The sequence below is a fragment of the Pandoraea sp. genome (genome assembly GCF_004297875.1).
Taxonomy (GTDB): domain Bacteria; phylum Pseudomonadota; class Gammaproteobacteria; order Burkholderiales; family Burkholderiaceae; genus Pandoraea.
Genome location: NZ_SCSK01000006.1, coordinates 1 through 227,165, shown reverse-complemented (window position 1 = coordinate 227,165; position 227,165 = coordinate 1). Strand labels below are relative to the sequence as shown.

Genomic DNA, 227,165 nt, shown 5'->3' with positions numbered 1-227,165 from the left:
CGGGTCGTTGCGATCGGCCGAGTCGCCGCTGTCCTTGCTGCCGCTCTTGATCAGGTCTTCTCGCTTGACGCCAAGCCACATGGCCATGGCAGCGGCGACGAACACCGACGAGTAGATCCCGAAGCAGATCCCCACAGTCAGCGCCAGCGAGAAGTAGTGCAGCGTCGGCCCGCCGAAGAAGAACATCGATAACACCATCATTTGCGTGCTGCCGTGCGTGATGATGGTGCGCGACATCGTGCTGGTGATCGCATGGTCGATGACGTGCGGCACCTCGGTCTTGCGCATCTTGCGGAAATTTTCCCGAATCCGATCGAAGATAACCACCGATTCATTGACCGAGTAACCAAGCACCGCCAGCACGGCCGCCAGTACCGAGAGCGAGAACTCCCATTGGAAGAACGCGAAAAAGCCCAGAATGATCACCACATCGTGCAGGTTCGCGATGATCCCGGCGACCGCAAATTTCCATTCGAAGCGAAACGACAGGTAAATGACGATGCCGATCACGACAAACAATAATGCCAACAAGCCGTTGATCGCCAGTTCCTTGCCGACCTGCGGGCCAACGAATTCAACGCGCTGCAGCTTGGCCGTGGCGTCTTGTGCCGACAGCGCCTGGAACACTGCCTGACTTTGTGCGGAGCTGGTCTCGGTCTTGCCGTTCACGGCCTTCTCGAGCGGCAGGCGGATCATCACGTCACTGGAGGTGCCGAAACTCTGCACCTGGGCATCGCCGTAACCCAGTTTGCCGACAGTACTGCGGATCTGATCGAGATTGGCGGCGTGATCGTAATTGACCTCCATCACCGTGCCGCCCGTGAATTCGATCGACAGGTGCAAGCCTCGGTGAATCAAAAAGAACACCGCGGCGACGAACGTGATGGCCGAAATGATGTTGAAAATCAGGGCGTGCCGCATGAACGGCACGTCTTTTTTGATACGGAAAAATTCCATGACGTATTCCTCTTGCGCTGGGCGATCGCGTTATTGTTTGGGCGACTCGGCGGTGCCGGCGCCGTCCGGCCGCCACACCTGACCGATCGCCAGCGACTTGAGCTTGCGGCGACCGCCGTACCAAAGGTTGGCCAGGCCACGCGCAAAAAAGACCGCGGAGAACATCGACGTCAGAATCCCGATGCAGTGCACGATGGCAAACGCGCGTACCGGACCAGAGCCGAAGGCCAGCAAGGCCAGACCAGCGATCAACGTGGTCGCATTGGAGTCGAGAATGGTCGCCCAGGCGTGTTCGAAGCCGGCGGAGATGGCCTTTTGCGGCCCGGCTCCGCCGCGCAGCTCCTCTCGTATGCGCTCGTTGATCAGCACGTTGGCATCGATGGCCATGCCCAGCGTAAACGCGATTGCGGCGATCCCAGGCAGCGTCAGCGTGGCCTGCAGCATCGACAGCACGGCAATCAGCAGGAGCAGATTGACCAGCAGCGCGAGCACCGAGAACATGCCGAACAGCATGTAGTAGAGCACCATGAAGACGGCGATGGCTGCCAGCCCGTACGTCACGGAATGGATCCCTTTCTTGATATTGTCGGCGCCCAGGCTCGGGCCGATCGTGCGTTCCTCGACGATATTCATCGGCGCCGCAAGCGAGCCGGCGCGCAGCAGCAGCGCGAGGTCGTTGGCCGCCTGGGGCGAACCCATGCCGGTGATCTGGAAGTTCTGGCCGAGTTCGCTGCGAATCGTGGCCACGGTCAGGACTTCGCCTTTGCCGTTTTCGAACAGCACAATACCCATTGGCTTGCCGATGTTGTCGCGCGAGACGTCTCGCAACACCCGCCCGCCTGCGGAGTCAAGCTTGATGCTGACCGACGGCTGCTGCTGCTCATCGAAGCCGGCCGACGCGCTGGTGATGCGGTCGCCACTGAAAATGACCTGGCGTTTTAGGAAAACCGGGGCGCCATTGCCATGCAGGAAAAGTTGATCGCCAGGCGGCACAGGCGTGTCGGCGGTCGGATAGCGCGGCGCGTCGGGATCGGCCAGGCGCGCTTCGAGTGTCGCGGTGCGGCCAATGATTTCCTTGGCCTTGGCGGTGTCCTGTACGCCCGGCAATTGCACGACGATGCGATCGGCGCCTTCCTGCTGGATGATTGGCTCGGCGACCCCGAGCTCGTTGACCCGGTTGTGCAGGGTCAGGATGTTCTGCTTGATGGCCGCTTCCTGCACGGCGCGGCGCGAGGTGTCGCTGAACGCGCCGATCACGTTGTACTTGCCGGCGCTGGCCGGCTGAACGGTATATTGCAGATCGGGCAGATGGTCGGCCAGCACGTCACGCGCCTTGTTCGCAGCATTCTCGGAGTCGAGCTGCACCTGGAGCGTGCCGTCGGGCGTGCGGCTCACGCCGTCATTACGGATGTCCTTGTCGCGCAACAGCGTTCGCGCGTCGCCGGCGATGGCCTCGAGCTTCTTGCTGATGGCCCCGGCCATATCGACTTGCAACAGAAAGTGGACACCGCCGCGCAAATCCAGGCCGAGATACATCGGCAGCGCATGCAGCGCGCTCATCCAATGCGGCGAGGCCGATACGAGGTTGAGGGCGACCACATACGTCGGATCGCTGGCGTCCGGGTTGAGCGTCTGTGCCAGCAGATCCTTGGCGCGCAATTGCGTGTCGGTATCGTGGAAGCTGATGCGTACGGTCGGATTCAGGTTGCTGTTGTCGAATTCGGCCCCGTCGAACGCAATGTGATTGCTCGTCAGAATACCCTCGGCCCTTTCGAGCAGCGCGGGATCGGCCTTGACCGTGGCCTTGACGCTGAGGATCTGGACGGCCGGCACGTCACCGAACAGATTGGGCGCAGCGTACAACAGGCCGATGGCCAGGGCCGCCAGGATGACGATGTATTTCCAGAGAGGGTAGCGATTCATGATCGGCAGCGGAGCAGGTGCGTCGAAGGAGCCGGAAACGGGTCCGCCGTCGCGGCGGACACCTGGCGATACGCGGAGCGGGTCAGAGCGACTTCAGCGTGCCCTTGGGCAGCAGCGTCGTGACGGCGCTCTTTTGCACGCTGATTTCTATGCCTTCGGCAATTTCGACGCTGATGAAATTATCGGCAACTTTGGTGATTTTCCCGGCCAGGCCGCCGGAGGTGACGATTTCGTCGCCCTTGGTCAATTCGGCAAGCATGTTGCGGTGCTCTTTTTGGCGCTTCATTTGCGGCCGAATCATAATGAAGTACAGCACCACGAACATCAATACCAGCGGCAGGAAGCTCATCAGGCTGCTGGTCGGGCTGCCAGCGGTAGTCTGGGCAAAAGCGTTGGAAATCAGCACGTTCGGTTCTCCAAAATGGTGTGGTCGGAAGTCGATGGCCAGGCAGAGTTTGACTTATTCCAGAATGTCGGGCAAACGGAATGCCACGCCCCCATAATCAGAATATTCCCATCACAGCATAGGACGTTGCGATGGTGCTCTGGCCTCTCAGCGGGCATTAGGTTCCTCCCGCTTTTCAAGTAGCCGAACATTCTACCATCGCTGGCGCACCAATCGACGATCCGTCAATCGACGCCTTGCGCGCGCTCGTGATGGAATTGTCGGACGAAGTTGTCGAACTGCCGGGTTTCGATGGCCGTGCGCATGTCTCGCATGAGTTGCAGATAATAATGCAGGTTGTGAATGGTGTTGAGCCGGGCGCCGAGAATCTCCCCGGCACGCTGCAAATGATGGAGATAGGCGCGCGAGAAGTTGCGACAGGTGTAGCACGCGCAACTCGCATCGAGCGGGCGAGTATCGCTCTTGTGCGCGGCATTGCGAATTTTCAGGTCGCCCAAGCGCGTGAACAGCCAGCCATTGCGGGCGTTGCGCGTGGGCATCACGCAATCGAACATGTCCACGCCGGCGGCCACCCCTGCCACCAGGTCTTCGGGCGTGCCGACTCCCATCAGGTAGTGCGGTTTGTTGGCGGGCAGGCGCGGCGCGACGTGAGCCAGCACGCGCATCATGTCCTCCTTGGGTTCGCCCACCGACAGGCCACCGATCGCGTAACCGTGGAAGTCGAGCTCGGTCAGCCCGGCTAGCGATTCGTCACGCAAATGCTCGTACATGCCGCCCTGCACAATGCCGAACAGCGCATTGGGATTGGCCAGTCTGTCGAATTCGTCGCGCGAGCGGCGCGCCCAGCGCAGCGACATGCGCATCGAGGCGCCGGCCTCGGCCTCGGTCGCCGGGCGCCCGTCGATCTCGTACGGCGTGCATTCGTCGAACTGCATCGCGATGTCCGAATTCAGGACATGCTGAATCTGCATCGAGATTTCGGGTGACAGAAACAGCCGGTCGCCATTGATCGGCGAAGCGAATTTCACACCCTCTTCGCTGATTTTGCGCAGCTCTCCCAGGCTGAAAACCTGGAAGCCCCCGGAGTCGGTCAGAATCGGCTTGTCCCAGCCCATGAAGCGATGCAGGCCGCCGTGCGCGCCGATCGTATCCAGGCCGGGGCGCAGCCACAGGTGAAACGTGTTGCCCAGGATGATTTGCGCGCCGTTCTCGTCGAGTTCGAGCGGCGACATCGCCTTGACGGAGCCATAGGTGCCCACCGGCATGAAAATCGGCGTCTCGATCACGCCGTGGTTCAGGGTCAGGCGGCCGCGACGGGCTTGGCCGTCGGTACAGAGAAGTTCGAAGTTGAGCATGAAAGCGTCGAGCGACTGCCGCGCCCGGTTGAGCGCGGCCAGGGGGTTATTGTAGCGAGTCTGCAGCAGCGCTTTGCTGGCGGGTCAGCAGCATGGCATCGCCATAACTGAAGAAGCGGTAACGCTGCTCGATCGCATGGCGATAGGCGGCCCGGATCGTCTCGATGCCGGAGAAGGCCGAGACCAGCATCAACAGCGTCGATTTGGGCAAATGGAAGTTGGTGATGAGCCGATCGACCACCTGGAACCGATAACCGGGAGTGATGAAAATGTCGGTCTCGGCGCTACCCGGCTGCAGGGTGCCCGGCGGCTGTCCTGCGGCCAGCGCGGCTTGCGCGGCCGATTCGAGCGCGCGCATCGAGGTGGTGCCCACCGCGATCACCCGCCCGCCGGCCGCGCGCGTGGCAGCCACCGCGTCCAGCAGTTCCTGAGTCAGGCGATACCACTCGGTGTGCATGCGGTGCTCGGCGATGTTTTCCACCCGCACTGGCTGAAAAGTGCCGGCTCCGACATGCAGCGTGAGCGTGGCCCGTCGGATGCCGCGCTGATCGAGCTGGTCGAGCAGCGCATCGTCGAAATGCAAAGCGGCAGTCGGCGCGGCCACCGCTCCCGGGTGACGGGCAAATACGGTTTGATAGCGCGTTTCGTCATAATCGGTCGCGTCGTGCGTGATGTATGGCGGCAAGGGCAGCCGTCCATGCGCCTCGATCAGGGTGTAGCAATCCTGCGGAAAATGCAGCGTGAAGAACGGCTCGACACGCTCTCCGACGGTGACGTCGAACGCATCGGCCAGGCGCAAGGTCGAACCGGCGCCTGGACTCTTGCTGGCCCGGATCTGCGCCAGCGCGGTGCGCTCGTCGAGCACGCGCTCGATCAGCACCTCAACCTTGCCGCCGCTGGCTTTTTGCCCGAAGAAGCGGGCTTTCAATACCTTGGTATCGTTGAAAACCAGCAAGTCGCCGGGCATCAGGCATTCCGGCAAAGCCGAGAAATTTCTGTCATGCAACACGGGTGCGGGCGTATCGCTGCAGGCGTCGACCTCCAGCAGGCGACTGGCGCTGCGCTGGGGCAAGGCACTTTGGGCGATCAACTCGCCGGGCAAGTCGAAATCGAAATCGGAAAGGGTATACATCCTGCGTTTACAATGAGGAGCAGCCGCTATTTTACTTGTGTTGACCCAATCGATGACCGAGCGCCGTTCGAAAGCGAAAGACCAGGCCACGCCCGACCGGGATCCGGCGCCAGCAGAACAGGCCGATAGTCAGCGGCTCAGTCCGGCGCCGGCGGCACGCGCCAAGCCGCGCCCGGCGGACAAACTGGCCAAGCTTGGGCTGGCGCGCGACATCGATCTCATCCTGCATCTGCCGATGCGTTACGAGGACGAGACGACGCTCACGCCAATCGACAATCTCCTGCCGGGGCAGAACGCCCAGGTGGAGGGCGTGGTAGTCGCCAGCGAGGTCACCTTTCGGCCGCGCCGCCAATGGGTCGTGCGCGTGCAGCAAGGCGAAGAAGAGCTGACGCTGAGATTCTTGAATTTCTACGGCAGTCAGCAGAAACAACTCGCGCCTGGCGTGCGGGTAAGGGTGCGCGGCGACGTGCGCGGCGGCTTCTTTGGCCTGGAAATGGTTCATCCTGCTTACCGGGTGGTGGACGAAGGAGCGCCGCTGCCGCAATCGCTCACGCCGGTCTACCCGAGCACGGCCGGCGTCAGTCAAGCCTATTTGCGCCGGGCGATTGCCAATGCGCTCGAGCGCACGCCGTTACCCGAACAGTTGCCGCCCGGAATACTGAATGACGCGCTGGGGGTGCTGGCCAACGGCGCCTTGCCGTCCCTGGCCGACGCCGTACGGCTGCTGCACAATCCGCCGGCCAATGCGCCACAGGCCGCGCTCGTCGAGCGCAGCCATCCGGCCTGGCTGCGCATCAAGTTCGAGGAACTGCTGGCCCAGCAGTTGTCGCTCAAGCGCGCGCAGGCCGCACGCAGGCGCGTGGCTGCGCCCCGCCTGTGCGGCACGCCGCGCGCCGATGGGCTGCTGGCGCGCTTCGAGTCCGCCTTGCCGTTCGCATTGACCGGGGCTCAGCAGCGCGTCTGGCGCGAAATTCGCGCCGACCTGGCGGCACCGCATCCGATGCAGCGCCTTCTGCAGGGCGACGTCGGCAGCGGCAAGACGATTATTGCCGCGCTGGCGGCGGCGCAAACCATTGACGCCGGGTATCAGGCCGCCATCATGGCACCTACGGAAATCCTCGCCGAGCAGCATCTGCTGAAGCTCTCGGCCTGGCTGGCGCCGCTCGGCGTGCGGGTGGTCTGGCTGGCGGGCAGCCTGAAGGCGCGCGAAAAGCGCGCGGCCCTGGCGCAGGTGACCAGCGGCGAAGCCCAGTTGGTGATCGGCACGCACGCGATGATTCAGGATACCGTCGAATTCGCCCGGCTCGGACTGGCGGTGGTCGACGAACAGCACCGGTTCGGTGTCGCGCAGCGTCTGGCGCTGCGCGGCAAGATTGCCACAACGTCTGATGCCGGCGGCGCGGTGCCGCATCAACTGATGATGAGCGCCACGCCGATCCCGCGCACCTTGGCGATGACCTACTATGCCGACCTGGATGTGTCGCTGATCGACGAATTGCCGCCGGGCCGGGTGCCCGTGCTGACCAAAGTCATCAGCGATACGCGCCGCGAAGAAGTCGTGGCGCGCGTGCGTGCCGCGGCGCTGGCCGGGCGGCAGGTCTACTGGGTGTGCCCGCTGATCGAGGAGAGCGAGGCGCTGCAGCTGCAAACGGCGATCGACACGCACCAGCAACTGATGGCCGCCTTACCCGAATTGCAGGTGGGCCTGGTGCATGGTCGTCTGCCACCGGCCGACAAGGCCGCGGTGATGGATGCATTCACGCGCGGCACGCTGCATCTGCTGGTGGCCACCACGGTCATCGAGGTGGGGGTGGATGTGCCGAATGCTTCGCTGATGGTCGTCGAGCATGCCGAGCGCTTCGGTCTGGCGCAACTGCACCAGTTGCGCGGGCGGGTCGGTCGCGGGCAGGCCGAATCAGTCTGTGTGCTGATGTACGCCACGCCCCTGTCGTTGACCGCCAAGGCCCGTCTGCAAACCATGCGCGAGACCGGCGATGGTTTCGAGATCGCGCGCCGCGACCTTGAAATACGCGGGCCGGGGGAATTCCTCGGGGCTCGGCAGTCCGGCGCGGCAATGTTGCGGTTCGTCGATCTCGTGGAAGATGCCTGGCTGATCGAGCCCGCCCGGCAGGCCGCCGAGGCGCTGTTGCGTGACGATCCCGTCGGCGTGGCTGCACATCTCGAACGCTGGCTGGGGGCGCGAGAAGCCTTTCTCAGCGCCTGATGTTTGAGTTCGCGCACCCAACCAGCACGTCATTGAGCGCAATTGGGATGCCATCGATTATTCCATTGGCGACAACAATGAATTTCACTAATCGATGTTTTTATTCGATAGCATAGGGAATACACTGATCCTGTCGGCGGTGCAAATACCTTGAATGCCGCCCCCTTATATTCGACAGGAGAAATGTCATGAAAACCCCTCTGATTGTTGCCGCTCTGTTGTCCGCTTTTGTTGCTGCCCCGGTGTTTGCTCGCGGTAGCGCCGATGTGGGTACCGATACGTCATGGATCGGTGTGAGCACGCTGAGCCGTGCCGCAGTGCGCGCCGACCTGATCAATGCGGAATCGCAAGGCCTGGTGCAACAAACCAATACGGTTTATCCGAAAGCAGCGCCTGCCGCGCAAGCCTTGGCCAGCGCGCCGGTGCCCGCCGGACTGGTGGTCGCCAGCGTGAATTCCAATCTGTATTCGAACCAGTAACGCGACAGCAGGTTATACCGGATGCGCGCAGGCGCATCCCCGGCCCCGGTCCAGCGCGAATCGCCCGGCCGGGGCTTTGCTTTTTTGCGGGAGGCCGCGCCGCGGTGCAAGGGAGTTGGCCCGATGTTTTCTTACATACATTTGTGCTATAAAAAAGAAAATCTATCATTTCCCCGTAGCCGATAAATTTCATATGACGCTCACCGAACTCAAATACATCGTGGCCGTGGCGCGCGAGCGTCATTTCGGCCGGGCTGCCGAAGCCTGTTTCGTCAGCCAGCCGACGCTGTCGGTGGCGATCAAGAAACTCGAAGACGAACTGAACATGCAAATCTTCGAGCGTGGCGCCGCCGAGGTCAGCGTCACGCCGCTGGGCGAGCAGATCGTCGCGCAGGCGCAGCGCGTGCTCGAACAGACCTTGGCTATCAAGGAACTGGCCAAGCAGGGGCGCGACCCGCTGGCCGGGCCGCTGCGCCTGGGCGTGATTTACACGATCGGACCGTATTTGCTGCCGGCGCTGGTCAAGGAAATGATCGAGCGGGTGCCGCAGATGCCGTTGATGCTGCAGGAGAACTACACGCTCAAGCTGATCGAGTTGCTCAAGCAGGGTGAGATCGATGCGGCCGTCATGGCGCTGCCTTTCCCGGAAAGCGGGTTGATGGTGCGTCCGCTCTACGACGAGCCGTTCGTAGTGGCGCTGCCGCGTCATCATGAGTGGGTCGAGCGCAAATCGATTGCCGCTGGCGACCTCAAGCAGGAGACCATGCTGCTGCTCGGTAGCGGCCATTGCTTTCGCGATCATGTGCTGGGCGTGTGCCCGGAGCTGATGCGTTTTTCCCAGAATGCCGACGGAATCCAGAAAACCTTCGAGGGATCGTCGCTCGAGACCATCCGCCACATGGTTGCCAGCGGCGTGGGCATCACGGTGCTGCCGATGACGTCGGTGCCCGACATTCATGCCAAGGATGGGCTGCTGCGCTATGTGCCGTTCGAGGCGCCGGTGCCCGACCGTCGGGTGGTGCTGGCCTGGCGCAAGAGTTTCACGCGCATGCCGGCGATCGAAGCCGTGTGCGAGGCCATCAAGGCATGTCAGCTGCCGGGTGTGAAGATGCTCGATTTGCCCGTCTCGGCAAACTGAACGCCGGGTGCGGCGCTGCCCGAGCGGCACTGGCACGACATTTTTTATCGAGCGGATTTCAATAATCAATTGGAACGCGCGAATTGCGAACGCTAAGATCGTTACGTCGACTCTGTTGATGGCGCCAAGGAGGCCACGATGAGAATTGAGCGAAACGATCCGACGACCTGGCGCGATATGTCGCGCATGGTGCAGCATGTTCTGGCCAGCTACGCGCTGACGGTATAGTGCCTGACGAGACGCATCGACTGCTCGCGGTGTGTGATCGGCAAGGCCGTCCCGCGGCGAATTTTGGGCAACCCCGCCAGCCAGCGGCTTAGCCTCAACCTTTATTTCAGAGGAACCCCATGGCAAAGAAAAATAGCGTCACCGTGGTCAATATCGGCATCAGCGACAAGGATCGCAGGAAAATCGTCGAAGGCCTCAATCATTTGCTGGCCGACACTTACACGCTGTACCTGAAGACCCATAATTTCCATTGGAATGTCACCGGCCCGATGTTCAACACGCTGCACCTGATGTTCGAGGCGCAGTACACCGAGCTTGCCCTGGCTGTCGATCTGATCGCCGAGCGCATTCGCGCGCTGGGCTTCCCGGCGCCGGGCACTTACCGGGAGTTTGCCGCGCTGTCGTCGATTGCCGAAGCCGAGGGCGTGCCCACGGCCGACGAAATGATTGCGCAACTGGTTGCCGGCCAGGAGGCCGTGGTGCGCACCGCGCGCTCGATTTTCCCGATCGTCGATGACGCCCATGACGAGCCGACGGCCGACCTGCTCACGCAACGCATGCAGGTGCACGAAAAAACCGCCTGGATGCTGCGCGCCCTGCTGCAATAAGCGGCGCGCCGGGCGAAGCAAAACCCGCGCCGGGTCGCTGGCGCGGGTTTTTTTGCGTCCGCCTGCGGCCCGCTGGTGTGGGCGGAAGGATCGGCTGCTCAGGATTCGCGAATCGTGAAGCGCTCGAAGCGCCCCGCCAATCGCTCGGCCAGACCTTTCATGGCCGGCGCCGGCATGCCGGGCAGGCGGCACGCCTGTACGCTCCAGGCGCGCACATCCAGGCGCGCCAGCGCATCGCCCAAGGCCAGCAGTTCCGGTTCGGGAAACAGCGCCGGGTGCCAGGTCGTCCGGCACTCATAATCGGTCCCGCTTTCCTGGATCAGCCGCAATGACTGCATCACCTTGGCCGAGGCGCGTGGCGCACCCACGATACTCTCGTGGAATATGACGGGAGCCTTGATATCCAGGCCGATCCAGTCCACCAGCGGCAGTACCGCAGCCAGCCGCTCCGGGGCCATGCCGGCGCTGTGCAGGGCGACGCGCAACCCCAGGTCGCGAACCGCTTGCGCGGCCTCGGGCAGGGCGGATTGCAGCGTCGGCTCGCCGCCCGAGAACACGACGCCATCGAGCAGGCCGCGCCGACGGCCGAGAAACGCCAGCACATCGTCCCAGGAGCGTTCGGCAGGCGCATCGGCCGGAATCAGATGCGCGTTCTGGCAGTAGACGCAACGCCAGGCGCAGCCCTGGCAGAACACCACCGCCGCAAGGTGTCCGGGAAAATCGATGGAAGTCAGCGGCACAAGGCCGCCGACCCGCAGGGCGGCCATGAGATCAAGCCGCCTGGTTACAGCGTCGCTCGCTGAAAAAGCGGCGTTCGGCATGTTCGCCCTTCTTGCCGATATTGAAGCTGGCCACCGGGCGGTGATAGCCCATCACCCGTGTCCAGACTTCGCAGGGCTGGCGCTCTTCGTCCCTCAATTCAATGGTTTCGGCGCTCAGGCGGGTGGGTTCGGATAGTTCGATCATGGTGTCACCTTTTACGAGTGGTGGAATCAAGCGACGAGCTGGCCGCGCTTGCGCGCCAGGATTTCTTCGTCGCACTTGGGGCAGAACGCGTGTTCCCCGGCCAGATAGCCATGCGTGGGGCAAATGGAAAAAGTGGGTGTAACGGTGATGTACGGCAGGCGAAAATTCTCCAGTGCCCGGCGTACCAGTCGCTTGCAAGCCTCGCCGCTGGACAGGCGCTCTCCCATGTAGAGATGCAGCACGGTGCCGCCGGTGTATTTGGCTTGCAGGGCTTCCTGGCGCTCCAGGGCTTCGAAAGGGTCGTCGGTGCACCCTACCGGCAGTTGCGAGGAATTGGTGTAGTACGGCTGCGCCGCCGTGCCGGCCTGGAGGATGTCCGGCCAGCGCTTGCTGTCCTCCTTGGCGAAACGGTAGGTGGTGCCCTCGGCGGGTGTTGCCTCGAGGTTATACATGTGCCCGGTTTCCTCCTGAATGGCAACGATGCGCGCACGCACGTGATCCAGAAAGCGCAAGGCGAAAGCGTGGCCCCAGTCGGTGGTAATGTCGTGCTCGTCGCCGCTGAAGTTTCGGATCATCTCGTTGATGCCATTCACCCCGAGCGTCGAGAAATGGTTGCGCAACGTGCCGAGATAGCGCTTGGTATAAGGAAACAGCCCCTGGTCCATCAACTGCTGGATGAGCTTGCGTTTGACCTCGAGCGTATCGCGGCCGATCGCCAGCAGCTCGTCGAGCCGCGTCTGCAATCCTGCTTCGTCACTTTGGTACAAATAGCCCAGGCGCGCGCAGTTGATCGTGACCACGCCGATACTGCCGGTCTGCTCGGCACTGCCGAACAGGCCGTTGCCGCGCTTGAGCAACTCGCGCAGATCCAGCTGCAGCCGGCAGCACATGGAACGAACCATATTGGGTTTCAGTTCCGAGTTCACGAAGTTCTGGAAGTAAGGCAGGCCATATTTGGCGGTCATGTCGAACAGCCGCGCGGCGTTCTCGCTTTCCCAGGGGAACGCCGGCGTGATGTTGTACGTCGGAATGGGAAAGGTAAACACCCGGCCCTTGGCGTCGCCTTCGGTCATGACCTCGAGGTAGGCCTGGTTGATCAGGTCCATCTCGGCCTGCAATTCGCCATAGGCAAAGGGCATCTCCTGGCCGCCGATCACCGGGACCTGCTCGCGCAGATCGTCCGGGCAGGTCCAGTCGAAGGTCAGGTTGGTGAATGGGGTCTGGGTGCCCCAGCGGGACGGCACGTTGAGGTTATAGATCAGCTCCTGGATGTGCTGCTTGACCTCCCGGTAGGTCATTCGATCCTTGCGCACGAACGGCGCCATGTAAGTGTCGAAGGACGAGAACGCCTGGGCGCCGGCCCATTCATTCTGCATGGTGCCGAGGAAGTTGACGATCTGTCCGACCGCGCTCGACAGATGCCTGGGCGGCGCCGCTTCCACCTTGCCCGGTACGCCGTTGAACCCCTCGGTGAGCAGGGTGCGCAGCGACCAGCCGGCGCAGTAGCCCGAGAGCATGTCCAGGTCATGGATGTGGATGTCGCCCTCCCGGTGAGCCGCGCCGGCCTCCGGGGCATAGACGTGAGACAGCCAGTAGTTGGCGGTGACCTTGCCGGCCACGTTGAGAATCAGGCCACCCAGCGAATAACCCTGATTGGCATTGGCATTGACGCGCCAATCCTGGCGATTCAGGTATTCGTTGATGGATGACGCCACATCTACCTGGGCTTTGCGGTCCTGACGCAGATTCGCGTGCCGCTCGCGATAGACGATATAGGCGCGCGCGGTTCTCAGATAACCGGCGGCGATCAGGGTGAGTTCGACCACGTCCTGAATCTGCTCGATGGCGGGCGTCTGCCCCGGAAAACGGTCACTTACCGTCCTGACGACCTGGGCGCCGAGCAATTCGGCCTGGCAGGCGCCGAATTCGCCGCTGGCCTGGCCCGCGCGGGCAATCGCGGAGCGGATTTTGGTGGCGTCGAACGGTAGCCGGCGTCCGTCGCGCTTGCGCACCTCGCAGGGCAGGTCGCTCGGTTCGGTATCGGGCATTGCTGACATCGTGCGGCTCCTTTTGCACTATAGGTTGTGGTCATGGTATTTTCTGACCACAAAATATTGTGTGATCTAGGTCAAAGGAACGAGCCTCGCACCGGCGCGGTCGTGCGCTCGGGCACAGCACATCATGGCCGGCGTCAGCATCAGCGTCGGGCTTGGCAACAGGTACCGCACCGGCCATCTGTCCTACAATGCGCACATGTGATGATTCGACTGTGTGCCATGCTCACTCAACGCTTGCCCCTGTATTTCCGGCTGGTTCGGCTTGATAAGCCGATCGGCACGGTCCTGCTGCTATGGCCGACGCTCAATGCGCTGTGGATCGCCTCGGACGGTCATCCACCGCTGGGTGTGCTGCTGATATTTATCGTGGGCACGTTTCTGATGCGCTCGGCCGGTTGCGCAATCAACGATTACGCCGATCGCGATTTCGACAAATACGTCAAACGCACCCAGGAGCGGCCGTTGACCTCGGGGCGTATCGACGCGTGGGAAGCGCTGGCAGTCGCCGGGGTGCTCGCGCTGGCGGCCTTCTTGCTGATTCTGCCGCTCAATGGGTTGACCAAATGGCTGTCCGTGCCGGCATTGTTCGTGGCGGCCAGCTATCCTTTCATGAAGCGCTTTTTCGCCATTCCGCAGGCTTACCTGGGCGTCGCGTTCGGCTTCGGGATTCCGATGGGGTTTGCCGCGGTGCAGGGGCATGTGCCGCCGCTGGCCTGGCTGCTGCTGCTGGCCAACGTCTTCTGGTCGGTCGCCTACGATACCGAATACGCGATGGTCGACCGGGACGACGACGTGCACATCGGCATCAAGACATCGGCCATCACGTTCGGGCACTGCGACGTGGCGGCCGTGATGGCCTGCTACGCCGCGATGTTCGCCATTATCGGCGGGGTCGGCTACCACCTGCGGTTCGGCTGGCCGTTCTGGCTCGGCATCGCGGTGGCGCTAGCCTGCGCCATCTATCACTACTTCCTGATTCGGGGGCGTGAGCGCATGCGGTGTTTCGCCGCGTTTCGCCACAACAACTGGCTCGGCGCGGCGATTTTCGCCGGTATTTTCTTTCACTACCTGCTTACGCCGACGCATTGATCCCATGTGGGGCCGGCGGCTGAGCGACTAACGCTAATCGGCGCCCAACTCCGCGCCAAGCTCGCGCGAGCGCGCGTGCGCCGCGTGAATACCGCGCACGATGGCGGCCTTCACGCCGTCGTGTTCGAACGACGTCAGCGCCGCGAACGTGGTGCCCCCCTTGGAGGTAACCCGCTCGCGCAGCACGCTGGCCGGCTCGCTCGACTGTGCCGCGAGCTCGGCGGCTCCGGCGACCGTGGCGATCGCCAGCTGCCGGCCCTGTGCAGCGGAGAAGCCCAGCTCGGCGGCTGCCTGCTGCATCGCCTCGATAAAGTAGAAAACGTAGGCGGGACCACTGCCCGATAGCGCGGTGACGCCATCGAGCTGTGCCTCGTTATTGCACCAAATGACCTCCCCCGCGGCTTGCAACACGCGCTCCGCCAACTGGCGTCGCGAGGTGTCCACGCCGGATAGCGCGCAAAGGCCGGAGATGCCCTTGCCGATCAGCGCCGGCGTATTGGGCATGCAGCGCACGATCTGATCGTAGCCACCCAGCCAGCGCGACAGCACGGCCGCATGCACGCCCGCGGCGATGCTGATGACGAGCTGCCCGCGCAGATAGGGCGCAAGCGACTGCGCCGCTTCCTTCAGGTGCTGCGGCTTGACAGCCAGCACGATGGCTTCCTGGTCGCGCAAACGCTCGCTCAGTTGCGTGCTGGCGTTGATTCCGTGTGTTTTCGTCAGATGCTCGCACGTTTGTGGCGAGAGGTCGACCGCGCTCAGGTCGGTTGCTGGCACGCCCCGCCTGAGCAGGCCGCCGATCAGGGCGCCGGCCATATTGCCGCCACCGATAAATGCGATTTTCATGAAGCTCCTCACTGTCGATAAAAGAGACATCCCGTCAGGCGCGCGCACCGAAGATCGCGGTGCCGATGCGTACCAGAGTAGCACCTTCGGCGATGGCCGCCTCGAGATCCGCCGACATGCCCATCGAGAGCGTGTCGAGCGCCAGGCCCTCGGCGCGCAACTGTTCCCACAGGTGGCGCAGCGCGCGAAACGGCTCGCACTGCAGGACCGGATCGTCCTGCGGCTCGGGGATGGCCATGAGACCTCGCAGTCTCAGGCGCGGCAAGGCGGCAACCCGATGCGCCAATTGGGCCACCTCGGTTACCGCGGCGCCGCTCTTGCTGGCTTCACCGCTGATGTTGACCTGCAGGCAAACCTGCAGCGGCGGGAGGTGCGCGGGGCGCTGGGCAGATAGCCGCTCGGCGATCTTGAGCCGGTCGATCGAATGCACCCAGTCGAACTGCTCGGCGACGGGGCGCGTTTTGTTGCTTTGCAGCGGGCCGATGAAATGCCACTGCAGCGCCTCGCGAATGTCCGCCAGCGCGGCGATCTTGTCGAGCGCTTCCTGCACATAGTTTTCGCCAAAGGCCAGTTGGCCGGCGGCAAATGCGTCGCGCACCACGTCGGCGCTGACGGTTTTCGAGACGGCCAGCAGTTCAACGCTGTGCGCGGGCCGGCCGGCTTGTGCGGTGGCCGCGTCGATGCGCTGCAGGACGTTTTTCAGATTGAGAGCAATGGTGGACATGGGGGCTCGATGCTACGGTCGGCGAGGCCGGCGCAAGGTGGCGCCGCGAGACGACTTCATCGGAGTGATTATAAATGGAACTTGGCGAGCTTCTCCGGCGCGCGGCGCAGTGCGGCGCCTCGGATCTGCATTTGTCGGCGGGCATGCCGCCGTGTCTGCGCATCGATGGCGAACTGGCGCCCTGCGATTGCCCGCAACTCGGCGGCGATGACATTGCCGCAGCCCTGCAGGACTTGATGGACGAAGCTCAGCGTGCGCGCCATGCGGCGCGGCACGAATGCGATTTCTCGCTCGACTGGCCCGGCTTGCCGCGTGTGCGCGTCAATGCGTTCTGGCAGGCTCGCGGGCCGGCTGCCGCGATGCGTCTGATCGCGCGGGACGTGCCGTCGCTGGAGTCGTTGCGTTTGCCGGAGATACTGGGCGCGCTGTCGTTCAAGGCGGCTGGACTGGTGCTGGTGACCGGGCCTACCGGCTCGGGTAAATCGACCACTCTGGCGGCGCTGCTCGATCACCGCAATCGATGCCATGCCGGGCACATTCTGACCATCGAGGATCCGATCGAATACGTGCATGCGTCGCATCGCAGCCTGGTGACGCAGCGCGAAGTCGGCGCGCACACGCACAGCTTTGCCAGCGCCTTGCGCGCGGCGTTGCGCGAAGATCCGGACGCGATTCTGCTGGGCGAGCTTCGCGATCTCGACACTATTCGGCTGGCCCTGACGGCAGCCGAAACCGGCCACCTCGTGTTCGGCACGCTGCATACCCGTTCGGCCGCGCAGGCTGTGGAGCGCATCGTCGACGTGTTTCCCGGTGACGAGAAACAGGCTGCGCGCTCTTTGCTGGCCGAATCGCTCGAAGCCGTGATTGCCCAGGTACTGGTCAGGCGTGCCGACGGCCCTGGCCGGGTCGCCGCGCAAGAGATTTTTCTGACTACCCCGGCCGCGCGCAATCTGATCCGCGAGGGCAAGACGGCCCAACTTCAATCGGTGCTGCAGACCGGCCAGCATCTTGGCATGCAAACCTTCGAGCAACACCTCGCAGCACTGGCCGCGCAGGGCAGGATCGAGCGCCAGCCGGCGGCGCGGGCGTCAACCCAGCCGGGCCGCTAAGAGGCCGGATCTATGGCACACTGCGACGTGTTCAACGGCGGGCGAGGCAATCATGAGCAATATCTACGATTTTTCCGTGCGAACCTTGAGCGGCGAGGAAGTGCCGTTGCGCCAATACGCGGGCAAGACGCTGCTGATCGTCAATACCGCCAGCCAATGCGGTTTCACGCCGCAATATGCCGGGCTCGAGCGCCTCTATCAGCAATATGGCGCGCGCGGTCTGGTCGTCCTGGGTTTTCCGTGCAATCAGTTTGGTGCGCAGGAGCCCGGCAGCGCGGAGGAAATACGCAGCTTTTGCGATACGACATTTGGCGTGACTTTCCCGATGTTTGCGAAGATCGATGTCAACGGATCCGGCGCACATCCGCTCTATCAGTGGCTGACGGCCGAAAAGCCCGGTGTGCTCGGGACTCATGCGATCAAATGGAACTTCACCAAGTTCCTGGTCGGCGCCGATGGCCAGGTGCTCAAGCGCTACGCCCCAACCACCAAGCCCGAAGAGTTGCAGCAGGATATCGAGGCGGCGCTGCCGCCGGCCTGAATCGCGTCAGCGCCCGGCGCCAACCGGCGCTCAATGCCACAGACTGAGCAGCAGCGGAACCAGAATCGGCGTGAGCACGCCGTTGAGACCCATGCCCAGACCCGCAAACGCGCCGGCCTCGTCGCTCACCTGAAACGCGCGCGCGGTGCCGATACCGTGAGCAGCGACGCCGGTGGCAAAGCCACGCACCGCATAGTCCTTGATGCGCAGCGCATTCAGGATGAAGGTCGCGAGGATGGCGCCGAGAATCCCGGTCGAGATCACCAGCACCGCGGTCAGCGATGGCAAGCCGCCGATTTTGTCCGCAATGCCCATGGCGATCGGCGTGGTCACGGATTTGGGGGCAATCGACAGTGTCGTGGTGCGAGACGCGCCCAGCAGCATGGCAATGCCGGTGCCCGACACGATCGCGGTGAGCGAGCCCGCCAGCAGGCCGCCGAGCAACGGGATCGCATGGCGGCGCAGGCGCGGCCACTGCTGATAAAGCGGCACGGCCAGCGCTACGGTGGCCGGGCCGAGCAGGAAGTGCACGAACTGGGCGCCCTCGAAATAGGTCGGGTACGGCGTATGGGTGAGCGTCAGTACCGTGACCAGCAACGCGACGGCGATGGCAACCGGATTCGCCAGCGGATTGAAGCGGCAGCGCTGATAGATAGCGAATGCGGCGAGATAGGCCAGCAAGGTGGCGGTCAGGCCCAGCAACGGCGTGGTTGCCAGGTAGACCCATATGGCTGCAATGCGGGGTGTCATGCGGCATGCTCCGTGCGGCGTTTTTCCTGCCAGCGGATCAGCGCTTGCGTGACCAGTGCCGTGACCGTGATGGTCAGGGCCGTGCTGATGACCAGCGCCGCGACGATCGCCAGCCACTGTCCGCTCAGCGTATGGGCCTGCGCCATGATGCCGACGCCGGCAGGCACGAACAAGAGCGATAAATGACGCAACAACTCCTGCGAAGTGGGGGCGATGACGGGCAGCAACCGCTCGTTGGCCAGTAGCCAGAGTAATAGCAGGACCATGCCGATGACCGGTCCCGGAATCGGCAGGTGCAGCGAGTAGCTGAGAGTTTCGCCGATGGTCTGAAACATCAGCAGCACGGCGAAGGTTGTCAGCATCCGGTTGTCTTTCATATCGGTCTCCGGGGGAATGTCATACCAGCAGGCTGTCCACCAATTCGATCCAATGCTTGACTGGCGTGCGCGTGCCGCTTTGCAGGTGCGCAATGCAGCCCACGTTGGCCGACAGGATCATCGCGGGACGGTGTGCCTCGCATTGCGTCAGTTTATTGTCGCGCAGGCGCGTGGCAAGTTCTGGCTGCAGCAACGAGTAGGTGCCAGCCGAGCCGCAGCATAAGTGACTGTCTTGAATCGGCTTGAGATTGACACCCAACTCAAGCAGCAAGCGCTCGACGTCGCCACGCAGTTGCTGGCCGTGCTGCAGCGTGCAGGGAGGATGATAGGCGACCACCTGAGTACCGGGGCGGTGCGTGCGCTGCTTGAGTGTCGGCGCATGCGCCGGCAGAATCTCGCTCACGTCACGCGCGGCCGCCGCGATGCGCTCGGCCTTGGCGGCGTAGCGCGAGTCGTGCCGCAAGAGGTGTCCGTACTCCTTGACCATCGCGCCGCAACCGGAGGCATTGATCACGATCGATTCGACGCCCTGCTGGATATGAGGCCACCACGCGTCGATGTTGCGCCGCATATCATCCAGCGCGCCGGCCGAGTCGCTCAGGTGGTGCCGGATCGCACCGCAACAGCCCGCCTCGGGGGCCATGATCAACTGGATCTCGACAGCGTCGAACACGCGCGCGGTCGCGCCATTGATGTTGGGCAGCATCGCCGGCTGCACGCAGCCGGCCAGCATCAGCATCTTGCGCTGATGGGTTTGCCGGGGCCACTGGCCGCTGCTGCCGTGCAACGGAATTTTGCGGCGCAGCCGGCGCGGCAACACCGGCCGCAGAAACTGTCCCAGGCGCAATGCCGGGCCGAACAAATGCGGATTGGGCAGCAAGGTCGACAGAAACTTGCGCTGCGCGCGCTGCAGGAACGGACGTCGCGCCCGCTGCTCGGCGACCTGCCGGCCGATGTCGACCAGATGCCCGTACTCGACGCCCGACGGGCAGGTCGTTTCGCAACTGCGGCAGGTCAGGCAGCGGTCCAGGTGGCCGATGGTCCGGGTACTGATGTCGCTGCCCTCGAGCATTTGCTTGATCAGATAGATGCGTCCGCGCGGGCCGTCGAGCTCATCGCCCAGTAACTGGTAGGTCGGGCAAGTGGCGGTGCAGAATCCGCAGTGCACGCACTTGCGCAGGATAGCGTCAGCCTCGTCGCCGGCCGGGGTGCCGCGAATGAAATCAGCGAGATGGGTTTGCATGGCGCGGGCTCCTCGAGATCGGCCGAACTCAGAGTTCCGGATACATCCGTCCCGGGTTGAAAATGCCGGCCGGATCGAAGGCCGCCTTCAGATTGCGGTGAATTCGCATCAGTGGCACCGCCAGCGGCGTGAACACCCCCGCGCTGGCCTCGCCGTAGCGGAACAGCGTTGCGTGACCGCCGGCCTGGCGGGCGGCGCTGCGCACGCTCTGCGCGTCGGCATCGGTGATCCACCAGCGCTGAGCACCGCCCCATTCGATCAGCTGTTTGCCGGGCAGGCGATGCGGCTCCGTGATTGGCGGCAGCGAGAGTCGCCACAAGGCGCGGTCGGGGCCCGCGTCAGCGAAAAACGTGTCGGTATGCTCGCGCACGCCCTGCCAGAACTTGGCCGCGTGGATCGCATCGACCAGCTCACCGCCGAGCTTGACGCGCGCGGCCTTGATGGCTGCCGAGGCGCCCGACAGGCGAACGGCCAGCATGTCGTCGTGCCAAGCGCTGGCGGTGATAGGCAATGGCTGCCCGCCCCATTCATTGAGCTTGCGCACGGCGTCCACGGCATTCATTTCGAAGCGCAGGGTCAATTCGGCGAACGGCTGCGGCATGACCTTGATCGAGACCTCGAGAATCAGTCCGAGAATGCCCAGCGAGCCGGCCAGCAGGCGCGCCACGTCGTACCCCGCGACGTTCTTCATGACCTGTCCGCCGAAGTTCAGCACCTGCCCCTTGCCGTCCATCAGCGAGGCGCCCAGCACGAAATCGCGGACCGCGCCGGCCGCTTGCCGGCGCGGTCCGGACAGTCCGGCGGCGACGCAACCCCCGAAGGTCGCATGCGGGCCGAAATACGGCGGCTCGAACGGCAGCAACTGATTTTTCTCGGCCAGCACCGCCTCGATTTCGGCCAGCGGCGTGCCGCACCGCGCGGTGATGACCAGCTCGGCAGGATCGTAGGCGATCACTCCCCGGTAGGGCCGCGTATCGAGCACTTGGCCGGCAAGCTGCTGGCCGTACCACTGCTTGGTGCCGCCGCCGCGCAATTGCAGCGGTTGATGTGTTGCCGTGGCGGTTTCAATCGCCGCGCGAAATTGTTCGAGTACGGTATTCATCGTGAGCGTATCGCGTGTTCGTCGAATTGGTGAGGCGACAAGGCTTGGCCGCAGTGTTTGCAAAAGCGCGCATCGAGATCGTGCCCTTCGGTCATGCAATGCGTGCAGGTGCGGGTGGTGACCGGCCGGCGCCGCATCGACGCGGAGATTTCGGCGCCCATGATGCCGGTTGGAATGGCGATCACGCCATAGCCGAGCAGGATAACGCAGGCCGTGATCGCCTGGCCAAGCGGCGTGCGCGGCACCAGATCGCCGTAGCCGGTGGTGCTGAGCGTGACGATGGCCCAGTAGATGCCGACCGGAATGCTGGTGAAGCCGTGTGCCGGGCCCTCGATGATGGTCATCAGTGTGCCGATGATGATCACTACGATGCTCACAAAAATCAGGAATACGAATATTTTGCGGCGCGCATGATAGAGTGCCTCGCGCAGAACGCTGGCCTCGCTGACATAGGCGCTCAGTCGCAGGATTCGGAACACGCGCATCAGGCGCAGCAAGCGCACGTCGATCAGGTAGTAAAGTTCAGGGACCAGAATTGCCAGGTAGGTCGGTAAAATCGACGCGAGATCGACCAGCCCGTAGAGGGACAGCGCGTAGCGCCACGGGTGGCGCACGCACGCCAGCCGGGCGACATATTCGACGGTAAAGGCGAGCGTGAACAGCCATTCGAGCAGCCACAGCAGTGTGCTGGCGCGAGCCTGGATCGCCGGCACGCTGCCCAGCACGACCACCAGCACGCTGGCGCAGATCGCTACCAGGAGGACTTCGTCGAAACGGCGTCCGGCCGTGGTGTCGGCCTCGAAGATGATGGTGTAAAGGCGCTTGCGCCAGCCGTACGTAGGTTGATCCGACCATCCTTGCATCGTCAGAATCTCGGCAGATCCGGGTGGGGCAGCAAGCCGCCGCGCACGTGCATCTTGCCGTATTCGGCGCAGCGCGCGCGCGTCGGAATGGCTTTGTCAGGGTTGAGCAGGCCGACCGGATCGAAGGCGCGCTTGACTGCAAAAAAGGCGTCGCGCTCGGCCGGGGAAAACTGCACGCACATCGAATTGATCTTCTCGATGCCCACGCCGTGCTCGCCGGTAATCGTGCCGCCCAGCTCCACGCAGGTCTCGAGAATTTCGGCGCCGAACGTCTCGGCGCGGTGCCATTCGTCGGCATCGTTGCCGTTGAAAAGAATCAGCGGATGCATATTGCCGTCGCCGGCGTGGAACACATTGATGCAGCGCAGCCGGTAGCGCTGCTCCATCTCGTTGATGCGGCGCAGCAGCGTGCCGATGTGGCGACGCGGGATTGTGCCGTCCATGCAATAGTAGTCGGGCGAGATGCGGCCTGCGGCAGGAAAGGCATTCTTGCGCCCGGACCAGAATTTGAGGCGCTCGCTCTCGCTTCTCGAGACCTGGATGCGGGTGGCGCCGTTTGCCTTGAGCACTTGGCTGGTGCGCATGATTTCTTCGGCGACCTCCTCGGGCGTGCCGTCGGATTCGCACAGCAGGATGGCTTGTGCGTCCAGGTCGTAGCCGGCGTGAACGAATTCCTCGACGGCCCGGGTCGCCGGCTTGTCCATCATTTCCAGGCCGGCGGGGATAATGCCCGCGGCAATGATTGCCGCCACCGCATTGCCGCCTTTTTCGACGTCGTCGAAACTGGCCATGATGACCTGCGCGGTCTGGGGTTTCGGAATCAGCTTGACGGTGACTTCGGTGACCACCGCAAACATGCCTTCGCTGCCGATGAATACGCCGAGCAGATCGAGCCCGGCCACGTCTGGGCCGAGCGAGCCGAACTCGACGATTTCGCCGGTCATGGTGACCGCGCGCACACGCAGTATGTTGTGGACGGTCAGGCCGTATTTGAGGCAGTGCACGCCACCGGAATTCTCGGCCACGTTGCCGCCGATGGTGCAGGCGATCTGTGACGAGGGATCCGGCGCGTAATACAGGCCGTAAGTGGCGGCCGCTTCGGAAATGGCGATGTTGCGAACCCCGGGCTGCACGGTCGCGGTGCGGGCGTAGGGATCGACATTGATGATTTTCTTGAACTTGGCCAGCGAGAGCACCAGGCCGTCGGCGATCGGCATGGCGCTGCCGGCCAGTCCCGTGCCGGCACCGCGCGGCACGACTGCAATGCCCAGTTCGTGGCAGACATGCAGGATGCGCTGCACCTGGTTTTCGGTCTCGGGCAGCGCAACGGCCAGCGGAATGCGCCGGTGCGCGGCCAGGCCATCGCACTCATAAGGCGTCGTGTCTTCGCGCTCGTGCAGCAGGCACGCGGGCGGCAGGATCGCCCCGAGCGCCTGCAGGAGTGCCTGCCGGCGCTCGGCGAGCAGCGCATCCTCGGGGACTTCGGGCGCAGCGTAGGGTGCGTTCATGGCATCGATTCGGTAAGCGCGGACTTGGATCCGGCGCGGGCGCCGGCAGCGGCGGGAACAGGCATCGATTACGCCGGCATTCGGAAAATTTTGCCAGGGTTGAGCAGGTTTTTCGGGTCGAGCGCGGCTTTGATGCTGCGCATCACATCGATCGCGTTCTCGCCGTGCTCGGAGACGAGAAAGCCCATTTTATGCAGCCCGACGCCATGCTCGCCGGTGCAGGTGCCTCCCATCGCGATGGCGCGCTCGACAATGCGTCGATTCAGCCGCTCTGCCTCGATCAGCTCCTCGGGCTTGTCCGGATCGACCAGAATGGCCACGTGGAAGTTGCCGTCGCCGACATGGCCGACGATCGGGCAGGGCAGGGGCGACGCCTTGAGGTCCTGCTCGGTCTCGACCACGCATTCGGCCAGTCGGGAAATCGGCACGCAGACGTCGGTGGTCACCGCCCGGCAGCCCGGCTTGAGCTGCAGCATGGCGAAATATGCATTGTGGCGCGCACTCCACAGGCGGCTGCGTTCCTCCGGCTGGGTGGCCCACTCGAAGCCTTGCCCGCCATGCTCGCTGGCCAGCGCCTGCACGGTTTCAGCCTGCTCGTGCACACCGGTCGGGCTGCCGTGGAATTCGAAGAACAAGGTGGGCGATTCGGTCAGCGTGAATTTGGAGTGCTGGTTAATCGCGCGGATGGCCAGCCCATCGACGAATTCGACGCGCGCCACGGGCACGCCCAACTGAATGGTTTCGATCACGCATTGCACCGCATCGCTCATCGACGAAAAGGCGCACACAGCGGCGGAAACCGCTTCTGGCTGCGGGTAGAGCCGCACGGTTGCTTCGGTGATGATGCCCAGCGTGCCCTCGCTGCCGACGAACAGCCGGGTCAGGTCGTAGCCGGCCGATGATTTGCGCGCGCGCGAGCCGGTCTTGACGACGCGGCCGTCGGCCAGCACGACCGTCAGGCCCAGGACGTTCTCCCGCATGGTGCCGTAGCGAACCGCGTTAGTACCTGAGGCGCGGGTGGCGCACATGCCGCCGATGCTGGCGTCGGCGCCCGGGTCGATCGGGAAAAACAGTCCCGTGTCGCGCAGTCCCTCGTTGAGTGTCTTGCGCGAAATGCCCGGCTGGACGGTCACCGTCAGATCTTCGGCATTGATCGATACGATCTGATTCATTTCCGACAGATCGAGCGTCAGGCCGCCTTGCACGGCGAGCAGATGGCCTTCGAGCGACGAGCCGGCACCGTACGGAATGATCGGCACGTCGGATTGGGCGCACAGGCGCACGATCTGCACCACTTCCTCGGTGCTGCGGGCATAGGCAACGGCATCGGGCGCGATCGGATCGAACGGGGATTCATCGCGGCCGTGATGCTCACGCACCGCGGCGGCGGTGCTGACCCGCTCGCCAAGCAGCGCCTTGAGGGCAGCCAGCAGCGCATCCGGGAACGGGCGCTTGGCGGCGGCGAGATCGAGGGGGGCAGGGTGGGGATGATTCACGAGAGTCTCCTGTTCAAGGCGCCGACCGCCATATCATGGTCGCGAGCATGGCTCGGGATGCCCTTGCCGGCTGCGGTGCTGACGACGATTTTACGCCGTTGCGCCCCGATGGGAGGCAGGCATTGGCCGTCGCGCGTTGCCGATCATACCAAAGCGGCGCGCGCGGCGGCACCGCCCAAGGGTTAAACTCGTCATTCGCGCGGCGTCTGGCAGCGTGCGTTGTGCACCGCACGACGCGATTACTTTCCTAAGAGGGCACTGGGCATGGGCAATCGTTTGAGCAAAATCACCACACGCACTGGCGACGATGGCACGACGGGCTTGGGCGATGGCAGCCGGGTCGATAAAGACAGTCTGAGAATTCACGCCATCGGCGAAGTCGACGAACTCAATTCGCATCTGGGCTTGCTGCTGTGCGAGGCGCTGCCCGATGGCGTGCGCACTGCGCTGATCGATATCCAGCACGATCTGTTCGATCTGGGCGGGGAATTGTGCCTGCCGGGCCAGGCGTTGATCCAGCCCGCTCAAGTGCTCAAGCTCGACGAATGGCTGGCGCACTACAACGCGGATCTGCCGCGTCTCAAGGAGTTCATCCTGCCCGGCGGCAATCGCGCCGCGGCGCAGGCGCACGTGGCGCGCACCGTATGCCGGCGAGCGGAGCGGGCGATCATCGCGCTGGGCCGCCACGATGGGGTGAACGAGGCGCCGCGCCAGTATGTGAATCGCCTGTCGGATCTGTTGTTCGTCCTGGCGCGCGTGTTGAACCGGGCCGATGGCGGCGCCGACGTGTTGTGGCAGCGCGGCCGCGCGCAAGCGTAGCGCGACCGAGCGAGACTCAGTTGCCGTTGCCGCGCGTCAGGCGGCGTTGCTGCACCGCCTGCGATAGCGTCTCGAGCACGCGCAGGCTATCGTCCCAACCGATGCAGGCGTCGGTCACGCTTTGCCCGTAGGTCAGCGGTTTGCCGGGGATATGATCCTGCCGGCCGGCGACAAGATGCGATTCGACCATCACACCGATGATGCGCTCTTCGCCGCCGGCGATCTGCGCGGCGACGTTCTCGCAGACCGGAATCTGGTTCTCGTGTTTCTTTTCACTGTTGGCGTGTGAGGCATCTATCATCACACGCGCCGCGAGCCCGGCTTTGGAGATTGCCTCGCAGGCGCTCTGGACACTGGCGGCGTCGTAGTTCGGCGCCTTGCCGCCGCGCAGAATCAGGTGACAGTCTTCGTTGCCGCTGGTCGAGACGATGGCCGAATGGCCTCCCTTGGTGACCGAGAGAAAATGATGCGGCTGCGAGGCGGCCTTGATCGCGTCGACGGCGATTTTGACGTTACCGTCGGTGCCGTTCTTGAAGCCGACCGGGCATGACAGGCCGGAGGCCAATTCGCGGTGTACCTGCGACTCGGTGGTGCGCGCGCCGATCGCGCCCCACGACACCAGATCGGCGATGTATTGCGGGCTGATCATGTCGAGGTATTCGGTGCCCGCCGGCAGGCCGAGTTCATTGATGTCGACCAGCAACTCGCGCGCCATGCGCAAGCCGTCGTTGATCTTGAAGCTGTTGTCCATGTGGGGGTCGTTGATGAGCCCCTTCCAGCCGACGGTGGTGCGCGGTTTTTCGAAATAGACACGCATCACGATTTCCAGCTCGCCGGCAAAATGCTGCCGCGCCTCGGCAAGCATGCGGCCATATTCGAGCGCGGCCTCGGGATCATGGATCGAGCAGGGACCGATGACGACCACGAGCCGGTCTTCCATGCCGTGCAGAATGCGATGGATCGCCGCGCGCGTTGAGAAGATCAGATTGGCGGCGCGCTCGGAACACGCGAATTCGCGAATCAGGTGGGCGGGCGGCGTCAGCTCCTTGAGCTCCCTGATGCGGACGTCATCGGTGTTATGCGGGGCCATGCTGTTCTCCTGGGAATAAAGACTGAAAAAGTGTCATAGCAAAAAAAAACCGCCAGACTCGGCTGGCGGTTTTTTGGGATTTTACGGTGCGTTACAGCCCCTCTCCTTCCGCCAGCGGTGCGAGATACGCAAAAAAGTAAAAATAAAACTTGGCGGACATGATGGAAACGGGATGTTGCCCAAAGGGCGGGAATTCGAATATTAGGATTTATAGCGCGAATCGCCTGGCTTCGCAAGCAGAAAACGCGGCGAGCGATGGCTTACGCCCGCTGCCGCGCTCCGATACAGGCTCAGGCGGTGCCGCCCACGGTCATGTTTTCGATCCGCAGCGTCGGTTGTCCGACGCCCACCGGCACGCTCTGGCCGTCTTTGCCGCACACGCCCACGCCGGAGTCGAGGGCCATGTCGTTGCCGATCATCGTGACATATTTGAGCGCTTCGGGGCCATTGCCCACCAGCGTGGCGCCCTTGACCGGATAAGTCACCCGGCCATTCTCGATCATGTAGGCCTCGGAGGCCGAGAAGACGAATTTGCCATTGGTGATGTCGACCTGCCCGCCGCCAAAATTGACCGCGTACAGTCCGTGCTTGACCGAGGCAATGATTTCGTGGGGGTCCTTGTCGCCCGCCAGCATGTAGGTATTGGTCATGCGCGGCATCGGCAGCGCCGCGTATGATTCGCGCCGGCCGTTGCCGGTGACCGGCATCTTCATCAGGCGCGCGTTCAAGCTGTCCTGCATATAGCCGCGCAGCACGCCGTCCTCGATCAGCGTGGTGCACTGGGTAGGATTGCCTTCGTCATCGATGTTGAGCGAGCCGCGGCGCTGGCTGAGCGTGCCGTCATCGACCACCGTGACGCCTTTGGCCGCCACGCGCTCGCCGAGCCGTCCTGAGAACGCGGAGGAACCCTTGCGGTTGAAATCGCCCTCGAGGCCGTGACCAATCGCTTCGTGCAGCATGACGCCCGGCCAGCCCGGCCCGAGGACCACGGTCATGGTGCCTGCCGGCGCCGGCCTGGCGTCGAGCTTGATCAGCGCGCCGTCGACTGCTTCCGCGACATATTGCGCCAGCAGTTCTTCGGAGAAATATCCGTAATCGAAGCGCCCGCCGCCGCCGCTGTTGCCGACTTCGCGGCGGCCGTGCTGCTCGACGATGACGGTCACCGAAACCCGCACCAAGGGCCGTACGTCGGCGGCGACCACGCCGTCGCTGCGCGCCACCATGACGACGTCGTATTCGCCGGCCAGGCCTGCCATGACCTGGGTAACGCGGGGATCGCGGGCGCGGGCCAGCTTTTCGATGCGTTCGAGCAAGGCGATCTTGGCGTTGGCATCGAGCGAGGTGAGCGGGTCGTTCGGCAGGTAGAGGTCGCGCCCCTGGGCGGCAGCCAGCCGCTGCCCGACCTTGACGCGTCCGGCGCCGGCCAGTGCGATCGAGCGGGTTGCCGCGGCCGCTTCGCCCAGCGCGCGCGCGCTGATGTCGTCGGAGTAGGCGAAGGCGGTGCGATCGCCCACCAGGGCGCGCACGCCGACCCCCTGGTCGATGCTGAAGGAGCCGGATTTGACGATACCCTCTTCCAGGCTCCACGCCTCGCTGCGCGTGTACTGAAAGTAGAGATCGGCGTAGTCGACCCGATGCCGGAAAATATCCGCCAGCGTCCGATTGAGATCGCTTTCGTCAAGGCCGTACGGGGTGAGCAGCAAATCCTTGGCGGTCGCCAGATTTTGAATACCGGTATCGATGATTTTCATGCGGGCTCTGGAATGGAAATTAGGGCGCTGGGTTGACTTGAGGGGGAATCCGGGGAATTCAAGGCGGGAATCCCCATCACGTAGCCAGCACGCGATGTTTCAACGCCGGCAGGCTCTGCCGCACTTCGTTTAACCGCATCGGGTCGATTGTACCGCCGACAACGCCTTCGCTGTCGTGCTCACGCTGGGCGAGCACGACGCCCCACGGGTCGATCAGCATGCTGTGGCCCCAGGTGCGGCGGCCATTCTCATGTCGCCCGCCTTGCGCGGCCGCCAGCACGTAGCACTGGTTCTCGATCGCGCGGGCGCGCAACAGCGTCTCCCAGTGCGCCCGGCCGGTCGTGTAGGTGAATGCGGCCGGCACCACAATCAGCGCGCATTCACCCAGCGCCCGGTACAGTTCGGGAAAGCGCAGGTCGTAGCAGACCGACAGGCCGACGCGGCCGAACGGCGCCTCGAACGCGGCGACCTGCTCGCCGGGGCGGATCGTGCGTGCTTCGTCGTATGCTTCCTGATCCTTCACGAAGCTGAACAGGTGGATCTTGTCGTAACGGCAAACGTGTTGCCCCTGCGGATCGAATACCAGCGTGGTGTTGAGCACGCGCGAAGCCTCCGGGGCTGCCAGCGGGAGCGTGCCGCCGATCAGCCAGATGCCGAGCCGCTTGGCGGTATCGGCCAGAAATGCCTGGATCGGGCCGTCGCCGGGTGTCTCGCGCAGCGCGAGCTTGTCGACGTCCTGCTGTCCCATGAAGCAGAAGTACTCGGGTAACAGCACCAGCCGGGCGCCTTGCTCCGCGGCTTGTGCGATCAGCCGGCCGGCTGCCGCCAGATTGCGTTCGACGTCCGGGCAACTGGTCATTTGAATCGCGGCGACGGCGGCACTTGAATGGGCAGGCATAAGACGACTCGCTATCAAGGCGTGGTGAACTGACTGCTGGGGGAGAGATTTTCCATCTTACCCTGATTGGGGCTGCCTTGCCGGATCACCGGGTCGCGCCATGAACCCGTGACGGTGTAGTGCGAGGCCAGCGATTGGGATAACTGCCCGCCGAGCGCCAATTGCGCCAGGAAACTGCCCAGGCCCAGGGCCGGGTTGATCAGCGCGTAGGCCAGCGAGGCGGAGCCGGCATTGATGTGGGGCAACACGGTGACCTGCAAATTTTGCGTTTCCTTGTCGAGATTGGTGGTACCCGACATTTTGATGGTGGCCGAGGTGCTGGTGATGGTGAAGTCCTGTGTGCTGGCGATGCCGTCGTGCACGGCGCCATTGGCGAGAATCCGATCGAATGGCAGGCCGGCGCTGAGCACGCTGTCGAAATCCAGCGTCAGGATTTTCGCCAGGGTTTGGACGCTGAAAATACCCAGTAATTTCGTCAACCCCGGATCAGCCTTGAGGATTTGCCCGCCGGAGAGGTCGAGCGCGACCTGGCCGCCCAGCGTCGGGTAATCGATCTGAGTTGGTCCGCCGCGCCAGTCGAGCTGGCCGCTGAGCGTGCCGCTGCCATCGCGCAGGGTCTTGGGCAGGCCGACCCGATCCAGCAGCTTGCCGGCGTTCTTGATGTCGAGCTTGAACGCCAGCGCGGTCCGGCGTGGTGTCTTTGTGCTTGCGGCAGCCGCGTCGTGCCGTATCGCGGTGCGCCAGTTGCCGGTGATCGCCAGGTTGGCGGCCGGGTTGGTGATGTTCAATTTGTTCAGTTGCCAGACCGGCACGCCATTGTCGACCGTATTGCGCGCGACCAGTTCAAGGCGGCCCAGCGACTTGTCTTGCAGCGCGAATTCATCGGCCACCAGATCGATCGCCGGGAACTCGTCGGCCGGCTCGTCGAGGATCTGCCCCAGCGTCGCGCCGCCCTCGGCCTTGGGGATGAGCAGCTTGCTCAGACGCCCGTGGATTTCCCCGTAGGGCACGCGCGGGCTGGGCGCATCCCAGTGCAGGTTGCCGGCGAGCTGAGGCGATGCGATGCTCGTCTGCCAGTCGCTGCCGTCGCGCTGGGCGGTGAGCGCAACATCCGGCCATGGGCGCGAGAGCAGGGTGACTTGCTTGGCGTGCAGCGTGACCTGGGTTGGCGCGTAGGGCGTCATCGTCGCGGTGGAACCCGAGCCGGAGTCCGAGCCGCCGCTGCCGGCGTCAGAGGCCGCGGACTGCAAGCGCAGTGCCCGCCATGCGTCGGCGTCGAGCTGGTCGAGATCGATGCTGGCCGCCACGCCCTTGCCGGGGTGTGGCGGCGCGGCATTGACGCCGATACCGCCGCGCAGCACGGTGATGGTGCCGTCGCCGCCGGTTTGCTGCACGAAATTGGCTTGCACAGGACCCACTGTCAAATCGAGTGCCTGCGTTTGCGCGCCGGTCGCGCCAGTTTTTTCGTCCAGCGGCCGCAGCGCGATACGTGCCGGCATCGCACTGTCGGCGGATTTGCCCAGCGGCGCGGGAAGTTGTAGCGCCAGTCCGCGCAAATCCGACTGCGCGACGATTTCCGCCGAGCCGTGCGTGGTGTTCAAGTCGGCCGAAAACGGGGTCGTACCGCGCATCAAGCCGGCGAGTTTGGCGACCGTCGGGTTGCTGGCCTGCGCGCGCAGCGCGTCGGCGCTGATGGCACCCGTCACGCGCAACTGCAGCGCGCCCTGCGCGTTGGTGTTGCCGTCGGCTCGTATGGCATTGCCCAGAAAGTGGCCTCGCAGCTGGCTGGCGGCCAGTCCGTGCTCGGTGAAATTGAGCTGTCCGTCGACGCCGCTCAATGCCGGCCAGCCGCGCGCAAGCGTCACGTCGTTGCCCAGGAAGCGGTAACTGCCAGTGACTTTGGCGTCACGGGTGTGATTGATGGGCAACTTGATTTTCAAATTGAGCAGGCCGTTGCCGGTGGCTTGGGTATCTTTGGTGAAATCACCGATCCAATGCCCGACCGGACTGCTGTTCAGGTAGCGCACGAAGTCGCGTGTCGGGCCAGCGACCTGCCCGTTGATATCGAGGGTTGCCTGATCGTGCGTCAGATCCTCGATCGCACCCTTCACGGGGCCGAAGGTGACGTCATAGACGCGCGCCGAATCGATCGCCAACTGCATGCGGTTGTTATCGAAGATGAGCTTGCCCTGGATTTTTTCGAACGCCGGCCAGCTATCAGTGTGTCCCGCCGTTCTTGGAGCGGGGTCCAGGCGCGCATCGGTGAGCGGCACTTCCATGTGAAATTGACCGTTGTTCTGCGCATACGGGAACGCGTCGAGCGGCCCCTTGACGCGGAACGTGGCGTCGTGCGCGGTGCCGCCCAGCAGCGCATGCTTCAGATAGTTGCGCGCGTCCGGGTTCATCGTCGTGGGCAGGTAATTGGACAGGCCCGCGATCTGAGCGCGCTGGATGTGGCCTTGAAGGTCGAGCGTGCCATGGGCGGGTCCGCCGCTGACGTAGGTGCCGGCCATATGTGCCGCGATCTGACTGTTTTGCAGATCGAGCGAAGCAATGTCGAGCTTGACTTGCGGCGGTTGGTGGCTTTGCGGCGGGCTCTCGACGATGGTCCAGCGCGCTTTGCCGTTTAACTGGTCGAAGCTGATCTGAGACGGATCGAACAGACCGGGGAACGTGAAAACGGTGTTTTGCGTATCGAGCGTGATGTTGCCGCGGTCCTGATTCGCATCGATGCGGCCGGATAAATTCGTGAAGCCGGGAATACCGATGCGGGGCGCGCCATGCGGGCCGGCCGATGGGGTCGCGGCGACGCTATTGAGGCTGGCGTGGTCGAACGCGGCTCGAAAATGGTAGCGCGTGCGGGAGTTCGGCAGGCGCTTGAGCCCCGGCAACTGCCGCCAGCCGTTACCCGCGCCCGGCGCGGGTCGCTGCAGCGACATCTCGAAATCATGCAGCATGCCGCGAGGCGCCCAGGTATCCAGCGGTTTGCGCAGATCGGCCGGCAGCGGTAGCGCGGGCGCCAGTCGAGCGAGTTGGCCCAGATCGAGCTGCTGGCCGTTTAGCGCAACTTGTTCGCCGTGCGCTGAGTTCGCGGGCAGATAACGGCCGTTGAGTGCTGGGACGTCAAGCACCTGCTGATCGGGCATCACGATCTTGACGTGCTGCGCCTGCCAGGCTGCACCGTTCTCCAGCGACTGCGCCGCGAGCGTCAAGCTTGCCTCGTCGAGTGCCAGCGGCGCGAGCCGGGTGCCCAATTGCGTGCGCACCCCGCGAGCGGCGAGCTGCACCGTGCCATTGACCAGGCGCCCGGCGTCAAAGCTCATCCAGATGCGCCCCGCGGCCAGGCCGCTCATGGCCGGGTCTGGCACCTTGGCATAGCGCGCCAACGCAGCCAGATCGACAGTGCCGATCTGCGCGTAGGCGGTGCCGTGCCAGCGCTTGAAGTCGTCGGCGCGCACGAACAGAGGGTGCCGGAATTCGGCGCGCAGGTCGACTGGGCCAGATAGGATGCCCTGAGGATTGGCCTGCATGCCGAATTTATGCTGATGGCCGTTGTTGAGCAGCGCGATGCGGACCTGGGTCAGCGCGACCGGCGGCTGCGCGCGAGTTTCATCCAGCCAGCGCAGCGTGCCATTGCGCACGATAACGGCGTTCTGATTCAGCAGCCAGTCGAGCACGGGGTTGTTGCCACCTTGCTGGGTATTGACCGGCAGGCCGGCGGCATAGAGCTTGCCGTCGGCACGGCGCTCGATCAGCACGTCGGGGCTCTGGAGTGTCAAGTCCGCCAGACGCACGTTAAGATGCAGCAGGCTGGACCACGACAGGGTGCCGTCGACCTGTGCCAGGCTCAGTCCCGGGGTCTTTGCGCCGGGCGCGCGCAGGCTCACGCCCTGCAAATGAAAATGAGCGTACAGGCCGCCCCAATTTGCGCTAATCTTTTCGATGGAGACGGGTACGCCGACCGCGCGCGAGACGATGGCTTCGATTTGCGGCCGGTAATCGTCGACTCGCGGCAGAACCCAATAGCGCATCCCGAGGATGGCGGCGGCTGCCAAGAAATAGATCAGGATGACCACGCCGGCGAGAAACTCGAGTGCGTGGCGCAAACCAGGAAAAAATATGGGCCGAGGCGCTTTGGGGGAGTCGGGCGGCTGGCGGTCAGTCATACTGCGCGTCGGTTGGGGAATGTGATAGCTTGCGTGCGAATGACTGTAACACAGCCCACCAAGGTATCCACAATATCCCAATGACTGCAGACAAGGCCGTGAGTTCACTCGAGATTTCTCAGTATTCCCGCTATGCCGCCCGCATTCTGGCGAGCCGCCCGGCCCTGGCCGCCGAACTGCCTGTGCTGGCCGCCCACCCGATCGACCTGCCCTGGATGGCGGCGCGATTCGCCGGGCTGACCGGCGCGCTGCCGGGTGAGGCGGCGCCCGACGAGGCGTCGCTGCAACGCGCGCTGCGCATTTTGCGCAATGACGTGATGTGCGTGATCATGGCGCGCGACTTGGCGGGCACAGCGCCCCTGTCCGAAGTCACGCAAACCATCACATCGTTGGCCGAATTTTCGATACGCGCCGCGTTGGCAGTGCTCACCCGCGACTTGCAGGCCGTGCACGGCACGCCGATGACGCCCGAGGGCGAGCCGCAGGCCTTGGCGGTAGTGGGGATGGGCAAATTGGGTGGAGGCGAGCTGAATGTGTCGTCCGACGTCGATCTGATTTTTCTGTATGAGGACGACGGCGAGACCGCGGATTTACAGGGCAGCGGCCGCTGCCGCCTGTTATCGAATCATGAATTTTTCACCAAGCTTGGCCGCAAGCTGATCGGTGCACTGGCCGAGTTGACTGCTGACGGGTATGTATTCCGGGTCGATATGCGGTTGCGCCCGAACGGCGATTCGGGGCCGCTGGTGTGCAGCCTGCCGATGCTCGAGGAGTATTTCTACGTCCAGGGCCGTGAATGGGAGCGCTACGCGTGGATCAAGGGGCGGTTGGTGTCGGACACGACCGATGCCGCGGGCCAGCGCATGGCGCGCCAGTTGGCGCAAAGGGTGCAGCCGTTCGTGTTTCGTCGCTATCTGGATTATGGCGTGATCAGCGCGATTCGCGCGTTACATGCGCAAATCCGCCGGGAAGCCGAGCGGCGTGCCCACGCCAAGCCAGCGCGCGTCAACGACGTCAAACTCGGGCGCGGCGGGATTCGGGAGATCGAATTCACCGCCCAGGTTTTCCAGCTGATCCGCGGCGGACAGGAGCCCGAATTGCGCATTCGCCCGACGCTGGCTGTGCTGGACGTCGCGGCCCGGCGCGGCTGGCTGGCGCAGAGCGTGGTCGAGCGGCTCAAGCAAGGTTACGAGTTCCTGCGTCGCCTGGAGCACCGTATTCAGTATCTCGATGACGCCCAGACCCATGTGCTGCCGACCCGCGAGGACGACCTGGCGGCGCTGGCGCGCGCCATGGGCTTCGACAGCGCGGCGGCGTTGCTGACTGCGCTCGACGAGCATCGCGAGTTCGTCGCCGAACAGTTCGACCAGGTGTTTGCCGACAAGAGCAATGGCCATGGCACGGGTGGCTCACACGAATCCGACTGTCCGCCCGAGTTGTGGGGGGCGATGCTGGCCGATGAAGGGCAAGACCAGGCGCTGACCGAGACGTTGCGCACGCTTGGCTTCACCGATCCGGCCGCCAGTCTTGAGCGCCTGCAGGCGTCCTGGACCTCGACGCGGTACAAGGCGCTGCCGGAGGCCAGCCGACAACGCTTCGACCTGCTGGTACAGCGCACGATCGAGGGAGCGCGCGAAGCGTCGGCGCCCGACGTCGTGCTGGCGCGCATGCTCGATCTGCTCGCCGCCATCAGCCGCCGCGGCTCCTATCTGGCGCTGTTGACCGAGTACCCGCGAGCGCTGGCGCGCGTGCTGCACGTTTTGGCCGCGTCGCAGTGGGCCGCCGGCTACCTGACGCGCCATCCGCAATTGCTCGACGAACTGCTCGACGACGACACGCTGGCCGCGCCGTTCGACTGGCCCGCCTTTAAAACCGAGTTGCGCCGCCGCCTGGCCCAGCACGGCGCCGAAGGGGCGATCGAAATGCAAATGGATGTGCTGCGCCGCGCTCATCACGCCGAGACCTTTCGCATTCTTTTGCTCGATCTGCACGGCGCGCTGTCGGTCGAGGCGATCAGCGATCGCCTGTCCGAGCTGGCCGATGCCCTGGTTGAAGTTACCCTGGAGACGATTTGGCGGCATCTTGCCTCGCGCCACCGGGATGTGCCGCGCTTTGCGGTGGTCGCCTACGGCAAGCTGGGCGGCAAGGAGCTGGGGTATGCGTCCGACCTCGATTTGATTTTTCTTTATCAGGACGACGACGATCGCGCGCCGGACGCCTATGCGTTGTTGGCGCGTCGCTTTGTGACGTGGCTGACCACGCATACCGCCGCCGGCATGATGTACGACGTCGATTTGCGCTTGCGGCCCAACGGTTTGTCCGGCTTGCTGGTGACCAGTCTGGAGAGCTTTCGCCAGTATCAGTTCCGCCAGGGGGCGGCCAATACCGCTTGGGTATGGGAGCATCAGGCGCTGAGCCGCGCTCGCTTCTGTGCCGGGGATGCCGACATCGGCGCGGCATTCGAGCAGATCCGGGCCGACGTGTTGCGCATGCCGCGTGAGGCCGGGCCGCTTGCCGACGAGATCATTGCCATGCGCCAGAAGGTGCTCGAGGGGCATCCGAATCCGACCGTGCTGTTCGATCTGAAACATGACGTGGGCGGCATGGTCGACATCGAATTCACGGTCCAGTACCTGGTGTTGCGCCACGCCGCGGCGCACGCCGAGTTCCTGCGCAACGCCGGTAACATCGCGCTGCTGCGCGAGGCCGGCCGCCTGGGGCTGATCGATGCCGAGCAGGCCGAGCGGGTAGGCACGGCATATCGGACCTACCGCGCGCTGCAACACAAGTTGCGGCTCGACGGGATGGAAACCGCGCGGGTCGATCCGGCCCGGGTGACGCACGAGTGCGAGGCCGTCACGGCACTGTGGACGGCGGTGTTCGGCCGGCGTTGAGAATGGGCGTTCGGGGCCGACGGCTGGGCAAGGGGGCGGCGAGCCGTAGCGCTAGAGCGCGAGCATCTCGCGCGCGTGCTTGCGGGTGGTGGCGGTGATCTCGACACCGCCCAGCATGCGAGCGATCTCCTCGACCCGTTCCTGGCGGCCCAGCGCGACGATTTCGCTGAGCGTGGCAGCGCCCTCGCTGCGTTTGGCCACCCGCAGATGCTGATGACCCAGTGCGGCGACTTGCGGCAGATGGGTCACGCAAAGGACCTGGCGACCTTGCCCGAGCTGCCGCAACAGGCGGCCGACGACTTCGGCGACCGCGCCGCCGATACCCGAGTCGACCTCGTCGAAAATCAAAGTCGGGGTCAGGCTGGCGCTGCTGGCGATGACCGACAAGGCCAGGCTGATGCGTGCCAGCTCGCCGCCCGAGGCGACCTTGGCCAGTGGCCGCGGCGGCACGCCGGGATGTCCCGCGACGAGAAACTCGACGTTCTCCATGCCATAGGACTGCCCTTCGGCGACTGGCTCGAGCGCGATTTCGAAGCGCCCGCCCGGCATCGACAAATCCTGCATGGCGGCCGATACCTGTTTGGCGAGCTTGGCGGCAGCGCGCGCGCGGCCCTGCGACAGTTGTCCCGCCAGCGTCGTGTATTGCCCGCGCGCCGCTGCCGCGGCGGCCTCCAGCCCGGCCAAATCCTGCGCGGCGGTCAGCTCGACCAATTCCTGCCGTCGCAACTCGAGTTCGGCCGGCAACTGCTCGGGCACGATGCGATATTTGCGCGCCGCTCCGTGCAGCGCATCGAGACGTTGTTCGACCTCGGCCAGCCGCTGCGGATCCAGATCGATCTTCTGCGCGTAGTGGTTGAGCGAGTGCACCGCTTCGCGCAGCTGGATTTCGGCTGGCTCCAGTGCCGCGAGGGTATCGCGCAGCTCGGGATCGACGTCGGCCAGATGGCGCAGCTGTTGAATGATCGTGCCCAGTGCCGGCACCAGGGCGCCGTCGTCGGCTTCGCTGAGCACGTGCAGCGCGCCGCGCGCGCCCTCGATCAGGCTGGCCGCGTGCGTCAGGCGACGGTGTTCGGCATTGATCTCTTCCCACTCGCCGGGTTGTGGCGAAAGTTTGTCGAGTTCATTGACCTGCCATTCCAGCCGCTCGCGTTCGCGCTGCAATTCGCGCTCGCGGCCTTGTGCTTCCTGGCAGCGCTGTACCAGCTGCTTCCATTGCCGATGTGCGCTGGCAACCTGGCTTGCCAGCTCGGTCAGGTCCGCGTGGTTATCCAGCAGCCGCCGTTGTGCGTCGGGGCGCAGCAATTGCTGGTGCGCGTGCTGGCCGTGGATGTCGACCAGCATGTCACCGGCCTCGCGCAACTGCGCCAGTGTGGCGGGGGTTCCGTTGATGAAAGCGCGTGAGCGCCCGGACGCGTCGATTACCCGGCGCAGCAGTACGCCGCCGGTTTCATCGCGCGGCAACGCATGCTCGTCGAGCCAGTCGGTGAGGGTAGGGTGGGCGGTGAATTCGGCCGTGATATCGGCGCGCGCCTGGCCGGCGCGCACGACGCTGGCATCGCCCCGCTCGCCCAGGGCCAGCGCCAGGGCATCGATCAAAATGGACTTGCCGGCGCCGGTTTCGCCGGAAAAGACGGTAAAGCCCGCCGAGAACTCCAGCTCCAGGTGGGCCACTATCACAAAATCGCGAATCGAAAGGCTGCGTAGCATGGTGGTTTGACGCCGAGGAGATTAGCCCGGAGTGTAGCCGGAAAACCATGGCGATAGCATGGCGTCGGGCGCGTGGCACGCGGCCGTCTCAGGCCGTGTCGTCTTCCGAAATATGCTCGTTCCAGTGCAGCTTGCGCCGCAATGTCGCGTAATAGTTGTAGCCGGCCGGGTGGAGGAAAGTAACCGAGTACTCCGAGCGCTTGACCGCGATGCGGTCTTGCAGGTGCAGCGCATTGAACGATTGCATATCGAAGTTGGCGCTGACTTCGTGGCCAGCCACAATGCTGATGACGATTTCGCATTGATCGGGCAGCACGATCGGCCGATTCGACAGCGCATGAGGAGCGATGGGCACCAGGACGATGCCGGCCAGGGCCGGATGAAGAATCGGGCCGGAAGCCGACAGCGCATAGGCGGTGGAGCCGGTCGGGGTGGCGATGATCAGGCCGTCCGAGCGTTGCTTGTACATCAGACGCCCGTCGACGTCCACACGCAATTCGACCATGCCGGAGAAGCCGCTGCGGTTGACCACCACGTCATTGAAGGCGAGGGCCCGGTAGATCGTTGCGCCGGCGCGCTCGATGCGGGCATCGAGCAGCGTGCGGCGCTCCCGCTCGAATGCGCCTTCGAGAATGGTGGGCACGACCTGCAGCATGTCACCGAGCGGAATGTCGGTCATGAAGCCGACCCGGCCATGGTTGACGCCGATCAACGGGATGTCGAACGCGGCCAATTGCCGGCCGATGCCCAGCATCGTGCCGTCGCCGCCGAGCACTACGGCGACGTCGGCCTGCCGGCCGATCTGTTCCGGGGCCAGTGCGGCATAGGCAGCAGCGTCAGCGCCAAGCGTGCGCGCGGTATCCTGCTCGAATACCACCCGAAAGCCGCGTTGGCCGATGCAGCTTGCCAATGCCAGCAAAGGGCCGGCGATGTTGTCGGCATTGTATTTGCCGATCAGCGCGACCGTCTTGAAAGGGCTCCCGTTTTTCATGACGCCATTACACCATAAGTCCGTGACGGGAGCTACCGCGCCCCGGCAGCGCCGCGCAGTCTGCGCCGGGGCGCCTGCCACGGGCGAAAGCGCACCGGTGCGGCGGGATTCGCGCTACAATTTTTACCTATGCTAGACCAACGTGCGCAAACTCTCCTCAAAACCCTGATCGAGCGGTACATCATCGATGGCCAGCCGGTCGGCTCGCGGACATTGTCGCGTTATTCCGGGCTCGAGCTGAGTCCGGCCACGATTCGCAACGTGATGTCGGATCTTGAGGAGCTCGGCTTTGTGTCGAGCCCCCACACGTCAGCCGGGCGCGTGCCGACGCCGCGCGCCTACCGCCTGTTCGTCGACACGATGCTGGCCGTGCATCCGCTCGAAGCGGCGGTGCAGCAGGTCGTCTCGCAAGTACAAAATCGCCTGCAGCCGGCCTCGCCCCAGCAACTGGTCGCGAGCGCGGCACAGGTGTTGTCGAATCTGTCGCAATTCGCCGGCGTGATTCTTACGCCCCGCCGCAGCCAGGTGTTCAAGCACATCGAGTTCCTGCGGCTCTCCGAGAAGCGGATTCTGTTGATCATCGTGACCCCCGATGGGGATGTGCAAAATCGCATCATCCTGACTGCCAGCGATTACTCGCCCGCCCAGCTGGTGGAGGCAGGCAATTACATCAATACGCATTTCGGCGGGCTGAGCTTCGACGAGGTGCGGCGTCGCCTGCGCACCGAGCTCGAAGCTTTGCGCGGCGACATGACCACCCTGATGCAATCGGCGATGGAGGCAAGCTCCGACGTGATGGCCGAAGGCGCCGAGAGTGTGCTGATCTCCGGCGAACGGAATCTGCTGGGCGTCGAAGACCTCTCGTCCAATATGGATCGCCTGCGCCAATTGTTCGACGTGTTCGAGCGAAAGACCGGCCTGCTGCAGTTGCTCGATGTGTCGAGCCGCGCGCAAGGGGTGCAGATCTTCATCGGCGGTGAATCGAACCTCGTGCCAATCGAGCAGATGAGCGTGGTGACCGCTCCGTATGAGGTCGACGGCAAGGTGGTCGGCACGCTGGGCGTGATCGGGCCGACCCGCATGGCTTACGAGCGGGTGATTCCGATCGTCGATATCACCGCCAAGTTGCTCTCCAACGCGCTGAGCCAGCACTGAGCCCGCTCTGGCCTGCTCCGCCGTAACGCTTGGTTACAAAGTGCGGCCGGCGGTTCGTCGGGCCGTGCGTTAACTTGAGGGTGATCAACCCGTCGTGCCCGATTCGGCACGGTTTGGAGACTCTCATGAAGATGCGGTTAGCTATTTCGGCGGCCCTTGCGTGCCTGATGACTTGCCTGTCGTGGGCAGCACAGGCACAAGGAGATCCGCCGGCGAGCATTGCCCGCTTGAACGTCGTCAGCGGGGCGGTGAGCGTGGCGCCGGCCGGTGCCGATCAATGGATCGACGCCAATCCGAATCGTCCGCTGACCACCGGCGACGACATCTGGGCCGACCGTGGGTCGCGCGCGGAGTTGCAGATCGATTCGACGCTCGTGCGCCTGGACAGCCAGACCAATCTCAGCCTGCTCGACGTCGGCGATCGAAATGTGCAACTGAAAGTAACGCAGGGCGCTGTCAATGTGCGGCTGCTCGAATACAACCCCAACCAGCCGGTCGAAGTCGACACGCCGAATCTGGCCTTCGTGCCGCGCAGCGCGGGAGAATACCGTCTCGATGTCGAACCCGATGGCACCACTGCGGTGACGGCGCTGCGCGGCACCGGTTCGGTCTATGGCGACAATGCAGCCATCTCGATTGGGCCGCGGCAAAGGTTTCGCTTCGCAGGCACCAATCTGCAGTTGCTGGCCGGAGCAGCGGGGCCAGGCTACGATGATTTCGATCGATGGGCCGCCGAGCGCGATCGCCTCGAGGATAACTCGCCGTCGGCGCGCTATGTGCCGCGTGACATGGTCGGCTACGAGTCGCTTGACGCATACGGTGTTTGGCAGACCGATCCGGCCTACGGGGCGGTTTGGGTGCCCACTGTCACGTCGCCGGGCTGGGCGCCATACCGCGACGGTCACTGGGTCTGGATCGCTCCTTGGGGCTGGACGTGGGTGGACGACGAGCCCTGGGGGTTTGCTCCGTTCCATTACGGCCGCTGGGCCTATGTGCGCGAGCGCTGGTGCTGGGTGCCGGGGCCGGTGAGCGTGCGCCCCGTTTATGCACCGGCCCTGGTCGCCTGGGTCGGCGGCGATCACGATGACCACTGGAGCGTGACGCTGGCCACTGGCGTGCCGGGGATCGGCTGGTTTCCGTTGGGCCCGGGCGATGCCTACCGTCCGTCCTATCGGGTCAGCAACACTTATATCGAGCGAGTGAACCGTACGGTGATCGTCAACAAGACGATCAATCGCAACACCTACATCACGAATAACGTGTCCCGCACGGTCTATGTCAATCAGCATGTGCATAACGCGATAACGACGGTGCCTGCGGCAGCTTTCGTGCAAGGCCGGCCGGTCGTCTCGAGTTTGGTCGCGATGGCGCCCGGGGCGGCCGCACGCATGCGGGTCGGCGCCAGTCCGGACGTTACGCCGGTGGCGCGCAGCGTCATGGGCGACGCACGCCAGGCGCGGCACGCGCCGCCACATGACATAGTGGCGCGCCAGGTGCTGGCGCTGCGCACGCCGCCGGCACCGCATCCGGCATTCGTCTCGAGCGCGGGAGCGTCCGTTACGCCGCAAGCCGAAGGTCGTCCGTTGGCACTGAATTCCGCCGCTGCCGGGCGGCCCCGGCAGGTGCGCGAAGGTGTCAAGGTACTGAGCAGCGTGCCGCGGCCGCGACCCGTCGATAACGCTCGCAGACCGGCGGTAGGTACTCACTCGCCGGCCGGGCTTGGGCCGCAGGGGGCGACTCAAGGTCGGTCGCGGCCCGAGCCGCAGCGCGGCACCGATGGTGCGCCGGCGTTCGCGCCACGCACGACCGGTCCGGCACCGCATGCGCCTTATCCATCGCCTTCGCAGAGCCCGCGCCTACCGCATCGGCCGCCACAGATCGGGCCGAGCGCACCGGAGCGGCCCGCCGTGTCGCCGCGCGCGCCGCGGCAGCAGCCACGAGACCAGCAGCCGCACGTTCAGCAACCGCACGTTCAGCAACCGCGTCCTGCGTCGCCGGCACGTCGGGAAGGCGCGCGCCCGGCGCAGGGTCATGTCCAGCCGCAACGGCAGCGCGATGAAAAACGTGACGAAAGGCGCGGCAACTGAGCAAGCCGGCGGCCCGTTGGCGGGGCCGCCGGTGTTCCGGATGCGTATAAATTGCAATTTGCGGTAAAGTGAGGCTCATGCATTTCGACCAAGAACCCGTACATCATCATGGCCAGCCCGGCAGGACCGCAGTGCTGCTTATCAATTTGGGCACGCCCGACGCGCCCCGGCCAGGGGCTGTCAGACGCTATTTGAAGGAATTTCTGTCCGACACGCGTGTGGTGGAAATTCCCGCGGCGCTATGGCAGCCGTTGTTGAGGCTGGTGATTTTGCCGTTGCGCGGCCGCCAGTCGGCGCACAAATACGCGTCGATCTGGGCGCATAACGGCTCGCCGCTCAAGGTCAATACCGAGCAGCAGGCCGCTGCGGTGCAAAAACTGCTGCAGGCCAACGATTACGATGTGATCGTGGACTACGCGATGCGCTACGGCAATCCGGGCATTGCGGAAAAAATCCGGCAACTGCGCCAGGCGGGCGCAGAGCAAATCCTGCTGCTGCCGCTTTACCCACAGTACTCGAGCAGCACCACAGCGACGGCTTTCGATGCCGCTTTTCGCGTGGCCGCGCGACTGCGCAACCAGCCGGGGCTGCGCACCGTCAAGCACTATCACGATCACCCAGCCTATATCGAGGCACTGCGTCAGCAGGTCGAGGGCTATTGGGTCCAGCACGGGCGTCCGGATTTCTCGGCTGGCGAGCGCTTGTTGCTCAGTTTTCATGGCGTGCCGCGCCGCACGCTCGATCTGGGCGACCCCTATCATTGCGAATGCCAGAAAACCGGGCGTTTGCTGAGCGCCGCGCTTGGTCTGAACGACACAGTGTGTCAGACCACTTTCCAGTCGCGCTTCGGCAAGGCCGAGTGGCTGCAACCGTATACCGCGCCGACGCTGGTTGAACTGGGCAAGACCGGGGTGGGACGCGTTGACGTGTTCTGCCCGGGGTTTACCTCGGATTGCCTCGAGACGCTCGAAGAAATCAATATCGAGGGGCGTCGACAGTTTCTGGCGGCCGGCGGTAAAACGTTCCACTTTATTCCCTGTATGAATACCGCGCCGGCCTGGATCACCGCGCTGGGCGAAATCGCCGCGCTGCATTTGCAGGGCTGGCCGATTCGGCAGCCGGATGCGGCTGCGCTCGAACGTAGCCGCGCGCGGGCCGAGGCGCACGGAGCGCGCGATTGACCGTCAAGATCGACAGCAGCCCCGGCGCCGCGACGCGCATCGACAAATGGCTGTGGGCCGCGCGCTTTTTCAAGACGCGCAGCCTCGCCACGCAGGCGGTCGACAAAGGGCGCATACTGTACAACGGCCAGCGCTGCAAGCCGGCACGCGAGGTGAGACCAGGCGACATACTCCAGATCGACAACGGCAGCACCCAATGGCAGGTGACGGTGCGCGCCATCGCGGAAGTTCGCGGCGCGGCTCTCGTGGCACAGGCACTCTATGAAGAATCGGAAGAGAGCCGCTTGAGGCGGGCCGAGGAGGGCGAACGGCGGCGCTTATACCGAGAGCCCGCGGCCGTCATCCAGGGCCGTCCGACGAAACGGGATCGACGCCGTATGGTGCGCCTTATCGAACACGACGAATGAGTGGCGAACGGGCGTGCGGTGTGCCGGCCGGCCCAGCCAATCGTGAAAGACAGCATTGACGGTCCCATATTCCGTCGTGCGGGTCGTGACTGCACCGGACAGACAAATCGTAGCGGTTCCGGCGGTAACCAGCGCAAGCACAAAAAAGACGGCTAGCGGCACTTTCATGGCGAACTCCTTTACCGAGCTGGCTCGCCCACAAAGGGCGCCAGGATTTGGTTTTGATCTTATGCGCGCCATCGGACCGGTACAATAGCGTATTCGTAAGGCGTGTAACCGGATGTTGCCCGCTCTGCACACGGCGCGGCACCCCTTGAAATAGCGCCGGACACCCCCATTATGCATGCAGCATTGGCGGGCTTTTTGCCCGAAGAAGTGCGTGACTCTGACGCATTAGGGCCTTTTTTTTCTGTTATTTGACCGACTTATGAAAGATCAGCACAAGACCTCGGAAGAGCAGGCGACGCCGCAGGATGCGGCCGCGCAGCAACCCGCTGCGTCGCCCGAGACCACGTCGGCCGCCCCGGTAGCGACCCTGGAAGAGCAACTGGCGATGGTGCAGGCCAAAGCCGACGAGTACTACGATCAACTGTTGCGAACCAAGGCGGAAAGCGAGAACGTGCGGCGTCGCGCGCATGAGGATATTGCGAAGGCGCACAAATTTGCGGTGGAGAGCTTCGCCGAACATCTTCTGCCGGTCGCCGACAGCCTGGAGGCCGCCTTGGCCGACACCTCGAGCGACGTCGCCAAGGTGCGCGAGGGTGTCGAGCTGACCTTGCGCCAGTTGCTGGCGGCATTCGAAAAGAGCCGCGTCAAGGTGATCGACCCGGTTGGCGCGAAATTCGATCCGCACCAACACCAAGCGATTTCCATGGTACCGGCGGCCGAACAGCAGGAGCCCAATACGGTGGTGGCGGTGCTGCAAAAAGGCTATCTGATCGCCGATCGTGTGCTGCGCCCGGCGCTGGTAACGGTGGCCCAGGGCAAATAAAAGCGCGCGGCTCTGCGGCCGTCCCGCGTCATGCGAATAAGCACGAAAACTCTTGAAAAACGCGGCGCGGCACGCATATTCGCGTCAGATTGGCATTGACGGGGCACCCCCCAAACGAACATAGGTTAGGAGAAAGAAAGCATGGGCAAAATCATTGGTATTGACCTGGGCACCACGAACTCGTGCGTTGCCCTGATGGAAGGTCATCAGGTCAAAGTGATCGAAAACGCCGAAGGTGCGCGTACCACGCCGTCCATTATCGCGTACATGGAAGACGGCGAAGTGCTGGTGGGCGCGCCCGCGAAGCGCCAGGCCGTCACCAACCCGAAGAACACGCTGTTTGCGGTCAAGCGTCTGATCGGTCGACGCTTCGAAGAGAAGGAAGTGCAAAAAGACATCGGCCTGATGCCCTACAAGATCATCAAGGCCGACAACGGCGATGCCTGGGTCGAAGTGCGCGACAACAAATACGCGCCGCCCCAGATCTCCGCCGAAGTGCTGCGCAAAATGAAGAAAACCGCCGAAGACTACCTGGGCGAGCCGGTGACCGAGGCGGTGATCACCGTGCCGGCCTACTTCAACGACAGCCAGCGCCAGGCCACCAAGGACGCCGGCCGCATCGCGGGCCTGGATGTCAAGCGGATCATCAACGAGCCGACGGCAGCAGCGCTGGCCTTTGGTCTCGACAAGAAAGAGGGTGGTGATCGCAAGATTGCGGTATATGACCTCGGCGGCGGTACCTTCGACGTATCGATCATCGAGATCGCCGACGTCGATGGCGAGCACCAGTTCGAAGTGTTGTCGACCAATGGCGATACATTCTTGGGTGGCGAGGACTTCGACCAGCGCATCATCGATTACATCATCGGCGAGTTCAAGAAGGAACAGGGCGTCGATCTGTCGAAGGACGTACTGGCGCTGCAACGCCTGAAAGAAGCGGCCGAGAAAGCCAAGATCGAGCTATCGTCGAGCCAGCAGACCGAAATCAACCTGCCGTACATCACCGCCGATGCGTCCGGGCCGAAACACTTGAATTTGAAGATCACGCGCGCCAAGCTCGAAGCGCTGGTTGAAGAACTGATCGAACGCACGATCGAGCCTTGCCGTACCGCCATCAAGGACGCGGGCGTCAAGGTCAGCGACATCGATGACGTGATTCTGGTCGGCGGCATGACGCGCATGCCCAAGGTGCAGGAGAAGGTCAAGGAGTTCTTCGGCAAGGAGCCGCGCAAGGACGTGAATCCGGACGAAGCCGTGGCCGCTGGCGCCGCGATTCAGGGTTCGGTCCTCTCGGGTGACCGCAAGGACGTGTTGTTGCTCGACGTGACGCCTTTGTCGCTGGGCATCGAAACGCTGGGCGGCGTCATGACCAAGATGATCCAGAAGAACACCACGATTCCGACCAAGCATGCGCAGGTGTTCTCGACGGCCGACGACAATCAGCCGGCGGTGACCATCAAGGTGTTCCAGGGCGAGCGTGAAATCGCAGCGCGCAACAAGGCGCTGGGCGAGTTCAACCTGGAGGGTATTCCGCCGTCGCCGCGCGGCACGCCGCAGATCGAAGTGACCTTCGACATCGACGCGAATGGCATCTTGCACGTCGGCGCCAAGGACAAGGCGACCGGCAAGGAAAACAAGATCACCATCAAGGCGAACTCTGGCCTGTCCGACGAAGAGATCCAGCGCATGGTGAAGGACGCCGAGGCCAACGCCGAGGAGGACCGCAAGCTGCGTGAACTGGCCGACGCGCGCAACCAGGGTGATGCGCTGGTGCACAGCACGCGCAAGGCGCTGACCGAATACGGTGACAAGCTGGATGCGGGCGAAAAGGAAAAGATCGAGGCTGCGATCAAGGAGTTGGAGGACGAGCTGCGCGGGTCCGACAAGGAAGCGATCGATGCCAAGGTCCAGGCGTTGTCGACGGCCAGCCAAAAGCTCGGCGAGAAGATGTATGCCGATATGCAGGCGCAGGCGGGTGCGCAAGGCGCCACATCCGAAGCCGCTGGCGCGCAGGCCAAGCAGGACGACAACGTGGTCGATGCCGACTTCAAGGAAGTCAACGACAAGAAGTAAGCATGCATGCGCTGCGTCGCGGTGAAAAGCCGCGGCGCGTGCCGGCCGGGTTCAGGCGCAAGCCCGACCCGGCTTTTTGCCTATGAGGGACGTGCAGTACAAGTGGAACGAATATGGCCAAACGTGACTATTACGAGATTCTGGGCGTAGCGAAAAACGCGAGCGACGACGAGATCAAAAAGGTCTATCGCAAGCTTGCGATGAAGTATCACCCGGACCGCAATCCAGATAGCAAGGATGCCGAAGAGAAGTTCAAGGAGGCCAAAGAAGCCTACGAGATGCTCAGCGACCCGGAAAAGCGGGCGGCCTATGACCAGTATGGTCATGCGGGCGTCGATCCCAATATGGCGGGAGCCGCAGGCGGCGCGCAGGGCTTTGGCGGGTTTGCCGATGCATTCGGCGACATCTTCGGCGATATCTTCGGCGGCGGCGCGCAAGGCGGGCGAGGGCGCGGCGGCCCGCAAGTCTATCGTGGCGCCGATTTGCGCTACAACATGGAGATCACACTGGAGCAGGCTGCCAACGGCTTCGAGACACAAATTCGCGTGCCCGGCTGGGATAACTGCGAAGTGTGCCATGGCAGCGGCGCGAAGCCCGGCACCAAGCCGGAAACCTGCCCGACCTGCGGCGGCTCCGGCGCCGTGCGCATGTCGCAGGGCTTCTTCAGCATTCAGCAAACCTGCCCGAAATGCCACGGCACCGGTTCGTATATTCCCGATCCGTGCGGCACCTGCCATGGTGTCGGCAAGATCAAGAAAACCAAGACGCTCGAAGTCAAAATTCCGGCCGGGATCGAGGACGGCATGCGCATCCGGCTGTCCGGCAACGGCGAACCGGGCGTCAACGGTGGGCCGGCCGGCGATCTATACGTAGAAATTCATATCAAGGCCCACGACGTTTTTGAACGTGACGGCGACGATCTGCATTGCCAGATGCCCATCTCATTTGCCACGGCGGCGCTCGGCGGCGATATCGACGTGCCGACGCTGCACGGCAAAGCGACGTTCGCCGTGCCCGAGGGCACGCAGACGGGCAAAACCTTCCGCTTGCGCGGCAAGGGAATTCGCGGTGTTCGTTCGAGTTATCCTGGTGATCTGTACGTTCACGTGCAGGTTGAGACTCCCGTCAAACTGACCGATCCGCAGAAAGAGATGTTGCGCAACTTCGAGAAATCCCTGACTGAAGGCGGTGCGCGGCATAGCCCGCAAAGCAAGGGCTGGTTCGACCGCGTCAAGCAGTTCTTTGAATGAGTGGCGGCTACTCGCACGAAGCCGGCTTTGCGTTGCTCGACGATAGTGGCGATGGCGCCGGCGCGGCGCGCTCGCGGCTGTATACCGGCCTGATACGCCGGGTCACGTGCGCGGCACCGGGCGGCCTGGACGCCGTGTGCGCAGAAGTGCAGGATGCCCTGCACTCGGGGTGCTTCGCTGTCGTTCTGATCGATTATGAGTTTGGTGTGCGCATGCACGGCGCGGGTGCCGAGGCGCAGCCTGGCCAGTTGGTGTTTTTGCTGTTCGAGCACTGCCGCCATCTCGAGGCGCACGAGGTCGACGACTGGCTCGCCGCCAAGGATCCGGTGCAGGATATTTCTGCCGATGGGCTGCCTTCAGCGCTTGGCGTTGCGGGCATTTGCGACTTGCAGGCCGATACGTCGCGCGCCGAATTTGGCGACGCGATCGACCGCATCCAGCAATGGCTGCGCGCCGGCGAGTGCTATCAGATCAATTACACGTACCGCCTGAATTTCGACGCGTTTGGCTCGCCCGTTGCGCTCTACCGGCGCTTGCGGGCTCGGCAGCCGGTGCCGTTTGGCGCGCTGATCATGCTGCCCGATGAGGCCGGCAGCACCGGTAATTCCGCTGGCAGGGCCATCCTGTCGCTCTCTCCGGAATTATTCGTGCAACACCGCGATGGCGTACTGACGGCGCGTCCGATGAAGGGCACGGCTCCTGCCCATACCGGAGCGCACGAAAATGAGTGCAACCGCGCGGCGGCGGCCGAGTTGGCCGCCGATGAAAAGAATCGGGCCGAGAACCTGATGATCGTCGACCTGCTGCGCAACGATCTCGGCCGACTGGCCATGCCGGGATCAGTGAGTGTGCCGGCGCTGTTCTGCGTCGAGCGCTTTGCCGATGTTCTGCAAATGACCTCGACGGTACAGGCTCGCCTGCGGTCAGGCACCGGATTCGCGGACGTGTTGCGCGCGCTATTTCCCTGCGGGTCGATCACCGGAGCCCCGAAGCACCGCACGATGCAGTTGATCGAAGCCCTCGAGAAAACGCCGCGCGGCCTGTATACCGGGGCGATCGGCTGGCTCGATTCGCCCCGTAACGCTGGGCCCCTGGGCGACTTTTGTCTGAGCGTGGCGATCCGCACACTCACGCTCGATGCACCGCGCGCCGATGGATTGCGCCGCGGGCAACTTGGCGTGGGCGCGGGCATCGTGCTCGACAGCGAGGCCGACAGCGAGTGGGCCGAGTGTCGTCTCAAGGCCAATTTTCTGAGCGCCATGGACCCGGGATTCGCATTGTTTGAGACGATGTACGCCACACGCGCCGAGGGCGCGCGATATCTGGATTGGCATCTGGAGAGACTGCAGCGATCGGCCGCGTATTTCGGTTTTATCTGCGATTCGGCAGCGGTACGCGCCGCTGTGATGGCGCGCTGCAATGAATTGCCCGCCGGCCGCGCGTGCCGATTGCGGCTTGCGTTGCAACGCGACGGCGCCGTCACGCTCACGCATGGCGTGCTGACGCCGCTACCCGCCAGGCTCAAGGTTTTGCTGGATCCCGCCGCGGCCTTGGTCAATGGCGACGCGCTTTGGTTGCGTCACAAGACCACGGTGCGGGCCCGGTACGACCGGGCCTGGCGCGCGGCCGAGACGTTGGGCGCTTTCGACCAGCTGTTTTTCAATCAGCGTGGCGAGTTGACCGAAGGCGCGCGCTGCAACATATTCGTCAAGCTGCAGGGGGCCTGGCTCACTCCCCCAGTGTCGAGCGGCGTGCTGCCCGGCGTGATGCGCCGCGCCGTGCTTGCCGATCCGGCCTGGAATGCGCGCGAGGCGGTACTCACGCGTGACGACCTGCTCAACGCGCAGGCGTTGATGATCTGTAATGCGTTGCGCGGTGCGGTGCCCGCCGAACTCGTGGTGCTGGGCGGCTAGAAACAGTGGGCAGGCGCAGGGAAGCTGCCCTGCTTGACCGCATGCACGTATGCCTCGACGGCGGCCGCGATGCTCGGCTGACCTTCCATGAAATCCTGGACGAAGCGCGGGCGCTTGCCTGGGAATACGCCGAGCATGTCGTGCAGCACCAGCACCTGACCGGAGCACTCGGGCCCGGCGCCAATGCCGATGGTCGGAATCGTGAGTGCCGCCGTGACCTCGGCCGCCAGCGTGGCCGGAATCGCCTCGAGTACCAGCAATTGCGCCCCGGCGCTCTGCACGGCCTGAGCATCGTCCAGCAGCGATTTGGCCGCCGCGTCATGTTTTCCTTGCACCTTGAAGCCGCCCATCGCATGCACCGATTGGGGCATCAGGCCCAGGTGGGCACACACCGGGATGCTGCGTTCGACCAGCAGGCGTATGGTTGGCGCCAGCCATGCGCCGCCTTCGAGCTTGATCATCTGCGCCCCGGCCTGCATCACGGTGACCGCACTGGCGTATGCCTGCTCAGGGGTACCGTAGCTGCCAAACGGCAGATCCGCGATGATCAGGGCGGTCTCGCTGCCGCGCGCCACGCAGGCGGTGTGATAGGCGATGTCGGCGACGGTGACCGGCAGCGTGGTGCGGTGGCCCTGCAGGACATTGCCAAGGGAATCGCCGATCAACAGCGCATCAACGCCGACGCGGTCGAGCAGTGCCGCGAAACTCGCGTCATAGCAGGTCAGCATGGCAATTTTCTCGCCGAGTTCGCGCATCTGCGCCAACCGGGGCACGGTGACCGCCTTGCGGGCAGACTCTTGCAGATAGGACATGATCAACTCCCGAGGGACCGACCGGCAGCGGCGAAGCCGTCCGCGGTCTCGATAAAAAGAAGACTCAGCGTGTACCTTTGACGAACACTTCCTTGCGTCCGCGCATGTGCTCTATGCGCTCGAGCAACAGGTCGAAATCATGTGCGTTCTCGGCGGGATTCAGATGTTCGGTATCGATCGTGAGTACCGGCGCCGCCGCGTAATGGTAGAAAAACTCGCTGTAGATCTCGCACAGCGCCCGCAGGTAGGCATCCGAAATCTGCAGTTCCATCGGAATCGCACGCTTTTGAATGCGCGAGAAGAGTGCCTCCGGACTGGCCTGAAGGTAGATGACCAGATCCGGTATCCGACGGGGCATCGCGATATGCGCGCTCAGCGCGCGGTACAGGGCGAGCTCGTCGTCGGCCAGCGTCAAGCGCGCGAAAAGCGCGTCCTTCTCCGGCAGGAAGTCGGCAATCAGCGAGCTACCGCCGATCTCCTGCTGGGCGATATCGCGCATCTCCTCGACCCGTTCGAGCAGGAAGGCGAGTTGGGCTGGCAGCGCAAAGCGCGCGCTATCGCGGTAGAAACGCTCGAGAAATGGATTACTGGCGGGGTCTTCGAGCCGAATCCGGTGGCCACCCAGTTCGGCAAGTTTGCGCGCCAGCGAAGTCTTGCCCGCGCCGATCGGCCCTTCGATCACCACGTAGCGGTAGCGTGCCGGTATCGTTTGTCTCATGGTCGCAGGCTCGAAATGGGCTTCACGCTACTTCGTGTTTGCGGCGCGCTTGTTCGGACAGCAGCATAGCGCTACCCGTTCGATACGTTGATCCGCCACGCCCGCGAGCAGGTCGGTGACGCGCCCGTGCCCAGGGATTTCCAGCTCCGGGCGCAGATCATTGAGCGGCAAAAGGACAAATGCGCGGGCGGCGATGCGTGGGTGCGGCACGGTAAGATCGGTGTCGTCGATGTGCTCGTCGCCGTACAGCAGCACGTCCAGATCGAGCGTGCGCGGGGCGTGCTTATATGGGCGCTCGCGGCCGAACTGCCGCTCGATGTCCAGGCACAGTCGCAACAGTTGATGGGCCGAGAGTCGAGTCTCCAGTGCGACAACGCAATTGTAGTAATCAGCGCCATCGGCATCGACCGGCGCGCTGTGATACAGGTGCGAGCGGGCCACGATAGTGACGCCAGCCTGCTGGGCCAGGCAGACCACTGCGTCTTTGAGGGTTTGACGGGCGTCGCCCAGATTGGCGCCGAGCCCTACATAAGCCACCGTCATGAGGAGCTTCCTGTGTCTCGCTGCAACGATGATACCGGTTCGGCGGTATTTTCGCTGACGTCCACTTTGTTGCGCGGCCGGCGCGGGCGTCGACGGCGCTTGGCGGGAGCTGCGCCCGCCTGGGGGTGCGCCAACAGCACTTCGCGCCCGGCGTTGTCGCCGGCAATGAAATCGGTCCACCATTGCCCGACTTCCGGCGGCAGCTCACCCGACTCGCAACGCAGCAACAGGAAGTCGTAGCCGGCGCGAAAACGCGGATGCTCGAGCAGGCGGAACGGCGTGCGGCCGACCCGCTTCTCGAGACGTGACTGCAACCCCCAGATATCCTTCATGTCGGCCGTGAAGCGGCGTTGGATCGCCAGCTTTTCGGTCTGTGCATCGAGCACATCGTTCATTGCCAGATGCAGGGCGGGGATCGGGTACTCGCCGCTGGTCTGATAGGCACGCCATTTTTCCAGCACCAGGTGCCATAGCAGCGCGGCAAAGAGGAATCCGGGCGACACCGGCTTGCCGGCGCGGATGCGCGTGTCGGTATTGGTCAATGCCAGCGCGACGAATTTCTCGCCCATCGGCTGCTCCAGCACGACATCGAGCAACGGCAGCAGGCCGTGATGCAGGCCTTCGGCGCGCAGACGCTGTACGCAGGGCCAGGCATGACCGCATAGCAGCAATTTGAGCATCTCATCGAACAGGCGCGCGGCCGGCACGTTGTCGATGAGCGGCGCCAGCGCTTCGATCGGCGCGCGAGTGGCCGGATCGATACTGAATTCGAGTTTGGCGGCAAAGCGCACCACGCGCAGCATGCGCACCGGGTCCTCGCGATAGCGTGTGGTCGGATCGCCAATCATGCGCATGACGCGAGCGCGGATGTCCTCCCAGCCATGGTGGTAGTCGTGCACCGTTTGCGTGGCCGGATCGTAGTACATCGCATTGACGGTGAAGTCACGCCGGGCGGCATCCTCCGTCTGGGTACCCCACACGTTGTCGCGCAAGACCCGGCCGCTCTGGTCGGTCACGTGCGTCTTGCGATCGAGCTCGCCGCGCTTTGGCCGGTGTGCGCCGATTTTCTCACTGTCCTGCGCATCGACTTGCGCTCGAAACGTCGATACTTCGATGATTTCGTTGCCGAACTGCACGTGCACGATCTGAAAGCGCCGGCCGATAATGCGGGCGCGCCGAAACAGACGCTGTACCTGCTCGGGCGTGGCGCTGGTAGCGACGTCGAAGTCCTTTGGCGCGACGCCCAGCAGAAGGTCGCGCACCGCGCCGCCGACGATAAATGCCTGATACCCGGCTTGTTGCAGCGTGTCAGTCACGCGTACCGCGTTGCGTGAGATCAGACTTGGGTCGATACCGTGGGTGGCGTGCCCGATGATGTTGGGCTGCATCGCGAGTGGCTCGGGCGAATCGTCGACGTTGTCCTTGCCGAGCAGCCGGTTGATGAGCTTTTTGATCATTGGAACAGCTCGATGATGGGCCAGCCGCGCCGTTGGGCGGCGGCTCGCAAGGTCTCGTCCGGGTTGGTCGCGATCGGATCGGTCACTTTTTCCATCAAAGGAATGTCATTGGCCGAGTCGCTGTAAAAATAACTGCGCTCGAAATCGGACCAGCGCTTGCCGAGTTGGCGCAGCCATTGTTCGGTCCGGACGATTTTACCCTCCCGGAAACTGGGAGTGCCAAGGTAGTCACCGCTGAATCTCGCGCCCGGGGTGCCGTCGACGGTCGCCGGCTCGGTCGCGATCAGATGTTCGACACCCAGTTGTTTGGCGATCGGTCGCGTCACGAAACTATTCGTGGCGGTGACAATGGCACACAGATCTCCGGCGCTTCGGTGCCTATCGAGTAGCGCCAGCGCGGACGGCAGGATCGCGGGGTGGATCACCTCCTGCATGAACTGGTCATGCCAGGCGTCGAGCTGCGCGCGCGAATACTGGGACAACGGCGCCAGCGCGAAGCGCAGGAACGCTGGCATGTCCAGCGTGCCGGCCCGATAGTCGGCGTAAAACGCTTCATTTGCCTGGGCGTAGGCAATCTTGTCGACGGCGCCGATACGCACCAGAAAACGTCCCCATTCCTTGTCGCTATCGGTGGGCAGGAGGGTGTGATCGAGATCAAAGAGGGCTAGATTATTCATGTGGTGCGATTTTACCCGAAGGCGCCGCGTCATGAGTTGCCGCAGCGCCCTCGCCGGGCGCCTGGATCAACATACGTCGCAGCAGGGGGAGCGTGACGGCGCGTTTCTGTTCCAGTGAAAAGCGATCGAGTGCGTCGAGCAAGGCCATCAGGCTTGGCATGTCGCGGCGAAAATGCGTCAGCAAATAAGCCGGTACGTCGTCACTCAAGACCAGCCCGCGTTCGCGCGCCGCAGTCTGCAGTGCCAGCGTCTTGCCGGCGTCGTCGAGCGCGGCTAGCTGAAATACCAGGCCCCAGCCAAGACGTGTGCGCAAGTCCTCGCGTACCGGCGTGGCCAGTGGCGGCGTACGGCCGCTGGCCACGAATGCGCAGTGCGGTCGCGCCCGCACCTCGTTGAACAGGTTGAAGGCGGCAATCTGCTGGGTCGGTGACAGGGTATCGCAATCGTCGACGCAGTAGATGCGCGTGGATTCGTCGAAGGCAAAGGCTGCCAGCGGTGTATGCGGCGTCAACAGGCGCGCGGCCTGACTGGCATGGCAAAGCGCGTGCAACAGGTGCGTGCGCCCGCAGCCGGGCTCGCCCCACAGGTAGATGCCGCGATCGGCGGCAAAGCCGCCATCGAGCGCCGCGGGTAATCCGCCGAGCAGCGCAACGGCCTCGCGGTTCGCGCCCGTGATGAAGTTGTCGAACGTCGCCGGCGGGGGCGTGCCGAGATCGAGAAGCAATTGTTGATTCACAGGCGAGTCAGCTCAATTCTTATAAAAAGTGCTGCTGAGGTAGGCGCGGCGAACCTGCCGGCTGGCAGTCATCAGAATGGCGCTGACAGGCAGCGCCAGCAGGACGCCGAAAAAGCCAAAGAGCTGACCGAATGCCAGCAACGCGAAAATGACCGCCAGCGGGTGCAGGCCGATCCGTTCGCCCACCAGCCTTGGCGTGAGGTAGAAGCTCTCCAGCACCTGCCCGATGCCGTACACGACCGCTACCGCCGCGAATCCATAAAAATCACCGAACTGCAGCAGAGCCGCCAGCAGCGCCAGCACCAAGCCAGTGCCGAATCCAATATATGGGATAAAAACGGCCAGACCGGTGAAGATGCCTACCGGCAACGCGACATCGAAGCCTGCGATGGCAAGGCACACAGAGTAATAGATTGCCAGCACGCCCATCACCAGCAGTTGCCCGCGCAGGTATTGCGACAGGACCTGATTGATGTCGACGACCATCTCCATGGTGCGCTCGAGCCAGCGACGCGGGATGAATTGCCTTACCCGGCGCAGGATATCGTGCCAGTCGTAGAGCAGATAGAAGAGCACCAACGGCACCATGATCAGGTTGCTGACCAGGGTGAGGGCGACGTTGCCGCTGGTGCGCAGTGAAGCCAGTACCTGCTTGAGAATCGCGTCGGTGCTGCCGGCGAACTGGTCGGTGAGAAATTGCTTGATGCCAGGAAAGTCGAAGCTCAGGTTGATACCCAACTCCGACAGCCGCGGCGCGAGCGAATCGTTCAGCTTGGCCAGCAGCGCCGGGATCTGCTCGCGTAATTGCGGCCCTTCCTTCTGCACGGCAGCGATCACGAGCAAAGCCAGCAGCGTGAGCACGATCATGAGCGCCAGAATCATCAACAGCGCGGCCACCCCGCGCGGCACACGATGGCGGTGGAGCCAGTCGCAGCCGGGATAGAGCATATAAGCAAAGATCGCGCCGAGCAGAAACGGCGTGAGAATCGGCCCCAGAAAATAAAACAGAACCCCGAGTGCAAACGCCACGCCGAACCACAGAATGGCTTGGCGCTGATATGTCGTGAGTCCTGCGGGTTGGTTCATCGTGCGGAAATCCTTGTCAGCTTGCCAGAAACACGGCCGGGCAGGCCGCCATCGGGTAAAATCGCCATTTTACAGAAGCGCGAATCATCCCCATCATGACACACCCTAGCCAATCCCCCGGCCTTTCCTACCGCGACGCCGGCGTCGACATCGATGCCGGCGATGCGTTGGTCGAAGCAATCAAGCCGTTCGCCAAAAAAACCTTGCGCGACGGCGTGCTGGGCGGCATCGGCGGTTTCGGCGCGCTGTTCGAGGTGCCCAAGAGATACCGTGAGCCGGTGCTGGTGTCGGGTACCGACGGCGTCGGCACCAAGCTCAAGCTGGCCTTTCAATTAAATAAGCATGACACGGTGGGTCAGGATCTGGTTGCAATGAGCGTCAACGACATCCTGGTGCAGGGCGCCGAACCGCTGTTTTTCCTCGATTACTTCGCCTGCGGCAAGCTCAACGTGCAAACGGCCGCCACGGTGGTCAAAGGCATTGCGCAGGGTTGCGAGTTGGCCGGCTGCGCGTTGATCGGCGGCGAGACCGCCGAGATGCCGAGCATGTATCCGGACGGCGAATATGATCTGGCCGGGTTTGCCGTCGGCGCGGTCGAAAAGAGCAAGATCATCAACGGCAGCACGATAGCCCCGGGCGACGTGGTGCTAGGCCTGGCCTCCAGCGGTGCGCACTCGAACGGTTACTCGCTGGTGCGCAAGATCATCGAAGTCGCGCAACCCGATCTGAACGCCGATTTTCACGGTACGCCGCTGCGCGACGTGCTGATGGCGCCGACCCGGATCTATGTCAAGCCGCTGCTCGCGTTGATGCAGGCGCTTACGGTCAAGGGCATGGCTCACATTACCGGCGGCGGGCTGGTGGAAAATATTCCGCGTGTCCTGGGTGAGCATTTGTGCGCCGACTTGCATCGCGACGCCTGGACGATGCCGCCGCTGTTCCAGTGGCTGCAGCAGCACGGCAAGGTCGCTGATGCGGAAATGCATCGGGTTTTCAACTGCGGCATCGGCATGGCCGTGATCGTGGCCGCCGAAGACGCACAGCAGGCGCAATCACAATTGCAGGCTGCCGGTGAAACGGTCTACCGCCTGGGCGTGATTCGCGCCCGCGCGGATGGCGAGGCGCAGACTATCGTACGGTAGCGCTCACAGGCAGGTTGCCGACGGCAATCCGGGCGTCGAGCCGCAAGCTCGACGCTTTTTTATTGACCCGAGGCCTTGTGCCGTCGCTTGTCCGCGTACATGTCCGCATCGGCCTGGGCGAGCAGGTGTCTGATCGGCAACGGGCTTTGCGGGGTGAGTTGAACCTGCCCGACGCTAAAGTGGATTGGATAAGCTCGTGGCTGCGCCTCGTCGCGCGACGCCAGCGTCTGGCGCAGACGTTGGATCAACGCGGAAATTTTGATGCTTTGCGCATTGGTCAGAAAAACCGCGAATTCATCGCCGCCCAGACGGCCGATGACGTCGCTCTCGCGCAGAGCGCTGCGCAACGCGGCGGCGAACGTCTTCAACGCGCGATCACCCTCCGCATGGCCGAAGGTATCGTTGATCGATTTGAAATCGTTCAAATCGAAAAACAGCAGCGAGGCGGGTATCGCCATGCGATGGCTGACATGCAGCGCGTGCTGGGCAAGGGCCTCGAATCCCCGTCGATTGGACAGCCCAGTCAACTCGTCCGTGGTTGCCATCTGCAGTGCGGTCAGTTCCTGCTCGGCCATGTGGGCCAGATCACGCAATAATTCGCGCTCCTCATCGTCCAGTTTGCGGGGTTTGACATCGAGCAGGCAAAGCGTACCGACTTTGCTGCCGTTGGCGACGACCAAGGGGCATCCCGCATAGAAACGAATGCCGGGGTCCTGCGTAACCAGTGGATTGTCGTGGAACCGCTCGTCGTGGAGCGTGTCCTGAATCATCAGAATATCGTCGCCCAGGATCGCGTGGCCGCAAAAAGACACGTCGCGCGGGGTCTCCGGCACTGACAGGCCATCGTTCGACTTGAACCATTGACGATTGGTATCGACCAAACTGACCAATGCGATAGGCACACCGAAGAGTTTCTTGGCCAGTCGTGTAAAGCGGTCAAAGCGCTCCTCGGCGGGGGTATCGAGAATATTCAGCGAGTGCAATGCTTCGATGCGGGTCGCTTCGTCGGCAGGGCAAGCGGGAGCGAGCATGGGGACATCCGTTGTGCTTGGTATCCCCATTGTAGTACAGGGTTGCCACGGCTTTGGCGCCTAATCCTGCCAATACGCTCGCGCATGCGCCAGCACTTGCGCCGAGACATCCGGCGAGACGCAATCGATCACGACCCGCTGCGCGATGCTGCGCAACCATGTGAGCTGGCGTTTGCACAGTTGTCGGGTGGCAAACACACCCTTGTCGCGGAACGTGGCATAGTCGGTCGCGCCATCCAGGTATTCCCAGGCTTGCCGGTAGCCCACGCAACGCATCGACGGCAGGCCGGGATGCAGATCGCCGCGGCGCTTGAGTCTCTCGACCTCATCGACAAAGCCACTGGCCAGCATGGCGTCAAAGCGGGCCGCGATGCGCTCGTGCAGAATGCCGCGTTCCGATGGCTCGAGAGCGATCGGGACGAAACGGCGGTGCGCCGATCGGGGGGGCGAACGATCCTGGGTCAACCAAGCCGACAACGGCTTGCCGGTCAGCTCGAAAACTTCAAGGGCGCGCTGGATGCGCTGCGCGTCATTGGGGGCCAGGCGTTGCGCGGCCGCGGCGTCAACCGTGGCAAGCCGCGCATGCAGGGTCGGCCAGCCGAGTCGGGCGGCTTCTTCGTCGAGTCGGGTACGAATCGCTGCGTCGGCCGCCGGCAAGGAATTCAACCCTTCGGTCAGTGCCTTGTAGTAGAGCATGGTGCCGCCCACCAGCACCGGGTGTCTGCCACGCGCGAGAATTTCCTCGATCAGACGCAAGGCATCCTTGCGAAACTGCGCGGCCGAGTAGGCATCGGCCGGATCTATGATGTCGATCAGGTGGTGCGGCACGCGCTCGCGCTCTTCGGTGGTTGGTTTGGCGGTACCGATATCCATGCCGCGATACACCAGTGCCGAGTCGACGCTGATGATTTCGATCGGCGCATGCTCGGCGAGCGTCAGCGCCGCAGCCGTCTTGCCGGAGGCGGTCGGACCCAGCAGGCACAGAATAGGGGAGCGGGCGAGATCGTTCATCGAACGGCATGCGGCACGGGGTTACCGGCCGCGCATGAAAAGCTTGTCGAGATCCGCCAGGGTGAGCTGGTACCAGGTCGGCCGGCCGTGATTGCATTGATCGGCGCGCTCGGTGGCCTCCATTTGCCGCAGCAGTGCGTTCATTTCCTCAAGCGTCAGCCGGCGATTGGCGCGCACCGCGCTGTGGCATGCCAGCGTGCCGAGCAGCTCGTGCTGGCGCTCGGTCAACACGCGCGAGCCGCCGAAGTTGCGCAGGTCGGCCAGCACCGCACGCGCCAGGGCTTGCGCATCGGCGCCGTCGAGCAGGGCGGGGATGGCTCGCACGGCCAGCGTGGTGGGCGACAGAACGGCGAGATCGAATCCCAGCGCGGTCAGCGTGTCGCGGTGTTCCTCCACCGTGCCGATTTCAACCGGGTCGGCGAAGAACGTGACGGGGATCAGGAGTGGTTGAACCGGGACGTCGCGTGCGCCAAGCGCCTGCTTGAATTGCTCGTAAAGGATGCGTTCGTGGGCCGCGTGCATGTCGACCAGTACAAGCCCCTGGGCATTTTGAGCCAAGATGTAGATGCCGTGCAATTGCCCGAGGGCGAACCCGAGCGGTTGCGCGTGCGTGTCGGCGCCATCGGCCGCCACGGGCTCGGCGCGGACGGAGGGTATGGCTGGCGGTACGCCGGCCGCCGGGCCGGCGGGCGCCGCGCGTCCGAACAAGGCATCGTAGGCAGCCAGAGGTTGCGCTACCGGCAAGGCGCGCTGCTGCATGGGCTGCGGCACCCAGCTGCGATGGCCGGACAATGGATCGACCGGCTTGCCATAGGCGGGCTCCAGCCCGCCCGAGGCGGCAGGTTGAGCCGCGTGTGTGGCACCGCCAGCGCCGGCGGCGCGCGCCAGGGTTCGCTGAACCGCATGGAACACAAACTGGTGGATGCTGCGGGCGTCGCGAAAGCGCACCTCGATTTTCGAGGGATGCACGTTGACGTCGACCAGTTGTGGCGGCAACTCCAGATACAACACATAAGCCGGAAAGCGTTCCCCGTGCAGGACGTCTTCATAGGCGGAGCGCACCGCGTGCGTGAGCAGCTTGTCGCGCACGAATCGGCCATTGACGAAGAAATATTGCTGGTCGGCACGTCCCCGGCTGGCGGTGGGCAAGCCGGCAAAGCCACGCAGGCAAAGCTCCGCCGCTTGCTCCTCTATCGGCAGATGCGCATCGGCAAATGCCTCGCCGAGCACCCGGGCTACTCGCTGCGCCGGCGTTGCGACGTTCCAATGTTCGACCACACGGCCGTTGTGCTGCACCGAGAAGGCCACGTCCGGTCGCGCCAGCGCACTGCGTCGAATGACGTCGAGGCAATGGCCGAATTCCGTCTGTTCGCTTTTTAGGAATTTACGTCGCGCCGGGGTATTGAAATAGAGATCGCGCACGTCTACGGTGGTCCCTACGCCGCCGGCGGCGGGCTGAAGCACGCCAGTATGACCGTCGATCACGGTGGCATGCGGCGCGCCCAGTTGACGGCTGGTCAGCATGAGCTGGGCGACCGAGGCAATCGAGGCGAGCGCCTCGCCGCGAAAGCCGAGCGAGAGCACCGATTCCAACTCATCCAGGGAACGAATTTTGCTGGTCGCGTGACGCGTCAACGCCAGCGGCAGCTGCTCCACCGGGATGCCGCCGCCGTCGTCGGCCACCACAATGCGGCGGACTCCACCTTCATCCAGTTTGATCTGCAGTTGCGAGGCTCCAGCGTCCAGGGCGTTTTCCAGCAGTTCCTTGACAACCGATGCTGGCCGTTCGACGACCTCGCCAGCGGCGATCTGGCTGATGAGTTGATCCGGCAAAACACGAATCTCACGTGTTGCGACGGGCTGAATCGGAGTGGAGTTGACGGCTGACATGGAACCATTATAAAGCGCGGCGTCGAATGTATTCAGGAGCGCCATGCCGGCGTCGGCGCAGGTGGTATCATGGCGCGCGAGTGCCCCGGCGTGGCGCCGCACGACAATCATTGAGGAACGGACTTGGATACATTGTTGCATTTGCTCGGTATGGTGCTCCATATCGACCAACACCTTCATGACTTCATCGTGGCGTACGGTGCATGGGTTTATGTATTGCTGTTCGTGATCGTATTTGCCGAAACCGGCCTGGTGGTGGTGCCGTTTCTGCCGGGCGACTCACTGCTTTTCGTCGGCGGCGCGCTTGCTGCCACCGGAGCGATGGATGGCTGGATGCTGGGGGGGGTGCTGTTTATCGCCGCAGTGACGGGCAATACGCTGAACTACCTGATCGGGAGCTATATCGGGCCCAAGGTGTTCGAGCACAACTGGCGTTTTCTCGATCGGAACGCCTTGCGCATCACCCATGAATTCTATGAGCGGCACGGGGGAAAAACGGTCGTACTGGCGCGTTTCATTCCGGTGGTCAGAACCTTTGCTCCTTTCGTTGCTGGCGTGTCGGCGATGTCGATGCGGCGTTTCCAGATCTACAATATGCTCGGCGCGCTGATCTGGGTCGCGCTACTGGTAGGCGCCGGCTACTTGTTCGGCAATTTGCCGTTGGTAAAGCAATACCTCAACGTGATCGTGCTCATCGGCATCAGCGCCGCCGTGGTGCCGTTGGCTGTCGGCGGGCTGTGGCGTCTGCTGGCCAAGCGGCGCGCGGTCTCGCAAAACCGCTGAGCGGGGATATTCGTTTCAAAACCGCGGCGGCCGATCGGGCCGCCGCTTTTATTTATGCCGTCGGATTTCTCGACAGCGGCGGGTGAGCTGCGAAATAGGCTTTGATGCCGTGCAGCAGCGCATCGGCCATCTCTTCCTGGTATTCGCTGGTATTGAGCTTCGCCTCTTCGTCCGGGTTGCTGATGAACGCTGTTTCGACCAGTACCGAGGGGATGTCCGGCGCCTTGAGCACGGCAAAGCCGGCTTGCTCGACGCGCCCGCTGTGCAGCTTGTTGATCTTGCCGATCGTTTGCAGCAAGTCGTTGCCGAAGCGCTTGCTGTCGCGAATCTGCGCGGTGGTCGACATATCCAGCAGCGCATGGGCGACGACTTTGTCGCTGGTTTTGATGTCGACGCCGCCGATGCGGTCCGATTCGTTCTGGGTGGTTGCCAGAAAGCGCGCGGCGGCGCTGGTGGCGCCGCGCTCGGACAGCGCGAAAACCGATGAGCCTCGCGCCTCGGGGGTCGTGAATGCATCGGCGTGAATCGACACGAACAAATCGGCATCGACGCGCCGCGCCTTTTGCACGCGAACATACAACGGCACGAAAAAGTCGGAGTCGCGCGTCATCATGACCCGCATATTCGGCTGGGCATTGATCTTGTCGCGCAGGCGCTTGCCGATCTGCAGCACGACGTGCTTCTCGTAAGAGCCGCGGTGACCGATGGCGCCGGGATCTTCCCCGCCGTGTCCCGGATCGAGCGCGATCGTCAGCAGGCGCGTCGTGCGGCCTCGCCGCGTCGGCGGATTGTCCACGCTGTCCTGCGGGCCGCGGCGCCGATCCCGTTGCGCGAGTACCTCGGGCGCTCGATCGGACTTGGGCTTCGTGCCCAGGTCGTGATGGGGTTCGGTGGCGCCGGACCCGCCTTGCGCGTAGCGCTGGAAAAATGCCTCGGTACTATCCTGGGCGCCCGCATCGTCCTGGCTCTTTTGCTGCTTCTGCGCCAGCGCCTGCTCCTTGCGCTCGCTTTGCTTGAGCAACTCCATCAGCGGATCGGGGGGCACCGCCGGATACAGGTCGAACACCGTCCGATAGCGATAGCCCGCGACCGGCGGCAAGGTGAACGATTGCGGTTTCACGGCGGTTTTCAGATCGAACACCAGCCGCACCACGTTGGGTTTGAACTGTCCGACACGCACCTGACTGATCTGCGGGTCGTTCGGGTTGATCTTGGCGACGAGATCGCGCAACGTCGTGTTCATCTGCAGGCCGTCCAGATCAATCACGAAGCGATAGGGATTTTCTACCAGATCTTGCTGAAAAGTGATCGGCGTGTCGGTCTCGAGGGTAACCCGGGTGTAGTCTTTGGCGGGCCACACGCGCACCGCCATGATCGTGGTTGCGTGCGCCAGGCGCGTGCCGGCCAGCGCCAGCACCAGCGTCGACGCGCCGGTGCGCAGCACGCGGCGGCGGCCCGGATCGCTCGGTGCGGTATGGTCGGAGCGGCGATATTTATTGATTAGCATTGGTCAAGAACAGCGATGCCTTTAGGTGTGCATGCGACGGCGGTGAGACGTCGCCCTGAGCCTGCCGGTTCCAATTTCAGTGTGAGATCGGGCACCCCGAGCAAGCCGCCGGCTTTCTCCGGCCATTCGATCAGGCAAAGCGCATTGCCCGTGAAGTGGTCGCGAAAACCCGCGTCATGCCACTCGGCAGGATCCGCAAAACGATATAGGTCGAAATGATAGACCTCCAATCGACCTTTGGGAAAGGCGATGTTGTATGGTTCACACAGTGTGTAAGTCGGGCTGCGCACCCGACCGGTATGCCCGAGGGCGCGCAGCAGTGCGCGCACCAGCGTCGTTTTGCCGGCACCGAGGTCGCCCGACAAATGCACGTGCAGACCTTCGGCCGGACGCGCCGCGATGGCTTGCGCCAGGCGCGCGGCAAACGCCCCGGTGGCGTGCTCGTCGGGCAGATTGAATTGTTTTGTCGCGGCGGCGGAGGCGGGCATTGCGTACAATCGAGTCAAATGAACGGGTCACAAACACTCACCTCGGCGCACGCGTCCGATCCACATGAACCGGGTCCCCCGGATGGTCCGGAGGGGTTGGCGCGACTGTCTGCGCGGATCAAACAATGGGGCCGCGAACTCGGATTCGGCGCGATCGGTGTCAGCGATGTCGATTTGCGCGCCGCTGAGGCGGGCCTGTTGTCGTGGCTTGCGCAGGGGTGTCAGGGTGACATGGATTATATGGCCAATCATGGCCTCAAGCGCGCGCGGCCTGCGGAATTGGTGCCTGGAACCGTTCGCGTGATCAGCGCGCGCATGGACTACTTGCCCGCGCCTGAAGCTGCGGCTGCGGCACGCGACTGGCGGCACGTCGAACTGGCGCGCCAGGAGGAGCCCGCCGCAGCGGTGGTGTCGATCTACGCGCGCGGACGCGACTATCACAAGATCATGCGCCAGCGCCTGCAACAGTTGGCCGATCGCGTTGCCACCGAAATCGGGCCGTTCGGCTATCGCGTATTTACCGACTCGGCGCCGGTACTGGAGGTCGAGCTGGCACAAAAGGCCGGGCTCGGCTGGCGTGGCAAACATACGCTGCTGCTCTCACGCTCGGCCGGTTCGATGTTCTTCCTTGGCGAAATCTATGTCGACCTGCCATTGCCGATCGATCGGGCGGACGAGGATGGCGCGCATTGCGGTCATTGCGAGCGTTGCCGCCAGGCATGTCCGACCGGTGCGATCGTGGCGCCCTACCGCGTGGATGCGCGACGCTGCATCTCCTATCTGACGATCGAGCACAAAGGCGCGATTCCGCTCGAGTTGCGGCCGTTGCTGGGAAACCGCGTGTATGGCTGCGACGATTGCCAACTGGTCTGTCCGTGGAACAAGTTCGCGCAGCGCTCGCCAATGCCTGATTTCGCCGTGCGCAACGGTTTGGACGACGTTATGTTGGCCACGCTGTTCGCATGGTCCGAGGCCGAATTTCTGGAGCGCATGGCGGGGAGCGCGATTCGCCGGATTGGCCATGAGCGCTGGCTGCGCAACATCGCGGTAGCGCTGGGCAATGGATTGCGCGCCACCGGGCAAGATGCGCTGCGTCAGGCGCTGCGGGCCCGCGCCAATGATCCTTCGGCCCTGGTGCGCGAGCATGTCGCATGGGCGCTCGCACAAGACCCGGTGGCGATGCCGCCGTAATCACGTCGGCGTAAAATCCCGGTAGCTGAGGATAGCGCGTGAAGGATGGGGCGGTGATGCAATTCAATGCAGTGATCGATGTGCCGTTCGGCAAGGTGGGTATCCGCACCGGCGCGGGCTGCGTCGAGGAGATCGTTTATGTGCCGGAAAGCATGAGCTCGGCAGCGCCGGAAGATGCGCTGGCCGAGCGTGCCGCCCGGCAGATCGAGGCGTACGTCGATGACCCGGCCTTCGTGTTCGACCTGCCGCTCAAGCCGGTCGGCACGGCGTTCCAGCAGAGGGTCTGGCAGGCTATCTGCGCGATTCCTGCCGGAAAGGTGCTGACCTACGGACATATCGCCAAGCAGATGCGCACGGCGCCACGCGCGGTCGGGCAAGCGTGCGGCGCCAATTATTTTCCGCTGGCCATCCCGTGTCATCGCGTGGTGTCCTCGAGTGGGCTGGGCGGGTTTGCCAATCACGACGTCGACGGCTACTTTCTGGCAATCAAGCGGTGGTTGCTGCGACACGAAGGTGTCATGCTGATATGAGCGATGCGCTGTCCGCCAGCCTCGCGCTGACCGATACCTTTTGCGACACGCTGTGGCTCGAGGATGGACTGTCGCGCAATACGCTGGATGCTTACCGGCGTGACCTGCGTCTTTTCGCGCAATGGCTGGTCGAAGATCGCCAGCTCGCACTCGACCAGGTTCAGGAGGCCGATCTGCGCGCCTACCTGGCATTTCACAGGAACGGCAAGGCCACCAGCGCCAACCGGCGCCTCTCGGTGTTCAAGCGCTTTTACCAATGGGCGTTGCGCGAATGCAGCGTCAGTGCCGATCCCTGTTTGAATGTACATGCCGCCAGGCAAGCGCCGCGTTTTCCCAAGACGCTGAGTGAGACGCAGGTCGAAACCCTTTTGGCCGCCCCTGATGTCGAGACGCCGCTGGGCATGCGTGATCGCACGATGCTGGAACTGATGTACGCCAGCGGCTTGCGCGTGTCGGAGCTGGTACAACTCAAGTCGGTCGAGGTCGGACTCAACGAAGGTGTGTTGCGCATTTTCGGCAAGGGCGCAAAGGAGCGTCTGGTGCCGTTCGGCGACGAGGCGCACGGCTGGATCGCCCGCTACCTGGCCGAGGGGAGGCCGGCATTGCTGGGCGCGCGGCTGTGCGACACGCTGTTCGTGACGCAGCGCGGCGAGGGCATGACTCGCCAGGCATTCTGGTACATCATCAAGCGCTACGCGGCACAGGCCGAGATTCGCGCGCCGCTCTCGCCACATACGCTGCGACACGCGTTTGCCACGCATTTGCTCAATCATGGCGCGGATTTGCGCGTGGTTCAGCTGCTGCTCGGGCACGCCGACATTTCCACCACGCAAATCTACACGCACGTCGCGCGCGAGCGGCTCAAGATTCTTCACGGCAAGCATCACCCGCGCGGCTGATAACACCGGGCCGCCGCGGCGAATTTCACAGCAGGTCGCGCAACTTGTGCTTGAGGATTTTGCCGGTTGCAGCGGCCGGCAGGCGCTCGACGATGCGAATCTCGGTGGGGCGCTTGTAAGGGGCCAGACGTTGTTTCGCCCAGGCCCCGAGTGTTGCCTCGTTTGCCGGGGCCAGGGCGCCGGGCTTGAGCTCGACGAACGCCACCACCTCCTCGTTGCCTTCCACCGGACGGCCGATCACAGCCGATTGCAGCACGGCCGGGTGGCTGTTGAGCACTTGTTCGACTTCCGCCGGATAGACATTGAAACCCGAGCGGATGATCAACTCTTTGCGGCGCCCGACGATGTGCAGATTGCCGCGCTCGTCGAAGCGCGCCATATCGCCGGTTTTCAGCCAGCCATCGGCGCTCAGTGCTCCCCGCGTTTGCGCCGGATCGCGATAGTATCCAAGCATGACATTGGGACCCCGCACCCATAGCTCGCCGATCCCGGCATCGCCATCGGCCAGCCGGGCCTCGATGCCGGGGATGAGCGGGCCCACCGAGCAGTCCGTGCATGGCGCGTCGAGCCGTGTTTGGGAGATCGTCGGGCTGCTTTCGGTCATGCCGTAGCCGTTATGCAGCGGCAGGCCGTAGCGGGCCTCGCCGCGCGCCTTCAGCGTTTGGTCGAGCGGCGAGCCGCCGGAATAGACAAAGCGCAATCGCGGCGCGTCCAAGGGGCGATGCGGGGCGTCCAGTTGCTCGAACAGTTTGGCATGCATGGCCGGCACGCCCTGGAAGATCGTGACCCCCTCATTTGCCAGCGCGCGCAGCACGCGGGCCGGGTCAAAGCGTGGCGCCAGCCGCAGCGTGCCGCCGGCGTACAGGGTGCCCAGGCACACCGAGGCGAGTCCATAGACATGCGAGATCGGCAGCACAGCGTACACCAGATCGTCGCCGTTGACGCGACGCAGCAGGCTCGACACCGCGGCGATGAACAGCAGATTGCGGTGCGACAGCATGACCCCTTTGGGCTGACCTGTGGTACCGGTCGTATAGATCAGGGCGGCGCATTGTCGTGCTGGGTCGGGTGAGGTTGGTTCAGGCGCACAGTCGACGTTTAGTGGGCCGACATACACCTGGCCGATACCGAGATCGATCCAATCGGCCGCAGTTGCCCCACAGCGTCGCGCGTGCGCTAGCGCGTCCGGCGAGATGCCGGTCGTGTAGAGCGTCAGCCGCGCTTGCGCGTGCGATTGAATGGTATCGATCTCGGCGCTCGACAGGCGGGCGTTGGCGACCAGCGACCAGGCGCCGAGATTTGCCGTCGCCAGTAACAGGACCACCAGCGCCGCGCAGTTCTCGTTGACCAGCATGACGCGATCGCCCGCCCGTACGCCAGCCTCGCGCAGTCGCGTGCTGGCGGCGTCGACAGCTGCCGCGAGTTCGGCATAGGTGAGTTGTCGCTCGTCCTCGCGCAATGCAAGCCGCCCGGGCGCGACGGCGGCAATGCGATGCGCAAGTTGCCCGATATTGGCAGGCAGGGCGGCCAGCAGGGCGGGTATATCGTCGAGTATCTCGGTTGCGGCGGACGTGCGCATGTTCAGATCTCCGCGCCGCGCATCAGCCCGCGCGCGATGACAATCTGTTGGATTTGCGAGGTGCCCTCGTACAGGCGGAACAGGCGCACATCACGATAAAAGCGCTCGATGCCGTAATCGCTGATATAGCCAGCGCCACCGTGTATCTGCACGGCGCGGTCGGCGACGCGGCCGCACATCTCGGTGGCGAAGTATTTGGCGCATGAGGCTTCGACGCTGACGTCGCGCCCCTCGTCGCGCTTGCGGGCGGCGTCGAGCACCATGCATTCGGCGGCATACAACTCCGCTTTACTGTCGGCCAGCATGCCCTGCACCAGTTGAAACTCGGCGACCGGGTGCCCGAACTGGCGGCGCTCCATCGCATAGGCCAGGGCGTCGCGCAACATACGCTTGGCCGCGCCGACGGCGACTGCGGCAATATGCAGGCGCCCCTTGTCGAGCACCTTCATGGCTGTCTTGAATCCCACTCCTTCCTGGCCGCCGATCAGGTTGGCGGCGGGAATGCGGCAATTCTCGAAGATCACGTCGCAGGTATGCGCGCCCTTCTGGCCCATTTTCTGGTCGATCTTGCCAAGTGACAGACCCGGTGTGCCGGCTTCGACGATGAACGCGGAGATGCCGCCGGCGCCCTTGATCGCCGGATCGGTTCTGGCCATCACGGTGAAGATGCCGGCATGCGGCGCGTTCGTGATGTAGCGCTTGGTGCCATTGAGCACATAGGCATCGCCCTGGGCATCCGACACGCGCCGGGCGCTGGTCGCGAGCGCGCCGGCATCGGAACCCGCACCGGGCTCGGTCAGTGCGAACGAGCCGATCAACTCGCCCGAGGCAAGCCGCGGCAAGTAGTGCGCGCGCTGCTCGGGGGTACCATCGATGACAATGCCCTGGGAGCCGATGCCGTTATTGGTGCCGATCAGCGAGCGGAAGGCCGGCGAAGTCTGGCCCAGTTCGAACGCCACCCGGACCTCTTCTTCCATCGTCAAGCCGAGCCCGCCATAGGCCTCCGGAATCGCCAGGCCGAACAGACCGAGTTCGCGCATTTGCTGCACCAGTTGCTCGGGAATGGCATCCGTTTCTGCAATTTCATGTTCTCGCGGCATGAGTCGCTCGCGCACGAAGCGTCGAATCGAATCTTCCAGCAATGTTTGGGTTTCGTTATCGCGAATCATGGGATGTCCTTGGAAAATCTGGGTGTCTCGATATCGTCATTATCGACTTGCGGCCGGCCATCGTGCGGCGGTACAAATAGCGAACGGTCGTGCTATTCGGTGGCTGTAAGATAGCAGGCGGTGTGGAAAATTTCAAAATAGTATTCTGCTATGCGGAACAGAATTAATGCTTCCGCATGTCCAGGTCAATATGATCATCGGTAAAATATCGTCATGAGCAAACAAAAACACGTTTCGGAGACGCCTGCCACTCAGTATCTGCGTCAGCATGGCATTGCTTTTACCGAGCATCCCTATGAGTATGTCGAGCACGGCGGTACTGCCGAGTCGGCGCGGCAATTGGGGATCGATGAGCATCATGTAGTGAAGACGCTCATTATGGAGGACGAACAAGGCAAGCCGTTGGTGGTTCTGATGCATGGCGATTGCACCGTATCGACCAAAAGCCTGGCCAGGCAGATTGGCGTCAAGCGCGTGGATCCCTGCAAGCCCGAAGTGGCACAGCGGCACTCCGGTTATCTGGTGGGAGGCACGTCGCCATTCGGCACGCGCCGGCCGATGCCGGTTTTCGTCGAGCGCAGTGTGCTCGACCTGCCGAAGATCTATATCAACGGCGGGCGGCGCGGCTATCTGGTGGGAATCGCACCGCAGGCGCTCACGGCACTGCTCGACGCCAAGGCGGTGCAGTGCGCCAACGCGGGGGCGTAGTCAAGTAGAATGGCGCCCAATTCGACGATCTCAATGGAATTCGCATGGCCACGCTGATTTTCGTGCTTTTCGCCTACTTGATCGGCTCGGTGCCCTTTGCCGTTATCGTGAGCCGCGGCATGGGGCTGGCAGACCCGCGCACCTATGGCTCGAAGAACCCCGGGGCCACCAATGTCCTGCGCTCGGGCAACAAGGCAGCGGCGGCGCTCACGTTGGTGGGTGACGCCTTCAAGGGGTGGCTGGCGGTCTTTCTCGCCACGCGCTACGCAAATGCCTGGGGTGTGAGCGACGGCGGCTTGGCGTTGGTTGCGGTGGCGGTGTTCGTCGGGCATTTGTACCCGATATTCCTGCGTTTCGCGGGTGGCAAAGGGGTGGCGACGGCGGCAGGTGTTTTGCTGGCGATCAATGCATGGCTGGGTTGTGCAACCATTGCCACGTGGCTGATCATTCTCGCCTTTTTTCGCTATTCGTCGCTGGCAGCGCTCGTTGCGGCGATTTTCGCGCCCCTGTATTACATCTTCATGTTTGGCGTCGGCCCCTACACGCCGGCGGTGATCGCGATGTCGCTGCTGCTCATTTACCGGCACTGGGCCAATATCGGGCGATTGCTCGCGGGCAAGGAAAGCCGGGTCGGACAGAAAAAATCGTGATGGCCGGGCACGTCCCGGTCCGCATCAGTCGCGAAAGTTATTGAAATCGAGCGGCGTGTCGGTCACTTCCTTGCGCAGCAGCGCGATGGTGTTTTGCAAGTCGTCGCGTTTGTTGCCGGAGACGCGCACCGCGTCGCCCTGGATGCTCGCCTGCACCTTGATTTTGCTGTCTTTGACCAGCCGCACTATTTTTTTCGCTAAATCGGCGCTGACGCCTTTCTTGACGGTGATGACCTGTTTGACCTTATCGCCGCCGATTTTGTCGATCTTGCCGTAGTCGAGAAACCGTACGTCGACCTGGCGCTTGGCCATCTTGCCGACCAGCACGTCGCGGACCTGTCCGAGCTTGAAGTCGTCATCGGCAAATGCGGTCAGCTCCTGATCCTTGTGCTCGATACGGGCGTCGGAACCCTTGAAGTCAAAACGGGTGGTGATTTCTTTGTTGGCCTGGTCGACGGCATTTTTGATTTCGACCATATTGGCTTCGCAAACCACGTCAAATGATGGCATGAGCGTCTGCTCCTATGGGGTTGAGAGGCTGCGCGCGGTTCTGTCGCGCCTGGGCCCGGCCGCGACTCGTATCGCAGGTGGCCGCTATAATTCGTCGCTCGCTATTGTAATTCAGTCACTACCGCCTTAGGAACGGGCCGCACGCCGCCACGCATGTCTACTCTGCTTACCGATTACGCTTTACTGGCTTACAACACATTCGGCATCGATGCGCGCAGCCGCTATGCGGCGGTGCTCGAGCATGCGGAGGATTTGCCGGCATTGCTGGCTGATGCGCGTGTGGCGGAGTTGCCCCGCCTGGTGCTGGGGGGCGGCAGTAATGTGATCCTGACCCGTGATTTCGATGGCTTGACCGTACTCACTCGCATTACCGGACGGCGCCTGATCAAGCAAACCCCGGATGCCTGGCTGGTGCAGGCGGGCGCTGGGGAGCTGTGGCACGATTTCGTCGCCTGGACGATCGACCAGGGCTGGGGTGGGTTGGAAAACCTCGCGTTGATTCCCGGCACGGTGGGCGCAGCACCGATTCAGAATATCGGTGCATACGGGCTGGAACTGGCAGAGCGCTTTGCCTGGTGCCAAGTGTTCGATACTGTCTCGGGTGAGCTCGTTACGCTCGATCGCGCGGCCTGCCGTTTTGCCTATCGGGACAGTCTGTTCAAACAGGCGCCCACGGGCCGGTACATCGTGACGTCGGTGACGTTTCGCTTGCCACGCCCCTGGCAGCCGGTGATCCAATATACCGATGTCGCGCAGGAATTAGCGCAGCGGCATGTCGCGCAGCCGTCGCCTCAGGACATTTTTGATGCCGTGATCGCAATTCGCCGGCGAAAGTTGCCCGATCCGGCGATCACCGGTAATGTCGGCAGCTTTTTCAAGAATCCCGTCGTCAGCGCGGACACCCGGGCGACGTTGCTAACGCGTTACCCTGGCCTGGTGTCTTACCCGCAGGCCGATGGCAGCTACAAACTGGCCGCCGGCTGGCTGATCGATCAATGCGGATGGAAGGGGCGTGCGCTCGGTCCGGTGGCAGTTCACGAGCGTCAGGCGCTTGTGCTGGTCAATCGGGGCGGGGCGCACGGCAGCGATGTGCTGGCGCTGGCTCAAGCCATCATGGACGACGTGCAGTCGCGCTTCGGCGTGCGGCTTGAACCCGAGCCGGTCATTCTATGAGTGGTGCCAGGCCCGGCCGCTCGTCGCGGCGTGCCGCCGCTCGACTGGCGATGCTGCGACGGGCCGATTTATTAGTCGCCGATCAGCCGTAATGGCAGGTGTAGTCGAGGGTTTCGGTGACTTCGATGTCGAACTGGCTGTTACCGGGTATGTGGAAGCTGTCGCCTGCGCCGTAGGTTTGCCAGTCCTGCTGGCCGTCGCGCCGAATACGGCAGTGGCCGGCGTTGATTTCCATGTGCTCGGGCGCGTCGGTGCCGAAGCGCAATGTGGCGGGGAAGATCACGCCGAGCGTCTTGCGGCTACCGTCGGCGCACAGCACGGTGTGCGAGACGCATTTGCCGTCGAAATACAGATTGGCGCGTTTGACGACGCTGACGTTGTCCAGTTGGGTTTGGGCCATAGGGGTGTGTCAAAGAAGAGGTGAGGGTTTGCCGGCCTGCCGATGCGCCGGGTACGACAAGGGCACCCGAAGGCGCCCTTGTCGACCGCAATTGGACTGCGACTTCAACTGCGTTTGCGGCGAGCGTTCTCGGCAATGCGCATGCGCAAGGCGTTTAGCTTGATGAAGCCGCCGGCGTCGGCCTGGTTGTAAGCGCCGCCGTCATCGTCGAAGGTCGCGATGGTCTGGTCGAACAACGTGTCCTTGGAGTCGCGCGCAACGACGCTCACGCTGCCCTTGTAGAGCTTGACGCGCACCCAGCCATTGACCTTCTGCTGGGTGTGGTCGATCAGCACCTGCAACGCGCGGCGCTCGGGGCTCCACCAGTAGCCGTTGTAGACCAGCGTGGCATAGCGGGGCATCAGGTCGTCTTTCAGATGAGCCACTTCGCGATCCAGGGTGATCGACTCGATACCGCGGTGCGCCTTGAGCAGGATCGTGCCGCCGGGGGTTTCGTAGCAGCCGCGCGATTTCATGCCGACGTAGCGGTTTTCCACCAGGTCGAGGCGACCGATGCCATGTTTGCCGCCCAGGCGGTTCAGTTCGGTCAGGACTTCGGCGGGGCTCATCCGTTTGCCATTGAGCGCCACCGGGTCGCCGCTTTCATACTCGATGTCGAGGTACTCGGGGGCGTCCGGCGCCTTTTCCGGCGATACGGTCCAGCGCCACATGTCTTCCTCGGCCTCGGCCTTGGGGTCTTCCAGATGACGGCCTTCAAATGAAATGTGCAGCAGATTGGCGTCCATCGAGTAGGGGGCGCCGCCCTGCTTGTGCTTCATTTCGATCGGGATGCCGGCGTTCTCGGCGTAGGCCAGCAGCTTCTCGCGCGACAGCAGATCCCATTCGCGCCACGGTGCGATCACCTTGATGCCGGGTTCGAGTCCGTAATAGCCCAATTCAAAGCGTACTTGGTCGTTACCCTTGCCGGTGGCGCCGTGCGAGACCGCGTCGGCTTTCGTCTGGCGGGCGATTTCGATCTGGCGTTTGGCGATCAGCGGGCGCGCGATCGACGTACCGAGCAGGTATTCGCCTTCATAGATCGCATTGCAGCGGAACATGGGGAAGACGAAATCGCGCACGAACTCCTCGCGCAGATCGTCGATGAAGATGTTTTCCGGCTTGATGCCGAGCTGGATGGCTTTTTTGCGTGCCGGCTCGAGTTCTTCGCCCTGGCCGATATCGGCGGTAAAGGTAACGACCTCGCATTGATAGGTGTCCTGGAGCCACTTCAGGATGACCGAGGTGTCCAGGCCGCCGGAGTAGGCGAGCACGACTTTCTTGACGTCAGACATGATGGTTTCGCTTTGGGTTGAGTCCTGCGCGAGCGCGCAAGAACATTATTTTACTCGCACTCACCGGCGTGGGCATGGCCAATCGTGATGCAGCCGCATCAATTCAGTTTGCCCAACAGCAGGTATTCCATCAGCGCTTTTTGAACGTGCAGCCGGTTCTCCGCTTCGTCCCACACGACGCTTTGGGCGCCGTCGATGACTTCGGCGCTGACCTCCTCGCCGCGGTGCGCGGGCAGGCAGTGCATGAACAGGGCATCCGGTTTGGCCTGTGCCATCAGGTCGGCGTCAACGCACCAGTTCTCGAATGCCGCCTTGCGGGCCTCGTTCTCGGCTTCGTAGCCCATGCTGGTCCACACGTCGGTCGAGATCAGATCGGCGCCAGCACACGCCGCGCGGGGATCGTCAAATTCGCGCAGATACGCGCGACTCGAGTCATTGACCATCGCCGGGTCGAGGCGGTAGCCAGGCGGCGTCGAGATGTGGAATGTGAAACCGAAGATTTCGGCCGCCTGAATCCAGGTGTACGACATGTTATTTGCATCGCCGATCCAGGTCACTGTCTTACCCTGAATCGGGCCGCGATGTTCGTAAAAGGTGAAGATGTCTGCCAGCACCTGGCATGGATGGTATTCATTGGTCAGGCCGTTGATGACCGGTACCCGCGAGTATTCGGCGAAGCGTTCGAGAATATCCTGCCCGAACGTGCGGATCATGATGATGTCGACCATGCGCGAGATCACCTGGGCCGCATCTTCGATCGGCTCTCCCCGCCCGAGTTGTGTGTCGCGCGTGTTCAAAAATACTGCATGGCCGCCCAATTGGTGAATGCCCGCTTCGAACGATAAACGGGTCCGCGTCGAACTTTTCTCGAAAATCATGGCCAATGTTCGGTCATGCAGCGGATGATACGTTTCGTAGTTCTTGAACTTCTGTTTCAGAATGCGGGCGCGCTCCAGCACATAACCGTACTCTTCCAGCGTGAAGTCGTTGAATTGCAGGTAATGCTTGATAGATTTGGCGGTCATCTTGGCATGGCTCTCAAAATGGGCAGTCAAAGCGCCGGGGCATCGACAATCCTATAGTCTATCAAATCGCTTGCATGCCACCCGCCGGCGGTATGATTGGCTGTTGGCGCGACGTTGCGTCGATACCGGGGACTGGGGGTCGGTGCCGCATTTTTAGACGCGAGTTTTGCTGGGGTAAGTCTTATATAAGATATAATACTCCCTCAGGCCGGAGCCACTACCCGCGGCGCCAGTGCCGGCTGTTTTTAGAGGTGATGAAGCGATATGGCCGACCAGGTTCCTGCGCGCGAGTATTTCATCCAGGGCATCACCCGGGATGGTAAAAAATTCAGGCCAAGCGATTGGGCTGAAAGGTTATGTGGTGTCATGTCCTGTTTCGGGCGGGGCGGTAGCGGCCCAAACACGCGGCTGCAATATTCCCCTTATGTCCGCCCGGTCATGGTTGGTGATCTCAAATGCGTCGTGATCGACGAGCGTCTGCGGGATATCGAGCCGATGGCGTTCGATTTCGTGTTGAATTTCGCGCGCGATAACGGACTGCAAATGACTGAGGCGTGCTCGATTCCGGACGCTTCGGGAGATTTACCGCCCGCGGCTTGAGCCGGATACGCCCGTGTCGGCATGTTTGGCTCGCGCCTTGAGCGTCGGTCGGAAATAAAAAACCCGCAACGAATGCGGGTTTTTTTGTGCCGCACCCATGATGGGGCGGCTGCGATCGCGCAGGCCGGATTTAAGCGGCGGCGGTCATGCCCTTGATGGCCGAGGCCAGACGGCTCTTGTTGCGCGCGGCGCGGTTCTTGTGAACGATGCGCTTGTCGGCAATGATGTCGATGGTTTTCTGGGCATCGCGCAGCGCGGCGGTCGCGGCGGCCTGGTCGCCGGAGGCGATGGCCTTGCGAACAGCCTTGATGGCCGTGCGATAACGCGAGCGCAGCGGAGCGTTGTGCGCGTTTTGCTTGGTGTTCTGACGGGCCCGTTTGCGGGCTTGTGCGGTATTTGCCATGTGAATTCCTTGAATTGCTGAGTGGCACGGCTCCCTGGGAGACACGGTGGCCAGGAAGCAATCCATTGACTTCGAAACCGGCGATTGTACTACAAGCCCGGCTTTTTTTGCAATCGTTAATCATGCGGCGCTCATGGCCGCGCGTATAATACGCGCAACATGAATTTGCTCAAAGCTCTCCTCACGGTCAGTGGGTTCACGATGCTCTCGCGCGTCACCGGGCTCATACGTGAAATACTCATTGCGCGCATGTTTGGCGCCAGCCAGATGACCGACGCTTACAACGTCGCGTTCCGCATTCCGAATTTGCTGCGGCGACTCTCCGCCGAGGGGGCTTTTTCCCAGGCGTTCGTGCCGATCCTGGCGGAATTCAAGAGTCAGCGCGGCTCCGAGGAAACCAAGAGCCTGATCGACTCGGTGGCTACCGTCATGCTGTGGTCGCTGCTCACGCTGACGGTGCTGGGCGTCGTTGGCGCGTCCGGCGTGGTGTACGTGGTTGCCACCGGGCTGAGCCGCGAGCAGCAGGCGTTCGGTGCCGCGGTTTTCATGACGCGGGTGATGTTTCCGTACATTACCTTCATTTCCCTGACGACCCTGGCTGCGGCAATCCTCAATACCTGGAAGCAATTTTCCTTGCCGGCCTTTGCGCCGGTGCTGCTGAATATCAGCTTTATCGTCACGGCGCTCTGGATCGCTCCTCACCTCGCGACACCCGTTTACGGCCTGGCCTACGCGGTCATTTTCGGTGGCGTGGTGCAGTTGGCGATTCAGATTCCGGCGCTGATCAAAATCGGCATGCTGCCGCGCTTTGGCTGGAGCGTGCTGGCCGCGCTGCGCAATCGCGGAGTCAAACGGGTCTTGGCCAAGATGGTGCCGGCGACGCTGGCCGTCTCGGTGGCGCAGATCAGTCTGATCATCAATACCAACATCGCGTCACGGCTGGCGCAGGGCAGCGTTTCGTGGCTGGCTTATGCCGATCGCCTGATGGAATTTCCCACCGCGCTGCTGGGCGTGGCGCTGGGCACGATCCTGTTGCCTAACCTGTCGAAGGCGCATGCAGATGCCGACCCGGTCGAATATTCCGCGTTACTCGACTGGGGGTTGCGGCTGACGTTTCTGCTCGCGCTGCCGTGTGCCGTTGGCCTGCTCGTCTACGCCGAGCCGCTGACCGCCACCCTCTACCAATACGGCCGCTTCGACGCTACTGACGTGATAATGACCTCGCGAGCGCTCACGGCCTATGGGGTGGGATTGATCGGCCTGATTCTGATCAAGATTCTGGCGCCGGGGTTTTATGCCAAGCAGGACATCAAGACGCCGGTGAAGATTGCGATCTTCGTGTTGTGTATTACGCAGCTCTCCAACCTTGCGTTCGTGCCCTTGTTCGCGCATGCCGGCTTGTCGCTGTCGATCGGCGTGGGCGCCTGCATGAATGCCATACTGCTGTTCGCCGGGCTGTATCGGCGCGGCATCTATCGACCGACGGCTGGTTGGGGGTTGTTTTTCGTTCAGCTGCTTGCCGCCTGCCTTATTCTGGCTGGTGTCCTGATGTGGTTCGTACAGAATTTCGATTGGATCGGTCTGCATGATCGGCCGCTGGCGCGCATTGCCTTGCTCGGCGCCAGCCTAGTCGTGAGCGCGGCCGTTTATTTCGGCGCCCTGCTGGCAATGGGGTTCAAGTTCGGTGCCTTCCGCAAGCGGACGGCTGCGTGATGATCAGGATGCTTGAATATTTCGCCACGCTGGTCGCGGACGACGCAAGTTTGCCGCTGACCGAGGCGGCCGTGGCCCTGGCGCAGGACGCCTACCCTGATCTCGATATTCAGGGTGTGCTCGCGGAAATCGATAAATTGGCGATGCGCGTCATGCAGCGCGTGCCGGCCGATGCCGGCCCCCTGCAAAAGCTGCAGTTGCTCGATCACTTCTTTTTTCGGGAGCTGGGTTTCGCGGGAAACCAGAACGATTTCTATCATCCCGATAACAGCTATCTGAATATCGTATTGCAGACCCGGCGAGGCATCCCGATTTCGCTGGCGGTCCTGTATATGGAAATCGGTCAGCAACTCGGGCTGCCGCTGCGAGGGTTGTCATTTCCCGGACATTTTCTGCTGCGCCTGTCGGTGCCGGGAGGCGATGTCGTGATCGATCCGCTGACCGGGCAATCGCTATCACCGGCTCGCCTGCTCGAGCTGGTCGAGCCGTATCTGAGCCACTACCGCGGCGAGGCTGAGCAAAATGGGCAGGAATTGGCGCTTTGGGCATTGCTGCACCCGTTCCTGGAACCCGCTTCGCCGCGGGAAATTCTTGCCAGGATGCTGCGTAATCTGAAAGTCATTTATACACAGAACGAGCGGTGGGAGCGATTATTGGCCGTTCAGGAGCGCATGGTGCTGGTGTTGCCACACGCGTTGGACGAGCGGCGAGACAGGGGGTTGGCCTATGCGCGCCTGCATCACGTGCGTCAGGCTCAGGAGGACCTGCAGTACTACTTGCAGAAACAGCCGGACGCGAGCGACGCCCAGGCGATTCGTGAAACGCCGGCTGACCTGGGCAAGCTGGGCGGCGCGGCAGACTGAGCGACCCAAGCGGGGAGAGCTCTGCCTAGGTCGATTGGGCGCGCTGTTCGACCTCCCGCCGCAACCCCGGTTTATAACCAAAGTGGAAAAACAGCTCGGCCATCAGAAATATCGGCGCAATAAAAACCTGCCAGAAATTATCCAGTAGCGCCGGTTTGCGCCCCTCGAAGCGGTGACCCACCAACTGAAAAGTCCAGCCGCCGACGAACAAGATTGCAAAAGCAATCAGGCCGCGCCCAACCGGCAGATCTGCCAGCCGCTCGGCGAGCCACAGCAGGATCGCCGAAAAGGCGGTCATGGCCAGGGCAAGCGGGACATCGAGCAGAAAGTAGTAGACCAGCAGGATCAGTACAAACAGCTGGGCGGCATTCAGGCCGCTGGCGCCGAATCGCAGCCACGAGAGCAACTGCAACAGGGCCAGCATGATGGCCGGCACGCCGATGAAATGGGTCAGGCGGTTTTTTGGACTGCGGTGATAGCGCTGGTAGAACGACATTTGTTCAGCCAAGGTCTTCATGCGGAGGCCCCCTGCCAAGTGGGTTCAGGCGTCCATTCTAGAGCAGCGACGCGCCCGCGCCATGATCTGAAATGGTGCATTCACTCTAGCTGGGTGCTGAAAAACTCCCGCGTGCCCGGGCCGGCCCGGTGCCGGAATGCGCTCGAGCCGACCGCGTGGCCAGCTACTTCGGCTGCATGCGGATTGCGCCGTCCAGGCGAATGACCTCGCCGTTGAGCATCGGATTGGTCAGGATCTGCTTGACCAGCATCGCATATTCGGCCGGCTTGCCCAGGCGCGGCGGGAACGGCACCATTTTGCCCAGCGCGTCCTGCACTCCCTGGGGCATGCCCAGCAACATCGGCGTTTCGAAAATGCCTGGCGCGATCGTCATCACCCGGATTCCGCTGCGGCAGAGGTCGCGCGCCACCGGCAGCGTCAGGCTGACGATGCCGCCCTTCGATGCGGCATAAGCCGCTTGCCCAATTTGCCCGTCGTATGCGGCCACCGAAGCCGTGTTGACGATCACGCCACGTTCGCCCCCGGCGTTGGGTTCGCCCTGGCTCATTGCCTCGGCGGCCAGCCGAATCATGTTGAACGTGCCGATCAAGTTGATGTTGATCACCTTGGCGAACTGGGCCAGCGGGTGGGGGCCATCTTTGCCAACCGTTTTGGTGCCGATGGCGATGCCGGCGCAGTTGACCAGACCGCGCAAGGGGCCCAATGCCCTGGCCGCCGCCACGGCAGCCTGCCCGTCCGCTTCCTGGGTCACGTCGCAGTGCACGAACTGCCCGCCGAGTTCGCTCGCCAGGCGGGTGCCGGCCTCGTCGTTCAGATCGGCCAGCACCACGATGCCGCCGTTATCGGCGAGCATGCGCGCCGTACCCGCGCCAAGGCCCGAGGCGCCGCCGGTGATGAGGAATACATTGCCGTTGATTTCCACGCTGAACTCCCGAAAACGAATGAGTGGGGCGACTATCACAAGCGACGGCCGCGCAGGCAATTGACGTATACGTCAATTGCACCCGTAAAAAAAGCGGCCGGAGCCGCCTTGGCCGGCCAACCGCCCGGCCTGATGGATAGACCCAGAGAGCCTCAACCGAGCGCGGCGAAAACGCGGTCGCGGATGGCCTCGACCGAGCCGAGTCCCGAAATCTGCCGGTATTGTGGCGCGGCGACCTTGGCGTTCGGATCTCCGTGCCGGGCCCAATTCGAATAATAGGCAATCAATGGCTTGGTCTGCGCGTCGTAGACTTCCAGCCGCTTGCGTACCGTCTCTTCCTTGTCGTCCTCGCGCTGAATCAGCGGCTCGCCAGTGACGTCGTCCAGACCCTCGACCTTGGGCGGGTTGAAAACGACATGATAGGTGCGGCCCGAGGCGACATGCGCGCGGCGCCCGCTCATGCGAGTGATGATCTCGTCGAACGGCACGTCGATTTCAAGCACGTAGTCGATCGGCACGCCAGCCTGCTTCATCGCCTCGGCTTGCGGGATGGTCCGGGGGAAACCGTCGAACAGATATCCATTGGCGCAATCGGACTGAGTCAGGCGTTCCTTGACCATGCCGATAATGACCTCGTCGGATACCAGTTCCCCCGCGTCCATGAATTTCTTCGCGGCCAGTCCCAGCGGCGTACCCGCCTTGACTGCGGCACGCAGCATATCACCGGTGGAAATTTGCGGGATACCGTACTTTTCTTTGATAAAGGTCGCTTGGGTGCCTTTGCCGGCCCCGGGCGCGCCCAGTAAGATCAAACGCATCGGTTGACTCCTGACAGTTTATGATTTGTGAATTCTGGGGCACTGCGAGGAGAGCAGGTGTCCGGCAAGCCGTGGCGGCGCCAAATTCCTACGAGCTGGTCCCGCCTCGCGATATTCAGCAGCGATTATGCCATGCCGGTGGCCCGGCGCCGGGATTTGCGGCCACGTTTGTCTAGTCGGTGGCGGGCTCGGCGCGAGAGAAATCCCGCCTAGTCGGAGAGCAGCGCACGCACCCGCGCCAGATCTTCCGGCGTATCGATGCCGGGCGCGGGCGCATGATCGGTCAGCAGTACCGCAATTCGCTCGCCGTGCCACAGGGCACGCAATTGTTCGAGCGATTCGGCCAGTTCCAGCGGCGCCTGGGCGAGCGTCGGATAAGTGCGTAAAAACGAGACACGGTAGGCATATAAGCCAATGTGCCGGTAGACGGTAGCTGGCGGCATGGGCATGCTCGCAACGTCAGGCCAATGCGCTTGCCACGCATCGCGCGACCAGGGAATCGGGGCGCGCGAGAAGTACAGCGCGCGCTGTTGCGCGTCGAGCACCACTTTGACTACGTTCGGGTTGAAAACGTCGGCCGGCGCCGAGATCGGATGGGCCGCGGTGGCCAGCGCGCATTCCGGATGACTTGCCAAATGAACCGCCACGGCGCTGATCAGGTTCGGGTCGATCAACGGTTCGTCGCCCTGTACGTTGACCACCAGCGCATCGTCGGGCCACCCCAGCCGCCCGGCGACCTCCGCCAACCGGTCGGTGCCGGACGGATGATCGGGGCGGGTCAGAATGGCTTCGATACCGTGCTCGCGCGCCGCGTCAACCACACTGGTGGCATCGGTGGCGATGACCACGGCCGCGGCGCCCGAGCGTTGCGCCTGTTCGGCTACACGCACCACCATGGGTTTGCCCGCCAAATCCGCCAACGGCTTGTTGGGCAGCCGAGTCGATGCGAGCCGAGCGGGAATGACAGCGATAAACGGGATCGTCATGTCGATGCAGCACCGCGCGAGGTTAATCGGTGCTGGGCACGGGCGTGCCCTCGACCGATTGCCGTGCTTCATCCGCGAGCATGATCGGAATGCCGTCTCGAATCGGATAGGCGAGCTTGTCGGCGTGGCAAATGAGTTCCTGTGCCTTGCGGTCATATTCCAGCCGACCTTTGCACAAGGGGCAGACGAGAATTTCAAACAGTCGGGTGTCCACGCAATTTCTCCACAACCAGGGATACGAAGCGCGCATCGAGCGTCGCTTGCGCGCGTACCGCCCACAGACGGGGGTCGCGCCATGCCAAGCATTTTACTGCATCCTTCTCGGTGATCAGGATGGTGTCGGCGGTGACGCCGTCGAACGGGTTGCGCGCGAAGTCGTAATGATCGGGTAGCGGCAGGGTATCGATGCTGAGCCCGGCAGCGCGCAGCGCCGCGAAAAAACGCTCGGGCACCCCGATGCCGGCTGCAGCCAGTACGCGCCGCCCGGAAAAATGGTCCAGCGGACGCTGCAGCTCGGGCTGGCTGACGCACCACGCCAGGTCGAGCTGCAGCGTCAGCTGGAAAGTTTCGGGCCAGTCAGGCATATCGCCGCGCTGGCTCGAATTGATCAGGTTGGCATCGCGCGGGCGCGTCAATGGCTCGCGCAGCGGGCCGGCCGGCAGCAGGAATCCGTTGCCGGCCAGGCGCCGGTCGAACACGGCAATTTCGACGTCCCGCTGCAGCGCGTAGTGCTGCAGGCCGTCGTCGCAAACCAGCACGTCGCAGGCAGGGTGCGCCGTCAGCAAAGCCTTGCCGGCCGCGACCCGGTCGGGGCAGACCCACACGGGCACCCCACTGCGGCGAGCGATCAGCAGCGGCTCGTCGCCAACTTCGTGCGCGGCGGTTGTCTCGTTGACCTCGCGGGGTTGGGTCAGGCGAACTCCATAGCCGCGCGAGAGCACGCCCGGCGTGAATCCGGCCTCGCGCAGGGCCGCCACCAGGGCGATCACGGTCGGCGTTTTGCCCGTGCCGCCGATCGTCAGGTTGCCGACCACGACCACTGGCACCGGAAGCCGGTGGCTGGTCAGCCAACCGCGCGCGTAAGCCGCGCGCCGCAGTGCGGCGATGCCGCCGAATACCTGTGACAGCGGCCATAGACACCACGCCAGCGCGCCGCGTGCCTGCCACTGCGCGGCAATATGCGCGCTCAGCGCACCTGTCAGGCGGCGGAGACTGGCCGAGCGCACGCTCACGGCAGGCAAGCTCATCGTCCGGCGCTCGGGTTGGCGCGTGTGGCGAATGTCAGATGCGACAGTCCGGCCAGGCGCGCGGCTTCCATGACGTTGATGACGGCCTGGTGTGTGGACTGCGCGTCGGCATTGATAATGAGCACGGGCTCCCCGCCATTGGCACGGCTGCGCGCAGCGTCCGCGGCTTGTTTGAGTGCCGCGTTAAGCGTCGTCGGAGCGCTGTCGGCCAGAACCCGTCGGTCAATCGCGTAGGTGCCGTCGGCGCCGACTGAAACTACGATTTTCTCCGGGACGGGCAACGCCGTGTTCGCGTCGGCCACCGGCAGCGTGACCTTGAGCGCCGTGTATTTCGTATAGGTCGTGGTGATCATCAAAAAAATGAGAATCACCAGCAGGACGTCGATGAGCGGGATCAGGTTGATCTCCGGCTCGACCTTCTCCAATCCGCGGCGAAAATTCATCGGTCGGGTTCCTGGGCCTTAGTGACGCGGCACGGTCGCATCGAGGAAATGCACGGCTTGGGTTTCGAGCTCCACCAGATACGCGTCCACGCGGGCGCGGAAATATCGGTAGAAAATCATTGCCGGAATGGCAATCATGAGGCCGAAGCCTGTGTTGTAGAGCGCCACTGAAATGCCGTGGGCCAATTGCGTCGGATCAGTGCCTGCCGCAGTTTGCGACCCGAAGATCTCGATCATGCCGACTACCGTGCCGAACAATCCCATCAACGGCGCCACCGAGGCAATTGTGCCAAGCGCGCTCAGGTAACGCTCCAGCTCGTGCGCGACGGCACGGCCGGTCTCCTCGATGGTCTCTTTGGCGACATCGCGGGGGGCGTCGGGGTTTTGACTGACGAATCGCACGCCGGTCACGAGAATCTTCCCGAGCGCCGAGGCGAGAGCCATCTGCTCGAGCGCCTCGCTGCTCTTGGCATGCGGGCGCCGCACGAGTTGCAGCGCCTTGTCGAGCACGTCGGGGGGCAGCACACGGTCGCGCCGCAGGCTGATCGTTCGCTCGACAATCAAGGCCAGCGCAACGATGGAGGCAATCAATAGCGGCCAAATGGGCCAGCCGGCGGCCTTGATAACGGCAAACAATCTGAACCTCGTGATGCGGAATGAAGGGAACGTCCTGAACAGGCCGCACTCTAGCGCGCCCCCGCACGATGGGCAAGGTGGTTTTAGCGATGCGGTGCCTCGAAGTACCTGACCCAAAAAGTTGAACCGGCCGTAAGTGATTGTTCGGAAGGCGTTTGCTCCCTACGGTCCAAAAATAAACGGCATTATGCGTAACAAAAATGAAGCGTTGAGATTAAGAAATGTGATTAGAATAATTTCGCAATCTGTGGATAACTTTGTGAACATCTCGCCCGTCGGCAATTTAACTTTCTGCTTTGGACCGCGTCGCGTGAGTGAAATTATTTTTTTTGACAGTGAATATTTATAAAAATCAACTGGTTGTAATTGATATCTCTTCTGAAGGGCGAGATATTGATCGAAAAGCCCCGATAACCCGAGTCTGTGGAAAGAATTTGGCTGGCCAACCCGCATGAAAACTGATTGGGACGAGAAAAAGCCCGGATTTGCTGCGGATCGGGCCATAAGTGTTTCAGAATTGAACAGCAGCGTGGCTGCTGTGCTCGAACGAAATTTCCCGCTTGCGTGGGTCAGCGGCGAGATTTCCAACTTCACCCGGGCTACCAGCGGGCATTGGTATTTCTCGATCAAGGACGCGCGAGCGCAAATGCGTTGCGTAATGTTCCGCGGCCGGGCACAGCACGCGGATTTTTCGCCGCGCGAGGGTGATCGCGTCGAGGTGCGCGCGCTGCTGTCCATGTATGAGCCACGCGGGGAGGTTCAACTGAATGTCGAAGCGATTCGCCGCGCCGGTCAGGGCAATCTTTATGAGGCGTTTCTACGGCTGAAAGAAAAATTGGCTGCCGCGGGGTTGTTCGACGCCCAGCGCAAGCGGGCGCTGCCTGCATTCGTTCGCAGCGTCGGTGTGGTGACGTCGCTGCAGGCGGCCGCCTTGCGCGACGTGCTGACCACGCTGGCGCGTCGCGCGCCGCATTTGTCGGTGATCGTGTATCCCGTGCCGGTGCAGGGTGCCGATGCGGCCGCACGCCTGGCTGCCGCGATCGAGACGGCGAATGCGCGGGCCGAGGTGGACGCTCTGCTGCTATGCCGAGGCGGCGGCTCGATCGAGGATCTGTGGGCGTTCAACGAAGAGGTGCTAGCGCATGCGATTGTGGGCAGTCGCCTGCCCGTCATCAGCGCGGTTGGTCATGAAACAGATTTCACGATCGCCGATTTCGTGGCGGACGTGCGCGCGCCCACGCCGACCGCAGGCGCCGAACTGGTCAGTGCCTCTCGCGACGAATGCTTGCGCGTCCTCGGACGCCTCGGCGAACGTCTGCGGCACGCGATGACGCGCGGCCTGGAGCGTCGCACGCAGCAGCTCGATTGGCTGACGCGAGGATTGGTCAGTCCGCGCGAGCAATTGGCACAGCATCGCAGCCGGCTTGAACATATGTCGGCGCGATTGCATCACGCCCTGGTGCAACCGGTCGTGCGCGAGCGGGGCAGGGTCGGCTTGCTTGCGCTACGCGTGGCGCAGGCGCGCCCGCAAGTCGCGTCGGCGCAGGCGCATCTGGCCCGGCTTGGTGAGCGGCACGCTGCCGCGATGCTACGCCAGCTCGAGCGCAGCGGCGCCCGCACCGCCGATCTGTCGGCCCGGCTCGAGCTGCTCAGCCCTCGCCACACACTCGCGCGCGGCTACGCTGCGCTACTCGACGAGCGCGGCCGGGCGGTGCGTGATCCGCATCGGCTGCAGCCTGGCCGTCAGGTAACGGTGCACTTGGCCGAAGGGGCTGCCGACCTTCGTATTGGTGATGTGCAAGTCAGGCTAGACGATACTTTTTGATTGACTTGCATGGTGTTCAAGCCGATAACTGCTGACAATCTGCACATAACGCCGTCAAAATTTGCGCGAACTGCCGGGAGTGCCGCCGTCACCGCATAGCCCGGGAACCCTTCGTGTTTGCGGGGTTATTTCATCTGGCCTACAATGGTCCGTTCCGGATAGTTCTTTTCGGGTTCCCCTCAGAGCACAAAGGAAAACACTATGGAACATCAGCTTCCCCCCCTGCCATATGCGCTTGACGCGCTGCAACCGCATATCTCCAAAGAAACCATGGAGTATCACTATGGCAAGCACCATCAAGCCTATGTGACGAATCTGAACAATCTGGTCAAAGGCACCGAGTTCGAAAACCTGGGCCTCGAAGACATCATCAAGAAAGCGTCAGGCGGCGTTTTCAACAACGCGGCACAAATCTGGAATCACACTTTCTTCTGGAATAGCCTGTCGCCCAAGGGCGGCGGTCAACCGACCGGTGCGCTGGCCGACGCCATCAGCAAAAAATGGGGTTCGGTCGACGCGTTCAAGGAGGCATTCAGCAAGTCGGCCGCCGGCAATTTCGGTTCGGGTTGGACGTGGCTGGTCAAGAAAGCCGACGGCTCGGTCGATATCGTCAATACGAGCAATGCCGCTACTCCGTTGACCACGACCGACAAGCCCTTGCTGACGATCGACGTGTGGGAGCATGCTTACTACATCGATTACCGCAATGCCCGTCCGAAATTCGTCGAGGCGTTCTGGAATCTCGTGAACTGGGATTTCGCCGCGAAGAATTTCGCCTGAGCTGCCAGACACTCCTCAAAAAAACCTCGCCCGTTGGCGAGGTTTTTTTATGGCCGTATCTCCCGACTTGGGCAAGGCTTAGCGGGGCTGCGGCAGACCGGCGATACGCATGCCCGGCTTGATACCCTTTTCGCTGAACCAGCCTTGATTCATTTCGAGTGCGAACCTTACCGGTTGCGTCGGGCAATGATTGCTTTCGGTCTGCGGCGCCATCCGCTCGATATTGACGATGGTGCCATCGTCGGCAAGAAAGGCGATCGACAGCGGCAGGAAGGTATTTTTCATCCAGAAGCAATGACCGGCGGGTTGCTCGAAAATAAATAGCATGCCCTGATTGGCCGGTAGCTGTGTCCGGTACATCAGGCCCTGTTCCCGATCGGGTTCGTTGGCTGCGACCTCGGCCTTGACCAGATAAATGCCTGCGGTCAGCTCGATGGTCGGAAATTGGCTCGCCGGCTTGATCTGCGCGGTCGCCATCGGCGAAAAGAAGGACAGGGCCGCAAGGGAGAGGCCGCACAGCAGAGGGGAAATCTTGCGCAGGATGACGAGCACGGAAACACTCCGCTAAGTTGAGAGAATTTGGTGGACGTATCGTCCCGGCTAAGCGTACTACGGCTTTGCTTCGATTTGAAACGGGCGGCCGGAAAATGTTTCTTTGCCAAAATAAAAAAAGCAGGTTGCCGAAGCAACCTGCTTGAGTCCGGCAAGACCGGAATTACTTGGCGGCCGGCTTCTTGGCCGCTTTCTTCTTGCTGTGATGACGCACCACGTGGTGCTTCTTGGTGGCTTTGTGGGCTTTCTTGGCGGCAGGCTTGGCTGCCGGTGCCGGTTCAGCGGCCGGAGCGGCGGTGGCCGGGGCGGTAGCGGCGGCAGGCGCGGCGGTGGCCGGCGCGGTGGTTTGTGCGAAAACGCCGGTAGCGAACAGACCAGCAACCAAAGCAGCGATCAGCTTGTTCATGAGAATCCTCTTGAGCCGTGAGACGAGTTAATTAACTTTATGACCCGCATTGAGTCACCTCAAATAACGCGGCATTGGGGATTCGGTTGACACCGGGTGACGCGGCGCGAATTTTTTGCTCACCGCGCGCGACTGGCCCCGGTCCGGCGACGCTCAGGGGGCGTCACGGATAACGGCAATGTTTGCGGCGCCAATTCCCGCCAACTGCCTGGCGCCAATTGCATGTCAAACACGTTGAGCGGGCCGATCGCCACTCGTATCAGACGCAGCGTCGGAAACCCGAGCGCCGCGGTCATGCGCCTGACTTGGCGGTTTTTCCCTTCGGCCAGCGTCATCTCCAGCCAACTGGTCGGGATCGTGGCCCGGTAACGTATCGGCGGGTTGCGCGGCCAAAGGGTCGTCGGTGCCTCGATCGTTCGAGCCTGGCATGGCTGGGTGACAAAATCGCCCAAATCGATGCCTGCTTGCAGCGCCTGAATGGCCGCCTGGCTGGGCGTACCCTCGACCTGTGCCCAATACGTCTTGGGCATTTTATGGTTTGGGTGGCTGATCGCCGCTTGCAGCCTGCCGTCGTCGGTCAGCAACAGCAGACCTTCGCTATCGGCATCCAGGCGCCCGGCGGGATAGACGTTCGGTACATTGACCCAATCCGCGAGCGACGGCCGGGACGGATGGGGCGAAAATTGGCAGATCGTGCCAAACGGCTTGTTGAGGATGATTAATGTCATGTGGGCGTGGAAACTGGGCACGGCGAGCGCCAACGATATGGCAAAGCGTGAAATACTAATGCATAATACGAAACCTAGTCTTGTGTCTTATATAAGACTTGAGTGATCAGGTCTGTGCGCAAACCATCGTTAAAATGGGGCGTGTTTGCCGGCGGCGCCGGTCTGGCCGCGCGTAGTCAACTGCAAGTTCAATGGAGTCGATCATGTATCAGCACATCAAAGTTCCGGCCGGGGAAAAAATCACGGTCAACAAGGATTTTTCCCTGAACGTTCCCAACAATCCCATCATTCCCTATATCGAGGGTGACGGTACCGGGTTCGATATTACGCCGGTGATGATCAAGGTGGTCGACGCGGCGGTGCAGAAGGCTTATCAGGGCAAGCGCAAGATCAGCTGGATGGAAATCTACGCAGGCGAAAAATCGACCAAGGTATACGGGCCTGACGTCTGGCTGCCGGAAGAAACCTTGCAGGTGCTCAAGGAATACGTCGTGTCGATCAAGGGGCCGCTGACGACTCCCGTGGGCGGCGGTATCCGCTCGTTGAACGTGGCGCTGCGCCAGGAGCTCGACCTCTACGTGTGCCTGCGGCCAGTGCGCTACTTCAAGGGGGTTCCCTCACCGGTCCGCGCGCCGGAGAAGATCGAAATGGTGATTTTCCGGGAAAACTCGGAGGACATCTATGCCGGAATCGAGTGGGAAGCCGAATCCGAGCAGGCCAAAAAAGTCATCGCTTTTCTGCAAAATGAGATGGGCGTCAAGAAGATTCGCTTCCCGTCGACGTCGGGCATCGGCATCAAGCCGGTTTCCCGGGAAGGCACCCAACGCCTGGTGCGCAAGGCGATTCAGTACGCGATCGACAATGACCGTCAATCGGTCACGCTGGTGCACAAGGGCAATATCATGAAATACACGGAAGGCGGCTTCCGTGACTGGGGATACGATCTCGCACAAAAGGAATTCGGTGCTGAGCTGATCGACGGCGGCCCGTGGTGCAAATTCAAGAATCCGAAGACTGGCAAGGAAATCACGATCAAGGATTCGATTGCCGACGCGTTCCTGCAGCAGATTCTTTTGCGCCCGGCCGAATACGACGTGATCGCGACGCTCAATCTCAATGGCGATTACATCTCCGATGCGCTCGCCGCTCAGGTCGGCGGCATTGGGATCGCGCCCGGTGCCAATCTGTCGGACTCGGTGGCCATGTTCGAAGCGACGCACGGAACGGCACCCAAGTACGCCGGCAAGGACTACGTGAATCCGGGCTCCGAGATTCTTTCGGCCGAGATGATGCTGCGCCACATGGGGTGGTTCGAAGCAGCCGATATGATCATCGCGTCGATGGAAAAATCGATCCTTTCCAAGAAGGTGACCTACGATTTCGCTCGCCTGATGGAGGGCGCGACCCAGGTGTCATGCTCCGGATTTGGTCAGGTCATGATCGACAATATGTAAGTCGCGGGATTCCCGTCGTGCGAGAAGAGGGCGGTTTTGCCTCTTTTTCGCATCTGCGGCGGGCAAATAAAAACCCGGCCGAGGCCGGGTCTGCGATTGCAAGCAGTGATGCGGCGTTCAGGGCGCTGCCTGAATGTTCGACGCTTGCTTGCCTTTCGGGCCCTGCACTACTTCGAAAGAGACGCGCTGGCCTTCCTTCAAGGTTTTGAACCCGTTCATTTGAATCGCAGAAAAATGCGCAAAGAGGTCCTCGCCGCCTTCATCCGGGGTAATAAAACCGAACCCTTTGGCATCGTTGAACCATTTCACCGTACCGAGTGCCATACAAACTTCCCCTAATTCAGTTACTACTACTACACATCACCGCAACAACGAGCGCATCCGAAAAGCCGAACGACAGCAGCCGTTCTCTCCTCACAGGCTCACCAAGGCACCTTTTCTATTGAGCTATCGAACAACTGCTGAGTGTGGAAAAGCGCCATAATGATTGTTTGCGGTAATGCGCGATAGTGTCAAGGGGTTTTTGGCGGTTTAGACCCCATCATTTATTAGGTTTTTCCCGGATATCGGCCGCCCTCAAATGAAAGGGCCGCACGCTCTTGAATTTTGGGTTAAGCTGCTTACATAGAGTGCAGCCACCCCTGGGCTGGCGGTTTTTGGCGTTGTCGGGCAGGTCGGAGCGACGGGAAGCGGCGCGTGGCGAGGCGGCACGGCTGCGCAGCCCGAGTTGTTTAGAATCGACGTATGGCAACCTTACCGACGACCCACGGCGACACCGTCACTGAAAGACAGGAGCAGCAACTCAAGCCACCACCGATGTTCAAGGTGGTGTTGTTGAATGACGACTTTACTCCCATGGAGTTTGTCGTTTTCGTGATCCAGGAACACTTCAACAAGGATCGCGAAACCGCGACGCAGATCATGCTCAAGGTGCATCGAGAGGGTCGCGGAGTTTGTGGGGTCTATACGCGCGATGTCGCTGCGACCAAGGTAGAGCAAGTTGTTAGCCACGCTAGGCAGTCCGGGCATCCGCTGCAGTGCGTGATGGAGGAAGCATGATTGCCCAGGAATTGGAAGTCAGCCTGCATATGGCGTTTATGGAAGCTCGCCAGGCGCGGCATGAGTTCATCACCGTCGAGCATCTGCTGCTGGCGTTGTTGGACAATCCCACGGCTGCGGAGGTGCTGCGCTCTTGCGCGGCCAATCTGGACGACTTGCGACAGAATCTGCGTAATTTCATCGCGGACAACACCCCGACGGTGCCCGGCAGCGATGAAGTCGACACACAACCCACGCTCGGCTTTCAGCGCGTGATTCAACGCGCGATCATGCATGTGCAGTCCACTTCCAATGGCAAGAAGGAAGTGACGGGAGCCAACGTGCTGGTCGCGATTTTCGGCGAGAAGGATTCTCACGCGGTCTATTACCTGCAGCAGCAGGGGGTGACCCGGCTCGATGTCGTCAACTACATCTCGCACGGCATTACCAAGACTGGCGCGAGCAGCGAGTCCGCCAAGGCCGGCGAGGGGGGTGCCGAGGGCGAGGAAGGCGCTGCGGCCAAGGAAAGCCCGCTGGCGCAATATACGCAAAACCTCAACCAGTTGGCCCGCGAGGGGCGCATCGATCCGCTCATCGGCCGCGAATCCGAGGTCGAGCGAGTGGTGCAGGTGCTGTGCCGACGGCGCAAGAACAATCCGCTGCTGGTGGGCGAGGCGGGCGTGGGCAAAACCGCGATTGCCGAGGGGTTGGCCTGGCGCGTGACACGGGCCGAGGTGCCGGAAATTCTGGCGGACGCCAACGTCTATTCGCTTGACATGGGTGCGCTGCTGGCTGGTACCAAATATCGCGGCGACTTCGAGCAGCGCCTCAAGGCAGTGCTCAAGGAACTGAAGGAGCGCGCCAACGCGATTCTGTTCATCGATGAAATCCACACGCTGATCGGCGCGGGGGCTGCTTCCGGTGGCACGCTCGATGCGTCGAACCTCCTCAAGCCCGCGCTTTCGTCAGGCCAGCTCAAGTGCATTGGCGCGACGACCTTTGCCGAGTATCGCGGCATCTTCGAGAAGGATGCGGCGCTGTCGCGGCGATTCCAGAAAATCGATGTCGTCGAGCCGACCGTCGAGCAAACGGTACAGATTCTGCGCGGTCTCAAGTCGCGCTTCGAGGAGCACCACGGCATCAAATATTCGGCCAGTGCGCTGAGTGCGGCGGCGGAATTGTCGGCGCGCTTCATCACGGACCGGCACTTGCCCGATAAGGCGATCGACGTGATCGACGAGGCTGGCGCAGCGCAGCGCATTCTGCCGAAGTCCAAACAGAAAAAGACCATTGGCAAAGGCGAAATCGAGGACATCATCTCGAAAATCGCTCGTATTCCGGCGCAAAGCGTGTCGGCGGACGACCGCGGCAAATTGCAGACGCTCGATCGCGACCTCAAGAGCGTCGTGTTTGGCCAGGATCCGGCGATCGAGGCGCTGGCGGCCTCCATCAAGATGGCACGCGCCGGGCTGGGCAAGACGGACAAGCCGATCGGCGCTTTCCTGTTCTCCGGCCCGACCGGGGTCGGCAAGACCGAGGTCGCGCGGCAACTGGCTTTCACGCTCGGTATCGAATTGATTCGGTTCGACATGTCCGAATATATGGAGCGCCATGCGGTGAGCCGTCTGATCGGTGCGCCGCCGGGTTACGTCGGCTTCGACCAGGGAGGCTTGCTGACCGAGGCGATCTCCAAAAAACCGCATTGCGTATTGCTGTTCGACGAAATCGAAAAGGCGCACCCGGATATTTTCAATGTCCTGCTGCAGGTCATGGACCACGGCACGCTGACCGACAACAATGGCCGCAAGGCGGACTTCCGCAACGTCATCATCATCATGACGACCAACGCGGGTGCCGAGTTGATGAACCGCTCGACCATTGGTTTCACGACCCAGCGCGAAGCAGGTGATGAAATGGCTGACATCAAGCGGATGTTCACGCCGGAATTCCGCAACCGGCTCGATGCCATCATCAGCTTCAAGGCGCTTGACGAACAGATTATTCTGCGCGTCGTCGATAAATTCCTCATGCAGCTTGAAGACCAACTTCATGAGAAGAAGGTCGAAGTGGTGTTCACCGACACGCTCAGGAAATACCTGTCGCGCAAGGGGTTCGATCCGCTCATGGGGGCCAGGCCGATGCAGCGCTTGATTCAGGACACGATTCGTCGCGCTCTGGCCGATGAGCTGCTGTTTGGCAAACTCACCAATGGTGGGCGCGTCACGGTGGATCTCGATGAGCAGGATCAGGTGCAACTGACTTTCCCGGCCAGTGGCTCCGCCCGCCCGGAGCCGGAAATCGCCGAAGCCGAGTAGCACGGTAGCCCAGACGAAAAACGCCGCAACTGCGGCGTTTTTTTATGCTTCGGAGCCGGACTTCAACGCCGGCCGGTACTGCCAAACCCGCCTGCGCCGCGCTCGCTGTCGGCGAATTCGTCGACGAGGTTGAATTCGACCTGCACCACTGGTACCACCACCAATTGCGCGAGGCGCTCGAACGGATTGAGCGTGAACATCGACACCCCGCGATTCCAGGTGGAGATCATCAACTGACCTTGATAATCCGAGTCGATGAGTCCGACCAGATTGCCGAGCACGATGCCATGTTTGTGGCCAAGACCCGAGCGTGGCAGGATGAGCGCCGCGTAACCGGGGTCTTCAAGATGAATTGCCAGGCCGGTTGGCACCAGCACGGTCTGGCCGGGTTCGAGCGTGATCGGCGTCTCGATGCATGCGCGCAAGTCCAGGCCTGCACTGCCGGGGGTAGCGTAGTGCGGCAATTGGTCCTTGATGCGCGGATCGAGAATTTTGACGTCGAGTTTCATGGCGAAAAGGTTTCAGGAAAGCGAGTTGAGTTGGAATGACTGGGCCAGCAATTCACATGAGCGCAAGCGGGCCTCATAGCTGCCGGCGACGGTCAGTACGATAATTTCATCGGCGTCGAACTGCGCGCGTAGCGCCTCCATTCGTTCGCTCACGCGCTCTGGCGTGCCGACGATGCTGCGCGAGCGCTCGCGCTCGATGAGCATCAGATCGTGCTCGCTATAGCTTTGTTCGCGAGCCTGCGCGAGACTGGGTATCGGGGCGTTCAGGCCGTAGGCCATTTGCAGTCGCCTGAGATCGACTGCCGACTCGAGCTCGGCCGCTTCGGCGTCGGTGTCGGCGCAAATCACGAATAGCGCCAGTGCACAATATGGGGATGCTTCGTGCCCGGGGCGAAAGCGTTCCCGGTACGCGGCGCTCACGCGCTCGCCGTATTGCGCATTGATGAAATGGGCGAACGCATAGCGGATGCCGAGTTGTGCGGCCAACAGGCCGCCGAATTCGCTCGATCCCAGCATCCATAATTCCGGGCGCGTTGCTACGGCCGGTTGCAGCAGCACGCCAGCCATGCGGTGATCCTCGGGTAGAGTTCCCCCCAGCAGGGCGCACAAGTCGGCAACCTGCTGCGGGAAACGCTCGCCAGCATTATATTGACCGTCCGCCACTGCTTGCGCGGTGCGCATGTCGCCACCTGGCGCGCGTCCGACGCCGAGATCGATACGCCCTGGAAATAAGGCCTCGAGCATCATGAATTGCTCGGCGACCTTGAATGGACTGTAATAGGGCAGCATTACGCCGCCCGATCCGACGCGCAGACGTCGCGTGGCGCTGGCAAGGCGCGCGATCATCACCTCCGGCGCGGGGTTGGCCACGCCGCGCAGGCCGTGATGCTCGGCACACCAGTAACGCGTATAGCCGAGCGCGTCGGCGGCCTGTGCCAGATCGACCGTCGCGGCAACGGCATCGGCTACGCTATGGCCGGCGATTACCGGCGTCTGATCGAGAATGGAGAGTCTGAGCGGGGGGCGGGTCATATGAGCGTTGGTATGGCGAGTGGCGCGGCATGGACAGGCTGCGCACGCGGCGCCGCACGCGCCGATCATACCACCACGCTGTTCCGCCTTCAGGCGTTGGCCTGCTTGGGCGATCGATCGGCGCGGGCCAGCCGGCTGGCCAGGATCGCCCCGCCGATAGCGCCGAGCGCGCCGAACAGGAATATCGCGGCATAGCCAAAGGCACTGACTACCAGCCCCGCCAATGGCCCGATCAAACCCAGGCCCAGATCGAAGAATCCGGAATACGCGGCGAGTGCCGCGCCGCGGTTCTGGCTTGGCACGTGTTTAATCGCCTCGACCCCCAGCGAAGGGAAAACCAGAGAGAAGCCGACGCCTGTGAGCGCCGCGCCGGCCAGGGCCATCAGCGAGGAGGTTGCGGTCCAGAGCAGCGTCTGCCCGACCGCTTCGACGAGCAGCGAGAGCACGGCTATCCGGATGCCCCCAAAGCGCTCGACCGAGTGCCCCAGCAATACGCGCACACCGATGAACGTGACGCTGTAGGCCGTCAGCGCATAAGCTGCACCATCCCAATGGCGGCTGGCATAGAACAGCATGATGAACGCAGCAATCACCGCATAGCCGATGCTGCCAAGCGTCATCGCCAGTCCGGGGCGCCAGACGCGCCCCACGACCTTGTGAAACGGCAGACGCTTGCCGTTGGTAATGGCTGCGGCTGGCAGCCGCCATGCCAGCAGGCCCGCAATCAGCGGCAGCGCGATCACCACGTAAGCCACGGCGGTGAAGCCCCACTGTTGCAGCAGAGTCGCGCCGGCCGGTGCACCGAGTGCGATGGCCGTGTACATCGAGACGCCCTGCCAGGATATTGCTTTGTTGGCATGCGCCGGGCCGAGCAGGCCAATGCCCCACGACATGCCGCCTGTCAGGATCAGGCTTTCGGCGAAGCCAAGCGTGGCACGACCGGCCAACAGAACGCCCAGCGCGATGCCGGGATGAACCTCGGCGAACGCGGCGGAAATGCGATACAGCACACCGGCGGCGGCACAGCCACACAGCCCCGTCAGTACAGCCCGCTTGGCGCCGCGCGTGTCGACGGTGTGGCCGGCGAATGAGCGCAATGATAGCGTGACCACCGATTGGATGCCGACGGCGATGCCCACCATCAATGAGCCATAGCCGAGGGTCTTGTTGACGTACACGGGGATCACCGGCAACGGCATGCCGATAGTCATGAAACCGAAGAAGATAATGGCCGCCAGCGATGCCAGCGTGCCGAACACGCTGATGCCGGGCGTTTGCGCGGTCGGGTCGGTCATGCGTGGCGAGACGTGGCGTCGAGGCGTTGAGCGATTTCTCTGATCAGGGTGTTGGCCAGCATTTGCTTGTCGGCACGGGGCAGCCGGGTGCTACCGTGAGCGTCAAACAGGACGACTTCGTTGTCGTCGCGCCCGAAGGTGGCGGGCCCCAGATTGCCGATCAATAGCGGGATGCCCTTCTTGCGACGCTTTTCCTCGCCGTGCGCTTCCAGATTGTCGCTCTCGGCGGCGAATCCCACGCAGAACGGAGCCTGAGGACGCTGCGCGACGGCGGCGAGAATATCGGGGTTCTGCACGAAATTCAGGTGCGGCACGTCATGCCCGTCCTGCTTCTTGATCTTGCTCGCATGCACCTGCGCGACGCGCCAGTCCGCTACTGCAGCCACCGCGATGAATACGTCCGCGCCAGCCGCGCTGGCCAGCGCCGCGTCGTACATTTGCTGGGCGGTTTGCACATCGCTGCGCAACACGCCATAGGGCGTCGGCAACCCGGTGGGACCGGCGATCAAATGCACCGAGGCGCCCGCCGCGGCCGCCGCGCGCGCCATCGCGAAGCCCATTTTGCCGCTTGAAAGATTGGTCAGCCCCCGCACCGGATCGATCGGCTCGAAGGTTGGTCCGGCCGTCATGGTGACACGCTTGCCGGCCAACACCTTGGGCTGGAAGAATGCAGTGATTGCCTCGAGCAGCGCCTCGGGCTCGAGCATTCGGCCGTCGCCGATTTCCCCGCAAGCCTGGTCGCCGCTGTCCGGGCCCAGCAGGGTGATGCCGTCGCCGCGCAACTGGGCAACGTTGCGCTGGGTCGCCGGATTGGCCCACATTTGGCGATTCATCGCGGGCGCGGCGACGAGCGGACAATCGCGGGCCATGCAAAGCGTCGACAGCAGATCATCGCACTGCCCGTGCGCCAACTTGGCCAGAAAATCGGTCGATGCCGGCGCGATCACGATCAAGTCGGCTTCGCGCGACAGATCGATATGCGGCATGTTGTTGGCGACGCGCCCGTCCCACTGGCTCGTGAATACAGGGCGTCCCGACAGCGCCTGCATCGTGACCGGCGTGATGAACTGGGTCGCGGCCTCGGTCATGACCACTTGCACGGCGGCGCCGGCTTTGGTGAGCAGCCGCGTGAGCTCGGCAACCTTGTAGCAAGCGATACCGCCGGTCAGGCCAAGCAGGATGGTTTTGTCGGCGAGTTCCATACGTGTCCTTTGTCGGCCGGCGGCTCGGCGTCAGGCCACGCACCACTGGCGCCGGCCTGACGCGCCCGTCGTCTCGTTATTTGCCGCGTTTGACGCGGCGCAATTCATCCAGGATCAACAGTATCGCACCGCACGTGATGGCTGTGTCGGCGGCATTGAACGCCGGCCAGTGCCAACTGTTGAGATGGAAGTCGAGGAAGTCGGTGACGTGTCCATAGATGACGCGATCGATCACGTTGCCGAGCGCGCCGCCGAGAATCAGCGCCAGGGCAGTGCAAAAGAGCTTTTGCCCGCTGTGCCGCTTGAGCAGCCAAAGGATCACCACCGCGGCGATGATGCCCAGCGCTGTAAAGAACCAGCGCTGCCATCCGTCGGCCGCCGACAGAAAGCTGAATGCCGCGCCTCGGTTGTAGACCAGCACCAGATTGAAGAATGACGTGACGCGATGAAACTCCCCGTAGGCAAAGGTCTTGAGGATAACCAGTTTCGTGATCTGATCGAGCAGGATGACGATGACCGCCACCCCCAGCCAGGGTGCCAGGCCGGTACCCGCGCCGGCCGAACGTCGAGCCATTTGTTTGCTTGCCATTACGCTGCTCTCCTGGTTTCGCCCGTGCCGAAAAGATTTGAAACGCAGCGTCCGCACAGCGTCGGGTGAGCCGCATCGTGACCCACGTCGGCGCGGTAGTGCCAGCAGCGCTCGCATTTTTTGTGGGCCGACGACACGACCTGGACAGCCTCCTGCTCGACGCTGTCGACTTGCGTCACACGCGCAGCCGAAGTGATCAGCACAAAGCGCAGATCGTCGCCGAGGCTGGCGAGAATCTCGTATTTGCGGCCGCTCACCCGGACGTCGACTTCCGCCTGCAGCGAGGAGCCGATCTGCTCGGCCACGCGGGCCTCCTCGAGCGCTTTGGTGACATCTGCGCGCACCGCGCGCAGCAGATGCCATTTCTCGAGCAGTTCGTTGCCGTCGCCAATTTTCGGGTAGGCGTAATACGTTTGCGTGAAAATGGTTTCTTCGCCGGGGGCGAACACTTGCCAGGCTTCCTCGGCCGTGAACGACAGAAATGGCGCCATCACTCTGAGCAGCCCCTGAGTGATGTGGTACAGCGCGTTCTGTGCGGCGCGGCGGGCAGGCGCGTTCGGCGCGCTGGTGTAGAGGCGGTCTTTCAGGATATCGAGATAGAAGCCACCCAGGTCTTCCGAGCAAAATGTCTGCAGCTTGGCCACGACCGGGTGAAATTCGAATTTGTCGTAGTGGGCCAGCAGTTCTGTTTGCAGGGCGTTGGCCAGTGCCACCGAGTAGCGGTCGATTTCCAGCCACTGCTCGGGCGGCAGCGCGTGCTCCGCGTGATTGTAGTCAGCCAGATTGGCGAGCAGGAAGCGCAACGTGTTGCGGATCCGGCGGTAGCTTTCCACCACGCGTTTGAGAATTTCATCGGAGATCGACAGTTCACCCGAGTAGTCAGTCGAGGCGACCCACAGGCGGATGATTTCGGCCCCCAGTTTGTTGGCAACTTCCTGCGGCGCGATTACGTTACCGACCGATTTCGACATCTTGCGACCCTGCCCGTCGACCGTAAAACCGTGCGTGAGCAAGGCCTTGTAGGGCGGTTGGCCATCGAGCATCGAGGCGGTCAGCAGCGACGAATGAAACCAGCCCCGGTGCTGATCGGAGCCTTCCAGATAGAGATCGGCGGGAAAGCGCAACTGATCGGCATGCGAGCCGCGCAGCACGTGCCAGTGCGTAGTGCCGGAATCGAACCAGACGTCGAGCGTGTCCTTGTTTTTGACGTATTGCTCGGCTTCGTCACCCAGCAGATCGCGCGGTTCGAGTTTTTGCCAGGCTTCGATCCCTTCTTTCTCGACACGCTGGGCGATCTGTTCGAGTAACTCGAGCGTGCGCGGATGCAGTTCGCCAGTTTCCTTGTGGACGAAAAATGCCATCGGCACGCCCCATTGGCGCTGCCGCGAGAGCGTCCAGTCGGGGCGGTGGGCGATCATGCTGTGCAGGCGCTGCTTGCCCCACGCGGGAAAGAATTGCGTGGCCTCGATGCCGGCCAGCGCCGTCTCGCGCAGCGTGCGGCCGCCGCTCGGCGCTTGCGGTGATGGCGTCGTATCCATGCCGGCAAACCACTGGTTGGTCGCGCGGTAGATGATCGGCGTCTTATGGCGCCAGCAATGCATGTAGCTATGGGTGTACTTGACCACATGCAGCAGCGTGCCGGCGTTCTTCAGCGCCTCGACGATGCGCGGGTTCGCCTCCCAGATCGATTGCCCGCCGAACAGCGGCAGCGATTGCGCATAGGTGCCGTCGCCCAGTACCGGATTGATGATGTCTTCATCCGACATGCCATGGGCCTTGCACGACAGAAAGTCTTCCACACCATACGCTGGCGACGAATGAACCACACCCGTGCCGGTGTCCAGCGTGACATATTCCCCCAGATAGACGGGTGAGAGACGGGCGTAGCCCGAGTCGGCGGACGTCAGCGGGTGCCTGAAGCGGATGCCGGCCAGCGCCTGGCCTTTGCAGGTCGCCAGCACGGTACCGCCAAGGCCATATTCCTTCAGGCACGCCTCGACGCGCTCGGCGGCCAGGATCAGCAATCCGCGCTCGGCGGTATCGACCAGCGCGTAGTCGATCTCGGGATGCAGGTTGAGCGCCTGATTGGCGGGAATCGTCCAGGGCGTGGTGGTCCAGACGACGATGTGGCCGTCCGGGCAGGGCAGCTTGTCCAGGCCAAATGCCCGGGCCAGCGCCTCGGGATCGGCAAACGGAAAACCGACGTCGATGGCCAGATCGGTTTTGTCCTGATATTCGACCTCGGCCTCGGCCAACGCCGAGCCGCAGTCGAAGCACCAGTTCACGGGCTTAAGGCCGCGATACACATAGCCGTATTCGATGATCTTGCCGAGCGCTCGAATTTCATTCGCCTCGTTGGTGAAATTCATCGTCTTGTACGGGTTCTGCCAGTCGCCCAGGATGCCCAGGCGAATGAAGTCGGCCTTCTGGCGCTCGATCTGGGTGCTGGCGTAGGCGCGCGCCTTTTCCAGTACCTCCTGCACGGGCAGGTGTTTGCCGAACTGCTTTTCGATCTGGATTTCGATCGGCATGCCGTGACAGTCCCAGCCTGGCACGTATACGGCATCGAAGCCTGCCATATTGCGGGCCTTGACGATCATGTCCTTGAGAATCTTGTTGACCGCGTGACCGATATGGATATCCCCGTTGGCATATGGCGGGCCGTCATGCAGGATGAATTTGGGGCGCCCCGCGCTGGCGGCGCGAATTTTTTCGTAGAGCTTCTTTTCCTGCCATTGCTTGACCCACTGCGGCTCGCGCTTGGGCAGGTCGCCACGCATCGGAAAGGGCGTCTCCAGCAGATTGACGGGGTATTTGTCGGTGGATTTCTTGTCACTCATGGTATCGGGTGCGGGTAAGTCACTGGCGACTCGGATGAAATGGAACAACGAACGCGTGGGCACGTCGTGCCCGGAGCACGCCATCGCGGGCGCGCTCCTCAACTAATTCGATCGGTTGCCGAGGTGGCAAAATCACGCTGGCCGGTCGCGGTGGAGGCCGCATACGGCCGGCCTTGGGCAAAGAAGGCACGGGCCTGCGCCGTATCGTTGGCGATGGCGGCCTGCAATGCATCGAGGCCGTCGTATTTTTGCTCGTCGCGCAATTTGCGCAGGAATTCGACGCGCACCAGCTTGCCGTAGGCGTCGCCGACGAAATCGAGCAGGTGGGTTTCAAGCAGGTAGCGCCCTGAGTCATCGACTGTCGGGCGCAGCCCCAGGCTGGCGACACCGGGCAGCGGGGTGCTCGCCAGGCCATGCACCTGAACGATGAATATGCCGGTCAGGGCCGGATGTCGATGCGCGATACGCAGATTGAGCGTCGGGAAACCGAGGTCGCGGCCCAGCTTCATGCCGTGCACGACATGTCCGGAAATCATGAATGGCCGACCGAGCAGCGTGTGGGCGCGCTCGAAGTCGCCCTCGGCCAGCGCGGCGCGCACCTCGGAGCTGGAAATTCGAATGCCGTCATGTGCGATCGTCGACAGTTGCTCTACCTCGAAACCATAGCGTTTGCCGGCTTCCTGCAGGTAGGCGAAATCGCCCGCGCGCTTGGCGCCGAAACGAAAATCGTCGCCGACCAGCAGCCAGCGGGTATGCAGGCCGTCGACGATGATGCGGCGCACGAACTGCTCCGGGGATTGACTGGCGAAGTGAGCATTGAAGTGCTCGACCACCAGCCGGTCGACGCCCTGCGCATCGAGCGCTTCAAGTTTGTCGCGCAAATTGGAAATGCGGGCCGGTGCGTGCTGGGGAGAAAAATACTCGCGCGGGTGCGGCTCGAAGGTCATCACGCAAGTCGACAGGCCACGCGCGGCGCCGGCCGCGCGCATGCGCGCGAGCAGTGCCTGGTGCCCCAGGTGAACGCCATCGAAGTTGCCGATGGTCAGTACACAGGGCGCCTTGCTTTCAGCGTTTGGGAGACCCCGAAAAACTCGCACGATATGAAAAACAAAAGGAAAATGTCGATTGGCGCAGCGCCAGACGCCGCAAAACATTGAATTATAAACGTTTCGGGGCGGGTTCGGCGCGAGCTTTTGGCGCGGTGCCCCGTGCCGGTGATAAAATTCCGCGATGAAAAATATTGTGATTTTGATTTCTGGCCGCGGCAGCAACATGGAGGCCATCGTGCGCGCCTGCACCGCCGAGCAATGGCCGGCCCGCATTGCCGCGGTGATCTCCAACCGCGCCGATGCTGCGGGCCTGTCCTTCGCGCAATCCCACGGCATCGTCACGGCCGTGGTCGAGAGCCGCGGTTTTGGCGAGAGAGAACAGTTCGATACCGCGCTGGCGGCGGCGATCGACGGATTCGCCCCGGATCTGGTCGTGCTTGCCGGTTTTATGCGGATCCTCACGCCGGGTTTCGTGGCCCGCTATGCCGGACGTTTGCTGAATATCCACCCCTCGCTTTTGCCCAGCTTCCCTGGGCTCCACACGCACGAGCGGGCGCTCGAGGCGGGCATCAAGGTTCATGGCGCCAGCGTGCATTTCGTCACCGCCGAACTCGACCATGGGCCGATCGTGATCCAGGCCGTGGTGCCGGTAAAGCCGGCGGATACCGCCGCCGATCTCGCTGCGCGTGTATTGCGCTGCGAACACGTGATTTATCCTCGTGCGGTACGCTGGTTCGTGGAAGACCGTTTGCGCGTCTGCGACGGGCGGGTCGACCTTGTTCGAGGTCAGGGCGATGGCGACGTGCAGTGGTTGATGGGTGACGACGCATGAGAAAGACCCGTCGGCCGCGCGCGCTCGGCCGCGACACGCGCGGCGTCACGCAAGGGATTCTGGCGCACACTCAGGCGCTGCTGGCGCAAATTCTCAAGTTCACCGCGCCGGCAGATTCCGTAGTGAGCGCGTACTTTCGTGCCGAGCCTAAGCTTGGTCATCGCGAGCGCGGCGCTATCGCCGAGTCCGTGTTTGCGGTGCTGCGCCGCAAATCCGAGTTCTCGCATGATGCCGAGAGCGGCCAGGGGCCGATCGAGCGGCGTCTGGCCCTGCTGGGCTTGTGGGCCACGCAGGGCGAGGATGCCTGCGCCGCGCATGCCTCGCCCGACGAGCGGCAATGGCTCGCGCACGTCGCTCGAATCGATCCGGGCAGCCTGGCACCGCGGGTTCGCGCGAATCTGCCCGAGTGGATCTATGCACGTTTGGTGCAAAAACTCGGCGAAGACCAGGCGCAGCAGTTGGCGGTGGCGCTGAATCGGCCTGCGCCGCTGGACTGTCGGGTCAATCTGATGAAGATGGACCGCGACGCTGCCTTGGCGGCGCTGGCCGACAGTCATATCGATGCTGCGCCCACGCGTTACGCGCCGCATGGCATCCGGCTGGCCGGCAAACCGGCGCTGCAGCGCCTGCCGCTGTTCGAAGCGGGCGCGCTCGAGGTGCAGGACGAAGGTAGTCAGTTGTTATGCCAGCTGGTCGCGCCGCGTCGCGGCGAAATGATTGTTGATTTTTGCGCCGGCGCGGGCGGCAAGACACTGGCACTGGGCGCGATGATGCGCTCGAGCGGACGGCTTTATGCATTCGATGTATCCGACAAACGGCTCGCGAAACTCAAGCCGCGCCTGGCGCGCAGTGGCCTGAGCAATGTGCATCCGGTACTGATCGACAGCGAGAACGACGCGAAGATCAAGCGTCTGGCGGGCAAGATCGATCGCGTGCTGGTCGATGCGCCGTGCAGCGGTCTCGGCACCTTGCGGCGCAACCCCGACTTGAAGTGGCGGCAGTCGCCGCAGGCGGTCGAGGAGTTGATCGTCAAGCAAGCATCGATTCTGGCCAGCGCGGCGCGCCTGGTCAAACCTGGCGGCCGTTTGGTCTACGCGACATGCAGTCTGCTCGATGCGGAAAATCGCGAAATCGCCGAGGCCTTTGTTGCGTCGCACGACGACTTCGTCCCGCTGGCCGCCAGTGAGATCCTGGAAAGCCAGAAAATACCCGAGGCAGCGTCGCTGGCGAACGGGCCCTATCTGGAGTTGCTGCCGCATCGGCATGCGACCGATGGGTTCTTTGCGGCGGTGTTCGAACGAAAGAAGTAGCCTCTGACGCGCAAGCGACTGGCGAAGGCATCCTCGAGAGGGCGTCATGGCGGGAAAGAGCAGGGCGTTTGCCCAAATGTTGCGGGACCTGATCCACGACTTCGGCGATCCGGGCATTGTCTGGCAGATTGCCGCACTGGCCAGCGCACTGCTGGTGAGTTTCGGTGTGGCGCGTTGGCTTTCGGCCCGACTTCAGCGGCATTATGCCAGTGTGCCCCCCGCGCGCAGGGCCGGCGCGTCGAGCTTGCTGCGATCGATGTTCCCGTTGGTGGGATGGGCGGTGGTCGGTTTGGTGCGGCTGAGTCTGGCCGACAGGATTCACACTTCGTTGCTTGCCGTAGCGCAGGTGCCGCTGTTCGGCATTGGCGTGATCTATCTGGCGTTCTATCTGCTGCGACGCCTGTTTTCCCAATCGGCCCAGGCCAGCGGCATGCTGCACGTGATCGAGCGGTTCGTCGTTGTCTTCGCTTGGGGCGGCATGATCGTCTATGTGTTGGGGGTGCAGGGGGATCTGTTCCGGTGGCTCGGCGGCATTCGGCTTGCGGTTGGCCGCAACTCCCTGTCGCTATTGACGTTGATCACTGGCGCCTTGTGGGTGTGCGGCACGGTATTGCTTGCCCTGTGGGCCAGCGCGGTACTTGAGGATCGCATCATGCGCGCGAAGGCGGTTGACGCCAACCTGAAGGTGGTGTTGTCGCGCCTGGCCAAGGCACTGCTGCTGGTGGTCGCTCTCCTTGTGTCGCTCTCCCTGGTCGGGATCGATATCACCGTGTTGGGCGTGTTTGGCGGCGCGTTGGGCGTGGGCCTGGGCTTCGGGTTGCAAAAAATTGCCAGCAACTACGTGTCCGGATTCATTATTTTGCTGGATCGGTCGCTCCGTATCGGCGATCTGGTAACAGTCAACAACTATCACGGCACCGTCGCGCAAATTCGCACGCGCTACACCGTGGTGCGCGGACTGGACGGCGTCGAAGTGATCGTTCCCAACGAGAAACTCATTTCCGACGTTGTACAAAATCACTCTTTTACCGAGACCCGCGGATTGGCCAAAGTGTCTGTGCAGATTGCCTATTCGGCCGATGTCGAGCTGGCGATGCAACTGATGCTTGCCGCGGTCCAGGGACTCGACCGCGTTTTGTCGTCTCCGGCGCCTTGGGCGGCACTGACGGGCTTTGGCTCGGACGGGATGAATCTCGAGATGGGCTTTTGGGTGCAGGATCCCGCATTGGGGACCCTGGGAATCCGATCTAAGGTCAATCTGAAAATCTGGCAGAGTTTTCGTGAAAACGGTATAGAGATACCTTATGCCCAGCGCGAAATTCGCATACTCAACGATTGGCCGGTGGCACCCCCTGCGCCTGTCGAAGCCGGCGCCGAGCGGGGCACCAGTCAAAATACAGGCAACGGGCCTTGAAAATGCGAGGCGAGCCCCCTTTTTGATCTAGAGCAAATTCGTGCCGCTTATACTACAGACTTGTGACATTGTATAGGGTAAAATCTTCTGTTAAGCACAAGGGGGCTTCCGGGAAGCGGACGAGCGGGAAACTGATTCGCTTGCCGTTGCGTTCGGTAGCACCGGATACCGTGCTTTATCTTGGAGTCTCATATCTTGTTGGATAGTTTGCTTGGATTCGTTTCGCACGGCTTGCTCCATTGGCACTGGTGGCAGGTTGTGTTGTACACGCTGGTGGTCACGCACATCACGATCGCAGGCGTGACGATTTATCTGCATCGCTGCCAGGCGCATCGTGCGCTCGACGTGCATCCCGCGGTGGCACATTTCTTTCGTTTCTGGCTGTGGATGACCACGGGCATGGTGACCAGCGAATGGGCGGCTGTCCATCGCAAGCACCACGCCAAATGCGAAACCGAAGAAGATCCGCACAGTCCGCAAACTCGCGGTCTGAGCAAGGTTCTGTGGCAAGGCGCCGAACTGTACCGTGTCGAAGCAGCCAATGCGGAAACCCTGAGCAAATACAGTCACGGCACGCCGAACGATTGGCTCGAGAATAATTTGTACAAACGTTACACGATTCTCGGCATCAGTGTGATGATGATCATCAATCTCGCGCTGTTTGGTGCGATCGGACTGACGGTCTGGGCGGTCCAGATGATCTGGATTCCGTTCTGGGCGGCCGGCGTGGTCAATGGCCTGGGCCATTTTTGGGGCTATCGCAATTTCGATTGTGCCGACGCTTCGACCAATTTGCTGCCGTGGGGCATTCTGATCGGCGGCGAGGAACTGCACAATAACCACCATACATTTGCCACGTCGGCCAAATTGTCGAACAAGTGGTACGAATTCGATATCGGCTGGATGTATATCTGCATGTTGTCAGCCGTTGGTCTGGCCAAGGTCAAGAAAGTGGCGCCTACACCGAAGCTTGCCGGCAGCAAGGCGCTGTGCGACCAGGACACGCTGCAAGCAGTGCTGTCGAACCGGTACGAAGTGATGGCGCGCTATGCGAAAGCTTTCAAGCGCGCTTATCGTGACGAATTGACACGTCTCAAGGAAAAGCATCAGCACGGTGAATATCAATTGTTCCGCAAGGCGGGCAAATGGTTTCATCAGGACGAATCCAAGCTGCAGGAGCCCCAAAAGCAGCAGCTCACTGAGATTTTCGCCCACAGCAGCGCACTCAAGACCTACTACGACATGCGCAGCGAATTGGCGGAAATCTGGAGTCGTTCGAACGCTTCACGGGAACAACTGTTGGCGCAGTTGCAAAACTGGTGTCAGCGGGCAGAGCAAAGCGGAATTCAAGCGTTGCGAGAGTTTGCGCTGCGCCTGCGACGCTACGCTTGAGCCGGACCCTTGTCCGGCCCGGCCGAGCGTCAAATCTGCCGGCTTTTGATTTTTGACGCATAATCAGAACCCCGCCATGGCGGGGTTCTTTGTTTCAGGTTTTATTTTTGGGTAGTCGTGATGGTTGAATCGCCTCTCAAATCGATCGAGTTCGAGCGTCCGGACGCCGCTGGCGGCGCATGCGTGGCACATGCATGGGCGCGTGTGCCGGAAGCATTGACGCCGGATCGCCGCGCGGCGCTGAAGTCCCGCGTCAGACAGTTACTTGCCGAGCGCAACGCCGTGCTCGTGGCCCATTATTATGTCGATGCCGACCTGCAGGATCTGGCTGAGGAAACTGGCGGCTGTGTTGCCGATTCCCTGGAGATGGCGCGCTTCGGACGAGACCATCCGGCGCACACGCTGATTGTCGCGGGCGTGCGCTTCATGGGCGAGACCGCGAAGATCCTGAGCCCCGAAAAGCGCATCCTGATGCCCGACCTCGACGCGACGTGCTCTCTCGATCTGGGTTGTCCGGCCGACCAATTCGCGGCATTTTGCGATGCGCACCCGGATCGTACCGTGGTTGTGTACGCGAATACGAGCGCGGCCGTCAAGGCTCGAGCGGACTGGATGGTGACATCGAGCATCGGGCTCGATATCGTCGCTCATTTGCACGCGCAGGGCAAAAAAATCCTTTGGGCGCCGGATCGCCATCTGGGCCGTTACGTGCAGGAGAAAACGGGCGCGGACATGCTGCTGTGGCAGGGCGCCTGTCTCGTACATGATGAATTCAAGGGTGTCGAACTGGAGTTGCTGCGCCGCGAACACCCGCGCGCCAAGGTTCTTGTGCATCCCGAGTCCCCTGCGTCGGTCGTTGCGCAGGCCGATGTGGTCGGCTCGACCTCGCAGCTTATCGATGCGGTGCGCACGTTGCCGGCGACCGAGTTCATTGTCGCGACTGATAACGGCATTTTGCACAAAATGCGGGCCGCAGCGTCAGGCAAGCATCTGATCGAAGCACCGACGGCCGGTAACAGCGCGACTTGCAAGAGCTGCGCCCATTGCCCCTGGATGGCCATGAATGGTCTGGAAAACCTGGTCCATGTGCTGGAAACGGGAAATAACGAAATTCATGTCGACCCACAGATCGGCGAGCAAGCGTATGTTTGCATCGACCGCATGCTGGCCTTTGCTGCAGAGCGCAAGAAGACCGTGCGGGCCAGCGGTGATTTGGCGCGCGACACGGCACTATTTTCAGGAGTTGGCCCCGCATGACCTCGATTTCCTGCGACTTCCCGCTGTTTACCGAATTTGGCACCCCCTTGGCCGATGCCTTGGATCGTAACGTCGACAGCGCGTTGGCCGAAGACGTCGGCAGCGGCGACCTGACGGGTTTGCTGGTGCCGGCTGATGAAATTGGCAAGGCGCGGATCATCGTGAGAGATGCTGCTGTGTTATGCGGCGCACCTTGGCTGAAAGCCGTCATGCGGCGTTTGGACGCGTCGATCCGCGTCGAGTGGCATTATTTCGAAGGCGCGTTGATGGCGGCCAATACGCCGGTGTGCGAATTGACTGGGCCGGCGCGCGCCTTGCTCACCGGCGAGCGGTGTGCCTTGAACTTTCTGCAAATGCTTTCCGGCGTCGCCACGGTGACCCGCTCCTATGTCGATGCGGTCGCCGGCACCAAGGCGCAAATTCTCGACACCCGCAAGACACTGCCGGGCTTGCGGCTGGCGCAGAAATACGCGGTGCGGGTCGGGGGTGGGGTCAACCAGCGGCTTGCCTTGTATGACGGCATCTTGATCAAGGAAAATCACATCGCGGCGGCGGGTGGTATCGGGCCTGTGCTCGATGCGGCTCGGGCGCTCAATGCTGGTGTGTCGGTGCAGATCGAAGTCGAGACACTCGAACAGCTCGACGAAGTGCTGCGCGCCGGTGCGACGTCGATCCTGCTCGACAATTTTAGTTACGACATGATGCGCGAAGCGGTGCGCATGACGGCTGGCCGGGCAGTGTTGGAGGTATCGGGCGGCGTGAATATGCAAACGGTCCGGGCCATCGCGCAAACCGGCGTCGACCGTATCTCGATCGGCAGCCTGACCAAGGACATCAAGGCCGTCGATTACTCCATGCGAATGATCTAACGTCCCAATCCCGGATGTGCCGCTGCGTTGCGCAGCGCCGCTTTCGCGGGGGGCGGCAACACGGTCGGCAATGCCTTGGGCAAGGTCTCCGGATAATCGCGACTGAAATGCAGTCCGCGACTTTCCTGTCGAGACAGCGCACTGTTGACGATCAGCGATGCCACGTCCACCAGGTTGCGCAACTCCAGCAGATCCCTTCCAACGCGAAAATGCGAATAATATTCGGTGATCTCCTCACGCAGCAGGCGAATGCGGTGCTGTGCGCGCTCCAGTCGCTTGTCGGTACGAACGATGCCGACGTAATTCCACATCATGCGGCGTAATTCGTCCCAGTTGTGGGCAACCACGACTTCCTCGTCTGCGTCCGAGACGCGGCTCTCATCCCATTCCGGCACACTGATCTCCGTGCTCTCGGCGTGTGCGCCCTGCAGGATGCTTTGCGCGGCGGCGCGGCCCAGCACCAGACATTCCAGCAGTGAGTTGCTGGCCAGCCGGTTGGCGCCATGCAAACCGGTGTACGCTGTCTCCCCCACGGCATAGAGTCCGGGCAAGTCGGTCTGTCCGGCGAGATCGGTTACGACGCCGCCGCACGTATAGTGTGCCGCCGGGACCACCGGTATCGGTTGGCGGGTAATATCGATGCCGAACTCCCTGCAGCGTGCCAGGATCGTCGGGAAATGCTCGTGAAGAAATGCCGCGGGCTGATGACTGATATCAAGATGGACGCAATCGAGGCCGCGTTTTTTGATTTCGAAGTCGATCGCTCGTGCCACGATGTCGCGTGGTGCGAGTTCGGCCCGCGCGTCGTGCTGGGGCATGAAGCGCGTGCCATCGGGGAGTTTCAGCAAACCACCTTCGCCGCGCACCGCCTCGGAAATCAGGAAAGACTTCGCATAGGGGTGATAAAGGCACGTGGGGTGAAACTGGATGAATTCCATGTTGGCGACGCGGCAGCCGGCCCGCCATGCCATTGCAATACCGTCGCCGGTGGCCGTATCCGGATTCGTGGTGTAGAGGTAGACCTTGCCGGCGCCTCCGGTGGCCAGCACGGTTTGCCGGGCGGTCATGGTTTGCACCGTGCCGCGCTCCAGATCGAGCAGGTAGAGGCCGTGGCAGCGCGAATGACCTGCTGCCGAGAGATTCCCCGGCAAACGCGCATTGGTGATGAGATCGATCGCGAAATGGTTCTCGAACAGCGTGATATTCGGGTGTTTGCGCACGCGCTCGGCCAGCGTCGTAACGACTGCATGCCCGGTAGCGTCGGCGGCGTGGATGATCCGCCGATGGCTGTGCCCGCCTTCGCGCGTCAGATGAAATCCCAGTTCGGCCGCGGCGTCCCTGGTAAACGGCACACCCTGGCCAATCAGCCATTCGATTGCGGTACGTCCGTTTTCGACGATAAAGCGGGTTGCGGCTTCGTCGCACAGGCCGGCGCCAGCGACCAGCGTGTCGGCCACATGCTCGTCGCAACTGTCGGTTGAGTCCAGCACGGCGGCAATGCCGCCTTGCGCCCAGTCGCTCGCTCCCTCCGGTAACGGCCGCTTTGTAATCATGGCCACACGGCAGGTATCGGCAAGATGGAGTGCCACAGACTGACCGGCCAGACCGCCGCCGACAATGATGACGTCGAAGTTCATGCTGCAAATGTATGCGGGCCCGCTTCGTGCACGGGGCGGATCCGCTAAAGTGATTGAGGTTTTGCAGTATACCCATTTGGCGACTACAGCGTAGCGATGGCACCATTGCTACGGTGTGTTCGAACGCCGACGCACCACAAACCGACCGAGGCTGGACGTCAAAATAAAAACCCCGCTCGAAGCGGGGTCGGTCAACCTTGGCGCGAAACGCAGCCGATGGCTTACTTGATCTTGGTTTCTTTGTACGCCACGTGCTTGCGAACGACCGGATCAAACTTCATGATCTCCATCTTCTCCGGTTTGGTGCGCTTGTTCTTGGTGGTCGTATAGAAGTGACCCGTACCAGCGGTCGACTCCAGCTTGATTTTATCGCGGGCGCCTTTTGCCATGATGAGCTCCTTAGATCTCGCCGCGAGCGCGCAAGTCGACCAGCACGGAATCGATACCGTTCTTGTCGATCAGGCGAAGACCGGCATTGGAAATTCGCAAGCTCACCCAGCGATTTTCGCTTTCCACCCAAAAACGGCGGTTTTGCAGGTTCGGCAGGAAGCGGCGCTTGGTTTTGTTATTGGCGTGGGAAACATTATTGCCAACCATCGGCTTTTTCCCGGTCACTTGACATACGCGTGCCATAAAGCACTCCTAACGCTAAATGCTGTCTGGTAAAAAATAAGTTAGTCGAAAAGACAGGCGGCGATTATAACCAGAAAATCCCAGACAAATCAAATGCTTTTTGCCGGCACCCCAGTTTTCGTCGGGAGGCCCGGCAGGGGAAGCGCATTATAGCTCGCCATGCTCGGCGAGGGAGTAGACGTCGGAGCTGCCGACGATGAAGTGGTCGAGCAGGCGTATTTCGAGCAATTGGAGTGTCGCTCCGAGCTGCCGGGTCAGGTGGAGGTCGGTCTCGCTTGGCCGCGCAACGCCGGACGGGTGGTTATGTGCGACAATGAGCCCTGCGGCATTGTGGCGCAAGGCTTGGCGCGCGACTTCGCGCGGATAGACGGTGGCTTGCTGCAATGAACCCCGGAATAGGGATTCAGCCCGGATCAATTGATTTTGCGTGTTGAGATACAGGCAAAAGAAGACTTCATGGGGCTTGTGCGCCAGGGACAGGCGGAGAAAGTGTTTTACCGCCGTTGGCGAACTGAGCGACACCTGCTCTTGCAACTCCTCTCCCAGCGCGCGGCGCGCCATTTCCAGCACGGCTTGAAGTTGCGCGTACTTGGCTGTACCAATGCCGCGCACGGCGCTCAATTCCGATGCGGTGGCGCAAAACAGTCGATTGAGCGTGCCGAAATGGCTCAGCAGTTCGCGAGCAAGGGCAACTGCGCTTTTGCCGGTTGTGCCGATGCGCAGGAAGATCGCCAGCAGTTCGGCGTCGGACAGTGCCTCGGCGCCGAGCGATAGCAGCTTTTCCCTGGGCCGCTCGCCCGCGGGCCAATGACTTATCGACATCGTTGTTTTCTCTGGTGCGAGCCGGCGCCCAGGCGCGGCAAGATGGTGGGAACAACGGGTAGGCGACCCGTAACAATGTAGGTCGCTTACAATATTGGCTTGATTTTAAGGCGGGATTTTCATGAATAGCGTAGTGGTTCCGAAAGTTCAGGAGGATTCTTACCTGACGCTGCATTATCGGATCGCCCTGGCCGATGGCGCCGACGTCGTAAGTACTTTCGATGGCAAGCCGGCTACGTTGCAGTTGGGCGCGGGGCAACTCGCGCCAACGTTGGAGCAGGCGCTCGTCGGGATGGCGCCGGGGCAGCGAGCGTGCATCGCATTGGCTCCCGAGCAAGCCTTCGGGCCGCGCAACCCCGAACTGCTGCAGCGGGTGTCGCTCAAGACGCTGCAAGAGAACAGTAACCTGGGTGAGCAGTACATGCCTGGCGATCTGGTTGAATTTTCGGCCCCTGGCGGCGGTCAGTACGCCGGCATTCTGAGGGAGATCGGCGACACCTGGGCGCTGTTCGACTTCAATCACCCGCTGGCCGGGCAATCCATCACGTTCGAAGTTCACATTATTGGCGTGCTGTAAGGAACGACGATGAGTACCGTGACAGAGGCGAATGCCGAAATCCTGTTGGCTCAGCCTCGCGGCTTTTGTGCGGGCGTGGATCGTGCCATCGAAATCGTCGAGCGTGCCCTGAAGTTGTTCTGAGCGCCGATTTACGTGCGCCACGAAATCGTGCACAACGCCTACGTGGTGGGCGACTTGCGCCACAAAGGTGCGGTATTCGTCGACGATCTCGCCGAGGTGCCGGAGGGCGGGACGGTCATTTTCAGCGCGCACGGCGTCTCCCAGGCAGTGCGCGCCGAAGCGCAGCGGCGCGGGTTGCGGATTTTCGATGCGACCTGTCCGCTGGTCACCAAGGTTCATGTCGAAGTCGGGAAAATGCGTGCCGATGGCGTCGAGGTTGTCATGATCGGGCACCGCGGGCACCCCGAGGTCGAGGGAACCATGGGGCAGATGGACGGCGGCGGCATGTATCTGGTCGAAAGCGTCGACGATGTGGCGCGGCTGCAGGTCGTCGACCCGGAACGGCTTGCTTATGTCACGCAAACGACCTTGTCGGTGGACGATGCCGCCGAAATCATCGCGGCTCTCAAGGCCAGGTTTGCCGGCATCCGCGAGCCCAAGAAACAGGATATCTGCTACGCAACGCAAAATCGCCAGGATGCTGTCAAATTCATGGCCCCGCAGTGCGACGTGGTAATCGTGGTCGGCAGTCCCAACAGCTCCAACTCCAACCGCCTGCGCGAGGTCGCCGAGAAAATGGGTGTCGATGCCTATATGGTTGATGCTCCCGAGCAAATTCAGCCTGATTGGCTAATCGGCAAGCGCCAGATCGGCGTGACCGCCGGCGCCTCGGCACCCGAAGCGCTGGCGCAGGCCGTCATCACTCGGTTGAACGAATTGGGCGCGCGCCGTGTGCGCAAGCTCGACGGTGTCGAAGAGACCGTGATTTTTCCGCTGCCCAAAGGTCTGGCTTTACCCGATTGAGTTCATGTGCGGCAAGGTGTACCGTGCTGATGGGATATTTTGGTATCCAGACTTTCCTTCCTTCCATCGCCTTTTTCTCTCTTGACCGGGGAGGCTCACTGTTAGAGTCCATATTCGAATATCCCCCAGGCATGTTCTTTGCTTGTTCTCGCAATGTGGCGTGACGCCGACGACCCGAGCTGCGGCGCTGCCGATAGGCGGAAAATGGTGTGGTGCAACCCGGGGAAACCCGAGGCGATTTTTGGGTTGCGCTGCGTTAGATTCTCGGTCGCAAAAGGAGGAACAAATTTAGGTTCTCATCATGGAAAACCCTGTGCTCGCGGGGCTCGCACGGGAAAAAAATGGAGTTACAATGCGCGCGTTTCGTACGAGAAACACTGTCATGGCGGCCACAATCCGCTGGTAATCAGGAGATAAAAAATATGCAACTCAAGTTCGCGAAGGTTCTGCCACTCGTCGCTGCGGTGACTCTGCTCGCGGCATGCGGGCAGAAGGAAGAAAAGAAAGCCGATGCAGGCGCTGCCGCGCCCGCCGCGACGACTGCCGCAGCCGACAGTGACGTCCAGGTCGTCAAGATCGGTCACGTCGCACCGTTGACCGGCGAAATCGCGCACCTCGGGAAAGACAATGAAAACGGGGCACGTCTGGCGATCGAAGACATCAACAAGAAGGGTCTGGTGATCGACGGCAAGAAAATCAAGCTGGAACTCGACGCGCAGGATGATGCGGGCGATCCCCGTACCGCCACGCAAGTCGCGCAGAAGCTGGTCGATGACCACGTTGTCGCGGTGGTCGGTCACCTGAACTCCGGCACCACGATTCCCGCCTCGAAGATTTACAGCGATGCCGGCATCGTCGAAATCTCCCCGTCGGCAACCAACCCTGCCTACACGCAACAAGGCTTCAAGACCGCGTACCGTGTGGTGGCAACCGATGCCCAGCAAGGTCCGGCACTGGCCAACTACGGGTTCAAGACGCTGCACGCCAAATCGGTGGCCATCGTCGACGACGCGACCGCGTACGGTCAAGGTCTGGCTGACGAATTCGAGAAAACCGCCAAGGCCGATGGCATGAAAGTGCTGAGCCACGACGAAACCAACGATAAAGCCACGGATTTCCGCGCGATTCTGACCAAGATCAAGGGTGAGCGTCCGGACATCATCATGTACGGCGGCATGGATGCAACCGGCGGCCCGTTCGCAAAACAGGCCAAAGAGCTTGGCATCAATGGCAAAGTCCTGGCTGGTGACGGTGTTTGTACCGATAAGGTCGCCGAATTGGCGGGTGATGCCATCGACAACATCGTTTGCTCGGAAGCCGGTATGGCACTGTCGAAGATGCCCAAGGGCGCGGAGTTCGAGAAAGAGTATGAAGCGCGCTTCCATCAGCCGATTCAGATCTACGCACCGTTCACCTATGATGCGGTTGGCATCATTGTCGACGCAATGAAGCGGGCCAACTCTACCGATCCGGCCAAGATTCTCGCGGCCATGCCGGCCACGAACTACGATGGTGTGATCGGCAACGTGCAGTTCGATTCGAAGGGTGACCTGAAACAGCCGGTCATTACGCTGTACGACTATAAGGACGGCAAGAAGACCGTTCTCGATATCGAAAAGATGTAAGTCTCGGATTCCGAGGCCCAGAAACGGCACCGTCAACAACCATGCGGTGCCGTTTCTTTATCTGCGGATCATTGCCGAGCCCCCATAATGGGCGCGGCCCGCCTCCTCAACAGGAACCCGTTTCTATCATTTGCATTTTCCCCTGGCGACTCGCTCCGACCTACCGGTGAGACGTGTCGTTGGGCCCGGTGAGTGGGACCAAGGAGTTAGTATTCATGGATATCTTTATCCAACAGATCCTCAATGGTCTGGTGCTGGGTTGCGTCTACGCGATCCTGGCATTGGGTTACACGATGGTCTACGGTATTTTGGGCATTATCAATTTTGCCCACGCGGACGTGATGATGATTGGCGCCATGGTGGCCCTCTCCTCCATCAAGCTGGTCATGCATTTCTTCCCGCATCTCAATCCCTTCGTCACATTGCTCATTGCAACGCTGGTTGCGATGCCGACTTGTGCGTTGGTCAACTACATTATCGAGCGGGTGGCTTACCGTCGATTGCGCAACGCGCCGAGGCTTGCCCCGCTGATTACCGCGATCGGCGTTTCCCTGTTGCTTGAAACGATCGCGATGATCATCTGGGGCCGCAATCCGCTGATGTTCCCGCAGTTGCTGCCGACCGATGCTATTACCGTCATTCCGGAGACAGCCAAACACGTGGGCGCGGTGACCAACGGCACGGGCATTGTGATTATCGTGGTGGCGGTCCTCATGATGATCGGCCTGACCCAGCTGGTTAATCGCACCCGACTTGGGCGGGCGATGCGCGCGACTGCGGAGAACCGCAACGTGGCCGGCCTCATGGGCGTGAATCCCAATTTCGTGATTTCCGTGACGTTTGCGCTGGGTGGCGCGTTGGCGGCCGTCGCCGGGGTCATGATGGCCAGCAACTACGGCAATGCCCATTTCTATATGGGTTTCATTCCCGGCATGAAGGCGTTCACGGCCGCGGTGCTGGGGGGGATCGGCAATTTGACCGGTGCGATGGTCGGTGGCGTTCTGCTGGGCCTGATCGAGGCGCTGGGGGCTGGCTACATCGGCAAGCTGACCGGAGGGGTGTTTGGCAGTAACTATCAGGATGTGTTCGCATTTATTGTGCTGATCATCGTGTTGGTGTTCCGCCCATCTGGCCTGCTCGGCGAGCGTGTGGCCGATCGCGCATAAGGAGACGGACATGACACAACAAGTACAAACCAATTCGGCTGCGCCGATTTCCGAGAAGGCGGCCGCCCGCAAAGCCATGCGCGGGCTCGCCCTGTTCGTGGTGGGCGCGATACTCGCGCCGGTCCTGGTCGGATATGCCGGCGGAAACTACTGGGTGCGGGTGCTCGATTTCGCGATGCTCTACATCATGCTCGCGCTGGGTCTTAACATCGTGGTGGGTTTCGCCGGTCTGCTCGACCTCGGGTACATCGCGTTCTATGCGGTCGGCGCCTATGTCACCGCGTTGTTGACCTCGCCCCATCTGACCGAGCATTTCCCTGCGATCGCCAGGATGTTCCCGCACGGCCTGCATTTTTCCGTCTGGTTGACGATCCCCCTGGGGGCGGCGATGGCCGCTATCTTTGGCATCCTGCTCGGGACGCCGACATTGCGTCTGCGCGGCGACTATCTCGCGATCGTGACCCTCGGGTTCGGGGAAATCGTCCGGATTTTCATGAACAATCTGGATCGGCCGATCAACATCACCAACGGACCGAAGGGGATTATCGGTATCCGCTCGGTCGATATTGCCGGCATGGATTTCGCCAAGACCCAGCACTTCCTGGGCTTACAGATTCCCTCGGTCTACATGTATTACTACCTGTTCGTCGTGCTGGCCCTGATCGTCGCTTTCGTGTGTATTCGCCTGCAGCATTCCCGCATTGGGCGCGCCTGGGTGGCGATTCGTGAAGACGAAATTGCCGCAAAAGCGATGGGCATTAATACGCGTAATGTGAAACTGCTCGCGTTTGCCATGGGGGCGTCGTTCGGCGGTGTCGCGGGCGGCATGTTCTCCGCGTTCCAGGGCTTCGTCTCGCCCGAATCGTTCACCTTCTGGGAGTCTGTCATCGTGCTGTCGATGGTGGTTCTCGGCGGTATGGGGCACATTCCCGGCGTCATTCTGGGCGGTATCGCGCTGTCGACATTCCCCGAGTTCCTGCGTTCTACGCTCGGGCCGATGCAGCAAAGCATGTTCGGCCATGTCTACATCGATCCTGAAGTGGCGCGCCAACTGCTGTATAGCCTGGCCATGATTCTGATCATGCTGTATCGTCCGGCGGGCCTGTGGCCCTCGCCCCGCCCAGAAGAACGACCAATGACGACTTCTTAAGGACGAGTGACATGAGTGAGAATATTTTATTGTCCGTCCAGGGCGTCAATAAGCGTTTTGGCGGCCTGCAGGCGTTGACGGACGTCGGCCTGGAGATCAAGGCCGGCGAGATCTACGGATTGATCGGCCCGAACGGTGCCGGCAAAACCACCTTCTTCAACGTTATCACGGGGCTTTACTCGCCTGACTCGGGAAAGTTCTTCCTGGGCGGCCAGCCGTACAAGCCGACCGCTGTGCACGAGGTAGCCAAGGCCGGCATCGCGCGAACCTTCCAGAACATCCGTCTGTTCGGCGGCATGACGGCAGTTGAAAACGTCATGGTCGGGCGCCACGTCCGCACCAGGACGGGGGTATGGGGCGCAATTACGCACCATGCCGGCGCCCGCGCCGAGGAGAAGGATATTTATGAGCGCGCGATGGCGCTGCTCGAGTACGTGGGCGTTGCCCAATACGCCAAATACACATCGGCGAACCTGTCGTATGGCCATCAACGCCGGCTCGAAATTGCCCGCGCGCTGGCGACCGATCCGAAATTGCTGGCTCTGGACGAGCCGGCTGCCGGCATGAATGCGACGGAAAAAGTCGAACTGCGGGGTCTGCTCGACAAGATTCGCAGCGACGGCAGGACGATTCTGCTCATTGAGCACGACGTCAAGCTGGTGATGGGGCTGTGCAACCGCATGACGGTACTGGACTATGGCAAGGTGATTGCGCAGGGGCTGCCGCACGACGTGCAGAAGAACCCCGCCGTGATTGAAGCGTATCTCGGGGCGGGAGGCCATTGATGAGCGAAGCAATGTTGAAAATCAAGGGCCTGAAGGTGTCGTATGGCGGCATCAAGGCGGTCAAGGGTATCGATCTGGATATCAAGCAGGGCGAACTGGTGACGCTGATCGGCGCCAACGGCGCCGGCAAGACCACCACGATGAAAGCCATCACCGGTCTGCTGCCGTGGGCCGATGGCGATATCGAGTACCTCGGGCAATCGATTCGCGGCGTGAAGTCGTTCGATCTGCTCAAGCGCGGCCTGGCGATGGTGCCGGAAGGTCGGGGCATCTTCGCGCGCATGACCATCCTCGAGAACATCCAGATGGGTGCCTATTTGCGCAACGATACGGCCGGCATCAAGGAAGATACCGAACGCATGTACGGTATTTTCCCGCGCCTGAAGGAGCGCGCCAGCCAGTTGGCCGGCACGCTCTCCGGTGGTGAGCAGCAAATGTTGGCGATGGCGCGCGCGTTGATGAGCCAGCCCAAGCTGCTGCTGCTCGATGAACCATCGATGGGCCTCTCGCCGATCATGGTCGAGAAGATCTTCGAGGTAGTGCGCTCGGTCTCGGCGCAAGGCGTGACGGTGCTGCTGGTCGAGCAGAATGCGCGACTGGCGCTGCAGGCAGCCAATCGCGGTTACGTCATGGACAGCGGGTTGGTCACCATGACGGGCGACGCCAAGGATATGCTCGACGATCCGAAAGTGCGGGCAGCGTACCTGGGCGAGTAATCGACTGGCGAGCGCCGTTATCGGGAGCGCCTTTTGCGAGGCGCTCTTTTTTATTGGGGCGGCGGCTTGGCGCTGATGCCGGGCTGTCTCTGCCTAGCGCATGAACGCATCGGGCCGATAAATCTGCATCAATGGGTGGTGTGTGGGCAGCCGCGCGAAGCCGTAGCGCTCGTAGAGGCCGGCCGCAGTATCGGTCGCCAGCATGAAGCGGCGCAAGCCGTGCAACGCGGGATGCGCCATCACGGCCTCCACCAGTTGCCGGCCAATACCACGGCCGCGGGCCTCCGGCACCACGAACACATCGCAAAGATAGGCGAAGGTCGCGCGGTCGGTGATCACGCGCGCGAAACCGACCTGCGGCGCGTCGCTTGCGACGGACTCAAGATCGTAGGCGCCAAAACACAGCGAATGTGCAATCGCCCGGCTGACCAGCGACGCCGGCATGCCGCGCGCCCAATCGGTTTCGGTCGACAGGAAGCGATGGATCAACGCCACGTCGAGCCGGGCCGGATCGCACGAGATCTCGCAGGCCAGCGCAGCGGAAGGCGACATGGTGGCAGTGCCCGGCATGGCTTGCGCGAACTCAATTCACCTGGGCGAGAACCGTCTTGAGCATCGCGATCATCTGGTCGATTTCCTCTCGCGTGACGTTGAGCGCCGGCATGAAGCGCAGCAGGTTCGGGCGCGCGGCATTGACCAGCAGACCATCCGGCGACAGATTGCGCGCCTTCTCGACGATCTGCGGGCCAATGTCCTTGCCCAGCAGCAGCGCGCGCAGCAATCCTTCGCCCCGCTCGCCCTCGAACCCATAGGCGTCGCACAGCGCCAGCAACTGTTCGCGCAGGTAATTGCCGAGCCGGGCGACGTTATCCAGAAAGCCCGGTGCGGTCAATTGTTCGATAACCGAAATGCCCACCGCCGTCATCAATGGATTGCCGTTATAGGTGCCGCCCTGATCCCCGGCCTCGAACACGGCCACGGCTTCGGTGCTCAACAGCGCGGCCAGCGGCACGCCGCCGCCGATACCCTTGCCCAGCGTCATGATGTCGGGCGTGATGCCTGACAATTCATAGGCGAACAGTTTGCCGGTGCGCCCGCAGCCGGTTTGCACCTCGTCGACGATCAGCAGCAGATTGTGCCGGCGCGTGAGTTCGCGCAATTGCTGCATGAATTCGCGCGTGGCCGGAATCACCCCGCCTTCGCCTTGCACCGGTTCGAGCATCACCGCCACCGTGTCGGGACCAATCAGCTTCTCGACCGAGGCGATGTCGTTGAGCTCGGCCTTGGGAAAGCCGGGCACCTGCGGCGCGAAAATCTTGTCCCAGCCGGGTTTTCCGCTGGCTGACATGGTGGCCAGGGTACGCCCGTGGAAACTGTGATCGAACGTAATGATTTCGAAACGCGCCCCGCCGGCTGCGTTGGGATGCTTTTGTCCCCACTTGCGCGCCAGCTTGATCGCCCCTTCGTTGGCCTCGGCCCCGCTGTTGGTGAAAAACACCTTGTCGAAGCAGCTGTTTTTCGTAAGCAGTTCCGCCAAGCGTGCCATCGGCTCGTTATAGTAGGCCGGGCTGGGATTGATCAGCTTGCCGGCCTGCTCCGTCAACGCGCGAATCATGCCCTCGTTGCAATGGCCCAGGCAATTGACCGCCCAGCCCTGAATGAAGTCGAGATAGCGCTTGCCGGTGTGATCGAATATCCACGAACCCTTGCCGTGGGTGAAGACCGTCTCCGGCCGATTCGTGATGTACATCAGTGACTGGACCGGGAATTCGCTGAACTGCATGGCTGACTCCATTGAAAGGCGGGGATCGAAAAGATAAAGGCCACGGGGATCGCCCGTGGCCTTCGTATGTTTGCTGACTGCGTTCAGCGCAATCCAAGACGAGCCGCGCGGCGCCCCGGAGGGAGCAACGTGCGGCGGCGTCGGATAAAGGTCTGGCGGCAGTTCATGGGCGAAGCATACGGCCAAGGCGGCAGGCTTGTCAAAACCTTGGCGCGTGCCATGTTGCAGGTTTCGCACAATCGCTCCCGCGCGGCTTGCTAGGCGGCCAGATCGGCCTCGGTGGTGAAGGCGTCCGCGTAAAAAGCCTCGGCCGGCAAACCGCAATGTGCCGAGAACTCGCGACGCGCCGACTCGACCATGACAGGCGCGCCGCAGGCGTAGACCTCATGGCCGCTCAAGTCCGGCAGATCCTGCATGACCGCGTGATGGACGAAGCCGGTCCGGCCTTGCCAGTGATCGGCGGCATCGGCCTCGGACAGCACCGGCACGAAGGTGAAGTTCGGCACTTCGCGTGCCCATTGCTCGGCCAGCTCGGCCATATAGATATCTTTGCGGCGTCGCCCGCCCCAGTAGAGCGTCATGGGCCGCGCGATACCCTTGTGCAGCGCGTGCTCGACGATCGCCTTGAGCGGTGCGAAACCGGTGCCGGAGGCCAGCAGCACGATGGGCTTGTCGGTATCCTCGCGCAGGAAGAAGGTACCCAGCGGCGCTTCGAAGCGCAAAATGTCGCGTTCTTTCATGGCGCCGAAGACGTGATCGGTGAACACTCCCCCCGGCGTGTGTCGCACGTGCAATTCGAGCGGACCATCCTGGTGCGGTGCGCAGGCCATCGAATAACTGCGGCGCTTGCCGTCCTTGAGGATAAACTCGAGATACTGTCCGGCGAGAAACTGCAGCCGCTCGTTGGCCGGCAATTGCAGCTGGATCACCATGACGTCGTCGGTGCGGCGCTCCAGTTTGGCCACCCGGCACGGCAGCCGCTTGACCGGAATGTCGCCCACGCCCGTGACCTCACGACTTTCGATCACCAGATCCGAGCGGGCGTGGGCGCAGCACAGCAGCGCCATGCCGCGCGTTTGTTCATCCTGGGGCAGCGCCGTGTGCGAGTGCGCGCCTTGCTCGATCGAGCCTTCCACAATCCGGCTTTTGCAGGAACCGCAACCGCCATTCTTGCAGCCGTATGGCAAGCCGATACCCTGCCGCAATGCGGCGCTGAGCACTGCTTCGCCCTCTTCGACCTGAAATTGCCGACCACTGGGTTGGATCGTTACGTTATAAGACATACTACAATCCGCTAAATGAAATCACTGAAAAAACTGGGGCGTCCTCGCATCCTGATCGTCGGCTGCGGCGACGTCGGTATGCGTTGTCTGCCATTGTTGCGCAAGCGTTTCCGGGTGTTCGCGCTGACCTCGCAGGCGTCGCGTCGCGCGCCGCTGCGCGAGGCGGGTGCAGTGCCGTTGCTCGGCGACCTCGATCATCCGGGCAGCTTGCGGCGCCTGCGGCATGTGGCATCGCGCGTGCTGCATCTGGCACCGCCACCGCCCACCGGCGCTCTCGACTCGCGCACCCGCCATTTGCTCAACACACTGCGCTTTGCCAAGCCCGGTATTGTACCCGAGCGGTTTGCAGGTGCGGCTGGATGCACGCTCGTCTACGCCAGTACCAGCGGGGTTTATGGCGACTGCGGCGGCGCGTGGGTGGACGAGACCCGGCCAGTGAGGCCGGCATCCGCGCGTGCCGTGCGTCGGGTCGATGCCGAGCAAGCGGTTCGCCGCCTGGGCGCGCGCCGGCCTCGCGTTGCAAGCGGCCGTGCGGCGCGCACGCGCGCGGCGTGGCGTAGTGCTGCCGCGCCCGACCCGGGCGCGTCGGGCTGGCACAACACGATTGTGCGTATCCCCGGGATCTATGCGGCCAATCGGCTGCCATTGGCTCGTCTGGCCAAGGGAACGCCGGCCTTGCGCGCCGAAGATGACGTCTACACCAACCACATCCATGCCGACGACCTGGCTGCGATTCTGGTGCGTGCGCTGTGGCGTGGCAAGCCGCAACGAGTGATCCATGCCAGCGACGACACGCATCTGAAAATGGCGGATTACTTCGATCGGGTGGCCGATGCCGCCGGCCTCGCACGCGCACCGCGTCTGACACGAGCACAGGCGCGGCAGCAAATGCCGCCCGCACTATGGTCGTTCATGTGCGAATCACGCCGACTCGACAATCGGCGCTTGAAGCAGGAGTTGGGTTACGCGCTGCGGTATCCCACGGTTGACGCGCTGCTCAACGCGTTGTACGGCGGTCAATCGTTCGTTCCGGCGCGCGATACGGTCGCTTAACCGGACGAGGTCCCGGCCGGCGGCGCGTCGGCGTCCGGAAAACAGAGTGACAGGAAGCGCTGGGCGGTGCGTGTCGGCATGTCGGCGTGGGGCACCAGGGCAGTCAGCAGGCGCTTGAGTCCAAGAGGCGGATCGACCCGCAACGTCGCCAGCACGTCGTCCTCGTGACGCATCGACATGGCCGAGACAAAGCCGATGCCCATGCCGGCGCGCACCGCCTCCTTGACGCCCTCGACGCCCGCCAGATCGAGGGCGACGCGAGGCTCGAGCCCTGCGACTGCAAACGCGCGCTCCACCAATTGGCGGACCCCGGATCCGGATTCGCGCTGCACCAGCGGATAGGCGGCGAGTTGCTTCAAGGCCGCGCCATCCGGATACTGCCGGGCCAGCGGATGGTCGGCGCGGGCGATCGCCACGACCTCGTCCTCGTGCCAGGGCCGTATCGCGATGTCCGGGCCAAGACTGGGGGGAATCGGACCTTCGATAAAGCCGATGTCCAGCGTCGGCAGCAGTTCAACGATTTCCGTGGTGTTGCCGTCGATGACGTCGATCGACACCGCTGGATAACGCTGATGAAACTCGGCAATCAGGTAAGGCAGCAGATAGCTGGCTGGCGTCGTGCTCGCGCCCAGGCGCAGGGTGCCGGTCTCCAACCCGCGCAGGGCATTGCGGTACGCCAGAATCTGCCGGTAGTCCTGGCGCAACTTGCCGGCGTAGGCCGCCAATTGCTGACCGGTGGCGGTGAGTCGGATGCCGCGTCCATCGCGCCGGTAAAGCGGCTCGCCAAACTCCTCCTGCAACAGGCGCAATTGTCCCGAGACCGCCGGCTGCGAAAGATGCAGCGCCTCGGCGGCGTGACTGATGTTACCCAGCTCCGCCACCGTGGCGAAAGTCAGCAATTGGTCGGGCGTCATGGACGATTTATCGGGGAAGAATATGAAAATAATATCAAATAATGCATTTCCCAATAGATCGTCGTGCAAGCAACGGGCCCGGCCGGTGCGACGACTCAGGGCGCTGGCCGCGCCTTACCGCGCCAGCCGGGGCAGTGGCCAGCGCGAGAAAATCACCACATTCCCGCACAAAATCAACGCCAGGCCAGCGAATGCCCAGGGTGTCCAGACATAACCCTCGAGCACCGTCGATACTCCCAGCGCGACCACCGGGAACAGGACGGTAGCATAAGCTGCGCGATCGGCGCCGATGCGAGCGACAAGCGAGAGATACGCGAAGAAGCCCAGAATCGAGCCGGGCACGGCCAAATAAAGCAGGCTAAGCACGTAGACCGGGGTGGGTGGCAGGACAAAATGCGCGCCGCGCGCCAGCGCGAACAACGCCAGAAACAACGCGCCCCAACTCATGCCCCGCACCATCACATTCGGCAAATCGATCCCGTTACGAGTCGCGCGCATCGAGACCAGATTGCCCAGCGAAAACACGTATGTCCCGGCAATCGCCAGGCCCACCCCGAGCGTTTGCGCGCGGCCACCGTGCAGGTACTGCATCTCGTGACTGAACAGCAGCGCGATACCGAGGATGCCCATGCCCGCGCCGGCGAGCACCTTGGGTTGCGGCGTGCGGCGCATGAAGAGCCATTGATTGAGCGCATTGAAGACCGTGGCAAAGGTGAATAACACCGAGACGATGCCGCTCGCCACGGTTTGCGTGGCCGAGTAAATCAGAATGAAATTCAGGCTGAACAGCGTCACGCCGAGCAGAGCGATCCAGCCATGGGCGCGCCATGGCACCGGGCGCAAGCGACGCGCGAGCGCCAGGCCGATCCACAACAGGCTCGCAGCAACCAGGAACCGATAGCAAATCGATATCTCCGGCGGCACGACACCGAGTTGCAGTTTGATCGCAAACCAGGTGAAACCCCAGGCCAATACGAGTGCTGTAAACAAAAAAGCTGTCATGGGTGAGAAGACGGTAATTGATCCATCCTGCAAGATAACGCCCGATCGGCCGGCGGTCTGTCGCGCGCATGCGGTTTTATCGAAAATTTGCGCCAAGGGGCGTGACGCGGCGAACCCGCTTGTGGGCGATCGGGCGAAACGCTAGACTCTGCGCACGGAAGGACGCGAGCCATGCCTACTGATCAAGTCAATGCCCTGGGCAATTTCACCATTTTCAACCACCTGCGCGAGCATGGTGTGCCATTGCGCTCGTCGGCATCCCTGGAGAGCGGCATCGGCATCGCGCTGTGGCAGCGCAACGAGACCGTTTTTACGCGTTACGAGGTGCCTGGGCATCACACGCTGAGCCTGTATGTCGACGGCGGCGCCGGCATTCGTCGCCGCATGGCGGGGCAACAGCTCGCCGGCGGCGGCGCGGGTACGCTGTGTTTGATGCCGGCCGGCGTCAGCACTGACTGGGACGTCGCCGGCGAAGTCAGTCTGCTGCATTTGTACGTACCGCTTCAGGTCTTCGAGCGGGCGGCGCTCGAGATCTTCGATCAAGACCCGGACAGGTTGACGCTGCGGGACCTGACATTTTTCCGCGACGGGTACCTTGACAACGCGCTGCGCTCGACGCTGCTGCCGCTGGACTGGCGGGAGCCGGCCGATCGCCTGACCCTGAGCTACGCGGGGCAAATGCTACTGACCTATCTGTTGGCACGCTACACCGACGGTCGGCCGATGCGGGCCGGGGCGGCGCGGGGCGGACTGACGCCGCTCAGCCTGCGGCGAGTGTGCGACTATATTTCGGCCCATCTCGACCAGCCGCTGTCGCTCGACAGGCTGGCCGCTGAGGCGTCGCTCAGCCCCTATCACTTCGCCAGGCAGTTCAAGCACTCGACGGGCGAAAGTCCGCATGGCTTTGTCATGCGCCAGCGCATCGAAATGGCCAGGCGCCTGCTCGCCGACCGGCGGCACGGGCTGGCCGAAATCGCCTTGATGTGCGGCTTCAGCGGACAGAGCCATTTCACCGAACGGTTTCGCCGCCTGACTGGTTTGACGCCGCGCCAGTATGTCCGTGCTTTGCGCGGCGAGCCCGGCTGCGCATAAGCCGGGCCATTATTGCCGTTCGTTCAATGTCGCGGTGGGCCAGCCCCGCTCCAGTGCGTGACGCAGTTCGCGGCGAAATACATGGCTGTTGAACATGCCATCGTGCGGTGTTGCCACGATCAGGGTGCGGCCTGCCAGGTAGGGAATCGGATTGTATTGCCCGGGTGAGTAAGCAACGTAGATTCTGTCGACCCGCTGCATCATCAGCGTTCGATAGCGTGAATTCTCGCCGCACACCTCGGCGATGGCCTGGACGATGTAGGCGCCTTCTTCATCCCGATAGGTATCCAGGTCGCCGAGATATTCGGCGTTGCGCGCTTCGCTGGGATCGACTTGCAGGGAAAGGGCCTTGCCGCACTGCACTACCGGAATCGGAATAAAGAAATCGGGTCCGGCGCGGGCCAACTGACCGGCCGGCCAACTCAGCAGAACCGCGCAGCCGGCGCGCCATACCCAGGCGCTGCGGCCTCGCGGCGCAACACGGAGCGTCTCTTGTCTCATCCAGATCACCTTCGACTCCCGGGGCCGCCGGTGCCGCCACGGCACGGCGCTTTGCGCGGATATTTTTGATGTATTTGTCCGGGTCCGACGCCAGCTTACGACAAGGCCGCGTGCGCGCGCCATAAGGGGTTTTGTCCATCAAGTTTGCGCCGGCAAGGCCGTTATCACTCCGGTACACCACGAAACGGGGGCGGGCAATGGGGCTTTGGCGACGAGGCGGCGGCGCGACGAAATCCACGCGAGTCATGACAGACATCGCTGGCCAGGCCGGCAAATTGGGTATCGAAATCTGCGATATCGCTGGACATGTCGAGGAAGTGGCGGCACGCCTGAAGCGGCAGGCCGATGTTTTCCAGGCACTGCGCCGCACTGCCTCGCATACCGCCGAGGGTAACCAGCGCATTGCTGACGCCGCACGACATGCTCGCCAGGTGGCTCAGCAGGCCAGCAGCGAGGTCGCGGGCTCGCGCAAGACGGCTGACGCGTCACTACAGACCATTCATGGACTGGCCGAAGGCGTGGCCGGCATGGAACAGGAAATAGGTGGTTTGAGCGAGGCATTGCTTCACGTGGGCAAAGTCGCCGAGGGTATTTCGGTCATCGCACGGCAAACGCACTTGTTGGCGCTCAATGCGGCTATCGAGGCGGCACGCGCCGGCCCGGCGGGGCGCAGCTTTGCAGTGGTTGCCGCCGAAGTCAAACACCTGGCCGCGCAAACCGGCGAGGCAACGCAGCAAATCGAGACGACGCTTGCCGCGCTTGCCGCGCGGGCCGAGCGTCTGATGGCCGAGAGCGGTGCCAATATGGCGCGCGCCGCGCAGGTGCGAGAAGGAACACACGCGATCGGCACAGTAATCGAACTGGCTGCTCAGGCGCTCACGACGTTTGATGAACAGGCCAGCCACATTGCCGATGCCAGCGAGGCCATCGAGACCGAGTGCGTGAGTCTGTCGGAGCACGTCGAACAGATGGCTGGCGAAGTCGCTCGTTCGGCCGACAATATGGCGCAAGCGCGCGCTCGAATCAACGGTTGTCTGAGCGTATCGGAGAGCCTCATCGGTCTGACGGCCGACACCGGCGTGAAGACCGGCGACACGCCATTTATCAATACCGTGCAGCAAGCGGCCCGGCGCGTGGGCAAGCTGTTCGAGGCTGCGCTCGCGCAACGGGCGATCAGCGAGGAGGCGATTTTCGATCGGACCTATGAACCGATTGCCGGCTCCGACCCGCCGCAATTCATGACGCGCGTCACGGCCTTCACCGACCGCGCGCTGCCCGAGATCCTGGAGCCCCTGCTGGCGCTCGATGAGCGCGTCGTCGCATGTTTTGCGGTTGACGAGAACGGCTACGTGCCGACGCATAATCTGAAATATTCGAGCGCACAGACCAACGATCCGCTGTGGAACGCCGCGCATTGCCGAAACCGGCGCATTTTCGACGACCGTACAGGCAGTGCCGCAGCCAGCAATACGCGGCCCTTTTTGCTACAAACGTATCGGCGCGATATGGGCGGCGGCGAATTCACTCTCATGAAGGACGTGTCAGCGCCGATTTTCGTTCATGGCCGACATTGGGGCGGCGTGCGCATGCTATACCGCGTCTGAATCGGCGGCGGCGCGCTGGCCGCTGCCGTGCCTAGCTTGACTAGCGACGCCAGTGGCCGTGATGCCAATAGCCCCGGCGGTAGTAACGACCATAGTAAGGCCCATAGCCATAGTAGCCCGGCGGCGGACCGTAATAGACGACGCTGGGCTGATAGATCACCGGCGGCGGCGGAGGCGGGGCCACATACACTGGCGGTGCGACGTACACTGGCGCTGGGAAGGGAATGCCGATCCCGATGCCTACCGACACGTGGGCCTGCGCCGTGCCTGTCAGGCCGGCGGCCAATGCCACCCCTGTGACCATGAGCGCGGCGAACTTCGCTTTCATACGGATACTCCTGCTGATATCTTTTTTCGGCTTGGTCGCGAGATGGTGCTTGAGTCACGCAACGAACGACCCTTGCTCTCCTGAATTTAGCGGCTTTGTCCGGTGTGCGGTTAAGTAATTTGTTGCAAATTCTCACCGCCGCGAAGCGCCGAGCGGTGGCAAAAAGGTCTTGAATGCCAGACGCGACGCTGTCATCCGTTGTCGCGGCGCGCGACAACGCTTCCCTGGAGATGCGCCCACGCAAGATGCGCGGGGGGATGGGGCTGTCCCGGTTACGTTTTATTACAACTTGGCTGGTTCGCTTCCCCGCGCGCCGCGCCAGGACCGCGGGAAAAGGCCGAATCGGCATTTCGATTCGGCCGGGTGCGCGGACCTACTTGTTGCGCTGTGCCGCGCCCTGCAGGTCTTGTCCACCGTGCTCGATGTCCTTGCCGGCACCCTGCATCGTGTTGCAGCCGCTCAGCACGACACCGACCAGCAGTGCCAATGCAATCAAACGTCTCATGATGTACTCCGTATCCAATGATCGGGTGATTGAAATGCCGCCGATGCTCGAAGTCCTTGGTGAGTCTCTCACCACATGCGGTGCGTCCGGTTCCAGTCATCGACTTCGCGCTCGACCTCGGTCTTGGCCTTGCCGTAGCGCTCCTGCAGCACACCGATGAGTTTGTCGCGGTTTCCTTCAATGCGCATCAGATCGTTATCCGTCAGGTCGCCCCATTGCTGCTTGACGGCCCCCCTGAACTGATTCCATTTTCCTTGCAGTTGCTCGCTATTCATATCGGCTCCTAGGTAATTGACAGGAACGCCGTGCGTCGATCGATGCGACAGCGTTGAGTGCATCTTATGCAAGATGACGGGGCTCGCGCTGTCAGCACGGGACGCCCCATCGTGTCGGTCGATTCGGGTTCGGCTGTCAGCGACTTCTCACACGCCGGATGTTTCGTGGCCGGCAGCCGCCACGCGCGGCATGGTGATGCGGATCGTCGTACCCGCACCTTGCGCGTTACCGCGGATATCGATCTTCCCGCCGCGGGCCGACACGCGCTGGCGCATGCCGAGCAGACCGTGTGTTTTCGGCTTGCGAATCTGCTCGGGTGAGATGCCCACGCCGTTGTCGGTGACTTCGAGCGTTACTTGATGCGCGTCGTGCACAAGCGATACGCCCACCTCCGTGGCGTGCGCATACTTGGCCGCATTGGTCAGCGCCTCTTGCGTCACTCTGAACAGCACGATCGACGTTTGCTCGTCGAGCTCGATATCGTCGTCGGGCAACGCAAGCGTCACGCGCCACTGGTTTTGCTGGCCGGCTTCGCCAGCCAGGATGCGTAACGCCGAAACGAGGCCGAAGTTCATCAGCACCGTCGGGCGCAAATCCTCGACGATGCGCCGCTTGATCTGCACCCCTTGGTCGAGGTTGCGCAGCGCGCGTTGCAGCTTGTCTGCCAGCACCGGATCGCTTTGCCTGAGTTTGCGGTGAGTCCAGCTGACATCCATTTTGCATGCGGTCAGGATTGCGCCGAGTTCGTCGTGCAGTTCGCGTGAGAGCTTGGTTTTTTCCGCCTCGCTGACGTTTTGCAGGTGAGTCGTGAGCTCGTCGAGTTGCTGCGTGCGTTCCTGCACAAGATTGTCAAGACGAGCCTGGTGGGCGCGCAAAGCCTCTCGCGCCCGTCGCTCGCGCCGGAGTTGCCTGCCCAGCCGGCGAAACAGCAGCCCCAATAGCCCGATGTTGAGCAGTGACAGCGCGATGGCGCTGACGGCCGACAGCCATCGATCGGTGCGGCCGCGCTCGCGCGCGAGCCTCGCGCGACTTAATTCACGGCGGTAAAGCGCGGTGAAGCCGTCCTGGAGAGGTTCGAGGCTGTCAATGTCGCGGTCAGTCCGGGCGAGCGCGGCGCCGGCGCTCATGCGTCGCTGAGCAAACGCTTGGCGCGCGTCGGACATGGCTTGAATGTGCAGGCTGAATGTCTCGATCAGGGTCGCAAAGTCCCGCAACGCTTGCTGATCGTGCAGCCGGGTGTAATACGCAACGATCGTCCCCGACAGCGCGCGAATGCGTTTGACCGCGCTCAGGTAAGACGAAAGGTAAGCATCGTCGCCGGTGAGCAAATAGCCGCGCTGGCTGGCCACGATCGTTGCAGTGCGTACGGTGACTTCGTTGAGTTCGGTCGCGGCCGTCATGGCCTGCAAGGCGCTTTCATAGTCGCTGGCCATGCGTCGATGCGCGGCCTCCAACCCCAACAAGCTCCCCACGGTAATGGCAATGGCCAGCAGCATGGCTGCGATCCAACTACGGCGCCCAAGCCAGGTCTTGATCATGAATGACTCCTCGCAATCATGACGGATCAATCAGGCTATCCGGATCGGGTATCGCCATGTCGGTCGATTCCTACGCGAAAAACAGCAGGACCCCGACATAGCGAAGGCAGCATTACTTCTAACATCAAAACTGTGGATCGGAACGTGTAGTTTCCAATGCTTACATAAATGGGAGGACGCATGCTTCATTACGCGGTCGTATTCTTTGTGATCGCCCTGATTGCCGCCGTGTTCGGTTTCACCGGCATTGCCGCCGGCGCGGCGCAGATCGCCAAGATTTTGTTCGTCATATTTCTGGTGGTTTTCATCATCACATTGCTGATGGGCGTGGTGGGACGGTAGTCGCCAAGGCGACGAAACGTCATCTCCAACCAACCCGCATTTGAAGGAGTCGAATCAATGACCGACGAGAACAAACATTCACGAGACGAAGGCAGTTTCGAGATGGATATTCAAGCCATTCGCGCCAGGGCACGACGACATCTGCAGGCCGGCGCGGTGACCGAAGGCTATGGCGCGCAACGCGATACAGTTGTCAAACTGCTCAACGATGCCTTGGCTACCGAACTGGTCTGCGTGTTGCGTTACAAACGGCATCAATTCATGGCCAGCGGCATCCATGCCGAGCCGGTGGCGGCCGAATTCGCCGCGCATGCCGCGGAGGAACTGCAGCATGCGGAGCGCATCGCGCAACGCATTATCCAACTGGGCGGCGAGCCGGATTTTTCTCCCGCCACGCTCGTGCAGCGCAGTCACGCCGAATACGTGGCAGGCAAGACTCTGCGCGATATGATCCAGGAAGACCTGGTGGCCGAGCGCATTGCGATCGATGCCTATCGTGCGATGGCAATTTATATCGGCGAACGCGATTCCACCACGCGTCGCCTGCTGGAAGAGATTTTGGCAATGGAGGAGGAACACGCGCACGATATGGCCGACCTGCTCGAGCGCGGCTAGGGCGGATCGCGCCGAGCGCCGGCGAACGGCAGTATCAGTGTTACGGGAGCAGCTGATGACGATATCCAACGCGATCAGAATTCTGGTGGCAGACGATCATGCGATTGTGCGCACCGGCTTCAGGCAGTTCATCGTCGACGAACCCGACATGAAAGTCATAGCCGAGGCCGCCAGTGGCGAAGAGGTCATCGCCCTGGTGCGCGAGCGGGAGATCGACGTCGTACTGCTCGATATCGCAATGCCCGACAAGAATGGCATCGACACGTTGCATGTCATCAAGCAAATCAAGCCCCGGTTGCCGGTGCTGTTTTTGAGCACCTACCCCGAGACGCAATACGCATTGATTCTGCTGCGTGCCGGCGCCGATGGCTACGTGACGAAGGATGCATCGCCTGAGGAAATCATTCGCGCGATTCGCACCGTGTCGCGAGGTCACCGGTATGTCAGCGAGGTCACCGCCGGCTTGCTGATGCAAAAGCTTGAACGACCGACCGACCAAGCCATGCACGACGGCCTGTCCGAACGGGAGTTTCAGGTTTTCTGCAAGCTTGCGCAAGGCCGCAAGCCTACGGAAATCGCCCAGGAGTTGCATCTGAGCGTCAAGACGATCAGCACATATCGGGCACGTGTGCTGGAGAAGATGCGCCTGCAATCGAATGCCGAGCTGACGCTCTACGCGCTCAAGAACGGATTGATTCAATAGTGTCACGTGGTATCGCATAACGGACGAATATCATGGCCAGCACCCCGCTTCGGATTTTTCTCCTCGAGGATTCCGCCGTGATCCGGGAGAGCCTGGCTGAAGCCATCAATGCATCCGGCCTGTTTATCGTCGCCGGCACGGCCGACACGGCACGCGATGCAGTGGCGCTGCTCAAGGAGCAGGCATTCGATGCGATCATCGTCGACCTGCAACTGCGCCAGGGGTCCGGTATCGAAGTGCTGACTTATCTGCAAGAAGCCGGCTTGCTCCGGCGCATGCTCTCGATTGTGCTGACCAACTATGCATTGCCGGCACTGCGGCAGCGTTGCCTTGATTGCGGCGCCGGCTATTTCTTTGATAAATCGCTTGAATTCGACCGCGTCATCGAGGTGCTGGACGAATTCGCCGACCATCGCCTGGATCGCTGAATCGGCCACGCACCCCCCACGGCGCGTGTCGATGACATGTCACAAATTTGACAAATACCGCGAGTACATTGCGCATTGACGTGCCGGTAAAATCATGTAACCAGTGCGCATTCGGGGCGCGTGATTCATCCATGCGAATTGATTTGCCGCGACAGCGCGGCCGTGGGCGCGAGCCGGCAGTGATCTTGCGGCGGGCCGCCACTTTTATTCGATCATTGCCAGCCAAACGCCTTCCTGCGGAGTCGCTTCTTGCGTTCGTCCAATCCTGTGTCGACCGAACCACTCGACAATGCTTCTTCAGGTGCCATGCGCGGCGCTGCGCGTCACATGATCGATACATCCGGGCAGGAAGCCGCTCTGATCGAGGCCATTTGCCAGGGCGACGGCCTATTCGCCGAGTTCCAGCCGATTTTGGATTTTCGCACCGCGCAGCTGAGCGGCTATGAAGGGCTCGTGCGCGGCCCTGCCGGCACGACGCTGGCTCGGCCTTTGGCACTGTTCGCCGCGGCCAGGCGATTGGGCCGCGCGCACGAAGTCGAACTCCGGTGTCGCCGCGCCGTACTCTCGGCGTTCGCGCGGCTCGGTCTGCCGGGCAAGCTGTTTCTCAATATCAGCCCGGTCGAGGCCGTCGGCCATGAGCCGGCGCTGGCCTTGATGCAGACGCTGGATTTTCTGCATCAGATCGAGTTGACGCCGGATCGTATCGTGCTCGAACTGACCGAGCATCAGCCCACGCTCGACCTGCCGGAGACGCGCGCGACCTTGCAGGACTACCGGGCGCTTGGCTTCGAAATCGCGCTGGACGACCTGGGCGAGGGCTATGCGAGCCTGCGCCTGTGGTCCGAACTGCGGCCCGACTACGTCAAAATCGACCAGCACTTCATTGACGGTATCGATACGGATTCGCTCAAACTGCAGTTCGTGCGCTCGATCCGACAGATCGCCGACACCAGTGGCACTCGGGTGATTGCCGAGGGCATCGAGCAGGCCGCGCAATTTCAGGTCGTGCGCGATCTCGGCATCTTCTTCGGGCAGGGATATTTCATCGCGCGGCCCAACGCGCTGCCCGATCCCGAATTGGCGCCTGCCGTGCAGATTGCGTTGAGCCAGCGTGGCGCGCATATGCACCCGCAGCCCAGTCGCCTGGGCGAGGGCTTCGCTTTCGGCAACGGCGGCGGCACCGTTGCGCAACTGGCGCGCTATGTGTTGCCGGTCTCGCCCGACGAATTGAGCGAAGACGTCATGGCTCGCTTCGAACAGGATCCTGCGCTCGAAGCGCTGCCTGTCGTGGCCGGCGAGACGCCGGTCGGGCTGATCAGCCGCAGCGCGCTGCTGGGCCGCTTTGCGCGACGCTTCACCCGCGAGCTGTATGGCCGCAAGCCGTGTTCGACGCTGATGGAGAACACGCCACTGGTGGTTGAGCAGAATACCCGCATCGAGGAGTTGAGCCGCCTGATCGCCGACGGCACCGCTCATCACTTGATTGGCGGCTTCGTGGTTACCGAGGGCGACCGCTACGTCGGCATTGTGCAGGGACACGCGTTGTTGCGTCAGATCACCGACATGCAGCTCGATGCCGCCCGATACGCCAATCCGCTCACGCTGCTGCCGGGCAATGTGCCGATCGACGACTATATCGACCATCTGCTCGCCAGCCGGACGCCATTCCAGGCTTGCTATTGCGACCTGGACAATTTCAAGCCATTCAATGACGTATTTGGTTATCGGCGCGGCGACGATCTGATCCAGGCGCTGGCCCGCGTGTTGATGGCCGTACGCAACCCGGCTTGCGATTTTCTCGGGCATATCGGGGGCGACGATTTTCTGCTGCTCTTCCAAAGCGCCGATTGGGAGTCGCGCTGTCGTGCCGCATTGGAGCGCTTTGAGACGGTCGTTGGCGACTTCTTCGGACCGGATCAAATCCGGGCAGGCGGCTTCGAAGCCGAGGATCGACGCGGTCAGGTGATGCTGTACCCGCTCACGAGTCTGTCGATCGGTGCGGTGGTGGTCGAGCAGGACAGTTACCTGTCGCACGTCGACGTGTCGGTGGCGGCCGCCGAGGCCAAGAAAATGGCCAAGCGGCAATCCGGCAACAGTTTGTTTATCGAACGCCGGCGGCCCCGGCGCAGCGCGTAACGTGCATGGAAAGAGGGGCGGTCACGCCGCCCCTTGATGTCGGTGGTCGCGCGCGAATCGCTCCCGCTACATGCCGGCCATGCACAAGTACTTGATTTCCAGGTACTCGTCCATGCCGTACTTCGATCCTTCGCGGCCCAGGCCCGATTGCTTGACGCCGCCAAATGGCGCGACCTCGTTGGAAATGATGCCGGTGTTGATACCGACCATGCCGTAATCCAGCGCCTCCGCCACGCGCCATACGCGACCGATGTCGCGGCTGTAGAAGTACGAAGCCAGACCGAAGTCGGTGTCGTTGGCCAGCCGAATCACTTCGGCTTCGTCCTTGAACTTGAACACCGCAGCCACCGGCCCGAACGTTTCCTCCTGGGCGATCAGCATGTCCCTGGTTGCGCCCGCCAGCACGGTCGGCTCGACGAAGTGGCCGGAAATCACCCTGCCGCCGGTGGCAACGCGGGCTCCCTTGCTCTGCGCATCCTCGATATGCTGCGAGACCTTCTTGACCGCAGCGTCGTCGATCAGCGGGCCCTGATTGACGCCCGGTTCGAACCCATTGCCCACGCGCAGCTTTTTGACTGCCTCGGCCAGTTTCTCGACAAAGGCGTCATACAACTTTTCCTGCACGTAAAAGCGGTTGGTGCACACGCAGGTCTGGCCGGCGTTGCGGTACTTCGAGGCGATCGCACCTTCGATGGCAGCGTCCAGATCGGCGTCGTCGAAAACGATGAACGGCGCATGGCCGCCCAGCTCGAGCGCCATTTTCTTGACCGTCGGCGCGCACTGCTGCATCAGGATGCGGCCTACCGGCGTGGAACCGGTAAATGACATGTGTCGCACGCGCGGGCTCGCGCACAGGACTTTGCCGACTTTGATCGAGTTGTCGCTGTCGGCGGTGATCACATTGAAAACGCCCTTCGGGATGCCGGCGCGATCGGCCAGTTCGGCCAGCGCCAGGGCCGATAGCGGCGTTTGTTCGGCCGGCTTGACGACGATCGTGCAGCCGGCGGCGATCGCTGGGGCGACCTTGCGCGTGATCATCGCAATCGGGAAATTCCACGGGGTGATCGAGGCGCACACGCCAATCGGCTGTTTGATCGTGAGCATGCGTTTGCCGGGTTGCGGGCTATCGAGCACGTCGCCACAGACCCGCTTGGCTTCTTCGGCAAACCATTCGAGGAACGATGCGCCGTATACCACTTCGCCCTTGGCTTCGGCCAACGGCTTGCCTTGCTCGGCGGTCATGATGGCCGCCAGATCGTCCTGATGGGCGATCACCAGATCGAACCAGGCGCGCAGAATTGCCGCACGCTCCTTGCCTGTTTTCGCGCGCCAGGCGGGCAGGGCGGCGTCGGCTGCGGCGATTGCGCGCTCGGTTTCCGTCTCGCCAACATCGGCAACACGGGCGATCTCGGCCCGAGTGGCCGGATCGACGACGGCGAAAGTCGCCTTCGAATCGGCGCCGGTCCAGGCGCCGTCGATATAGGCGCCAGTCTTCAGCAGGGCGGCATCTTTCAGTTTGGCGAGGGCAGGGTGAGACACAGTGAACTCCTCATGCAAATGGCAACGGAATGGGGATGGGCCGCGCACGCAAACGGCAAGCCCACGATGTGGTAATCCAGCTATTTAATTAACATATTAACAAAATTGCCGTGATGTGGCTGTACCGCGACAGTACCACTGAGCATAGCGCAAATGCCGCGACCTTTCAGGCGCCCAGCCCAAGTTCGTGCCAGAGCGCCGCCATGCGCGCATCCACGCCGGGATCCATCTGGATCGGGCGGCCCCACTCGCGCTGGGTCTCACCCGGCCATTTGTTGGTGGCGTCGATTCCCATTTTGGACCCCAGGCCGGCGACCGGCGAGGCGAAATCGAGGTAGTCGATAGGCGTCTGATCCACGAGGGTGGTGTCGCGAATCGGGTCGACGCGCGTGGTCATGGCCCAGATGACCTCTTTCCAGTCGCGGATATTGACGTCGTCGTCGACTACCACGATGAACTTCGTGTACATGAACTGGCGCAGAAAGCTCCATACTCCGAACATCACCCGCTTGGCGTGGCCGGGATAGCTTTTTTTCATTTGCACGATGGCCATGCGATAGCTGCATCCCTCGGGCGGCAGGTAGAAGTCGGTGATCTCCGCGAACTGCTTTTGCAGCAACGGTACGAATACTTCATTGAGCGCCACGCCCAGGATCGCCGGCTCGTCGGGCGGCTTGCCGGTGTAAGTGGAGTGATAGATCGGATTGCGACGCATGGTAATGCGCTCGATCGTCATCACCGGGAACCATTCCTGTTCGTTGTAGTAACCCGTGTGATCGCCGTAGGGGCCCTCCAGCGCGTGCTCGTAACCGGCGGTGGCGCCCTGGCGCGGCGCAGGCGGCGCGCCGGCCGGCGCGACGGGCCGATCTGCGGCCGGACGGATGAATCCCTCCAGCACGATTTCGGCCCGCGCTGGCACCCGCAGGGCCTCTAGCCCGGGGCTCAGGCATTTGGCCAGTTCGGTGCGCGCTCCGCGCAGCAGGCCGGCGAACTGATATTCCGATAGCGTATCCGGTACCGGCGTGACCGCCCCAAGGGTGGTAGCCGGGTCGGCACCGAGCACCACTGCGATGGGAAACGGCTCGCCGGGGTGGGCGAGCGCGAACTCGCGAAAATCGAGCGCCCCGCCGCGATGCGCGAGCCAGCGCATGATGACCTGATTGCGCCCAATCACCTGCTGGCGATAAATGCCGAGATTCTGCCGCTTGCGGTGTGGGCCCTGCGTGACGACCAGGCCCCATGTGATGAGCGGCGCGACGTCGCCAGGCCAGCAGGTCTGGATCGGCAGGCGCGCCAAATCGACGTCATTACCTTCCCAAACGATTTCCTGGCACACAGGACTGCCAACGACCTTCGGACCCATGTCCCACACGGCCTTGGCCAGCGACAACAGCTTGCCGGCGTCTTTCAGGCCGCGCGGCGGCTCGGGCTCCTTGAGCGCCGACAGGAGTCGGCCGATGTTGCGCAACTCGAGCAGCGGATCCGCATCGCCGTCGATACCCATGCCGAGCGCGACTCTGCGCGGAGTGCCAAACAAATTGGCGAGCACCGGCATGGTGTGAGCCGTGGGTCGGTCGAAACGCAGCGCAGGGCCGCCGGCGCGCAAGGTCCGATCGCACAGCGCGGTCATTTCCAGGTTTGGTGACACCTCGGCGCTCACGCGCTTGAGTTCGCCCAGATGTTCCAACTGCTCGGAGAAGTCCCGCAAGTCGTGGTAATTCATGCAACAAATCGTAACCGGAAAGAAAAAAATTCGGCAATTCCTGCCGACCCTTGATATCCCTGAACGACCGGAAACCCCCGGCACGCCGTGCATTTTACCGACTGAGTCCTCAATAACGGCAAGTTCCAGCCTGAATTTTAATTACTTTTAGTAATTAAAATCAATTTTTATAGTATTGACCATTTATATATCCTTGTTAGAATCCGCTCGTCGAATCCAACAAAGCGTGGCTCGGAAGCCGGGACAGCCCCCGACTTTGACACGCGACAACTACAACACCGACGTGGATTTTCAGTGACCGGTTCCCAGCGCTGCGCTATTCGGGAGCCGGTTTTTTAGGAAGCAGCGGGAATCTCGATTCCTCGACATTGGCCCAGAGACATGCCAATGCGCTGCGCGGCCGCGCCAACCGCTTGGTGTAGCCGCCCGGTTCCAAAATGCCGCATGAGCAACCCGGGGGAAGGCCGTCAGGCCTCCGTGGGCTCATCCATGCGCCGGCCTGCCGGCGAACGTGGCGTCAGAGGAGTAAGTTGCAATGAAGTTGTCCAACGTTAAATCTTGGCAGATGCTGGCCGGTCACGTCGAAAAATCTGCCGACGACTCGCACGCGAGCGCCTCCGGCCTGAATTGGCGTCGCGTATTGCGGCACAGCAGTCGTGTCAGTCTCTACGGCTTCAGCGTGGTCGGTTTGTTGTCGGTGCTGGGCGCCGTGGTGCTTTGGACGCAGCCGGCACTGCGCGGCCAACTTGCCGCCCAAGTGGCGCCGCTGCTGGCAGCCGCCACGGGCAAACAGGCCGCTCCTACGCCGGCGGTGCAGCCGCCTGCCGCCGATGCCGACCTGATTGCCAAGGCCTCTCAGCACGCGCCGTCGATCGCGGTGCTGGCCTCTTATATTCCCAACAAGCGAATTGCCGTCGATGCCCGCAATGGGCAGACGCCGTTGACTACCAAGGAGCAAGTGCTGGTGGCCGAATACCTGGCCAAGCGCTATCACGTAGCCAGCGACGTTATCGCCAATCTGGTCAAGGCTTCGTATGCGACCGGACAGCAGGTTGGGCTCGATCCATTGTTGTTGCTGGCCGTGATGGCTATCGAATCGGGTTTTAATCCTTATGCCGAGAGCGGTGTTGGCGCGCAGGGCTTGATGCAGGTGATGTCCAAGGTTCACATGGACAAGCTCGCTTACTTCGGTGGTGCGGACGCGGCTCTGCATCCGCTGACCAACATCAAGGTTGGCGCATTGATTTTGAAGGAATGCATTGCACGAGGCGGTTCGTTGGCCAACGGACTGCGACTTTATGTGGGGTCCACGAGCGCGAACGATGGCGGCTATGGCGCCAAGGTGCTGGCCGAACGCAGCCGTTTGCGCAACGTGGCCCTCGGGCACCATGTGTCGGTGACTGCGCCGCAGGCGCCGGTGCTGGTGTCGCAACAAACCAAGACGGTCAACAAAACGGCGAGCAAAGCGGTGCAGCCTGCCGTCGAGCCGGCCACGGCCACGCCGGCCGCGCCTCAAAATTCGGCCGCGATCGACAAGGCCAAGACAGGCGGCGATGGCGCGACCATCGATGCCGATTTGGCCGGCAAGGACGGCGGCGCGGCCTGAGCCGGTGCGTCAACGATTCGAAAGTTGCGGCAACAGGGAAAAAAAGGAGCCTCGGCTCCTTTTTTCATGGCGTGACGTTACCGGCGTTCACGTCAGGCATCTCGCCAGACGCTCGACTGCCTCATGCAGTTGCGCTTGCGAGGTAGCGTAAGACAGGCGTATGTAGCGGCGCGGGTCGGCGTTGCCGAAGTCGAGGCCGGGCACCAGAACGACCTCGGCTTCATGGAGCAGGGCTTGCGTCAGGGCGTCGCTGTCATGCCGCGCCGGATGATTGACGCCGCTGATGTCGGCGTACACATAAAAGGCGCCGTCCGGCTTGACCGGTACCTGAAAGCCTAGCTTCTCCAGGGCGGGCACGATGAAATCCCGGCGCTGCCGGAATTCTTCCTTGCGCTGCCCGTAGATCGCCAGGGCTTCCGGTGAAAAACATGCCACCGCCGCATACTGCGCGACAGCCGACGGGCAAATGAACAAATTCTGCGAGAGTTTCTCGAAATCCGGCACTAGGGCCGGCGGCACGACTAGCCAACCCAGGCGCCAACCGGTCATGTTGAAATATTTCGAGAAGCTGTTGACCACCAGAATGTCGTCGCCGTGCGCCAGCGCGCTCACGGGCGGGGCATCATATGACAGGCCCTGATAGATCTCGTCGACCACCGTGAAGCCGCCACGCTCGCGGGCGATGCGTGCGATACGCGCCAGTTCGTCCGGCGCGATCGAAGTACCGGTCGGATTGGACGGCGAAGCCAGCAGCACGCCGCGCGTACGGGGCCCCCAATGGGCCTCGACGTGCGCCGCGCTCAACTGGAAGCGATCCTCCGGACCGCTGGGGATCAGCACCGGCTGGCCGTCGAAGGCGGCCACGAAATGGCGGTTGCACGGATAGCAGGGGTCGGGCATCAGCACTTCGTCGCCAGGGTTGACGAGCGCGGCGCACGCCAGCACCAAGGCGGCCGATGCCCCTGCCGTGACGATGATGCGCTCCGGCGCGATGGTCAGGCCGTGGTGACTGCGGTAGAAGCCGGCAATGGCCTCGCGCAGTTGCCGCAATCCGAGCGCGCTCGTGTATTGCGTGCGACCGTCGCGCATGGCCTGGGCGGCGGCCGCCACGACAGGCTCGGGTGCAGTGAAGTCGGGTTCACCGATTCCCATGTGAATGATCGGGCGCCCTGCCTGCTCGAGATGGGCGGCCTGTTTGGCCAATTCCATCACATGAAAGGGGGCGATATGGGCTACGCGCTCGGCGAGCTGCAGGGCACAGGTCAGACGATCCATTGTCACATGAGGGAGTGATCAGTTGGCGGGGCGCGCGCTGCGCGGCGCATTGCGCGCGGCCTCGACCTCCGGTGCGCGCGCCTGAGCGGCGAATTTGTCGAGTACGCCGTTGACATAGCGGTACCCGTCGACGCCGCCGAAGGTTTTCGCCAGTTCGACGGCCTCGTTGATCACGACCTTGTACGGTATGTCGAGGTGGTGGCGCAGTTCGACCGCGCCGATCAGCAATACGGCATGTTCGACCGGCGACAATTCGGCCACAGGCCTGTCGAGATAGGGTTGCAGTTGCGTAGACAGATCGCCGGCCTCGCGGATCGCGCCATGCAGCAGCGCATCGAGGTGCGTCTTGTCGGCCTTCTCGAAACCCGGCGAGGCGCGCAGGTGCGCGTCGATCTCGCCGGCGTCGCTGCGCGAGAGCAGCCACTGGTACATGCCTTGCAGCGCCAACTCCCGGGCGCGGCGTCGTGCACTCTTGGTCGTCATTGCCGAAGTTCCTCGTCGATGGCGTTTGATTCGTCGTCGCCCTCGTCTTCGTCTTCGTCGTCTTCGCCATTGAGCAAGTCGAGCGCTTCGAGCAGATTGGCCATTTCGACGGCAACGCGGGCCGCGTCCCGGCCTTTCTCGGCGCTGCGTGCATGGGCCTGTTCGTCGGTATCGGTGGTGAGCACGGCATTGGCCACCGGGATGCCGAAGTCGAGGCCAATACGGCTGATGCCCGCGCCGCTCTCGTTCGAGACCAGCTCGAAATGGTAGGTTTCGCCGCGAATGACCGCGCCGATCGCCACCAGTGCGTCGAATTGGCCGCTTTCGGCCAGTTTCTGCAGCGCCAGCGGAATCTCCAGTGCGCCGGGCACGGTGATCAGCAGCACGTCCTCGCCGGCGACGCCCAGGCGTTCCAGTTCGGCAACACAGGCTTCACGCAGTTCATGGCCGACGCTGGTATTGAAGCGGGCCTGCACGATGCCGATGCGCAACCCTTCGCCGTCCAGTTCGGGTTGATATTGTCCAATGTCCATGGCATTTTTCCTTCGAGGCCGTTGAAAATCAAAAATGGGGGCGGCACGGTTGGCGCGGATCGCCTGAGGCATCCGAATTGCCAGGCCGAGCCGGTCTGCGAAACCGCTTCGCTGAGTCTTGCAACAGCTTCTTTAAACAGTGCAGTGTGGGCGATAGCTCGTCATTATCAGGCCATTGCCTTGGGCGTTGGTTGAAATCCGCAAACTTCCAGGCCGTAACCTGCCATGTTCGGAATCTTGCGCGGGCTCGAGAGCACGCGCATTTTGCTCACCCCGACGTCGCGCAGGATCTGGGCGCCGATCCCGTGGGTGCGGAAATCCATCGGGCGGCGCTTGAGCGCCGCAGCCCGTTCCTGTTCGTCGAACGCTGAAAACAGCGTAAAGAAATGCTCGCGGTTGTCGGCGCAATTGAGCAGCACGATCACGCCCTGTCCGACCTCGGCAATTTCCTGCATGGCATTGTGCAGCGTCCAGGAATGTGTGGTGGAGGCTGTTTCGAGCAGATCAAGGGCCGACAACGGTTCGTGTACGCGTACCAGCGTCTCGGCCTCCGGGCGTGGGGAGCCGCGCACCAGTGCCAGATGGGGCATGCCGCTCGGCTTGTCGCGATACAGGGTTGCCTGGAACGGGCCGTGCGCCGTCTGCATTTCGCGCGAAGCGACGCGTTCGATGACGGACTCGGTCCGGCTACGGTAATGAATCAGGTCGACGATGGTGCCGATCTTGATATTGTGCGTTTCGGCGAACTCGAGCAAATCCGGCAAGCGCGCCATCGTGCCGTCGTCTTTCATGATCTCGCAGATCACCGCGGCCGGCGTCAGGCCCGCCAGATGCGTCAAGTCGCAGCCGGCCTCGGTGTGCCCGGCGCGCATCAGCACACCGCCCGGCTGGGCCATGATCGGAAAAACGTGTCCGGGCTGCACGATGTCGTCGGCGCTGGCGTCCGGCGCGATTGCGGTTTGCACCGTGCGCGCGCGGTCGGCGGCGGAAATGCCGGTGGTTACGCCCTCGGCCGCTTCGATGCTGATGGTAAAAGCGGTGCCGTACTGGGTGCCATTGCGGTGCGTCATCAGCGGCAGATTCAACTGACGGCAGCGCTCTTGCGTCAGCGTCAGGCAAATCAGCCCGCGGCCATACTTCGACATGAAGTTGATCGCTTCCGGCGTGACGAAGTCGGCCGCCAGCACCAGATCGCCCTCGTTCTCGCGATCCTCCTCGTCGACCAGCACGACCATACGGCCGGCCTTGAGCTCTGCAATGATTTCTTCGGTGGAGGCGAGGGGCATGATGCGTCAGAACACGTAAAGGCTCTATTCTACGTCATGCGCGGGGGAATTGCGGGTTGTGCGGCCTTTGAATCCGCTGTAATCGAACCGGCCCGGCGCGCCGCATCTCGATGCATTCGCACCAGGCCCGATGCCGGCCAAGCCCGCCTTGGCGAGTGGGCAGCGGCAGTTGTCCGGGCCGCGCGGGCGGCGCTACTGAGCGCCGCTAGCAAAATGCAGTCGCCGGCTTGGCTATGCGACGTGGAGCTCCTTGCCGCACGTCTCCGGCAAGGTGAGCGCGGCGACGATCAGCACGCCATAGGCCGTCGCTGCGAACAGGCCGACGGCATGCCCGATCGGCATCGTCTTGCTGACCGCGCCGGTGAGAAACGGGAACAGCGCGCCGATGGCCCGTCCGGCGTTGTAGGAAAAGCCCTGGCCGGAGCCGCGCACGCTGGTGGGAAACAGCTCGGTGAGAAACGCGCCCATGCCGCTGAAAATGCCCGAGGCGAAGAAACCCAGCGGAAAGCCCAGCAACAGCATCACGCTGTCGCTCACGGGGATGCGGGTGTAGGCGAGCACGATAATCATCGAGCCTGCGGCGAACAGAATGAAATTCTTTTTGCGACCGATTCGGTCGCACAATGCGGCGCTGATCAGGTAGCCGATGTAGGAGCCGATAATCACGGAGGCAAGGTAGCCGCTGGTGCCCAGCACGGTCAGATGGTGCTCCTGGTTCAGCACGGTCGGCAGCCATGTCGTGATGGCGTAGTAGCCGCCCATGGCGCCGGTGGTTAGCAGCGAGGCGCGCAGCGTCGTGCTCAGCAGCCGAGGAGAAAAAATTTCGAGGAAACGGACTGGCTGGGGCTGGCCGTCGGTATGCCGACGCTGCGCCTTGAAGATCTCGGGTTCGGCGACAAAACGCCGGATCATCACCACGAACAGCGCCGGCAGCACGCCGACGACGAACAGCGCGCGCCATGCCAGCGCGGCCGGCAGCAGCGTAAACATCAGCGCGTAGACGAGCGCCGAGGCACCCCAGCCGATGGCCCAGCCGGCCTGTACCAGCCCGACCGCCTTGCCGCGATCCTTGGCACGGATGATTTCGCCCATCAGGACTGCCCCGGCTGTCCACTCGCCCCCGAAGCCCAGCCCCATCAGGGTGCGAAATACCAGCAATTGCTGAAAGGTTTGTGCCAGCCCACACAATAACGTGAAAACGGCAAACCAGAGCACGGTGATTTGCAGCGTGCGCACCCGACCGAAGCGATCGGCCAGGATGCCGGCCAGCCAGCCGCCGAGGGCGGACGACAGCAAGGTGGCTGTGCCGATCAGGCCAGCATCGCGCAGGCTGATGCCCCAAGTGGCAACCAGGGTCGGGATCACGAAGCTCAGGAACTGCGTGTCCATCGCGTCGAGCGCATAGCCGGCCTTGCAACTCCACAATGTGCGGCGTTCCGTGCCGGATAGCGCTCGGTACCAGGAAAACCCGCCGGCTCTCTTCTGCCGGGGTGTATCGATGACTTGCGATTGACTGTCCATGAGTCAAGTCTCCAAATTGTTGTTGTGGGCCTCTGGGTGCGGCGGCACCCTCCCATCGGTGCGCGTGGCGATGATGGCGGCATCGACGCGCGTGGCGGCCGAAGCCGCGGTCACGTCATTGGCAGTGGCTTTTCAGCGCGGGCTCAAAATACTGCCAGACGCGAATTCGGTATGTCGGTGACCAGCATGTGGCCGGGCTTATGGGTGATGGCGATCGGCAGGCGCGCAGCGCGCAGCGCCTCCTGGGGCGTCACGCCACAGGCCCAGAAGACCGGAAGCTCGTTCGGCTTGACGGTGACCGGATCCCCGTAGTCAGGGGCCTGCAGGTCGGCGATGCCGATCTCGCGCGGGTCGCCGATGTGCACCGGCGCGCCGTGCACGGCCGGGAAGCGGCTGGTGATCTGCACCGCGCGGATCGCATCAGAGCCTCGCATTGGCCGCATCGAAACGACCAGATTGCCGCCGAACGGACCGGCCGCGACGTTCGGCACGTTGGTGCGGTACATCGACACGTTCCGTTCTTCCTCGATATGCCGCAGTGGCACCCCTGCCTGAGCCAGCATGAACTCGAACGAGAAGGAGCAGCCGATGGCGAACGTGACGAAATCGCTCTGCCAGATCGCCTCCAGCGAATCGAGTTCTTCGGCCACCTCGCCGTGACGATAGACGTAATAGCGCGGAATATCGGTGCGGATGTCCACATCCCGGCCCAGCGCCGGCACCTGCCACTGGCCCGGTTCACCCACGCCCAGTAACGGGCACGGTTTGGGATTGAATGTGCAAAAACGCAGGAAATCATCGGCATGCGCCTTGGGTAATACGACCAGATTGGCCTGGGCGAATTCGCCGCAGTAGCCGGCGGTGGGGCGGCGGAACGCTCCGCTGCGTACTTGGTGTCTGAATTCCAACGGGGTCATGGCGCTATTCCGGAAGCAGTCGAGAGACGGTTTGGTCAAGGATACGGTTAAATCAAAATGCTCGCTATCAAGTTTTTTTTGATAAAAATGTATAGTTTTACTTAACCATAACGCTTCTTTCATGAGCCCAGCATGAACACGCGCTTTATCGAAACCTTTGTCACACTCGCCCAACTGCGCAGCTTTCGCGCCACCGCGCGCGAATTGCACGCAACACCGGCAGCCATCTCGCTGCGGGTCAAGAGTCTGGAGCAGGAACTGCGCACCGAGCTGATCGACCGCTCGTCAAAGGTGTTTCGCCTCACCGCCAGCGGCGAGCACCTGCTCAGCCATGCCCGCACGGTCGTCAGCGCGGTGCACAAATTGCAGGCGGCGGCACACGCGAAGGGCACCGTACAGGGCGTGTTGCGGCTGGGGGTGAACGAGTCGATCGTGCATAGCTGGCTGGCCCACTACATCGAGCAGCTCGATGCCGACTATGCCGATCTGGAAGTCGACCTGACGGTCGACGTGAGTAGTGTGCTGCAACGCCGCTTGCTGGCCGGCGAGCTCGACCTGGTGCTGCGCGTCGAGGGGATCGACAACGACAAGGTGATTTCCGATGCGCTGGCGATCTATCCGGTACGCTGGATCGCGCGCAAGGGGCTCTTCCCACAGCATAAGAGCGGGCTCATCAAGCGCGTGCTGCAGCGTCCGGTATTGACGTTTGGGCGGGGTACTGCACCGCAGCGCGCGGTTGAGCAGATTATCGCCAGCCTGGCTGGCCAGGCGGACATCCCGGCAGGACAGGTCCGCATCACCTGCTCGCCGTCGGTCGCGGCAATCGTGCAACTGATTAAGGATGGCTTCGGCGTGGCGGCGATACCGGCCTTGTTTGTCGCCGAGGGCATCGCCAGCGGCGAATTCGTCGAACTGCCGATCCAGCCGATTCCGCCCTCGATCGTCATCTCGATGTGCCGTCGCGTCGACGCCGGCATACACGTGCATGCCGCAGCGACTGCGGCCCGCATCGCTTGCGAGCAATATTGCCGCCAAACCGACCGCCGACTGGTCGAGGCCGTACTCGATTAAGCGGCGTGCGTGTCGTCGGCAAATCGGCATTGCAGCGGCCATGGCGTAAATCGGCCGAAGTTTGTCCGCATGCGGCATTGCGTGCGTGAAGAGCGTTTCCTAGACTGGCCGGACTTTTTTTAAGGGGGGGCGGCGTGCAATTTATCCAAAGCAGCGCATTTACCGCGCAACGCGCCTGGGGCGCGCTCGACATCGCGAATCTGAACGGCATTACCGTGCGCCTTCACTGGACGGATGAGCCCTACGTATGGCACGTCAACGACGGTGAAGAGGTGTTTGCGGTCATGAGCGGACGAGTCGACATGCACTACCGCGAAAGCGGCGAGGAAAAGGTCGTGGCGATGTTGGCGGGCGACATATTCCATGCGACGGTCGGCACGGAGCACGTGGCTCACCCGGTCGGGCAGGCGCGCATCCTGGTCATGGAAAAAGCGGGGAGTGTGTAGTCGCGCGCCGCTCGGCGGGCATCAGGCTGGCGGTCCGAAGCGTTCGACGACAAAGTCGATGAAGCTGCGCAGCTTCGGGGAAATGCGTCGGTCCTGCAAATAAAGCAGGTTCAGCGGGCGGGACGGCGGCGCATAGCCGGGCAGCAACCGCACCAGTCGGCCGGCAGCAATATCTTCTGACAGCATGATTTCCGGCAGCAGGACGATGCCCATGCCGGCGATCGCCGCGCGGCGCAGGCCCTGCGCACTATCGACCTGCAGGTGACCGGCGATCGCCACGTTGATTTCTCCCTCTGGCCCGCTCATGCGCCAGGAAGACTGGGTCGAGCGCCATTCGGAGCGCGACGAATAGGTGTAGACGAGACAATTGTGGCACCCGAGCTCCTCGGGGCGCCGTGGTTCGCCGTGCCGCGCCAGATAACTGGGCGCGGCGCAGATGACGAGCCGATAGGGCGCCAGCGGGCGAGCGATCAGATTCGAGGCAGGCAGGCTGCCGATGCGGATCGCTGCCTCGAAGCCTTCCTCGGCCAGATCCACCACGGTGTCGGTGATCACCACGTCGAGATCGACGGCCGGATAGCGCGCCGCATAGTCGGCCAGCGCCGGCATCAGCCGCTCCGTGCCGAATGCGGCCGAAGAGGTGACCCGCAAGCGCCCCTTGGGGACCTTGTGCGATTCGAGCGCGAGCGCCTCCGTGTCTTCGACCAGTCCAAGGATTTCGATGCATCGGTCATAGTAAGTCTTGCCGAACTCGGTCAGATGCTGTCGCCGCGTAGTGCGATTGAGCAGTCGCGTGCCCAGATGTGCCTCGAGCGCCTGCAGGTGATTGCCCACCATCGTCGGCGAAAGGCCGTATTCGGCCGCCGCCGCCGACAGACTGCCGCGCTCGACGGTCAGCACGAACAGGCTCATTGCCTTGAGATGGTCCATTACCAAATATTTGTGGAAGATGATCGAAGTATAGGCATCTTTATCAAATTATTCCGATCAATAAAACTGGTTTCTGGTGCATGTCGCCGCCGGCTTGCCGGCGAGTGCCTGCGAACCTTGCCCATTCGACACCAGGACCTCTCTCATGATGCTCCACAATACCTGCCGTCCCATCTCGCCCGGCTGGACACTGGTCGCCGCCAGTCTCGGCTTTGTGCTCGTCGTGCTCGACGTTACCGTCGTCAACGTCGCGATGGAGCGCATCAGGCTCTCGCTCGAGACGAATGTCACTGGCCTGCAGTGGGTGCTCAACGCCTACACGCTGGTGTTCGCGAGTCTGTTGCTGACAGCCGGCGCACTGGGCGACCGGCTCGGCGCCAAGCGCGTGTTTGTCGCCGGCTTTGTGCTGTTCACGGCAGCTTCGCTGGCGTGCGGCCTGTCACGCGGTATCGCGGTGCTGATTGGCGCCCGGGTAATCCAGGGCATCGGTGCGGCGCTGTGCGTGCCGGCGTCGCTGGCGTTGCTCAATGCCGCCTACCCCGAACCCGCCCCGCGTGCCCGGGCGATCAGCATCTGGGCCGGGGTGGGCGGACTTGCGGTGGCGGCCGGACCGGTCGTCGGCGGCTTGATGGTGTATCGGCTGGGCTGGCCCAGCATCTTCTTCATCAATGTGCCGCTTGGCCTGGTGGGCATTGGCTTGACGCTGTTGTACGCGCCATCGGGCCCCAAAGCACCCGGGCGGGGCATGGACCTCGCGGGTCAGCTCCTGGCAGTGCTCGCGCTGGCGGGCGTCACGATCGGCTGCGTCGAGAGCGGCGCGCTGGGCTGGACGCACCCGCTGGTGCTGACCGGTTTCGGTGGCTTCGCCGTGGCGGGGACCCTATTTCTGATTGTCCAGGCGCGCAGCGCCGAGCCGATGCTGCCGTTGTCGCTGTTCCGCTCGCCGGCGGTGAGTGTAGCGTGCTGGACCGGGCTCACCGTCAACTTTGCCTTTTATGGGCTGATGTTTGTTTTCAGCTTGTTTTTCCAGACGGTGAAAGGCTATTCGCCGCTGATGACTGGATTGGCTTTCCTGCCGATGACGGCGCTGGTGACCGTTGCCAATCTTGTTGCCGGTCACCTCAGTTCGCGCTTCGGTCCCAAGTTGCCAATGATGATGGGACAGGCGATCGCCGCGTGTGGCTATTTCGCCCTGCTGGGCATCACGTCGGCGACCCGTTACGGCGTCATCGTGGCGCCGTTGCTGGCCGCTGGCGTTGGCGCCGCGCTGACTGTGCCGGCGATGACCGCCGCCGTGCTGGAAAACGCCCCCCGCCAGCAGGCGGGCATCGCCGCGGGAGCCCTGAACGCTGCACGTCAGACCGGCGGCGTGATCGGTGTCGGCGTTTTCGGGTCGTTGCTCGCGAGCCGCATCGGCCAGCCGCTGGGCAACGTGCATCTGGCGCTGCTGATCGCAGGTCTTGCGCTATGCGCGGGATGCTTCGCCTGTTGGCTTTGGGGGGGCGCGACGCTTGTCGATCACGACCGTCGTGAATCGCGTCCCGCTACCAGGTCGATGGCCAATGCCAGCAACAACGCTGCCACGCCAAGGACGAACAGCAAGCGGTAGTCGCCGCCCTGGCTGGAGAACAGATACGACATGCCATAGGCCGCGATGGCCTGCATCACGGCGAAGCTGGTGGTCGCCGCGCTCCAGGCGGTTTTCTGCTCCGCCGGATGATGCGCAAGCAATTCATGCACGCGCCCCAGCACCAGCGGAACGATGCCCGGCGTAAAAGCGCCGACCACCACGCTCGAGAGCATCAGCCAGACCGATGCGAGTCCAAACGCTGGCAGTGACACCGCCAGCGCCTGGATCAGATAGGCCAGCCGCAGGGCGCGCCCGAAACCCATGCGATCTGCCAAAAGACCGCTCAGGAGCGGTCCGACTACGGCGCCCAAGCCGAACAGCACCCAATATTCGGCTCCGACTTGCAGGCCCAGGCCGAGGCCGCGCGCGACGAAATCCACCAAAAAGATCATGTGCGGCACCAGCCCCACGGCATTGAGCCCATACTCGGCGTAAAGCGCACGCAGCGTCGTGACTTGATGTGCGCGGCGTGGCGCCGCGGCGGCAGCAGCCGGCTCGGCATCGCCACGGGGCCAGCTTCGCCAAGCGGCCAGGGTCAACAGCAGTGAGAGCACACCCAGCCCCAGCCATGTCTGCGTCAGTCCCTGACGCAGTAGCAGCGGCACCAGCGTGCCGGATGCGGCGATCCCGACGCCTACCCCCATGAATATCACGCCACCGGCCAGCCCGCGGCGTGCTGGCGCCACGTGCGGCAGCACCGCCGGGGCCGCCAGCACCATCAGCGCGCCACCGGCCAGGCCCGAAGCAAAGCGCCAAAGGAAGAACCAGAGGAACGACACCGGCAATGCGCACGCGAAGAATGCAGCGGTCGCCAGCGTCATCATCGCGCGAATAATGGTCGGTACCGCCACGGCACGCGCGGCCGGCCGGGCGCTCAGCGCCCCGCCAAGATAACCGGCGAGGTTGGCCGCGCCCAGGTAAGCTGCCGCCGATGGGGCAAACCAGTGCGCACCGATGATCGCGGGCAGCAGCGGGGTGTATGCGAAACGGGCGATGCCGATGCCGACGAGACTGGCGCAGAAACCGGCCATGGTGGCCCGCCACGCGCCGACGGTGGGCGCTTGCGCGCCCGATAGGCCTGACTGGGCCGGATTACTGTTCATCTCACTCTCCTGCGTTAAGCAATGTGTCAGGCGTGCGCTGTGTTTTGCGCGAGCGCACCCATTGACTGAGCCCGGCACACAGCACCAACAGCGAAGCGGTGACGAAAAAAACGTCGTGCAGGCTGGCCCGGGCACCGATTTGCCCGCCGATCAGCGGACCGACTACTTGTCCAGTGAACTGCGCCGACTGCAGGTAGCCAAGCGTTTTGCCGGAGTTGTGCTCGGCCACCGAATGGCGCACCAGCTTGGCGATCGATGGCAGCAAGCCAGCGATGGTCATGCCCATCAGGCAGCGCAGGACCGCCAGTTGCCACCACCGGGTGACGAATGCTTGCGGCACCATTACCAGTCCAGTCAGCAGCAGGCAGCCGACGATGACATTCCAGGCGCCGATACGATCGGCCAGAGCGCCGAGGCGGGCGGCGGTCAGCAGGCTGCCCAAGGCCGAGCAGGCCATCACGATGCCCGCCGTTCGTGCGAGATGATCGGGCGGCACGCCGAGTTGCCCGATATAGAGGGTGATGATCGGCTCGATCGACATATTGGCCAGCAGCACCATCATCGCGCTCACCAGCAGCGCCGCCATGCGGGCACGGTCGGGGGGTGTAACCGTGCCGATCTGAGCGGCGGCGCGGCTCTTGGCGTCGAATGCGCGATCGAACTCTTCGCGCACCAGCAGGACGGTCGCGGCCGCCGCCACGGCGATCATCGCCCCGCCAATGAAAAAGGTGCCACGAATGCCAACCCAGCCAGGCAGGAAGCCGCCTACCAGCGGGCCAACCAGATTGCCTGCGAGCGCGCCAGTCGAAAGTACGCCCAGGGCCCATCCGGCCCGCTCGCGCGGCGCCTGGGTGCCGACCATTACGATCGACGCCGAGGCATAGCCGCCGACCAGCCCGGCCAGCAGGCGCAGCGCGACCAACTGGACCACGCTGTGCGCCATGCCGATGAGCGACATCACCACGGCCATGCCGATCGCCGCGCGCACCAGCATCGGCTTGCGTCCATAGCGGTCGGCCAAACGCCCCCAAAGCGGGGCGGTGACTGCCGTGCCGAAGAAGGTGGCGCCGAATGCCACGCCGGACCACTGCACGATGGCCGAAGACGACTCAACGCCCAAGTCTTGCACGTAAAGCGGCAGGAACGGCAACAACATGCTCAGACTGACTAGTGTCGTGAACGAGCCGAACACGCAGATCGCTAGATTGCGCCGCCAGTAAGGGGCGTTGCGCTCGGCATAGCTGATCTTGTCGGGGTGCGCCGTGCGCAAGTCGGCGGAATGGGTACGGGATGACATAAGGCCTGCGAGGTGCGAACAGGAGGATCGAGGGATGGGCGGCCGGGCGCTATGCGGTCCGACCACCAGCGAGTTCCCGCATCAGGGTGTCGACCAGTTCGGCAGCGGGCAACGCGCGCGCCAGCGGCGCGCCTTGCCCGGCCCACTGGGCCGCGAAGTCGCTGCTGCCTTGCGCGCCGGCAGCAACGTGGAGCCTTTTCGCGGCGTCGTAGGCGATCGGGTAATCCGGCACCGGCGGCGATGTGGGGCCGCTCAGGTCGGTGACGAAGCGATTGGTCAACCCGCGTGCCGGGCGCCCCGAAATCGCTGCCGTGATGGCCGTGTGCCGCGCTCGTTCGCTGCTCAACGCTGCGCGGTAATTCGCGTCGGCGGCAGACTCCGGGCACAGAATGAACGCCGTGCCAAGTTGCGCGGCCGCGGCGCCCAATTGCAGGGCAGCGGCGATGCCCTGGCCGTCCATGATGCCGCCGGCGGCGACCACCGGCCGCTGTGTTTGCATGGCAATCAGGCGCACCAACGCCAGCGTGCCCAATTGTGCGTCGCCCTGGGCCGGGTCGAAAACGCCGCGGTGACCGCCCGCCTCGGCGCCTTGCGCGATGATCACGTCCACTCCAGCCGCTTCGATCTGGCCGGCTTCTTCCGGCGTGGTAGCACACCCCAGGGTGACGATGCCGGCCTCGTGCAACTCGCGCACCCAGTCTACCGGCGGCACGCCGAAATGAAAGCTCACCACGGCTGGCCGCTCTTGCAACAACATCTCGAGCACGGTGCGGTCGGCAAGGAAGCTCTTGTAAATTTCGCCGAGGGCGGCGGGCGGCGTTGCACCGAAGGATTCGAACCAGGGCTGCAAATGCGTCAGCCAGGCAGATTCCCGGGCGGGATCCGCCAGTGCCGGGCGATGGCAGAAGACGTTGACGTTAAACGGCCGCCCGGTGAGCGCGCGCGTGGCGACGATCATTTCGCGCGCCTTGTCGGGGGTGCTCGCGCCAATGCCGATCGAGCCGAGCGCGCCGGCCTCCGAAACGGCCGCGGCGAGCCGGGGCGTGGAGACGCCCGCCATTGGCGCCTGGATGATCGGGTGCCGGATCTTCAGCAAGTGCAATACTTCGTCGGTGCGATTCATGGAAAGCCACCTTGTCAGTTGAGCTTGTTTTGTATATTATCTTAGAAAAAGATTTATTCAATATTTTTGTTTTTATTTTGAGAATTAAAGTGGATCACTCGACGCTCGAAATCTTTTGTGTGGTTGCCGAAGAGCTCAGCATCACGCGCGCCGCGCAGCGGCTGGGCCGCGTGCAGTCCAATGTGACGACGCGCATCCAGCAACTCGAGGAAGAGCTGGGTGCGGCGCTTTTCCTGCGCGACAACAAGCGCTTACGCCTGTCGACGCAGGGCGAGAAATTCCTGGGATATGCGCAGAGCCTGTTGGCGCTCGCCGAAGAGGCACGTCAGATGCTGCACCCCGGCGTGCCCGATGGCCTGCTGCGCATCGGCTCGATGGAGAGCACGGCGGCCAGCCGCATGCCGGCGGTGCTGGCCAGCTATCACCGCCAATGGCCTCAGGTGCAAATCCGCCTCTGTACCAATCCGTCGCGACAATTGCTGGAGGCCCTGCAGGCCCGGGCCATCGATTGCGCGCTGGTCGCGCTACCGCTGCCAGCCAAAGACGAGCCACCGCTCGACCTCGCGCAGTTGGGCCTGGCCGGACAACCGGTGTTTGGCGAGGAACTGATGCTGGTGCTGCCGGTCGAGCATCGCCCGGTCAAGACTGCCAAGGACGTGACGGTGCGATCGCTGGCGGCGTTTCGTGGCGGATGCACCTATCGGGCATTTGCCGAGGATTGGCTGCGCGAGGTGCCTGGGCAGGCCGAAATGCCTTTCGATATCCAGGAGGTCGGCTCATATCACGCGATGCTTGCCTGTGTCGCATCGGGTACGTGCGTGAGTGTGATCCCGCGCAGCGTGATCGAACTCCCACGCGAGCCGGCGGCTGTGCAGCAAATCTCCTTGGGCCACATCGACACCTGGCTGGTATGGCGCGACGGCTATGAGACGCCGGCGTTCGGAGCGCTGCGTAACATGCTGCCTGCGGCGGTGGGCGAGCCGCGCCAGCAGCCCTAGGACACCTGCCAGTTAATGTCGACGCACAGCACCTGCATGCCATGCGCGGCTGGCGCCGCGATCGAGGCCGTCACACACAGGTGCGCTTCATTGATCGATAGGTAAGGCGCGGTGATATGTGTCTGCCCGGGTGCGCGCATGGCCTCGATGAAATAGGGGCGGCGCGCCCAACTCGCGCCTTCGGAATGCAGCAGGGGGCTGAACCGCTTGGCCCGTTGCGACACGTCCCCGCCTGGCAGTACGTTATCGCCAACCTGGCGGCCCGCGGCGTCGAGCAGGAAGCAGCGCGCCGTATCGGGTAGCGCCAGCAGCCCGCTGGCGGCTTGAGCAATGCTTTGCCCGTTGGCGGCAAGCTCGCTGGCCAGTTCGAGCGCCGCGACGTAAGGCGCCAGGCGTGCCGCGAGAGCGCGCTCGCGCTCGGCCACGCGCAGTTGCAATGCGTCGGACAACTGGTCCATGCAGACCGCGGCTGCCAGCGGTTCCACCGGATCGATGCCGGGGCCTGCGAAATACTGGCCCTGCACGAAATCGACATTGCACTCCAGCGCAATGAGCGCTTCCCGCTCGGTGCTCAGCCCACCCATCAGCACCAGTTGCCCAGATTCGTGCAGCAGCGACACCAGCCCCGGCAGTACGCGTTCGAGATAGGAGTGCTCGCTTGCCTGCGCAAGAATACCGCGGTCGAGCGTAACGATATCCGGATGCAGATGCCACACGCGGTCAATATTCGAATGCTTGGCGCCAAATCCGCCGAGCGCGATCAGAAAGCCCGCCTTGCGCAAGCCGTCGACGATCGCGCCAAAGCGAGGCGTATCGCCGCCAGCCTGCTCCGGTACCTCGAGCACGACGCGCTGCGGCGACAGCCCGAGCGTTTTCAGGTTCGTCAGCAGGACGTCGCCATAGACCGTGTCGAGCAGCGCCGCCGGGTGCAGGCTCAGGAAGAGCCATTCGTCCCGACTGTCGAATACCTGGAAATTGCCCAGATGCAAAGACTCCGCGAGCCGCCCGAGTTCGAGCAGGTCGCCGCGCCGCGCGGCCTGCGTGAAAACCTCGTGCGACGGGACCGTATTGCCCCGGGCGTCGCGCGCTCGCAGCGACGCGTGATAACCGATCGCGCGCCGATGCGACACCGAGAACACTGGCTGGAACACGCTAAAGACAGTGTAGTCGCCATACAGCACGGTACGCCGGTTGCCATCTTCGCCGGCAATCGGGCGGGGCGGCTGAAAGCCAGGGGGGTCAATGTCGATCATGTAAGTAGGTCACGCCCAAAGTGCGCTCAGTTTACCTACAGAATAGCCGAGCAAGAAGCGTGCGCGGGCATTTCGCTCTTGAACAGCCGTGTTCGCCCGCGCCGGCGCTTGCCATGCCCTTTTCTGGTGCGCTCAGGCGACATGGCGGTGCGCGGCGCTGCCGGCGGCGGCCATGCCGGCTCGCTAGGCTTTTGGCTCACCGTTGATCAGCTCGGGCTGGCTGATAGAAGATTTCCTCAATGCGCCCGGTGCCGCCCCATAAATGCGTTTGAACACTCGCGTGAGGTGAGCTTGATCGGCAAAACCGGTAGCAGCGGCGACGTCGGCCAACGGCACGCCGTCGCGGATCAGGGCTTTGGCTTTGGCAGCTCGCCAATTACGCAGCCAGGTGTCGGGCGGTAGCCCGTAGCGCTGCGCGAATCGCTTGCTCAAGGTGGTGCGGTGCATTCCCCACCGACGTGCCAGGCCATCTACGTCAGCCTTGGGCAGGTCGAGCTCGCGCATCGACGCCTGCAACTCGGCACAGGCGTCGCCAGCTGTGACAGGGCCCGGCGTTGGGGGGGAGCGCACGCCGTATTTCGCGAGCAACTCCAGCAATGCGAGCGAAATAGCCTGCTTGCGTTGCGCGTCGGAGAGTTCGGGGTGGGTGAGTGCAGCCGCCCATCGCTCGCACAACGCCGCGTCTGAAATGACCACTGCGGGAAAGCCGGCCGGCGCGCCGTGGGTGAGCTTGGCATGCGCATCGAACCACTCGGTCTCGAGATAGGCCATGCCGTAGCAAAGCGCAGTGGCCGAGGTGCCGCCGGTGTGCACTGCGCGCGGCGGGATGATCACCACATCGGTCTGGCGGGCAATGTGCGTTGTGCCGTGGCAGGAAAATGTGCAGCATCCGGCGACGATCGCACCGACTGACCAGGCATCATGGAAGTGGGGTTCGAAATGATAGGCCTCGAGGGCGGCGCTCATGACTTCGCCGGGCAGCGTTGTGCCGCAATACCAGGTAAAGCTCGATATCGTCATTTGCACCTCCGCAACCGTCTAACCGAAACCGTAGCCGTTGCCGATCGCCGAGCGCGCGAGCAGCCATGCGTTGCGCGGCTGCTCGCCTACCCGCCGGGCCGCATAGGGCCACCAGTCGTCGCCGAACGGCAAATAGACGCGCACTCGATAGCCCATGCTGCGTAGTTTAAGCTGCCAATCGGTGCGCACGCCATACAGCATCTCGAACTCGAATTGCTCCGGCGCCCAACCGTGGCGCCGCGCGAGTTCGATGATCGACACGGCGAGCCGGTCGTCGTGCGTGCCGAACGCAGGATAAAAGCCAGCATCACGCGCCTGGCGCGAGAGCATGAGGCGAGCGGCCTCGAAATAGGCTTCATCGATGGCCGCGCGTCCCGAAAAATCATGGGCCGGCGAGGCGGGGAAAGCCCCCTTGACCAGTCGTACCGCCGTCGGCAGGTCGACCAGTCGGCGCAAGTCGTCGCACGTGCGCCGCTGCCGGGCGTGCAAGGTGAGCGCGACTGGCAGATCCTGTTCGGATAGTGCGTTGTGCAGCTCGCAGGTCCGGTCACGCATCGACAGATCCTCCATATCGAGCATGACCCGGCGCTCGTGCCCGGTCACCACCGGCTGGCGCGCGGCATGCTGTGCAATGCGGGTTGCATTGGCGCTGCCGTAGTCCCGACTTGTCATGAAACCCACCGCTGTCGGATCGATGGACACATGTATATCGAGCCCCGCTTGCGTCAGCGCATCGATGGCAGCGAGCGCCTGGCTCACATTTTGTTCGATGGCAGCGCGCTCGAGCACATACTCGCCAAGGTAAAAGAGCGATGCGCGAATGCCATACCGGGCGAACAAATTGACGGCCGTGCCCAGTGCCCTGTCGAGGTCCGTCCCGCCGACGAAGCGCTTGGCCAACGCCGTGCGCTTGCCAAGCCGGCGCATCCAGCGCGAGACGAACGTGCTGCGCGCCAGCGCGATCATCCCATTCTGAACGGAATTCACGGTGTCGGCTCCAGGTAATTATCGATCAGTAGCAAGTCGTCCACGCTGAGCGACACAGTCATGCGAAACCCTTGCTTCACCGACAGCGGCTTGAATGCCGCGAGTTCCAGGCAGGGATGATCGAACAGGACGAGTGAGGCTTCGCCGACCATGAGGTTTTCGACAGCGACATTGCGAGCCCGCAGTTGCACGAGTTCGTGGACGGCCGGCTCATCGTGCCGGCCTGCGGTCAGGCGCGGGAAATGGCGAACGTTGAAAGTCGATGCGAAGCCGGGATCCGGCAACCGATCGCCACGACCGTGCAAGGTGATTCTGGCGTCCACGACGCGCCGGTCGCGGAACGCCAGCGAAGCGGCAAAGCATCCGCCGGCACCGGCCGATGGCGAGGCCGGCGAACGCACGCCATAGCTGCGTGTCATGGCGGTGCGTCCAAACTGCTTGGGCCAGCCCTGGATCAGGCCGCGCATCAGCGCCAGATCCTGATCCACCCAGATGTATGGGCAGAACGATGCGCTCGCTCCATCGCGCTCACAGGCCATTAGCAGAATAGTCTCCCGATACTGGCTGGCAGGCGGGTCGAGATATTCGAGACCTGTATCCGTGGCGAATTGCCACTCGCAGAAAAATATCGCGCAGCGCCCCGCGCGCTCCCCACTGGCGGGCATTAGCCCGGCGGGCAGGTACGCGGCAAGCGCATGCGGATCGGCCTCGAATTCGATGGCCAAGGCCTCACCCGCGTAATGCCACGGTGGGCGCGGCGCGAGTGACGAGCGCCCGGCGGGCGTGCGAGGAATGGAATAGCCTTGCAGCATGCTGCCTCCTTGTCGTGAGCCAAAGAGCCAGTTTGAGCATCGGCGGGTAGCGCGTCTTGAACGCTAGTGCTGGGTGGCATGGTGTGCAGGATCCGGCCGCCCGACCTCACGCGACTGCACGCCAAGGCGAGGTCGGAGACGGGGGTGATCTACCGCGAGTGGGACGCCGACCCCGGCGGACCTGGCCCGCCATGAGGCAACTAGGCCACACCCGGGTGTCGCGCGCCGCCTCGCTCCTGTATATTGTCGGCTTAATTGGCCAGCAACGGCATTTTTCCCCTGCTGCTTCAGTCAGGGGCCAGCCATATTGAAGGGGGTAGGGTAATTGGACGCGGCGCGAGCCTGGATAGTCATCCAGAGAAAATGGGCTGTAGTGCTCACAGCGGTTTTCGGCGTAATGATGTGCGCTGCGATCTCCCCGGCTCGGGCGGCTAGCATGATCGGCGTGCCCACGTTTCCGGGCACCGACTGGGTTGTCATGGATGTCACCAGCGGCCGCGTGTTGTCCGAGCATGGCGCCCACACGGAGCGATATCCGGCCAGCTTGACCAAGCTGATGACGCTCGAACTCGCGTTCGAGGCATTGCATGCCGGGCGGCTGACGCTCGATACGCGCATTCCCGTGAGCAGGGCGGCCGCCGGGGTTCAGCGGATGCGACTCGACTTGCGGCCGGGCCAGACCATCACGGTGCGTCAGGCGATATTGGGCATGACGACATTGTCGGCCAACGACGCCGCGACCGCGCTTGGCGAGTATCTTGGCCACGGCAGTATCGAGCGGTTCGCCCGCGCCATGACGGCGCGCGCCCATGCACTGGGCATGCTTCACACGAGTTTTCGCAACCCTTCCGGATTACCCGACCCCGAGCAAGTGGTCGACGCTTACGATGTGGCGATACTGGCTCGTCACATTCTGCTGACCTATCCGCAATACCGCTATATGTTCGCGGTTCCCAGCTTCGTGTTCGAGGGGCGCGTGATCCACAATCTGAACGGCATGCTCGGACACTACCCCGGCGTGATCGGCATGAAAACCGGCTATACGGATGCCGCCCGTTTCAATGTCGTGACCGCGGCGGTGCGCGATGGCCGGTTGCTGGTCGGGGTCGAGCTTCATGCGCAGTCGTGGAGTATGGCGTATGGCACTATGGGCAAACTGCTCGATGCCGGGTTTGCGTCGGATGCCAAGCCTGGCGAGATGCTTGCGGCAAATCACGATGTGCCGCCGGCGGTCGCCGATAGCGCTGTCGATGCCACCGACGCCGCTGCCCCGGCCCCGGTGCAGTCGCTTGCGCGCCGGCGCGTACGGGTCACGCTCCCGGCGCCGCATCCATCGCCGCGCCATCCGCTGGTCGCGCGCGCAGATCATGAGACCAGGGGCGGATCGGCCAACTGGACCGCCCAGGTTGGCGCTTACGACGGTTATGCCCTTGCGCGCCGCCAGGCGAGCCTACTGCGAGACGCGCGGCATGGCGATGCGCGCGTCGTCGGCCTGCTCCGGCATCACCGCCGGATCTGGGTGGTGCGGCTGACCGGGCTGACGGAGTCGCGCGCCCGCGCGACTTGCGTGCGGCGCGACCTGCGAGGTAAGTCCTGCTTCGTCATTGCTCCGCGCAACGAGGTGTTGGCGGTGCGCTGAGCATCCGCTCCACATACCGCGCAATCAAATCGATCTCGAGATTCACCTGGCTGCCGGCCTGCAAATGGCGCAGTGTCGTGACGGCCACGGTATGCGGGATCAGATTGATGGAAAACTCGCAGCCGTCGGCCTGGTCGGTCACGCGATTGACCGTCAGGCTGACGCCATTGACGGTGATCGACCCTTTATAGGCGAGGAATTTGCCCAGTTCGGCCGGCGCCAGGATGCGCAGTTCGTGCGATTCGCCGACCGGGGCAAAGTGAGTGACGGTACCCAGGCCGTCGACATGCCCTGACACCATGTGGCCACCCAGGCGGTCGTGAGGGCGCATGGCTTTTTCGAGGTTGACCTCGCCAGGCGCGTCCAGGCCAACGGTTTTGTTCAGGCTCTCGCGCGAAATGTCGACGTCGAAACTGGTGCCGGCCTTGGCAACCACGGTCATGCAGGCGCCCTGGATGGCGATGCTGTCGCCGATTGCGACGTCGGACAGGTCCAATTCCGGCGCGACAACGCGGACCCTGATTCCGCTGTCGGCGTCGCCGTCGATCGGCGTGACTGCATCAATGCGGCCCACGGCCGCGACGATTCCGGTAAACATCCTTAACTCCTTGCTGATGGGGCTGCGTCCGGCCGCACGATGCGCGCCATCAGGCGCAGGTCGGGGCCGAACTTGCGGGTATCGTGAAATTCGAGCGCGACGCCCTGCGTGAGCGTATCGATCGCCGGCAGATTGAACATGCCGCGCGCGTCGCCCAGCAGGCACGGGGCAAGGTACACCAGCAGCTCATCCACGCAGTGCTCGCGCAACAGCGAGCCATTGAGCTTGAAGCCAGCCTCGACATGCAGCTCGTTGATGCCCCGCTGCGCCAGCGCGCGCAACAGCGCCGGCAGATCGACCTTGCCGTGGGCATTGGGCACATTGAGCAAGTCGATCCCCAGTGCGCGCAGGCGCTCGACGCGTGCCGGATCGCCATTGGCGTGCGCCACCAGCACGTTGCCGTCGGCGAGAATGCGCGCACCGAGCGGCACGTCGAGCGCGCTGTCGACCAGCACGCGCAGCGGCTGGCGCGGCGTGGCGACGGCGCGCACGGTGAGCTGTGGATCATCTTCGCGCACTGTACCGATGCCGGTAAGCAGTGCGCAGGCTCGTGCGCGCCACCAATGGCCGTCGGTGCGCGCGGCCGGACCGGTGATCCACTGGCTGAGCCCGTTGTGCAGCGCGGTCTTGCCGTCGAGACTGGCGGCCACTTTCAGGCGCACCCACGGCGAGCCGCGCGACATGCGTGCAACAAAACCGATGTTCAATTCGCGCGCTTCGTTCTCGAGCAGGCCGCAGCGCACATCGACGCCGGCCTGTCGAAGCATGGCGAAGCCACGGCCGGCGACCTGCGGATTCGGATCTTCCATCGCCGCGATCACGCGCGCCACGCCCGCCTCGATCAGCGCATTGGCGCATGGCGGTGTGCGGCCGAAGTGGCTGCAGGGCTCGAGCGAGACGTAAGCGACCGCGCCGCGTACCTCGTTGCCACGCGCGCGCGCGTCCTTGAGCGCCTGGATCTCGGCATGATCCTGGCCGGCCGGCTGCGTGAAACCTTCGCCGATGATTTCACCACTGCGCACCAGCACGCATCCCACCCGCGGATTGGGCGTGGTGATGAACATGCCGCGCTCGGCCAGTGCCAGCGCGCGGCGCATGAAATCGAAGTCTTGTGCGGAGAACATAAATAGGCGGCCGGCTAGAGAATCAGCGGCCGGTCGCTGAGTTCGTTGACCTGCGCGCCGGCACGGGCGGGCAAATGGGTCACGGCAATCGCATGCAGTTCGGCGAGCGCGGCCAGCGCGCTCTGCTGATACTGTTGCTGGCGGAACCCCTGGCTGAGCAGTTCGACGACCTTGCTCCAGGCGCTGGGCTCGACAGTGTCGGTAATGGCCCGATCGGCGATCAGTTCGATATCGCGGTCAGCCACGTTGATGTAGATCAGGATGCCGGTGTGTGCTTCGGTACGCCCGACGTGAAGCTGGCGAAACAGGGATTGCGCACGCTGCCGGCAAGTGCGTCCATACCACACCTCGCGTAGCGGCATGGCGGCCTCGATGACGAACCGGATCTCGCAACGGTGCTCGGCCTCGCTGGCGCGGATGGCCGCTTCGATGGCGTCGAGCGTTCTGGGCGGGAACAGCCAGCGGGCATGCGCGTGCAGCGTGCCGAGGTGACGAAAGAAACGGGAGATATCGCGTCGTCGCATCGTGCTCACCAGTTGCCGGACGCGCCGCCGCCGTCGAAGCCGCCACCGCCGCCGCCATCGAAGCCGCCGCCGATGTCGCCACCGCGGTTGCCGAAGTCGCCGCCGTTGCGCCAGCCTCCCAGTCCGCCGATACCGAATCCGCCGAGCCCGCCGCCCAGCATGCCGGTGCCGAAGCGCCCGCGCTGGCCGGAATATACCCGCTGGTTCGGATCATCGCCATCCAACGGCTGGCCACCGGTGGGCGGGCGGCGCGGGCGCTCCAACGAAAGCACCAAGACCATTACACCGAGAATGAACAGCAGCGGCAGGAAATCGCGCCATTCGGAATTGGGCGCCTTGGCCGCCGGCAGCGAGGTCGGTGTCGGCAGGTCGGATTGGGTCACCAAGCTCTCGATAACGGCCACGCCGGCACTCAGACCGCCGTAGAAGTCACCCTGGCGAAAGCGCGGCGCCATGACGTCGCGCAGGATGCGCCCGCTCATGACATCGGTGAGCGTGCCCTGCACACCCAGGCCCGTCTCGATGCGCATGCGGCGCAAATCGGGCGGGTTATTCTTGGCGATCAGCACAATGACGCCGTCGTCGATGCCCTTGCGGCCGGCTTTCCAGGCATCGGCCACGCGAATGCTGTATTGGTCGATGGTCTCCGGCGCGGTGCTGGGCACCATCAGGATAAAAATCTGGCTGCCGTGCTGCTTTTCGTATTGCGCCAGTTGGTTCTCGAGCGAAGCGCGTTGGGCCCCGCTCAGTGTCTGTGTCAGGTCGGTCACCCGCGCGGTAAGCGGCGGCACCGGCACTTGGGCAGCGTCGCCAGCCAGCGCCGACGGAGCGAGCCAGCAACCGCACAGCAGCACAAGCCAAGCCGCCAGCCACCGGCGCAGCGCGCGAGTCGGGCGCTGGCTCGGCGAGAATGGGGCAAGCGCGTGGGTCATCGGAGCGGCCTTCAGAATTTGACGGCCGGTGCCGTCGAAATGGCTTTCTCGTCTTCCACCGTGAAGTTCGGCTTGGGGTGATAGCCGAACATTTTGGCGGTCAGATTATTGGGGAAGCGGCGCACCAGCACGTTGTATTTCTCGACGGCCTGAATATAGCGCGCCCGCGCTACCGAAATGCGATTTTCAGTGCCTTCGAGCTGCGACTGGAGATCGAGAAACAGGCTATCGGCCTTCAATTGCGGATAGTTTTCGCTGACCGCCATCAGGCGCGAGAGCGCGCCGGTCAGTTGGCTTTGCGCCTGCTGGAAGCGCTGGAAGGCCGCCGGATCGTTGAGCACTTCGGGGGTCACCTGAATGCTGGTAGCCTTGGCGCGAGCCTCGGTCACAGCCACCAGCGTCGATTGTTCGTGCTTGGTATAGCCCTTGACCGTATTGACCAGATTCGGCACCAGATCGGCGCGGCGCTGGTACTGGTTGACCACTTCGCTCCATGCCGCCTTGACCGCCTCGTCCTGCACCTGGATCTGGTTATAGCCGCATGCCGACAGCAAGCTGGCCAGCAGGCCGATGACCAGCCAGCGGGACCAGCGGAGCAGCGCTGAGGAAGCATCGAGGCGAGCAACAGACATGTCTTTCCTTTCCTGACAGAGTGGGCCAGCCAGCAAGATAGCACGCGAATGGCCCGGTGCATGATCGCATCGCGGGCCGATGTCGCCAGCTTACGCGATTTCCTTGAAGGCCTGGCGGGCGGCGTCGAGCGTTTGCGCCAGCACGTCGTCGCTGTGTGCACTCGAGACAAAGCCGGCTTCGAACGCGCTCGGAGCCAGGTAGACGCCGCGCGCGAGCATGGCGTGAAAGAATTTATTGAAACGCGGCACGTCGGCAGCCGTCGTCTCGGCATAGCTGGCCGGGATCTCGGCGCGGAAGTAGAGTCCGAACATGCCGCCTGCGCTGTCGGCCGAGAACGGCACGCCGGCCGCTGCGGCCGCTGCGCGAAAACCCTCGACGAGTCTGGCGGTCTGCGCCGCCAGACGGTCATGAAAACCCGGTTGCTCGATCAAGCGGAGCGTGCTCAAGCCGGCGGCCACTGCCAGCGGATTGCCCGACAGCGTGCCGGCCTGATAGACGCCGCCCAGCGGCGCCAGATGTTGCATGATCTCGCGCCGCCCGCCAAAGGCCGCGGCCGGCATGCCGCCGCCGATAATCTTGCCCAGGCAGGTCATGTCCGGGCGTATGCCATACAGCGCCTGGGCGCCGCCCAGGGCGACGCGAAAGCCGCTCATCACTTCGTCGAAAATCAGCACCGCGCCGTGGGCGCTGCACAATTCGCGCATGGTTTGCAGGAAGTGCGGCGTGCCGCGCACCAGATTCATGTTGCCGGCCACCGGTTCGACGATGACCGCGGCGATCTCGCTGCCTTGCGCGGCGAACGCCTCGCGCAATTGCTCGACGTTGTTGTATTCGAGCACCAGCGTATGGCGCGTGACCTCTTCCGGCACGCCGGCCGACGATGGCGCGTTTTTGGTCGAATCGGCGAAGGTCAGCAGGCCAGAACCGGCCTTGACCAGCAGGCTATCGGCATGACCGTGGTAGCAGCCTTCGAATTTGACGATCCTGTTGCGACCGGTAAAGCCGCGTGCCAGGCGCAGCGCGCTCATGGTGGCCTCGGTGCCGCTCGACACCAGTCGCACCTGCTCGATGGACGGCACCAGCCGGCACAACGTCTCGGCCATCAGCACTTCGGCCTCGGTCGGTGCGCCAAAACTGAAGCCTTGATGCAGCGCGGTTTCGACCGCGCGCACGACGTCCGGATGCAGATGACCGACGATCATCGGCCCCCACGAGCCGATGTAATCGATGTAGCGCGTTCCTTCGGCATCCCACATATAGGGCCCCTCGGCGCGCGCGATGAAACGCGGCGTGCCGCCAACCGAGCGAAAAGCCCGGACAGGGGAGTTGACGCCGCCGGGAATGGTTTGTTGGGCTCGCTCGAACAGCGCTTGATTGCAAGACATGGAATTCACCTGAGGACAAAGTCGATCGGCCAGCCAGACTGCGGTTGCCGGATGGTCAGCGGGCAGCGCGCGGCAACGGGCGCGCTGCGAATCTGGAGTAATTCTAACGGATGCGACTGCCGACCGGGCGGGCGGCGCGTCAGGGCCTGAGCCAGCCGCGGGCGATCGGGCGCGCCAGCATGGCGCGGTATATCGATTCCAGCCCGGTCTGCAGTGCGCCGCAAAGGCGACGCCCCGGCGCACTGCTGATCAGCAGGCAGGCGATGCCGGAGACGATCAGCGCGGCAACGATATCGAGCGGCCAGTGCACGCCGAGAAAGATGCGCGCCCACGCGGTCGGGATCGTCAATAGCAGCAGCGCCCGGCCGCTGCGGCGCGGCAGCGGTTCGGCCGCGCGCAGCAGCATCAGCGCGGTAACGAACATGATGGTGGTGTGATCGCTCGGCAGCGAGCTGTCCGGCGCGTGGGGCAGGAAGTTGGTGCCAAAATGCACCATGAACGGCCGCGGATGGAAAAATGCCTGGCCGATGCCGGCGTTAATGAGCAGCGCCACGGCGGCCGCGACCGTGGCCTGCACTGCGGCGCGGCGCGCGCCACCGCCCACCAGCCAGAGGCCGGTGAGCCATAGCGGCACCAGATAGATCAGACCGTTGGCCAGCACCGCGGCTGCGGCGAGTTGCCAGGCGGGCGTGTCGGCCGGGGCATTGAGCCAGAGAAACGAGATGTGATTGAAGGCTTCCATCGGCAAAGGCAAGGCGGCAACGGGCATTGAGACTATCACAACCCCCGCGAGTTCAGCGCTGGGCGGCGGGTTGCCGGCGGTTGCGGCCACGCGCAGCAGCGCATCTGCCCGGGTGCGCGATTACAATGGGCGCCACTGCCTGGCACCCAACTTGCCGAAGGAATCTCGCGTACCATGAAATTGGATGTTTCACCGGAAAATCCGACCGCGCCCGCGCAGTTGCGCGGCGAACCCTTGCCCCACGAGGCAGCCCGGGACGCCGGTCTGGCCCGCTTGCGCGCCGAGCGTCAATGGGACGTGATCGTCATCGGCGGCGGCGCGACCGGCCTGGGCTGCGCGGTCGATGCCGCTTCGCGCGGCTTCTCGACGGTGCTGGTCGAGGCGCGCACGATCGGCAGCGGTACCTCGTCGCGCTCGAGCAAGCTGGTGCACGGCGGCGTGCGGTATCTGGCGCAGGGCAACATCAAACTGGTGCGCGAGGCGCTGCACGAGCGCGCCACGTTGCTGCACATCGCGCCGGACATCTGTCACGCGCTGCCGTTCGTGATTCCCTGTTACCGGTGGTTCGAACAGCCGTTTTACTGGGCGGGCATGAAAATCTACGACGCGTTGGCTGGCCGCCGCCGTCTGGCGCCGGCCCGTTGGTTGTCGCGTCGCGCCACGCTCGCGCGCGTGCCGTCGCTCAAGACTGAAGGCCTGCGCGGCGGGGTACTCTATTACGACGGCCAATTCGACGATTTGCGTCTGGCGCGTGCGCTGGCCAATACGCTGCACGAGCTGGGCGGGGTGGCGCTCGAACACATGAGCGTGACCGGCGTGCCGCTACGGCCCGATGGCCGCGCGCAGGGCATCGAGGTGCGCGCCGAGGACAATGGCGAAGTCTACGCGCTGAGCGGCAAGTGTGTGATCAACGCGACCGGCGTGTGGGTCGACACAATCCGCCGGCTCGCCGACCCGGGTGCCGAGGCACTGGTCTCGCCCAGCCAGGGCACGCATCTGCTGCTCGATGCGTCGTTCTGGCCGGGTGGGCATGCGCTGCTGATTCCGAATACCGCCGACGGACGGGTGCTGTTCGTGCTGCCATGGAACGGCAAAACGCTGATCGGCACCACCGACGTGCCGCGCGAGGACACCCCGTTCGAGCCGCAACCGCGCGACGAGGAGATCGATTTCCTGCTGCAAACGGCGGGTCAATACTTGAGTCGCCAGCCCGGGCGGGGTGACATTCTCGCGCATTTCACCGGTTTGCGCCCGCTGGTCAGGGCGGACTCATCGTCTACCGCCGAGCTCTCGCGAGAACATCTGATCCGGGTCGAGCGCGACGGCATGATCACCGTCACCGGCGGCAAATGGACCACTTACCGGCGCATGGCGCAAGACACACTGGATACGGCAATCCGCATCGGGCAATTGCCGCCGGCCCCTTGCCGCACCGAGCGGCTCAAGCTCGCCGGCGCCTCATGACACGTCAGCGCCGCCAAACAGCACCGATGCGCCGAGCGGCGCCGTGCCGACGTGGTGCCGAAACAATCCGAGCATATTGCGCCATGGGTCGAGCGCCCGCTCAGGCGGCGCGGCGGTTTCGCGTCGCGCCATATCATTCTCGCTGACTTCGCACGTCAAACGACGGGTCGTCGCGTCGAGCTCGATCACGTCGCCGTCGCGCACGCGCGACAGGGGCCCGCCAGCGATCGCTTCCGGTGACACGTGAATCGCCGCCGGGACCTTGCCGGAGGCGCCCGACATGCGTCCGTCGGTCACCAGCGCCACGCGATGTCCCTGATCCTGCAACAGACCCAACATCGGCATGAGTTTGTGCAATTCGGGCATGCCGTTGGCTTGCGGCCCCTGGAAGCGCACGACCACCACTACGTCGCGCGCCAGCTCGCCGGCTTTGAAAGCGGCCTGAGCGTCCTCCTGCGAGGAGAAGACGCGCGCCGGCGCGCGCACGCGATGCTGCTCGGGCTTGAGCGCCGAGGATTTGACGATAGCCTGCCCGAGGTTGCCGTGCAGCACGCGCAGCCCGCCTTCGGACGCGAACGGATTGCTCAGCGGGCGCACGATCGATTCGTCCAGACTGGCCTGGGGCGCAGGCCGCCAGCACAGCGCGTTGTCTTGAAGACCGGCTTCCTGAGTATATGCATCCAGGCCTGCTCCCATCACGGTGCCGGCGTCGGCGTGCAGCAGGCCGCCCGCGAGCAACTCGCGAATCACGAAGTTCAGGCCGCCGGCCGCCTGGAACTGGTTCACGTCGGCCGATCCGTTCGGATAGATGCGTGTGAGCAGTGGCACCGCCTCCGACAGCTCGGCGATATCCTGCCAGGTGAGCAGCAGACCGGCGGCGCGTGCCATTGCCACCAGGTGCAGCGTGTGGTTGGTGGAGCCGCCAGTGGCCAGCAGACCGACCACGCCATTGACGACGGCGCGCTCGTCGAACATTGCCGCCAGTGTTGCGCCACTGCGCGCCAGCGTCACCGCACGTGCGGTGGCTGCTTGCGTTAGCGCGTGCCGCAGGGGCGTGCCGGGATTGACGAACGATGCGCCCGGCAAGTGCAGTCCCGTGAATTCCATCAGCATTTGATTGCTGTTGGCCGTGCCGTAGAAGGTGCAGGTGCCGGCGCCGTGATAGGCCGACAATTCGGCATCCAGCAGCCTTTCTCGACTGATCTCGCCAGCGGCGTATTGCTGGCGAATCAGCGACTTCTCGTCGTTCGGCAGGCCGGAGGGCATCGGACCGGCCGGGGCGAACACCGCCGGCAAATGGCCGAAGCCGAGCGCGCCCATCACCAGGCCCGGCACGATCTTGTCGCATACCCCGAGGAAAATGCCGGCGTCGAACACCTGGTGCGACAGCGCGACGAAGGTCGCCAGCGCGATGATGTCGCGCGAGAACAGCGACAACTCCATGCCTGCGTAACCCTGGGTGATGCCGTCGCACATTGCCGGCACGCCGCCGGCGACCTGCGCGCTCGCGCCGTGGGCACGCGCGGTCGCCTTGATGATGTCGGGAAAAGCCGCGAAAGGCTGGTGCGCGGACAACATGTCGTTGTAGGCCGTGACGATCGCGAGATTGGGGTTGAGTTCGGTGCGCAGCCTCAGGCGATCGTCGGCAGGCGCTGCCGCCATGGCATGGGCCAGATTCGCGCATCCGAGGGCGGCGCGCCCTGGCTGCGTGCGCCGTGCATGATCGATGCCTGCCAGGTAGGCTTGGCGCGTGTCCCTGCTGCGTGCGCGAAGGCGCTCGGTGACTGTTTCAAGGGTGGGGTGGATTGCCATGATTGACCGGATTTCGCCTCGGGACTTGTGTTTAAGTGTAGTTAAACTACACTTTAGTGTCAAAAATGTTCTTTTTTAACTACATAGACCCTGTTCCCATGGCTTCGACGAATATCACCCCCTCTTTCACTTTCGTGCTATTCGGCGCCACTGGCGACTTGTCGCTGCGCAAGGTGCTGCCGGCCCTGTATCGTGCCCACCGCTCCGGGCAATTGTCCGACGACGGCCACATCGTCGCGGTCGCCCGCAAGTCGCTGGACTCCGACGGCTACCGCGCCTGGGCGCAGGAGCAGGTGCGCCCCCATCTCGACATAGCGCGGCTCGACGAGGACGATTGGCAGCGTTTCCTGGGACGCATGACCTATGTCGCGCTCGATCTGGCCTGCCAGGACGATTTCACGCAATTGCGCGACGCACTGGAAGGCAAGCCCGACGGCCGGGTGTTTTACCTGGCGACCGGCCCGGCGCTGTTCGAGCCGGTATGCAAGGGACTGGCCGCGGCGGGGCTGCACGATGGCGGGCGGATCGTGCTGGAAAAGCCGCTCGGCCATGACCTGCGGTCATCGCGCGAGATCAACGACACGGTCGGGGCGATCTTCAGCGAACAGCAGATCTACCGGATCGACCATTACCTCGGCAAGGAGGCGGTGCAAAATCTGCAGGCGCTGCGCTTCGGCAATGCGCTGTTCGAGCCGTTGTGGCGCCGAGAGTGGATCGAGAATATTCAGATCACGATCGCCGAGGAACTGGGTGTCGAGGGGCGAGGAGATTTCTACGATCAAACCGGCGCGTTGCGCGACATGGTGCAAAACCACTTGCTGCAATTGTTGGCCATCGTCGCCATGGAGCCACCGCATTCGATGGCCGCCGATCCGGTGCGCGACGAGAAGCTACGGGTATTGCGCGCTCTCAAGCCGATTACCGTCGACGAAGTCAACCACTTGGTGGTGCGCGGCCAATATCAGAGCGGCCTGAGCGGCGGGGCATCGGTGCCGGCCTACACGCGTGAGCCCGGCGTGGCCGCTGACAGCCGCACGGAAACGTTCGTGGCGCTCAAGGCGGAAATCAACAACTGGCGCTGGGCCGGCGTGCCGTTTTTTCTGCGCACCGGCAAACGCCTGGCCGAGCGCGTGGCCGAGATCGTGATCAATTTCCGACCGGTGCCGTATGCGCTGATGGGTGAAGCGTCGTTGCGCGCCGGCGCCAACCGGCTGGTGATTCGCCTCCAGCCGAACGAATCGATGCGGCTGTATTGCCTGGCCAAGCAGCCTGGCGAAGGGATGCAATTGCAAAGCGTGCATCTGGATCTGGCGTTCGACCAGTTTTTCAAGGCCGGCAGCATGGACGCCTACGAGCGGCTGCTGCTCGACGTGATCCACGGTCGTCTGGCGCTATTCGTGCGGCGCGACGAGCAGGAGCAGGCGTGGCGCTGGGTCGAGCCGATCATGACCGGCTGGACTGCCAGCGCGCGCATGCCAAAACTGTACTCGGCCGGGACGTGGGGGCCGGCGGCGTCGAGCGCGCTGTTGGCGCAACATGGCACCTGCTGGCTGGAGGAGGAAAACTGAAATCATGTTGATCTGGCGAAATTTCGACACGATCGAGGCCCAGGCCGAGGGCTTGTGCGCCGCGCTGGTCCGAGCGCTGCACGACGTGCTGGAGCACCAGCCGCGCGCGCTGCTGGCGCTATCGGGCGGCAGCAGCCCGCGCGCTTTGCTGCGCCGGCTCGCGCACGCCGGCCTGCCGTGGGAGCGCATCGATCTGACGCTGGCCGACGACCGCTGGGTGCCCGACAGCGATCCAGACAGCAACGCGCGGCTGCTGCGCGAGTGCCTTCGGCAGGCGGGCGCGGAGGCCGCGGGCTGGCTGCCGCTGGTGGACATGAGCCGATCAGCGGTTGAGCAGGTGCAGCAGTTGAACGATCATTTCCCGTACCGGCAACCCGACGTGTGCGTGCTCGGCATGGGACTCGACGGACACACCGCGTCGCTGTTTGCCGATGCGCCGCAATGGCCGCAGGCGCGCCATACCGAGGCGCGCTTCGTGTTCGTGGAGCCAGCGGGGGCACCCCATGCGCGCGTGAGCTGGTCGCTTGCCGCGTTGCGCGAGTGCGCCCGGCTGTTTCTGCTGATTCAGGGCCCGGCCAAGCGCGACGTGCTGTGCGCCGCGGCCGAGCTCGATCAAGATAACGCGATTTCCCGGTTGAGTCGCGATAAAGGAGTGACGCTGGATGTCTATTGGTGCACCGAAGCATGAACCCGCCGGGGGCCGGGTGCGCGCCCCCCGTTTGCTGGCCGACGTTGGAGGCACGAACGCGCGCTTTGCCCTCGAATTCGAGCCGGGGCAATGGCACCATATCAAAGTCTATCCGTGCGCCGATTATGCCGGACTGGCCGAGGTGATCCAGGCGTACCTGCGAGACGCCGCCGACGCGCTCGATGGCGCGCGCGTCGCGCATGCGGCCGTGGCAATCGCCACGCCGATCGACGGCGACGAAGTTGCGATGACCAATCACAACTGGCGCTTCTCGATCGAGCAAACCCGCACGGCGCTCGCGCTCGATACGCTGTTGGTGGTCAATGACTTCACTGCGTTGGCGATGGCAGTACCGCGCCTGGATGTGCGCCAGCGCACGCAGGTGGGCGGCGGCAACGCGCGCCCCGGCAGTGCGATCGGTGTGCTCGGGCCGGGCACCGGACTGGGGGCCTCCGGACTGGTGCCGGCTGGCGAGCGCTGGATACCGCTCGACAGCGAGGGCGGTCACGCGAATTTCGCGCCGGCCGATGCGCGCGAACTCGCCGTCCTGCAGTATGCCTGGCAGACTCACGAGCATGTCTCGTTCGAGCGGCTTGTGTCGGGGCCGGGCATCGCGCTGGTGTATCAGGCGCTGGCGGCGCAGCACCAGCGTCCGGCTGAGCCGCTCGAGACCGCCGACATCGTCAAGCGGGGACTGGCTGGGCAGTGCGATCTGTGCATGGAAGCGGTCGAGTGCTTCTGCGGCATGCTCGGTACCTTCGCGGGCAATGTTGCCATCACGCTCGGCGCGCGCGGTGGTGTCTACATCGGCGGCGGCGTGGTGCCGCATCTGGGCGACTACTTCGCGCGCTCGCCATTTCGCGCCCGCTTCGAGGCCAAGGGACGTTTCACCGACTACCTGGCGCAGGTGCCGACGTTTGTCATCACTGACCCATATCCGGCTTTCCTGGGCGTGTCGGCGATCCTGGCCGATCATCTGCGCAGCGGCACACCGGGCGGCGCACTGGTGGAGCGGGTGCAGCATATGCACGGCAGGCTCAGCCCAGCGGAGCGGCGCGTGGCCGACCTCGTGATCAATCACCCGCGTACGCTGATCGGCGACCCGGTCGGTGAAATCGCCCGCAGGGCCAATGTCAGCCAACCGACCGTGATCCGTTTTTGCCGATCGCTCGGCTGCCAGGGGCTGACCGATTTCAAGCTGAAGCTGGCCAGCGAGCTGATCGGCTCGCTGCCGGTCGGACAAAGCCGCGTGCGCCTGGGCGACGCCGCGTCGGATTTCGGCAGCAAGGTGCTCGATAACACCATGTCGGCGATCCTGCAAATGCGTGAGCATTTGAATTTCGATGCTCTCGAGCAGGCCATCGACCGCCTGCACCGGGCGCATCGCATCGAGTTCTATGGCCTGGGCAATTCCGGTATCGTCGCCCAGGACGCGCATTATAAATTCTTTCGGTTCGGCATCCCAACGATTGCGTATCATGATCCTTATCTTCAGGCGGCGTCGGCTGCCCTGCTGCGGCAAGGCGATGTGGTCGTGATGGTGTCGAATTCCGGCAAATCCGAAGAGTTGCTGCGTCTGGCCGACCAGGTGCTGCATGCGGGCGCCAGCGTCATTGCGCTCACCACGCGCGGCACGCCGCTGGCCAAAAAGGCGAGTGTGGCACTCGAGACGGATCACCTCGAAATGCGCGACTCGCACCTGTCGATGATCTCGCGCATCCTGCATTTGCTGATGATCGATATCCTCGCGGTCGGCGTGGCGATTCGCAAGGCATCGCCGGTGCTCGATGGCGCCGGTCACGGCGAGGATGGCCGCAGCGGGACGCTGGCCAACGCCGCGCGCGATGCGGCCGACGCGGTGCTCGAGTGGCTCAGTCACGGCACGGCAAGCGGCGAAGCGGTATAGCACAGTGCCAGCGAATCGGCGTGACTCATGGTTGATTCCGGTTGCATGAGGCGCGACACTGGCCTACGCTGAAACGAATCGGCCGTCATCGCGGCCATCCAGGAGGAGTGTCATGTCAAATCACGTCTATAAGCTGATCGAATTGACCGGGTCGTCGTCGACGTCGATCGAGGACGCGGTGCAGCGGGCCATCAGCAAGGCTTCAGATACGTTGCACAACCTGAACTGGTTCGAGGTCGTCGATACGCGCGGCCATATCGAAGGCGGCAAGGTCGCGCACTGGCAAGTCACGCTCAAGGTCGGCATGCGGCTGGACGAGTAACGCGCGTGCGGCAGGCATGAATACGCCTGGCGGGGTTTTGTCCTGGCGCGACCTTGCCGTGTCAAAATAAGCGCACGCCGAAGCCCGGCGGTTGTATTGCCAAGGATTCCGAATGCGCGAGAAAACTCCCAACCATGCGACCCGGACGATTGCCGACCCGGTTGCCGCAGTGGCGTACCTGAAGGAAATCTACGATGTCAATACGGCGCACCTGCGCGCCGCATTCGCGCGCTTTTCCGCCGGCCGCGCGCCGGAGCAGCGCGTGCGAGCGTTTTATCCGTTCGTGCGCATCACTACCGAAGATATCACCGCGCTCGACAAGCGCCTGTCATATGGCTTTGTGTCGGGGCCGGGCACTTACCAGACCACCGTGACCCGCCCCGATCTGTTCGGCAATTACTACGGCGAGCAATTGCGCCGGCTGGCCCAGAACCATCACGTTGCTTTCGACGTTGGCGTGAGCGAGGAGCCGATTCCGATTCATTTTGCGTTCGAGGAGGGTGTTTATCTCGAGGGCGATCTCGACCAGAGCCATCTGCGCGTGCTGCGCAACGCCTTCGACGTGCCCGATCTGGCGAGCATGGACGATGGCATCGTCAACGGCACCCACCCCGAATCCGCCGATGGCCCTAATCCGCTGGCGTTGTTCACCGCGCCGCGTGTCGATTATTCGCTGCACCGCTTACGGCATTACACGGCAACGTCGCCCCAGCATTTCCAGAATTTCGTGCTGTTTACCAATTACCAGTTCTATATCGACGAATTCATCGCACTGGGCCGAGAATTGATGAGTGTGAGCGCCGATCCGGCGCTGCGCGAATATCGCAGCCAGTACACCGCGTTCGTCGAACCCGGTGACGTGATTCACTGGAATGCCAACCTGGGTGCGCGGCCGGCCGAGGGAACCCCCGTCAAGCGCTTGCCGCAGATGCCGGCGTATCACCTGGTGCGTCCCGATGGCGCGGGCATCACGATGGTCAATATCGGCATCGGGCCATCCAACGCCAAAACCATTACCGATCATATTGCCGTGCTGCGTCCGCATGCGTGGCTGATGCTGGGGCACTGCGCCGGTTTGCGAAATTCCCAGCGACTCGGTGATTACGTGCTGGCGCATGGCTATGTGCGAGAAGATCATGTGCTGGACGCCGATTTGCCGCTATGGGTACCGGTGCCGCCGCTGGCCGAGGTGCAGGTGGCGCTCGAGCGCGCGGTAGCCGAGGTCACGCAGCTCGACGACTATGAGCTCAAGCGCGTGATGCGCACCGGCACCGTGGTGACGGTCGACAACCGCAACTGGGAGCTGCGCGACCATCGCGAACCGGTGCAACGCATGAGTCAGAGTCGCGCGATCGCGCTTGATATGGAAAGCGCCACGATTGCCGCTAACGGCTTTCGCTTCCGGGTTCCGTACGGCACGCTGCTGTGCGTGTCGGACAAGCCGCTGCATGGTGAGCTCAAACTACCGGGCATGGCCGATCACTTTTATCGCGAGCGTGTCGACCAGCATCTGAAAATCGGCGTCAAAGCAATGGAGCTGCTGCGCGGCAACGGCCTGGACCGGTTGCACAGCCGCAAGCTGCGGAGTTTCGCCGAAGTGGCGTTCCAGTAGGCCGCGGGTCGGCCCGGCCGGAACGCCAGGGGCTCACTGCAGCAACGGGCCCGATTGCAGGTCGAACGCAATGCCCTTGAGCTCGGCCGCCGACGCCAGCACCGTCAGGTACTGCCGGATCGACTGGTGCCGCACGTGCGCCGCGAGGTATTGACCGACTGCTTCCCGCACGGTGTCGAAAGGCAGCGTGGCACCTGGCGCGCGCCGCTCCACAGCGACGATATGGAAGCCATAGCGCGTGTTGACCAGACCGGGCAACAGGCCAGTGCGCTCGCTGTCGAATACGGCCGCCTCGAATTCCGGCACGCTCTCGCCGCGGGTCAACTGGCCCAGATTGCCGCCGACCTGCCCCGATGGGCAATTGGAGAGGGATTTGGCCAACTCATCGAAGCGTTCGGGATGCTGCGCCAATTCACGATGCGTTTGCTCGGCGCGTGCGCGCACCTGGGTCATTGCAGCGTTTGCTGTTACGGCGAAAAGGATGTGACGTACGAAAGCGATGTCAGGGCTGCGGAATTTCTTCTGGTTTGCCGTGTAGTAGCGCAAGCATTCCTCTTCGGACGGTTCGGGCATCGCGCAGTCCATCGCCAGTAGCCGGTCGATGACAGCATCGTCCAATGCCGCGTCGTCAGTCAGGATCCCCGCAGCCAGCGCTTTTTGCCTGAGCAGTTCGCGCACCACCAGGGCGCGTCGGGCCGACTGCTCGGGGTCGGGCTGATCCGCGTGGGCGAGGGATTCCTCGGCGATCGCGCCGGCGTCGATCACGACACCGTTGACGGCGAGTTCATTGCCGCGGGAGACATTGATGTCTGACATGAGAGTCTCCTTCGGTTAGCGCTTGCGCACGATTTGATGCGGACGGACGAGGTACGCTGGCGTCGACAGGCCGCTCCAGATATGCACCAGGCGGGTGAAAGGCGAGATCAGGAAGATCGTGAAGCCCAGCGCGATATGGGTTTTGTAGACGAGCGGCACACCCACCAGGAGGTCTGAGCTGCCGGGGGCAAATGTGACGATTCCCTTGACATAGTCGCTCAGCGTCTCGAACATGATGCCGTCCATATGTGCCAGCGACAGCGGCACCGTTGCCAGGCCGAGCGCGAGCTGAATCCACAATGCCAGCAAAACGATAATATCGGCGCGGGTGCTGTTGACGCGAATGCGCGGGTCGGACAAGCGACGGTAGAGCAGTATCGACAGACCGATGATGGCGACGATGCCAGCGCTGCCGCCGCCGACCATGGCGATCAGCTGGTGCTGGGAAGCATTCAGGAACGGAGACACCATCCAATGCGGCGCAAGGAAACCGGCGAAATGTCCGGCTACCACGATCAGCACACCAAAGTGAAACAGATTGCTTCCGAGTCGCAATTGGCGTCGCCGCAACAACTGGGATGAATCACTTTTCCATGTGTATTGCTCGCGATCGAAGCGGATCAGGCTGCCGATCAGCCATACCGCGAGGCAGATATAAGGATAGATGCCAAACAGGAAGGCGTTGACGAAGTGCGGGCTCATGGAACTGCTCCAACAAAAAAATTGCGATCCGGGCGGCACTGCCGATGCCGCTCACCGATGGCGGCCTGGCTATCGAGCGGGCCGTTTTTCATAAAAATGCACGGGCTGTGGCGTCGCCCCCAACGTGTCTGGTGCGCCCAGAAAACTTACCGGCGGATCTTCCCAGTCACGGTCGAGCGCCTCGTGGTCGGGCTCGGCTGACTCACTCGCGGCTTGCGCAGCGGCGTCTGGCTGGCGGATTTCGCCAGTGAGCGCGAGCACGGCATCGACAGCCGCCGCATACGGCGTGCCCAGGGCGCTCAGAGAATTCGCCAAATTGCTCGCGATGTGACTGATTTCGCCGAGCAGGCCTTGCGCTTCGTCGTGATCGAGTTGAGCCAGAAATTCCAGGAACACTGGCAAATAGTCGGGTAGCTCACCATTGCCCAGTGTCAGTCCGTGCGCCTCGTAGGTGGTCAGTAAATCGACCATCGCCTGGCCGCGTTCGCGCGATTCTCCATGCACGTGCTCGAACAAATAGAGCGACGCGGTGCGAGAGCGATCAAAGATATCGACGTAGTCTTCCTGTGACTCGATGAGCGTCCGGGTCGATAATTGATCGAGCAGCGTGCCCAGGTTCGCGCGCACGCCGGGCGGCAGCGTTCCCGCGTCGCACAGCGTGGCGCGGATCTCGCCAAGCGAGTCGAGAAGCGCTCGATCGGGGTAGTCGAGCAGGGCGCTGAGCATGCTTAATATCAACCGATTATGCTGAGCCATCATTTCTCCACCATCTGTATCGGAATCGTTTTGCGTTGAGCCGACGGCCCCTTGTTACCGGCGAACAGGCTGCCTTCGCTGGTGCCGCCGGAGCATCCGTTGCCAAACGAGAATCCGCACGAAGAGCGCAATTCGAAGGCGTTCTCGGCATATTCCCGATGCGCGGTCGGAATCACGAAGCGATCCTCGTAGTTGGCGATTGCCAGGTACCGGTACATTTCCTCGACCTGAGCGACATCCAGTGCGACATCGTCGAGCAGCGCCGGCGTCTCGCGGCGTTCGACATGACGCTCGCGCATGAAGGCGCGCATGGCCAGCAGACGCTTGAGTGCGAGCTTCACAGGAACTTCGTCGCCAGCCGTGAGCAGGTTGGCGAGATAGCGCAGCGGGATGCGCAGCGCATCGACATCGGGCAGCAGGCCGCTCATGCCGAGGCGTCCGTCATTGGCTGCGGCATTGATCGGCGAGAGCGGTGGCACATACCAGACCATCGGCAAGGTCCGGTATTCGGGGTGCAGCGGGAAGGCGATCTTCCACTCCATGGCCATCTTGTAGACCGGCGAATGGCGCGCCGCTTCGAGCCAGCTTGCCGGCACGCCGTCGCGCTCGGCCTGTTCGCGCACCGCCGGATCGTTGGGGTCGAGGAAAATGGACAACTGGGCCTCGTACAGGTCCTGCGGATCGGCGGCCGAGGCTGCCTCCTCGATGCGATCGGCGTCGTAGAGCAGCACGCCAAGATAGCGGATCCGGCCCACGCAGGTTTCCGAGCAAACCGTCGGCTGGCCTGCTTCGATACGCGGATAGCAGAAAATGCATTTCTCCGATTTGCCGCTTTGCCAGTTGTAATAGATTTTCTTGTAAGGGCAGCCCGATACGCACATCCGCCAGCCCCGGCATTTGTCCTGGTCGATCAGTACGATGCCGTCTTCCTCGCGCTTGTAGATCGCGCCGGAAGGGCAGGAAGCCGCACAGGCCGGGTTCAGGCAGTGCTCGCAAAGCCTGGGCAGGTACATCATAAAGGTGTTTTCGAACTCGCCATAGATGTCGGTCTGCACCTGATCGAAGTTGTAGTCCTGTTTGCGCTTTTCGAATTCGCCGCCGAGAATCTCTTCCCAGTTCGGACCCCACTCGATTTTTTCCATCCGCTCGCCGGAAATCAGCGAGCGCGGGCGGGCCACCGGGCTGCCCTTGCTGGCCGGCGCTTCCTGCAGATGTGCATAATCGAAGGTGAACGGTTCGTAATAGTCGTCGATTTCCGGCAGATTCGGGTTGCCGAAAATGTTCGCCAGAACACGCCATTTGCTGCCGGCACGCAGGTCGATCTTGCCATTCGCCTTGCGCTTCCAGCCACCCTGCCAGCGATTCTGGTTTTCCCAGTCTTTCGGATAACCGATGCCGGGCTTGGTCTCGACGTTATTGAACCACGCGTACTCCATGCCCTCGCGCGAGGTCCAGACGTTCTTGCAGGTGACCGAGCAGGTATGACAGCCGATGCATTTGTCGAGATTCAGGACCATGCCGATTTGTGCGCGAATTTTCATTGCTTTTCTCCTGACCGGCTATGGGTCGATGCCAGCGCCGGTGCGGGCATTCGAGTAGGGGACGAGCCGTCTTTCCAATCGACCGTCGCCATTTTCCTGACGATGACGAACTCGTCACGATTGGCGCCGACCGTACCGTAATAATTGAAGCCGTAGGACAGTTGCGCGTAGCCGCCGATCATGTGGGTCGGCTTCAGCAGCACCCGGGTCACCGAGTTGTGAATGCCGCGCACGCCGCTGACTTCGGTGCCGGGCGTATTGATGATCTTTTCCTGCGCGTGATACATGAATACCGCGCCGGACGGAATGCGCTGGCTTACCACTGCGCGCGCGGCCAGCGCGCCGTTGACGTTGAACGCCTCGATCCAGTCGTTGTCGACCACGCCGATTTTTCTGGCGTCGACTTCCGAGATCCAGACGATCGGGCCACCGCGCGAGAGCGTGAGCATCAGCAGATTGTCGGTATAGGTGCTGTGAATTCCCCACTTTTGATGCGGTGTCAGGAAGTTCAACGCAATCTCCGGGTTGCCGTTCGAGCGTCCGCCGGCCAGCTCACCGATACTGCGCGTGTCGACCGGCGGTTTGTAGACACACAGCGCCTCGCCGAAATCGCGCATCCAGAGGTGATCCTGATAGAGCTGCTGGCGCCCCGACAGGGTGCGCCATGGAATCAGTTCGTGCACGTTGGTATAACCGGCGTTGTAAGACACATGCTCGGACTCGATACCGCTCCAGGTCGGCGACGAGATGATCTTGCGCGGTTGCGCCTGAATGTCGCGAAAGCGGATGCGTTCGTCTTCTCTGGCGCGCGCGAGGTGCGTGTGGTCGATCCCGGTGCGGGCCGACAGCGCTTGCCAGGCCTTGACCGCCACGCCACCATTGGTTTCCGGCGCCAGCGACAAAATGACTTCGGCGGCGTCAATGCCCGAAAGGATCTGTGGCCGGCCTTGCGAGATGCCCTCGTCGGTGACCGCGGAGTTCAGGTCGCGCAACTGCTCGATCTCGTCGCCGGTTTGCCAGTTGATGCCTTTGCCGCCGTTACCCAGCGAATCCAGCAGCGGACCGACCGAGGTGAATTGTCGGTAAATGTTCGGGTAGTCCCGTTTGACGACCGTCACGTTGGGCATCGTCTTGCCCGGAATCGGCTCGCATTCGCCATGTCCCCAATCGGCGATTTCGCCGTTTTGCGCGATCTCCCCCGCGCTATCGTGCTGCAGCGGCGAGAGCACCACGTCCTGCTCGACCGCCAAATGACCGCGGGCCAGTACGGAAAATTCGCGCGCGATGTCTTTGTAGATATCCCAATCGCTTTTGGCCTGCCATGCGGGATCGACGGCCGCCGACAGCGGATGAATGAACGGATGCATGTCGGACGTGTTCATGTCGTCCTTCTCGTACCAGGTTGCGGTCGGCAGCACGACGTCCGAGTACAGGCACGTGGTCGACATGCGGAAGTCCAGCGTCACGATCAGATCAAGCTTGCCTTCCGGCGCCTGGTCGTGCCACTTCACCTCCTTGGGTAGAACGCCCGCGCTCGCGCCCAGGTCTTTGCCCTGCACGCCATGTTCCGCGCCAATCAGGTGCTTGAGGAAGTATTCATGTCCCTTGCCCGACGATCCAAGCAAATTGGAGCGCCAGACAAACAGGTTGCGCGGGAAGTTTTCCTGCGCATCGGGGTCGACGCAGGACATTTCCAGCGAGCCGTCCTTGAGCGCCTGCGCAACATAGGCGGCGGCGCCGGCCGCGCCGGCCGCGCGTCCGATATCGAGCGGATTGGTCTTGAGTTGCGGCGCGGAGGGTAGCCACCCCATGCGCTCGGCGCGCACGTTGTAATCGATCGGGCTGTCGGAGAGCGCTGGCTGTCCTGCCAGCGGTGACAGAAGATCGCTGATTTTCATTGTTTCGTAGCGCCATTGATCGGTATGCGCGTAGAAGAATGATGTGCCGTTCATGGCCCGGTTCGGCCGATACCAATCGGTGCCGAATGCCAGCGGCAGCCAGCCGGTCTGCGGGCGGAGCTTTTCCTGGCCGACGTAGTGCGACCAGCCGCCACCCGAGCGGCCGATGCAGCCGCACATGACGAGCAGGTTGATGATCGCGCGATAGCTCATGTCCATGTTGAACCAGTGGTTCAGGCCGGCCCCGAGGATCACCATTGACTTGCCCTGCGTTTTATCCGCATTGTCGGCGAACTCGCGCGCCACGGCGATGACGTCCTGGCGTTTGACGCCAGTGATCTTTTCCTGCCAGGCCGGCGTGTATGGCACGTCGTCGTCGAAGCTGCCGGCGACGTTCGGACCGCCGAGCCCCTGGTCCACGCCATAGTTGGCCACGAACAGGTCATACACGGTGGCGACCAGCACTTCGCCATTGCGCGTTTGCAGTTTGCGCACGCCGATGCGGCGCGGCAGCACACTGTCGTGGCCGGTGTGGGCAAAGTGGGTATGCTCGACGTTGCCGAAATAGGGGAAGGCGACATCGACCACCGCGTCATGCGCTGCAACGAACGACATCGCCGGGCGAATCCGCTGCCCTTGCGCGTCCTCTTCCTTGAGGTTCCATTTGCCGGCGTCGCCGCCTTCCTTCTGGCCCCAGCGAAAGCCGATCGATCCGAGCGGGGCCACCGGTTTGCCGCTCACTTCGTCGAACGCTACAGTCTTCCACTCCGCGTTGTTGTCCTGGCCGAGCGCGTCGTCGAATTCCGCGGCGCGCAGCATCCGCTCCGGCACGTAATGATCGCCCTGCTTTACCACGCGCACCAGCAGGGGCATGTCGGTGTAGCGGCGGCAGTATTCAGCGAAATACTCGCTCTTGGCGGCCACGTGAAACTCTTTGAGTACGACGTGCCCCATCGCAAGGGCCAGCGCCGCATCAGTGCCTTGCTTGGGGTGCAGCCAGATATCGCCGAACTTCGCGCCTTCGGCGTAGTCGGGGAATACCGAAACCACCTTGGTGCCGCGGTAGCGTACCTCGGTCATGAAATGTGCGTCGGGCGTGCGGGTCTGCGGTACGTTGGAGCCCCACATCATGATGAAAGTGCTGTTGTACCAGTCCGCCGATTCCGGTACGTCAGTCTGTTCGCCCCATGTTTGCGGCGAGGCAGGCGGCAGATCGCAGTACCAATCGTAGAAGCTCAGTCCGACGCCGCCAATCAGCGAGAGATAGCGGCTGCCCGCTGCGTACGAGACCATCGACATCGCTGGAATCGGCGAGAAGCCAATGATCCGGTCGGGGCCATATTTTTTGATGGTGTGCACGTTGGCCGCGGCGACGATCTCGTTGACCTCGTCCCAGCTTGCGCGCACGAAGCCTCCCAGGCCGCGACGCCGCACGTATGAGGCGCGCGCCCTGGGATCGTCGACGATCGATCGCCATGCCTCGACCGGTTCCAGGCTCAGCCGCTTCTCGCGCCATTGCGTGAGCAGCGCGCTGCGAACCAGCGGGTATTTGAGGCGATTGGCGCTGTACAGGTACCAGGAATACGAGGCGCCGCGCGCGCAGCCGCGCGGCTCGTGATTCGGCATGCCGGCCCGGGTGCGCGGATAGTCGGTCTGCTGGGTCTCCCAGGTTACGATGCCGTTCTTGACATAAATTTTCCACGAGCACGAGCCGGTGCAATTGACACCGTGGGTCGAGCGGACGATTTTGTCATGCTGCCAGCGTTGCCGGTAACCGTCTTCCCATTTTCGGTCTTCCTGGGTGGTCATCCCATGACCGTCGGAGAATTTGGGCCGGGCCGAGGAAAAGTAGCGCAATCTATCCAGAAAATGGCTCATAGGTATCTCAGGTCGTTGCCTACGGGTGGGCAGGGTGAAGTGAAAGAGGGGCGGCGGTCGATTCGCGGGCCGCACGGCCCGCAGGGAGCGGTCGCCCGGATTTGGCGAGACCGCTCATGGGCCAGCGCGCGAGCCGGCTGCCGCCTGACCGGTGCCGCCGGCCAGGCGCGGCTTGACGCCGTCGCGCTTGATGTAAAGCAGGCATGTCAGTGCCAGGCTTGCGATGGCCAGGACGATATAGATCGCGTAGCCGCGCGCGTAACCGATTTCGCCCATCGACTGCGCAATCCGTCCCAGCATCGGCGGCATCACGAAACCGCCCAGCGCGCCAAGTCCGCCGACCCAACCGGCCGTGCCGCCAACCGCATCCGGCACGTAATGCGGTACCAATTTGAAAACCGCTGCGTTGGCCACACCCATGCCGGCACCGACCAGGAACTCACCGGCCACGGTCAGCCAGAAGCTTTGCGAGACTGTCATCAGCACGGCGCCCGCCAGCAGCGTTGCGTACGACATCAGCGCGACCTTTTCGCCGCCGAAGCGATCTGACCAACTGCCGCCCGGCACGCGAATGATGGAGGCGAACAGCGAGAAACCGGCAGTCAGCGCTACCGCGACCCAGCCCGGCGCCTTGTAGAAAGTGGTCCAGAAAGTGGGCAGCCAGGCCGTCAACGCAAGGAAACCACCGAAGGAAGTGAAATACAGCGCCACCAGCGGCCAGGTACGCCAGCTGGCCGCCGAATCGAGCAGGGTGCGCAGCACACTGGTTGCCGGGAACATTTCCTGGCCGTGCGTTTTCGCCAGCGCCTGCGCTTCGGCCACCGGCAGGCCCTGTTGGCTGCGCAGTTGGAAGTATGGTGCGTTAAAGCCAAGGAAGAGATACAGCACGATGCCTGCGAGCACGATGGCCAGCGAAACGAGGTAGCCGACCCACAACCCGCCGGCGGAGATGATCAGCGGCAGCAGGATCGCGACCAGCCCCGGCGAGGTGTTGCCCAGCCCGGCGTAAATGGCCAGAGCCTTGCCCTGCCCGGACTTCGGAAACCAGTAGGAAACCTGCCCGATGCCCACCGAGAAGGTCGCTATGCCGCACCCGCCCAGCGCGCCGAAAAACAGCAGCAGCGGGTAGTGCGCCTGGGTCAGGTTGTTCGGGTAGAGGGTCAGCAGCATCCAGTAAAGTCCGGCAATGCCGACCACCGAGGTGAGCAGCAACGCCAGGAACGGCAGCTTGCCGCCGTTGCGGTCGACCCAGGCGCCGAACGGAATGCGCAGGAGCGAGCCGGTAAGCATCGGCATCGCCACCAGAAATCCGACTTGCGATGGGCCGAGCTTCATGACCTCGATGAAACTGCGCGCGGTGGGCCCGAACAGCGAGACCGCTCCGAAGCCGATGAAAAATCCGATCGTCGCACCGATCAGGGAGCGTTTCGCACTGCCATGAATGTCATGAGTGCCCGGGGATGAAGACGTCATTTCTTCCTCGCTGAATATCTAATCAGAACATGTTTCCGAGGCGGTGAGCCCCTCTGTGCTGTGGTTGGTGGCCAGTGCCCGAGGTTGTTCTCGATGTCACCGGTGCATCGCAATTTGCTTTTTTAAAGACTACTGGGATAGTTATATCGCGCCATGACAAATATCAAAGTTGGCGTCGCATTTGCGAGAAATGCCGAAAAGCCACGTCATTCGGGCCTGTGCGGCGAGGGTGCGGCACTCTGTCACAGGGACAAGCGCATGATGTTCCATTTAATATGTATATAAGATGCCTATTAACAAAAGGAACCCATAATGACTCCCGAGCAAATCGCCGTCGTGCAGGCAACCGTCCCCGTACTGGAAGTTCACGGCGAAGACATTACGCGGCACTTTTATCGCCGCATGTTCACGCATCACCCCGAATTGAAGAACCTTTTCAATCAGGGGCATCAGGCCAGCGGCAACCAGCAGCGCGCGCTGGCCGGCGCGGTCTATGCCTACGCGCGCAACATCGCGAATCCGGGCGTGCTGGAGAGTGCGTTGACCCGCATCGCCCACAAGCATGTGAGCCTGGGTATCGAGCCGGCGCAATATGCGATCGTCGGCACCCATCTGCTGGCCTCGATTCGGGAGGTGTTGGGCGAAGCCGCGACCGACGACATTCTCGATGCCTGGAAGGCCGCTTACGGACAGCTGGCCGATCTATTGATCGCACAGGAAGCCTCTTTGTACGAGGCAAACGATGCTGTGCCGGGCAGCTGGCGCGGCTGGCGCAAACTGAAGGTGGAGCGAAAAGTACGGGAGAGCAGCGAGATTACGTCGTTTTATCTGGTGGCTTCCGACGGCAGCGCTTTGCCGACGTTTCGCCCCGGGCAGTACGTCAGCGTCAAGCGGCATATCCCCGGCCTCGAGCTGGAGCAGCCGCGCCAATACAGTTTGTCGGACGCTCCTCATGGCCGCTGGCTGCGCATTTCTGTCAAGCGTGAAGATGGTGACGCGGCTGGGCAGCGGCCGGCGGGATGGGTCTCGAGCGAGCTGCACGCCAACCTCAATGAGGGGGACGAACTGCATGTCAGCGCGCCGTACGGTGATTTTTACCTGGACGAATCGCGCGACACACCGGTCGTCATGATCAGCGGAGGCGTGGGACTCACGCCAATGATGTCGATGCTCAATGCGCTGGTTTGGCAAGGCAGCGAGAGGCGCGTGCTGTTCGTGCACGCTTGCCGCGACGGCCAGGTGCATGCCATGAAGACACGCCTGAACCGCATCGTCGAGGAATGCCCGCACGTCACGCGTGCGGTATTTTATGAAACCGTCACGCCCCAGGATGTGCTCGGGCGGGATCACGACTTCGTCGGTCTCGTCGATCTCGACGCGCTGGGCGAAGCGGTGCTGATGCCGCGGGCCGACTACTATTTGTGCGGTCCGTTGCCGTTCATGCAGGCGCAGCGTGATGGTTTGCTGGCGCGCGGTGTGGATCCCGAGCGCATCCATTGGGAGGTATTCGGGTCGGGCAACTAAGAGCCGGATCCAGGCTGATCCACCCATATCCAACCGGGCCTGCCCGCCGAATAGCCGCGCGGGTCGCTGCCAGGCAATCAATCAAGGGGAGCCGCGCGCTCCCCTTGCGCATTCTCCTCCTTCGGTTTTGCTTACCCCTCCGGCCGGGTTGGTTGCTCGTGCCTTTCATCGGCTATGTCTTGCGGACTGATCGCTCAGATCCTGCTTCCCGAACGGATTCGCACGACATGCAACAGTGGCTAACTTCCGTCGATTCCGGCGCTTTGCCGTTATTTAATGCATAAGTAAAACATTATGAAAACAATAACAACAATTTAATTTTAATTATATAAAAAGACTTCCATCATGCCAGCTCGGATTCGCCGCGCGGCATGTCATCGAACGGCAGGGCGCGGCATCACAATGGAGGAGCCCTCGTTCATGGCGTACCCCGAGCCCCATGGCGGTATCACGCGCTGGTTGCTTGGCTTTGTACCGAGTCAGGTCGCCGTGCGTTGGCCGGAGCGTCTGCGTGCATGCGCTGGCGCGCTGCTGGGCATTGCACTGACCGGCGGCGCGACGGCTTTCCTGCTCGGCTCGACGTCGACGATTCCCATGCTGGTCGCCCCGATGGGCGCCTCCACCGTATTGCTGTTTGCCGCGCCCGCCAGTCCGCTGGCGCAACCGTGGTCTATCATCGGCGGAAATATCGTATCCGCTGTGGTGGGGGTTGCGTGTACGCAATGGATTGCGAGTCCGCTTGGCGCCGCGGCGCTGGCTGTATCGCTGGCTATTGGCCTCATGTCGATACTGCGCTGCCTGCATCCGCCCTCGGGCGCCGTGGCGCTGACCGCCGTGCTGGGCGGGCCGTCGATCCATGCGATGGGCTACGGCTTTGTGCTGGCGCCGGTTGCCCTGCAGTCTTTCGCCCTGCTTGGGTCCGCGCTGGTTTATCACGCCATCACCGGACATCGGTACCCGCACGGTGGCGTCCAACATGCTGATCCGGCGATCTCCGACGACGCGCCGGTGGCCGCGGGCATCACGCATGCCGACGTCGAAGCGGTGCTGCGTCGGCGCACCGAATGGCTCGACATCGATCCGGGCGACCTGGAGGCCCTGTTGCGCGAGACCGAGTGGCAGGCCTATGCGCGTACCTTCAGCGAGCTCAACTGTGGCGACATCATGTCGCGTCGGATGCGTCCTGTGCCAGCCACGGCCACGCTGGATGGCGCGCGCCGCCTCTTGAACGGGCAGGGGGTTGCCGTGCTGCCGGTGATCGATGCGAGCCGCCGGGTCATCGGCAGCGTTGCGCTGGAGGATCTGCGACAGACGCGGCATGGCGGGTGGGCGGCGATGCTCGTTGCCGTCTTGCTGCGGCCGTGGCGGGAGGCTGCCGTTGGCATTAGCACGGTCGGCCAGACGGCGACGCGCGCCGACGAGCATGGCACGATCGATGCCGGCGCATCGATCGCCGAGTTGGTGCCGCTGTTTGCGCAATCGGATCGCCAATGCGTCGCAGTGCTCGATGCCAACCGGCAACTGGCTGGCATCATCACGCAGGCGGATCTGATCGCAGGCATGTATCGTCATACCCGGGCGCCGCAGCGCGTCGCGGCCTGAGCCCAGGAGACGCCCCATGAAAACCTGGCAATGCTCGATATGCGGTTTCACCTACGACGAGGCCTTGGGCCTGCCCGACGAGGGCCTGGCCCCCGGCACGCGCTGGGAAGATGTGCCAGCGAGCTGGTCGTGCCCGGAGTGCGGCGCGACCAAGAGCGATTTCGATATGGTCGAGCAAGGCTGAGCGGACATGGCGACCGCGAAAGCGCCCATTGTCATCATCGGTAGCGGGCTGGCCGGATATAACGTGGCACGCGAAGTGCGCAAGCTCGACAAGCAAGTGCCCATACTGCTGGTGACCGCGGAGCGCGGCGATTTCTATTACAAGCCGGGGCTGTCCACGGCTCTCGCACAGAAAAAAACGGCCGCAATGCTGGTTGGAACGCCCGCGGGCGAAATGGCGTGCTCGCTCGAGCTTACGCTGGTGGCCGACACCGAAACCACGGCGCTCGACCTCGAGCGTCGCCGCATCCTCACGTCGCAAGGGCCATTCGACTATGGCAAATTGGTGTTGGCGCTGGGCGCTGACCCTATCGTCCTGCCGATCGCCGGCGATGGCGCGGCCTGTTGCCTGTCGGTCAATGATTTGGCCGGTTATGCCATCTGGCGGACGCAGCTCGCGCCGGCGCGGCGCGTGGCGGTGATGGGCGCGGGCCTGATTGGATGCGAGTTCGCCAATGACTTGCTGCACGCCGGCATCACACCGGTCGTCATCGATCCCAATCCACTGCCGCTGGCCACTTTGATTCCGCCGACGGCAGGCCAGGCACTGTGCGACGCCCTGGCGGCGGCCGGCGTGCAGTGGCGGCTGGGCGCCGCGGTCAACGCGATCGAGCGGGTCGCGAGCGGCTTTTGCCTGAAATTGACCGATGACCGGATGCTCGAGGCCGACCTGATGCTGTCGGCCGTCGGCTTACGGCCACGCACCAGTCTGGCACGGGCTTGCGGCCTGGGTGTCAAGCGCGGCATTCTGGTGGATGAATTCGGGCAAACCAGTGCGCGAGACGTCTTTGCCATCGGCGATTGCGCCGAATACGGCGCGGGCGTGCTGCCTTTCGTGCAGCCGATCATGCTCGCGGCGCGTCAGTTGGCGCAAACGCTGACCGGCGCGTCCAGCGCCATCCGCTTTGGGCCCATGCCGGTGATCGTCAAGACCCCGGCCCATCCGGTGGTGGTGCTGACTCCGCCGCCGGCGACAACTGGGGCATGGAGCACGGAACCGTCAGAAGGTGGCGTGGTTCAGTGGTTCACGACACCCGTCGGCCAGATCCGCGGCTTTGTGCTGACCGGCGCGGCGACGCAACGGCGCGCCGAGGCGATGAAACGGTTGGACGCCTGAGGCGCCGGCCGGCATTGTCCGATCGCGAAATCACCCCGTTGGGCCGCTCACATGTTGATGCGCGGCACCTTGAAGGTGCCGTCGAGGGTTTTGAGCTCAGCGCGGTGCAACGCGGCCAGGGCAGACAGAAATTGCTCGCCGCGCGGCAGCAAGTGAACTTCGACCTGGCGCCGGTCGTGCGCGCTGGGCTTGCGCTTGACCAACTTCAGCTTCTCGCAGCGCGAAACCAGCGCCACGGCACTGTGGTGCTGCGATTGCAGGCGCTCGGCCAGTTCGCCGACGGTGGCCCACTCGCGCCCGGGGAATCCTTTGATGTGGAGCAGCAATAAATATTGCTGGGGCGTGATGCCGGCACGATGCGCAGCGTTTTCGCTAAAACGCAAAAAACTGCGCAATTGATAGCGGAATTCGGAGAGCGCCTCGAAATCCTGTTTGCGCAAATCGGACTGGGGGGGGTGAGTCATATCGGGCTCATAAGGATGTTATTGGCCGCGACAGTGTAACGCCTGGCAACGGCAGCAAACCGCGGCGAGGCCGGAAAAACAGCCGGGTGACGAGAGGAATTTGCGCTTTGATATCCGCCTGGACCGTTCATTTCGGCAGCGGCAGCGGGGGTGCCGGGCGCATGCGCGGAGGGCTTCGCCAGAGAGCCGCGCGGCCGCGCCACAGGGTTTCGTGCGGGGCCGCAAGCAATAAAAATAACGGGAATCGGTCAACAAGGGGTTGGGGAAAGTATCATATAGCCCTTGCGCCAGCCCGATCGGGCGAGCGATTGTGACTGTCACAGACTTGTAGTAGTGTCGCGGCAACGCTTTGGCGCACCGTGCCGCCCCAACCCCTTTCCCAGACTGAAGATGCGCTTCCAACTGAGCTTGCAGCTGAATGCATCGGCCCGGCGATTGCTGCCCAATCGCTGGGATTTCGTCGCCTTTCCGCTCATTATTGGCCTGATCGCGCTGGTCGGCATCGGCGTACATCAGACCTGGGAGCCGTTGTCAAAGCTGCAGGCCTCGGCGATTTCGCTCGATCCGGCCGAGCTGCCGTGGTATGCGTTGCGCACCATCCTGCGCATGCTGACTGCGATGGCCGTCTCGCTGATATTCACGCTGACCTACGGTACCCTCGCGGCCAAGAACCGGCGTGCCGAAAAAGTGCTGGTGCCGATCCTCGATATCCTGCAGTCGGTGCCGGTGCTCGGCTATATCTCGTTTACCGTGACGTTCTTCCTGGCGCTCTTCCCTGGCCGGGTGGTCGGCGCCGAGTGCGCGGCGATTTTCGCGATTTTCACCAGTCAGGCATGGAACATGACGTTCAGCTTCTATCAGTCGCTGCGCACCGTGCCGCGCGATCTGGATGAGGTCGCGCGCAGTTTCCACCTGAGCGCCTGGCAACGGTTCTGGAAGCTCGACGTGCCGTTTTCGATGCCCGGGCTCGTGTGGAACATGATGATGAGCATGTCCGGCGGCTGGTTCTTCGTAGTCGCTTCCGAGGCCATCACTGTCGGCAACAACACCATCACGCTGCCGGGGGTCGGCTCATACCTGGCGCAGGCCATCGCCGAGCGCAATCTGCACGCCATCGGTTGGGTCATCGTGACGATGGTCGTAGTCATTTTGCTTTACGACCAATTGCTTTTCCGCCCGCTGGTGGCCTGGACCGACAAGTTCCGCATGGATCAGACCAGCGCACAGGACGAGCCGGAATCGTGGGTGCTCAACCTGGTGCGTCGCACGCGCCTGATCCAGTTCATTCTGCGGCCATTCGGCGCGCTCTGGCAGCGTTTCATGCGGCTGCGCTGGCGCGCGGTGCAGGGCGGTCGCCCAAGCGCGCCATGGCGCGCGCCGCTGCCCGGCATCCTCGGCAACCGGCGCGCCGGCGATTTCCTGTGGGGCGGCGTCGCGTTGGCGCTTACCGTGGCCGTCGCGGGGTGGGTGATCTCCTACATGAGCCGCAGCGTGACCTGGGGCGACATCGGCTACGTCGTGCTGCTGGGCGCGATTACGCTGTTGCGCGTGACGCTGTTGATCGCGCTGGCCTCGCTGGTGTGGGTACCTATCGGCGTGATCATCGGCCTGCGCCCGGCGCTGGCGCAAAAAGTCCAGCCGTTGGCCCAGTTCCTCGCGGCGTTTCCGGCCAACCTGCTATTCCCGGTGTTCGTCGTGGTGATCGTGCATTTTCACCTTAACCCCGACATCTGGCTCAGTCCGCTGATTGTGCTGGGCACGCAGTGGTACATCCTGTTCAACGTCGTGGCCGGCGCGTCGGCGTTTCCCAACGATTTGCGCGAGGCAGCCACCAACCTGCGCATTCGCGGCTGGCAGTGGTGGCGCCAAATCATGCTGCCGGGTATTTTCCCGTATTACGTGACGGGAGCCATCACCGCCTCGGGCGGCGCGTGGAACGCCAGCATCGTGGCCGAAGCCGTGTCGTGGGGCAACACCAGCGTCGCTGCCCACGGGCTCGGGGCCTATATCGCGCAGACCACGGCAGCCGGAGACTACGCGCATATCGTTCTGGGCATCATCGTCATGTCGCTGTTCGTGACCTTATTCAATCGCCTGCTGTGGCGTCCGCTGTACGCTTTCGCGGAAAATCGCCTGCGCCTCGATTAAGGAGTCTTTTCGTGTACAACCCTAATGCCGCCGCCAAACCCTTGCTGGGGCCGGAAATCCTGTCGGTCAAGAATGTCCAGCGCGGCTTCAGCAAGGCGCAGGGCACGCTGCTGGTGCTCGACGATGCCAACCTGACATTGCGCGAAGGCGAGATCGTCGGGCTTCTGGGGCGCTCGGGCTCCGGCAAATCGACCCTGTTGCGCATCATCGCCGGATTGATCCAGCCGACCAGCGGCGAGGTCCTGTACCACGGCAAGCCGCTCGATGGCCCGGCGCAGGGCGTGGCAATGGTGTTCCAGACTTTCGCCCTGTTTCCCTGGCTGACCGTGCTGGAGAACGTCGAAGCCGGGCTCGAGGCGCTCGATGTCCCGCCGCGCGAGCGGCGCGCGCGCGCCTTGGCGGCAATCGACCTGATTGGCCTGGACGGGTTCGAAAACGCCTATCCGCGCGAAATGTCGGGCGGCATGCGGCAACGCGTCGGGTTTGCCCGCGCGCTGGTGGTCGACCCCAACATTCTGCTGATGGACGAGCCGTTCTCGGCGCTCGACGTGCTCACCGCCGAGACGCTGCGTACCGATCTGCTCGACTTGTGGAACGAGCGCAAGCTGCCGATCAAGTCGGTCCTGATCGTCACGCACAACATCGAGGAAGCCGTTTTCATGTGCGACCGCATTCTCGTGCTGTCGTCCAACCCCGGCAGGATCATGGCCGAAATCACCGTGCCGTTCCCGCATCCGCGCAACCGGCTCGACCCGGGTTTTCGCCAGATGGTCGACGACATTTACACGCGCATGACTGCGCGCCAGTCGTTCGATGCCGCGCGTCGGGCCGCTTTGGAGCTGGGCAGCCGCCTGGCGCCGGTCTCGACCAACCTGATGGCCGGCCTGATCGAGACGGTCGCCTCGGCACCCTACAACGGCAATGCCGACTTGCCGGAAATCGCCCGCAGCCTGCACTTCGAGGTCGACGATCTTTTTCCGGTCGCCGAATTCCTGCAGACGGTCGGCTTCGCCGAGGTGCGCGAGGGGGATATCAAGCTCACGCCGGCCGGCCGCATCTTCGCCGAACACGGCACACAGGAACGCAAGATGCTGTTTGCCGATCACCTGCTGCGCTCGGTGCCGCTGGCCGCACGCATCAAGCAGGTGCTCAACGAGCGTCCTGGGCGCCGCGCGCCGCGCGTGCGCTTCAAGCAGGAGCTGGAGGACTTTCTCTCCGACAGCGCGGCCGACGACACGCTTGACGCGGTCATCAACTGGGGCCGTTACGCCGAGATCTTCTCGTACGACGACCAGACCGAAATGTTCAGCCTGGACGACGTTGTCAGCTGAAGCCGGCCGGGCGGTCGTCTCGCCCGGCGTCTCATAGCAACGCACGCAATGCCTGGGCGCCGACAGGCGTCAGGCGCAGCACGCGATGCTCGCGCGTGCGCTCGACATACTTGCGCTCCAACAAATGATCGAGCAGCGCGGCGCCCAGGCTGCCTGCCATATGCGGCTTGCGCTCGCTCCAGTCCAGGCATTTGGGCGCGAAGGCCCGTCGCCTGCGGCGCAGCGCTCTGGCATCGATACCCTGTTGGATGCACCAGAGCTCTCCGGCCGGCGTCAGCGAGAATTCCCGATCGGTCTCGGCAAGCAAGCCCTGGCGCGTCAATCCACCCAGCAAATCGATCGCCAGCGCGCCGGCAAGATGGTCATAGCAAGTGCGCGCGAAACGCATCGTGTCGGGCGTGCTCGACCGCACCTCGCGGGCCTCGGTACTCATGGCGCCGAGCGCGGCGAACGACTCGACGGCCATCGCAACGCGCGGGCTGGCCAGCGTGAAATAGCGGTGCCGGCCCTGTTCGATCACGTGCAGCAGGCCCGCATCGAGCAGCTTGCGCAAATGCATGCTGGCATTTTGTGCCGACGCGTTGGCGGCCCACGCCAACTCGGTGGCGGTCTTGGCCTTGCCGTCGAGCAGCGCCCACAGAATGGTCAGGCGCGTGGCATCGCCCAGCAAGGCGGCAATAGCGCGGGCTTCGGCATGGGGGACACCGGTCATGACGATGCTCCTGGCGGTTGTCGATAAGGTCTATTGTGCCGCAGCGTATGCCATGACGATTCATCGCGCAATGAAACGTCGATGCTTCAGCCGGCGCTGAAACCCGGCGCGGCCCGCGCGTCGCACACTGGCTCATATCGACTCCGAGAGCCTGAACCATGATTTTCCGTTCCACCCCCGCATCCGCGTCCACCGCGCAAGCGATCGCGCGCCGTCGTCGCTCGATACTGATCACGATGTGTCTGGGCGTGCTGATGGCACAAATCGACACCTCGGTCGTCAATCTGGCCGCACGGCAAATCGGCCAGGATCTGCATGCTTCGCTGTCGCAACTGCAGTGGGTCATCGATGCCTACAACCTCGCGTATGCCACGCTACTGCTGAGCGGCGGCGCGCTCGGCGACCTGTTCGGCAGACGCCGGCTGTTCCTCGCCGGCGTGGCGCTGTTCGCGCTCGGCTCGGCCATGTGCAGTCTGGCGCCCGCGATCGGCTGGTTGCTCGCCGGCCGCGCAGTCGCCGGCGTCGGCGCGGCGGTGATGCTGCCCAACTCGCTGGCGATTCTGGCCGACACCTATCCTGAAGCCAAAGCCCGCTCGCAGGCCATCGGCGTGTGGGCCGGCTGCAACGGCCTGGCCTTCGCGCTCGGCCCGACGATCGGCGGCATGCTGGTCGACAGTGCCGGCTGGCGCAGCATCTTCGCGCTGATCCTGCCATTGGCCGGCCTCGCAGGGTGGATGGCCAGGCAGCACGTGCCGGCCACGCGCGGCGCGCCGCAACGCAAGCTCGACTTGCCGGGGCAGATCCTTGCCGCGGCGGCTCTCGCGGCGCTGGCCTTCGCGGTGATTCAATGGCCTGTGACCGGCCCGCACGCGCTCATCATGCGCGCCGCGATCGCCGTGGCTATGCTGGCCACGCCCGCCTTCATCGGCTGGCAGATTCGCTGCGGCGACGGGCTGATGCCGCTGGCCTTGTTTCGCAATGCGTCGTTTTCCGCCGCGATGATAATTGCCGCGGCCATGACGTTCGGCATGTATGGCTTGATTTTTCTGTTGCCGCTGCTGCTGCAGTCGAGTTACGGCCTGAGTGCCCTCGAGGCCGGGCTGGCGATGCTGCCGATGTCGCTGTCGTTTCTGATCGTGTCACGCTATGTCGGCTCGCTCGCGCATGCGCTCGGACCGCGCGCGGCGATGAGCGCGGGCATGAGCCTGATGGGGGCGGGCCTGCTGGCCTTGAGTTGGGCGGGAGGCGAGACCGGCGGCGCGTTGCCGCTGGCCGGGCTGATGGCCCTGTTGCTGCTGCCGGGCATCGGCCTGGGGCTCAACACCGGTCCGGTGATGTCGGTTGCCGTGAGCAGCGTGCCGGCGGAGCGCACCGGCACGGCCGCCGGCCTGATCAACACTGCGCGAATGGTGGGCGCGACGCTGGGCGTGGCGGTGCTGGGCGCCGTCGCTGCGGCGCACATGATGCAGGCCGCGGGAGTGCATGGGTGGCCGGCGGGCTACGCGCTGGCTTTTCGCGGCGGCGGCTGCGTCGAGCTCGCCGGAGCGCTGGTGGCGTCGTGGAAAATCGAGCGCAATGCGCTGGTGCGGCAGCCGTCGTGAGCGTGAGGCGAGCGTCACGCTTGACTGCCTGGCCTGAATATGGATGACTATTGCTTTATCCACCCCACCAAAAGGCTCCCATGACCATGCACATCTGGCTCGCATTCGCGGGTGCAAGCCTCATTCTATTGATGATTCCCGGGCCGACGATTCTGCTGGTGATCGGCGATTCACTGACCAATCGCGGCCGTTCGTCGTGGAGCACGGTCGCCGGCGTGGCCGCGGGCGATTTGACCGCAATGAGCCTGTCACTGGGCGGCGCGGGTGCCTTGCTGGCGGCGTCGGCCAACGCCTTTACCGCACTGAAGATCGTTGGCGGCTGCTATCTGGTCTATTTGGGGCTGAAATCGATATGGGGCGCTCGCCACGCGCACCGGGCCCCGCTTGCCGCCGTCGAAAAGTCGCCGTCGCAGCGTTTCGTCGCGGCCTGGGCGGTGACGTCGCTCAACCCCAAGAGCATCGTTTTTTTCGTGGCCTTTGTGCCGCAGTTCATCTCGCCCGAAGGCTCCTTTTTGATGCAGGCCGTCGTTTTCCTGGTGACTTTCGTCATGCTGGCCGCGCTCAACGCCGCCGTGTTCGGCTTGCTGGCGCGGCGTTTGGCCAGCGGGCTGAGCGGCGCCGCCGCGCAACGCCAGATCGGCTACGCCGGCGGTGCGGTGCTGGTGGGCGCCGGCGCTTTGACCTTGGCGCTGCGCTCCCGGTGAGCGCGCATTGCCAGTCGGATCCGAGGCCGCGGCCCGGAAAAGGAGTCATTCGATGTCCAGCGACGCCCTGGTAACCTACTCGCCGCTCAATACCCTCAAGCCGATCGCGGAGCATCTGTGGATTGTCGACGGCCCGGCGATCCGCTTTGGGATCGCCGGTCTCAAAGTGCCGTTTCCGACCCGCATGACGGTGATCCGGCTGGCCGGAGGCGACCTGTTCATTCATTCGCCGACCGCACTGACGCCCGAACTGCAGGCAGCCGTCGGGCAACTCGGCAGCCCGCGCTGGATCGTCGGCCCCAATCGCATCCATTACTGGTGGATACCGGACTGGCACGTCGCCTTTCCCGCGGCCAGCGTGTATTTGGCGCCACGTGCGCGCGAGCAGGCCGGCGCACACATCGCTTTCGATTGCCTGCCGCTCGAGCGCGTCGACGGCTATCCGTGGGACACCGAACTGGCGACGCTGCCGGTGGTTGGCGGTTATATGACTGAAGTCGAATTTTTCCACCGGGCGAGCCGCACGCTGGTGCTGACCGACTTGATCGAGAACTTCGAGCCGGCCAAGGTCGGCTCGGGCCTCATGCGCTGGCTTATGCGCGTGGGCGGCGTGCTCGATCCCGACGGGCGCATGCCGCGCGATATGCGCATGACGTTCGCGAAGCATAAGCGGCAACTGCGCGCGGCCGTCGAGCAAATGATCGCGTGGGATCCCGAGCGCATCATTTTGGCGCACGGCCGCTGGTATGAAGGTCATGGCGCGGCCGAACTGCGCCGAGCATTTGACTGGGTGCTCGACTAGCGCGGGCAGGCGCTAATGTCCGCCGCTGACCGACGGTGCGTTGGTGCCGCGCGCGATTTCGTCGCCGGCGTTGGCCGGCAGGCGCGAGGTCACCGGGATCGAGCCGAACGAGAACAGCCCGACCAGCAGGAACGCCGGCCAGAAATCCGACCAGCGCGCCGTCTCATGCCCTTGCAGCACGCTGCTGGCCTGTACGGCGATGCCGGCAATGGTCACCCCCAGCCCCAGCGAGATTTGCTGGATCACGCTGGCCAGGCTGGTGGCCCGTCCGACATCGCGGCTCTCGATGTCGGCATAGGCGAGCGAGTTCAGGCTGGTGAATTGCAGTGCAGGGAAAAAGCCGCCGAGCAGCACCACGCACCAGATCGCCCAATGCGGCGTGCCGGGGAAAAACAGGCCGCAGGCGGCGATTGCGATGCCGGAGAATGCCGCGTTGATCGTCAGGACCGAGCGAAAGCCGTAACGGCGCAGCAGCGGTGAGGCGATGGCCTTCATGAACATACCGCCAAAGGCGGACGCGCAAGTGATCAGCCCCGAGCGAAAGGCTGTCATGCCGAGTCCCTCTTGCAGCGTGAGCGGCAGCAGGAACGGCACGGCACCCAGCCCCATGCGAAACAGTGAGCCGCCCAGCACGCTGGCCTGAAACGTCGGGATGCGCAGGAACCGCAAATCGAGCACCGGCAGTTTGACGCGGTTGGCGTAGAACCAGTAAACGACCAGCAGCCCGGTGCCGAGCAGCCACGTCAGCAGCGCGGTGCGGCCCGAGGCGAGTTCGCCGCCGACCAGCGACAGACCCAGCAGGAAAAGGGCGCCGCCGCCGGCCGAGAGCATAAAGCCAAACCAGTCGATGGGTCCCGGGTGGGGTTCCTGCAGATTGGCGATATGGCGGTTGGTCAGGTAAATGCCGCCAATGCCGATCGGCACGTTGATGAAAAAGATCAGGCGCCAGTGCAGATAAGTGGTGATAAAGCCTCCCAGCAGAGGCCCCACGGCCGGGCCCAGCAGGGCCGGCACGCTCAGGTAGTTCATCGCGCGGATGAATTCGGATTTGGGCACTGCGCGGAAAATGATGATACGTCCGACCGGCACCATCATCGCGCCGCCGATACCCTGCACGAAGCGCGCCAGCGTAAAGGTGAACAGCGAATTCGACGCGGCGCACAGCAGGGAGCCCAGCACGAAGATACCGATCGCAGTGCGAAACACGGTGCGGGCGCCGAAGCGGTCGGCGACCCAGCCGCAAATCGGAATGAACACGCCCAGCCCGACCACATAGCTGGTCACAGCGATCTTGAGCGAGACGGGGTCGCGCCCAAAGTCCCGCGCCATCGCCGGCAGGGCCGTGACGATCACGTTGGCGTCGACGCTCTCCATGAACAGTGCGCACGCAACGATCAACGGGACCAGCAAGGCCTTGGGGACGGGCGACGACATGGCGATCGGGGGAATGGAATGGCGCCAGCAAAGTCGCGATTATCGCACCGTGCTCGGCCGGCTGCACCAGTTTCGTGAGCAAGTGGCTATGACGCGCCGCGCCGGCGCGAGCCGCCGCCCACGCTTTGACCGGCATCGTGCGCCATGCGCAGATAGCCGGCCAGGGAGGCCAGCGTGAGCAGGCCGGCAAACAGAAACGCCAGCCGGAAGTCGGCCAGCGAAAAATGCAGGCCGCTGTGCACGCCGTCCTCTTGGTTCAAGGCCGCCGCCACGCGCAGCGCGACAGCACCGAAAGCGATGCCCAGCCCGATCGTCATTTGCGCGGCGGCACTCCAGAGCGTGCTGGCGGCGCTCATTCGCTCGGCGTCGACATCGGCATAAGCGAGCGTGGCGAGGGTCGAAAACTGCATCGAGCGCGCCAGACCGTAAACAAAGATGACTACCAGCACCCACGCCAGGGGCGAGTGCGGCGTGAGCATGCCGCAGGCCACGATCGATGCCGCCGCCACCACCACGTCGACGATGCACACCCGACGAAAGCCGAAGCGCTGCAGGATGGCGGTCGTGAGCGCCTTCATGCTGAGATTGCCCAGTGCGCTGGCCAGCAGCAGCAAGCCCGACTTGAAGGCCGAGAGTCCAAAGCCGATCTGGAACAGCAGCGGCATCAGATACGGGATCGCGCCGATGCCGATGCGGGTGATCGACCCGGTGACCACCGTCACGGAAAACGTCGGAATTCTCAGCGTAGTGAAATCGATCAGCGGATGGCGTTGGCGCGCCGCATAGCGCAATGCCAGCGCGCCGAGCGCTATGCCGGCGCCCACGCAGCCGGCCGCCACCCACGGGTCGGTGGCCGGTTGGCTCGCCAGCTCGGCGCCATACAGAATGGCGGTCAGCGAGGTGCCGCTCAGCAGCAAGCCGATAAGATCGAGCGGTTTGCGCTGGGAGCCGTGCAGATTCGGCACCAGCGCGGCCACGGCGGCCAGCGCGGCCAGTCCGAACGGCACATTGAGCAGGAAGATCCAGCGCCACGACGCGTAGGTGGTGATGAATCCGCCAATCGGCGGGCCCACCACCGGGGCGACGATGCCCGGCCAGGTAATGGTCGCGATGGCCTGCATCAAGCGACTCTTGTCGGTAATGCGCACGACGACGAGGCGCCCGACCGGCACCATCATCGCCCCGCCGATGCCCTGCAGCACGCGGGCCGCGGTGAATTGCAGCACGCTGTTCGACATTCCGCACAGCACCGAGGAAAGCGTGAATCCCACGATCGCGGCGGCAAACACCGTGCGCGAGCCATAGCGGTCCGCGACCCATCCGCTGATCGGAATGAAGATCGCCAGGGCGAGCATATAGGCCGTCATGCCCAGACTCAGCGCATTCGGGCCGACGCCGAATGAGCGCGCCATCTGCGGCAAGGCGGTGGCGATCACCGTGGTGTCGAGGTACTCCATGAAAAACGTCGCCGCGACGATATACGGCAACCAGCGGATGCGGCTGGCCGACAAAGGAGCGTTCATGCGGCGGGGCTCCTCCCCGAGCGCACGTGCTGCAGGCGCTGATAGAGCAGCGCACACAGCGTGACGATCACTGGCCAGATCAGGTACCAGCCCGTCATGATCAGCAGGGCCGCGTCGGCCACCAGCGCCACCAGCGCACAACGGTGCGCCCAACTGCCACGTTCGAGCAGACGCAGTGCGGCGGCCGTGCCGAGCGCGTAGACCGTGACGAACGAGCCGGTGGTCAGCAATACCAACGGTTTGGCGCCGACGTTGGCCAGCGCCGTCGCCGCGAGCGCTCCGATCGATAGACAGGCAATCACCGCCAGGCTGCGACGCGGCACTTCGCCGGCGCTACTGCCCTCGGCCAGCCACGCCGGCAGCGCGCCATCGCGACCGAGCGCCGCGCCCAGCTTGGCGGCCCCGGCAAAATACGCATTCATGGTGCCGAGCGTGAGCAGCAGCGCGGCGGCCGCCGCCAGTACCTGAACCTTGCCGCCGACGCCAATCGCCAGCAACTCGGCCAACGGCGCGCGCGTCGTGCCTGCCGCGCTGCCCAACACCAGAATCGTGGCACCAGCCACCGCCAGATAGAGCAGCCCGACCACCACCACCGCGATAGCGGCTGCGCGCGGCATGTCGCGAGCCGGCTGCTGGAATTCGGCGGCCAGGTGCGTGATCGCTTCCCATCCGGCGAAGCTCCAGACCAGCAAGGCGGCCGCCGAGCCGACCGCCAGCCAGCCGTGCGGTGCGAACGGATGCAGGTTGCGAGGATCGGCGTGCGGCGCCGAGAAGAGCACCGCCGCCAGCAGCAGGGCCACCAGCAGCGCCGCCAGCAGCAGTTGCAGCTTGCCCGAGATGGTGACGCCGAACGCATTGATCAGCACCACCAGCGCGATCATCGCCGCCGCTGTGACGATCACGGTATGCGTGCCGCCGCCGATGGCGGCCGCCACATAAGCGCCGGCAAAGGTTGCTGCGGCCGGCGCGCCGGCCGGAATCGCGAAAAAGAAACACCAGCCGACGACTGCGGCCGCACGCGGGCCGAAGGCGCGGCGCACGTAAGTGGAGACTCCGCCGGCATCGGGATAGCGCGAGCCGAGCGCCGCGAAGGTCGCGGCCAGCGGCACCGACAGCAGCACCAGCGCAAACCACGCCAGCAGCGATGCCGGCCCGGCGGCCTGCGCCGCCAGCGCGGGCAACGCGATGACGCCCGTGCCGAGCACCGCACCGATATATAGGGCGGCGCCCTGCAGGACGGTCAGGCGTCCGCCGCCGTGGAAATGGATCTCAGACTGTACAGGCTGTGCCATGAAAAACGCTCGATGGTGCGGTGCCGCATCGTGACGCGCAAAAGCATCGCTATGCGAATCATCTTGTTCGGAATATCGTCGGCACGCGGCGAATGGCAGATCGTAGCGCAATTTGCCGATGGTTGCCGATGTCGCTCCGTGCCGGTGGCCGGACGGTGCCAGCCTTGTGTCGGGGCCTCTGTGCCGGGCGGCTCACGTCGTTTGCGCAAACACCTCCTTGAGAACAATCAGCGCGTTGCGCACGGCCGGTCCGCCAGCATAGAACGTGAGCTGCAACACTGTCTCTACGATCTGCTCGCGTGTCGCGCCGATCTGCAGAGCCGCCTCGGCATCGCCCGCAGTTGAGGCGTCGCATAGCCAAGCGTCCCGCAAGAGGCGACCAGGACCAGTTCTCGCGTGACCAGATCAAGACCGGGCCGGTCCATGATCGCGCCGATGGCCCAGTCGATCGTCATATCCGCAAAGGCGGGGCAAACGTCCTGCATTTCGGCGACCATTGCCTCGCCGGCGTGTCCGCCATGCAATTGGGCGAGTAATTCGAGACCGCGGCGGCGTAAAGGATTTGGTGCAGACATATGCGCTCCCGGAAGTATTCCTGCGTTCGGACGAAGGGGCCGGGCAGTACGAACCCGGCACACGGCTCAAGTATCGTGAGGGCTTGCTGATTGATAAACTGGCAGACAGTTGAATCAATTGAAACCAGGAGTTTTTAATGCCCGAGCGCTTGGCCAGCATGGCAGTGTTCGGTTGCGTCGCCGACAAATGCGGCTTCGCCAGCGTGGATACGCTGCGGCGAACCTTCGCCAAACACGTCGGCGTCACCCCGGCGGCATATCGCAAGTGCCATAGGGTGCCCGAGAATTAGTGCATGTCGTGCCGGCGACGGAATTTGTCGGCGCTCGGCGGGCGCTTCATCAAGCGACACCTCGACGGTGTCGGACCGCAGCTGCCGACGGTAAGGTGCGCGCATTGACCCCACTCCCCCGCGATGCGAGAATCGCTGCCAGTACAAAACAACGAAATATCAAGGAGACTGGATGAGCCCCCTGCGTCGTTTCTCGCTTGTTTGCCTGCTGCCCGTGCTGCTGGGCGCGAGCGCTATGACTGTCGGCACTGCCGGCGCGGCCGAGCCGATCAAGGCCGGCACCATCACCAACAGCCCGCCGATGGTGTCGTACGCGTCGGACGGCACCACGTTGCAAGGGGTCATCGTCGATCTGGCGGCCGCCCTGGGCAAGCAGGTCGGCCGGCCCATCGAACTCACGGCGATCCCGTTCAGCGGCCTGCTGCCGGCCATGGAGGCCAAGCGTATCGACATCACGTTCACCGTGATGAACGACACGCCGGAGCGCGAGCAGCGTCTCGATTTTGTCGATTTCTTCAATTTGGGCACCAAGCTGCTGGTCAGGAAAGGCAATCCCGATCACGTGACGGACCTGGCGAGCCTGTGCGGCAAGACAGTGTCGACGGTGCAGGGCTCAACCCAGGTGCAGCTGGTCGATCAGGCCGACGCCCAGTGCAAGGCGCACGGCAAACCGCTGATCACCAATTTGCAGTATGCGCAGCCGTCCGATGCCCGCCTGCAGGTGCAAACCGGCCACGTGGCGACCTTCTTCGGTAATTCGCCGGTGATGGTTTATCTGGCGAAGACGGCAGGCGGCGGCAAGATTTTCGACGTGGTGCAGGGGCAGGAGTATCAACCCGTGCCGCTGGGCATCGGCGTGGCGAAGTCCGACCCGGCGCTGCGCGATGCGCTGCAAAAGGGGCTCGACACACTCATCAAGAACGGCACCTACCTGAGCATCCTGAAGAAGTATGGAGTCGAGGGCGGTGCCGTGAAATCGGCCACGATCAACGGCGGACACAACCTTGCGATGTAGCCGGGGCGATACCGGGCGGGGATCGAGCCGATGACACAGGCAGGACGAACTGACGCGACGGGTGGCGGGGCGCATGCCGGACATGCCGACGACGCGCTGCGGGTGGTGCCGCTGCGCCACCCCTGGCGTCGCGCGACCAGCGTGCTGGTGTTTGCGGTGCTGGCCTGGCTGGCGTGGTCGATCGGCACCAATCCGAAGATCGATCACGCGGCGATCGCCAGGTATCAGTTCGCGCCGGCGATCCTGACGGGCCTGACCGTGACCATCGAGCTGGCGCTGCTCGCCGAGCTCATCGGCGTGCTGCTGGGCACGGTGCTGGCGGTGATGCGCCTGTCGCCCAGCCCGGTGTTGCGGCTGAGCAGTGGCTTCTATTCGTGGCTGCTGCGCGGCACGCCGCTGCTGGTGCAGATTCTGCTGTGGGGTAATCTGGCGTTGCTGTTCGAGCATATCGGGCCGTTCAGCACCAATGCGATCCTCACGCCATTCGTGGCGTCGGTAATCGCGCTGGGCCTGAACGAGGCAGCCTACATGTCGGAGGTGGTGCGCGCCGGCATCATCAGCGTCGATCAGGGACAGCACAGCGCGGCGCAGGCGCTGGGCATGTCGCGCATGATGGCCATGCGCCGCATCATCCTGCCCCAGGCCTTGCGTGTGATTATCCCGCCGGCGGCCAATCAATTCATTTCGCTGCTCAAGGCCACCTCGCTGGTGTCGGTAATCGCCGGCGGCGATTTGCTCACGCAGGCCCAGAATATTTCTTCGGCGAACTTGCGCACCATCGAGCTGATGCTGGTCGCCACGTTCTGGTACCTGGTGCTGACCACGGTGACCAGCGTCGCGCAATTCTTCCTGGAGCGGCGCCTGGGCCGCGCGAGCCATGCCGTTCATGCCTAGCCCAAACGCCCTCGACGCCGCATCGGTATCGGCCGAACCGATGGTAAGGGTGCAGCGCGTGCGCAAGCGCTATGGCCGTGAGGAGGTGATCAGGGGCGTCGATCTCGAGGTGGCCGCCGGCGAGGTGCTGGCGCTTATCGGAGCGTCCGGCTCCGGCAAGAGCACGCTTCTTCGTTGCATCAATCATTTGGAGCAGATTGACGCCGGCCGCATTTATGTCGATGGCCAGCTCGTCGGCTATCGGGAGCGCGGTGGCCGCCTGCATGAAATGCCGGAGCATGATGTGTGCCGGCAGCGCGCGCAGATCGGCATGGTGTTCCAGCGCTTCAATTTGTTCCCGCACTTGACGGTGCTACAAAATGTGATCGAAGCACCGCTGCAGGTCAAGCGCGAGCCGCGCGCGCAGGCGGTGGAGCGTGCCATGGCGCTGCTCGAGCGGGTCGGTCTGGCGGGCAAGGCACAGGCCTATCCCGGCCACTTGTCGGGCGGGCAGCAGCAGCGCGTGGCAATTGCCCGGGCGCTGGCGATGCGGCCCAAACTGATGCTGTTCGACGAGCCGACTTCGGCGCTCGATCCGGAACTGGTCGACGAAGTGCTCGCCGTCATGCGCGGACTCGCCGACGACGGCATGACGATGATCGTGGTCACCCATGAGATCGCCTTTGCGCGGGACGTATGCGATCGGGTGGCCTTCATGGCCGACGGTGTCATCCTCGAACAGGGTCCGCCGGCCGAAGTGCTGGCGCGGCCCCGGCACGAACGCACCCGGACCTTTCTGTCGCGGATCATCGGGGCACGGCAGGCGCAGGACTGAGCCGACGCGCGGGCGTCCCTTGGCATTGCATCTGACGATCGGCGGGTCGGCGCGAGTGTTGCGGTTGCATTGCTGTTGACCCTGGGTGGGAAAAAGTCGAAAAGGCGCCGCGGCGCGATGAGCGCCTTTTGCGTCTGGCTTGACTTCGAGAGACCGTACGATCATGAAAGCACACACGTCTTCCACTGTTGCGCAAGGAACTCGGCGCGTTGCCGGCACGGCGGCGCATCGCGCGGGCCTGCCGCGCATCGCCGTGCTCGGTACCGGTGGAACGATCGCATCCTCCGGCGGCAGCGCGACGCAACTGCATGACTACGATGTGACCGCCACGCTGGGCGAAGTATTGAGCGCGGTGCCGCAACTCGGGGAGATTGCATCGATTTCCGGCGAACAGCTGTTCAATATCGCCAGTCACGACATCGACAATGCGATGCTGCTGAGCATCGCCCGGCGGGTGAACGCGGTGCTCGACGACCCCGAGATCGATGGCGTGGTGCTCACGCACGGTACCGACACGCTGGAAGAGACCGCCTATTTTCTCAATCTGGTACTCAAGTCGAACAAACCCGTGGTGCTGGTCGGCGCCATGCGCCCGGCTTCTGCGCTAAGCGCCGACGGGCCGCTCAATCTCTACAATGCGGTACTGGTGGCAACCGCGCCGGCGGCACGGAACAAGGGCGTGCTAGTGCTGCTCAATGATCGCATTGTCGCTGCCCGCCATGCGGCGAAGCGGCATACGACCGGTACCGACGCGTTTCGCACACCGGAGTATGGCGCGCTTGGCGAAGTCAGTGCCGGCGTGGTTCGCTTCCTATGCGCGCCACTGCTCTCGCACACGACGGCTACCGATTTTTCGGTCGGGCAGATCGACGACCTGCCGCTCGTGGACATCATCTACGACCACCAAAGTGCGCGCTCGCATTTTTATCAGTCGGCCATCGCGGCCGGCGCACGCGGCATCGTGCTGGCGGCGACCGGCAATGGCAGCCTGTCCGTGGCCGCGCGCGCCGGCGCCCTTGAAGCGCGGCAACACGGCGTGCGCGTGGTCAGGGCGAGCCGTGTGGGCGATGGCACTGTGACGCCGCTGTCCGAAGATGAAGCGTTGCAAACCGTCGCGGCGAACTCGCTCAACCCGCAAAAGGCTCGCATCCTGTTGATGCTGGCGCTGACCCGAACCAGCGATTTTCGCGCGATTCAGCGCTATTTCGATACTTGCTGAAACAGCGTGATCGCTTCCAGGCTGGCGGACGCCCGGATCGTTTTCGTGGCGGCCGACGCAGGGCCACGCCGAGGCTACTTTGAGCGTTAACCCGCCTCGCCTTGGCGTCCGATCCACAAGCGGTGCGGTCCCGAGCCCTGCGCGCTTAATTTGTCCAGCGGATTGCGCAACCGGCATCGGTCGATCGACAGACAGCCGCAGCCGATGCAGTCGTCGAGCGTATCTCGCAGTTTCTCCATTTGTTCGATGCGCTCGTTCAGGGCGGCGCGCCATCCGCGAGACAGGCGCGCCCAGTCGGCGCGGCCGGGCGCGGCATTCGCCGGCAAGGTGGCCAGGGCCGCCTCGATGTCGGCCAGCGCTATGCCAACGCGTTGCGCCACGCGAATGAACGCCACCCGCCGCAGCACGTCGCGCGCGTAGCGGCGCTGATTGCCGGCGGTTCGGTGGCTGCTGATCAGCCCCTTGGCTTCATAGAAATGCAGCGTGGAGACCGGCACGCCACTTCGGCGCGCGACTTCACCGACCGGCAGCACGGCGGGAAGGCCGGCTTGTTCGAGCGCAGCCTGGGCAGGCGTTAATTTCATCACGAAACTCCTTGACCTCAACTTTACTTGAGGTTCTATTATGCGTGAGACCGTCAACCCGCGCGCGAGCGCTTTTCCTGTGAGGCTTCACGCCATGCCGAGAGCATCTGCTTCCCATACCGACCCGGTGTTCCGTATCGATAAATTCGTCGTTCCTGCCGAGGCGCTGCCCGAGGTCGTCGCCCAGATAAAGCGCGTGCATGCCGTTCTCGACGGGATGCCAGGTTGCCTGCGGCACCGGGTACTGAGCCAGACCGGCGGTAGCGGCGAATTCAACGTGATCAACTATATCGAGTGGGCCGACGCCGACGCGATTGCTGCGGCTATCCCGATGGTGCGGCAGCTATTTGAACGCGAAGGCTTCGATCCGACCGAGTTCGTGAAGCGGTTCGGGGTGCGCGCCGATATGGGTTTTTACGGCGAGGTGTGATGATTCGATACCGAGCGGCGATCTGCCATGGCGTATGCGGCAGCCGCCCCCATGGCCCCGCTTGCGCCGTGTCGCGTGACTACCCAGGCTGGTACCCGCGCGCTCAAATTTGGGGATACTGTTCGACGGGTTTCTCGCCATGCTGCATGACAGTCGTCACGTCAGAACTGCTCCTCGGACAATGCCAGCACGCCCTGCGCGCCGTTGGCGCTGGTGATCGAAACTTCGATGGCCGGCGCCTGCGGCAGGACATGCTCGGCATAGAAGCAGGCGGTTGCGATCTTGGCGCTGCCGAAGGCCGGATCGCATGCCGCATGCTCCGATACTGCCAGCAGCGCGCGCGCCATCTGCCAACCACCGAGGACGATGCCCGCGAGCTTCAGGTACGGCACGCTGCCGGCGAAAACCGCGTTCGGGTCATGCTTCGCGTTCGCCAGCATGAAGTCGACGACCGTTGCCAATGACCGGTGGCCTTTGGCGAGCTGTTCGCGCATCGATTCGAAATCGGGCCCTTCGTGTGCTGCGAGCGCGTCGAGCGTTTGCGAGACGGCGGCGAGAAGCCGCTTCGCGACGGCGCCGCCATCGCGCAGCGTTTTGCGCCCGACCAGATCGTTGGCCTGGATCGCCGTGGTGCCCTCGTAGATCGGCAGAATGCGCGCATCGCGCAGGTGCTGCGCGGCGCCAGTCTCCTCGATGTAGCCCATCCCGCCATGGACCTGCACGCCCAGGCTGGCAACGTCGACCGCCAGCTCGGTACTCCAACCCTTGACCACCGGCACGAGGTACTCGTAGATGGCCTGATGCTCGGCGCGTACGGCCGCGTCGGGGTGATGATGCGCGATGTCGCTGTGCGCCGCGGTGACGTAGGCGAGCGCTCGCGCGCTTTCGGTCAGCGCGCGCATCGTCCCCAGCATGCGACGCACGTCCGGATGGTGGATGATCGTCACGGCCTGTTTCGCCGAGCCGTCCACGGGTCGGCTCTGCACGCGCTCTTTTGCATACGCGACCGCTCTCTGGTAAGCGCGATCGGCGAGCGCAACGCCCTGTATGCCGACTGCGAAGCGCGCCGCGTTCATCATGATGAACATGTATTCGAGGCCGCAATTGACCTCGCCGACCAGATAGCCGATGGCGCCGCCATGATCGCCGAATTGCAGTACCGCGGTCGGACTCGCCTTGATGCCGAGCTTGTGCTCGATCGATACGCAATGCACGTCGTTGCGCGCGCCCAGCGAGCCGTCCTGATCGACCATGAACTTCGGTACGATGAACAGCGAGATACCCTTTACGCCGTCCGGCGCATCGGGCAGGCGCGCGAGCACGAGATGCACGATGTTCTCGGCCATGTCATGTTCGCCCCAGGTGATGAAAATTTTCGTGCCGAAGATGCGATAGGTTCCGTCGCCCTGCGGCTCGGCACGCGTGCGTACCAGCGCCAGGTCGGACCCCGCCTGCGGCTCGGTCAGGTTCATCGTGCCGGTCCATTGGCCGGAGATCAGCTTCGGCACGTAGCGCTGCTTCTGCTGCTCACTGCCCGCGGTCAACAAAGCCTCGATAGCGCCGTCCGTCAGCAGCGGGCACAGCGCGAACGACGTGTTCGCGGCATTGAGCATCTCGATGCAGGGCGTCGCCACCAGCTTGGGCAAGCCCTGCCCGTCATAGTCGGCCGGATGCTGCAGGCCCTGCCAGCCGCCCTCGGCATACTGCTGGAATGCTTCCCTGAAACCTGGCGTCGCGGTGACAATGCCATCCTTCAAACTGCTCGGGTTTTTGTCCCCTTCGGCGTTCAATGGCGCGAGCACTTCGCCGCACAGTCTGGCCGATTCGTCGAGTACGGCGCGAGCCGTTTCCTCGGTCGCGTCCTCGAAACCGGGGAGCGCCGCGATTTCGTCGAGTCCGGCAAGCTCTTGCATGACGAACAGCATATCCTTCACGGGGGCGGTGTAATTCATGGCAGGTCAGTCAATCGAGCAGTCGTAAGTGGTAGTTGGATTTGCTGCTTCCGCGGCTAGGCCTTGCCAGCGGGCGCGCCCGGCGTGTTGCCGGCCAGATCGATCGCGCGTTCCGAGCCGACTCTTGCGCGTAACTCGAATTTCTGGATTTTCCCGGTCGAGGTCTTGGGTACCTCGCCGATGTGTATTGCCTTGGGCAATTTATATCCAGCGAGAAAGAGACGGCAGTGGGCGATGAGTTCGTCGGCGGTGGCGGTGACGCCTTCCTTCAGTTCGACGAACGCGCACGGCACTTCGCCCCATTTCGGGTCTGGCATGGCGACGACTGCTGCAACCGATACCGCGGGGTGCCGGTACAGCGTGTCTTCGATTTCGATGCTCGAAATATTCTCCCCGCCGGAGATGATGATGTCCTTGCTGCGATCCTTGATGCGCACATAACCGTCCGGCGCCAGCACGCCGAGGTCGCCCGTGTGGAACCAGCCGCCGCGGAAAGCCTCTTGGGTCGCGCGTTCGTTCTTCAGGTATCCCTTCATGCAGATGTTGCCGCGAAACATGATCTCGCCGACCGTTTCGCCGTCGGGCGGCACGGGTTCCAGCGTGTCAGGATCGAGCACGGCCACCGCCGATTGCAGGTGGTAGCGCACGCCTTGGCGCGCGTTCAGGCGTGCGCGCTCGTCGTCGTCGAGCGCCTCCCAAGTTTCCTGTTTCGCGCAGACCGATGCGGGGCCGTAGACTTCGGTCAGTCCGTAGACATGGGTCAGATCGAAGCCGATTTCCTTCATGCTGGCGATCATGGAAGGGGAGGGGGCGGCGCCGGCCACCATCGTCGATACTCTGTGATCGATCCCCTCACGCCACTGCGCGGGTGCATTGGCAAGCGCGCTCTGGACAATCGGCGCACCGCAGTAGTGGGTAACACGCTCGCGCCGGATCAGCTCGAACACGGTGGCGGCGTCGAATTTTCGCAGGCAAACGTTGACGCCCGCGCGCGCCGCGATGGTCCATGGGAAGCACCAGCCGTTGCAATGGAACATCGGTAATGTCCACAGGTAGACGGCATGCTTCGGCATGTCCCATTCGAGAATGTTGCTCAGCGCATTCAGGTAAGCACCGCGATGATGGTAGACCACGCCCTTCGGGTCACCCGTCGTGCCCGATGTGTAGTTGAGCGCGATCGCGTCCCACTCGTCGGCCGGCAGCGCGTATGCAAACTGCGGATCGCCTTCCTGAAGAAAGGCTTCATAGTCGGTGGCGCGCGCAAATACATGGGGATCGGCAGGCATGACATCGCTTACGCTGATGACGCGCAACTGCGGGAACTCGATGGCCGCGCGACGCGCAAGCTCACCGAATTCCGTGTCGACGATCAGCAGCCTGGCCTCGCCGTGCCGCAACATGAACAGTAGCGATGCGACGTCAAGACGCGTGTTCAGCGTGTTGAGCACAGCGCCGGACATCGGCACGCCGAAATGGGCTTCGACCATCGCAGGAATATTCGGCAGCAAGACCGCTACGGTGTCCCCGCGACTGATACCTGCCCGCTGGAGCGCGCTGGCAAGGCGCCTGGCGCGTGTATATGTTTCGCGCCATGTGCGGCGCATGTCGCCGTGAACAACCGCAAGGCGGTCTCCATAGACATCGGCCGCTCGCGCGATGAATTCGATGGGTGTGAGGGGGACATGGTTGGCCTCCCGCCGATCCAGGCCCTCGTCGAACATATGCGTCATGGGGTTGTCTCCTGATATTCCCGATCTTGATCCATAAAGACTATCAACGTATATTGCGCATCGTCTGTCATTCCGATGACAGAGCCCTCCTGAGCGCGCCATGCGCTCCTTTTCTCGAATCCGTCCATGAAAGACGCTCCAGACACGCCGTGCGCCTCGCTCAAGGATAGTACGCCCGAGGCGATCGGTCCGGCTGACCTGCTCCGGCTATTTGAGCGTTGCGCCTGGTTTCGCGCGCTTGCCAGCGAACACCGGAGTCTTGTGCTGGAGCACGCGCACGCCGAATACCGGGAGGCCGGAGCGCTCGTCGCCCGCCGGCAGGCGCCGTCCGACTATTGGATCGGCGTCCATTCCGGCTTGCTCAAGCTCGCTCTTTACACGCCGTCCGGGCGCAGTTGCACTTTTTCCGGTGTACCCCCGGGGGGCTGGTTCGGCGAGGGCAGCGTCATCAAGCGCGAGCTGCGCAAGTACGATGTCGTGGCCATCCGGCCCTCGGTCGTCGGGTTCGTGCCGTCGGTCACCTTCCACACACTGCTCTCTTCCAGCCTGCCGTTCAATGCTTTCGTGATCCACCAATTGAACAACCGGATGGGAGAATTCATCGCTTCGATCCAGAACAGCCGCCTGCTCGACGTCGACGCGCGGGTCGCCCAATCGCTCGCGCAACTGTTCAACCCCGACCTTTACCCCGAGACGGGGCAAATACTCGCCATTTCGCAGGAAGAAGTCGGCCTGCTGGCGGGTGTCTCGCGCCAGCGCAGCAATCAGGCATTGCAGAACCTCGAGCGGCTTGGCATCGTGCGCGTCTCGCGCAGTCAGATCGACGTGCTCGACCTCCAGCGGCTCTGCGCATTCGGGCGTGACCAGATATAAAGCCCGCTGTGCGGGCTTGGCCGCGTCTGCGACGCCGGCTCAGCCGGGGCGCGCTCTTGCCGGTCGCGAGTAGTCAGCCGGAGACGCTTTTGCTTGCAACGCTTTCGTGGCGAGCGAAGGCTGGCGACTCCAGTTCGAGGGATTGCCCCTTGGTTTCATAGCCGAAGATCAGCATCGCCGCGGTCGCGATGACCGCATCGAGACAGAAGATCAACATGGCGAATTTGAGGCCGCCCGCTTTCATCATCAAAGGGAAAAGCACGATGCCGGTGATCGCTCCAAGTCGGCCGAGGGCCGCGGCGAGCCCGGTACCGAATGACCGGATGTCTGTCGGGAATACTTCCGGCGCGACGACACCCACCAGCCCCGCCGGTCCGATCCAGACGACCAGTTGAAACAGGCTGAACAGCACTAGCAATACGGAAAATATATGCGAATCGCTTGCCAGGTAGAGACCGAAGTCAATCAAGGCGAGCATGCCGAAGCCGATGGTGGCGAGGAACTTTCGGCCAACGCGTTCCACCGACGAAAACATGATGATCGCACCGGTGAGCGCAAACAGCGATACGACTGCGCCTCCCATTAAGGAGAGATTGCTGGTGAAGCCGAGTGTTTTCAATATATAGGGCGTGAAATAGCCCACGCCGTACGTATTGAATGTCACGCAAAACCACATGAAGAATATATATAAGGTGCCATAAGTCTGTCGCTTCGAGCGGAAGAGTGCGGCAAGATTGACCGGCCGGCGCTTAGCCGACGGCACATGATTCGGGTCGATCTGTAGCGTTGCACCGCTGCCCGGCACGACGGCATTCATCGCTTCTCTCGCCTCATCGATCCTGCCTTGACGAACCAGCCAGCGCGGCGACTCTGGAATGTCGCGTCGCCCGATGAAAACGATGACAGATGGAATTAGCGCGAGGCCAAACAGAACGCGCCAGGTTTCCTGATGCAGGATCGGGTTGAGCCCGTAACTCAGCAGGTAGGTGAAGGCGCTCGCAAGGGTCCACATAATCCATGTGCTTGCGTTCAATTTGCCGCGCAGCGAGCGAGGTGCAAACTCGGCGATGATCGTGAAGCTCAATGCTTGGTCGGCGCCAATCGCAAAACCCAGGCCGATGCGTGCGATCACCAGCATCGGATAGTTGATGGCGACGGCGCTGAGCAGCGCGAAAAGCGCGTAAAGCGTGATGTCCGCCATATACATGAACTTCCGCCCAAGCCGGTCGGCGAGATAACCGATGCTGACGGCACCGATGATGGTGCCCACATAGGTGGACGTCGCCAGTAGCGCGACCTGTCCAGGCTGTAGATGGAAATAGGGTACGAGGAAAATGAGCGCCGACGCGATATTGGTAAAGTCATATCCTTCAAGGAATACGCCCATTCCCGATAAGAACGTCACGCGACGATGAAATGCGTTTAAAGGCGCCTTGTCCAAGGCGTCGAATGAAGAAGCGCTTGCCACGGTTGTCTCCTTGATATCGTTTAATTGGATTACGGTCTTGCGGGGCTTGCCATGTCCGCCCATTCGGCCTGATGGGTACGCTATAGCCTCAGATGCGATTCGACGTCATGACCGGTATAGATCAACGCGGGGCGCCGCAAGGCCACTTGCTCCAGCGCGGCGACTGCCTCGAAAACATCGGTCAGGATGCCTGACGGGATACGCTCCAGATAATTGCGGTGCAACGGAATCGCATCGCCGGTGATGATCGCCTCGCCCGCAGGGGTCGGAACACAAAACATCTGCGAGCCAGGCGTGTGACCACCCACCTTCAACGCTTCGAGCCCGCCGGGCAACGTGACGTCGCCGTCGATTTCCCGAATGCGACCGTTATCGATCAGGGAGGCCAGATAGGCCTGATGACTAAAAAAGCGATCGATGGCCGGATGCTGGCGGCTATGGCTGCGGAAGAATTCGATTTCGCGTCGCTGAGCATAAAAAGTCGCCTTGGGGAATCGATCGGCGTTGGCCGCATGATCCCAGTGCAGGTGGGTCAGCAAAATCGTGTCCACCTGGTTGGCATCGATGCCGGCGTTGGCCAGCGCCGCAACGACATCGATAACGTGCGTAAGGCCGCGCCGCTTTGCCTCTTGGAGCGGCGGTCCGGTGTCGACAAGCAGGGTGCGCGTGGCGCTGCGCAGCACCCAGACGCGATACGCAATCGCGATTGGCGTGCCCGGGTCGGTCAGATAGAGGAACAACGAGGTGTCGGCGGTTCGCCGGCCAAGCTCGATGGGTTCGATGGAAAACTGATCGGCGTTCATCGGCGTCTAGGCTCGGGACTTGTCGCTTCGTCCCGATTTTGCCCGGGGTGTGGTTCGCGCCTGCGAGGCATGCTTGGCCAGTTCTTCGGCCAGAATGGGGACGCCGACGTTGCATGCATGAATGCCGAGCACGGTGGTCAGTTCAATGACTTCGAGAATTTCCTCGCGCGAGGCCCCGAGTTTCAATGCGTTCTGGATATGCCGGCGGACTCCCGGGCCATACATGTGCGTGGTGGCCGCGTTGACCGCGATCAGAATCAGCTCCTTGAATTTCGGCGAAAGCGGGCCGCTTCTGTGCGGAACGTTGCGAAAGGCGAGATAGGCCTCCATGAACTCCGGGTCCCACTCGCGTAGCGTGTCCCAGAGAGGATTCCAATCACCACGAGCGATTTGCGCATCGGTATGCGGTGTTGCCAATGGAGCGGTACCTGCCGTCTCGGCTTTTGCCGCGGCGTTTTTTTTGGGGTGAGCCATTATTTAGCGTCCTCTAGGATGAGATCGGCACCGCGTTCGCCCAACATGATCGAAGGTGCATTGGTGTTCGAAGAGGCCAGCGTCGGCATAACCGAAGCGTCGACAACGCGCAGGCCCTGCACGCCATGCACGCGCAACCTTTCGTCGACCACGCCTTGGCCGGGCCCACCGATACGGCAAGTGCCTACCGTATGCCAGGCCGTCTGCCCCGTCTCGCGCGCGTATTCGAGCAGATCGGCTTCGTCGGTGACCGACGGGCCGGGGCGGCGCTCCGCAACGATGACTCGCTGCAAGGCGGGGTGCTCGGCGATGTACCGTATCGTCTTGAGCAGTCGGCTGGCGTCGACGATGTCGGCCTCGTGCGACAGGTAGTTGGGTTGAATCCGTGGATTCCGTGCCGCGTCGGGCGAGTCGATATGCACGGAGCCGCGCGAGGCAGGGTATAGCTTGAAGCCGCCAATCGAGAACCCCGAATAGGGATCGATGCCGGCGCCTGGGGACCGGGAGTAGCGATCCTTGCCGCTGATGTGATAGATACGGATCATCACATCCGGATGCGGCAGCGAGGGATGGGTGCGCGTGATCGCATGCGCGGTCGAGGACGTTCCAGCCATCAGGCCGCGGCGCGTGAGCAGGTACTGCAGGCCGACGAGCATTCGTCGCATCGGATTACCCATCACGTCGTTGATGGTGATCGGCAAGGTCGTCTCATAGGTGCAACGCAACTGGATGTGATCGATGAGGTTTTCGCCGACCGCGGGAATGTGGCTAACGACCGGAATGGCGAGACGCTGAAGCAGGCCGGCGTCGCCGATCCCCGACAATTCAAGCAGTTGCGGTGACTTGATGGCCCCGGCGCAAAGAAGTATTTCGCGGCGGGCGTATACCAGATGAGTTTGACCGTGCTGCACATACTCCACGCCGCTCGCCCGTGTGCCGCTGAAAACGACGCGTTTGACCAGAGCGTCGGTTTCGACCAGCAGATTGGAACGCTTGCGGGCGTCGCGCAGATAGGCGGTTGCAGTGCTCCAGCGGCGCCCCTTCCAGGCCGTTTGCTCGAGATAACGCACGCCCTCATAACTGCCCGCGTTGTAGTCTGCGGTCTCTTTGATACCGGCCTGCATGCAGGCTTGTATGAAGCCGTCGGACAAGGCGTCGGTATCGCGGATCTTGCGGTCGGTGATGCGTACCGGACCACTGTGGCCGCGACGGGAATCGCGGTTATACGGATAAGACTCGAGACGCTTGAAGTATGGGAGCAGATCGTCGAAGCTCCAGCCGGGACATCCCAGTGCCGGCCATCGGTCATATTCATGCGGATCACCCCACACGTACGCCATGCCGTTGAGCGCACTGGATCCGCCCAGTACCTTGCCGCGCGGCGAGTAGACGCGCTGGCTGTGCATCGCAGGTTGGGGTTCGGTCTCGAATTTCCATGCGTACCGCTCATTGGTCAGCAGTTTGCCTACGCCCAATGGGATATGAATCCAGATGCTGCTGTCTTTGCCGCCGGCCTCCAGCAGAAGCACGCGATGTCGGCCATGTTCGGTTAGCCGAGCCGCCAGCGCGCATCCCGCTGAACCCGCTCCGACGACGACGTAGTCGAATTCGCTCGGTGTATTCATTTGCTTGCCTGAGCGCGGTGTGCGAAGGAATCGCGGCGGAAACTATAGAGAGCGTTGGGATCGACTTGCACATCGATGACCGCGGGCTTGCCGCACGCCAGTGCCGCCTGCAGCGCAGGGCCGAATTGTTCGGCACGCTCGACGCGGAACCCGGCTGCGCCAAACAACTCGGCAAGCTTGTCGTATGGTGGGTTCGGCACGTCGGCGCCGATGTAGCGACCGCCGAAGAAATCGCGCTGATAAGCTTTCTCGGCGCCCCAGCAGCCATTGTTCATGACCACGCAAATGCTGTTGATCCGATGCGAGACGGCAGTACCGATCTCGCTCATCGTCATGCCGAATCCGCCGTCGCCCATCAAGCTGATCACCGTACGCTCGGGACAAGCAAGCTTGACTCCCAGGCCACATGCATATGAAAACCCAACCAGGCCGAAGTCGAGTGGAGTAAATAGAGACGGCGGCTTTGCGAAATTCAACTGGTCGGTCGCCTGCAGGCACAGTGTTCCCGCATCCATGGTGAACATGGTGTCGTCCGGGCAACCGTCGCGCAGCATCTTGAAGAGCGTTGCCGGTTGAATCGGGTTGCTCGCCCGCGCTCCTTCCGCGTCGCGCTGTGCGAGCAAGGCGGACCGCTTGCTTTGAAAGTCGGCAACCCATTGCACGGCATGCGTTGGAGCATGACCGCTCAGTTCGCGTGCCAACTGTGCGGCGACGATGCTGGCGTCGGCAAAGATGCCCAGTGCGACCGGCACAAGACGGCCCAGAGCCAGCGGGTCGGTCTCGACCTGAATGATGGCGGCCTGGGCGTTGAGGTTGTCGAACGAATAGAAGGTCGTGTTGAAGCCAATACGTGTGCCGAGCGCGAGGATTACGTCGGCCTGCCGAGCCAGGTCGGTGGCAACGACATTGCCGCGCGGCCCCATTTGTCCGGCATATAGCGGATGCGCGCAGGGTAGTGCGTCACCGTGGCCGGGCGACATGACCACCGGAGCGTGCAGCAACTCCGCGAGCTTCAGCACGGCTTCATGGCATCGACCGTTTTTGACGCCACCTCCGGCCAGTATCAGTGGACGCTGTGCAGCCCGCAATAGGCTCGCCGCCTGGGCGACGCTGTCGCCATCGGCAGCGGGCGCCGATGCACCGTGCCAGTGACTTGGCCCGTGATCGTATTCGATGATCTCGGCAAGAAGGTCTCTTGGCAAGTTCAGCGCCACCGGCCCCCGACGCGGCGCGAGAGCCGTGCGAAACGCCTCGTGAGTCATTTCCGGCAGACGTTTGGCCTGGGTGGCGGTCCATGTTTTCTTGGTGACAGTCTTCAACAGCGATTGCTGGTCGACCTCCTGGAATGCGTCACGGTAGACGTGCCCGCTCGAGAGCGATCCGGCAAGCGCGACCACCGGGGAATATGCCGCCGATGCCTGCGCCAGCCCGGTAACGAGATTGGTGACGCCTGGACCATTTTGTCCGGCGATGACGACTCCGGCTTTGCCTGACGCTCGAGCGTAGCCGTCGGCCATATGTGTACCGGTGCGCTCGTCGCGCACCCCGATAAAGCGGATGTCATCAGCACCGTGGAGCGCGTCGAAAATCTCCATGCCGGCCGAACCGATCAGGCCGAATACGTGGTCGACCTCTTCGGCCAGCAAGGTGTCGACGACTGCTTTTCCACCGGTAACTTTGCTCATATTGACGGTTCCTTCATATGAAGTGCGATATGGAATACGCGGAATACGGATTCATCACCGCGGGAGGTTGAATTGATGATTATCAATTTTGCAATAATGTCGACATTTAGGCAAGATGAAATTTTCGCTGATTTGAAACGAGAGGGGCACGGTCGGTGCGCGCTCCACATTTGGTGAAGCTGCAAGAGGCAACAAAGGGGATCGAAAAGCAGGCTCGACGGGGTGGCGAGTCCGCAAAGAATTTTGACGAGTTGGGTCACGCCGTGCAGTAAAATCGCGGAACACCATGCGCTATTGACAATCCCGCCTATGCCCGCCAACTTTTCGCCGGCCTCGCTTACTGCGACCCTCCCTATTCAAATTGCCGAACAGATCGGCACGGCGATCATGGAAGAGCAATTCGCTCCCGGCGAGCGTATCCGGGAGGTCAGTCTGGCTGCGTCGTTCAACGTGAGTCGAGCCACTGTACGAGATGCATTGCGAATATTGGAGAGCCGCGGTTTGGTGCGCATCCTGCCGCAACGGGGAGCGCAGGTCACGCTGCTATCCTCGCAGGAATTGCAAAATCTGTTCGAAATCAGAGCGGTGTTGCTGGCGCTTGCTTCTCGGCGCGCCGCCGGCAATTTCCGCGCCGAGGACGCGCCGCGCCTGAAAGCCGCGCTCGCGCAACTCAAGGCAACGCTCAATGATGCCAAGGGCTATGCGCGTGCCAGCGCTGCCATGGTGACCGAGGTCGCGGCCCTCTCGGGTAGCGAGCAACTCAGTGAAATGATCACAGGGTTTGCTCAGCGTATCGGTCGATACGCGCGTTTGGGACTGGTAACCCAGAAGCGCCGCAATCGTTCGCTGTCGAATTGGACGGCGCTGGTGGCTGCCATCATCGCCAAGAACGAGGAGCTTGCCGAAGCCACGCATCGTCGATTGGCGCTCGAAAACAGAGATGCGGCAATGGAAGAAATCGAAGCTCGCGCAAAGGCCGGCCACGCAGGCGAGTCCGGGAAGCAGGGTTCACGCAAGCTGCAGCCAGTCGAGGAACGATAGCCGGCCGGCTCCGGCCCAGGGGGACATCCCGAACGCCGCACGTGACGCGCCTGGCGGCTGGCCGGCAACAAACCGTGGAGTCGGCCTAGGGGGCGCCCAGCCGTCATGACGAAACCGTTGCACCGCTGCAGCGAGCCGGTTGCCTTCGGGCGGCGCCTCAACTTCCCGGCAAGCCGTAAACCTCCGGAAAGAACAGGTCTTTCCACGAGGTTGGCATATGTTTGATCGTTCCGAGGCGGTACATGGTTTTTGCGTAATCCATGATGTGCTGAGGCACCATGGTTACGTGGACGTCGGGGTCGTTGAGCATTTTCAGGACGTCGTCTGCGCTTCCCGAGCCCTTTTCGTCCTGTACGTAAATCGCCGCGGCCTGACGTTTATGGGCATTGATGAAGTCGGTCGCTTCGGTCAGCGCGTCGTAGTAGGCCTTGACGGTCTTCGGGTTTTCGTCGCGGAATCGGGTGGTGGTCCAAACCATAAGAAATGTCGCCGGTCCTCCGGTGACGTCATAGGAACTGAGCATTCGATGGATGCCCGGGTGTGTGAGCTCCTCGTATTGATATGGCGGCGCGGTAAATTGAGCGGTGATATAGCTTTTTGACAGCAGGGCCGTCATACCATCGGGGTGTGCCAGATTCACCATCAACGGGTCGAATTTCCGGAAATTGGCGGCGCCATATCGTTTCGCCGCGGCCATTTGCAAAATCAGCGTTTCGATCGACGATCCGGCACTGGCGACGGCAATCCGGTCGCTGCTGGTGAAGTCGTCCAGGGATTTCAGGCGCGGCTGATTGGCGTTGAGAAACATCGGCATGGACGAGAGCGCCGCTATGCCTTTGACTTTCAGATTCGATTGCGTGCGATCCCACAGCGTCAGCATCTGCGGTGGCCCGCCTCCAGCGAACGCGGTGCGCCCCGAGAGCAGCGCGTCGTTGACGACCGAGCCGGTGCCGATTTGCGACCAGGTAACCTTGCTGTGGAGTCCCTCCTGCTGCAAATGCTTTTCAAGCAGATGGTCGTGCCGCATTACATAAAGCGGCAAATAGCCGATGCCATACTGAATCGTCACATTGACGGTACTCACCTCGGCGCGCGCCGGCAAGACGCTCGCCATCAGTGCAAGTGCCGTGAAAATGCCGGTAACCACACGTGCATGTCTCATTCATGTCTCCTTTTTCTTGAATAATTTTCAAGCTTTTGAGGCTCTATGCGCAGAGAAACAAGTGACAAGAGAATTTTGCAAATGCAAATATGCAACAATGTCGACATTGTTGCAAGTTAAAAAGAGAGGGGAGATAACAACGACCATTGCCGAGCGTCATGTTCGGTGGCGGGACGGCGCGGCGACGAACATGACGACGAGGCCATGTCTTGGATTTTCCCGCATCGCCGTTTTCGAGAGGTGATCGGGGTGGCACGAAACCGCGGACAGTGTCTCAGTTGCGGAGGCCGGTGCGAGAGCTGCCTTGCTTTGGACTTCGACGATCACCCGTGCTGCTGGTGCGCGCAATGCGTCGCGCATTACAGTATTGGGCGCCGATGCATTGTTTGACGGCCGACGCTTGCGCACACTGACGATCGTGGATAACTACACGCGCGAGTGCTTGGCCATCGATGTCGGTGCGGCACTGCGGGGCGAAGACGTTGTAGCTGCGCTGGAGCGCATCGTCGCCGGCCGCCCTTTGCCGCGTTTCATCAAAGCGGATAATGGCAGCGAGTTCATCTCCAAGGTGCTCGACAAGTGGGCGTATGAGAATGGCGTAGAAATCGACTTCTCTCGCCCTGGCAAGCCAACCGATAACGCGAAGAATGAGTCCTTCAACGGCCGCTTTCGCGAGGAATGCCTGAACGCGCATTGGTTCTTGTCGCTCAAGGACACAAGGTGCAAAATCCAAGCTTGGCGCGAGTACTATAACGAGACGCGTCCCCACTCTGCATTGCAGTGGATGACGCCCTCTGAATTCGCCCGTCAGTGCAGGTCTCGGGCCGAATCGGCCCAACCCGAAGAGCCGGAAATTTCCACTTCAGAACGGCCCTGATTTGGGGTCAGCCTCAAAAACGAACTTTACTAGACTCCAGATGGCCCTGTTTGTAGGGGCAGGTCAATATTGCCTTGCTAGGCTGCTAAGTGCAGCCCGGCAATTCAAAGTTAAGTGAACAAAGTTCAAAGTTGAGTGAATTGTCGAGATTCATCTAATTTTGAACTAGTCATGTTGATAGGATAACGCCTCGCGGGAGCGCTGCTCAGTCAACTTTGAACCAGTGGTTCACTTAAGTCTGAATTATCGGGTATTTGGTGCGTTTAACTTTGAATTTTCCGGACGGTGTGGTTGAGCCCCGGGTTTGGGGGCAGCCTCAGTTGAGCAGCATTCGACGCGGGCATCTGCGAGATCACGTTTTATACGCCGGATTGCCAAACGACTCGGGATGTCGAGAAATGCGTCAGACAGCGCTAGCGTGCCGCTAACTTGAGCCGGCGCGGCGCAAGAAGGTGCGCATTGCTTCGAGCAAGGCACGCAGTACCGGCGCTTGCGGCGCGTCGATTCGCAATGCCAAGCCCACTGGTTCTTCGGCGCCGGCGCTCGCCAGCGGTAAGCATGTCAGCGAGCCGTCAGCGAGGTCGTGCGCGACGGTGCCACGCGGCACAAACCAGACGGCATCGTTCTCCAGCGTAAGCGCCTTGCCGGCGGAGACCGATAGCAGTTCAATGTGAGCCTGGAGCGGCGTGGCGCCGGCGGCAGCAAGCAGTCGGTCTGCCGACTGGCGGATGACGGTGCCTGGCGGCGGCAGTAGCACCGGGTAGTCCCGCAAGCCGGCTGCGATAGCGAGCGGCGCGCGCAGCAGCGGGTGGTCGGCCCTGACCACCGCCACGAGTGGCTCGCCGCAAAGGTATTCGAAGCTCAGACCTGCCATCAGCTCAGGGTCCGAGGAGCGGCACAGCGCGACTTCCACTTCGCCCGCTTTGAGTTTGGCAGTCAGTTCCTTGTTGGTGCCGGTAACCACGCGCAGTGAAACGGCGGGCCATTGCCGGCGCAATTGTGCCGCGACGGGCGGCAAACACGCGGCGGCGAGGGTCGGCAGGATGCCGAGGTTGATGAAGCCTGGCGCGTGCCCACTGGTGCGCGCCAGGGCGTTCACGCCTGTCTGCAGCGCGTTCAGGCAGGCGCTGGCGTGCGGCAGGAACCATTGCGCCTGGCGGGTTGGCGTCGCGCCGCCGCGGCCACGTTCGAACAGAGCAACACCGAGCAATCCTTCGAGTTCGGCGACGGTTTTCGAGACGGCGGGCTGAGTGATCGAAAGCGCTGTGGCCGCTTTTTGCAGGCTGCCAAATTGCGCAATGGCCAGGAAACATTGCAAATGGCGCAACTTGATCCGGCCGTCGGTCAAGGGATTTTTCATAACTAATGGTTATGTTATCGCTGAAAAAAGATCATTTTCTATAAATTTTGGAAAGAGATAAAGTTATTTCTTGGCATTTCGATTTTAACTATTGCCCCGAGGAGACCATCGTGCCAGACACCGTACTCGATCCGCGCGACTGGGCGTCGCACCCGGCGTATCTGCATCCTCCTTATGCGTCGACCCTGTTGCGCGGCCCCACGCAGCCGCTGGTTCCTTTGCGGGGCCGGCTGAGCAATTTGCATGCGCCTGTCTACGGTGCGCATGAGTTGGGTCCGCTCGATCATGACTTGACGCGCAACGCAGTGAAGAACGGCGTGCCGCTGGGCGAACGCATTATCGTCACAGGCCGTGTGCTCGACGAGCGCGGCCGTCCGCTCGCCAACACCCTGGTGGAAATCTGGCAGGCCAATGCCGCTGGCCGCTACGTGCATAAGGCGGATCAGCACGACGCGCCGCTCGACCCGAATTTTCTCGGCGCGGGGCGCTGCTTGACTGACACACAGGGCCGTTATCGCTTCCTCACTGTCAAGCCTGGCGCTTATCCGTGGGGCAATCACCCCAACGCCTGGCGCCCGAATCATATTCACTTTTCGTTGTTTGGAGAGCACTTCGGCGCGCGCCTGGTGACGCAGATGTATTTTCCCGGCGATCCGCTGCTGGCTCACGATCCGATTTTCCAGGGCACCCCCGCCGGCGCTCGCGAACGGCTCATTGCCAGCTTCGCGTTGGATGCGACCGAGCCGGGCTACGCGCTGGGCTACATATTCGACATCGTGTTGCGAGGTGCACGCGAAACCCCGTGGGAGAGATAGACCATGACGCTCAAGCAGACCCCTTCGCAAACCGTCGGACCTTACTTCGCCTATGGCCTGTGCCCAGCGCAGTATGGCTACGATCTGCCGAACCTGTTCGCCATGACGCCAGTCGAGCTCACGACGCCGGGCCAACGTATCACCGTGGTCGGGCAAGTCCTCGACGGCGCGGGCGCGCCAATCAACGACGCGCTACTGGAAGTTCTTCAGGCCGACGCAGCAGGGCGTTATGCGACGACGCACGACGATGCAGCGCGCCTTGGCATGCGCGGCTTTTGCCGAATCGGCACTGGTACTGATGCGCAGCACCGCTTTGTTTTGCACACCATCAAGCCGGGCGCCGATGGTACGGGCTCTGCGCCACATCTGGACGTGATCCTACTCATGCGTGGCATGCTGCTGCATGCTTTTACACGTATTTACTTCGACGACGAGCCCGAGGCTAATGCGGCCGACGCGGTACTTAATAGCGTGTCGGCGGCACGCCGCTACACGCTGATCGCGCGGCGAAGCAGTGCGGAGCCCGGCATGGTTTATCGTTTCGATATCCACATGCAGGGGGCGCGGGAAACAGTATTCTTCGATCTTTGACCCGCTTGCTCCATTCGTCAGTTCGTGGATTCCAAGTCAGGGGTTGCCAGCGCAAAGCAAGCTCGTTTTGACGCTAACCCACCCTAGGAGCATCATCCGATGCACATGCTGAATAATGCATTTTCCACGGCGCCGATGCGCGAACTCTGGGACGATGCCGCCGTACTGGCGGCGATGCTGCGCTTCGAGGTTGCGCTCGCGCAGGCGCAGGCGGCGTGCGGCGTGGTGCCGGCCGATGCTGGCCCGGCCATCAAAGACGCTTGCCGGACACTGCGCATTGATGCGGGTGCGCTTGGCGAGGAGGCACGCCGGGCGGGTACGTTGGCGATTCCGCTGGTCAAGACATTGAAGGCATGGGTTGCGCAAGCCGTACCGGTCGCAGCCCCCTATGTGCATTACGGCGCAACCAGCCAGGACGTGTGTGATACGGCGCTCGTGTGTGTGGCGCAGGCCGCGTTGCTGCAGATATACGAGGCGCTGGGCCGGCTTGGCGACGGGTTCGCCACGCAGATCGAGCGGCATCGGCGCACCGCCATGCTGGCGCGCACATTGCTGCAGCCGGCTGCTCCAGTATCGTTTGGCTGGAAGGCAGCCGGATGGCTTGACGCCGTGGCCCGCAGCGGATTGGCGCTGCGCGAGGCGGGCGAGGCTGCGCGCGTACTGCAGTTCGGCGGTGCCAACGGCACGCTGGTGACGCATGGCGCGCACGCGGGCGCGGTGACCCGCGCACTGGCCGAGCAACTCGGCTTGCGCGCTGCGCCGATTTCCTGGCATGGCACGCGCGACCGCCTGGCCCGTGTGGGCAACGAATTGGCCGTGCTTTGCGGCGTGCTGGGAAAATTCGGGCGCGACGTGTCGCTACTCATGCAAAGCGAAGTTGCGGAAGTGTTCGAGCCGGTCGGCGAAGGCCGAGGAGGGTCATCGGCGATGCCGCACAAGCGCAACCCGGTGGCTTGCATGCATATGCTCGATGCCGCCTATCGCGCGCCCCTGCTTGCAGTGACACTGACCGGCGAACTGGCCGCCGAACATGAGCGGGGCCTTGGCAGCTGGCCCAACGCGCTGCCAGTGCTCACCGAGCTGTTTTTGTTGACCGCCAACAGCGTCGATGCTGCTATCGAGGCGGCTGAGGGTATGCGAGTCAATAGCGACGCAATGCAAGCCAATATCGAGCGCGTGCATGGCGTTATCTACTCAGAGGGCGTCTTGCAACTGCTCACGCGACACTTTGACATGAGCGCGGCGCAACGCATTATCGCTGCGCTGTGCGAAGAAGCCACGCGGCGCCGGGTGCCGCTACGCGACCTGCTACTTGCCGATCAGCAGGTCGGTGCAGTCGTGTCCGCTGCCGAGATCGATGCAGCGTGCAGTCTGTCCGCCCACCTCGACGCCGCTCAGACAATGGCGGACCAGGTCTTACAGGACTGGCAAGCCCAACGTCGACTTTTATCGGGAAATTGACCATGCCTCATATCCAGAGCGGTACCGCTCGCATTTACTGGCGCGCCGACGGCGACGCAGCACGCCCTGCGCTGGTACTGGGCAATTCGCTCGGCACCGACTTTTCATTGTGGGACCCCGTGCTGCCTCGGCTGATGCGGCATTTCTACGTGGTGCGCTACGATATGCGGGGCCATGGCGCGTCGGACGCGCCGGAGGGCGACTATACGCTCGACGAGTTGACCGACGACTTGGCGGCGGTTGTGGTGGCGGCCGGGCTGACGCGTTTTCACTACTGTGGCGTGTCACTCGGGGGCATGGTGGGCATGGCGTATGCGGCACGGGAGCAGAACCGGCTCGAACGGCTGGTGCTGTGCAATACGTCCACCTTTTTCGAACGGGAGGTGTGGGACACGCGCATCGCCGCGGTACGTGCCGGCGGCACGGCGGCGGTCGCTGATGCGGTACTGGCACGCTTCTATACGCCGAGGTTCGTCGCGCGAGGCGGTTTGGAGTATTTGCGCGTTCGCGATACATTGCTGTCGCTTGCACCCCAAGGGTATGTTGGCTGCTGCGCGGCCATTCGCGACATGCGCATAGGCGACAAGCTGCCCGGCATTGCTGTGCCGACGCTGGTGCTGACAGGCGCTCACGATCAGTCGACCCCGCCCGCGCGCGGGCAGGCGATTGCCGACGCGATCCCAGGCGCGCGGCTTCATACATTGCCGTGTGCACATATTCCGATGACCGAAGTACCATGGCAATGGTGCGACACGGTGCTCGACTTTCTCGACCCGGCGCCCGCCTGGGACGAAGCGGCGCGCTATGCCGCCGGCCTGGCACGCCGCAAGCAGGTACTTGGAGCCGCCTATGTCGAGCAGCGTCTGGCAGCGGTGACGCCATTCAACACGCGTTTTCAACAGCTCATTACGCGCCTGGCATGGGGCGAGATATGGACGTCGAGTCGTTTTGAAGACACGGCGCGACGTGCGATGGTGCTGGCAATGATGACCGCGCTGGGCCGCTGGGAAGAGTTTGAATTGCATGTCAATGCCGCGCTGCGCGCCGGTGTCGAACCGGAAGTCATCGAGGAAACATTGATGCAGGCTGCGGTTTATTGTGGTGTGCCAGCGGCCAATACGGCATTTGCGTTGGCGGCGAAGGCGGTGGCGATGCAGAATGAGGACGAGCCCAGATAATCAGGCGATCACGCCGCGCGATCCACGCCGGGACTGGGAACGGCGAGATGTAATTCGAAGCGAAGTCAAATTGCGGGGTAAAACGCAATGGCGATAACAGCGGTTATCAGCATTGATGAATGAGAGATAATTACCGATATACGAGATATTGCTCGCGTCGCTGCATGCGGGGCACATACATGCGTAGATGGTTCGGCGGCACTTGCCGATTGCTGGCGACCAGGATCGCGATCGACTCTGGTTTCTCTTCGGTTTGCGCTCGGATGGCTTTGAGCAGCTCTGAGAGAGCTCGGCGCAAAAGAATATTCCAGTTTGGCGGAGGCTTCTCGAGTCGATAACGCAGTAAGGAAATTCTCTTGCAGGGAGTCCCTCGTGCCTTGCCGGTTTAGCATTACTCCGGCGCTGACACTTATTTCGGAAGCCGTTGATCAACGATCATATTCAACCGAAATAAGCGATCACCTTCCTCCGGATTCCCTGATCACCTACAACCTAAATCGCTGATCACGTTGACCGAAATACGCACAATGCTCAGAAAGCGTGGCGAATGCCTGCGATCACGCTTGCTTGAGAGGAGCTAGTTGATGCGGGTTGCAGGTACAGATCTGCGACTTTTGCATCACCCAGTGCCTTCTGGTACAACCCGACGAG

205 protein-coding genes and 4 pseudogenes (1 of these 209 running past the window's edge) are annotated in these 227,165 nt (G+C 62.9%); 88 read left to right on the top strand and 121 right to left on the bottom strand.

The features are described from left to right. From secF to queA, 5 genes are all read right to left on the bottom strand, one after another. Nucleotides 1–957: the 5' portion of a protein translocase subunit SecF gene (secF, locus tag EPN80_RS03320; RefSeq protein WP_293023637.1), read on the bottom strand. Its footprint begins 21 nt before the window's first position; 957 of the gene's 978 nt are visible here — the first part of the coding sequence; its start codon is at nt 955–957; its stop codon lies beyond the left edge, outside the window. A gap of 30 nt (nt 958–987) precedes the next feature. Further along, the gene (gene secD / locus EPN80_RS03315) at nt 988–2,880 is read right to left on the bottom strand and encodes a protein translocase subunit SecD (RefSeq protein WP_293023634.1); all 1,893 of its coding nucleotides are present in this window, start codon (nt 2,878–2,880) and stop codon (nt 988–990) included. A gap of 82 nt (nt 2,881–2,962) precedes the next feature. Beyond that, complete coding sequence (gene yajC, locus EPN80_RS03310) at nt 2,963–3,229, bottom strand: preprotein translocase subunit YajC (RefSeq protein WP_293023848.1); 267 nt, start codon at nt 3,227–3,229, stop codon at nt 2,963–2,965. Between the two features lie 281 nt (nt 3,230–3,510). After that, a complete protein-coding gene (tgt, locus tag EPN80_RS03305) occupies nt 3,511–4,641 on the bottom strand; it encodes a tRNA guanosine(34) transglycosylase Tgt (RefSeq protein WP_293023631.1) in 1,131 nt (376 codons plus the stop codon). A gap of 46 nt (nt 4,642–4,687) precedes the next feature. Continuing rightward, nucleotides 4,688–5,773 (bottom strand): tRNA preQ1(34) S-adenosylmethionine ribosyltransferase-isomerase QueA, encoded by a 1,086-nt coding sequence (gene queA / locus EPN80_RS03300; protein ID WP_293023629.1) that lies wholly within the window; start codon nt 5,771–5,773, stop codon nt 4,688–4,690. Between the two features lie 52 nt (nt 5,774–5,825). On the opposite strand from queA, the gene recG reads away from it, so the two are divergent. The 4 genes from recG (at nt 5,826) to EPN80_RS03280 (ending at nt 10,450) form a co-directional block, all read left to right on the top strand. Beyond that, a complete protein-coding gene (gene recG / locus EPN80_RS03295; RefSeq protein ID WP_293023627.1) occupies nt 5,826–7,997 on the top strand; it encodes an ATP-dependent DNA helicase RecG in 2,172 nt (723 codons plus the stop codon). A 188-nt stretch (nt 7,998–8,185) separates the two neighbouring features. Next, nucleotides 8,186–8,476, top strand: a complete 291-nt coding sequence (locus EPN80_RS03290) for a DUF4148 domain-containing protein (protein ID WP_293023624.1) — start codon at nt 8,186–8,188, stop codon at nt 8,474–8,476. Nucleotides 8,477–8,669: 193 nt separating this feature from the next. Continuing rightward, entirely contained in the window at nt 8,670–9,614 is a 945-nt protein-coding gene (locus EPN80_RS03285; RefSeq protein WP_047215933.1) for a LysR substrate-binding domain-containing protein, read from the top strand. 347 nt (nt 9,615–9,961) lie between these two features. After that, complete coding sequence (locus EPN80_RS03280) at nt 9,962–10,450, top strand: Dps family protein (protein ID WP_293023619.1); 489 nt, start codon at nt 9,962–9,964, stop codon at nt 10,448–10,450. Between the two features lie 98 nt (nt 10,451–10,548). On the opposite strand, the gene EPN80_RS03275 is transcribed toward EPN80_RS03280, so the two are convergent. The 3 genes from EPN80_RS03275 to EPN80_RS03265 are packed head-to-tail and all read right to left on the bottom strand — an operon-like array spanning nt 10,549 to nt 13,473. Further along, nucleotides 10,549–11,217, bottom strand: coding sequence for an anaerobic ribonucleoside-triphosphate reductase activating protein (locus tag EPN80_RS03275; protein WP_293023617.1), 669 nt, complete (start codon nt 11,215–11,217; stop codon nt 10,549–10,551). Nucleotides 11,218–11,221: 4 nt separating this feature from the next. Then, a complete protein-coding gene (nrdD, locus tag EPN80_RS03270) occupies nt 11,222–11,416 on the bottom strand; it encodes an anaerobic ribonucleoside-triphosphate reductase (RefSeq protein WP_293023615.1) in 195 nt (64 codons plus the stop codon). A gap of 26 nt (nt 11,417–11,442) precedes the next feature. After that, the gene (locus tag EPN80_RS03265) at nt 11,443–13,473 is read right to left on the bottom strand and encodes a ribonucleoside triphosphate reductase (RefSeq protein WP_293023614.1); all 2,031 of its coding nucleotides are present in this window, start codon (nt 13,471–13,473) and stop codon (nt 11,443–11,445) included. Between the two features lie 219 nt (nt 13,474–13,692). Here EPN80_RS03265 and ubiA point away from each other — a divergent pair, with 219 nt between their 5' ends. Then, the gene (gene ubiA, locus EPN80_RS03260) at nt 13,693–14,562 is read left to right on the top strand and encodes a 4-hydroxybenzoate octaprenyltransferase (protein ID WP_293023613.1); all 870 of its coding nucleotides are present in this window, start codon (nt 13,693–13,695) and stop codon (nt 14,560–14,562) included. Nucleotides 14,563–14,595: 33 nt separating this feature from the next. Here ubiA and proC read toward each other — a convergent pair whose 3' ends face one another. Together proC and EPN80_RS03250 are read right to left on the bottom strand one after the other, a co-directional pair. Then, nucleotides 14,596–15,408, bottom strand: a complete 813-nt coding sequence (gene proC / locus EPN80_RS03255) for a pyrroline-5-carboxylate reductase (protein ID WP_293023610.1) — start codon at nt 15,406–15,408, stop codon at nt 14,596–14,598. Nucleotides 15,409–15,442: 34 nt separating this feature from the next. Next, a complete protein-coding gene (locus tag EPN80_RS03250) occupies nt 15,443–16,132 on the bottom strand; it encodes a YggS family pyridoxal phosphate-dependent enzyme (RefSeq protein WP_293023607.1) in 690 nt (229 codons plus the stop codon). Nucleotides 16,133–16,206: 74 nt separating this feature from the next. Here EPN80_RS03250 and EPN80_RS03245 point away from each other — a divergent pair, with 74 nt between their 5' ends. Together EPN80_RS03245 and EPN80_RS03240 are read left to right on the top strand one after the other, a co-directional pair. Next, a complete protein-coding gene (locus tag EPN80_RS03245; protein ID WP_293023604.1) occupies nt 16,207–17,241 on the top strand; it encodes a type IV pilus twitching motility protein PilT in 1,035 nt (344 codons plus the stop codon). Nucleotides 17,242–17,293: 52 nt separating this feature from the next. After that, a complete protein-coding gene (locus tag EPN80_RS03240; protein ID WP_293023602.1) occupies nt 17,294–17,782 on the top strand; it encodes a glutathione peroxidase in 489 nt (162 codons plus the stop codon). 30 nt (nt 17,783–17,812) lie between these two features. On the opposite strand, the gene EPN80_RS03235 is transcribed toward EPN80_RS03240, so the two are convergent. From EPN80_RS03235 to EPN80_RS03205, 7 genes are all read right to left on the bottom strand, one after another. Beyond that, nucleotides 17,813–18,532, bottom strand: a complete 720-nt coding sequence (locus EPN80_RS03235) for an LrgB family protein (RefSeq protein ID WP_293023599.1) — start codon at nt 18,530–18,532, stop codon at nt 17,813–17,815. After that, nucleotides 18,529–18,894: a CidA/LrgA family protein gene (locus EPN80_RS03230; protein WP_293023845.1), complete on the bottom strand. Its 366-nt coding sequence runs from the start codon at nt 18,892–18,894 to the stop codon at nt 18,529–18,531. The genes EPN80_RS03235 and EPN80_RS03230 overlap by 4 nt, the downstream gene beginning before the upstream one ends. Before the next feature lie 34 nt (nt 18,895–18,928). After that, entirely contained in the window at nt 18,929–20,152 is a 1,224-nt protein-coding gene (gene glcF, locus EPN80_RS03225) for a glycolate oxidase subunit GlcF (RefSeq protein ID WP_293023596.1), read from the bottom strand. Between the two features lie 28 nt (nt 20,153–20,180). Continuing rightward, nucleotides 20,181–21,254, bottom strand: a complete 1,074-nt coding sequence (gene glcE, locus EPN80_RS03220) for a glycolate oxidase subunit GlcE (RefSeq protein WP_293023593.1) — start codon at nt 21,252–21,254, stop codon at nt 20,181–20,183. Beyond that, the gene (locus EPN80_RS03215; RefSeq protein WP_293023590.1) at nt 21,251–22,117 is read right to left on the bottom strand and encodes an ion transporter; all 867 of its coding nucleotides are present in this window, start codon (nt 22,115–22,117) and stop codon (nt 21,251–21,253) included. The genes glcE and EPN80_RS03215 overlap by 4 nt, the downstream gene beginning before the upstream one ends. A gap of 2 nt (nt 22,118–22,119) precedes the next feature. After that, complete coding sequence (locus EPN80_RS03210; protein ID WP_293023587.1) at nt 22,120–23,625, bottom strand: FAD-linked oxidase C-terminal domain-containing protein; 1,506 nt, start codon at nt 23,623–23,625, stop codon at nt 22,120–22,122. 68 nt (nt 23,626–23,693) lie between these two features. Then, a complete protein-coding gene (locus tag EPN80_RS03205) occupies nt 23,694–25,121 on the bottom strand; it encodes an FAD-linked oxidase C-terminal domain-containing protein (protein WP_293023585.1) in 1,428 nt (475 codons plus the stop codon). A 264-nt stretch (nt 25,122–25,385) separates the two neighbouring features. Here EPN80_RS03205 and EPN80_RS03200 point away from each other — a divergent pair, with 264 nt between their 5' ends. Then, a complete protein-coding gene (locus tag EPN80_RS03200; RefSeq protein WP_293023582.1) occupies nt 25,386–25,940 on the top strand; it encodes a cob(I)yrinic acid a,c-diamide adenosyltransferase in 555 nt (184 codons plus the stop codon). Between the two features lie 16 nt (nt 25,941–25,956). Here EPN80_RS03200 and aroG read toward each other — a convergent pair whose 3' ends face one another. From aroG to EPN80_RS03180, 4 genes are all read right to left on the bottom strand, one after another. Beyond that, entirely contained in the window at nt 25,957–27,030 is a 1,074-nt protein-coding gene (aroG, locus tag EPN80_RS03195) for a 3-deoxy-7-phosphoheptulonate synthase AroG (protein WP_293023579.1), read from the bottom strand. 290 nt (nt 27,031–27,320) lie between these two features. Next, nucleotides 27,321–28,781 carry a metalloprotease TldD gene (gene tldD, locus EPN80_RS03190; protein WP_293023575.1) on the bottom strand — a complete coding sequence of 487 codons (1,461 nt, stop codon included), beginning with the start codon at nt 28,779–28,781 and terminating at the stop codon, nt 27,321–27,323. Between the two features lie 76 nt (nt 28,782–28,857). Continuing rightward, nucleotides 28,858–29,679, bottom strand: coding sequence for a carbon-nitrogen hydrolase family protein (locus tag EPN80_RS03185; protein WP_293023572.1), 822 nt, complete (start codon nt 29,677–29,679; stop codon nt 28,858–28,860). A gap of 14 nt (nt 29,680–29,693) precedes the next feature. Continuing rightward, nucleotides 29,694–33,785: a YhdP family protein gene (locus EPN80_RS03180; RefSeq protein ID WP_293023569.1), complete on the bottom strand. Its 4,092-nt coding sequence runs from the start codon at nt 33,783–33,785 to the stop codon at nt 29,694–29,696. Nucleotides 33,786–33,925: 140 nt separating this feature from the next. Between EPN80_RS03180 and glnE the strand changes: the two genes are divergently transcribed. Continuing rightward, entirely contained in the window at nt 33,926–36,739 is a 2,814-nt protein-coding gene (gene glnE / locus EPN80_RS03175) for a bifunctional [glutamate--ammonia ligase]-adenylyl-L-tyrosine phosphorylase/[glutamate--ammonia-ligase] adenylyltransferase (RefSeq protein WP_293023566.1), read from the top strand. A gap of 51 nt (nt 36,740–36,790) precedes the next feature. Here glnE and recN read toward each other — a convergent pair whose 3' ends face one another. Together recN and EPN80_RS03165 are read right to left on the bottom strand one after the other, a co-directional pair. Further along, nucleotides 36,791–38,446: a DNA repair protein RecN gene (recN, locus tag EPN80_RS03170; protein ID WP_293023563.1), complete on the bottom strand. Its 1,656-nt coding sequence runs from the start codon at nt 38,444–38,446 to the stop codon at nt 36,791–36,793. Between the two features lie 88 nt (nt 38,447–38,534). Beyond that, nucleotides 38,535–39,437, bottom strand: coding sequence for an NAD kinase (locus EPN80_RS03165; protein WP_293023560.1), 903 nt, complete (start codon nt 39,435–39,437; stop codon nt 38,535–38,537). Here EPN80_RS03165 and hrcA point away from each other — a divergent pair. The 8 genes and pseudogenes from hrcA to EPN80_RS03125 all read left to right on the top strand — a co-directional run bounded on the left by hrcA (nt 39,436) and on the right by EPN80_RS03125 (nt 50,494). Then, nucleotides 39,436–40,592 (top strand): annotated as a pseudogene (gene hrcA / locus EPN80_RS03160) (heat-inducible transcriptional repressor HrcA). The gene EPN80_RS03165 and the pseudogene hrcA sit on opposite strands and share 2 nt — an antisense overlap. 125 nt (nt 40,593–40,717) lie before the next feature. Beyond that, nucleotides 40,718–42,679, top strand: a complete 1,962-nt coding sequence (locus EPN80_RS03155; RefSeq protein WP_293023557.1) for a DUF6600 domain-containing protein — start codon at nt 40,718–40,720, stop codon at nt 42,677–42,679. Between the two features lie 77 nt (nt 42,680–42,756). After that, a complete protein-coding gene (gene hemH / locus EPN80_RS03150; protein WP_293023555.1) occupies nt 42,757–43,860 on the top strand; it encodes a ferrochelatase in 1,104 nt (367 codons plus the stop codon). Further along, nucleotides 43,857–44,267, top strand: a complete 411-nt coding sequence (locus EPN80_RS03145) for an RNA-binding S4 domain-containing protein (RefSeq protein ID WP_293023553.1) — start codon at nt 43,857–43,859, stop codon at nt 44,265–44,267. Before hemH ends, EPN80_RS03145 begins: the two co-directional genes overlap by 4 nt. 427 nt (nt 44,268–44,694) lie before the next feature. Next, nucleotides 44,695–45,258 (top strand): nucleotide exchange factor GrpE, encoded by a 564-nt coding sequence (gene grpE, locus EPN80_RS03140; RefSeq protein ID WP_293023551.1) that lies wholly within the window; start codon nt 44,695–44,697, stop codon nt 45,256–45,258. Between the two features lie 141 nt (nt 45,259–45,399). Further along, nucleotides 45,400–47,331, top strand: a complete 1,932-nt coding sequence (dnaK, locus tag EPN80_RS03135) for a molecular chaperone DnaK (protein WP_293023548.1) — start codon at nt 45,400–45,402, stop codon at nt 47,329–47,331. A gap of 113 nt (nt 47,332–47,444) precedes the next feature. Continuing rightward, the gene (dnaJ, locus tag EPN80_RS03130) at nt 47,445–48,581 is read left to right on the top strand and encodes a molecular chaperone DnaJ (protein WP_293023545.1); all 1,137 of its coding nucleotides are present in this window, start codon (nt 47,445–47,447) and stop codon (nt 48,579–48,581) included. Continuing rightward, on the top strand, nt 48,578–50,494 hold the full coding sequence (locus EPN80_RS03125) for a bifunctional anthranilate synthase component I family protein/class IV aminotransferase (RefSeq protein ID WP_293023542.1): 1,917 nt from the start codon (nt 48,578–48,580) through the stop codon (nt 50,492–50,494). Before dnaJ ends, EPN80_RS03125 begins: the two co-directional genes overlap by 4 nt. Here EPN80_RS03125 and panB read toward each other — a convergent pair. The 7 genes from panB to EPN80_RS03090 form a co-directional block, all read right to left on the bottom strand. Further along, nucleotides 50,491–51,306 carry a 3-methyl-2-oxobutanoate hydroxymethyltransferase gene (gene panB / locus EPN80_RS03120; protein WP_293023538.1) on the bottom strand — a complete coding sequence of 272 codons (816 nt, stop codon included), beginning with the start codon at nt 51,304–51,306 and terminating at the stop codon, nt 50,491–50,493. The two genes, EPN80_RS03125 and panB, sit on opposite strands and share 4 nt — an antisense overlap. 64 nt (nt 51,307–51,370) lie before the next feature. Next, nucleotides 51,371–52,024: a deoxynucleoside kinase gene (locus tag EPN80_RS03115; RefSeq protein ID WP_293023535.1), complete on the bottom strand. Its 654-nt coding sequence runs from the start codon at nt 52,022–52,024 to the stop codon at nt 51,371–51,373. A gap of 27 nt (nt 52,025–52,051) precedes the next feature. Continuing rightward, nucleotides 52,052–52,567: a 2-amino-4-hydroxy-6-hydroxymethyldihydropteridine diphosphokinase gene (folK, locus tag EPN80_RS03110; RefSeq protein WP_293023532.1), complete on the bottom strand. Its 516-nt coding sequence runs from the start codon at nt 52,565–52,567 to the stop codon at nt 52,052–52,054. Continuing rightward, nucleotides 52,564–54,024 carry a polynucleotide adenylyltransferase PcnB gene (gene pcnB, locus EPN80_RS03105; RefSeq protein WP_293023529.1) on the bottom strand — a complete coding sequence of 487 codons (1,461 nt, stop codon included), beginning with the start codon at nt 54,022–54,024 and terminating at the stop codon, nt 52,564–52,566. Before pcnB ends, folK begins: the two co-directional genes overlap by 4 nt. Beyond that, nucleotides 54,021–54,701, bottom strand: a complete 681-nt coding sequence (locus EPN80_RS03100; RefSeq protein ID WP_293023526.1) for an HAD family phosphatase — start codon at nt 54,699–54,701, stop codon at nt 54,021–54,023. The genes pcnB and EPN80_RS03100 overlap by 4 nt, the downstream gene beginning before the upstream one ends. Next, a complete protein-coding gene (gene hda / locus EPN80_RS03095) occupies nt 54,694–55,437 on the bottom strand; it encodes a DnaA regulatory inactivator Hda (protein WP_293023524.1) in 744 nt (247 codons plus the stop codon). Before hda ends, EPN80_RS03100 begins: the two co-directional genes overlap by 8 nt. Nucleotides 55,438–55,449: 12 nt before the next feature. Next, complete coding sequence (locus EPN80_RS03090) at nt 55,450–56,523, bottom strand: AI-2E family transporter (protein WP_293023522.1); 1,074 nt, start codon at nt 56,521–56,523, stop codon at nt 55,450–55,452. Between the two features lie 95 nt (nt 56,524–56,618). Between EPN80_RS03090 and purM the strand changes: the two genes are divergently transcribed. Beyond that, complete coding sequence (gene purM / locus EPN80_RS03085) at nt 56,619–57,665, top strand: phosphoribosylformylglycinamidine cyclo-ligase (RefSeq protein WP_293023519.1); 1,047 nt, start codon at nt 56,619–56,621, stop codon at nt 57,663–57,665. A 59-nt stretch (nt 57,666–57,724) separates the two neighbouring features. Here purM and EPN80_RS03080 read toward each other — a convergent pair whose 3' ends face one another. The 3 genes from EPN80_RS03080 to mutL are packed head-to-tail and all read right to left on the bottom strand — an operon-like array spanning nt 57,725 to nt 61,597. Continuing rightward, nucleotides 57,725–58,696: a sensor domain-containing diguanylate cyclase gene (locus EPN80_RS03080; protein ID WP_293023516.1), complete on the bottom strand. Its 972-nt coding sequence runs from the start codon at nt 58,694–58,696 to the stop codon at nt 57,725–57,727. A 60-nt stretch (nt 58,697–58,756) separates the two neighbouring features. Continuing rightward, nucleotides 58,757–59,707 (bottom strand): tRNA (adenosine(37)-N6)-dimethylallyltransferase MiaA, encoded by a 951-nt coding sequence (gene miaA, locus EPN80_RS03075; RefSeq protein WP_293023513.1) that lies wholly within the window; start codon nt 59,705–59,707, stop codon nt 58,757–58,759. 21 nt (nt 59,708–59,728) lie between these two features. Beyond that, a complete protein-coding gene (gene mutL / locus EPN80_RS03070; protein WP_293023510.1) occupies nt 59,729–61,597 on the bottom strand; it encodes a DNA mismatch repair endonuclease MutL in 1,869 nt (622 codons plus the stop codon). A 123-nt stretch (nt 61,598–61,720) separates the two neighbouring features. On the opposite strand from mutL, the gene EPN80_RS03065 reads away from it, so the two are divergent. Next, nucleotides 61,721–62,380: a VTT domain-containing protein gene (locus EPN80_RS03065; RefSeq protein ID WP_293023507.1), complete on the top strand. Its 660-nt coding sequence runs from the start codon at nt 61,721–61,723 to the stop codon at nt 62,378–62,380. A gap of 52 nt (nt 62,381–62,432) precedes the next feature. Here the strand turns inward: EPN80_RS03065 and EPN80_RS03060 are convergent, their stop codons facing one another. Together EPN80_RS03060 and tsaE are read right to left on the bottom strand one after the other, a co-directional pair. Then, nucleotides 62,433–63,887 (bottom strand): N-acetylmuramoyl-L-alanine amidase, encoded by a 1,455-nt coding sequence (locus EPN80_RS03060; RefSeq protein ID WP_293023504.1) that lies wholly within the window; start codon nt 63,885–63,887, stop codon nt 62,433–62,435. Then, nucleotides 63,881–64,375 (bottom strand): tRNA (adenosine(37)-N6)-threonylcarbamoyltransferase complex ATPase subunit type 1 TsaE, encoded by a 495-nt coding sequence (tsaE, locus tag EPN80_RS03055; RefSeq protein ID WP_293023501.1) that lies wholly within the window; start codon nt 64,373–64,375, stop codon nt 63,881–63,883. Before tsaE ends, EPN80_RS03060 begins: the two co-directional genes overlap by 7 nt. A gap of 18 nt (nt 64,376–64,393) precedes the next feature. On the opposite strand from tsaE, the gene queG reads away from it, so the two are divergent. The 3 genes from queG to xerD are packed head-to-tail and all read left to right on the top strand — an operon-like array spanning nt 64,394 to nt 66,995. After that, nucleotides 64,394–65,566, top strand: a complete 1,173-nt coding sequence (gene queG / locus EPN80_RS03050) for a tRNA epoxyqueuosine(34) reductase QueG (RefSeq protein ID WP_293023498.1) — start codon at nt 64,394–64,396, stop codon at nt 65,564–65,566. A gap of 56 nt (nt 65,567–65,622) precedes the next feature. Continuing rightward, nucleotides 65,623–66,096 carry a methylated-DNA--[protein]-cysteine S-methyltransferase gene (locus EPN80_RS03045; RefSeq protein ID WP_293023495.1) on the top strand — a complete coding sequence of 158 codons (474 nt, stop codon included), beginning with the start codon at nt 65,623–65,625 and terminating at the stop codon, nt 66,094–66,096. Further along, nucleotides 66,093–66,995, top strand: coding sequence for a site-specific tyrosine recombinase XerD (gene xerD / locus EPN80_RS03040; protein ID WP_293023493.1), 903 nt, complete (start codon nt 66,093–66,095; stop codon nt 66,993–66,995). Before EPN80_RS03045 ends, xerD begins: the two co-directional genes overlap by 4 nt. A gap of 25 nt (nt 66,996–67,020) precedes the next feature. Here xerD and EPN80_RS03035 read toward each other — a convergent pair whose 3' ends face one another. Then, the gene (locus tag EPN80_RS03035; RefSeq protein ID WP_293023490.1) at nt 67,021–68,574 is read right to left on the bottom strand and encodes an AMP-binding protein; all 1,554 of its coding nucleotides are present in this window, start codon (nt 68,572–68,574) and stop codon (nt 67,021–67,023) included. Nucleotides 68,575–68,576: 2 nt separating this feature from the next. After that, entirely contained in the window at nt 68,577–69,743 is a 1,167-nt protein-coding gene (locus tag EPN80_RS03030; RefSeq protein WP_293023489.1) for an acyl-CoA dehydrogenase family protein, read from the bottom strand. A gap of 213 nt (nt 69,744–69,956) precedes the next feature. Between EPN80_RS03030 and ybaK the strand changes: the two genes are divergently transcribed. Together ybaK and plsY are read left to right on the top strand one after the other, a co-directional pair. Continuing rightward, the gene (ybaK, locus tag EPN80_RS03025) at nt 69,957–70,451 is read left to right on the top strand and encodes a Cys-tRNA(Pro) deacylase (RefSeq protein WP_293023488.1); all 495 of its coding nucleotides are present in this window, start codon (nt 69,957–69,959) and stop codon (nt 70,449–70,451) included. A gap of 44 nt (nt 70,452–70,495) precedes the next feature. Beyond that, the gene (gene plsY, locus EPN80_RS03020) at nt 70,496–71,101 is read left to right on the top strand and encodes a glycerol-3-phosphate 1-O-acyltransferase PlsY (RefSeq protein ID WP_293023486.1); all 606 of its coding nucleotides are present in this window, start codon (nt 70,496–70,498) and stop codon (nt 71,099–71,101) included. A 24-nt stretch (nt 71,102–71,125) separates the two neighbouring features. On the opposite strand, the gene EPN80_RS03015 is transcribed toward plsY, so the two are convergent. Then, nucleotides 71,126–71,611, bottom strand: a complete 486-nt coding sequence (locus EPN80_RS03015; RefSeq protein WP_293023485.1) for a YajQ family cyclic di-GMP-binding protein — start codon at nt 71,609–71,611, stop codon at nt 71,126–71,128. Nucleotides 71,612–71,764: 153 nt separating this feature from the next. On the opposite strand from EPN80_RS03015, the gene murB reads away from it, so the two are divergent. Continuing rightward, entirely contained in the window at nt 71,765–72,784 is a 1,020-nt protein-coding gene (gene murB / locus EPN80_RS03010; RefSeq protein WP_293023483.1) for a UDP-N-acetylmuramate dehydrogenase, read from the top strand. Nucleotides 72,785–72,866: 82 nt separating this feature from the next. On the opposite strand, the gene EPN80_RS03005 is transcribed toward murB, so the two are convergent. From EPN80_RS03005 to argF, 3 genes are all read right to left on the bottom strand, one after another. Next, nucleotides 72,867–73,184 (bottom strand): pyrimidine/purine nucleoside phosphorylase, encoded by a 318-nt coding sequence (locus EPN80_RS03005; protein ID WP_293023481.1) that lies wholly within the window; start codon nt 73,182–73,184, stop codon nt 72,867–72,869. 104 nt (nt 73,185–73,288) lie between these two features. After that, nucleotides 73,289–74,515: an argininosuccinate synthase gene (locus EPN80_RS03000; RefSeq protein WP_293023479.1), complete on the bottom strand. Its 1,227-nt coding sequence runs from the start codon at nt 74,513–74,515 to the stop codon at nt 73,289–73,291. Between the two features lie 98 nt (nt 74,516–74,613). Then, a complete protein-coding gene (gene argF, locus EPN80_RS02995) occupies nt 74,614–75,540 on the bottom strand; it encodes an ornithine carbamoyltransferase (protein WP_293023478.1) in 927 nt (308 codons plus the stop codon). 264 nt (nt 75,541–75,804) lie between these two features. On the opposite strand from argF, the gene EPN80_RS02990 reads away from it, so the two are divergent. Further along, nucleotides 75,805–76,140 (top strand): DUF3579 domain-containing protein, encoded by a 336-nt coding sequence (locus EPN80_RS02990; protein ID WP_293023477.1) that lies wholly within the window; start codon nt 75,805–75,807, stop codon nt 76,138–76,140. Between the two features lie 130 nt (nt 76,141–76,270). Here EPN80_RS02990 and rpsT read toward each other — a convergent pair whose 3' ends face one another. After that, entirely contained in the window at nt 76,271–76,543 is a 273-nt protein-coding gene (rpsT, locus tag EPN80_RS02985) for a 30S ribosomal protein S20 (protein ID WP_293023476.1), read from the bottom strand. Nucleotides 76,544–76,702: 159 nt separating this feature from the next. On the opposite strand from rpsT, the gene murJ reads away from it, so the two are divergent. Together murJ and EPN80_RS02975 are read left to right on the top strand one after the other, a co-directional pair. Further along, nucleotides 76,703–78,256 carry a murein biosynthesis integral membrane protein MurJ gene (gene murJ / locus EPN80_RS02980; protein WP_293023474.1) on the top strand — a complete coding sequence of 518 codons (1,554 nt, stop codon included), beginning with the start codon at nt 76,703–76,705 and terminating at the stop codon, nt 78,254–78,256. Continuing rightward, nucleotides 78,256–79,119: a tetratricopeptide repeat protein gene (locus EPN80_RS02975; RefSeq protein ID WP_293023843.1), complete on the top strand. Its 864-nt coding sequence runs from the start codon at nt 78,256–78,258 to the stop codon at nt 79,117–79,119. The genes murJ and EPN80_RS02975 overlap by 1 nt, the downstream gene beginning before the upstream one ends. Nucleotides 79,120–79,144: 25 nt before the next feature. On the opposite strand, the gene EPN80_RS02970 is transcribed toward EPN80_RS02975, so the two are convergent. The 8 genes from EPN80_RS02970 to EPN80_RS02935 all read right to left on the bottom strand — a co-directional run bounded on the left by EPN80_RS02970 (nt 79,145) and on the right by EPN80_RS02935 (nt 84,688). After that, nucleotides 79,145–79,636, bottom strand: coding sequence for an Mpo1-like protein (locus tag EPN80_RS02970; RefSeq protein ID WP_293023473.1), 492 nt, complete (start codon nt 79,634–79,636; stop codon nt 79,145–79,147). 163 nt (nt 79,637–79,799) lie between these two features. Next, nucleotides 79,800–80,558, bottom strand: coding sequence for a 3-hydroxyacyl-CoA dehydrogenase (locus tag EPN80_RS02965; protein ID WP_293023472.1), 759 nt, complete (start codon nt 80,556–80,558; stop codon nt 79,800–79,802). 152 nt (nt 80,559–80,710) lie between these two features. Then, nucleotides 80,711–81,376, bottom strand: coding sequence for an adenylate kinase (gene adk / locus EPN80_RS02960; protein ID WP_293023471.1), 666 nt, complete (start codon nt 81,374–81,376; stop codon nt 80,711–80,713). Between the two features lie 209 nt (nt 81,377–81,585). After that, nucleotides 81,586–82,368: a 3-deoxy-manno-octulosonate cytidylyltransferase gene (kdsB, locus tag EPN80_RS02955; RefSeq protein ID WP_293023841.1), complete on the bottom strand. Its 783-nt coding sequence runs from the start codon at nt 82,366–82,368 to the stop codon at nt 81,586–81,588. A 16-nt stretch (nt 82,369–82,384) separates the two neighbouring features. Next, nucleotides 82,385–82,576, bottom strand: coding sequence for a Trm112 family protein (locus tag EPN80_RS02950; RefSeq protein WP_293023469.1), 192 nt, complete (start codon nt 82,574–82,576; stop codon nt 82,385–82,387). Beyond that, nucleotides 82,557–83,609 (bottom strand): tetraacyldisaccharide 4'-kinase, encoded by a 1,053-nt coding sequence (gene lpxK / locus EPN80_RS02945; protein WP_293023466.1) that lies wholly within the window; start codon nt 83,607–83,609, stop codon nt 82,557–82,559. The genes EPN80_RS02950 and lpxK overlap by 20 nt, the downstream gene beginning before the upstream one ends. Further along, nucleotides 83,606–84,052, bottom strand: a complete 447-nt coding sequence (locus EPN80_RS02940; RefSeq protein WP_293023463.1) for a biopolymer transporter ExbD — start codon at nt 84,050–84,052, stop codon at nt 83,606–83,608. Before EPN80_RS02940 ends, lpxK begins: the two co-directional genes overlap by 4 nt. A gap of 18 nt (nt 84,053–84,070) precedes the next feature. Beyond that, nucleotides 84,071–84,688 (bottom strand): MotA/TolQ/ExbB proton channel family protein, encoded by a 618-nt coding sequence (locus tag EPN80_RS02935; RefSeq protein ID WP_293023460.1) that lies wholly within the window; start codon nt 84,686–84,688, stop codon nt 84,071–84,073. A gap of 451 nt (nt 84,689–85,139) precedes the next feature. Between EPN80_RS02935 and xseA the strand changes: the two genes are divergently transcribed. Together xseA and sodB are read left to right on the top strand one after the other, a co-directional pair. Then, nucleotides 85,140–86,513, top strand: a complete 1,374-nt coding sequence (xseA, locus tag EPN80_RS02930; protein WP_293023457.1) for an exodeoxyribonuclease VII large subunit — start codon at nt 85,140–85,142, stop codon at nt 86,511–86,513. A 201-nt stretch (nt 86,514–86,714) separates the two neighbouring features. After that, a complete protein-coding gene (sodB, locus tag EPN80_RS02925) occupies nt 86,715–87,293 on the top strand; it encodes a superoxide dismutase [Fe] (protein WP_293023454.1) in 579 nt (192 codons plus the stop codon). Nucleotides 87,294–87,371: 78 nt separating this feature from the next. Here the strand turns inward: sodB and EPN80_RS02920 are convergent, their stop codons facing one another. From EPN80_RS02920 to EPN80_RS02910, 3 genes are all read right to left on the bottom strand, one after another. Then, the gene (locus tag EPN80_RS02920; RefSeq protein ID WP_293023838.1) at nt 87,372–87,770 is read right to left on the bottom strand and encodes a DUF192 domain-containing protein; all 399 of its coding nucleotides are present in this window, start codon (nt 87,768–87,770) and stop codon (nt 87,372–87,374) included. 238 nt (nt 87,771–88,008) lie between these two features. Beyond that, nucleotides 88,009–88,251 carry a hypothetical protein gene (locus EPN80_RS02915; protein WP_293023451.1) on the bottom strand — a complete coding sequence of 81 codons (243 nt, stop codon included), beginning with the start codon at nt 88,249–88,251 and terminating at the stop codon, nt 88,009–88,011. A 119-nt stretch (nt 88,252–88,370) separates the two neighbouring features. Next, complete coding sequence (locus EPN80_RS02910; RefSeq protein WP_293023448.1) at nt 88,371–88,979, bottom strand: pseudouridine synthase; 609 nt, start codon at nt 88,977–88,979, stop codon at nt 88,371–88,373. Nucleotides 88,980–89,182: 203 nt separating this feature from the next. Here EPN80_RS02910 and icd point away from each other — a divergent pair, with 203 nt between their 5' ends. Beyond that, a complete protein-coding gene (icd, locus tag EPN80_RS02905; RefSeq protein WP_293023445.1) occupies nt 89,183–90,433 on the top strand; it encodes an NADP-dependent isocitrate dehydrogenase in 1,251 nt (416 codons plus the stop codon). Nucleotides 90,434–90,550: 117 nt separating this feature from the next. Here icd and EPN80_RS02900 read toward each other — a convergent pair whose 3' ends face one another. Next, nucleotides 90,551–90,757, bottom strand: a complete 207-nt coding sequence (locus EPN80_RS02900) for a cold-shock protein (RefSeq protein WP_047216006.1) — start codon at nt 90,755–90,757, stop codon at nt 90,551–90,553. 420 nt (nt 90,758–91,177) lie between these two features. Here EPN80_RS02900 and clpS point away from each other — a divergent pair, with 420 nt between their 5' ends. Next, on the top strand, nt 91,178–91,492 hold the full coding sequence (clpS, locus tag EPN80_RS02895; RefSeq protein WP_047216007.1) for an ATP-dependent Clp protease adapter ClpS: 315 nt from the start codon (nt 91,178–91,180) through the stop codon (nt 91,490–91,492). Continuing rightward, a complete protein-coding gene (gene clpA / locus EPN80_RS02890) occupies nt 91,489–93,786 on the top strand; it encodes an ATP-dependent Clp protease ATP-binding subunit ClpA (RefSeq protein WP_293023439.1) in 2,298 nt (765 codons plus the stop codon). Before clpS ends, clpA begins: the two co-directional genes overlap by 4 nt. A 62-nt stretch (nt 93,787–93,848) precedes the next feature. Here clpA and dut read toward each other — a convergent pair whose 3' ends face one another. The 7 genes from dut to EPN80_RS02855 form a co-directional block, all read right to left on the bottom strand. After that, on the bottom strand, nt 93,849–94,295 hold the full coding sequence (gene dut, locus EPN80_RS02885; protein WP_293023436.1) for a dUTP diphosphatase: 447 nt from the start codon (nt 94,293–94,295) through the stop codon (nt 93,849–93,851). Nucleotides 94,296–94,307: 12 nt separating this feature from the next. Continuing rightward, a complete protein-coding gene (locus tag EPN80_RS02880; RefSeq protein ID WP_293023433.1) occupies nt 94,308–95,327 on the bottom strand; it encodes an LLM class flavin-dependent oxidoreductase in 1,020 nt (339 codons plus the stop codon). A gap of 89 nt (nt 95,328–95,416) precedes the next feature. Then, nucleotides 95,417–96,622 carry an MFS transporter gene (locus EPN80_RS02875; RefSeq protein WP_293023430.1) on the bottom strand — a complete coding sequence of 402 codons (1,206 nt, stop codon included), beginning with the start codon at nt 96,620–96,622 and terminating at the stop codon, nt 95,417–95,419. Beyond that, nucleotides 96,619–97,824: a bifunctional phosphopantothenoylcysteine decarboxylase/phosphopantothenate--cysteine ligase CoaBC gene (coaBC, locus tag EPN80_RS02870; protein ID WP_293023428.1), complete on the bottom strand. Its 1,206-nt coding sequence runs from the start codon at nt 97,822–97,824 to the stop codon at nt 96,619–96,621. The genes EPN80_RS02875 and coaBC overlap by 4 nt, the downstream gene beginning before the upstream one ends. Before the next feature lie 76 nt (nt 97,825–97,900). Further along, nucleotides 97,901–98,413 (bottom strand): signal peptidase II, encoded by a 513-nt coding sequence (gene lspA / locus EPN80_RS02865; protein ID WP_293023427.1) that lies wholly within the window; start codon nt 98,411–98,413, stop codon nt 97,901–97,903. Continuing rightward, nucleotides 98,413–101,253 (bottom strand): isoleucine--tRNA ligase, encoded by a 2,841-nt coding sequence (gene ileS, locus EPN80_RS02860; protein WP_293023425.1) that lies wholly within the window; start codon nt 101,251–101,253, stop codon nt 98,413–98,415. The genes lspA and ileS overlap by 1 nt, the downstream gene beginning before the upstream one ends. Nucleotides 101,254–101,351: 98 nt before the next feature. Then, a complete protein-coding gene (locus tag EPN80_RS02855; RefSeq protein WP_293023423.1) occupies nt 101,352–102,350 on the bottom strand; it encodes a bifunctional riboflavin kinase/FAD synthetase in 999 nt (332 codons plus the stop codon). Between the two features lie 133 nt (nt 102,351–102,483). Between EPN80_RS02855 and purN the strand changes: the two genes are divergently transcribed. From purN to nadC, 6 genes are all read left to right on the top strand, one after another. Next, a complete protein-coding gene (purN, locus tag EPN80_RS02850) occupies nt 102,484–103,134 on the top strand; it encodes a phosphoribosylglycinamide formyltransferase (RefSeq protein WP_293023420.1) in 651 nt (216 codons plus the stop codon). After that, complete coding sequence (locus EPN80_RS02845) at nt 103,131–104,444, top strand: RsmB/NOP family class I SAM-dependent RNA methyltransferase (RefSeq protein WP_293023418.1); 1,314 nt, start codon at nt 103,131–103,133, stop codon at nt 104,442–104,444. The genes purN and EPN80_RS02845 overlap by 4 nt, the downstream gene beginning before the upstream one ends. Nucleotides 104,445–104,490: 46 nt before the next feature. Beyond that, nucleotides 104,491–105,858 carry a mechanosensitive ion channel domain-containing protein gene (locus tag EPN80_RS02840; protein ID WP_293023415.1) on the top strand — a complete coding sequence of 456 codons (1,368 nt, stop codon included), beginning with the start codon at nt 104,491–104,493 and terminating at the stop codon, nt 105,856–105,858. 195 nt (nt 105,859–106,053) lie between these two features. After that, nucleotides 106,054–107,250 (top strand): fatty acid desaturase, encoded by a 1,197-nt coding sequence (locus EPN80_RS02835; protein WP_293023412.1) that lies wholly within the window; start codon nt 106,054–106,056, stop codon nt 107,248–107,250. A gap of 120 nt (nt 107,251–107,370) precedes the next feature. After that, nucleotides 107,371–108,507, top strand: a complete 1,137-nt coding sequence (nadA, locus tag EPN80_RS02830) for a quinolinate synthase NadA (RefSeq protein ID WP_293023409.1) — start codon at nt 107,371–107,373, stop codon at nt 108,505–108,507. Beyond that, complete coding sequence (nadC, locus tag EPN80_RS02825) at nt 108,504–109,376, top strand: carboxylating nicotinate-nucleotide diphosphorylase (protein ID WP_293023407.1); 873 nt, start codon at nt 108,504–108,506, stop codon at nt 109,374–109,376. Before nadA ends, nadC begins: the two co-directional genes overlap by 4 nt. Here the strand turns inward: nadC and nadB are convergent. The 4 genes from nadB to radC form a co-directional block, all read right to left on the bottom strand. Continuing rightward, a complete protein-coding gene (gene nadB / locus EPN80_RS02820; protein WP_293023404.1) occupies nt 109,373–111,013 on the bottom strand; it encodes an L-aspartate oxidase in 1,641 nt (546 codons plus the stop codon). The two genes, nadC and nadB, sit on opposite strands and share 4 nt — an antisense overlap. Nucleotides 111,014–111,234: 221 nt before the next feature. Beyond that, nucleotides 111,235–111,402, bottom strand: a complete 168-nt coding sequence (gene rpmG, locus EPN80_RS02815; protein ID WP_047216022.1) for a 50S ribosomal protein L33 — start codon at nt 111,400–111,402, stop codon at nt 111,235–111,237. 10 nt (nt 111,403–111,412) lie between these two features. Next, a complete protein-coding gene (gene rpmB / locus EPN80_RS02810; protein WP_047216024.1) occupies nt 111,413–111,646 on the bottom strand; it encodes a 50S ribosomal protein L28 in 234 nt (77 codons plus the stop codon). Between the two features lie 147 nt (nt 111,647–111,793). Then, the gene (gene radC, locus EPN80_RS02805; protein ID WP_293023391.1) at nt 111,794–112,468 is read right to left on the bottom strand and encodes a DNA repair protein RadC; all 675 of its coding nucleotides are present in this window, start codon (nt 112,466–112,468) and stop codon (nt 111,794–111,796) included. Nucleotides 112,469–112,589: 121 nt separating this feature from the next. Here radC and EPN80_RS02800 point away from each other — a divergent pair, with 121 nt between their 5' ends. From EPN80_RS02800 to EPN80_RS02770, 7 genes and pseudogenes are all read left to right on the top strand, one after another. Beyond that, nucleotides 112,590–113,045, top strand: coding sequence for a peptidylprolyl isomerase (locus EPN80_RS02800; RefSeq protein WP_293023389.1), 456 nt, complete (start codon nt 112,590–112,592; stop codon nt 113,043–113,045). 9 nt (nt 113,046–113,054) lie between these two features. Next, a pseudogene (gene ispH, locus EPN80_RS02795) lies at nt 113,055–114,011 on the top strand (4-hydroxy-3-methylbut-2-enyl diphosphate reductase). 422 nt (nt 114,012–114,433) lie between these two features. Beyond that, nucleotides 114,434–115,636, top strand: a complete 1,203-nt coding sequence (locus tag EPN80_RS02790; RefSeq protein ID WP_293023386.1) for a branched-chain amino acid ABC transporter substrate-binding protein — start codon at nt 114,434–114,436, stop codon at nt 115,634–115,636. A gap of 215 nt (nt 115,637–115,851) precedes the next feature. Continuing rightward, nucleotides 115,852–116,802 carry a branched-chain amino acid ABC transporter permease gene (locus EPN80_RS02785; RefSeq protein WP_293023384.1) on the top strand — a complete coding sequence of 317 codons (951 nt, stop codon included), beginning with the start codon at nt 115,852–115,854 and terminating at the stop codon, nt 116,800–116,802. A 76-nt stretch (nt 116,803–116,878) separates the two neighbouring features. After that, nucleotides 116,879–117,952, top strand: a complete 1,074-nt coding sequence (locus tag EPN80_RS02780) for an ABC transporter ATP-binding protein (protein ID WP_293023835.1) — start codon at nt 116,879–116,881, stop codon at nt 117,950–117,952. Nucleotides 117,953–117,963: 11 nt separating this feature from the next. Continuing rightward, nucleotides 117,964–118,737: an ABC transporter ATP-binding protein gene (locus EPN80_RS02775; protein WP_293023381.1), complete on the top strand. Its 774-nt coding sequence runs from the start codon at nt 117,964–117,966 to the stop codon at nt 118,735–118,737. Further along, nucleotides 118,737–119,453 carry an ABC transporter ATP-binding protein gene (locus EPN80_RS02770; RefSeq protein WP_293023379.1) on the top strand — a complete coding sequence of 239 codons (717 nt, stop codon included), beginning with the start codon at nt 118,737–118,739 and terminating at the stop codon, nt 119,451–119,453. The genes EPN80_RS02775 and EPN80_RS02770 overlap by 1 nt, the downstream gene beginning before the upstream one ends. 93 nt (nt 119,454–119,546) lie before the next feature. On the opposite strand, the gene EPN80_RS02765 is transcribed toward EPN80_RS02770, so the two are convergent. The 3 genes from EPN80_RS02765 to EPN80_RS02755 all read right to left on the bottom strand — a co-directional run bounded on the left by EPN80_RS02765 (nt 119,547) and on the right by EPN80_RS02755 (nt 122,519). Continuing rightward, a complete protein-coding gene (locus tag EPN80_RS02765; RefSeq protein ID WP_293023377.1) occupies nt 119,547–120,005 on the bottom strand; it encodes a GNAT family N-acetyltransferase in 459 nt (152 codons plus the stop codon). A gap of 31 nt (nt 120,006–120,036) precedes the next feature. Continuing rightward, nucleotides 120,037–121,236: an acetylornithine transaminase gene (locus EPN80_RS02760; protein WP_293023375.1), complete on the bottom strand. Its 1,200-nt coding sequence runs from the start codon at nt 121,234–121,236 to the stop codon at nt 120,037–120,039. Between the two features lie 257 nt (nt 121,237–121,493). Beyond that, a complete protein-coding gene (locus EPN80_RS02755) occupies nt 121,494–122,519 on the bottom strand; it encodes a CDP-6-deoxy-delta-3,4-glucoseen reductase (RefSeq protein WP_293023373.1) in 1,026 nt (341 codons plus the stop codon). A gap of 15 nt (nt 122,520–122,534) precedes the next feature. Between EPN80_RS02755 and EPN80_RS02750 the strand changes: the two genes are divergently transcribed. Further along, entirely contained in the window at nt 122,535–123,572 is a 1,038-nt protein-coding gene (locus EPN80_RS02750; protein ID WP_293023371.1) for an SDR family NAD(P)-dependent oxidoreductase, read from the top strand. Here the strand turns inward: EPN80_RS02750 and EPN80_RS02745 are convergent. Both EPN80_RS02745 and EPN80_RS02740 read right to left on the bottom strand, forming a co-directional pair. Further along, nucleotides 123,569–124,486, bottom strand: a complete 918-nt coding sequence (locus tag EPN80_RS02745) for a LysR family transcriptional regulator (RefSeq protein ID WP_293023369.1) — start codon at nt 124,484–124,486, stop codon at nt 123,569–123,571. The two genes, EPN80_RS02750 and EPN80_RS02745, sit on opposite strands and share 4 nt — an antisense overlap. Before the next feature lie 114 nt (nt 124,487–124,600). Further along, nucleotides 124,601–125,476 (bottom strand): EamA family transporter, encoded by an 876-nt coding sequence (locus tag EPN80_RS02740; protein WP_293023367.1) that lies wholly within the window; start codon nt 125,474–125,476, stop codon nt 124,601–124,603. A gap of 183 nt (nt 125,477–125,659) precedes the next feature. Here EPN80_RS02740 and EPN80_RS02735 point away from each other — a divergent pair, with 183 nt between their 5' ends. Further along, on the top strand, nt 125,660–126,580 hold the full coding sequence (locus EPN80_RS02735; protein WP_293023364.1) for an AraC family transcriptional regulator: 921 nt from the start codon (nt 125,660–125,662) through the stop codon (nt 126,578–126,580). 9 nt (nt 126,581–126,589) lie between these two features. Here the strand turns inward: EPN80_RS02735 and EPN80_RS02730 are convergent, their stop codons facing one another. Then, nucleotides 126,590–127,081 (bottom strand): hypothetical protein, encoded by a 492-nt coding sequence (locus EPN80_RS02730; RefSeq protein WP_293023361.1) that lies wholly within the window; start codon nt 127,079–127,081, stop codon nt 126,590–126,592. A gap of 245 nt (nt 127,082–127,326) precedes the next feature. Between EPN80_RS02730 and EPN80_RS02725 the strand changes: the two genes are divergently transcribed. Further along, on the top strand, nt 127,327–128,685 hold the full coding sequence (locus EPN80_RS02725) for a methyl-accepting chemotaxis protein (RefSeq protein ID WP_293023358.1): 1,359 nt from the start codon (nt 127,327–127,329) through the stop codon (nt 128,683–128,685). A gap of 40 nt (nt 128,686–128,725) precedes the next feature. On the opposite strand, the gene EPN80_RS02720 is transcribed toward EPN80_RS02725, so the two are convergent. The 4 genes from EPN80_RS02720 to EPN80_RS02705 form a co-directional block, all read right to left on the bottom strand. Next, a complete protein-coding gene (locus EPN80_RS02720) occupies nt 128,726–128,989 on the bottom strand; it encodes a hypothetical protein (protein ID WP_293023833.1) in 264 nt (87 codons plus the stop codon). Nucleotides 128,990–129,386: 397 nt separating this feature from the next. Then, on the bottom strand, nt 129,387–129,518 hold the full coding sequence (locus EPN80_RS02715) for an entericidin A/B family lipoprotein (RefSeq protein WP_293023355.1): 132 nt from the start codon (nt 129,516–129,518) through the stop codon (nt 129,387–129,389). A 68-nt stretch (nt 129,519–129,586) separates the two neighbouring features. Next, nucleotides 129,587–129,793, bottom strand: a complete 207-nt coding sequence (locus EPN80_RS02710) for a CsbD family protein (RefSeq protein ID WP_293023352.1) — start codon at nt 129,791–129,793, stop codon at nt 129,587–129,589. 147 nt (nt 129,794–129,940) lie between these two features. Then, nucleotides 129,941–131,332: an ATP-binding protein gene (locus EPN80_RS02705; protein WP_293023349.1), complete on the bottom strand. Its 1,392-nt coding sequence runs from the start codon at nt 131,330–131,332 to the stop codon at nt 129,941–129,943. A 180-nt stretch (nt 131,333–131,512) separates the two neighbouring features. Here EPN80_RS02705 and EPN80_RS02700 point away from each other — a divergent pair, with 180 nt between their 5' ends. The 5 genes from EPN80_RS02700 to EPN80_RS02680 all read left to right on the top strand — a co-directional run bounded on the left by EPN80_RS02700 (nt 131,513) and on the right by EPN80_RS02680 (nt 135,556). After that, nucleotides 131,513–131,674, top strand: a complete 162-nt coding sequence (locus tag EPN80_RS02700) for a DUF1328 domain-containing protein (protein ID WP_293023346.1) — start codon at nt 131,513–131,515, stop codon at nt 131,672–131,674. 57 nt (nt 131,675–131,731) lie between these two features. Further along, nucleotides 131,732–132,289 (top strand): ferritin-like domain-containing protein, encoded by a 558-nt coding sequence (locus EPN80_RS02695; RefSeq protein WP_293023344.1) that lies wholly within the window; start codon nt 131,732–131,734, stop codon nt 132,287–132,289. 55 nt (nt 132,290–132,344) lie between these two features. Next, the gene (locus tag EPN80_RS02690; RefSeq protein ID WP_293023342.1) at nt 132,345–132,992 is read left to right on the top strand and encodes a response regulator transcription factor; all 648 of its coding nucleotides are present in this window, start codon (nt 132,345–132,347) and stop codon (nt 132,990–132,992) included. A gap of 32 nt (nt 132,993–133,024) precedes the next feature. Then, complete coding sequence (locus tag EPN80_RS02685) at nt 133,025–133,420, top strand: response regulator (RefSeq protein ID WP_293023340.1); 396 nt, start codon at nt 133,025–133,027, stop codon at nt 133,418–133,420. 249 nt (nt 133,421–133,669) lie between these two features. Further along, on the top strand, nt 133,670–135,556 hold the full coding sequence (locus tag EPN80_RS02680; RefSeq protein WP_293023338.1) for an EAL domain-containing protein: 1,887 nt from the start codon (nt 133,670–133,672) through the stop codon (nt 135,554–135,556). A gap of 66 nt (nt 135,557–135,622) precedes the next feature. Here EPN80_RS02680 and EPN80_RS02675 read toward each other — a convergent pair whose 3' ends face one another. Both EPN80_RS02675 and EPN80_RS02670 read right to left on the bottom strand, forming a co-directional pair. Next, complete coding sequence (locus tag EPN80_RS02675; protein ID WP_293023335.1) at nt 135,623–137,095, bottom strand: NAD-dependent succinate-semialdehyde dehydrogenase; 1,473 nt, start codon at nt 137,093–137,095, stop codon at nt 135,623–135,625. Between the two features lie 166 nt (nt 137,096–137,261). After that, entirely contained in the window at nt 137,262–138,818 is a 1,557-nt protein-coding gene (locus EPN80_RS02670; RefSeq protein ID WP_293023333.1) for a UbiD family decarboxylase, read from the bottom strand. A gap of 535 nt (nt 138,819–139,353) precedes the next feature. Between EPN80_RS02670 and EPN80_RS02665 the strand changes: the two genes are divergently transcribed. After that, nucleotides 139,354–140,424, top strand: a complete 1,071-nt coding sequence (locus EPN80_RS02665; RefSeq protein ID WP_293023331.1) for a lytic transglycosylase domain-containing protein — start codon at nt 139,354–139,356, stop codon at nt 140,422–140,424. An 87-nt stretch (nt 140,425–140,511) separates the two neighbouring features. On the opposite strand, the gene EPN80_RS02660 is transcribed toward EPN80_RS02665, so the two are convergent. From EPN80_RS02660 to EPN80_RS02635, 6 genes are all read right to left on the bottom strand, one after another. Further along, nucleotides 140,512–141,699, bottom strand: coding sequence for a pyridoxal phosphate-dependent aminotransferase (locus EPN80_RS02660; RefSeq protein WP_293023329.1), 1,188 nt, complete (start codon nt 141,697–141,699; stop codon nt 140,512–140,514). A gap of 18 nt (nt 141,700–141,717) precedes the next feature. Next, nucleotides 141,718–142,182, bottom strand: coding sequence for a transcription antitermination factor NusB (nusB, locus tag EPN80_RS02655; protein ID WP_293023326.1), 465 nt, complete (start codon nt 142,180–142,182; stop codon nt 141,718–141,720). Then, nucleotides 142,179–142,715 (bottom strand): 6,7-dimethyl-8-ribityllumazine synthase, encoded by a 537-nt coding sequence (gene ribH / locus EPN80_RS02650; protein WP_293023323.1) that lies wholly within the window; start codon nt 142,713–142,715, stop codon nt 142,179–142,181. The genes nusB and ribH overlap by 4 nt, the downstream gene beginning before the upstream one ends. A gap of 167 nt (nt 142,716–142,882) precedes the next feature. After that, nucleotides 142,883–144,001: a bifunctional 3,4-dihydroxy-2-butanone-4-phosphate synthase/GTP cyclohydrolase II gene (gene ribBA, locus EPN80_RS02645; RefSeq protein ID WP_293023321.1), complete on the bottom strand. Its 1,119-nt coding sequence runs from the start codon at nt 143,999–144,001 to the stop codon at nt 142,883–142,885. A 231-nt stretch (nt 144,002–144,232) separates the two neighbouring features. Then, nucleotides 144,233–145,522 (bottom strand): MFS transporter, encoded by a 1,290-nt coding sequence (locus EPN80_RS02640; RefSeq protein ID WP_293023319.1) that lies wholly within the window; start codon nt 145,520–145,522, stop codon nt 144,233–144,235. Nucleotides 145,523–145,665: 143 nt separating this feature from the next. Then, nucleotides 145,666–146,439, bottom strand: coding sequence for a putative hydro-lyase (locus tag EPN80_RS02635; protein WP_293023831.1), 774 nt, complete (start codon nt 146,437–146,439; stop codon nt 145,666–145,668). 132 nt (nt 146,440–146,571) lie between these two features. On the opposite strand from EPN80_RS02635, the gene EPN80_RS02630 reads away from it, so the two are divergent. After that, nucleotides 146,572–147,510, top strand: a complete 939-nt coding sequence (locus tag EPN80_RS02630) for a LysR family transcriptional regulator (protein ID WP_293023317.1) — start codon at nt 146,572–146,574, stop codon at nt 147,508–147,510. 134 nt (nt 147,511–147,644) lie between these two features. Beyond that, the gene (locus tag EPN80_RS02625) at nt 147,645–147,956 is read left to right on the top strand and encodes a cupin (RefSeq protein ID WP_293023315.1); all 312 of its coding nucleotides are present in this window, start codon (nt 147,645–147,647) and stop codon (nt 147,954–147,956) included. A gap of 21 nt (nt 147,957–147,977) precedes the next feature. Here EPN80_RS02625 and EPN80_RS02620 read toward each other — a convergent pair whose 3' ends face one another. Beyond that, on the bottom strand, nt 147,978–148,886 hold the full coding sequence (locus EPN80_RS02620) for a LysR family transcriptional regulator (RefSeq protein WP_293023312.1): 909 nt from the start codon (nt 148,884–148,886) through the stop codon (nt 147,978–147,980). Nucleotides 148,887–149,031: 145 nt separating this feature from the next. Between EPN80_RS02620 and EPN80_RS02615 the strand changes: the two genes are divergently transcribed. Next, a complete protein-coding gene (locus EPN80_RS02615; protein ID WP_293023310.1) occupies nt 149,032–150,495 on the top strand; it encodes an MFS transporter in 1,464 nt (487 codons plus the stop codon). On the opposite strand, the gene EPN80_RS02610 is transcribed toward EPN80_RS02615, so the two are convergent. From EPN80_RS02610 to EPN80_RS02600, 3 genes are read right to left on the bottom strand one after another with little or no spacing between them, the layout of a single operon-like run. Beyond that, nucleotides 150,405–151,619 carry a YbfB/YjiJ family MFS transporter gene (locus EPN80_RS02610; RefSeq protein WP_293023309.1) on the bottom strand — a complete coding sequence of 405 codons (1,215 nt, stop codon included), beginning with the start codon at nt 151,617–151,619 and terminating at the stop codon, nt 150,405–150,407. The genes EPN80_RS02615 and EPN80_RS02610 overlap by 91 nt on opposite strands. A gap of 1 nt (nt 151,620) precedes the next feature. Then, nucleotides 151,621–152,916 (bottom strand): MFS transporter, encoded by a 1,296-nt coding sequence (locus EPN80_RS02605; RefSeq protein WP_293023307.1) that lies wholly within the window; start codon nt 152,914–152,916, stop codon nt 151,621–151,623. Between the two features lie 49 nt (nt 152,917–152,965). Beyond that, nucleotides 152,966–154,039, bottom strand: a complete 1,074-nt coding sequence (locus tag EPN80_RS02600) for a nitronate monooxygenase (protein WP_293023305.1) — start codon at nt 154,037–154,039, stop codon at nt 152,966–152,968. A gap of 89 nt (nt 154,040–154,128) precedes the next feature. Here EPN80_RS02600 and EPN80_RS02595 point away from each other — a divergent pair, with 89 nt between their 5' ends. After that, nucleotides 154,129–155,037 carry a LysR family transcriptional regulator gene (locus EPN80_RS02595; RefSeq protein WP_293023303.1) on the top strand — a complete coding sequence of 303 codons (909 nt, stop codon included), beginning with the start codon at nt 154,129–154,131 and terminating at the stop codon, nt 155,035–155,037. Here the strand turns inward: EPN80_RS02595 and EPN80_RS02590 are convergent. The 4 genes from EPN80_RS02590 to EPN80_RS02575 all read right to left on the bottom strand — a co-directional run bounded on the left by EPN80_RS02590 (nt 155,034) and on the right by EPN80_RS02575 (nt 159,109). After that, a complete protein-coding gene (locus EPN80_RS02590) occupies nt 155,034–156,290 on the bottom strand; it encodes an EAL domain-containing protein (protein ID WP_293023301.1) in 1,257 nt (418 codons plus the stop codon). The two genes, EPN80_RS02595 and EPN80_RS02590, sit on opposite strands and share 4 nt — an antisense overlap. A 183-nt stretch (nt 156,291–156,473) precedes the next feature. Continuing rightward, complete coding sequence (locus EPN80_RS02585) at nt 156,474–157,310, bottom strand: AraC family transcriptional regulator (protein ID WP_293023299.1); 837 nt, start codon at nt 157,308–157,310, stop codon at nt 156,474–156,476. 18 nt (nt 157,311–157,328) lie between these two features. Beyond that, entirely contained in the window at nt 157,329–158,297 is a 969-nt protein-coding gene (locus EPN80_RS02580) for a proline dehydrogenase family protein (RefSeq protein ID WP_293023297.1), read from the bottom strand. After that, complete coding sequence (locus EPN80_RS02575) at nt 158,294–159,109, bottom strand: acetoacetate decarboxylase family protein (protein ID WP_293023295.1); 816 nt, start codon at nt 159,107–159,109, stop codon at nt 158,294–158,296. The genes EPN80_RS02580 and EPN80_RS02575 overlap by 4 nt, the downstream gene beginning before the upstream one ends. Nucleotides 159,110–159,545: 436 nt before the next feature. Between EPN80_RS02575 and EPN80_RS02570 the strand changes: the two genes are divergently transcribed. Then, nucleotides 159,546–160,748: a D-alanyl-D-alanine carboxypeptidase family protein gene (locus tag EPN80_RS02570; RefSeq protein WP_293023293.1), complete on the top strand. Its 1,203-nt coding sequence runs from the start codon at nt 159,546–159,548 to the stop codon at nt 160,746–160,748. Here EPN80_RS02570 and EPN80_RS02565 read toward each other — a convergent pair. From EPN80_RS02565 to EPN80_RS02535, 7 genes are all read right to left on the bottom strand, one after another. Further along, nucleotides 160,711–161,346, bottom strand: coding sequence for a riboflavin synthase (locus EPN80_RS02565; RefSeq protein WP_293023291.1), 636 nt, complete (start codon nt 161,344–161,346; stop codon nt 160,711–160,713). The two genes, EPN80_RS02570 and EPN80_RS02565, sit on opposite strands and share 38 nt — an antisense overlap. Nucleotides 161,347–161,348: 2 nt before the next feature. Further along, nucleotides 161,349–162,470, bottom strand: a complete 1,122-nt coding sequence (ribD, locus tag EPN80_RS02560) for a bifunctional diaminohydroxyphosphoribosylaminopyrimidine deaminase/5-amino-6-(5-phosphoribosylamino)uracil reductase RibD (protein WP_293023289.1) — start codon at nt 162,468–162,470, stop codon at nt 161,349–161,351. Nucleotides 162,471–162,484: 14 nt separating this feature from the next. Continuing rightward, nucleotides 162,485–162,994, bottom strand: coding sequence for a TPM domain-containing protein (locus EPN80_RS02555; RefSeq protein ID WP_293023287.1), 510 nt, complete (start codon nt 162,992–162,994; stop codon nt 162,485–162,487). Nucleotides 162,995–162,999: 5 nt separating this feature from the next. Beyond that, the gene (locus EPN80_RS02550) at nt 163,000–163,926 is read right to left on the bottom strand and encodes a YgcG family protein (protein WP_293023285.1); all 927 of its coding nucleotides are present in this window, start codon (nt 163,924–163,926) and stop codon (nt 163,000–163,002) included. 11 nt (nt 163,927–163,937) lie between these two features. Next, entirely contained in the window at nt 163,938–164,558 is a 621-nt protein-coding gene (locus EPN80_RS02545; RefSeq protein WP_293023283.1) for a LemA family protein, read from the bottom strand. 90 nt (nt 164,559–164,648) lie between these two features. Then, nucleotides 164,649–165,944 (bottom strand): glutamate-1-semialdehyde 2,1-aminomutase, encoded by a 1,296-nt coding sequence (gene hemL, locus EPN80_RS02540; RefSeq protein WP_293023282.1) that lies wholly within the window; start codon nt 165,942–165,944, stop codon nt 164,649–164,651. Between the two features lie 139 nt (nt 165,945–166,083). Then, entirely contained in the window at nt 166,084–166,713 is a 630-nt protein-coding gene (locus EPN80_RS02535) for a phosphatase PAP2 family protein (RefSeq protein WP_293023281.1), read from the bottom strand. 147 nt (nt 166,714–166,860) lie between these two features. Here EPN80_RS02535 and EPN80_RS02530 point away from each other — a divergent pair, with 147 nt between their 5' ends. Then, nucleotides 166,861–168,150 carry a glycerol-3-phosphate dehydrogenase/oxidase gene (locus EPN80_RS02530; RefSeq protein ID WP_293023278.1) on the top strand — a complete coding sequence of 430 codons (1,290 nt, stop codon included), beginning with the start codon at nt 166,861–166,863 and terminating at the stop codon, nt 168,148–168,150. On the opposite strand, the gene edd is transcribed toward EPN80_RS02530, so the two are convergent. After that, on the bottom strand, nt 168,145–169,962 hold the full coding sequence (edd, locus tag EPN80_RS02525) for a phosphogluconate dehydratase (protein WP_293023276.1): 1,818 nt from the start codon (nt 169,960–169,962) through the stop codon (nt 168,145–168,147). The two genes, EPN80_RS02530 and edd, sit on opposite strands and share 6 nt — an antisense overlap. A gap of 98 nt (nt 169,963–170,060) precedes the next feature. On the opposite strand from edd, the gene zwf reads away from it, so the two are divergent. The 5 genes from zwf (at nt 170,061) to EPN80_RS02500 (ending at nt 176,058) form a co-directional block, all read left to right on the top strand. Continuing rightward, entirely contained in the window at nt 170,061–171,530 is a 1,470-nt protein-coding gene (gene zwf, locus EPN80_RS02520) for a glucose-6-phosphate dehydrogenase (RefSeq protein ID WP_293023274.1), read from the top strand. Nucleotides 171,531–171,534: 4 nt separating this feature from the next. Further along, nucleotides 171,535–172,218, top strand: coding sequence for a 6-phosphogluconolactonase (gene pgl / locus EPN80_RS02515; RefSeq protein ID WP_293023270.1), 684 nt, complete (start codon nt 171,535–171,537; stop codon nt 172,216–172,218). Beyond that, the gene (locus EPN80_RS02510; RefSeq protein ID WP_293023268.1) at nt 172,193–174,124 is read left to right on the top strand and encodes a bifunctional transcriptional regulator/glucokinase; all 1,932 of its coding nucleotides are present in this window, start codon (nt 172,193–172,195) and stop codon (nt 174,122–174,124) included. Before pgl ends, EPN80_RS02510 begins: the two co-directional genes overlap by 26 nt. A gap of 112 nt (nt 174,125–174,236) precedes the next feature. Then, a complete protein-coding gene (locus EPN80_RS02505; protein WP_293023266.1) occupies nt 174,237–174,446 on the top strand; it encodes a dodecin in 210 nt (69 codons plus the stop codon). A 112-nt stretch (nt 174,447–174,558) separates the two neighbouring features. Further along, nucleotides 174,559–176,058 carry an AMP nucleosidase gene (locus EPN80_RS02500; protein WP_293023264.1) on the top strand — a complete coding sequence of 500 codons (1,500 nt, stop codon included), beginning with the start codon at nt 174,559–174,561 and terminating at the stop codon, nt 176,056–176,058. Nucleotides 176,059–176,091: 33 nt separating this feature from the next. Here the strand turns inward: EPN80_RS02500 and EPN80_RS02495 are convergent, their stop codons facing one another. The 6 genes from EPN80_RS02495 to EPN80_RS02470 form a co-directional block, all read right to left on the bottom strand. Continuing rightward, nucleotides 176,092–176,874, bottom strand: a complete 783-nt coding sequence (locus tag EPN80_RS02495) for a peptidylprolyl isomerase (RefSeq protein WP_293023262.1) — start codon at nt 176,872–176,874, stop codon at nt 176,092–176,094. Nucleotides 176,875–176,889: 15 nt separating this feature from the next. Then, a complete protein-coding gene (narI, locus tag EPN80_RS02490; RefSeq protein ID WP_293023261.1) occupies nt 176,890–177,576 on the bottom strand; it encodes a respiratory nitrate reductase subunit gamma in 687 nt (228 codons plus the stop codon). Between the two features lie 69 nt (nt 177,577–177,645). Beyond that, nucleotides 177,646–178,302: a nitrate reductase molybdenum cofactor assembly chaperone gene (gene narJ, locus EPN80_RS02485; RefSeq protein ID WP_293023258.1), complete on the bottom strand. Its 657-nt coding sequence runs from the start codon at nt 178,300–178,302 to the stop codon at nt 177,646–177,648. 29 nt (nt 178,303–178,331) lie between these two features. Further along, a complete protein-coding gene (gene narH, locus EPN80_RS02480; protein ID WP_293023256.1) occupies nt 178,332–179,873 on the bottom strand; it encodes a nitrate reductase subunit beta in 1,542 nt (513 codons plus the stop codon). After that, complete coding sequence (locus EPN80_RS02475) at nt 179,870–183,649, bottom strand: nitrate reductase subunit alpha (protein ID WP_293023254.1); 3,780 nt, start codon at nt 183,647–183,649, stop codon at nt 179,870–179,872. The genes narH and EPN80_RS02475 overlap by 4 nt, the downstream gene beginning before the upstream one ends. 114 nt (nt 183,650–183,763) lie before the next feature. Continuing rightward, a complete protein-coding gene (locus tag EPN80_RS02470; protein WP_293023252.1) occupies nt 183,764–185,122 on the bottom strand; it encodes a nitrate/nitrite transporter in 1,359 nt (452 codons plus the stop codon). A gap of 309 nt (nt 185,123–185,431) precedes the next feature. Here EPN80_RS02470 and hmpA point away from each other — a divergent pair, with 309 nt between their 5' ends. The 4 genes from hmpA (at nt 185,432) to EPN80_RS02450 (ending at nt 189,587) form a co-directional block, all read left to right on the top strand. After that, a complete protein-coding gene (gene hmpA, locus EPN80_RS02465; protein ID WP_293023828.1) occupies nt 185,432–186,646 on the top strand; it encodes an NO-inducible flavohemoprotein in 1,215 nt (404 codons plus the stop codon). Nucleotides 186,647–187,066: 420 nt separating this feature from the next. Next, nucleotides 187,067–188,248, top strand: coding sequence for an HPP family protein (locus EPN80_RS02460; RefSeq protein ID WP_293023250.1), 1,182 nt, complete (start codon nt 187,067–187,069; stop codon nt 188,246–188,248). 16 nt (nt 188,249–188,264) lie between these two features. Beyond that, entirely contained in the window at nt 188,265–188,432 is a 168-nt protein-coding gene (locus EPN80_RS02455; protein WP_293023247.1) for a rubredoxin, read from the top strand. A gap of 6 nt (nt 188,433–188,438) precedes the next feature. After that, nucleotides 188,439–189,587: an FAD-dependent oxidoreductase gene (locus EPN80_RS02450; protein ID WP_293023244.1), complete on the top strand. Its 1,149-nt coding sequence runs from the start codon at nt 188,439–188,441 to the stop codon at nt 189,585–189,587. 47 nt (nt 189,588–189,634) lie between these two features. On the opposite strand, the gene EPN80_RS02445 is transcribed toward EPN80_RS02450, so the two are convergent. After that, entirely contained in the window at nt 189,635–190,051 is a 417-nt protein-coding gene (locus tag EPN80_RS02445) for a helix-turn-helix domain-containing protein (protein ID WP_293023241.1), read from the bottom strand. A 390-nt stretch (nt 190,052–190,441) separates the two neighbouring features. On the opposite strand from EPN80_RS02445, the gene EPN80_RS02440 reads away from it, so the two are divergent. Together EPN80_RS02440 and EPN80_RS02435 are read left to right on the top strand one after the other, a co-directional pair. Continuing rightward, complete coding sequence (locus EPN80_RS02440; protein ID WP_293023240.1) at nt 190,442–192,199, top strand: ABC transporter permease subunit; 1,758 nt, start codon at nt 190,442–190,444, stop codon at nt 192,197–192,199. Between the two features lie 11 nt (nt 192,200–192,210). Continuing rightward, nucleotides 192,211–193,530, top strand: coding sequence for a nitrate/sulfonate/bicarbonate ABC transporter ATP-binding protein (locus tag EPN80_RS02435; protein WP_293023238.1), 1,320 nt, complete (start codon nt 192,211–192,213; stop codon nt 193,528–193,530). A gap of 31 nt (nt 193,531–193,561) precedes the next feature. Here the strand turns inward: EPN80_RS02435 and EPN80_RS02430 are convergent, their stop codons facing one another. Beyond that, nucleotides 193,562–194,242 (bottom strand): helix-turn-helix transcriptional regulator, encoded by a 681-nt coding sequence (locus tag EPN80_RS02430; RefSeq protein WP_293023237.1) that lies wholly within the window; start codon nt 194,240–194,242, stop codon nt 193,562–193,564. Nucleotides 194,243–194,400: 158 nt separating this feature from the next. Between EPN80_RS02430 and EPN80_RS02425 the strand changes: the two genes are divergently transcribed. The 3 genes from EPN80_RS02425 (at nt 194,401) to EPN80_RS02415 (ending at nt 197,349) form a co-directional block, all read left to right on the top strand. Next, nucleotides 194,401–195,843 carry an MFS transporter gene (locus EPN80_RS02425; RefSeq protein WP_293023235.1) on the top strand — a complete coding sequence of 481 codons (1,443 nt, stop codon included), beginning with the start codon at nt 194,401–194,403 and terminating at the stop codon, nt 195,841–195,843. A gap of 80 nt (nt 195,844–195,923) precedes the next feature. Further along, nucleotides 195,924–196,547, top strand: coding sequence for a LysE family translocator (locus EPN80_RS02420; protein ID WP_293023233.1), 624 nt, complete (start codon nt 195,924–195,926; stop codon nt 196,545–196,547). 52 nt (nt 196,548–196,599) lie between these two features. Then, nucleotides 196,600–197,349 (top strand): DUF4336 domain-containing protein, encoded by a 750-nt coding sequence (locus EPN80_RS02415; RefSeq protein WP_293023231.1) that lies wholly within the window; start codon nt 196,600–196,602, stop codon nt 197,347–197,349. Nucleotides 197,350–197,361: 12 nt separating this feature from the next. Here EPN80_RS02415 and EPN80_RS02410 read toward each other — a convergent pair whose 3' ends face one another. From EPN80_RS02410 to EPN80_RS02395, 4 genes are all read right to left on the bottom strand, one after another. Next, a complete protein-coding gene (locus EPN80_RS02410; RefSeq protein WP_293023229.1) occupies nt 197,362–198,783 on the bottom strand; it encodes an MFS transporter in 1,422 nt (473 codons plus the stop codon). Between the two features lie 86 nt (nt 198,784–198,869). Continuing rightward, on the bottom strand, nt 198,870–200,306 hold the full coding sequence (locus tag EPN80_RS02405; protein WP_293023227.1) for a DHA2 family efflux MFS transporter permease subunit: 1,437 nt from the start codon (nt 200,304–200,306) through the stop codon (nt 198,870–198,872). Beyond that, nucleotides 200,303–201,598 carry an amino acid permease gene (locus EPN80_RS02400; RefSeq protein WP_293023225.1) on the bottom strand — a complete coding sequence of 432 codons (1,296 nt, stop codon included), beginning with the start codon at nt 201,596–201,598 and terminating at the stop codon, nt 200,303–200,305. The genes EPN80_RS02405 and EPN80_RS02400 overlap by 4 nt, the downstream gene beginning before the upstream one ends. Nucleotides 201,599–201,790: 192 nt before the next feature. Then, a complete protein-coding gene (locus EPN80_RS02395; protein ID WP_293023223.1) occupies nt 201,791–201,970 on the bottom strand; it encodes a carboxymuconolactone decarboxylase family protein in 180 nt (59 codons plus the stop codon). A gap of 379 nt (nt 201,971–202,349) precedes the next feature. On the opposite strand from EPN80_RS02395, the pseudogene EPN80_RS02390 reads away from it, so the two are divergent. From EPN80_RS02390 to EPN80_RS02370, 5 genes and pseudogenes are all read left to right on the top strand, one after another. Continuing rightward, nucleotides 202,350–202,463 (top strand): annotated as a pseudogene (locus EPN80_RS02390) (AraC family transcriptional regulator); the annotation flags it as partial. A gap of 172 nt (nt 202,464–202,635) precedes the next feature. Next, complete coding sequence (locus tag EPN80_RS02385; RefSeq protein ID WP_293023222.1) at nt 202,636–203,478, top strand: ABC transporter substrate-binding protein; 843 nt, start codon at nt 202,636–202,638, stop codon at nt 203,476–203,478. Between the two features lie 30 nt (nt 203,479–203,508). After that, nucleotides 203,509–204,372: an amino acid ABC transporter permease gene (locus EPN80_RS02380; protein WP_293023220.1), complete on the top strand. Its 864-nt coding sequence runs from the start codon at nt 203,509–203,511 to the stop codon at nt 204,370–204,372. Then, on the top strand, nt 204,365–205,186 hold the full coding sequence (locus EPN80_RS02375) for an amino acid ABC transporter ATP-binding protein (protein ID WP_293023218.1): 822 nt from the start codon (nt 204,365–204,367) through the stop codon (nt 205,184–205,186). Before EPN80_RS02380 ends, EPN80_RS02375 begins: the two co-directional genes overlap by 8 nt. A gap of 163 nt (nt 205,187–205,349) precedes the next feature. Beyond that, complete coding sequence (locus EPN80_RS02370; RefSeq protein ID WP_293023216.1) at nt 205,350–206,405, top strand: type II asparaginase; 1,056 nt, start codon at nt 205,350–205,352, stop codon at nt 206,403–206,405. A gap of 86 nt (nt 206,406–206,491) precedes the next feature. Here EPN80_RS02370 and soxR read toward each other — a convergent pair whose 3' ends face one another. Next, nucleotides 206,492–206,989: a redox-sensitive transcriptional activator SoxR gene (soxR, locus tag EPN80_RS02365; protein WP_293023214.1), complete on the bottom strand. Its 498-nt coding sequence runs from the start codon at nt 206,987–206,989 to the stop codon at nt 206,492–206,494. Nucleotides 206,990–207,029: 40 nt separating this feature from the next. Here soxR and EPN80_RS02360 point away from each other — a divergent pair, with 40 nt between their 5' ends. Beyond that, nucleotides 207,030–207,419, top strand: coding sequence for an antibiotic biosynthesis monooxygenase (locus EPN80_RS02360; RefSeq protein WP_293023212.1), 390 nt, complete (start codon nt 207,030–207,032; stop codon nt 207,417–207,419). A 161-nt stretch (nt 207,420–207,580) separates the two neighbouring features. On the opposite strand, the gene EPN80_RS02355 is transcribed toward EPN80_RS02360, so the two are convergent. Next, complete coding sequence (locus EPN80_RS02355; protein WP_293023210.1) at nt 207,581–209,371, bottom strand: acyl-CoA dehydrogenase; 1,791 nt, start codon at nt 209,369–209,371, stop codon at nt 207,581–207,583. A 56-nt stretch (nt 209,372–209,427) separates the two neighbouring features. Then, entirely contained in the window at nt 209,428–211,101 is a 1,674-nt protein-coding gene (locus EPN80_RS02350; protein ID WP_293023208.1) for an acyl-CoA synthetase, read from the bottom strand. Between the two features lie 126 nt (nt 211,102–211,227). Here EPN80_RS02350 and EPN80_RS02345 point away from each other — a divergent pair, with 126 nt between their 5' ends. Beyond that, nucleotides 211,228–211,974 carry a Crp/Fnr family transcriptional regulator gene (locus tag EPN80_RS02345; RefSeq protein ID WP_293023206.1) on the top strand — a complete coding sequence of 249 codons (747 nt, stop codon included), beginning with the start codon at nt 211,228–211,230 and terminating at the stop codon, nt 211,972–211,974. Between the two features lie 73 nt (nt 211,975–212,047). On the opposite strand, the gene EPN80_RS02340 is transcribed toward EPN80_RS02345, so the two are convergent. From EPN80_RS02340 to EPN80_RS02320, 5 genes are all read right to left on the bottom strand, one after another. Next, on the bottom strand, nt 212,048–213,442 hold the full coding sequence (locus EPN80_RS02340; RefSeq protein ID WP_293023204.1) for an MFS transporter: 1,395 nt from the start codon (nt 213,440–213,442) through the stop codon (nt 212,048–212,050). Between the two features lie 80 nt (nt 213,443–213,522). Then, the gene (locus tag EPN80_RS02335; protein ID WP_293023202.1) at nt 213,523–214,245 is read right to left on the bottom strand and encodes an N-acyl homoserine lactonase family protein; all 723 of its coding nucleotides are present in this window, start codon (nt 214,243–214,245) and stop codon (nt 213,523–213,525) included. A gap of 6 nt (nt 214,246–214,251) precedes the next feature. Then, the gene (locus tag EPN80_RS02330) at nt 214,252–214,719 is read right to left on the bottom strand and encodes a carboxymuconolactone decarboxylase family protein (protein ID WP_293023200.1); all 468 of its coding nucleotides are present in this window, start codon (nt 214,717–214,719) and stop codon (nt 214,252–214,254) included. Next, entirely contained in the window at nt 214,719–216,344 is a 1,626-nt protein-coding gene (locus tag EPN80_RS02325) for a GMC family oxidoreductase N-terminal domain-containing protein (RefSeq protein WP_293023198.1), read from the bottom strand. The genes EPN80_RS02330 and EPN80_RS02325 overlap by 1 nt, the downstream gene beginning before the upstream one ends. Then, nucleotides 216,341–218,029 (bottom strand): thiamine pyrophosphate-binding protein, encoded by a 1,689-nt coding sequence (locus tag EPN80_RS02320; protein ID WP_293023196.1) that lies wholly within the window; start codon nt 218,027–218,029, stop codon nt 216,341–216,343. The genes EPN80_RS02325 and EPN80_RS02320 overlap by 4 nt, the downstream gene beginning before the upstream one ends. Before the next feature lie 309 nt (nt 218,030–218,338). Between EPN80_RS02320 and EPN80_RS02315 the strand changes: the two genes are divergently transcribed. Further along, nucleotides 218,339–219,070: a GntR family transcriptional regulator gene (locus EPN80_RS02315; protein WP_293023194.1), complete on the top strand. Its 732-nt coding sequence runs from the start codon at nt 218,339–218,341 to the stop codon at nt 219,068–219,070. A 157-nt stretch (nt 219,071–219,227) separates the two neighbouring features. Here the strand turns inward: EPN80_RS02315 and EPN80_RS02310 are convergent, their stop codons facing one another. Then, on the bottom strand, nt 219,228–220,232 hold the full coding sequence (locus EPN80_RS02310; RefSeq protein ID WP_293023192.1) for an ABC transporter substrate-binding protein: 1,005 nt from the start codon (nt 220,230–220,232) through the stop codon (nt 219,228–219,230). A gap of 373 nt (nt 220,233–220,605) precedes the next feature. Here EPN80_RS02310 and EPN80_RS02305 point away from each other — a divergent pair. Beyond that, nucleotides 220,606–221,109, top strand: a pseudogene (locus tag EPN80_RS02305) (integrase core domain-containing protein); the annotation flags it as partial. Between the two features lie 424 nt (nt 221,110–221,533). Here the strand turns inward: EPN80_RS02305 and pcaQ are convergent. After that, entirely contained in the window at nt 221,534–222,469 is a 936-nt protein-coding gene (gene pcaQ / locus EPN80_RS02300; RefSeq protein WP_293023190.1) for a pca operon transcription factor PcaQ, read from the bottom strand. A 107-nt stretch (nt 222,470–222,576) separates the two neighbouring features. Here pcaQ and pcaH point away from each other — a divergent pair, with 107 nt between their 5' ends. The 4 genes from pcaH (at nt 222,577) to pcaD (ending at nt 226,514) form a co-directional block, all read left to right on the top strand. Next, the gene (gene pcaH / locus EPN80_RS02295; protein ID WP_293023826.1) at nt 222,577–223,284 is read left to right on the top strand and encodes a protocatechuate 3,4-dioxygenase subunit beta; all 708 of its coding nucleotides are present in this window, start codon (nt 222,577–222,579) and stop codon (nt 223,282–223,284) included. Nucleotides 223,285–223,287: 3 nt separating this feature from the next. Then, complete coding sequence (pcaG, locus tag EPN80_RS02290; protein WP_293023188.1) at nt 223,288–223,875, top strand: protocatechuate 3,4-dioxygenase subunit alpha; 588 nt, start codon at nt 223,288–223,290, stop codon at nt 223,873–223,875. A 99-nt stretch (nt 223,876–223,974) separates the two neighbouring features. After that, nucleotides 223,975–225,336: a 3-carboxy-cis,cis-muconate cycloisomerase gene (gene pcaB / locus EPN80_RS02285; RefSeq protein WP_293023186.1), complete on the top strand. Its 1,362-nt coding sequence runs from the start codon at nt 223,975–223,977 to the stop codon at nt 225,334–225,336. Between the two features lie 2 nt (nt 225,337–225,338). Then, a complete protein-coding gene (gene pcaD / locus EPN80_RS02280; RefSeq protein WP_293023184.1) occupies nt 225,339–226,514 on the top strand; it encodes a 3-oxoadipate enol-lactonase in 1,176 nt (391 codons plus the stop codon). The last annotated feature ends 651 nt before the right edge of the window (nt 226,515–227,165 follow it).

Excerpts from the sequence above, each read along its gene's own strand:
- EPN80_RS02585 (WP_293023299.1), bottom strand. The coding sequence starts at position 157,310 with ATGACGATATCGAGCTTTACCTGGTATTGCGGCACAACGCTGCCCGGC.
- EPN80_RS02640 (WP_293023319.1), bottom strand. The coding sequence starts at position 145,522 with ATGGACAGTCAATCGCAAGTCATCGATACACCCCGGCAGAAGAGAGCC.
- pcaD (WP_293023184.1), top strand. The coding sequence starts at position 225,339 with ATGCCTCATATCCAGAGCGGTACCGCTCGCATTTACTGGCGCGCCGAC.
- narH (WP_293023256.1), bottom strand. The coding sequence starts at position 179,873 with ATGAAAATTCGCGCACAAATCGGCATGGTCCTGAATCTCGACAAATGC.
- glnE (WP_293023566.1), top strand. The coding sequence starts at position 33,926 with ATGACTGCAGACAAGGCCGTGAGTTCACTCGAGATTTCTCAGTATTCC.
- coaBC (WP_293023428.1), bottom strand. The coding sequence starts at position 97,824 with ATGGAACTCGCCGACAAAACCATCCTGCTTGGCCTGACCGGCGGTATC.
- EPN80_RS02670 (WP_293023333.1), bottom strand. The coding sequence starts at position 138,818 with ATGAATTACCACGACTTGCGGGACTTCTCCGAGCAGTTGGAACATCTG.
- EPN80_RS03015 (WP_293023485.1), bottom strand. The coding sequence starts at position 71,611 with ATGCCATCATTTGACGTGGTTTGCGAAGCCAATATGGTCGAAATCAAA.
- EPN80_RS03030 (WP_293023489.1), bottom strand. The coding sequence starts at position 69,743 with ATGATTCGCGATAACGAAACCCAAACATTGCTGGAAGATTCGATTCGA.
- EPN80_RS02880 (WP_293023433.1), bottom strand. The coding sequence starts at position 95,327 with ATGACCCGCCCCCCGCTCAGACTCTCCATTCTCGATCAGACGCCGGTA.
- pcaG (WP_293023188.1), top strand. The coding sequence starts at position 223,288 with ATGACGCTCAAGCAGACCCCTTCGCAAACCGTCGGACCTTACTTCGCC.
- nadC (WP_293023407.1), top strand. The coding sequence starts at position 108,504 with ATGACCTCGATTTCCTGCGACTTCCCGCTGTTTACCGAATTTGGCACC.
- murJ (WP_293023474.1), top strand. The coding sequence starts at position 76,703 with ATGAATTTGCTCAAAGCTCTCCTCACGGTCAGTGGGTTCACGATGCTC.
- EPN80_RS02700 (WP_293023346.1), top strand. The coding sequence starts at position 131,513 with ATGCTTCATTACGCGGTCGTATTCTTTGTGATCGCCCTGATTGCCGCC.
- EPN80_RS03235 (WP_293023599.1), bottom strand. The coding sequence starts at position 18,532 with ATGACACCCCGCATTGCAGCCATATGGGTCTACCTGGCAACCACGCCG.
- mutL (WP_293023510.1), bottom strand. The coding sequence starts at position 61,597 with ATGTCAGCCGTCAACTCCACTCCGATTCAGCCCGTCGCAACACGTGAG.
- EPN80_RS02415 (WP_293023231.1), top strand. The coding sequence starts at position 196,600 with ATGTCCAGCGACGCCCTGGTAACCTACTCGCCGCTCAATACCCTCAAG.
- ileS (WP_293023425.1), bottom strand. The coding sequence starts at position 101,253 with ATGAGTGACAAGAAATCCACCGACAAATACCCCGTCAATCTGCTGGAG.
- EPN80_RS03250 (WP_293023607.1), bottom strand. The coding sequence starts at position 16,132 with ATGTCCACCATTGCTCTCAATCTGAAAAACGTCCTGCAGCGCATCGAC.
- EPN80_RS02730 (WP_293023361.1), bottom strand. The coding sequence starts at position 127,081 with ATGAGACAAGAGACGCTCCGTGTTGCGCCGCGAGGCCGCAGCGCCTGG.
- EPN80_RS02350 (WP_293023208.1), bottom strand. The coding sequence starts at position 211,101 with ATGACGCATATGTTCGACGAGGGCCTGGATCGGCGGGAGGCCAACCAT.
- EPN80_RS02790 (WP_293023386.1), top strand. The coding sequence starts at position 114,434 with ATGCAACTCAAGTTCGCGAAGGTTCTGCCACTCGTCGCTGCGGTGACT.
- hemH (WP_293023555.1), top strand. The coding sequence starts at position 42,757 with ATGCATTTCGACCAAGAACCCGTACATCATCATGGCCAGCCCGGCAGG.
- EPN80_RS03165 (WP_293023560.1), bottom strand. The coding sequence starts at position 39,437 with ATGAAAAACGGGAGCCCTTTCAAGACGGTCGCGCTGATCGGCAAATAC.
- EPN80_RS03240 (WP_293023602.1), top strand. The coding sequence starts at position 17,294 with ATGAGCAATATCTACGATTTTTCCGTGCGAACCTTGAGCGGCGAGGAA.
- miaA (WP_293023513.1), bottom strand. The coding sequence starts at position 59,707 with ATGAACGATCTCGCCCGCTCCCCTATTCTGTGCCTGCTGGGTCCGACC.
- EPN80_RS02775 (WP_293023381.1), top strand. The coding sequence starts at position 117,964 with ATGAGTGAGAATATTTTATTGTCCGTCCAGGGCGTCAATAAGCGTTTT.
- EPN80_RS02615 (WP_293023310.1), top strand. The coding sequence starts at position 149,032 with ATGATGCTCCACAATACCTGCCGTCCCATCTCGCCCGGCTGGACACTG.
- EPN80_RS03265 (WP_293023614.1), bottom strand. The coding sequence starts at position 13,473 with ATGTCAGCAATGCCCGATACCGAACCGAGCGACCTGCCCTGCGAGGTG.
- narI (WP_293023261.1), bottom strand. The coding sequence starts at position 177,576 with ATGAGCCCGCACTTCGTCAACGCCTTCCTGTTTGGCATCTATCCTTAT.
- queG (WP_293023498.1), top strand. The coding sequence starts at position 64,394 with ATGAACGGGTCACAAACACTCACCTCGGCGCACGCGTCCGATCCACAT.
- EPN80_RS02725 (WP_293023358.1), top strand. The coding sequence starts at position 127,327 with ATGACAGACATCGCTGGCCAGGCCGGCAAATTGGGTATCGAAATCTGC.
- EPN80_RS03005 (WP_293023481.1), bottom strand. The coding sequence starts at position 73,184 with ATGGCCCAAACCCAACTGGACAACGTCAGCGTCGTCAAACGCGCCAAT.
- EPN80_RS02535 (WP_293023281.1), bottom strand. The coding sequence starts at position 166,713 with ATGCCCGTTGCCGCCTTGCCTTTGCCGATGGAAGCCTTCAATCACATC.
- EPN80_RS02385 (WP_293023222.1), top strand. The coding sequence starts at position 202,636 with ATGAGCCCCCTGCGTCGTTTCTCGCTTGTTTGCCTGCTGCCCGTGCTG.
- EPN80_RS02455 (WP_293023247.1), top strand. The coding sequence starts at position 188,265 with ATGAAAACCTGGCAATGCTCGATATGCGGTTTCACCTACGACGAGGCC.
- EPN80_RS03230 (WP_293023845.1), bottom strand. The coding sequence starts at position 18,894 with ATGCTGACAACCTTCGCCGTGCTGCTGATGTTTCAGACCATCGGCGAA.
- EPN80_RS02505 (WP_293023266.1), top strand. The coding sequence starts at position 174,237 with ATGTCAAATCACGTCTATAAGCTGATCGAATTGACCGGGTCGTCGTCG.
- EPN80_RS03000 (WP_293023479.1), bottom strand. The coding sequence starts at position 74,515 with ATGTCTGACGTCAAGAAAGTCGTGCTCGCCTACTCCGGCGGCCTGGAC.
- EPN80_RS02440 (WP_293023240.1), top strand. The coding sequence starts at position 190,442 with ATGCGCTTCCAACTGAGCTTGCAGCTGAATGCATCGGCCCGGCGATTG.
- EPN80_RS03290 (WP_293023624.1), top strand. The coding sequence starts at position 8,186 with ATGAAAACCCCTCTGATTGTTGCCGCTCTGTTGTCCGCTTTTGTTGCT.
- rpmB (WP_047216024.1), bottom strand. The coding sequence starts at position 111,646 with ATGGCACGCGTATGTCAAGTGACCGGGAAAAAGCCGATGGTTGGCAAT.
- xseA (WP_293023457.1), top strand. The coding sequence starts at position 85,140 with ATGAAAACTGATTGGGACGAGAAAAAGCCCGGATTTGCTGCGGATCGG.
- EPN80_RS02570 (WP_293023293.1), top strand. The coding sequence starts at position 159,546 with ATGATCGGCGTGCCCACGTTTCCGGGCACCGACTGGGTTGTCATGGAT.
- rpsT (WP_293023476.1), bottom strand. The coding sequence starts at position 76,543 with ATGGCAAATACCGCACAAGCCCGCAAACGGGCCCGTCAGAACACCAAG.
- EPN80_RS02565 (WP_293023291.1), bottom strand. The coding sequence starts at position 161,346 with ATGTTTACCGGAATCGTCGCGGCCGTGGGCCGCATTGATGCAGTCACG.
- panB (WP_293023538.1), bottom strand. The coding sequence starts at position 51,306 with ATGTCCTATCTGCAAGAGTCTGCCCGCAAGGCGGTCACCGTGCCCCGG.
- EPN80_RS03035 (WP_293023490.1), bottom strand. The coding sequence starts at position 68,574 with ATGCGCACGTCCGCCGCAACCGAGATACTCGACGATATACCCGCCCTG.
- narJ (WP_293023258.1), bottom strand. The coding sequence starts at position 178,302 with ATGCTCAGCGCCCTGCTCGACTACCCCGATCGAGCGCTTCTCGACTCG.
- plsY (WP_293023486.1), top strand. The coding sequence starts at position 70,496 with ATGGCCACGCTGATTTTCGTGCTTTTCGCCTACTTGATCGGCTCGGTG.
- nusB (WP_293023326.1), bottom strand. The coding sequence starts at position 142,182 with ATGACGACCAAGAGTGCACGACGCCGCGCCCGGGAGTTGGCGCTGCAA.
- ubiA (WP_293023613.1), top strand. The coding sequence starts at position 13,693 with ATGCTCACTCAACGCTTGCCCCTGTATTTCCGGCTGGTTCGGCTTGAT.
- soxR (WP_293023214.1), bottom strand. The coding sequence starts at position 206,989 with ATGAAATTAACGCCTGCCCAGGCTGCGCTCGAACAAGCCGGCCTTCCC.
- EPN80_RS02610 (WP_293023309.1), bottom strand. The coding sequence starts at position 151,619 with ATGAACAGTAATCCGGCCCAGTCAGGCCTATCGGGCGCGCAAGCGCCC.
- EPN80_RS02425 (WP_293023235.1), top strand. The coding sequence starts at position 194,401 with ATGATTTTCCGTTCCACCCCCGCATCCGCGTCCACCGCGCAAGCGATC.
- EPN80_RS02475 (WP_293023254.1), bottom strand. The coding sequence starts at position 183,649 with ATGAGCCATTTTCTGGATAGATTGCGCTACTTTTCCTCGGCCCGGCCC.
- dnaK (WP_293023548.1), top strand. The coding sequence starts at position 45,400 with ATGGGCAAAATCATTGGTATTGACCTGGGCACCACGAACTCGTGCGTT.
- EPN80_RS02770 (WP_293023379.1), top strand. The coding sequence starts at position 118,737 with ATGAGCGAAGCAATGTTGAAAATCAAGGGCCTGAAGGTGTCGTATGGC.
- hemL (WP_293023282.1), bottom strand. The coding sequence starts at position 165,944 with ATGTCTTGCAATCAAGCGCTGTTCGAGCGAGCCCAACAAACCATTCCC.
- purN (WP_293023420.1), top strand. The coding sequence starts at position 102,484 with ATGAAAAATATTGTGATTTTGATTTCTGGCCGCGGCAGCAACATGGAG.
- ribH (WP_293023323.1), bottom strand. The coding sequence starts at position 142,715 with ATGGACATTGGACAATATCAACCCGAACTGGACGGCGAAGGGTTGCGC.
- proC (WP_293023610.1), bottom strand. The coding sequence starts at position 15,408 with ATGAAAATCGCATTTATCGGTGGCGGCAATATGGCCGGCGCCCTGATC.
- EPN80_RS02780 (WP_293023835.1), top strand. The coding sequence starts at position 116,879 with ATGCGCGGGCTCGCCCTGTTCGTGGTGGGCGCGATACTCGCGCCGGTC.
- EPN80_RS02760 (WP_293023375.1), bottom strand. The coding sequence starts at position 121,236 with ATGCAGTTCAGCGAATTCCCGGTCCAGTCACTGATGTACATCACGAAT.
- queA (WP_293023629.1), bottom strand. The coding sequence starts at position 5,773 with ATGTATACCCTTTCCGATTTCGATTTCGACTTGCCCGGCGAGTTGATC.
- EPN80_RS02310 (WP_293023192.1), bottom strand. The coding sequence starts at position 220,232 with ATGAGACATGCACGTGTGGTTACCGGCATTTTCACGGCACTTGCACTG.
- rpmG (WP_047216022.1), bottom strand. The coding sequence starts at position 111,402 with ATGGCAAAAGGCGCCCGCGATAAAATCAAGCTGGAGTCGACCGCTGGT.
- aroG (WP_293023579.1), bottom strand. The coding sequence starts at position 27,030 with ATGGCCCCGCATAACACCGATGACGTCCGCATCAGGGAGCTCAAGGAG.
- EPN80_RS02920 (WP_293023838.1), bottom strand. The coding sequence starts at position 87,770 with ATGGCGACCGCGCAGATCAAGCCGGCGAGCCAATTTCCGACCATCGAG.
- EPN80_RS02575 (WP_293023295.1), bottom strand. The coding sequence starts at position 159,109 with ATGCTGCAAGGCTATTCCATTCCTCGCACGCCCGCCGGGCGCTCGTCA.
- EPN80_RS03045 (WP_293023495.1), top strand. The coding sequence starts at position 65,623 with ATGCAATTCAATGCAGTGATCGATGTGCCGTTCGGCAAGGTGGGTATC.
- EPN80_RS02335 (WP_293023202.1), bottom strand. The coding sequence starts at position 214,245 with ATGAACGCCGATCAGTTTTCCATCGAACCCATCGAGCTTGGCCGGCGA.
- EPN80_RS02510 (WP_293023268.1), top strand. The coding sequence starts at position 172,193 with ATGTCTATTGGTGCACCGAAGCATGAACCCGCCGGGGGCCGGGTGCGC.
- EPN80_RS02345 (WP_293023206.1), top strand. The coding sequence starts at position 211,228 with ATGAAAGACGCTCCAGACACGCCGTGCGCCTCGCTCAAGGATAGTACG.
- tsaE (WP_293023501.1), bottom strand. The coding sequence starts at position 64,375 with ATGCCCGCCTCCGCCGCCGCGACAAAACAATTCAATCTGCCCGACGAG.
- EPN80_RS02430 (WP_293023237.1), bottom strand. The coding sequence starts at position 194,242 with ATGACCGGTGTCCCCCATGCCGAAGCCCGCGCTATTGCCGCCTTGCTG.
- icd (WP_293023445.1), top strand. The coding sequence starts at position 89,183 with ATGTATCAGCACATCAAAGTTCCGGCCGGGGAAAAAATCACGGTCAAC.
- EPN80_RS02410 (WP_293023229.1), bottom strand. The coding sequence starts at position 198,783 with ATGTCGTCGCCCGTCCCCAAGGCCTTGCTGGTCCCGTTGATCGTTGCG.
- EPN80_RS02800 (WP_293023389.1), top strand. The coding sequence starts at position 112,590 with ATGAATAGCGTAGTGGTTCCGAAAGTTCAGGAGGATTCTTACCTGACG.
- EPN80_RS03200 (WP_293023582.1), top strand. The coding sequence starts at position 25,386 with ATGGGCAATCGTTTGAGCAAAATCACCACACGCACTGGCGACGATGGC.
- EPN80_RS02735 (WP_293023364.1), top strand. The coding sequence starts at position 125,660 with ATGCCTACTGATCAAGTCAATGCCCTGGGCAATTTCACCATTTTCAAC.
- EPN80_RS02355 (WP_293023210.1), bottom strand. The coding sequence starts at position 209,371 with ATGAATTACACCGCCCCCGTGAAGGATATGCTGTTCGTCATGCAAGAG.
- EPN80_RS02685 (WP_293023340.1), top strand. The coding sequence starts at position 133,025 with ATGGCCAGCACCCCGCTTCGGATTTTTCTCCTCGAGGATTCCGCCGTG.
- EPN80_RS02445 (WP_293023241.1), bottom strand. The coding sequence starts at position 190,051 with ATGACTCACCCCCCCCAGTCCGATTTGCGCAAACAGGATTTCGAGGCG.
- EPN80_RS03210 (WP_293023587.1), bottom strand. The coding sequence starts at position 23,625 with ATGAACGCACCCTACGCTGCGCCCGAAGTCCCCGAGGATGCGCTGCTC.
- EPN80_RS02405 (WP_293023227.1), bottom strand. The coding sequence starts at position 200,306 with ATGAACGCTCCTTTGTCGGCCAGCCGCATCCGCTGGTTGCCGTATATC.
- xerD (WP_293023493.1), top strand. The coding sequence starts at position 66,093 with ATGAGCGATGCGCTGTCCGCCAGCCTCGCGCTGACCGATACCTTTTGC.
- ribD (WP_293023289.1), bottom strand. The coding sequence starts at position 162,470 with ATGTTCTCCGCACAAGACTTCGATTTCATGCGCCGCGCGCTGGCACTG.
- EPN80_RS02495 (WP_293023262.1), bottom strand. The coding sequence starts at position 176,874 with ATGTCAGACATCAATGTCTCCCGCGGCAATGAACTCGCCGTCAACGGT.
- EPN80_RS02315 (WP_293023194.1), top strand. The coding sequence starts at position 218,339 with ATGCCCGCCAACTTTTCGCCGGCCTCGCTTACTGCGACCCTCCCTATT.
- EPN80_RS02665 (WP_293023331.1), top strand. The coding sequence starts at position 139,354 with ATGAAGTTGTCCAACGTTAAATCTTGGCAGATGCTGGCCGGTCACGTC.
- purM (WP_293023519.1), top strand. The coding sequence starts at position 56,619 with ATGACACACCCTAGCCAATCCCCCGGCCTTTCCTACCGCGACGCCGGC.
- EPN80_RS02530 (WP_293023278.1), top strand. The coding sequence starts at position 166,861 with ATGAAATTGGATGTTTCACCGGAAAATCCGACCGCGCCCGCGCAGTTG.
- EPN80_RS03060 (WP_293023504.1), bottom strand. The coding sequence starts at position 63,887 with ATGCTAATCAATAAATATCGCCGCTCCGACCATACCGCACCGAGCGAT.
- EPN80_RS02840 (WP_293023415.1), top strand. The coding sequence starts at position 104,491 with ATGGCGGGAAAGAGCAGGGCGTTTGCCCAAATGTTGCGGGACCTGATC.
- dnaJ (WP_293023545.1), top strand. The coding sequence starts at position 47,445 with ATGGCCAAACGTGACTATTACGAGATTCTGGGCGTAGCGAAAAACGCG.
- secD (WP_293023634.1), bottom strand. The coding sequence starts at position 2,880 with ATGAATCGCTACCCTCTCTGGAAATACATCGTCATCCTGGCGGCCCTG.
- EPN80_RS02910 (WP_293023448.1), bottom strand. The coding sequence starts at position 88,979 with ATGACATTAATCATCCTCAACAAGCCGTTTGGCACGATCTGCCAATTT.
- nrdD (WP_293023615.1), bottom strand. The coding sequence starts at position 11,416 with ATGATCGAACTATCCGAACCCACCCGCCTGAGCGCCGAAACCATTGAA.
- ribBA (WP_293023321.1), bottom strand. The coding sequence starts at position 144,001 with ATGCCCCTCGCCTCCACCGAAGAAATCATTGCAGAGCTCAAGGCCGGC.
- EPN80_RS02715 (WP_293023355.1), bottom strand. The coding sequence starts at position 129,518 with ATGAGACGTTTGATTGCATTGGCACTGCTGGTCGGTGTCGTGCTGAGC.
- EPN80_RS02605 (WP_293023307.1), bottom strand. The coding sequence starts at position 152,916 with ATGTCATCCCGTACCCATTCCGCCGACTTGCGCACGGCGCACCCCGAC.
- EPN80_RS02900 (WP_047216006.1), bottom strand. The coding sequence starts at position 90,757 with ATGGCACTCGGTACGGTGAAATGGTTCAACGATGCCAAAGGGTTCGGT.
- glcE (WP_293023593.1), bottom strand. The coding sequence starts at position 21,254 with ATGAATACCGTACTCGAACAATTTCGCGCGGCGATTGAAACCGCCACG.
- EPN80_RS03185 (WP_293023572.1), bottom strand. The coding sequence starts at position 29,679 with ATGCCTGCCCATTCAAGTGCCGCCGTCGCCGCGATTCAAATGACCAGT.
- EPN80_RS02620 (WP_293023312.1), bottom strand. The coding sequence starts at position 148,886 with ATGGACCATCTCAAGGCAATGAGCCTGTTCGTGCTGACCGTCGAGCGC.
- EPN80_RS02845 (WP_293023418.1), top strand. The coding sequence starts at position 103,131 with ATGAGAAAGACCCGTCGGCCGCGCGCGCTCGGCCGCGACACGCGCGGC.
- EPN80_RS03090 (WP_293023522.1), bottom strand. The coding sequence starts at position 56,523 with ATGAACCAACCCGCAGGACTCACGACATATCAGCGCCAAGCCATTCTG.
- EPN80_RS02875 (WP_293023430.1), bottom strand. The coding sequence starts at position 96,622 with ATGACCGACCCGACCGCGCAAACGCCCGGCATCAGCGTGTTCGGCACG.
- EPN80_RS02720 (WP_293023833.1), bottom strand. The coding sequence starts at position 128,989 with ATGGTCACAGGGGTGGCATTGGCCGCCGGCCTGACAGGCACGGCGCAG.
- EPN80_RS02375 (WP_293023218.1), top strand. The coding sequence starts at position 204,365 with ATGCCTAGCCCAAACGCCCTCGACGCCGCATCGGTATCGGCCGAACCG.
- EPN80_RS02695 (WP_293023344.1), top strand. The coding sequence starts at position 131,732 with ATGACCGACGAGAACAAACATTCACGAGACGAAGGCAGTTTCGAGATG.
- pcaB (WP_293023186.1), top strand. The coding sequence starts at position 223,975 with ATGCACATGCTGAATAATGCATTTTCCACGGCGCCGATGCGCGAACTC.
- recG (WP_293023627.1), top strand. The coding sequence starts at position 5,826 with ATGACCGAGCGCCGTTCGAAAGCGAAAGACCAGGCCACGCCCGACCGG.
- pcnB (WP_293023529.1), bottom strand. The coding sequence starts at position 54,024 with ATGATCAAAAAGCTCATCAACCGGCTGCTCGGCAAGGACAACGTCGAC.
- EPN80_RS03245 (WP_293023604.1), top strand. The coding sequence starts at position 16,207 with ATGGAACTTGGCGAGCTTCTCCGGCGCGCGGCGCAGTGCGGCGCCTCG.
- grpE (WP_293023551.1), top strand. The coding sequence starts at position 44,695 with ATGAAAGATCAGCACAAGACCTCGGAAGAGCAGGCGACGCCGCAGGAT.
- EPN80_RS03215 (WP_293023590.1), bottom strand. The coding sequence starts at position 22,117 with ATGCAAGGATGGTCGGATCAACCTACGTACGGCTGGCGCAAGCGCCTT.
- EPN80_RS02745 (WP_293023369.1), bottom strand. The coding sequence starts at position 124,486 with ATGACGCCCGACCAATTGCTGACTTTCGCCACGGTGGCGGAGCTGGGT.
- EPN80_RS02400 (WP_293023225.1), bottom strand. The coding sequence starts at position 201,598 with ATGGCACAGCCTGTACAGTCTGAGATCCATTTCCACGGCGGCGGACGC.
- EPN80_RS02755 (WP_293023373.1), bottom strand. The coding sequence starts at position 122,519 with ATGTCTTATAACGTAACGATCCAACCCAGTGGTCGGCAATTTCAGGTC.
- EPN80_RS02590 (WP_293023301.1), bottom strand. The coding sequence starts at position 156,290 with ATGATCGACATTGACCCCCCTGGCTTTCAGCCGCCCCGCCCGATTGCC.
- EPN80_RS02550 (WP_293023285.1), bottom strand. The coding sequence starts at position 163,926 with ATGACCCACGCGCTTGCCCCATTCTCGCCGAGCCAGCGCCCGACTCGC.
- EPN80_RS02320 (WP_293023196.1), bottom strand. The coding sequence starts at position 218,029 with ATGAGCAAAGTTACCGGTGGAAAAGCAGTCGTCGACACCTTGCTGGCC.
- tldD (WP_293023575.1), bottom strand. The coding sequence starts at position 28,781 with ATGAAAATCATCGATACCGGTATTCAAAATCTGGCGACCGCCAAGGAT.
- EPN80_RS02690 (WP_293023342.1), top strand. The coding sequence starts at position 132,345 with ATGACGATATCCAACGCGATCAGAATTCTGGTGGCAGACGATCATGCG.
- EPN80_RS02915 (WP_293023451.1), bottom strand. The coding sequence starts at position 88,251 with ATGAACAAGCTGATCGCTGCTTTGGTTGCTGGTCTGTTCGCTACCGGC.
- EPN80_RS02970 (WP_293023473.1), bottom strand. The coding sequence starts at position 79,636 with ATGAAGACCTTGGCTGAACAAATGTCGTTCTACCAGCGCTATCACCGC.
- EPN80_RS02990 (WP_293023477.1), top strand. The coding sequence starts at position 75,805 with ATGGCCGACCAGGTTCCTGCGCGCGAGTATTTCATCCAGGGCATCACC.
- EPN80_RS02330 (WP_293023200.1), bottom strand. The coding sequence starts at position 214,719 with ATGGCTCACCCCAAAAAAAACGCCGCGGCAAAAGCCGAGACGGCAGGT.
- EPN80_RS02940 (WP_293023463.1), bottom strand. The coding sequence starts at position 84,052 with ATGAATTTTCGCCGCGGATTGGAGAAGGTCGAGCCGGAGATCAACCTG.
- glcF (WP_293023596.1), bottom strand. The coding sequence starts at position 20,152 with ATGCAAACCCATCTCGCTGATTTCATTCGCGGCACCCCGGCCGGCGAC.
- EPN80_RS02555 (WP_293023287.1), bottom strand. The coding sequence starts at position 162,994 with ATGCGACGACGCGATATCTCCCGTTTCTTTCGTCACCTCGGCACGCTG.
- folK (WP_293023532.1), bottom strand. The coding sequence starts at position 52,567 with ATGACGGTGGCTTATGTAGGGCTCGGCGCCAATCTGGGCGACGCCCGT.
- lspA (WP_293023427.1), bottom strand. The coding sequence starts at position 98,413 with ATGGCAAGCAAACAAATGGCTCGACGTTCGGCCGGCGCGGGTACCGGC.
- argF (WP_293023478.1), bottom strand. The coding sequence starts at position 75,540 with ATGACCGCCAAATCTATCAAGCATTACCTGCAATTCAACGACTTCACG.
- EPN80_RS02635 (WP_293023831.1), bottom strand. The coding sequence starts at position 146,439 with ATGACCCCGTTGGAATTCAGACACCAAGTACGCAGCGGAGCGTTCCGC.
- EPN80_RS02710 (WP_293023352.1), bottom strand. The coding sequence starts at position 129,793 with ATGAATAGCGAGCAACTGCAAGGAAAATGGAATCAGTTCAGGGGGGCC.
- EPN80_RS02470 (WP_293023252.1), bottom strand. The coding sequence starts at position 185,122 with ATGACGTCTTCATCCCCGGGCACTCATGACATTCATGGCAGTGCGAAA.
- EPN80_RS03100 (WP_293023526.1), bottom strand. The coding sequence starts at position 54,701 with ATGAATAATCTAGCCCTCTTTGATCTCGATCACACCCTCCTGCCCACC.
- EPN80_RS03155 (WP_293023557.1), top strand. The coding sequence starts at position 40,718 with ATGAAGATGCGGTTAGCTATTTCGGCGGCCCTTGCGTGCCTGATGACT.
- zwf (WP_293023274.1), top strand. The coding sequence starts at position 170,061 with ATGGCTTCGACGAATATCACCCCCTCTTTCACTTTCGTGCTATTCGGC.
- murB (WP_293023483.1), top strand. The coding sequence starts at position 71,765 with ATGTCTACTCTGCTTACCGATTACGCTTTACTGGCTTACAACACATTC.
- pcaQ (WP_293023190.1), bottom strand. The coding sequence starts at position 222,469 with ATGAAAAATCCCTTGACCGACGGCCGGATCAAGTTGCGCCATTTGCAA.
- EPN80_RS03125 (WP_293023542.1), top strand. The coding sequence starts at position 48,578 with ATGAGTGGCGGCTACTCGCACGAAGCCGGCTTTGCGTTGCTCGACGAT.
- EPN80_RS02370 (WP_293023216.1), top strand. The coding sequence starts at position 205,350 with ATGAAAGCACACACGTCTTCCACTGTTGCGCAAGGAACTCGGCGCGTT.
- EPN80_RS02380 (WP_293023220.1), top strand. The coding sequence starts at position 203,509 with ATGACACAGGCAGGACGAACTGACGCGACGGGTGGCGGGGCGCATGCC.
- EPN80_RS02630 (WP_293023317.1), top strand. The coding sequence starts at position 146,572 with ATGAACACGCGCTTTATCGAAACCTTTGTCACACTCGCCCAACTGCGC.
- EPN80_RS02975 (WP_293023843.1), top strand. The coding sequence starts at position 78,256 with ATGATCAGGATGCTTGAATATTTCGCCACGCTGGTCGCGGACGACGCA.
- nadA (WP_293023409.1), top strand. The coding sequence starts at position 107,371 with ATGGTTGAATCGCCTCTCAAATCGATCGAGTTCGAGCGTCCGGACGCC.
- ybaK (WP_293023488.1), top strand. The coding sequence starts at position 69,957 with ATGAGCAAACAAAAACACGTTTCGGAGACGCCTGCCACTCAGTATCTG.
- EPN80_RS02600 (WP_293023305.1), bottom strand. The coding sequence starts at position 154,039 with ATGAATCGCACCGACGAAGTATTGCACTTGCTGAAGATCCGGCACCCG.
- EPN80_RS02460 (WP_293023250.1), top strand. The coding sequence starts at position 187,067 with ATGGCGTACCCCGAGCCCCATGGCGGTATCACGCGCTGGTTGCTTGGC.
- clpS (WP_047216007.1), top strand. The coding sequence starts at position 91,178 with ATGGCAACCTTACCGACGACCCACGGCGACACCGTCACTGAAAGACAG.
- sodB (WP_293023454.1), top strand. The coding sequence starts at position 86,715 with ATGGAACATCAGCTTCCCCCCCTGCCATATGCGCTTGACGCGCTGCAA.
- EPN80_RS03115 (WP_293023535.1), bottom strand. The coding sequence starts at position 52,024 with ATGAGACAAACGATACCGGCACGCTACCGCTACGTGGTGATCGAAGGG.
- lpxK (WP_293023466.1), bottom strand. The coding sequence starts at position 83,609 with ATGAGCTTGCCTGCCGTGAGCGTGCGCTCGGCCAGTCTCCGCCGCCTG.
- tgt (WP_293023631.1), bottom strand. The coding sequence starts at position 4,641 with ATGCTCAACTTCGAACTTCTCTGTACCGACGGCCAAGCCCGTCGCGGC.
- EPN80_RS02765 (WP_293023377.1), bottom strand. The coding sequence starts at position 120,005 with ATGTCGCCTTCCGCTGCGCTGGCCTGCGAGATCTCGTGCGATCCGGCC.
- edd (WP_293023276.1), bottom strand. The coding sequence starts at position 169,962 with ATGGCAATCCACCCCACCCTTGAAACAGTCACCGAGCGCCTTCGCGCA.
- radC (WP_293023391.1), bottom strand. The coding sequence starts at position 112,468 with ATGTCGATAAGTCATTGGCCCGCGGGCGAGCGGCCCAGGGAAAAGCTG.
- EPN80_RS02420 (WP_293023233.1), top strand. The coding sequence starts at position 195,924 with ATGACCATGCACATCTGGCTCGCATTCGCGGGTGCAAGCCTCATTCTA.
- EPN80_RS03285 (WP_047215933.1), top strand. The coding sequence starts at position 8,670 with ATGACGCTCACCGAACTCAAATACATCGTGGCCGTGGCGCGCGAGCGT.
- EPN80_RS02325 (WP_293023198.1), bottom strand. The coding sequence starts at position 216,344 with ATGAATACACCGAGCGAATTCGACTACGTCGTCGTCGGAGCGGGTTCA.
- recN (WP_293023563.1), bottom strand. The coding sequence starts at position 38,446 with ATGCTACGCAGCCTTTCGATTCGCGATTTTGTGATAGTGGCCCACCTG.
- EPN80_RS02545 (WP_293023283.1), bottom strand. The coding sequence starts at position 164,558 with ATGTCTGTTGCTCGCCTCGATGCTTCCTCAGCGCTGCTCCGCTGGTCC.
- EPN80_RS03080 (WP_293023516.1), bottom strand. The coding sequence starts at position 58,696 with ATGCTCGCTCCCGCTTGCCCTGCCGACGAAGCGACCCGCATCGAAGCA.
- EPN80_RS02450 (WP_293023244.1), top strand. The coding sequence starts at position 188,439 with ATGGCGACCGCGAAAGCGCCCATTGTCATCATCGGTAGCGGGCTGGCC.
- EPN80_RS02785 (WP_293023384.1), top strand. The coding sequence starts at position 115,852 with ATGGATATCTTTATCCAACAGATCCTCAATGGTCTGGTGCTGGGTTGC.
- clpA (WP_293023439.1), top strand. The coding sequence starts at position 91,489 with ATGATTGCCCAGGAATTGGAAGTCAGCCTGCATATGGCGTTTATGGAA.
- EPN80_RS03280 (WP_293023619.1), top strand. The coding sequence starts at position 9,962 with ATGGCAAAGAAAAATAGCGTCACCGTGGTCAATATCGGCATCAGCGAC.
- dut (WP_293023436.1), bottom strand. The coding sequence starts at position 94,295 with ATGAAACTCGACGTCAAAATTCTCGATCCGCGCATCAAGGACCAATTG.
- EPN80_RS02660 (WP_293023329.1), bottom strand. The coding sequence starts at position 141,699 with ATGGATCGTCTGACCTGTGCCCTGCAGCTCGCCGAGCGCGTAGCCCAT.
- nadB (WP_293023404.1), bottom strand. The coding sequence starts at position 111,013 with ATGAACTTCGACGTCATCATTGTCGGCGGCGGTCTGGCCGGTCAGTCT.
- yajC (WP_293023848.1), bottom strand. The coding sequence starts at position 3,229 with ATGAGCTTCCTGCCGCTGGTATTGATGTTCGTGGTGCTGTACTTCATT.
- adk (WP_293023471.1), bottom strand. The coding sequence starts at position 81,376 with ATGCGTTTGATCTTACTGGGCGCGCCCGGGGCCGGCAAAGGCACCCAA.
- EPN80_RS02705 (WP_293023349.1), bottom strand. The coding sequence starts at position 131,332 with ATGATCAAGACCTGGCTTGGGCGCCGTAGTTGGATCGCAGCCATGCTG.
- EPN80_RS02360 (WP_293023212.1), top strand. The coding sequence starts at position 207,030 with ATGCGTGAGACCGTCAACCCGCGCGCGAGCGCTTTTCCTGTGAGGCTT.
- EPN80_RS02750 (WP_293023371.1), top strand. The coding sequence starts at position 122,535 with ATGAAATCACTGAAAAAACTGGGGCGTCCTCGCATCCTGATCGTCGGC.
- pgl (WP_293023270.1), top strand. The coding sequence starts at position 171,535 with ATGTTGATCTGGCGAAATTTCGACACGATCGAGGCCCAGGCCGAGGGC.
- EPN80_RS02500 (WP_293023264.1), top strand. The coding sequence starts at position 174,559 with ATGCGCGAGAAAACTCCCAACCATGCGACCCGGACGATTGCCGACCCG.
- EPN80_RS03275 (WP_293023617.1), bottom strand. The coding sequence starts at position 11,217 with ATGGCCGCCCTGCGGGTCGGCGGCCTTGTGCCGCTGACTTCCATCGAT.